The 230,686-nt window shown below is 56.2% G+C and carries 205 protein-coding genes, 6 tRNA genes, 3 rRNA genes and 1 pseudogene (2 of these 215 only partly in view); 108 read left to right on the forward strand and 107 right to left on the reverse strand.

Annotated features, from left to right (window positions below):
* Both FKCLFG_RS11805 and FKCLFG_RS11810 read right to left on the reverse strand, forming a co-directional pair.
* A protein-coding gene (locus FKCLFG_RS11805; protein ID WP_472613284.1) for an amino acid permease crosses the window boundary here: on the reverse strand, positions 1–401 show its beginning. Its footprint begins 1,000 nt before the window's first position; only the first 401 of its 1,401 coding nucleotides appear in the window; the start codon lies at positions 399–401; its stop codon lies off the left edge, out of view.
* Positions 402–1,089: 688 nt separating this feature from the next.
* Entirely contained in the window at positions 1,090–1,263 is a 174-nt protein-coding gene (locus FKCLFG_RS11810) for a hypothetical protein (protein WP_472615903.1), read from the reverse strand.
* Here FKCLFG_RS11810 and FKCLFG_RS11815 point away from each other — a divergent pair.
* From FKCLFG_RS11815 to FKCLFG_RS11835, 5 genes are all read left to right on the forward strand, one after another.
* Positions 1,199–1,519: a DUF2946 domain-containing protein gene (locus FKCLFG_RS11815; RefSeq protein ID WP_472615847.1), complete on the forward strand. Its 321-nt coding sequence runs from the start codon at positions 1,199–1,201 to the stop codon at positions 1,517–1,519. The two genes, FKCLFG_RS11810 and FKCLFG_RS11815, sit on opposite strands and share 65 nt — an antisense overlap.
* A gap of 154 nt (positions 1,520–1,673) precedes the next feature.
* Positions 1,674–2,375, forward strand: a complete 702-nt coding sequence (locus FKCLFG_RS11820; RefSeq protein WP_472613285.1) for an energy transducer TonB — start codon at positions 1,674–1,676, stop codon at positions 2,373–2,375.
* Positions 2,376–2,431: 56 nt separating this feature from the next.
* A complete protein-coding gene (locus FKCLFG_RS11825) occupies positions 2,432–4,717 on the forward strand; it encodes a TonB-dependent receptor (protein ID WP_472613286.1) in 2,286 nt (761 codons plus the stop codon).
* 12 nt (positions 4,718–4,729) lie between these two features.
* A complete protein-coding gene (locus FKCLFG_RS11830; RefSeq protein ID WP_472613287.1) occupies positions 4,730–5,971 on the forward strand; it encodes a sialidase family protein in 1,242 nt (413 codons plus the stop codon).
* On the forward strand, positions 5,955–6,434 hold the full coding sequence (locus tag FKCLFG_RS11835; RefSeq protein ID WP_472613288.1) for a thioredoxin domain-containing protein: 480 nt from the start codon (positions 5,955–5,957) through the stop codon (positions 6,432–6,434). The genes FKCLFG_RS11830 and FKCLFG_RS11835 overlap by 17 nt, the downstream gene beginning before the upstream one ends.
* Before the next feature lie 179 nt (positions 6,435–6,613).
* On the opposite strand, the gene FKCLFG_RS11840 is transcribed toward FKCLFG_RS11835, so the two are convergent.
* The 4 genes from FKCLFG_RS11840 to FKCLFG_RS11855 form a co-directional block, all read right to left on the reverse strand.
* Positions 6,614–6,916 (reverse strand): ElaB/YgaM/YqjD family protein, encoded by a 303-nt coding sequence (locus FKCLFG_RS11840; RefSeq protein ID WP_472613289.1) that lies wholly within the window; start codon positions 6,914–6,916, stop codon positions 6,614–6,616.
* A 125-nt stretch (positions 6,917–7,041) separates the two neighbouring features.
* Positions 7,042–7,578 (reverse strand): ferritin-like domain-containing protein, encoded by a 537-nt coding sequence (locus tag FKCLFG_RS11845; RefSeq protein ID WP_472613290.1) that lies wholly within the window; start codon positions 7,576–7,578, stop codon positions 7,042–7,044.
* 265 nt (positions 7,579–7,843) lie between these two features.
* On the reverse strand, positions 7,844–8,734 hold the full coding sequence (locus FKCLFG_RS11850; RefSeq protein ID WP_472613291.1) for an OmpA family protein: 891 nt from the start codon (positions 8,732–8,734) through the stop codon (positions 7,844–7,846).
* Positions 8,735–8,823: 89 nt separating this feature from the next.
* Positions 8,824–9,201 (reverse strand): DUF4398 domain-containing protein, encoded by a 378-nt coding sequence (locus tag FKCLFG_RS11855; RefSeq protein WP_472613292.1) that lies wholly within the window; start codon positions 9,199–9,201, stop codon positions 8,824–8,826.
* Between the two features lie 241 nt (positions 9,202–9,442).
* Between FKCLFG_RS11855 and FKCLFG_RS11860 the strand changes: the two genes are divergently transcribed.
* The 3 genes from FKCLFG_RS11860 to FKCLFG_RS11870 all read left to right on the forward strand — a co-directional run bounded on the left by FKCLFG_RS11860 (position 9,443) and on the right by FKCLFG_RS11870 (position 20,748).
* Positions 9,443–9,595, forward strand: coding sequence for a DUF3096 domain-containing protein (locus FKCLFG_RS11860; RefSeq protein ID WP_472613293.1), 153 nt, complete (start codon positions 9,443–9,445; stop codon positions 9,593–9,595).
* 3 nt (positions 9,596–9,598) lie between these two features.
* Positions 9,599–11,710, forward strand: coding sequence for an AsmA family protein (locus FKCLFG_RS11865; RefSeq protein WP_472613294.1), 2,112 nt, complete (start codon positions 9,599–9,601; stop codon positions 11,708–11,710).
* Positions 11,711–12,003: 293 nt separating this feature from the next.
* Positions 12,004–20,748, forward strand: a complete 8,745-nt coding sequence (locus FKCLFG_RS11870) for a glycoside hydrolase family 94 protein (protein WP_472615848.1) — start codon at positions 12,004–12,006, stop codon at positions 20,746–20,748.
* Positions 20,749–20,775: 27 nt separating this feature from the next.
* Here the strand turns inward: FKCLFG_RS11870 and FKCLFG_RS11875 are convergent, their stop codons facing one another.
* The 4 genes and pseudogenes from FKCLFG_RS11875 to FKCLFG_RS11890 form a co-directional block, all read right to left on the reverse strand.
* Positions 20,776–21,162, reverse strand: a complete 387-nt coding sequence (locus tag FKCLFG_RS11875) for a PAS domain-containing protein (protein ID WP_472615849.1) — start codon at positions 21,160–21,162, stop codon at positions 20,776–20,778.
* A pseudogene (locus FKCLFG_RS11880) lies at positions 21,148–21,960 on the reverse strand (response regulator); the annotation flags it as partial. The pseudogene FKCLFG_RS11880 and the gene FKCLFG_RS11875, both read right to left, overlap by 15 nt.
* 155 nt (positions 21,961–22,115) lie before the next feature.
* A complete protein-coding gene (locus tag FKCLFG_RS11885) occupies positions 22,116–24,398 on the reverse strand; it encodes a PAS domain S-box protein (RefSeq protein ID WP_472613295.1) in 2,283 nt (760 codons plus the stop codon).
* Positions 24,399–24,535: 137 nt separating this feature from the next.
* Positions 24,536–25,270, reverse strand: coding sequence for a Crp/Fnr family transcriptional regulator (locus FKCLFG_RS11890; RefSeq protein ID WP_472613296.1), 735 nt, complete (start codon positions 25,268–25,270; stop codon positions 24,536–24,538).
* A gap of 321 nt (positions 25,271–25,591) precedes the next feature.
* Here FKCLFG_RS11890 and FKCLFG_RS11895 point away from each other — a divergent pair, with 321 nt between their 5' ends.
* Entirely contained in the window at positions 25,592–25,903 is a 312-nt protein-coding gene (locus FKCLFG_RS11895; protein ID WP_472613297.1) for a BON domain-containing protein, read from the forward strand.
* Between the two features lie 92 nt (positions 25,904–25,995).
* Positions 25,996–26,211: a glycine zipper 2TM domain-containing protein gene (locus FKCLFG_RS11900; RefSeq protein WP_472613298.1), complete on the forward strand. Its 216-nt coding sequence runs from the start codon at positions 25,996–25,998 to the stop codon at positions 26,209–26,211.
* 290 nt (positions 26,212–26,501) lie between these two features.
* On the opposite strand, the gene FKCLFG_RS11905 is transcribed toward FKCLFG_RS11900, so the two are convergent.
* From FKCLFG_RS11905 to FKCLFG_RS11915, 3 genes are all read right to left on the reverse strand, one after another.
* Entirely contained in the window at positions 26,502–26,648 is a 147-nt protein-coding gene (locus FKCLFG_RS11905) for a lmo0937 family membrane protein (protein ID WP_472613299.1), read from the reverse strand.
* Positions 26,649–26,954: 306 nt separating this feature from the next.
* Positions 26,955–28,061, reverse strand: a complete 1,107-nt coding sequence (locus tag FKCLFG_RS11910) for an OmpA family protein (RefSeq protein ID WP_472613300.1) — start codon at positions 28,059–28,061, stop codon at positions 26,955–26,957.
* Between the two features lie 132 nt (positions 28,062–28,193).
* Positions 28,194–29,423 carry an ice-binding family protein gene (locus tag FKCLFG_RS11915; RefSeq protein ID WP_472613301.1) on the reverse strand — a complete coding sequence of 410 codons (1,230 nt, stop codon included), beginning with the start codon at positions 29,421–29,423 and terminating at the stop codon, positions 28,194–28,196.
* 63 nt (positions 29,424–29,486) lie between these two features.
* Here FKCLFG_RS11915 and FKCLFG_RS11920 point away from each other — a divergent pair, with 63 nt between their 5' ends.
* Entirely contained in the window at positions 29,487–29,984 is a 498-nt protein-coding gene (locus FKCLFG_RS11920; protein WP_472613302.1) for a hypothetical protein, read from the forward strand.
* A 21-nt stretch (positions 29,985–30,005) separates the two neighbouring features.
* Here FKCLFG_RS11920 and FKCLFG_RS11925 read toward each other — a convergent pair whose 3' ends face one another.
* From FKCLFG_RS11925 to FKCLFG_RS11940, 4 genes are all read right to left on the reverse strand, one after another.
* Complete coding sequence (locus FKCLFG_RS11925) at positions 30,006–30,443, reverse strand: gamma-butyrobetaine hydroxylase family protein (RefSeq protein ID WP_472613303.1); 438 nt, start codon at positions 30,441–30,443, stop codon at positions 30,006–30,008.
* A 167-nt stretch (positions 30,444–30,610) separates the two neighbouring features.
* Positions 30,611–31,048: an HIT family protein gene (locus tag FKCLFG_RS11930; RefSeq protein ID WP_472613304.1), complete on the reverse strand. Its 438-nt coding sequence runs from the start codon at positions 31,046–31,048 to the stop codon at positions 30,611–30,613.
* Between the two features lie 21 nt (positions 31,049–31,069).
* Positions 31,070–35,065: a DUF3683 domain-containing protein gene (locus FKCLFG_RS11935; RefSeq protein ID WP_472613305.1), complete on the reverse strand. Its 3,996-nt coding sequence runs from the start codon at positions 35,063–35,065 to the stop codon at positions 31,070–31,072.
* A gap of 222 nt (positions 35,066–35,287) precedes the next feature.
* On the reverse strand, positions 35,288–35,779 hold the full coding sequence (locus FKCLFG_RS11940; RefSeq protein ID WP_472613306.1) for a YqaA family protein: 492 nt from the start codon (positions 35,777–35,779) through the stop codon (positions 35,288–35,290).
* Positions 35,780–35,832: 53 nt separating this feature from the next.
* Here FKCLFG_RS11940 and FKCLFG_RS11945 point away from each other — a divergent pair, with 53 nt between their 5' ends.
* From FKCLFG_RS11945 to rapZ, 7 genes are all read left to right on the forward strand, one after another.
* Complete coding sequence (locus FKCLFG_RS11945; protein WP_472613307.1) at positions 35,833–36,027, forward strand: hypothetical protein; 195 nt, start codon at positions 35,833–35,835, stop codon at positions 36,025–36,027.
* The gene (gene ilvA, locus FKCLFG_RS11950; protein WP_472613308.1) at positions 35,981–37,516 is read left to right on the forward strand and encodes a threonine ammonia-lyase, biosynthetic; all 1,536 of its coding nucleotides are present in this window, start codon (positions 35,981–35,983) and stop codon (positions 37,514–37,516) included. Before FKCLFG_RS11945 ends, ilvA begins: the two co-directional genes overlap by 47 nt.
* A 17-nt stretch (positions 37,517–37,533) precedes the next feature.
* Positions 37,534–38,382 carry an NADPH-dependent 7-cyano-7-deazaguanine reductase QueF gene (queF, locus tag FKCLFG_RS11955; RefSeq protein WP_472613309.1) on the forward strand — a complete coding sequence of 283 codons (849 nt, stop codon included), beginning with the start codon at positions 37,534–37,536 and terminating at the stop codon, positions 38,380–38,382.
* A 55-nt stretch (positions 38,383–38,437) separates the two neighbouring features.
* On the forward strand, positions 38,438–39,058 hold the full coding sequence (locus FKCLFG_RS11960; protein WP_472613310.1) for a hypothetical protein: 621 nt from the start codon (positions 38,438–38,440) through the stop codon (positions 39,056–39,058).
* 243 nt (positions 39,059–39,301) lie between these two features.
* Positions 39,302–39,784, forward strand: coding sequence for a PTS sugar transporter subunit IIA (locus FKCLFG_RS11965; protein WP_472613311.1), 483 nt, complete (start codon positions 39,302–39,304; stop codon positions 39,782–39,784).
* Positions 39,785–39,853: 69 nt separating this feature from the next.
* The gene (gene hprK, locus FKCLFG_RS11970) at positions 39,854–40,792 is read left to right on the forward strand and encodes an HPr(Ser) kinase/phosphatase (RefSeq protein ID WP_472613312.1); all 939 of its coding nucleotides are present in this window, start codon (positions 39,854–39,856) and stop codon (positions 40,790–40,792) included.
* Positions 40,793–40,858: 66 nt separating this feature from the next.
* The gene (gene rapZ, locus FKCLFG_RS11975; protein ID WP_472613313.1) at positions 40,859–41,746 is read left to right on the forward strand and encodes an RNase adapter RapZ; all 888 of its coding nucleotides are present in this window, start codon (positions 40,859–40,861) and stop codon (positions 41,744–41,746) included.
* Between the two features lie 233 nt (positions 41,747–41,979).
* Here the strand turns inward: rapZ and FKCLFG_RS11980 are convergent, their stop codons facing one another.
* From FKCLFG_RS11980 to FKCLFG_RS12010, 7 genes are all read right to left on the reverse strand, one after another.
* Positions 41,980–43,353 carry a TolC family outer membrane protein gene (locus FKCLFG_RS11980; protein WP_472613314.1) on the reverse strand — a complete coding sequence of 458 codons (1,374 nt, stop codon included), beginning with the start codon at positions 43,351–43,353 and terminating at the stop codon, positions 41,980–41,982.
* A gap of 2 nt (positions 43,354–43,355) precedes the next feature.
* Complete coding sequence (locus tag FKCLFG_RS11985) at positions 43,356–44,729, reverse strand: HlyD family type I secretion periplasmic adaptor subunit (protein ID WP_472613315.1); 1,374 nt, start codon at positions 44,727–44,729, stop codon at positions 43,356–43,358.
* A 12-nt stretch (positions 44,730–44,741) separates the two neighbouring features.
* Positions 44,742–46,460: a type I secretion system permease/ATPase gene (locus FKCLFG_RS11990; protein ID WP_472613316.1), complete on the reverse strand. Its 1,719-nt coding sequence runs from the start codon at positions 46,458–46,460 to the stop codon at positions 44,742–44,744.
* Positions 46,457–46,585 (reverse strand): hypothetical protein, encoded by a 129-nt coding sequence (locus FKCLFG_RS11995; protein ID WP_472613317.1) that lies wholly within the window; start codon positions 46,583–46,585, stop codon positions 46,457–46,459. The genes FKCLFG_RS11990 and FKCLFG_RS11995 overlap by 4 nt, the downstream gene beginning before the upstream one ends.
* A gap of 538 nt (positions 46,586–47,123) precedes the next feature.
* A complete protein-coding gene (locus tag FKCLFG_RS12000) occupies positions 47,124–47,837 on the reverse strand; it encodes a Crp/Fnr family transcriptional regulator (RefSeq protein ID WP_472613318.1) in 714 nt (237 codons plus the stop codon).
* Positions 47,838–47,889: 52 nt separating this feature from the next.
* Positions 47,890–48,651: a SapC family protein gene (locus FKCLFG_RS12005; protein WP_472613319.1), complete on the reverse strand. Its 762-nt coding sequence runs from the start codon at positions 48,649–48,651 to the stop codon at positions 47,890–47,892.
* A gap of 601 nt (positions 48,652–49,252) precedes the next feature.
* Positions 49,253–50,464, reverse strand: a complete 1,212-nt coding sequence (locus FKCLFG_RS12010) for a tyrosine-type recombinase/integrase (RefSeq protein ID WP_472613320.1) — start codon at positions 50,462–50,464, stop codon at positions 49,253–49,255.
* An 85-nt stretch (positions 50,465–50,549) separates the two neighbouring features.
* Between FKCLFG_RS12010 and FKCLFG_RS12015 the strand changes: the two genes are divergently transcribed.
* Together FKCLFG_RS12015 and FKCLFG_RS12020 are read left to right on the forward strand one after the other, a co-directional pair.
* Entirely contained in the window at positions 50,550–50,909 is a 360-nt protein-coding gene (locus FKCLFG_RS12015; protein ID WP_472613321.1) for a helix-turn-helix transcriptional regulator, read from the forward strand.
* Positions 50,910–51,249: 340 nt separating this feature from the next.
* Positions 51,250–53,415, forward strand: coding sequence for a beta strand repeat-containing protein (locus tag FKCLFG_RS12020; RefSeq protein ID WP_472613322.1), 2,166 nt, complete (start codon positions 51,250–51,252; stop codon positions 53,413–53,415).
* A 341-nt stretch (positions 53,416–53,756) separates the two neighbouring features.
* Here the strand turns inward: FKCLFG_RS12020 and FKCLFG_RS12025 are convergent, their stop codons facing one another.
* Together FKCLFG_RS12025 and FKCLFG_RS12030 are read right to left on the reverse strand one after the other, a co-directional pair.
* Positions 53,757–55,190, reverse strand: coding sequence for a replication endonuclease (locus FKCLFG_RS12025; protein WP_472613323.1), 1,434 nt, complete (start codon positions 55,188–55,190; stop codon positions 53,757–53,759).
* Between the two features lie 2 nt (positions 55,191–55,192).
* Positions 55,193–55,852, reverse strand: a complete 660-nt coding sequence (locus FKCLFG_RS12030) for a hypothetical protein (RefSeq protein ID WP_472613324.1) — start codon at positions 55,850–55,852, stop codon at positions 55,193–55,195.
* A 326-nt stretch (positions 55,853–56,178) separates the two neighbouring features.
* Here FKCLFG_RS12030 and FKCLFG_RS12035 point away from each other — a divergent pair, with 326 nt between their 5' ends.
* The gene (locus FKCLFG_RS12035) at positions 56,179–56,760 is read left to right on the forward strand and encodes a hypothetical protein (protein WP_472613325.1); all 582 of its coding nucleotides are present in this window, start codon (positions 56,179–56,181) and stop codon (positions 56,758–56,760) included.
* A gap of 108 nt (positions 56,761–56,868) precedes the next feature.
* Here FKCLFG_RS12035 and FKCLFG_RS12040 read toward each other — a convergent pair whose 3' ends face one another.
* Together FKCLFG_RS12040 and FKCLFG_RS12045 are read right to left on the reverse strand one after the other, a co-directional pair.
* Positions 56,869–57,273 (reverse strand): hypothetical protein, encoded by a 405-nt coding sequence (locus FKCLFG_RS12040; protein ID WP_472613326.1) that lies wholly within the window; start codon positions 57,271–57,273, stop codon positions 56,869–56,871.
* Positions 57,274–57,430: 157 nt separating this feature from the next.
* Positions 57,431–58,360, reverse strand: coding sequence for a hypothetical protein (locus FKCLFG_RS12045; protein WP_472613327.1), 930 nt, complete (start codon positions 58,358–58,360; stop codon positions 57,431–57,433).
* Positions 58,361–58,962: 602 nt separating this feature from the next.
* Between FKCLFG_RS12045 and tnpA the strand changes: the two genes are divergently transcribed.
* The 5 genes from tnpA to FKCLFG_RS12070 all read left to right on the forward strand — a co-directional run bounded on the left by tnpA (position 58,963) and on the right by FKCLFG_RS12070 (position 64,156).
* Positions 58,963–59,394 (forward strand): IS200/IS605 family transposase, encoded by a 432-nt coding sequence (gene tnpA, locus FKCLFG_RS12050; RefSeq protein WP_472613328.1) that lies wholly within the window; start codon positions 58,963–58,965, stop codon positions 59,392–59,394.
* A 612-nt stretch (positions 59,395–60,006) separates the two neighbouring features.
* Complete coding sequence (locus FKCLFG_RS12055) at positions 60,007–60,624, forward strand: hypothetical protein (RefSeq protein WP_472613329.1); 618 nt, start codon at positions 60,007–60,009, stop codon at positions 60,622–60,624.
* Complete coding sequence (locus tag FKCLFG_RS12060; protein ID WP_472613330.1) at positions 60,617–61,111, forward strand: hypothetical protein; 495 nt, start codon at positions 60,617–60,619, stop codon at positions 61,109–61,111. The genes FKCLFG_RS12055 and FKCLFG_RS12060 overlap by 8 nt, the downstream gene beginning before the upstream one ends.
* Positions 61,112–61,358: 247 nt before the next feature.
* The gene (locus FKCLFG_RS12065) at positions 61,359–62,726 is read left to right on the forward strand and encodes a DNA cytosine methyltransferase (RefSeq protein WP_472613331.1); all 1,368 of its coding nucleotides are present in this window, start codon (positions 61,359–61,361) and stop codon (positions 62,724–62,726) included.
* Positions 62,727–62,962: 236 nt separating this feature from the next.
* On the forward strand, positions 62,963–64,156 hold the full coding sequence (locus FKCLFG_RS12070; protein ID WP_472613332.1) for a tyrosine-type recombinase/integrase: 1,194 nt from the start codon (positions 62,963–62,965) through the stop codon (positions 64,154–64,156).
* 57 nt (positions 64,157–64,213) lie between these two features.
* Here FKCLFG_RS12070 and FKCLFG_RS12075 read toward each other — a convergent pair whose 3' ends face one another.
* Together FKCLFG_RS12075 and FKCLFG_RS12080 are read right to left on the reverse strand one after the other, a co-directional pair.
* Positions 64,214–65,242, reverse strand: coding sequence for a nucleotidyl transferase AbiEii/AbiGii toxin family protein (locus FKCLFG_RS12075; RefSeq protein WP_472613333.1), 1,029 nt, complete (start codon positions 65,240–65,242; stop codon positions 64,214–64,216).
* On the reverse strand, positions 65,235–65,831 hold the full coding sequence (locus FKCLFG_RS12080) for a DUF6088 family protein (RefSeq protein WP_472613334.1): 597 nt from the start codon (positions 65,829–65,831) through the stop codon (positions 65,235–65,237). Before FKCLFG_RS12080 ends, FKCLFG_RS12075 begins: the two co-directional genes overlap by 8 nt.
* 431 nt (positions 65,832–66,262) lie before the next feature.
* On the opposite strand from FKCLFG_RS12080, the gene FKCLFG_RS12085 reads away from it, so the two are divergent.
* The 3 genes from FKCLFG_RS12085 to FKCLFG_RS12095 all read left to right on the forward strand — a co-directional run bounded on the left by FKCLFG_RS12085 (position 66,263) and on the right by FKCLFG_RS12095 (position 69,819).
* Positions 66,263–69,010, forward strand: coding sequence for a beta strand repeat-containing protein (locus tag FKCLFG_RS12085; protein WP_472613335.1), 2,748 nt, complete (start codon positions 66,263–66,265; stop codon positions 69,008–69,010).
* A 298-nt stretch (positions 69,011–69,308) separates the two neighbouring features.
* Complete coding sequence (locus FKCLFG_RS12090) at positions 69,309–69,563, forward strand: type II toxin-antitoxin system Phd/YefM family antitoxin (protein ID WP_472613336.1); 255 nt, start codon at positions 69,309–69,311, stop codon at positions 69,561–69,563.
* Positions 69,556–69,819 (forward strand): Txe/YoeB family addiction module toxin, encoded by a 264-nt coding sequence (locus FKCLFG_RS12095; RefSeq protein ID WP_472613337.1) that lies wholly within the window; start codon positions 69,556–69,558, stop codon positions 69,817–69,819. Before FKCLFG_RS12090 ends, FKCLFG_RS12095 begins: the two co-directional genes overlap by 8 nt.
* A gap of 208 nt (positions 69,820–70,027) precedes the next feature.
* On the opposite strand, the gene FKCLFG_RS12100 is transcribed toward FKCLFG_RS12095, so the two are convergent.
* The gene (locus FKCLFG_RS12100; protein ID WP_472613338.1) at positions 70,028–70,189 is read right to left on the reverse strand and encodes a hypothetical protein; all 162 of its coding nucleotides are present in this window, start codon (positions 70,187–70,189) and stop codon (positions 70,028–70,030) included.
* Positions 70,190–70,272: 83 nt separating this feature from the next.
* On the opposite strand from FKCLFG_RS12100, the gene FKCLFG_RS12105 reads away from it, so the two are divergent.
* The 3 genes from FKCLFG_RS12105 (at position 70,273) to FKCLFG_RS12115 (ending at position 72,247) form a co-directional block, all read left to right on the forward strand.
* The gene (locus tag FKCLFG_RS12105) at positions 70,273–70,518 is read left to right on the forward strand and encodes a type II toxin-antitoxin system Phd/YefM family antitoxin (RefSeq protein ID WP_472613339.1); all 246 of its coding nucleotides are present in this window, start codon (positions 70,273–70,275) and stop codon (positions 70,516–70,518) included.
* Positions 70,508–70,795 carry a type II toxin-antitoxin system RelE family toxin gene (locus FKCLFG_RS12110; RefSeq protein ID WP_472613340.1) on the forward strand — a complete coding sequence of 96 codons (288 nt, stop codon included), beginning with the start codon at positions 70,508–70,510 and terminating at the stop codon, positions 70,793–70,795. Before FKCLFG_RS12105 ends, FKCLFG_RS12110 begins: the two co-directional genes overlap by 11 nt.
* A gap of 252 nt (positions 70,796–71,047) precedes the next feature.
* On the forward strand, positions 71,048–72,247 hold the full coding sequence (locus tag FKCLFG_RS12115) for a tyrosine-type recombinase/integrase (RefSeq protein WP_472613341.1): 1,200 nt from the start codon (positions 71,048–71,050) through the stop codon (positions 72,245–72,247).
* Positions 72,248–72,447: 200 nt separating this feature from the next.
* On the opposite strand, the gene FKCLFG_RS12120 is transcribed toward FKCLFG_RS12115, so the two are convergent.
* From FKCLFG_RS12120 to mutM, 4 genes are all read right to left on the reverse strand, one after another.
* Positions 72,448–73,974 carry a Fic family protein gene (locus FKCLFG_RS12120; RefSeq protein WP_472613342.1) on the reverse strand — a complete coding sequence of 509 codons (1,527 nt, stop codon included), beginning with the start codon at positions 73,972–73,974 and terminating at the stop codon, positions 72,448–72,450.
* 558 nt (positions 73,975–74,532) lie between these two features.
* Positions 74,533–75,681 carry an A/G-specific adenine glycosylase gene (gene mutY / locus FKCLFG_RS12125; RefSeq protein ID WP_472615850.1) on the reverse strand — a complete coding sequence of 383 codons (1,149 nt, stop codon included), beginning with the start codon at positions 75,679–75,681 and terminating at the stop codon, positions 74,533–74,535.
* A 54-nt stretch (positions 75,682–75,735) separates the two neighbouring features.
* On the reverse strand, positions 75,736–77,673 hold the full coding sequence (locus FKCLFG_RS12130) for a dynamin family protein (RefSeq protein ID WP_472613343.1): 1,938 nt from the start codon (positions 77,671–77,673) through the stop codon (positions 75,736–75,738).
* A 48-nt stretch (positions 77,674–77,721) separates the two neighbouring features.
* Complete coding sequence (gene mutM, locus FKCLFG_RS12135; RefSeq protein WP_472613344.1) at positions 77,722–78,543, reverse strand: bifunctional DNA-formamidopyrimidine glycosylase/DNA-(apurinic or apyrimidinic site) lyase; 822 nt, start codon at positions 78,541–78,543, stop codon at positions 77,722–77,724.
* A 125-nt stretch (positions 78,544–78,668) separates the two neighbouring features.
* Between mutM and FKCLFG_RS12140 the strand changes: the two genes are divergently transcribed.
* The 7 genes from FKCLFG_RS12140 (at position 78,669) to pth (ending at position 85,055) form a co-directional block, all read left to right on the forward strand.
* On the forward strand, positions 78,669–80,501 hold the full coding sequence (locus tag FKCLFG_RS12140; RefSeq protein ID WP_472613345.1) for a tetratricopeptide repeat protein: 1,833 nt from the start codon (positions 78,669–78,671) through the stop codon (positions 80,499–80,501).
* Positions 80,502–80,605: 104 nt separating this feature from the next.
* Entirely contained in the window at positions 80,606–81,247 is a 642-nt protein-coding gene (gene lolB / locus FKCLFG_RS12145) for a lipoprotein insertase outer membrane protein LolB (RefSeq protein ID WP_472613346.1), read from the forward strand.
* Positions 81,247–82,131: a 4-(cytidine 5'-diphospho)-2-C-methyl-D-erythritol kinase gene (gene ispE, locus FKCLFG_RS12150; RefSeq protein WP_472613347.1), complete on the forward strand. Its 885-nt coding sequence runs from the start codon at positions 81,247–81,249 to the stop codon at positions 82,129–82,131. The genes lolB and ispE overlap by 1 nt, the downstream gene beginning before the upstream one ends.
* Before the next feature lie 68 nt (positions 82,132–82,199).
* A tRNA-Gln gene (locus FKCLFG_RS12155) sits at positions 82,200–82,276 on the forward strand.
* 114 nt (positions 82,277–82,390) lie between these two features.
* Positions 82,391–83,341: a ribose-phosphate pyrophosphokinase gene (locus FKCLFG_RS12160; RefSeq protein ID WP_472613348.1), complete on the forward strand. Its 951-nt coding sequence runs from the start codon at positions 82,391–82,393 to the stop codon at positions 83,339–83,341.
* 148 nt (positions 83,342–83,489) lie between these two features.
* Positions 83,490–84,107 carry a 50S ribosomal protein L25/general stress protein Ctc gene (locus tag FKCLFG_RS12165; protein ID WP_472613349.1) on the forward strand — a complete coding sequence of 206 codons (618 nt, stop codon included), beginning with the start codon at positions 83,490–83,492 and terminating at the stop codon, positions 84,105–84,107.
* Between the two features lie 360 nt (positions 84,108–84,467).
* A complete protein-coding gene (gene pth / locus FKCLFG_RS12170; protein ID WP_472613350.1) occupies positions 84,468–85,055 on the forward strand; it encodes an aminoacyl-tRNA hydrolase in 588 nt (195 codons plus the stop codon).
* A 134-nt stretch (positions 85,056–85,189) separates the two neighbouring features.
* On the opposite strand, the gene FKCLFG_RS12175 is transcribed toward pth, so the two are convergent.
* The 4 genes from FKCLFG_RS12175 to glpD form a co-directional block, all read right to left on the reverse strand.
* On the reverse strand, positions 85,190–85,387 hold the full coding sequence (locus FKCLFG_RS12175) for a hypothetical protein (protein WP_472613351.1): 198 nt from the start codon (positions 85,385–85,387) through the stop codon (positions 85,190–85,192).
* Between the two features lie 108 nt (positions 85,388–85,495).
* A complete protein-coding gene (gene pyk, locus FKCLFG_RS12180) occupies positions 85,496–86,929 on the reverse strand; it encodes a pyruvate kinase (protein WP_472615851.1) in 1,434 nt (477 codons plus the stop codon).
* A gap of 168 nt (positions 86,930–87,097) precedes the next feature.
* On the reverse strand, positions 87,098–88,597 hold the full coding sequence (gene glpK, locus FKCLFG_RS12185) for a glycerol kinase GlpK (protein ID WP_472613352.1): 1,500 nt from the start codon (positions 88,595–88,597) through the stop codon (positions 87,098–87,100).
* Positions 88,598–88,864: 267 nt separating this feature from the next.
* A complete protein-coding gene (gene glpD / locus FKCLFG_RS12190; RefSeq protein ID WP_472613353.1) occupies positions 88,865–90,397 on the reverse strand; it encodes a glycerol-3-phosphate dehydrogenase in 1,533 nt (510 codons plus the stop codon).
* Positions 90,398–91,073: 676 nt separating this feature from the next.
* Here glpD and FKCLFG_RS12195 point away from each other — a divergent pair.
* From FKCLFG_RS12195 to nth, 3 genes are all read left to right on the forward strand, one after another.
* Positions 91,074–92,309, forward strand: coding sequence for a polyhydroxyalkanoate depolymerase (locus FKCLFG_RS12195; protein WP_472613354.1), 1,236 nt, complete (start codon positions 91,074–91,076; stop codon positions 92,307–92,309).
* Between the two features lie 115 nt (positions 92,310–92,424).
* A complete protein-coding gene (gene rsxB, locus FKCLFG_RS12200; RefSeq protein WP_472613355.1) occupies positions 92,425–93,168 on the forward strand; it encodes an electron transport complex subunit RsxB in 744 nt (247 codons plus the stop codon).
* Positions 93,168–93,815 (forward strand): endonuclease III, encoded by a 648-nt coding sequence (gene nth / locus FKCLFG_RS12205; protein WP_472613356.1) that lies wholly within the window; start codon positions 93,168–93,170, stop codon positions 93,813–93,815. Before rsxB ends, nth begins: the two co-directional genes overlap by 1 nt.
* Before the next feature lie 212 nt (positions 93,816–94,027).
* Here nth and FKCLFG_RS12210 read toward each other — a convergent pair whose 3' ends face one another.
* Both FKCLFG_RS12210 and FKCLFG_RS12215 read right to left on the reverse strand, forming a co-directional pair.
* Positions 94,028–94,609 carry a malonic semialdehyde reductase gene (locus FKCLFG_RS12210; RefSeq protein WP_472613357.1) on the reverse strand — a complete coding sequence of 194 codons (582 nt, stop codon included), beginning with the start codon at positions 94,607–94,609 and terminating at the stop codon, positions 94,028–94,030.
* Between the two features lie 82 nt (positions 94,610–94,691).
* A complete protein-coding gene (locus FKCLFG_RS12215; protein WP_472613358.1) occupies positions 94,692–95,465 on the reverse strand; it encodes a class I SAM-dependent methyltransferase in 774 nt (257 codons plus the stop codon).
* A gap of 270 nt (positions 95,466–95,735) precedes the next feature.
* Here FKCLFG_RS12215 and FKCLFG_RS12220 point away from each other — a divergent pair, with 270 nt between their 5' ends.
* A complete protein-coding gene (locus FKCLFG_RS12220) occupies positions 95,736–96,161 on the forward strand; it encodes a DUF1841 family protein (RefSeq protein ID WP_472613359.1) in 426 nt (141 codons plus the stop codon).
* 109 nt (positions 96,162–96,270) lie between these two features.
* Here the strand turns inward: FKCLFG_RS12220 and FKCLFG_RS12225 are convergent, their stop codons facing one another.
* The 3 genes from FKCLFG_RS12225 to FKCLFG_RS12235 all read right to left on the reverse strand — a co-directional run bounded on the left by FKCLFG_RS12225 (position 96,271) and on the right by FKCLFG_RS12235 (position 99,253).
* The gene (locus FKCLFG_RS12225; protein ID WP_472613360.1) at positions 96,271–96,624 is read right to left on the reverse strand and encodes a c-type cytochrome; all 354 of its coding nucleotides are present in this window, start codon (positions 96,622–96,624) and stop codon (positions 96,271–96,273) included.
* A gap of 12 nt (positions 96,625–96,636) precedes the next feature.
* The gene (locus FKCLFG_RS12230; RefSeq protein ID WP_472613361.1) at positions 96,637–96,957 is read right to left on the reverse strand and encodes a c-type cytochrome; all 321 of its coding nucleotides are present in this window, start codon (positions 96,955–96,957) and stop codon (positions 96,637–96,639) included.
* A gap of 169 nt (positions 96,958–97,126) precedes the next feature.
* Positions 97,127–99,253 (reverse strand): site-specific recombinase, encoded by a 2,127-nt coding sequence (locus FKCLFG_RS12235; RefSeq protein WP_472613362.1) that lies wholly within the window; start codon positions 99,251–99,253, stop codon positions 97,127–97,129.
* 191 nt (positions 99,254–99,444) lie between these two features.
* Between FKCLFG_RS12235 and FKCLFG_RS12240 the strand changes: the two genes are divergently transcribed.
* The 4 genes from FKCLFG_RS12240 (at position 99,445) to parC (ending at position 106,118) form a co-directional block, all read left to right on the forward strand.
* Entirely contained in the window at positions 99,445–100,299 is an 855-nt protein-coding gene (locus tag FKCLFG_RS12240) for an AAA family ATPase (protein WP_472613363.1), read from the forward strand.
* A gap of 164 nt (positions 100,300–100,463) precedes the next feature.
* A complete protein-coding gene (locus FKCLFG_RS12245) occupies positions 100,464–101,633 on the forward strand; it encodes a vWA domain-containing protein (protein ID WP_472613364.1) in 1,170 nt (389 codons plus the stop codon).
* 172 nt (positions 101,634–101,805) lie between these two features.
* Positions 101,806–103,797, forward strand: a complete 1,992-nt coding sequence (locus tag FKCLFG_RS12250; RefSeq protein WP_472613365.1) for a DNA topoisomerase IV subunit B — start codon at positions 101,806–101,808, stop codon at positions 103,795–103,797.
* Positions 103,798–103,808: 11 nt separating this feature from the next.
* The gene (gene parC, locus FKCLFG_RS12255) at positions 103,809–106,118 is read left to right on the forward strand and encodes a DNA topoisomerase IV subunit A (protein ID WP_472613366.1); all 2,310 of its coding nucleotides are present in this window, start codon (positions 103,809–103,811) and stop codon (positions 106,116–106,118) included.
* Between the two features lie 187 nt (positions 106,119–106,305).
* Here the strand turns inward: parC and FKCLFG_RS12260 are convergent, their stop codons facing one another.
* Positions 106,306–107,166: a pirin family protein gene (locus FKCLFG_RS12260; protein WP_472613367.1), complete on the reverse strand. Its 861-nt coding sequence runs from the start codon at positions 107,164–107,166 to the stop codon at positions 106,306–106,308.
* Positions 107,167–107,292: 126 nt separating this feature from the next.
* Between FKCLFG_RS12260 and FKCLFG_RS12265 the strand changes: the two genes are divergently transcribed.
* Positions 107,293–108,201, forward strand: a complete 909-nt coding sequence (locus FKCLFG_RS12265; RefSeq protein WP_472613368.1) for a LysR family transcriptional regulator — start codon at positions 107,293–107,295, stop codon at positions 108,199–108,201.
* Positions 108,202–108,276: 75 nt separating this feature from the next.
* Here FKCLFG_RS12265 and FKCLFG_RS12270 read toward each other — a convergent pair whose 3' ends face one another.
* The 5 genes from FKCLFG_RS12270 to FKCLFG_RS12290 form a co-directional block, all read right to left on the reverse strand.
* Positions 108,277–109,998 (reverse strand): methyl-accepting chemotaxis protein, encoded by a 1,722-nt coding sequence (locus FKCLFG_RS12270; protein WP_472613369.1) that lies wholly within the window; start codon positions 109,996–109,998, stop codon positions 108,277–108,279.
* A gap of 408 nt (positions 109,999–110,406) precedes the next feature.
* Positions 110,407–111,600, reverse strand: a complete 1,194-nt coding sequence (locus FKCLFG_RS12275) for an aminotransferase-like domain-containing protein (protein WP_472613370.1) — start codon at positions 111,598–111,600, stop codon at positions 110,407–110,409.
* Positions 111,601–111,752: 152 nt separating this feature from the next.
* Complete coding sequence (locus tag FKCLFG_RS12280) at positions 111,753–112,211, reverse strand: RidA family protein (RefSeq protein WP_472613371.1); 459 nt, start codon at positions 112,209–112,211, stop codon at positions 111,753–111,755.
* Positions 112,212–112,355: 144 nt separating this feature from the next.
* Positions 112,356–112,946, reverse strand: a complete 591-nt coding sequence (locus FKCLFG_RS12285; RefSeq protein ID WP_472613372.1) for a LysE family translocator — start codon at positions 112,944–112,946, stop codon at positions 112,356–112,358.
* A gap of 9 nt (positions 112,947–112,955) precedes the next feature.
* Positions 112,956–113,267 (reverse strand): DUF2917 domain-containing protein, encoded by a 312-nt coding sequence (locus tag FKCLFG_RS12290; RefSeq protein WP_472613373.1) that lies wholly within the window; start codon positions 113,265–113,267, stop codon positions 112,956–112,958.
* A 119-nt stretch (positions 113,268–113,386) separates the two neighbouring features.
* Between FKCLFG_RS12290 and FKCLFG_RS12295 the strand changes: the two genes are divergently transcribed.
* On the forward strand, positions 113,387–114,832 hold the full coding sequence (locus FKCLFG_RS12295; RefSeq protein WP_472613374.1) for an aminotransferase-like domain-containing protein: 1,446 nt from the start codon (positions 113,387–113,389) through the stop codon (positions 114,830–114,832).
* Between the two features lie 222 nt (positions 114,833–115,054).
* Positions 115,055–115,279 (forward strand): glycine zipper 2TM domain-containing protein, encoded by a 225-nt coding sequence (locus FKCLFG_RS12300; RefSeq protein ID WP_472613375.1) that lies wholly within the window; start codon positions 115,055–115,057, stop codon positions 115,277–115,279.
* Between the two features lie 73 nt (positions 115,280–115,352).
* On the opposite strand, the gene FKCLFG_RS12305 is transcribed toward FKCLFG_RS12300, so the two are convergent.
* Positions 115,353–116,318: a chemotaxis protein gene (locus tag FKCLFG_RS12305; RefSeq protein ID WP_472613376.1), complete on the reverse strand. Its 966-nt coding sequence runs from the start codon at positions 116,316–116,318 to the stop codon at positions 115,353–115,355.
* A 310-nt stretch (positions 116,319–116,628) separates the two neighbouring features.
* Between FKCLFG_RS12305 and htpG the strand changes: the two genes are divergently transcribed.
* The 5 genes from htpG to FKCLFG_RS12330 all read left to right on the forward strand — a co-directional run bounded on the left by htpG (position 116,629) and on the right by FKCLFG_RS12330 (position 122,624).
* Entirely contained in the window at positions 116,629–118,542 is a 1,914-nt protein-coding gene (gene htpG / locus FKCLFG_RS12310; protein ID WP_472613377.1) for a molecular chaperone HtpG, read from the forward strand.
* A 301-nt stretch (positions 118,543–118,843) separates the two neighbouring features.
* Positions 118,844–119,458 carry a hypothetical protein gene (locus FKCLFG_RS12315; RefSeq protein ID WP_472613378.1) on the forward strand — a complete coding sequence of 205 codons (615 nt, stop codon included), beginning with the start codon at positions 118,844–118,846 and terminating at the stop codon, positions 119,456–119,458.
* Positions 119,459–119,602: 144 nt separating this feature from the next.
* Positions 119,603–120,763, forward strand: a complete 1,161-nt coding sequence (locus tag FKCLFG_RS12320; RefSeq protein ID WP_472613379.1) for an IS30 family transposase — start codon at positions 119,603–119,605, stop codon at positions 120,761–120,763.
* 505 nt (positions 120,764–121,268) lie between these two features.
* Complete coding sequence (locus FKCLFG_RS12325) at positions 121,269–122,108, forward strand: DUF6920 family protein (RefSeq protein ID WP_472613380.1); 840 nt, start codon at positions 121,269–121,271, stop codon at positions 122,106–122,108.
* Positions 122,109–122,216: 108 nt separating this feature from the next.
* Positions 122,217–122,624, forward strand: coding sequence for a ribonucleotide reductase subunit alpha (locus tag FKCLFG_RS12330; RefSeq protein WP_472613381.1), 408 nt, complete (start codon positions 122,217–122,219; stop codon positions 122,622–122,624).
* A gap of 175 nt (positions 122,625–122,799) precedes the next feature.
* Here the strand turns inward: FKCLFG_RS12330 and FKCLFG_RS12335 are convergent, their stop codons facing one another.
* Positions 122,800–123,258 carry an outer membrane lipoprotein gene (locus FKCLFG_RS12335; protein ID WP_472613382.1) on the reverse strand — a complete coding sequence of 153 codons (459 nt, stop codon included), beginning with the start codon at positions 123,256–123,258 and terminating at the stop codon, positions 122,800–122,802.
* Positions 123,259–123,433: 175 nt separating this feature from the next.
* Here FKCLFG_RS12335 and FKCLFG_RS12340 point away from each other — a divergent pair, with 175 nt between their 5' ends.
* Positions 123,434–124,285, forward strand: a complete 852-nt coding sequence (locus FKCLFG_RS12340; protein WP_472613383.1) for a fumarylacetoacetate hydrolase family protein — start codon at positions 123,434–123,436, stop codon at positions 124,283–124,285.
* A 28-nt stretch (positions 124,286–124,313) separates the two neighbouring features.
* Here FKCLFG_RS12340 and maiA read toward each other — a convergent pair whose 3' ends face one another.
* Together maiA and FKCLFG_RS12350 are read right to left on the reverse strand one after the other, a co-directional pair.
* Complete coding sequence (gene maiA / locus FKCLFG_RS12345; RefSeq protein ID WP_472613384.1) at positions 124,314–125,000, reverse strand: maleylacetoacetate isomerase; 687 nt, start codon at positions 124,998–125,000, stop codon at positions 124,314–124,316.
* A 127-nt stretch (positions 125,001–125,127) separates the two neighbouring features.
* On the reverse strand, positions 125,128–125,823 hold the full coding sequence (locus FKCLFG_RS12350) for a fumarylacetoacetate hydrolase family protein (protein WP_472613385.1): 696 nt from the start codon (positions 125,821–125,823) through the stop codon (positions 125,128–125,130).
* 176 nt (positions 125,824–125,999) lie between these two features.
* Between FKCLFG_RS12350 and ybgC the strand changes: the two genes are divergently transcribed.
* The 9 genes from ybgC (at position 126,000) to FKCLFG_RS12395 (ending at position 131,670) form a co-directional block, all read left to right on the forward strand.
* The gene (gene ybgC, locus FKCLFG_RS12355; protein ID WP_472613386.1) at positions 126,000–126,401 is read left to right on the forward strand and encodes a tol-pal system-associated acyl-CoA thioesterase; all 402 of its coding nucleotides are present in this window, start codon (positions 126,000–126,002) and stop codon (positions 126,399–126,401) included.
* Between the two features lie 79 nt (positions 126,402–126,480).
* A complete protein-coding gene (gene tolQ, locus FKCLFG_RS12360) occupies positions 126,481–127,182 on the forward strand; it encodes a protein TolQ (RefSeq protein ID WP_472613387.1) in 702 nt (233 codons plus the stop codon).
* 11 nt (positions 127,183–127,193) lie between these two features.
* Positions 127,194–127,646: a biopolymer transporter ExbD gene (locus FKCLFG_RS12365; RefSeq protein ID WP_472613388.1), complete on the forward strand. Its 453-nt coding sequence runs from the start codon at positions 127,194–127,196 to the stop codon at positions 127,644–127,646.
* Positions 127,647–127,662: 16 nt separating this feature from the next.
* The gene (tolA, locus tag FKCLFG_RS12370) at positions 127,663–128,712 is read left to right on the forward strand and encodes a cell envelope integrity protein TolA (protein ID WP_472613389.1); all 1,050 of its coding nucleotides are present in this window, start codon (positions 127,663–127,665) and stop codon (positions 128,710–128,712) included.
* Between the two features lie 8 nt (positions 128,713–128,720).
* Positions 128,721–129,989, forward strand: coding sequence for a Tol-Pal system beta propeller repeat protein TolB (gene tolB, locus FKCLFG_RS12375; RefSeq protein ID WP_472613390.1), 1,269 nt, complete (start codon positions 128,721–128,723; stop codon positions 129,987–129,989).
* A gap of 41 nt (positions 129,990–130,030) precedes the next feature.
* The gene (gene pal / locus FKCLFG_RS12380) at positions 130,031–130,564 is read left to right on the forward strand and encodes a peptidoglycan-associated lipoprotein Pal (protein ID WP_472613391.1); all 534 of its coding nucleotides are present in this window, start codon (positions 130,031–130,033) and stop codon (positions 130,562–130,564) included.
* Between the two features lie 10 nt (positions 130,565–130,574).
* On the forward strand, positions 130,575–131,330 hold the full coding sequence (gene ybgF / locus FKCLFG_RS12385) for a tol-pal system protein YbgF (RefSeq protein WP_472613392.1): 756 nt from the start codon (positions 130,575–130,577) through the stop codon (positions 131,328–131,330).
* Positions 131,331–131,422: 92 nt separating this feature from the next.
* A tRNA-Lys gene (locus FKCLFG_RS12390) sits at positions 131,423–131,498 on the forward strand.
* A 96-nt stretch (positions 131,499–131,594) separates the two neighbouring features.
* A tRNA-Lys gene (locus tag FKCLFG_RS12395) sits at positions 131,595–131,670 on the forward strand.
* Positions 131,671–131,832: 162 nt separating this feature from the next.
* On the opposite strand, the gene FKCLFG_RS12400 is transcribed toward FKCLFG_RS12395, so the two are convergent.
* From FKCLFG_RS12400 to FKCLFG_RS12420, 5 genes are all read right to left on the reverse strand, one after another.
* Positions 131,833–133,386 carry a DHA2 family efflux MFS transporter permease subunit gene (locus FKCLFG_RS12400; protein WP_472613393.1) on the reverse strand — a complete coding sequence of 518 codons (1,554 nt, stop codon included), beginning with the start codon at positions 133,384–133,386 and terminating at the stop codon, positions 131,833–131,835.
* 90 nt (positions 133,387–133,476) lie between these two features.
* Positions 133,477–134,682, reverse strand: coding sequence for an EmrA/EmrK family multidrug efflux transporter periplasmic adaptor subunit (locus tag FKCLFG_RS12405; protein WP_472613394.1), 1,206 nt, complete (start codon positions 134,680–134,682; stop codon positions 133,477–133,479).
* A 154-nt stretch (positions 134,683–134,836) separates the two neighbouring features.
* Positions 134,837–136,291 carry an efflux transporter outer membrane subunit gene (locus tag FKCLFG_RS12410; protein ID WP_472613395.1) on the reverse strand — a complete coding sequence of 485 codons (1,455 nt, stop codon included), beginning with the start codon at positions 136,289–136,291 and terminating at the stop codon, positions 134,837–134,839.
* Between the two features lie 45 nt (positions 136,292–136,336).
* Positions 136,337–136,795 carry a MarR family winged helix-turn-helix transcriptional regulator gene (locus FKCLFG_RS12415; RefSeq protein ID WP_472613396.1) on the reverse strand — a complete coding sequence of 153 codons (459 nt, stop codon included), beginning with the start codon at positions 136,793–136,795 and terminating at the stop codon, positions 136,337–136,339.
* A 164-nt stretch (positions 136,796–136,959) separates the two neighbouring features.
* Positions 136,960–137,949 (reverse strand): serine/threonine protein kinase, encoded by a 990-nt coding sequence (locus FKCLFG_RS12420; RefSeq protein WP_472613397.1) that lies wholly within the window; start codon positions 137,947–137,949, stop codon positions 136,960–136,962.
* A 136-nt stretch (positions 137,950–138,085) separates the two neighbouring features.
* On the opposite strand from FKCLFG_RS12420, the gene FKCLFG_RS12425 reads away from it, so the two are divergent.
* Positions 138,086–138,796 carry a UPF0149 family protein gene (locus tag FKCLFG_RS12425; protein ID WP_472613398.1) on the forward strand — a complete coding sequence of 237 codons (711 nt, stop codon included), beginning with the start codon at positions 138,086–138,088 and terminating at the stop codon, positions 138,794–138,796.
* A gap of 417 nt (positions 138,797–139,213) precedes the next feature.
* Here the strand turns inward: FKCLFG_RS12425 and orn are convergent, their stop codons facing one another.
* Positions 139,214–139,810: an oligoribonuclease gene (gene orn, locus FKCLFG_RS12430; protein WP_472613399.1), complete on the reverse strand. Its 597-nt coding sequence runs from the start codon at positions 139,808–139,810 to the stop codon at positions 139,214–139,216.
* 42 nt (positions 139,811–139,852) lie between these two features.
* Here orn and FKCLFG_RS12435 point away from each other — a divergent pair, with 42 nt between their 5' ends.
* The 5 genes from FKCLFG_RS12435 to FKCLFG_RS12455 all read left to right on the forward strand — a co-directional run bounded on the left by FKCLFG_RS12435 (position 139,853) and on the right by FKCLFG_RS12455 (position 144,764).
* Positions 139,853–141,109 (forward strand): M48 family metallopeptidase, encoded by a 1,257-nt coding sequence (locus tag FKCLFG_RS12435; RefSeq protein ID WP_472613400.1) that lies wholly within the window; start codon positions 139,853–139,855, stop codon positions 141,107–141,109.
* Positions 141,110–141,123: 14 nt separating this feature from the next.
* On the forward strand, positions 141,124–141,474 hold the full coding sequence (locus tag FKCLFG_RS12440) for a 4a-hydroxytetrahydrobiopterin dehydratase (protein ID WP_472613401.1): 351 nt from the start codon (positions 141,124–141,126) through the stop codon (positions 141,472–141,474).
* Between the two features lie 25 nt (positions 141,475–141,499).
* The gene (gene rsgA, locus FKCLFG_RS12445; protein WP_472613402.1) at positions 141,500–142,390 is read left to right on the forward strand and encodes a ribosome small subunit-dependent GTPase A; all 891 of its coding nucleotides are present in this window, start codon (positions 141,500–141,502) and stop codon (positions 142,388–142,390) included.
* Positions 142,391–142,521: 131 nt separating this feature from the next.
* Positions 142,522–143,442 carry an ornithine carbamoyltransferase gene (argF, locus tag FKCLFG_RS12450; protein ID WP_472613403.1) on the forward strand — a complete coding sequence of 307 codons (921 nt, stop codon included), beginning with the start codon at positions 142,522–142,524 and terminating at the stop codon, positions 143,440–143,442.
* A gap of 89 nt (positions 143,443–143,531) precedes the next feature.
* Positions 143,532–144,764, forward strand: coding sequence for an argininosuccinate synthase (locus FKCLFG_RS12455; RefSeq protein ID WP_472613404.1), 1,233 nt, complete (start codon positions 143,532–143,534; stop codon positions 144,762–144,764).
* Between the two features lie 541 nt (positions 144,765–145,305).
* Here FKCLFG_RS12455 and rrf read toward each other — a convergent pair.
* The 7 genes from rrf to mltA all read right to left on the reverse strand — a co-directional run bounded on the left by rrf (position 145,306) and on the right by mltA (position 153,190).
* Positions 145,306–145,418: ribosomal RNA gene (gene rrf / locus FKCLFG_RS12460) — 5S ribosomal RNA — on the reverse strand.
* Between the two features lie 169 nt (positions 145,419–145,587).
* A 23S ribosomal RNA gene (locus FKCLFG_RS12465) occupies positions 145,588–148,462 on the reverse strand.
* A 392-nt stretch (positions 148,463–148,854) separates the two neighbouring features.
* Positions 148,855–148,930: transfer RNA gene (locus FKCLFG_RS12470), tRNA-Ala, on the reverse strand.
* Positions 148,931–148,950: 20 nt separating this feature from the next.
* A tRNA-Ile gene (locus FKCLFG_RS12475) sits at positions 148,951–149,027 on the reverse strand.
* A 152-nt stretch (positions 149,028–149,179) separates the two neighbouring features.
* Positions 149,180–150,712 (reverse strand): 16S ribosomal RNA (locus FKCLFG_RS12480).
* Together the 16S, 23S and 5S rRNA genes with 2 tRNA genes alongside form the textbook arrangement of a ribosomal RNA operon.
* A 458-nt stretch (positions 150,713–151,170) precedes the next feature.
* Complete coding sequence (locus FKCLFG_RS12485; protein WP_472613405.1) at positions 151,171–151,947, reverse strand: enoyl-CoA hydratase; 777 nt, start codon at positions 151,945–151,947, stop codon at positions 151,171–151,173.
* A gap of 1 nt (position 151,948) precedes the next feature.
* Positions 151,949–153,190, reverse strand: a complete 1,242-nt coding sequence (gene mltA, locus FKCLFG_RS12490) for a murein transglycosylase A (RefSeq protein WP_472613406.1) — start codon at positions 153,188–153,190, stop codon at positions 151,949–151,951.
* Here mltA and FKCLFG_RS12495 point away from each other — a divergent pair.
* Positions 153,189–153,329 (forward strand): hypothetical protein, encoded by a 141-nt coding sequence (locus tag FKCLFG_RS12495; RefSeq protein WP_472613407.1) that lies wholly within the window; start codon positions 153,189–153,191, stop codon positions 153,327–153,329. The genes mltA and FKCLFG_RS12495 overlap by 2 nt on opposite strands.
* 2 nt (positions 153,330–153,331) lie before the next feature.
* Here the strand turns inward: FKCLFG_RS12495 and apaG are convergent, their stop codons facing one another.
* Positions 153,332–153,706: a Co2+/Mg2+ efflux protein ApaG gene (gene apaG, locus FKCLFG_RS12500; RefSeq protein WP_472613408.1), complete on the reverse strand. Its 375-nt coding sequence runs from the start codon at positions 153,704–153,706 to the stop codon at positions 153,332–153,334.
* 159 nt (positions 153,707–153,865) lie between these two features.
* Here apaG and rpe point away from each other — a divergent pair, with 159 nt between their 5' ends.
* The 7 genes from rpe (at position 153,866) to FKCLFG_RS12535 (ending at position 160,058) form a co-directional block, all read left to right on the forward strand.
* Complete coding sequence (gene rpe / locus FKCLFG_RS12505; protein WP_472613409.1) at positions 153,866–154,546, forward strand: ribulose-phosphate 3-epimerase; 681 nt, start codon at positions 153,866–153,868, stop codon at positions 154,544–154,546.
* Entirely contained in the window at positions 154,543–155,277 is a 735-nt protein-coding gene (locus FKCLFG_RS12510; RefSeq protein ID WP_472613410.1) for a phosphoglycolate phosphatase, read from the forward strand. Before rpe ends, FKCLFG_RS12510 begins: the two co-directional genes overlap by 4 nt.
* A 192-nt stretch (positions 155,278–155,469) precedes the next feature.
* The gene (gene trpE, locus FKCLFG_RS12515; protein WP_472613411.1) at positions 155,470–156,966 is read left to right on the forward strand and encodes an anthranilate synthase component I; all 1,497 of its coding nucleotides are present in this window, start codon (positions 155,470–155,472) and stop codon (positions 156,964–156,966) included.
* A 1-nt stretch (position 156,967) separates the two neighbouring features.
* Complete coding sequence (locus FKCLFG_RS12520; protein WP_472613412.1) at positions 156,968–157,537, forward strand: aminodeoxychorismate/anthranilate synthase component II; 570 nt, start codon at positions 156,968–156,970, stop codon at positions 157,535–157,537.
* On the forward strand, positions 157,537–158,586 hold the full coding sequence (gene trpD, locus FKCLFG_RS12525; protein ID WP_472613413.1) for an anthranilate phosphoribosyltransferase: 1,050 nt from the start codon (positions 157,537–157,539) through the stop codon (positions 158,584–158,586). The genes FKCLFG_RS12520 and trpD overlap by 1 nt, the downstream gene beginning before the upstream one ends.
* 144 nt (positions 158,587–158,730) lie before the next feature.
* On the forward strand, positions 158,731–159,531 hold the full coding sequence (gene trpC / locus FKCLFG_RS12530) for an indole-3-glycerol phosphate synthase TrpC (protein WP_472613414.1): 801 nt from the start codon (positions 158,731–158,733) through the stop codon (positions 159,529–159,531).
* Positions 159,532–159,575: 44 nt separating this feature from the next.
* Positions 159,576–160,058 (forward strand): energy transducer TonB, encoded by a 483-nt coding sequence (locus tag FKCLFG_RS12535; RefSeq protein WP_472613415.1) that lies wholly within the window; start codon positions 159,576–159,578, stop codon positions 160,056–160,058.
* 122 nt (positions 160,059–160,180) lie between these two features.
* Here FKCLFG_RS12535 and FKCLFG_RS12540 read toward each other — a convergent pair whose 3' ends face one another.
* From FKCLFG_RS12540 to FKCLFG_RS12555, 4 genes are all read right to left on the reverse strand, one after another.
* On the reverse strand, positions 160,181–161,995 hold the full coding sequence (locus FKCLFG_RS12540) for a M61 family metallopeptidase (RefSeq protein ID WP_472615852.1): 1,815 nt from the start codon (positions 161,993–161,995) through the stop codon (positions 160,181–160,183).
* A gap of 25 nt (positions 161,996–162,020) precedes the next feature.
* Entirely contained in the window at positions 162,021–162,479 is a 459-nt protein-coding gene (locus FKCLFG_RS12545; RefSeq protein WP_472613416.1) for a DUF3429 domain-containing protein, read from the reverse strand.
* A gap of 177 nt (positions 162,480–162,656) precedes the next feature.
* Positions 162,657–163,370: a DsbC family protein gene (locus tag FKCLFG_RS12550; RefSeq protein WP_472613417.1), complete on the reverse strand. Its 714-nt coding sequence runs from the start codon at positions 163,368–163,370 to the stop codon at positions 162,657–162,659.
* A gap of 67 nt (positions 163,371–163,437) precedes the next feature.
* Positions 163,438–164,679 carry an FAD-dependent monooxygenase gene (locus FKCLFG_RS12555; protein WP_472613418.1) on the reverse strand — a complete coding sequence of 414 codons (1,242 nt, stop codon included), beginning with the start codon at positions 164,677–164,679 and terminating at the stop codon, positions 163,438–163,440.
* Between the two features lie 85 nt (positions 164,680–164,764).
* Here FKCLFG_RS12555 and FKCLFG_RS12560 point away from each other — a divergent pair.
* Positions 164,765–164,840: transfer RNA gene (locus FKCLFG_RS12560), tRNA-Phe, on the forward strand.
* A 314-nt stretch (positions 164,841–165,154) separates the two neighbouring features.
* Here the strand turns inward: FKCLFG_RS12560 and FKCLFG_RS12565 are convergent.
* Together FKCLFG_RS12565 and FKCLFG_RS12570 are read right to left on the reverse strand one after the other, a co-directional pair.
* Positions 165,155–165,967 carry a universal stress protein gene (locus FKCLFG_RS12565; RefSeq protein WP_472613419.1) on the reverse strand — a complete coding sequence of 271 codons (813 nt, stop codon included), beginning with the start codon at positions 165,965–165,967 and terminating at the stop codon, positions 165,155–165,157.
* A 209-nt stretch (positions 165,968–166,176) separates the two neighbouring features.
* Entirely contained in the window at positions 166,177–166,794 is a 618-nt protein-coding gene (locus tag FKCLFG_RS12570) for a TIGR00645 family protein (RefSeq protein ID WP_472613420.1), read from the reverse strand.
* A gap of 237 nt (positions 166,795–167,031) precedes the next feature.
* Here FKCLFG_RS12570 and ychF point away from each other — a divergent pair, with 237 nt between their 5' ends.
* Together ychF and FKCLFG_RS12580 are read left to right on the forward strand one after the other, a co-directional pair.
* Positions 167,032–168,123 carry a redox-regulated ATPase YchF gene (gene ychF, locus FKCLFG_RS12575; protein ID WP_472613421.1) on the forward strand — a complete coding sequence of 364 codons (1,092 nt, stop codon included), beginning with the start codon at positions 167,032–167,034 and terminating at the stop codon, positions 168,121–168,123.
* Positions 168,124–168,334: 211 nt separating this feature from the next.
* The gene (locus FKCLFG_RS12580) at positions 168,335–168,655 is read left to right on the forward strand and encodes a hypothetical protein (protein ID WP_472613422.1); all 321 of its coding nucleotides are present in this window, start codon (positions 168,335–168,337) and stop codon (positions 168,653–168,655) included.
* Positions 168,656–168,800: 145 nt separating this feature from the next.
* Here FKCLFG_RS12580 and eda read toward each other — a convergent pair whose 3' ends face one another.
* Together eda and edd are read right to left on the reverse strand one after the other, a co-directional pair.
* On the reverse strand, positions 168,801–169,430 hold the full coding sequence (eda, locus tag FKCLFG_RS12585; protein WP_472615853.1) for a bifunctional 4-hydroxy-2-oxoglutarate aldolase/2-dehydro-3-deoxy-phosphogluconate aldolase: 630 nt from the start codon (positions 169,428–169,430) through the stop codon (positions 168,801–168,803).
* Positions 169,431–169,432: 2 nt separating this feature from the next.
* On the reverse strand, positions 169,433–171,358 hold the full coding sequence (edd, locus tag FKCLFG_RS12590; RefSeq protein ID WP_472613423.1) for a phosphogluconate dehydratase: 1,926 nt from the start codon (positions 171,356–171,358) through the stop codon (positions 169,433–169,435).
* A gap of 223 nt (positions 171,359–171,581) precedes the next feature.
* On the opposite strand from edd, the gene FKCLFG_RS12595 reads away from it, so the two are divergent.
* The 5 genes from FKCLFG_RS12595 to FKCLFG_RS12615 all read left to right on the forward strand — a co-directional run bounded on the left by FKCLFG_RS12595 (position 171,582) and on the right by FKCLFG_RS12615 (position 176,662).
* Positions 171,582–172,466: an SMP-30/gluconolactonase/LRE family protein gene (locus FKCLFG_RS12595; RefSeq protein ID WP_472613424.1), complete on the forward strand. Its 885-nt coding sequence runs from the start codon at positions 171,582–171,584 to the stop codon at positions 172,464–172,466.
* 54 nt (positions 172,467–172,520) lie between these two features.
* Entirely contained in the window at positions 172,521–173,990 is a 1,470-nt protein-coding gene (gene zwf, locus FKCLFG_RS12600; RefSeq protein WP_472613425.1) for a glucose-6-phosphate dehydrogenase, read from the forward strand.
* A 9-nt stretch (positions 173,991–173,999) separates the two neighbouring features.
* Positions 174,000–174,854 (forward strand): SIS domain-containing protein, encoded by an 855-nt coding sequence (locus FKCLFG_RS12605; RefSeq protein ID WP_472613426.1) that lies wholly within the window; start codon positions 174,000–174,002, stop codon positions 174,852–174,854.
* Between the two features lie 38 nt (positions 174,855–174,892).
* Positions 174,893–175,744 carry an MOSC domain-containing protein gene (locus FKCLFG_RS12610; RefSeq protein ID WP_472615854.1) on the forward strand — a complete coding sequence of 284 codons (852 nt, stop codon included), beginning with the start codon at positions 174,893–174,895 and terminating at the stop codon, positions 175,742–175,744.
* A 201-nt stretch (positions 175,745–175,945) separates the two neighbouring features.
* Complete coding sequence (locus FKCLFG_RS12615) at positions 175,946–176,662, forward strand: hypothetical protein (protein ID WP_472613427.1); 717 nt, start codon at positions 175,946–175,948, stop codon at positions 176,660–176,662.
* A 96-nt stretch (positions 176,663–176,758) separates the two neighbouring features.
* Here FKCLFG_RS12615 and FKCLFG_RS12620 read toward each other — a convergent pair whose 3' ends face one another.
* The 5 genes from FKCLFG_RS12620 to FKCLFG_RS12640 form a co-directional block, all read right to left on the reverse strand.
* Positions 176,759–177,019, reverse strand: coding sequence for a YfhL family 4Fe-4S dicluster ferredoxin (locus tag FKCLFG_RS12620; protein ID WP_472613428.1), 261 nt, complete (start codon positions 177,017–177,019; stop codon positions 176,759–176,761).
* Between the two features lie 63 nt (positions 177,020–177,082).
* A complete protein-coding gene (coaD, locus tag FKCLFG_RS12625) occupies positions 177,083–177,580 on the reverse strand; it encodes a pantetheine-phosphate adenylyltransferase (RefSeq protein WP_472613429.1) in 498 nt (165 codons plus the stop codon).
* A gap of 78 nt (positions 177,581–177,658) precedes the next feature.
* On the reverse strand, positions 177,659–178,315 hold the full coding sequence (gene rsmD / locus FKCLFG_RS12630) for a 16S rRNA (guanine(966)-N(2))-methyltransferase RsmD (protein WP_472613430.1): 657 nt from the start codon (positions 178,313–178,315) through the stop codon (positions 177,659–177,661).
* Between the two features lie 110 nt (positions 178,316–178,425).
* The gene (locus tag FKCLFG_RS12635; RefSeq protein WP_472613431.1) at positions 178,426–179,757 is read right to left on the reverse strand and encodes a M16 family metallopeptidase; all 1,332 of its coding nucleotides are present in this window, start codon (positions 179,755–179,757) and stop codon (positions 178,426–178,428) included.
* Positions 179,758–179,895: 138 nt separating this feature from the next.
* Positions 179,896–181,263: a M16 family metallopeptidase gene (locus tag FKCLFG_RS12640; protein WP_472613432.1), complete on the reverse strand. Its 1,368-nt coding sequence runs from the start codon at positions 181,261–181,263 to the stop codon at positions 179,896–179,898.
* 73 nt (positions 181,264–181,336) lie between these two features.
* Here FKCLFG_RS12640 and ftsY point away from each other — a divergent pair, with 73 nt between their 5' ends.
* From ftsY to rpoH, 4 genes are all read left to right on the forward strand, one after another.
* Positions 181,337–182,398 carry a signal recognition particle-docking protein FtsY gene (ftsY, locus tag FKCLFG_RS12645; RefSeq protein ID WP_472613433.1) on the forward strand — a complete coding sequence of 354 codons (1,062 nt, stop codon included), beginning with the start codon at positions 181,337–181,339 and terminating at the stop codon, positions 182,396–182,398.
* A 75-nt stretch (positions 182,399–182,473) separates the two neighbouring features.
* The gene (locus tag FKCLFG_RS12650) at positions 182,474–183,145 is read left to right on the forward strand and encodes a cell division ATP-binding protein FtsE (protein WP_472613434.1); all 672 of its coding nucleotides are present in this window, start codon (positions 182,474–182,476) and stop codon (positions 183,143–183,145) included.
* Positions 183,142–184,056 carry a permease-like cell division protein FtsX gene (gene ftsX, locus FKCLFG_RS12655; RefSeq protein WP_472613435.1) on the forward strand — a complete coding sequence of 305 codons (915 nt, stop codon included), beginning with the start codon at positions 183,142–183,144 and terminating at the stop codon, positions 184,054–184,056. The genes FKCLFG_RS12650 and ftsX overlap by 4 nt, the downstream gene beginning before the upstream one ends.
* Before the next feature lie 334 nt (positions 184,057–184,390).
* Positions 184,391–185,305, forward strand: a complete 915-nt coding sequence (gene rpoH / locus FKCLFG_RS12660) for an RNA polymerase sigma factor RpoH (protein ID WP_472613436.1) — start codon at positions 184,391–184,393, stop codon at positions 185,303–185,305.
* 80 nt (positions 185,306–185,385) lie between these two features.
* Here rpoH and FKCLFG_RS12665 read toward each other — a convergent pair whose 3' ends face one another.
* The 5 genes from FKCLFG_RS12665 to FKCLFG_RS12685 are packed head-to-tail and all read right to left on the reverse strand — an operon-like array spanning position 185,386 to position 189,342.
* Positions 185,386–186,018, reverse strand: coding sequence for an SCO family protein (locus FKCLFG_RS12665; RefSeq protein ID WP_472613437.1), 633 nt, complete (start codon positions 186,016–186,018; stop codon positions 185,386–185,388).
* Positions 186,019–186,022: 4 nt separating this feature from the next.
* Complete coding sequence (gene cyoE, locus FKCLFG_RS12670; protein ID WP_472613438.1) at positions 186,023–186,907, reverse strand: heme o synthase; 885 nt, start codon at positions 186,905–186,907, stop codon at positions 186,023–186,025.
* A 10-nt stretch (positions 186,908–186,917) separates the two neighbouring features.
* The gene (locus FKCLFG_RS12675) at positions 186,918–188,033 is read right to left on the reverse strand and encodes a COX15/CtaA family protein (RefSeq protein ID WP_472613439.1); all 1,116 of its coding nucleotides are present in this window, start codon (positions 188,031–188,033) and stop codon (positions 186,918–186,920) included.
* Between the two features lie 9 nt (positions 188,034–188,042).
* On the reverse strand, positions 188,043–188,588 hold the full coding sequence (locus tag FKCLFG_RS12680; protein ID WP_472615855.1) for an SCO family protein: 546 nt from the start codon (positions 188,586–188,588) through the stop codon (positions 188,043–188,045).
* Positions 188,589–188,628: 40 nt separating this feature from the next.
* Entirely contained in the window at positions 188,629–189,342 is a 714-nt protein-coding gene (locus tag FKCLFG_RS12685; protein WP_472613440.1) for an SURF1 family protein, read from the reverse strand.
* Positions 189,343–189,423: 81 nt separating this feature from the next.
* Here FKCLFG_RS12685 and FKCLFG_RS12690 point away from each other — a divergent pair, with 81 nt between their 5' ends.
* A complete protein-coding gene (locus tag FKCLFG_RS12690; RefSeq protein ID WP_472613441.1) occupies positions 189,424–189,624 on the forward strand; it encodes a twin transmembrane helix small protein in 201 nt (66 codons plus the stop codon).
* 195 nt (positions 189,625–189,819) lie between these two features.
* On the opposite strand, the gene FKCLFG_RS12695 is transcribed toward FKCLFG_RS12690, so the two are convergent.
* From FKCLFG_RS12695 to FKCLFG_RS12725, 7 genes are all read right to left on the reverse strand, one after another.
* Positions 189,820–190,692, reverse strand: coding sequence for a cytochrome c oxidase subunit 3 (locus FKCLFG_RS12695; RefSeq protein WP_472613442.1), 873 nt, complete (start codon positions 190,690–190,692; stop codon positions 189,820–189,822).
* A gap of 29 nt (positions 190,693–190,721) precedes the next feature.
* Complete coding sequence (locus FKCLFG_RS12700; protein ID WP_472613443.1) at positions 190,722–190,937, reverse strand: DUF2970 domain-containing protein; 216 nt, start codon at positions 190,935–190,937, stop codon at positions 190,722–190,724.
* 10 nt (positions 190,938–190,947) lie between these two features.
* Positions 190,948–191,523 carry a cytochrome c oxidase assembly protein gene (locus tag FKCLFG_RS12705; protein WP_472613444.1) on the reverse strand — a complete coding sequence of 192 codons (576 nt, stop codon included), beginning with the start codon at positions 191,521–191,523 and terminating at the stop codon, positions 190,948–190,950.
* Between the two features lie 2 nt (positions 191,524–191,525).
* Positions 191,526–191,633, reverse strand: a complete 108-nt coding sequence (locus FKCLFG_RS12710) for a cytochrome oxidase small assembly protein (RefSeq protein WP_472613445.1) — start codon at positions 191,631–191,633, stop codon at positions 191,526–191,528.
* A 38-nt stretch (positions 191,634–191,671) separates the two neighbouring features.
* The gene (ctaD, locus tag FKCLFG_RS12715; protein ID WP_472613446.1) at positions 191,672–193,267 is read right to left on the reverse strand and encodes a cytochrome c oxidase subunit I; all 1,596 of its coding nucleotides are present in this window, start codon (positions 193,265–193,267) and stop codon (positions 191,672–191,674) included.
* A gap of 21 nt (positions 193,268–193,288) precedes the next feature.
* On the reverse strand, positions 193,289–194,446 hold the full coding sequence (coxB, locus tag FKCLFG_RS12720; protein ID WP_472613447.1) for a cytochrome c oxidase subunit II: 1,158 nt from the start codon (positions 194,444–194,446) through the stop codon (positions 193,289–193,291).
* 255 nt (positions 194,447–194,701) lie between these two features.
* Positions 194,702–195,652 (reverse strand): methyltransferase domain-containing protein, encoded by a 951-nt coding sequence (locus FKCLFG_RS12725; RefSeq protein ID WP_472613448.1) that lies wholly within the window; start codon positions 195,650–195,652, stop codon positions 194,702–194,704.
* A gap of 66 nt (positions 195,653–195,718) precedes the next feature.
* On the opposite strand from FKCLFG_RS12725, the gene FKCLFG_RS12730 reads away from it, so the two are divergent.
* Together FKCLFG_RS12730 and trmL are read left to right on the forward strand one after the other, a co-directional pair.
* Positions 195,719–196,462 (forward strand): ComF family protein, encoded by a 744-nt coding sequence (locus FKCLFG_RS12730; RefSeq protein WP_472613449.1) that lies wholly within the window; start codon positions 195,719–195,721, stop codon positions 196,460–196,462.
* Between the two features lie 27 nt (positions 196,463–196,489).
* On the forward strand, positions 196,490–196,960 hold the full coding sequence (gene trmL / locus FKCLFG_RS12735; RefSeq protein ID WP_472613450.1) for a tRNA (uridine(34)/cytosine(34)/5-carboxymethylaminomethyluridine(34)-2'-O)-methyltransferase TrmL: 471 nt from the start codon (positions 196,490–196,492) through the stop codon (positions 196,958–196,960).
* Between the two features lie 148 nt (positions 196,961–197,108).
* On the opposite strand, the gene FKCLFG_RS12740 is transcribed toward trmL, so the two are convergent.
* The 4 genes from FKCLFG_RS12740 to FKCLFG_RS12755 all read right to left on the reverse strand — a co-directional run bounded on the left by FKCLFG_RS12740 (position 197,109) and on the right by FKCLFG_RS12755 (position 199,499).
* Positions 197,109–197,471 carry a copper-binding protein gene (locus FKCLFG_RS12740; RefSeq protein WP_472613451.1) on the reverse strand — a complete coding sequence of 121 codons (363 nt, stop codon included), beginning with the start codon at positions 197,469–197,471 and terminating at the stop codon, positions 197,109–197,111.
* A gap of 13 nt (positions 197,472–197,484) precedes the next feature.
* Positions 197,485–197,940 (reverse strand): DUF411 domain-containing protein, encoded by a 456-nt coding sequence (locus tag FKCLFG_RS12745; RefSeq protein ID WP_472613452.1) that lies wholly within the window; start codon positions 197,938–197,940, stop codon positions 197,485–197,487.
* A 63-nt stretch (positions 197,941–198,003) separates the two neighbouring features.
* Positions 198,004–198,507, reverse strand: a complete 504-nt coding sequence (gene rfaE2, locus FKCLFG_RS12750; RefSeq protein WP_472613453.1) for a D-glycero-beta-D-manno-heptose 1-phosphate adenylyltransferase — start codon at positions 198,505–198,507, stop codon at positions 198,004–198,006.
* Positions 198,508–198,647: 140 nt separating this feature from the next.
* Complete coding sequence (locus tag FKCLFG_RS12755; protein ID WP_472613454.1) at positions 198,648–199,499, reverse strand: ferritin family protein; 852 nt, start codon at positions 199,497–199,499, stop codon at positions 198,648–198,650.
* A gap of 176 nt (positions 199,500–199,675) precedes the next feature.
* On the opposite strand from FKCLFG_RS12755, the gene FKCLFG_RS12760 reads away from it, so the two are divergent.
* Positions 199,676–201,805 (forward strand): methyl-accepting chemotaxis protein, encoded by a 2,130-nt coding sequence (locus FKCLFG_RS12760; RefSeq protein WP_472613455.1) that lies wholly within the window; start codon positions 199,676–199,678, stop codon positions 201,803–201,805.
* A gap of 178 nt (positions 201,806–201,983) precedes the next feature.
* Here the strand turns inward: FKCLFG_RS12760 and FKCLFG_RS12765 are convergent, their stop codons facing one another.
* A complete protein-coding gene (locus FKCLFG_RS12765; RefSeq protein WP_472613456.1) occupies positions 201,984–202,772 on the reverse strand; it encodes a ZIP family metal transporter in 789 nt (262 codons plus the stop codon).
* A 109-nt stretch (positions 202,773–202,881) separates the two neighbouring features.
* Positions 202,882–203,778 carry a dienelactone hydrolase family protein gene (locus tag FKCLFG_RS12770; protein WP_472613457.1) on the reverse strand — a complete coding sequence of 299 codons (897 nt, stop codon included), beginning with the start codon at positions 203,776–203,778 and terminating at the stop codon, positions 202,882–202,884.
* A gap of 231 nt (positions 203,779–204,009) precedes the next feature.
* Here FKCLFG_RS12770 and phbB point away from each other — a divergent pair, with 231 nt between their 5' ends.
* Positions 204,010–204,753 carry an acetoacetyl-CoA reductase gene (phbB, locus tag FKCLFG_RS12775; RefSeq protein ID WP_472613458.1) on the forward strand — a complete coding sequence of 248 codons (744 nt, stop codon included), beginning with the start codon at positions 204,010–204,012 and terminating at the stop codon, positions 204,751–204,753.
* On the opposite strand, the gene FKCLFG_RS12780 is transcribed toward phbB, so the two are convergent.
* Both FKCLFG_RS12780 and polA read right to left on the reverse strand, forming a co-directional pair.
* On the reverse strand, positions 204,750–205,637 hold the full coding sequence (locus FKCLFG_RS12780; RefSeq protein WP_472613459.1) for a DMT family transporter: 888 nt from the start codon (positions 205,635–205,637) through the stop codon (positions 204,750–204,752). The genes phbB and FKCLFG_RS12780 overlap by 4 nt on opposite strands.
* A 208-nt stretch (positions 205,638–205,845) precedes the next feature.
* A complete protein-coding gene (gene polA, locus FKCLFG_RS12785) occupies positions 205,846–208,587 on the reverse strand; it encodes a DNA polymerase I (RefSeq protein ID WP_472613460.1) in 2,742 nt (913 codons plus the stop codon).
* On the opposite strand from polA, the gene FKCLFG_RS12790 reads away from it, so the two are divergent.
* The 10 genes from FKCLFG_RS12790 (at position 208,588) to FKCLFG_RS12835 (ending at position 218,873) form a co-directional block, all read left to right on the forward strand.
* The gene (locus FKCLFG_RS12790; protein WP_472615856.1) at positions 208,588–209,325 is read left to right on the forward strand and encodes an LOG family protein; all 738 of its coding nucleotides are present in this window, start codon (positions 208,588–208,590) and stop codon (positions 209,323–209,325) included. It abuts the gene before it with no gap.
* Positions 209,326–209,426: 101 nt separating this feature from the next.
* The gene (locus tag FKCLFG_RS12795) at positions 209,427–209,891 is read left to right on the forward strand and encodes a DUF2782 domain-containing protein (RefSeq protein WP_472613461.1); all 465 of its coding nucleotides are present in this window, start codon (positions 209,427–209,429) and stop codon (positions 209,889–209,891) included.
* A gap of 130 nt (positions 209,892–210,021) precedes the next feature.
* On the forward strand, positions 210,022–210,978 hold the full coding sequence (locus tag FKCLFG_RS12800; RefSeq protein ID WP_472613462.1) for a homoserine kinase: 957 nt from the start codon (positions 210,022–210,024) through the stop codon (positions 210,976–210,978).
* 2 nt (positions 210,979–210,980) lie between these two features.
* The gene (locus tag FKCLFG_RS12805; protein WP_472613463.1) at positions 210,981–211,754 is read left to right on the forward strand and encodes a BPSS1780 family membrane protein; all 774 of its coding nucleotides are present in this window, start codon (positions 210,981–210,983) and stop codon (positions 211,752–211,754) included.
* Between the two features lie 232 nt (positions 211,755–211,986).
* The gene (gene lnt / locus FKCLFG_RS12810; RefSeq protein ID WP_472615857.1) at positions 211,987–213,495 is read left to right on the forward strand and encodes an apolipoprotein N-acyltransferase; all 1,509 of its coding nucleotides are present in this window, start codon (positions 211,987–211,989) and stop codon (positions 213,493–213,495) included.
* 104 nt (positions 213,496–213,599) lie between these two features.
* Complete coding sequence (gene glyQ / locus FKCLFG_RS12815) at positions 213,600–214,511, forward strand: glycine--tRNA ligase subunit alpha (protein WP_472613464.1); 912 nt, start codon at positions 213,600–213,602, stop codon at positions 214,509–214,511.
* Positions 214,512–214,606: 95 nt separating this feature from the next.
* A complete protein-coding gene (gene glyS / locus FKCLFG_RS12820; RefSeq protein ID WP_472613465.1) occupies positions 214,607–216,688 on the forward strand; it encodes a glycine--tRNA ligase subunit beta in 2,082 nt (693 codons plus the stop codon).
* A 15-nt stretch (positions 216,689–216,703) separates the two neighbouring features.
* On the forward strand, positions 216,704–217,303 hold the full coding sequence (gene gmhB, locus FKCLFG_RS12825) for a D-glycero-beta-D-manno-heptose 1,7-bisphosphate 7-phosphatase (RefSeq protein WP_472613466.1): 600 nt from the start codon (positions 216,704–216,706) through the stop codon (positions 217,301–217,303).
* Positions 217,304–217,328: 25 nt separating this feature from the next.
* Positions 217,329–218,072 (forward strand): lysophospholipid acyltransferase family protein, encoded by a 744-nt coding sequence (locus FKCLFG_RS12830; RefSeq protein WP_472613467.1) that lies wholly within the window; start codon positions 217,329–217,331, stop codon positions 218,070–218,072.
* Between the two features lie 33 nt (positions 218,073–218,105).
* Positions 218,106–218,873, forward strand: coding sequence for a M48 family metallopeptidase (locus FKCLFG_RS12835; RefSeq protein ID WP_472613468.1), 768 nt, complete (start codon positions 218,106–218,108; stop codon positions 218,871–218,873).
* Between the two features lie 218 nt (positions 218,874–219,091).
* On the opposite strand, the gene FKCLFG_RS12840 is transcribed toward FKCLFG_RS12835, so the two are convergent.
* The 6 genes from FKCLFG_RS12840 to FKCLFG_RS12865 form a co-directional block, all read right to left on the reverse strand.
* The gene (locus FKCLFG_RS12840) at positions 219,092–224,629 is read right to left on the reverse strand and encodes a hybrid sensor histidine kinase/response regulator (RefSeq protein ID WP_472613469.1); all 5,538 of its coding nucleotides are present in this window, start codon (positions 224,627–224,629) and stop codon (positions 219,092–219,094) included.
* Positions 224,630–224,679: 50 nt separating this feature from the next.
* Positions 224,680–226,890 (reverse strand): methyl-accepting chemotaxis protein, encoded by a 2,211-nt coding sequence (locus tag FKCLFG_RS12845; RefSeq protein WP_472613470.1) that lies wholly within the window; start codon positions 226,888–226,890, stop codon positions 224,680–224,682.
* A 64-nt stretch (positions 226,891–226,954) separates the two neighbouring features.
* Positions 226,955–227,542, reverse strand: coding sequence for a chemotaxis protein CheW (locus tag FKCLFG_RS12850; protein ID WP_472613471.1), 588 nt, complete (start codon positions 227,540–227,542; stop codon positions 226,955–226,957).
* Positions 227,543–227,552: 10 nt separating this feature from the next.
* Entirely contained in the window at positions 227,553–227,918 is a 366-nt protein-coding gene (locus FKCLFG_RS12855) for a response regulator transcription factor (RefSeq protein WP_472613472.1), read from the reverse strand.
* A gap of 2 nt (positions 227,919–227,920) precedes the next feature.
* A complete protein-coding gene (locus tag FKCLFG_RS12860) occupies positions 227,921–228,343 on the reverse strand; it encodes a response regulator (RefSeq protein ID WP_472613473.1) in 423 nt (140 codons plus the stop codon).
* A 167-nt stretch (positions 228,344–228,510) separates the two neighbouring features.
* Positions 228,511–228,663 carry a rubredoxin gene (locus FKCLFG_RS12865; RefSeq protein ID WP_472615858.1) on the reverse strand — a complete coding sequence of 51 codons (153 nt, stop codon included), beginning with the start codon at positions 228,661–228,663 and terminating at the stop codon, positions 228,511–228,513.
* An 84-nt stretch (positions 228,664–228,747) separates the two neighbouring features.
* Between FKCLFG_RS12865 and thiD the strand changes: the two genes are divergently transcribed.
* Together thiD and hemL are read left to right on the forward strand one after the other, a co-directional pair.
* On the forward strand, positions 228,748–229,575 hold the full coding sequence (thiD, locus tag FKCLFG_RS12870) for a bifunctional hydroxymethylpyrimidine kinase/phosphomethylpyrimidine kinase (RefSeq protein WP_472613474.1): 828 nt from the start codon (positions 228,748–228,750) through the stop codon (positions 229,573–229,575).
* 57 nt (positions 229,576–229,632) lie between these two features.
* Positions 229,633–230,686, forward strand: partial view of a glutamate-1-semialdehyde 2,1-aminomutase gene (gene hemL / locus FKCLFG_RS12875; protein ID WP_472613475.1) — the 5' portion only. It continues 230 nt past the right edge of the window; only the first 1,054 of its 1,284 coding nucleotides appear in the window; it begins with the start codon at positions 229,633–229,635; its stop codon lies beyond the right edge, outside the window.

The following is a 230,686-nucleotide window of genomic DNA, read 5'->3' on the forward strand; positions in this document are numbered from 1 at the left end:
GCGCCCAGCGCGGCCAGCGCCCAGATCCAGCGCGGCACATCCGGAAACCAGATGCCCATGTAGATACCGACCGCGGTGATTTCAGCGATGCAGGTGACCAGCCATAAGAACCAATAGTTCCAGCCGGTCAGGTAGCCGGCCAATGGCCCGATATAGTCCTGCGCATAGCGGCTGAACGAACCGGCCACCGGATTATGGACCGCCATTTCGCCCAGCGCGCGCATGATCATAAAGATGACGGCGCCGCCGATGATATAGGACAGCATGATACCGGGGCCCGCCATTTTGATCGCATTGGCCGAACCCAGGAACAGGCCGACACCGATCGCCGCGCCCAGCGCCATGAGGCGGATCTGACGCTCGCCCAAGCCACGCTGCAGGCCTTGTTTACTCACTTTCATTGATGAATCTCCTGTTTTATCTGAATCGATGGCTGATTGAATCAGCCGTGCCTCTAAAGGCTGAATTGACTGCGTCGAGACGCCATGTCAGGCGTCGGCGTAGTTCAGGCGGGTATTGCCACGCCCGACGATGACACCGCTACAGAATGACGATACGCATAGACACCACAGTTTAGCAAAACCAAATTAGCCGCTATGGTAGGTGAACACACTGGTAATTGTTCACGTATAAACTGAAAAATTCAGTAAAAAATCATGAAAATTCAAAAAAATAGATACATGGACTAAATACACTTGACCTGAATATTTCATGAAATTGGTTGACGGCGGGAATGTGATCGAGAGGCAAATCCAGTCGGCGACAGGAAGATGTATCGGCGAAGTTGGTCCTATCCATGTGAAGCGGGGCAATAGAACGAGGAAGCAACGATCAGCTCGTGCCAAAGCGCAAAGCGTCGGCGGCTATCGACGTCCGGCATTCCGGCAAGCCGGACGCAGCTGCCGGATGTTAAACATACCTACCCTATGTATTTTTATCTAGCGCAATGCATTTATGCGGAAAATGGCATGATATTACATATACTCCTGTTATTTTAAAAAAATCAAGCAGCTGCACAGCCGCGCAAATGCGTCTTGCCGCCACCGGAATTGATCCATCCCAGCTTTTCTGCAGTTGCACCGATGACGCTCAAAGTGCCGCGCTATAATCCGCGGCAATGAGGAAAATTCTGAAAACCAGGCCGCTGTTTATCTGGATCGCTTGTTTTGCGATGCTGCTGAACGCGCTTGCGCCTTCGATTTCCCATGCGGTAACTGCCTGGGGCAGCGCGCCATCGTCACCGATGATGGAAATCTGCAGCATGAATGGCGCCCAGTCGATCGCTGCAATGTCCGGCATGCCTGCCGGCGACCATTCCGGCCCAAGCGACACTGGCGACAGCCCGCATTGCCCGTTCTGCCTGCCGCACGGCGGCAGCATCGGGCTGCTGCCATCCGACTTGCCGGTGCTTCCGATTGTGGCCGGCCATGATTTGTTCCCGCACCTGTTCTATCACGCGCCGTATCGCCTGTTCTCCTGGACGACGGCCAATCCGCGCGGCCCGCCGCTGGCTTCCTGATTTCACTCTAGTTTCTCTCTAGTCCGCTTCGGGTGCCGTTTTGCGCACCCGCCAGAGCGCTGTGGATTTCTCAACAGGAAGCAACTCATGTCTGGCATCTGCGTGCGCAATCGGCTCCGGCCGGGCAGCGCGCAATGCGGATATGCACCCTCGTATGGCTACTTTCATCTTCGCTGCACCGGCTGCGCATCTGCGCGGCATCGCCCTGAAATCCCTGCTGACGCTGGCGCTGCATGGCGCGCTGCTGTACTGGACGCTGCAAGCGATGCCCGGCCAGGCGGTGCTGCCGCAAACAGTGCCGGTGCCAATCCGAGTTGCGCTGATCCCGCCGCCACGGCCCGCGATCGCGGCACCGGTTACGCCGCCACGACCGCTGCCCAGCGCAGTTCCAGTCGCGCGTCCGGCTGCGCGGCCGAAGCCACACAGCGCGCCCAAACCCGCGCCGGCAACGCTCCTGGCTGCCGCCAGCGGGATCACGGCGATGGCAACCGCACCGGCAGCACCTGCCATTCCTGTTGCAGCCGAACCGGTTGCAATGGCAGCAATAGCACCTGCGCCCGCCCCGCCCGCACTGGAACCGGCCCGCTTTAATGCCGATTACCTGAACAATCCTGCGCCGTCGTATCCGCTGTTTTCGCGCCGCAACCGCGAACAGGGCACGGTGCTGCTGAACGTCAAGGTCAGTGCGCAGGGCCAGGCCGAACAGGTGCAGGTCAAGCGCGGCAGCGGCTTTGCCCGTCTCGATGAAGCGGCGCTGGAAGCGGTGCGGCAGTGGCGCTTCGTGCCGGCGCAGCGCGGCCCGGTGGCGGTCGCCGCCAGCGTGGTGGTGCCGATCGTGTTCCGGCTGGACTCCTGAGTTTTTTTACCTTCTTTTTATGTGCCTTTTATTCTTAATCTACTGGAATCAAACCCATGATCATTCCCCTGAAACCCTTATCGGCGGCACTGCTGACAGCCTGTGCCAGCGGCGCTTTCACGTCGGCAGCGCAAGCGACAAACAGCACAGATAGCGACACCCAACTGCAGGAAGTAGTCGTCCTGGGCGGTTCTGCCCCGGGCGTGCCGAAAGAATTGCCGGCTGTGGTCGAGTCCGTGACCCGCCAGCAGATGGCGGACAGCATCAACGTGATCAATACCGAAGATGCGCTCAAGTATTTGCCGTCGATCCAGATCCGCAAGCGCTTCATCGGCGACACCAACGGCATCGTCGCTTCGCGCTCTTCCGGCACGCTATCGAGCGCCCGTTCGCTGGTGTATGCGGACAATCTGCTGCTGTCCAACTTGCTGGGCAACAGTTTTAGCTATCCGCCGCGCTGGGGCATGGTCACGCCCGAGGAAATCGAGCGCGTCGATGTGATTTACGGGCCGTTTTCGGCGCTGTATCCGGGCAATGCGATGGGTGCGGTGATCAACATGACAACCCGCATGCCCGACAAGTTTGAAGCGCACGCCAAGGCGCAAGTGTTTAACCAGAATTTCAAGCTGTACGGCACCGACGAGAGTTATTCCGGCAAGCAGTTCAGCGTCGCGCTGGGCAACCGCGCCGGCGCATTGTCGTGGTGGATCAATGCCAACCATCTCGACAGCCACGGCCAGCCGATGACGTTTCTGACCCAGCCGCTTTCGACCAAAACCGCTCTGGCCAGCGACAAAAACGTCGGCGGCGCGCACACCGACCTCGATCCCAGCGGCAAGCCGCGCACCATTCTGGGCGCTACCGGCATCGCCCATACGATTCAGGATCAGGCCAAGCTGAAACTGGCGTATGACATCAGCCCGACTCTCACCGCCAGCTATACGCTGGGTTTGTGGCAGGGCGATAACACAACTGACGTCGCGTCCTATCTGAAGGATGCCGCTGGCAATCCGGTGTATAGCGGCAATGTGAATTTCGCTGGCAAACAGTACGCCCCCAAGGATACCGATCTCAATCCCGGCACCTCCGAGCAGCAGCACTGGATGCACGGCCTGTCGCTGGCCAGCCACAGCGGCGGCACCTGGGATTGGCAAGCGCTTGCCAGTGTGTACGATTACAGCCGCGATCTGTCGCGCTCGCCGACGACGGCGTTGCCGGCTGCGGCCAGCGGCGGTCCCGGCAGCCTGACCGATATGAGCGGCACCGGCTGGCGCACGCTGGACTTGCGCGGCACCTGGCGGCCGAATGTTGCGCATGAAGCCAATTTCGGCTATCACTTCGATCAATACCAGCTCGATACGCAAGTCTCCAGCACGGCCAACTGGACCAGTGGCCCGGCAGTAAGCCGCACTTCGGCGTTTGCCGGCAAGACCGAAACCCAGGCGCTGTATGCGCAAGATGCCTGGCGCTTTGCCAAAGACTGGAAAGCCACCATAGGCGGCCGCTGGGAAAACTGGCAAGCGTTTGACGGCGCGGTCTCCAACGCGGCCAGCACCTTGCCGTTTGCTGCGCGCAACGAAACCTTTTTCTCGCCCAAGCTGGCCTTGTCGTTCCAGCCGACGCCGGCCTGGGCCTTGCGCGCTTCGCTGGCGCAGGCATATCGGATGCCATCGGTGGCCGAGCTGTATCAGGGCACCATCAGCAACAATGCCATCGTCAGGAACGACCCGAATCTGAAACCGGAGCAAGCGTTGTCGGGCGAATTGACCGCGGAGCGCGAGCTGGGCAACGGCGTGCTGCGCATTTCCTATTTTCAGGAAAACGCCAAGGACGCGCTGTATTCGCAAACGCTGCTGGGGTCCAGCCCAAGCGTGACCACGATCCAGAATATCGACCGGATTCGCACCCGCGGGCTGGAACTGGCGTATCAGGGCGTGGATGTCGGCTTGCGCGGCCTGGATCTGGCCGGCAGCATCACTTACGCCAATTCGATCGTCACCCAAAACGACGCCAATCCGGCCACGGTCGGCAACCATCAGTCGCGCGTGCCGGACTGGCGCGCTACCGTCAGCGCGACTTACCGCCAGAATGCGCAACTGTCGTATGCGCTGGCCGGGCGCTACAGCGGGCGGCAATTCAATACGCTCGACAATAGCGACAGCAACGCCGACACCTATGGCGGCGTGAGCAAGTTCTTCGTGCTCGACCTGCGCCTGCGCTACAAGGTCGACCGTCAATGGAGCGCCGCCGTCGGCATCGACAACCTGACCAACCAGCAGTATTACGTGGCACACCCGTACCCGCAGCGCACGCTGTCGGCCGAACTAAAATACGATTTCTGATAAAGGACTTTCATGATCCACTCTCTGATTCACTCTCTGATTCACTCTTTGTTACGCATCCCTTTGATCCTTTGCCTGACACTACTGCCATTCGCAGTCCAGGCCCAGGACGGGCATGCGCACACTGCTGTCGCCGCCCACAAATCCACGCTAGGCATTGGCGCAGCCTTTGCGCCCGATGGCGCGCTGTGGGTAGTCGGGCTGGATGCCCAGGCACATCTGGAGCTGCGCATCAGCCGCGACGGCGGCCATAACTGGCAAGCGCCGCGCCCGCTCGATACCGGCGGTGAAGCGGTGGCGGCCGACGGCGAGAGCCGCCCCAAACTGGCGTTCGGGCCGCGCAATCAAGTGGTGGTGGCCTACACCACGCCGCTAGCCAAACGGAACACCGGCGCGATCCGGCTGTTGCGCTCGGCCGATGGCGGCGCGACTTTTGCCGCGCCGGTCACCGTGCATCACGACCGCCAGGTCATCACCCACCGCTTCGAGTCGATTGCATTCGACGCGCATGGCCGGCTGCATACGGTCTGGATCGATAAGCGCGATCTGGAATTGGCAAAAATTGCTGCCGAAAAATCGGACGACGGCAAGCTCGCCTATCGCGGCGCGGCGATTTACCATAATGTTTCGACCGACGGCGGCGCCACTTTCGGGCCGGACACCAGGGTGGCCGATTACAGTTGCGAATGCTGCCGCATCGCGCTGGCACCGACGCCGGATGGACAGGTTGCCGCGTTATGGCGGCATGTGTTCGCGCCGAATACCCGCGATCATGCGTTTGCGATATTGCCTGATGCCGGTAATACGACTCCGGCCAACGCGCCGGTGCGCGCCACTTTCGACAACTGGGCGATTGATGTTTGCCCACACCACGGCCCCAGCCTGACGCCCGCTGCCGGCGGCGGTTATCACGCGGTCTGGTTTGGCGAAAAAGCCGGTGTGGCGCAGGTGCGTTATGGCCGGCTGGATCAAGACGGCAAACCGGCTGGCACAGTGCTGGCGTTGCCGGACGAGCAGGCCGAACATGCCGACGTACTGAGTGCCGGCAAGCGCGTGGCGATTGTCTGGCGCAGCTTCGACGGCAGCGGCACCAACCTGAAGGCGTGGATATCCGACGACGATGGCGGCCATTTCACGCTCAAAAAATTGGCGCGCACCAGCGCCGACAACGATCAGCCGCATCTCCTGCGCAAAGGCGCGCAACTGTTTGTGCTTTGGAACACTACCGGGGAACTCCATGTTGAAGCACTATAAATACTGGGCAGCCTTGTTGCTGACTCTCTCGATGCTGCCGGTACAGGCCGCGCCGCAGAAAATCGAGGCGTTCGATGCGCAAAGCTGGCAGCGCTTCCAGATTGAATTGCCGCGACCGGCCGCCGTCGTCTTTACCACCACCGACTGCACCCATTGCCCGGCAGCCATCGCAGCCGTGGCGCAGCAGCTGAAAAAAAGCAAAAAGAAAATTCCGCTGATCGTGGTGGTGATGGATGGCGACGACCATCCGGAGCTATTGCAAGACGCGCATTACCGCCAGGCCAGCCGCCTGTTCGTGTTCAACGGCCAGACCGCGGCGCTGCAATATGCGGTCAGCCCGAAGTGGCGCGGCATCACGCCGTATGTGGCGCTGCTGCCCCAAAGCGGGGCCGCAACGCTGATTACCGGCACGCCTTCACAGCAAGAATTCGAACATTGGATCGCAGCGGGAGAAAAACCATAGGAGTACGAAGCGCAGCCGGCACAGCGCCGTAGGTGCGAATTTATTCGCAGTTTTAACGATTCCATGCGAACTGATGCGAATAAATTCGCACCTACAAACAAATGGCATCCCAAGGTGGCGTATCGCCGCCCCGCTGTTTTGGGCCACTGCAGAGCGCCGGAGAACACCCTGCAGGCTGATTATTTACGACTCAGGAGCGCGCCCAACAAAAGTCCGACGCCGGCCGCAATCGTAATCGCGCGCAATGGATTTTCTTTCACGTAATCTTCTGTCGTGACTACCATTTCCTTGCCGGCGACGACTGTACACGCTTGCGCTTCCTGGGCCTTGACCAGCGCCGTTTCGAGCAAAGCCATGCCGCGGCTACGTACTTCCTCGGCTTTTTCGCCCGTCAGTGTAGCGGCCACCTGGAGCAATGCTTGCGCATCCGCGACCAGGGTTTTTACGTCTTTGCTGATGGCTTTAAAATTTGATTCCAACATGATTCACTCCTCAAAATAAATACGATATCAATCTAAATATACTGCCACTGATTGGTTCTGTGGTCGAACCGGATAGGCGCACCGGCGTTTCCTTTGCGTACGTCAAAATGCAAGTGCGTAAGCTGTCAGGCCAGCAAATCGCGCATGTCGTCAGCATGTTCTTCTTCCATCGCCATGATGCCGACCAGCATTTGACGGGTGGTCGGATCGGTATCGCCGATTTGTTCGATCATCTGGCGATAGGCTTCGATGGCGATGCGTTCGGCGATCAGATTGGCCTTGATCATGGCCTGGGCGTCGTCCGAGTCGTCGTACTCTGCGTGGCTGCGTTCGATCAGCGTGGCGGGATTGAAATCGGGGCTTCCATTCAGTTGCACGATGCGCTCGGCCAACAAATCCGCGTGAGCCTGTTCCTCCAGTGCGTGCTGCAGGAATTCAGCCTTGATCGGCCCATTCTGCGGCCCAGTTGCCGTGTAGTAATGGCGTTTGTAGCGTAAGACACAGACCAGTTCGGTCGCCAGCGCCCCATTGAGCATCGCGATCATTTCCTCGCGATTCGCCCGGTAGCCGATTGTCACGGCGCCGTCGTCGTAATTTTCGGCTGCGGCCCTGATTGCGGCAGTATCAATCCCAACGTGCAGTGTTTGATTAATTTCGCTCATGATTTTCTTTCAGTGTTTAATTGTCAAGAATACATCTGAATGACAAGACGCGCACATCCATGCTGCAGTTGTCAAAGCGTCGCTATGGATGCTCTGCGCTCACGGCGCAAGGTGATATACGGTGCGGTGTATTATTTTTCACCGCAACATATACATGCGCAAAACAGGTTATTTTGTAAATTTTCATTGGAGTATATTTAATGGCGCATTAAATATCATGCAAATCAACAATTTTCCGGAAGTTTTGTCGGGCCTCAAAACTACATTATCGCGGTGCAATTTTGCCCCCATCGTCGGAAAGAATGATCTCGACGCGCCGGTTCAATTGGCGACTCTGTGCCGTGTTATTGGCGGAGACTGGATAAGCCTCGCCATATCCGCGCACAGCGACGCGCTCAGGGGCCACGCCCATTTCCTGCAGAGCACGACGCACCGCGGTGGCACGGCGTTCAGACAATTGCTGGTTATACGAAGCTTCGCCGGTGCTGTCGGTAAAACCTTCAACCAGCACGGCGCGTTGCGGATTTTGCTGCAAAACATCGGCCAATTTTTGCGCAGTACGCATGCCATCCGGCGTCAAGCGCGCCTGGTCGGTGCCAAACAATACATCGCCTAAGGTGATGACCATTCCTCGCTCAGTCTTTTTTGCGGCCAGATCAGCCAACTGCGCTTCCAGTTGTGCCGCCCGCGTTTGCGCTTCCTGTGTTTTGCGCTGGGCTTCGGCCGTCTCGCCCTGTGCTACCTGGGCTGCAAGCTTGGATTGTTCGGCGTTCATTGTGGCCCGGTTGGCCTCATTCGTGCGTTGGTCCAAACGCATTTGGTCGCGTTCCTTGCCGGCTACAGCAATGCCGGCTTCCGCAGATTTCTGTTTCGCAACTTCTTGCGTCAGTGCGATTTTTTGCTTGGCAAGGTAAGCCAGCTTATCTATTTTTTCAGCGCTATCGTTATGGTTGGCCGCTGCATTGGCTTGCTCCAGCGCTGCACCGGCTTGCCGCATTTCCCCTGGTGCATAGCTCGCGACTTTTGGGTTGTTTTGCGCTGCCATAAAATCACCTCGCGCCTGTTCCAGCAAGCTGGTGGTTTTTGGCACGGAGCTGCAAGCACCGACGAGAGCTGCGATGGCTAACAAAGCGGGTGTAAAGAGAATTTTTTTCATGGTGAAATCCTTTGTTTTGCAGCGGCGTCCTGTATCAACGCGGCTGAATATTGGTGACATTGCGTTTGATCTGTGTTTGATGCGTGTTCTTACTTGCTGGTGCGGTTCAGCTCTTCACGCAAGACCCTGATGTCGTCTTGCAAGGCGTCTGCCGCCGTTTGTGCTTTGGCCGAGTTGGCTTTGCTTTGCGCCAGTTTGGCGTCGGCCTGGGCCTGGGTTGCCAAATCATTTGCAAGCTTGTAATTTTTGTCCGCCATCGCTTTATTAGCCAAGGCCATTTTTTCACGGGCGGAATTCATTTCGGCCGGCGCAAATTCTGCACCGCCGGCACCGACGGCATTGTCGACAGCCGCATTGGAGACAGCCACAGATGCGGTCGCCGGCGTCTTCATGCTGCTGCAACCGACAGTCAGAACCACTACTGCGCAGCACAGAACTGTTAGCAATTTTTTTGAATTTCTTGTCATCATTTCTCTCCGGTGAACTGTTCAATCGAGCAAGTTTTGCCCTCGATATATGATGTTATAAACCGTATTTTCAGCGAGATCAGTACGCAAACGCACATAGCGCCAGTTCTTGTGCGCAATCACTGCTCGATATGACCAGACCAAAATAATGGTTTGGCTGTGTGCGTCAACGCACATAAAATAGCCGCCATTTCGTCTAATCTGATGTACCACATTGATTCATTACTGAAAGATTCCTGCCATGAATATCACCTTAAGTTTGGTCCCGGTCGTGTCCCTTATCGCCGGCATATTGATCCTTATCATTCCCCGTCTGTTGTCGACGATCGTGGCCATTTATCTGATCATGATTGGTCTGGTAGGATTGTTTGATGTTGGCCACTTTCTGCGATAAATCATGAATATGCCGCGCCGCACGAAAATAGCGCTCGCCGTTGTCGGCAGCCTGATTGCTGTTCTTGCGCTCACGCTGCTGGTGCTGCTCAATTTCGACTGGAACCGCGCCAGGCCATGGCTCAATGCGCGCACCAGTGAAGCGCTCGGCCGGCCGTTCGCGATCGCCGGCGACCTTGCGCTGACTTGGGAAAAGCAGGCCAGCGGGCAAGCTGCAGGCCCGATCGAGCCCGATGAAGGTTGGCGCAGCAGCATCCCGTGGCCGCATTTGGTGGCGCAAGACGTTCACATCGGCAATCCGCCAGCCATGACAGAGCCGGCTCCGGCTCCGGCTGGTAAAAATACTAGCGCTACCGCACCGCTGCCGGTCGAGATGGCAAGCATCCGGCAATTCTCCTTTTCGCTGAATCCCTTTGCATTGTTGGGAAAAAAGATCGTCATCCCCGTCCTGCGTTTCGATTCGCCCGTGGTCAGCTTGCGGCGCGACGCCGATGGCAAGAACAACTGGACTTTCAAGCAAGACGAGAAGGCGTCGCCCTGGCAGCTGGAATTGCAACGCGTCGTTTTTGCCAAAGGCAGCGTCCATCTGGTCGACGCCATCAAGCATGCCGATGTGACGGCCGATATCGACACGCTCGATTCGGACCCGCGTTATGGCGTAGCCTGGAAATTGCGCGGCAAGTACAACGGCGAAACAGTCAGCGGCAACGGCCGTGCCGGCGCCGTGTTATCGCTGCAACACCAAACCGTGCCCTATCCCATCATGGCCAATCTGCGCATGGGAAAAACCACGATCGCGGTCGAGGGTACGCTGACCAAGCCGACTGATCTGGCGGCAATCGACATGCGTTTGAAAGCATCCGGCGCGAGCATGGCGCGACTGTACGCACTGACCGGCATCGTCATGCCGGAGACGCCGCCGTTTGCCACCGAAGGTCATTTGATCGGCACTCTGAGCCCAGATGGCGGCCACTGGATTTACGAAAAATTCAGAGGCAAGGTCGGCTCCAGCGATATCGCCGGCAGCCTCGAATATCAATCGAAACAGCCGCGCGCGCTGGTATCCGGAACGGTCGTGTCGCGCTTGTTGCAATTTTCCGATCTGGCGCCCCTGATCGGCGCCGACTCGAATACCAGCAAGGCCAAACGCGGCGCAGATGTGGTCCAGCCGACCAACAAGGCATTGCCGGTCGAACCCTTCAAGACGGAACGCTGGACCAGTATCGATGCCGACATACAATTCAGCGCCGAAAAAATTGTTCGCAATAAGGAATTGCCGATCAACAAACTGACCACGCACCTGCGCTTGCAAGACGGCGTGTTGTCCTTGTCTCCGCTCAATTTCGACATGGCGGGAGGCAGCCTGAATTCGGACATCACGCTCGACGGCAGCGGAACAGCCGGCAAGAATGCGATCAAGGCGAGCATGAAAGTGACGGCCCGTCATTTGAAGCTGAAACAATTATTTCCCACCTTGCAACCGCTGCAAGCGAGCGTTGGCGAAATCAATGGCGACGCATCCCTGTCGGCGGTCGGCAACTCGGTGGCCAGCTTGCTGGGCGCGTCCAATGGCGAGATCAAGACTCTGATCAATCAAGGCACGATCAGCAAGCTCTTGCTCGAAGAGATGGGATTAAATATCGGCAACGTGATCGTCACCCGCCTGGTGGGCGACAAGCAAGTCAAGCTCAATTGCATGGCGACCGATTTTGGCGTGACCAGGGGAGTGATGCAAACGCGCAGCTTCATCATTGATACCGACGAGGCCATTCTGGAGGTCAGCGGCAACATCAATCTGGCGCAGGAACAACTGGATTTGACCATCAAGCCCGATAGCAAAGGACTGCGCGTGCTTTCGCTCAGAGCGCCGCTGTATGTGCGCGGCAGCTTCAAGCAGCCGAGCGTGAGTGTCGACAAGGGCGTACTGGCAATGAAAGCGGGGGGCGCGATTGTGCTGGCCGCCCTAGCGCCCATCGCGGCCCTGATCCCCTTGATCAATACCGGGCCGGGAGAAAACAGCGAGTGCGCCAAGCTATTGGCAAATGCGCACGTCAAGCCGGTGGCGCCGCCACCGGGCAAGACTTACCGCAGCAAAGCCAAGCCCAGCGCAAAGTAAATCGATAGTCCCCTCCTCGCTTGGTTGCTGTGCAGCTTGTGAACAAGCTGCACAGCAACCAATCCATACTTCTTCTCTGTGCGGTAACGCAAAATCCAATCTGTCGTCCGGTGGTAATATCAAAAAATCAATTTTAACGCCGCACCGAAAGGTGCGGCGCTACATCTTTTCCTGAATCAATTCAATACGATGATCGATTTACGGGAGCGTCAAAATTGAAACTAGACCGCACATCCCTACGCGATGCGTTAGCTTACTTACTTGGCTTCAAAAAGACATTGCTGTCCAGCGACATGTTCGGCCGGCAAACATATGAAGAGCTGCCGCTGCGCGCGGAATTATTCAGCGCCTTGCAGATGGAGCAACACGGACGTATTCTGGCCAACGCACACAGGCTGAGCACGAGACGTGGACGCGACCAATTGTTGGCGCGCCTCGCCGATAATGAAAACATCATTATCAATGCCTGCAATCAGTTGGCCGAGGCAATCAAGGCTGGCCGGCAAATGACCCATGCGTCAGAATGGCTACTCGACAATTTCTATCTGATCGAAGAACAAATTCGCACCGCCAAGCGGCATCTCCCAAAAAATTACAGCAGGGAATTGCCACGTCTGCTACGCGGCAGCACCCAAGGCAGGCCACGCGTATACGACATCGCACTGGAAACCATTGCACACGGCGATGGCCGCGTCGATCCTGAAAGCCTGTCCCGCTTCGTCGCCGCCTACCAACAGATCACGACACTGAAGCTTGGCGAACTGTGGGCGATTCCGATCATGCTGCGTCTGGCGCTGATCGAAAACCTGCGGCGCGTCGCCGCCCGGCTGGCGACAACCCGCATCAACCGCGACCTGGCCTATTCCTGGGCCGAGAGAATGGTGGAGGCCGCCGAAAAGAATCCTAATGAACTGATCCTGCTGGTGGCCGACATGGCCCGTTCCGATCCACCGATGGACAGTGCATTCGTGGCCGAACTGGTGCGGCGTCTGCAAGGGCAAACTCCGGCGCTGACGCTGCCGCTTACCTGGCTGTCGCAACATCTGGCGAATTCCGGCCAAACCATCGAACTCATGGTCCAGTTGGAAACACAACAGCAAGCCACCGACCAGATATCGATTAGCAATAGCATCTGCAGCCTGCGCTTTCTCAGTGCAATGGACTGGCGCGAATTTGTCGAAACCATGAGTGTGGTCGACCACACCTTGCGCAAAGACCCGGCCGACGTCTACGCGCGAATGGATTTCGCTACGCGCGACAACTATCGGCATGTGGTGGAAAAAATTGCCAGCCACAGCCGCCTGTCCGAAGTTGAAGTCGCCGACAAAGCGATTCGACTTGCCAGTGCCCATACGATCCAGACTGGGACTGGGACTGGAACTGGGGCCGGGACCGGGGCAGAAGACCGCACCGCGCATGTTGGTTATTACTTGATCGGCAATGGTCTGCCAGAATTGGAAAGCTCGGCAGCGTTCCAGTTGCCGACAGGGGAAGCACTACGACGGGCCTCCAGAGGCGCACCGCTCACGGTCTATCTTGGCAGCATATTGCTGCTCACCCTGGCCGCCACCGGCGTCATCGTTTTTAAAGCCGCTGCCGATGGCGTGGACGAATGGCTGCTGGTTCTGGTCGCATTAATCGCACTAGTGGCCACCAGCCAGCTTGCGCTATCCATGGTCAACTGGTGTGCCACCTTAATCGCCCTGCCCTGCCCGCTCCCGCGCATGAATTTTTCGACGGGTATTCCACTTGAATCGCGCACGCTGGTCGTGGTGCCGACGATGCTGTTCTCGACGCAAAATATCGACAGCCTGACCGAGGCGCTTGAGGTCCACTTTCTTGCCAACCGCGACGACAGTTTGCACTTTTGTCTGCTGACCGATTTCACCGATGCGGAAACAGAAACGATGCCGGCCGACGGAGCCCTGCTGGAATACGCGAAAAAAAATATTGATGTATTGAATCAAAAATATCGCCCCACCAATAGCGACAATTTTTTGTTATTGCATCGGCCGCGGCGCTGGAACGCACAGGAAAAAACCTGGATGGGTTATGAGCGCAAACGCGGCAAGTTGGGCGACCTCAACGCCTTCTTGCGCGGCGGCACGGCCGATGCGTACGCACTGATCGTTGGCAACACCGACGGCCTGACCAATGTCAGGTATGTGATCACGCTCGACACCGATACCCATTTGCCACGCGACGCCGCACGGCAGTTCGTGGCCACCATGGCGCATCCATTGAACCAGGCGCAGTTTGACGAAACACGCCGCTGCGTGTGCGAAGGCTACGGCATCCTGCAACCGCGGGTGGCGGTCAGCTTGCCCAGCGCCGAGGCATCGCGCTATGAACTGCTATGCGGTGGCGAAGCAGGTATCGATCCGTATACGCGCACCGTGTCGGATGTCTATCAGGATCTATTTGGCGAAGGTTCTTTCATCGGCAAAGGGATCTACGATGTCGATGTATTCGAACATGTGTTGAACGGTCGCATGCCGGAAAACCGTATTCTCAGCCACGACCTGCTCGAAGGATGTTATGCGCGTGCCGGTTTATTGAGCGATGTGCAACTCTATGAAGAATATCCATCCGGCTACAGCGCTGACGTCAACCGTCGCCGGCGCTGGATACGCGGCGACTGGCAGATTGCATCGTGGCTGCTGCCGAGCGTACCCGGCGCACGCGATGCAGCGACCGGCAAGGTCCGTCGCTACCGTAATCCGCTCTCGGCATTGTCGCGCTGGAAGCTGTTCGATAATCTGCGCCGCAGCGTCGTACCGTTTGCGACGACGGCATTATTATTGACAGGCTGGAGCGCCTTGTCGCCAACCTTGTCCTCCGCCTGGTTCTGGAGCGGCGTGGTGCTTGGCATCGTGCTGATTCCATCGGTCTGCGCATTCATCTGGAACCTCGTGCGCAAGCCGGTCGATGTGCTGTTCCGCCAGCATTTTTCGGCATTACTGCGCTCGTCTACCCAGCAATTTATCCATGCTGCCCTGACGCTGATCTTCCTGCCGTATGAAGCCTGGTTCACCCTTGACACAATCATCCGAACCCATTGGCGGGTCCTGGTCTCGCACCGGCAACTGCTGGAATGGAATCCATACAGCGCGGCCAGTCGCAACTCAGGCCCTTCAAAAAATGTCTTTGGGCTAGTTTCCTATTATCGATCGATGTGGATCGCACCGGTGGCAGCGCTGGCGAGCGCTACCTGGCTGACCATGAACAATCTGGTTGCAATGGAAGCGGCTGCGCCGATTCTGCTGCTGTGGTGGGCCTCACCCATAATCGCGTACTGGATCAGCCGGCCGATCGCGCGCCGCAGCGCACATTTGTCCGATGCGCAGACGCTGTTCCTGAAATCGCTGTCGCGCAAGACATGGCACTTTTTTGAAACCCACGTCGGCCCGGAAGGCAACTGGCTGCCGCCCGACAATGTGCAGGAACATCCGGTGGCGGTAATCGCGCGCCGCACCTCGCCCACCAACATCGGCCTGTCGCTGCTTGCCAATCTGGCCGCATACGACTTCGGCTATATCCCAGCCGGGCAATTAATTGAACGGTCCCAAAACACCTTGCGCACCATGGCTGCGCTGGAACGTTATCAGGGCCATTTCTACAACTGGTACGACACGCAATACCTGACGCCTCTACATCCGATTTATGTCTCGTCGGTGGACAGCGGCAACCTTGCCGGCCACCTGCTTACGCTGGGTCCCGGCCTGGTCGGATTGCTCGATACGCCGATCCTCGGTAATCGCGTATTTTCCGGCATCCGCGATACCTTTGAAATCCTGCGCGCCATTGCAGACACTGCAAATAGAACGCAGCCGGGCATCTTGGTCCAGTTCGAGAAAGTCTTCGAGTCAGCCTGCCAGGCTGCGCCGAGCACACTGATGGTCACCCACGATTGCCTGGAACGACTGAGCCACTGCGCCGCGAACTTCGTTACCGGCCTCGACCCGGTACCCGATTTGCCGATCAACGTATGGGCGCGCGCCCTCGCAAGCCAGTGCCGTGAAGCGTTAAATGAACTCAGCTTCCTGGCGCCGTGGACACAGATTCTCGAACCTGGCGATTGGCTCGGAGACTTCCCCGAACTGGGCCAGATTCCAACGCTGCGCCAGCTGGCGCGACTCCATACCAATCTGACGCCGGCGTTCGAGCAGCGGCTTGCCGGGCACGCCAATCCGCAACAGGCGCACCGTGTGTCCGCGCTCCAAAAACTGGTGTCCGATGGCAGCCGCCGCGCCGCCGAACGCATACTGTTGATCGACCAGCTGGTACTGCAATCGTTAGAGTTCGCACGCATGGAATACGGCTTCCTGTACGACCCGGCCACGCACCTGCTGGCGATCGGTTACAACGTCACCGAGCGACGCCTCGATGCCAGCTGCTATGACCTGCTGGCATCCGAAGCAAGGCTGACCACCTTCGTTGCCATCGCGCAGGGACAATTACCGCAGGAAAGCTGGTTCGCGCTCGGACGCCAACTCACCATCGCCGGTGGCAAACCGATCCTGTTGTCGTGGAGCGGGTCGATGTTCGAATACCTGATGCCGCTGCTGGTGATGCCGACATTTGAAAACACCCTGCTCGACCAGACTTATCATTCGGCAGTAGCACGGCAGATCGAATACGGCATCCAGCGCAGCGTGCCGTGGGGCATTTCAGAATCGGGCTACAACGCTTTCGATGCCAGCCTGAATTATCAGTACCGTGCATTCGGGGTGCCGGGCCTGGGCTTCAAGCGCGGGCTCGGCGACGATCTGGTGATTGCGCCGTATGCCTCGATGATGGCATTGATGGTGGCGCCCGAAAAAGCATGTAGCAACCTGCAGCAATTGTCGGCCCAGGGATTCGAAGGTGAGTTCGGTTTCTATGAAGCCGTCGATTACACGCCGTCACGTCTGCCGCGCGGGCAGACCAATGAAGTGATTCGTTCGTTCATGGCGCATCATCAGTGCATGGGATTCCTGTCGCTGGCATATCTGCTACTCGACCGTCCATTGCAAAAACGTTTCGAATCCGATCCGCTGTTCCAGGCCACGATGTCGCTGCTGCATGAGCGCGTGCCGAAAGCCTCCGCGACCTATTCGAATACAACCGAGTTGGCCGACATCCGCACCGTATCGACCACGCAGGAAATGCAGATGCGCGTGCTGCAGCGTCCCGACTCCCGCACACCGGAAGTGCAACTGCTGTCCAACGGTCGTTACCATGTGATGGTCTCCAGCGCCGGCGGCAGCTACAGCCGCTGGAACGACCTGTCGATCACCCGCTGGCGTGAAGACTGCACGCGCGACAACTGGGGCACGTTCTGTTATGTGCGCGATCTGGAAGACGGCCGCTATTGGTCGACCGCCTTCCAGCCGACACTGACGCAGCCGCAAAATTATGAAGTTATCTTCTCCGAAGGCCGCGCCGAATTCCGCCGTAGCGACAACAACTTCAACATGCACACAGAAATCGTAGTGTCGCCGGAAGACGATATCGAACTGCGTCGCACCCACATCATCAATAGTTCGCGCCAGAGCAGAACCATCGACATCACCAGTTATGCAGAAGTGGTGCTGGCGCCGGCCGCCGCCGATGCGGCGCATCCAGCATTTTCCAACCTGTTCGTCCAGACTGAAATCATCCATTCGTCCCGCGCCCTCCTGTGCACCCGCCGCCCGCGTTCTGCGAATGAAAAAATGCCGTGGATGTTCCATCTGATGGCGGTGCATGGCGCCGACATCGGCGCGGTATCGTATGAGACCGACCGCATGCAATTCATCGGCCGCGACAATACCGTCGCTGCGCCGCAAGCGATGCAGGACAGAGCGCCGCTGACGGGAACCGAAGGTTCGGTACTCGATCCGATCGTCGCGATCCGTTATCAGATCACAATCGGCGCAGAACAGACGGCCACCATCTACATGGTGACCGGCGTTGGAGAATCGCGCGCGCTCTGTCTCGATTTAATCGAAAAATATCAGGACCGTCATCTAGCAGACCGTGTGGTCGAACTGTCGGGAGCCCACAGCCAGGTCGTGCTGCGCCAGCTGAACGCCAGCGAAGCGGATGCGCAACTATATGGACGTCTGGCGAACTCGATCATTTATGTCAATCCGCTGTTGCGCGCCGATGCCAGTGTCCTGATACGCAATCAACGCGGACAGTCAAGCTTGTGGAGCTACGCAATTTCCGGCGACCTGCCGATTGTGCTGGTGCAGATCAAGAATCAGAAAAATATCGGGCTGGTGCGCCAGTTGGTGCAGGCGCATGTGTATTGGCGCTCGAAAGGGCTGGTGGTCGATCTCGTGATCTGGAACGAAGAACATGCCAGTTACCGGCAGGTCTTGCAGGAACAGATCATGGGGCTGATTGCATCCATCACCGGCGCCCATGCGATTGATATTCCGGGCGGTATTTTCGTGCGGCTAGTCGATCAGATCCCCAACGAAGACCGTGTGCTGCTGCAGTCGGTGGCACGAGTTTTCCTGACCGATAGCCGCGGCACGCTGGCCCAGCAGATCAACCGCCGCGACCTGGTGGTAGTGCGCGTGCCCCGCCTGAGCCCGGTACGCAGTCCGTCATCAGCAGCCCGCAAGGACGCACCCTTGCCGAAGCGCAATCTGATCCTGTCGAACGGCATTGGCGGCTTCACGCCGGATGGACGCGAATATGTAATCACCACCGCAGCCGGCCAAGTTACGCCTGCGCCGTGGGTCAATGTGATGGCCAATCCGCAGTTCGGCAGCGTCATTTCCGAAAGTGGACAAGCGTACAGCTGGGGCGAGAACGCGCATGAATTCCGTCTGACGCCATGGGCCAATGATCCGGTAAGCGACGCCGGCGGCGAAGCGTTCTATCTACGCGACGAAGAGACCGGACTCTCCTGGTCTCCTACTGCGCTGCCCCGTCGTGGCGAAGGCGAGTATGTCACGCGGCATGGTTTCGGTTACAGCGTGTTCGAACATAGTGAAGACGGTATCGCATCCGAGCTGACCGTGTATGTCGCAGTAGATGCAGCAGTCAAATATTCGGTGCTGCGCATACGCAACGATTCCGACACGATACGCAAGCTATCCGCCACCGGTTATGTCGAATGGGTGCTGGGCGACCTGCGTCCAAAATCATTGATGCACGTCATCACCGAAACGGACCCGGCAACCGGCGCACTGTTTGCGCGCAATCCGTACAACACCGACTTTACCGAGCGCACCGCGTTCTTCGATGTCGATACAACGTTGCGCACCATCAGCGGCGACCGCAATGAATTCATCGGCCGCAACGGGTCGTTGCAAAATCCCGCCGCGATGGCGCGGGTACGCTTGTCCGGCAAAGTCGGTGCCGGTCTCGATCCATGTGCTGCGATGCAAGTGCCGTTCGAACTGGTCCAGGGACAGCAACGTGAAATCGTCTTCATGCTCGGCATGGCCGATACCCGCCGCACCAATGTCGGCGATCTGGTGCAGCGTTATCGCGGCAGCGCCGCAGCGCAGGAGGCGCTGGAGGCCGTCCATGCCTACTGGAAGCGTACGCTGGGCGCGGTACAAATCGAGACGCCTGACCAATCTCTCAATGTCCTCGCCAACGGCTGGCTGATGTACCAAACCATCGCCTGCCGCTTGTGGGCGCGCAGCGGTTACTACCAGTCCGGCGGCGCATTCGGCTTTCGTGACCAGTTGCAAGACACCATGGCGCTGGTCCACAGCGAGCCGAAACTGGTGCGCGAACATCTGCTGTTGTGCGCTGCGCATCAATACATCGAGGGCGATGCCCAGCACTGGTGGCATCCACCGACCGACCGCGGCGTGCGCACGCATTGTTCCGACGATTACCTGTGGCTGCCACTTGCGCTGTATCGTTATGTAATCAGCACCGGCGACACCGGCGTACTCGGTGAGGCCGTGCACTTCATTGAAGGCCGTCCGGTCAATCAGGATGAGGATTCTTACTACGACCTGCCGAACCATTCCGAACAGATAGCCACGCTGTATGTGCATTGCGTGCGTGCGATTGAAAGAGGATTGAAATTTGGCGTGCATGGCCTGTCGCTGATCGGTTCCGGCGACTGGAACGATGGCATGGACAAGGTCGGCGAACACGGTAAAGGCGAAAGCATCTGGCTCAGTTTTTTCCTCTATGAAGTTCTGATGCGTTTTGCTGAAGTCGCCACGATCCACAAGGACCCGACGTTCGCCGACCGTTGCCATGCCGAAGCAGCCCAATTGCGCCAGAACATCGACAAAAACGGCTGGGACGGCGAATGGTATCGCCGGGCGTATTTCGATGATGGGACACCGCTTGGATCTGCGCAAAACGCCGAATGCCAGATCGATTCGATTTCGCAAAGCTGGTCGGTACTGTCCGGCGCCGGCGATCCGGAACGCTCAAAGATGGCGATGCTGGCAGTCGATCGCCGGCTGGTGCGGCGTGAAGACGCGATCATCCAGTTGCTCGATCCTCCGTTCGACAAATCCGATCAGAATCCCGGCTATATCCGCGGCTATGTTCCTGGCGTACGCGAGAACGGCGGGCAGTACACGCATGCGGCGATCTGGACCGCAATGGCGTTTGCCAAAATGGGCGACAACGTGCGCGCCTGGGAATTGATGCAAATGATCAATCCGGTCAACCATGGCAAAACTGCCCAGGATATTGCCACCTACAAGGTAGAGCCTTATGTAGTTGCCGCCGACGTGTATGCGGTATCGCCGCACGTAGGTCGTGGCGGCTGGAGCTGGTACACCGGATCGTCGGGATGGATGTACAGGTTGATTGTGGAGTCGCTGCTGGGCTTGAAGCTAAAAGGCGACAAGCTGATTATCACGCCGTGCCTGCCGGATGACTGGAGCACGTATGGTTTGCATTATCGGTATCGCGACACGATGTACAGGATCGTGGTGACGCAAAGCAGAGACCCTGGGGTGAAGGACGCTGTAAAAGTGGATGGCTTTCTGCAGATGGATGGGATGATACCGCTGGTTGATGACAAGCGAGAGCATGCTGTGGAGATACTGGTGCATGCAGAACTTCAGGAACGCTGAACCAATAACCGGTTTTCAAGAAGCCTGCTACTCCGATCGTTTGCAATCGGCGCTGATGACGCCAACCATGATCCAGTTATCGATCACGCGCAGCGCGCGCCAATCGATCATGGCGACCAGGGCCGAACCATCTTTGCGGCGCAAGTCCACCGTTTGCCTGTGCGTCGGCTCGCCTGCAATGAGCGCATCGAAGATGCGCGCCAAATCCTCGCTGCTGCCGATGCCGAGATCGGCCAGATCCACGGCGAACAACTCGGGCCGGCTATAGCCTGACATGCGGCAAGCCGTTTCATTTACGTCGACCACGCGCAGGCTGACCCGATCGAGCAAACACACACCCTGATCGATCACATCCATGGCGCTGCGAAAACGGATTTGCTCCGGGTCCGGACGCCTGCGGTCGGTGACCTCCATGCCGATTCCGCGATAACCGATAAAGCGGCTGGCCGAATCGAACATCGGCTCCCCGCTTACTTGCAGATATTGCGTGGTGCCATCGGCATTGCTGCGACTGTAGACGAAATCCAGGAAAGGACGTCGGGCTGCAATGTTGGCGTCCAGCAGCGCGCGCTCGGCCGCATTCCAGCGCCCCGCCAACACCGCGCTGGCCGCACCCGGCATACCGTTCGCTTCGATCCCGAGCATGTCAAAAACCGGGCCGGAGATTTTGGTAAATAGTCCTTGTGGGTCTTGCTCCCAATACCAGTCCGATGACAGTTCGGTAAAACTCTTGAAACGAGCCTCACTCTGGCGCAATTCGACGGTGCGCTCTTGCACCGTCTGTTCCAGCACCTTGTTGTAATTGCCCAGCTTTTGATACAACAGCCGCACTTCCAGCATGTTGTGGATGCGTGTCTGCACTTCGACCAAATCGAATGGTTTGCTGACGAAATCTTTGGCGCCCGCTTGCAGTGCGCGCAGTTTGTGGCCAGGTTGCGCGGTGATGACCAGCACCGGCAAATAACCGTCCGTCTCGATTTCCTTCAAGCCTTCCATGACCTGGAACCCATCCATCTCGGGCATTTGCAAATCGAGCAAAATGAGGTCATAGCGATGCGCCAAATGCAAGGGGCAGACCGCGCGCGGGTCCATCGTCGATGTGATGCGTTGGTAACCTGCATTGCGCAGCATTTGTTCCAACAGCATCACATTCGTTTTTTGATCATCAACGATCAGGATACTGGCGTTTAGAATCTCGGATGCTTCAAGCATTACATTCCCTCTTATTGATTTGGGCTGGAAAGAGTTTTATTTTCCAGGCCACTATTCTCACCCTCTCCCTCTAGGAGAGGGTTGGGGTGAGGGAATCCGGTTCTAACTTTATTTGTTCCGGATCAAAAAAATCGTCCACCTGTTATTCAGCGGCATTACCGTTCCGCTTCACTTGCCAAGCCATTTTCGGCCGCATAATGCAATGCAACATCAAGCGCATCCATAAATGCGTTCACCTCGATTGGTTTTGTCAAATAGCGGAAGAACCCGGCCTTCAACCCCTTCTCGATGTCGCGCGGGACGGCGTTGGCCGACAGTGCCATGACCGGGATGTGAGCGGTTACCGGATCTTCGCGCAAAATTTTCAAGGCGCCGAAACCGCTGATGCCAGGCAAATTAATATCCATCAAAATGACGTCCGGCTGATGCATACGCGCCAGCTGGATGCCCAGATGGCCATCAATGGCCGTCAGCAATTTCAAATCGCTGCGCCGTGCAATCAATTGCTCGACCAGCACCAAATTTGCCGGATTGTCTTCGACATAGAGCAGCGTGCGCTGGAACGACAATGCCTGCGCTGCCAGTGGGTCCGGCGCATTCAGGCTGCTTTCGCCGCTGCCGCCAAACACCAGCTCCGGCGCGCCGGATGCGGGAAATTCGACCCAAAACACGCTGCCGACACCAACATTGCTTTCGACGCCAATGACACCGCCCATCAACTCGACCAGTTGCTTGGTGACGACCAGGCCGATGCCGGTGCCCTCTTCGGCACTGGACTCTTGCCCAAGCCGATTGAACGGCTGGAATAGTTGCGCCAACTGTTCCGGCGCCAGGCCGACTCCGGTATCGTTGACGCTTAAGCGCACCCGGTTTTCGCCGCGCACCGCGCATTCGACCATGACTGCGCCGCCGACCCGGTTATATTTGATCGCATTCGACAGCAGGTTGATGATCACTTGCTTGACTCTGGTCCGATCGGCATGGACATAGAACGGATGATCGAAATGGGGGAACGTCATCTGTATCCCGCGCTGCTGCGCCTGCGGCTCGATCATGGCCTGACAGTCTTGCAGTACTTCGGTGAGCGACATCGATTCTTGCGACATCGTCACTTTGCCCGATTCGATCATCGCCAGATCGAGGATTTCATTAATCAGGCGCAGCAGATACCAGCCGGCTTGCAAAATCTGGTCGATCGACAGTTTCTGCGCCGGTGATGGCGGTGGCGTCTCGGATGCCATCAACTGCGCAAACCCGAGCACCGCATTGAGTGGCGTGCGCAATTCATGGCTCATGCTGGACAAAAATTCCGATTTCGCCAGATTGGCTTTTTCCGCGGCCGCCTTCGCGCTTTCCAGTTCGACGTAATTTTCCTGCAGCGCATGCTCGAATTGCTTGTGGTCGGTAACATCGCGCGCCGCCGCGAACACGCCTTGCAAATTGCGGTCGCGGTCATGGAAGGTGGTCGCGTTGTACGACACCACCGTTTCCTTGCCATCCCGAGCGTGGGCGGTCAACTCATAGTTGGTCACCTTGCCATCGCGCAGCACACGCGTGATGGCCGCCTCGGCCCGCGCCGGATCGGTAAAATAATTCTTGAACGGCGCCCCGATCAATTCATCGCGGGTGCAACCGGTCAGCGCTTCCATCTGGTGGTTGACGTCGCTGATGATGCCGCGCGGATCGGTGGTTATGATGGCGTCGATATTCGATTCAATCAGCGAACGCGTGTAGAACTGCTGATCGCGCAAACGCTGATCAAGCAGCGCCTGCTCCGCTTCGACTTGTTTGCGCGCGGTGTTATCGGTGCCAATCAGCAGGTAACCGATCACCTTGTCTTTGGCGTCGCGCAGCGCGGTGACGGACACGATCGCCGGCAAGCGGCTGCCATCTTTGCGGATATAGGTCAGTTCATAAATATCTTCGATGCCGCGTGAAGCCTTGAACACCAGCGCTTCAAAGCCCGGCTCAATCGGCGTGTCCCATTCCAGGCTCAGGGCCGCTGCCCGCGCGATCACTTCCTGCGCATCCGAAATCCCCGCTGGCGTGATCTGGTCCACCACATCGGCCGCCGTATAACCGAGCATGCGTTCGGCGCCGACGTTGAAAATCTGAATCACGCCCTGGGCGTCAGTGGCGATACTGGAGAAATTGGCGCTGTTGAAAATGGCATCTTGCAGTGCGCCCGCTTTCAGCAATGGCTGCCGCAGCTCTTGCAATGCCTGTTCGGCCGCCAAACGGCGGCGTATCACCCGTCGTATCCGCACATACAGCAGCGCCAGGAACAACAGCAGCAAGACGATGCTGACCGCGATGACCTTGACCGCGGTAACGGATTGCACCGCAGCGTTCCACGCGACGCCACCGACCAAAAGCAGAACGCCCAGTGTCATCCCGAAACCGATCAAGATCAGTCGCTCGATCGACGTTGTTTCCATTTTGTGCATAATTTTATACGTTGATTAGATTGCAACTGAATTACAAAAAACGCTAGCCTCGTACAAACAAGGTGACCGCGCAGCCGCTACGCCGGCAAGGCGCGGCGTCCGGCATGTGATGTCGAGGTTCTGCGCCGTCAGGCCGACCGGCCTTGGAGCTGGCGCACATCCAGCAACAAGCGCGCAAATTCTTTCTTGACGACGTCATAACATTCGCAGGCATGCTGTTCCAGGCCGGACCGGTCCAACACGGTGATATGGCCACGCCGATAGCGGATAAAACCGCAGCTTTGCAATTTCCCGGCTGCCTCGGTCACACCTTCGCGCCGCACGCCCAACATATTGGCGATCAATTCCTGGGTCATTGTCAATTCATTCGAGGGCAAACGGTCCAGGGTGAGCAGGAGAAAGCGGCTCAATTGCTGCTCCACCGAATGATGACGATTGCACACCGAGGTCTGCGACATTTGCGTGATCAGTGCGTGGGTATAACGCAGCAGCAGACGCAGCACCGGTCCGGCCCGATAGAATTCTTCCATCAAGATGTGTGCCTTGAGGCGATAGCCATAGCCGCCTGTCTGCACCACGGCGCGGCTGGGCGTGGTGTCGCCGCCCATGAAAAGAGAAACCCCCAATATGCCCTCGTTGCCAACCCCGGCAATTTCAGACGAACCACCGTTTTCGAGCAAGTAGTGCAGCGAGACGATCGATGTAGTTGGAAAATAGACGTGCTGCAACTTGCCGCCGGACTCATAGAGCACGTCGCCGAGCAGCATCGGAATCAATTCCAGATGGGGCGACAGGCGGTCGAATTCAGTGTCGAGCAAAGCTGCCAGCAGATGATTTTGATTCGGATCATGCATACAGGACATATTGGGGTTCCTGCTTTTAATCTTAATAGTTGGAAGGTACAAGGCGTCCGAAAGAACGCCACGGCCGACAGGGTAACACGCCCACCCCGTCCGTCTGCGCCGCATTGCACCTTGCGCATTTTTGTCTGTGCGTTACCACACATTACAAAACTGGGACTGTGTAAAAAGGCAATATTGCTGTGTGTGTTGGCGCACAGACATGGATGTATTTAAATTCTAATCTTGTGTCATCGCAAAGCTGCACCACAGCATCGCATGTGCGTTCTGCAGCGGCGGGGTCGCCAGGATAATCTTTTCAATCAGCAAACCAGGAGTATCAAAATGAAAAATCTTAAAATTGTATCCACGCTAATCGCCGCACTCATGTTGACCACTATCGTCGGTTGCACCACAACAGCAAAACATGAAACTACCGGCCAATATATTGATGACACAGTGATCACGACCAACGTCAAGGCCGCGATCCTCAACGAGCCGACCTTGAAGGTAGCTGAAATCAATGTCGAAACCTTTCAGGGCGCAGTGCAACTGAGCGGTTTTGTGAGCTCCCAAGACAACGCCGCCACAGCCGTGAAGGTAACGCGTGCAGTCAAAGGCGTGAAATCAGTCAAAAACGATATGCGTCTGAAGTAGTCACGCGACTGGCGCGCGTAGCGCCAGGCCATGAATAGGAGGGCAGTACCGGGTACTGCCCTCCTATTTTGATTCTTTCGAGGGAGTTCAACATGAACACAATAAAAAAATTAGCAGTACATACGATGGCTATCGCCTTCGTGCTTGGCTTGACGGCTTGTTCCGGCATGTCACGGCAAGATAAAAATACCGCGGTCGGCGCCGGTGCAGGCGGCGTTCTTGGCGCCGTACTGACCGGAGGCAGCGCAATCGGCACGGTAGGCGGTGCAGCAGTCGGCGGTGTGATCGGCAATCAAGTCAGGCATTAAGCTTGCACCTGGACACAGAAACGGGCGCGTTAGCTAACGCGCCCGTTTCTGTGTTTTTGGAAATCTCATATTAATGTACGTATTGCGTGTCTGGGAGAGACACGAAAAGAACGAAAAATTTCGTGGGGTATGCCGTTAAAAGCAATACTTCTCGCATATATTCATTGGATCTTAAAAAATACCATTGACAGTATATGCATATGCGACCATGAACATGGCCGCATTCCATAGCAGCATACGGCGCTACGGCGAATCTTGAAACCCGCCTGGAAGACAGGTTTCAATCATTGCTAAAGACCGCGCCCTTTGATGAGGCGCAGCAATATCATAATCACGGCGATGACCAATAGAATATGAATGAAGCCACCGATGGCGGTAGACGTGACGAGGCCAAGCAGCCACAGAATGATCAAAACGACAGCAATTGTATAAAGCATGATTTTTCCTTTTTATAAGTGGTGTTGTCAGTGCGTGCCAACCCGTTTCAACGCACTGCGTAGGCCAGCATAAAACTGCTTCCCATGAAAATGATTATCCGCCAGCATATCCCCCGGGTCTGTACGCTGACGTACACACCGGACATATTTCAAAGTATTTTCCAGTAGCCGGCCACCCAGGATTGCATGCGCAGCACGGCAGGTGGCGCTGGAAAAAGAAGCTTCGGACTACCGACGAAAAAAAGCCGTTCAGATTTTGACTGAACGGCTTTGCGCTTGCGCGGATTGCTGGCAATGCGTGAAAGCTTATTGCATCACAGTACGCGAACCGACGACTTCCACTGTGACGCGGCGGTTTTTGGCGCGGCCTTGCGCCGTTTTGTTGTCGGCAATAGGCTGTGCTTTGCCCTTGCCTTCGGTGTACACGCGCGATGCGTCGATGCCTTTGGAGATCAGGTAAGCCTTGACCGCTTCCGCGCGGCGGATCGACAGTTTTTGATTGTAAGCATCGGAGCCGATGGAATCGGTATGACCGACCGTGATCATCACTTCCGTGTCCATGCCTTGCAGCTTGTTCAACAAATCATCGAGGGCGGCCTTGCCTTCAGGCTTGACCACCGCTTTGTCGAAGTCAAACAAGGCTTCCGCCGCGAACGTGACTTTTTCAGACACCGGCACCGGTGCTGGCAGCGGCGCTTCCGGCTCGGGTGCAGCAACGGCAACCGGTTCCGGCATCACCGCCAGCGGCGCGGGGGCCGCGGTTTTCCCGCCGAACTGATACAGCAGGCCGACCGAGACCAGATCGATGTCGCCCTTGTTGCCGACCGCATCGTCGATCCGGTAACGTTCCACCTCGGCGCGCATGGCAAGAGATTCAGTGAACGCGTACTGCAGCCCCAGGCCAACTTTGAGGTTGGTGTCGCGCTTGCTAGGGTTCGGGTTGACCACATTGACTGCGCCGGTTCCAGTGAAGGTGTCTTTGGCTTCGGCGTAGTTCACCCCGACCCGGCCAAACGCAGAAAATTTTTCAGTGATCGGCAACATCCCGACCAGGTCGAGATTCAAGCCTTTGACCTTGCTATTACCGTTCAGTGTTCCGGCCGGCACCGTGGTGGTCGCTGTATAACCGAATTTTCCCAGATCGAAATAACCGCCTTCAAGGGCAAAATTCTTGTTGAACTTGTAGCCACCAAACAGCTTATAGCCGGTGTCGCGATCGTCATCGTCGATCGAAATCCCGGTGAAATTTTTTCCAGACAGACTACCGGTAATCCGCTCGTCGTCAATTTTCGCTCTCGACTGGCCAGCGTTGGCACCGAGGTACCAGCCGGAATCCTGCGCCGCTGCGATTGGGCTGGTGATAACAGCGAATGCCACCAAACCCAGCGTCCCTGAGGCTCTTGCTAATTTCATGTTCTTCTCCAGAGGAGTTAAATACTTGTTATGCCAGTTGCATAACGCAACGTGAGCAATATTTATCAGTCCCTTGATAAAGGCCGGCAGAAATGACTCTGCCGGCCTTTGCCTTTGATGCCTCAAGCCTTCTTACTGGCAAGTGGCAGGGCCACTCGGATTACCCGGTACGGAAACGACGTTATTGTTCAAAACAAACGCGCCATCCGTAGACGCCCCTGCAAACAATCTGCCACACGAGGTTGCTCCGACGAGCATCGTCACGTCATCGCTGGCCAGGATATTGCCCTGCCAAAGAGTACCTGTTCCAAGCGTCGCTGCGCTGCCGGCCCACCACCAGACGTTGGAAGCCTTGGCACCGCCAACCAGGAGAATGCGATCAGCGCCGCCTAGCGTGCCTATCGTGCTTGATGACTGGAAGATGAAGACGGCATCCGGGTCGCCTTTGGCGTCGAGCGTAACATCGCCCGTGATCAAAATCGACGTCAGCGATTGATAGACGCCAGGAACGAAATAATTATCTCCCGGCACAAGGGTGCTCCCGACCGAGTTTCCTAAAGTAGTGCCAGCCGGTATCGCGGTTGCTCCTATCGTTATTGCGGGAGAAAGGGCGAGATACGCTGCCCGCAAATCGGCCTTGACCGCGCCCGAAGTAACTCCGGCATCCGGGAATAGCGGACTGGCCACCACGCCATTGAGCGTTGGAGCCTTGCCATCGCAAAGGCCAAAAGTTCCGGCCGCCAGAACGGACTCGCCGTTGCACGTAGCATTTGGGTCCAGCACCACATTCCCGTTAATCGTGGTGGCGGCGGCGTTGGTTATTCCGGCAGTGGACGCAATAGCATACGTGGCTGCCGATCCCAGATTGACCGACGGGGCACCGATGACGGCGGCGGCTGCCGTTTTGAAGGTCCATACATAGTTACAGCCGATTGGGGTGCCGGCAGCGTTCGTGACCGTACCCTGGATGACCGCCGTGTAACTGGTATTGGCCAAGAGAGCCGATGCGGTATTTAAGGTCGCTGCGTTAGCGCTATAGTTCACCGACGCTGGTATCAGCGCAGTTCCGTTCGTTCGCGCCAGCGTAAAGGTTGTTGGGTTGATCGTTGCGCCATTCATCGCTTCACTGAAAGTGGCAGTGATCGTTTTCCCGCCGCCAGCAACACCGGACGTGCTGGTGGTCACCAGCTGATTGCCATTAATCGGATTCGATGCAGTCACCGTGGGCCCCGCGGCAGTACATGCGCCTGGGTTGACCGCACCCGCTGGCGGGACAAAAATGGCTGCGGCTGCGGCAACGTCCGCGCCCAGAATCGAATCTCGCCCGCCACTGCCTCCGCATCCGGCCACAAGTGCTGTCATGAGTAATGCTAAAAACCACATGAACGGTTTCGCATAGCGTTGCTGATTTTTCATTTGTGTTCCTTGTGTTTCGATGCCAATCCGGTGCCGAAAAATTTCGGTCTGACCGCTGTTGTTGTCGCTATTTTTTACAGTTGCGTCGTGCTCCACAGACGGATTGACCCACTACGGCACCGGTTGCACAACATCGCGCAGACAGGCTTTGGCGCGACTATCCGTCACGCGTGCATTGTAAGGGTTTCGGCCGGGAAGTTCTGTTCGCTGCCGCACATACGGAGAAAAAATATTGTTTTGCGTAACATGGCCGTCCTGCCGGAATCGTCGAATGACGAAATCGAACGGCTCTTCCATGATGAAATCGTCAGAAAATTATTGCCGGGAGAGATAATTTTGCATATTTGCAGCAGGATTCTCAAGCAAATAGTCGGGGACAAACAGGTAAAAAAAACCCGCATCAGCGCTGGGCTTGAGGCGGGTTTCTGGACTGCTATCCGGTTCGACCGTTTGGTCAGGGAATCATTCCAGATTCTGCCCAAAGATGGAGTTTTTTCGGCGCATTAATCATGCATTAATCATTAATCATTAATGCTTGTGACCGCAAGCGTGACCGTCGGAGGCGGCGGTCATGGGAGTCGTGCGTCCGGCATCGGCGCTATGGCCGGCTGTCTCCAGACGCGCCAGGTATTCAGCCCATAGATCAGTCTGGTTGGCGCCCAGCCAATACAGGTAATCCCAAGTGTAGATGCCGGTATTGTGATCATCGGAAAAATGCGGCTGCACCGCGTAGTTGCCGACCGGTTCCAGCGCCGTCAGTTCCACCTCGCGTTTGCCGGTCTGCAGCACTTCCTGCCCCGGGCCGTGACCGCGCACTTCGGCCGACGGCGAATACACGCGCAGCAATTCGAACGGCAGCACGAACGCAGCGCCATCGTTAAAAGTGATTTCCAATACCTTTGATTGCTTGCGCACGGTCAATTCGGTTGGAATCGGCGTTGCTGCGGTTTGTTTCGATCCAGTCATGATGATTGTCCAGTTTGATTAAATTACTGCTGCTGCAGATTGCTCGCGGAAGGCACGAAAAACACGAACAGCGCAACCGAATATTTTTAGAAACTAAGGAGTATTTCAATTTTTATGGCATTTTCCGCATATATTCATTGCGGTTATTAAATATACTCTATATGCAATTAAATCAGCGAAGCCATCCTGGCCCGGATCGCGGTGCGCAAGGTCGGCAGCAGATCTCTGCGCTGCGCCAGAATTTCGGGCGCCGTTGCGCGTTGCGCCTGGGCCCAGACCGGGGCGGGAAACTGCGCATCGTCCTCAAAACGCGGGATCACATGCCAGTGCAAATGCGGCACCATGTTGCCCAGGCTGGCCAGGTTGATCTTGTGCGGCTGCATCACGTCGCGCACCGCAGCCTCGACCTGCCACACTGCCGCCATCAGCATATCGCGCTCCGCCAGCGACAAATCCGTCATTTCCTGCACATGACCGTTCCAGATCACGCGGCAAAAGCCGGGATAGCCGGTGTCATCCACCAGCACCACATGCCAGTGGGCCGCAACATGCACGACTTCGCCGCCCTGCAAAGAACATAATTCACAATCGATCTGCGTTGTCAAATCCAGTCCTTATACGGCTTTTTATACTAATACGCGCTCGATACCGCCGGCATTGGCGCGGGCGACGTATTCGGGCATCCAGTTCTGGCCCAGCAGATGCTTGGCCAGTTCGATCACGATGTAGTCGGCATCGGTATCGCTATCGTCGTTGTAGCGCAGCAAACCTTGCAGGCAGGATGGGCAACTGGTCAGAATCTTGACCTCGCCGGTGAAACCGTCGGCGCGCAGCTTGTCGGCACCCTTCTGCATCTCTTCTTCCTTGCGGAAGCGGACCTGGGTCGAGATGTCAGGACGGCTGACCGCCAGCGTGCCGGATTCGCCGCAGCAGCGCTCGTTTTTCTCGATCTTGATGTTGTCCACGGTGCTGATCAACGCATTGATGGTCTTGCCCGACTCTTGCAGTTTCATCGGGTTGTGGCATGGCTCGTGGTACATGTAACGGGTGCCGGCCACGCCTTCCAATTTGACGCTTTTCTCCAGTAGGTATTCATGGATGTCGATGATCCGACAGCCGGGGAATATCTTGTCGAATTCATAGGTCGCCAATTGATCGTAGCAAGTGCCGCACGACACGATCACGGTCTTGATGTCGAGGTAATTGAGCGTATTGGCCATACGATGAAACAGCACGCGATTGCTGGTCATCATTTTCTCGGCCTTGTCATACTCGCCGTTGCCGCGTTGCGGATAGCCGCAGCACAGATAACCCGGCGGCAATACGGTCTGCACGCCGACGTGCCACAACATCGCTTGCGTCGCAAGTCCGACTTGCGAGAACAGCCGTTCCGAGCCGCAACCAGGGAAGTAAAACACGGCTTCGGTATCCGCCGTGGTGGTTTGCGGGTCGCGGATGATCGGCACGATTTTGTCGTCTTCGATATCGAGCAGCGCGCGCGCGGTTTTCTTGGGCAGGTTGCCGGGCATCTTCTTGTTGATGAAGTGAATCACCTGCTCCCTGACCGCCGGCTTGCCGACGGAAGCCGGTGGCGCTTTGGTCTGCTTCTTGGCGAACTTCCTCAGGATGTCGTGACCCAGGCGCTGCGCCTTGTAGCCCCAGCCGATCATCGCGGTACGGGTGGCATTGATGGTGGCCGGATCGGTGGCGTTGAGGAAGAACATCGAGGCAGCGGTGCCGGGATTGAACTTCTTCTGCCCCATCTTGCGCAGCAGGTTGCGCATGTTCATCGACACTTCACCGAAATCGATATCGACCGGGCACGGCGTGACGCACTTGTGGCATACCGTGCAATGGTCGGCCACATCGGAAAACTCGTCCCAGTGCTTGATCGAGATGCCGCGCCGGGTTTGCTCTTCGTACAGGAAGGCTTCCACCAGCAGCGAGGTCGCCAGAATCTTGTTGCGCGGCGAGTACAGCAAATTCGCGCGCGGCACGTGGGTGGCGCAGACCGGTTTGCACTTGCCGCAGCGCAGGCAATCCTTGATGCTATTGGAAATCGCGCCGATATCGCTTTGCTGCATGATCAGCGATTCGTGGCCCATCAGGCCGAACGACGGCGTGTAAGCGTTGCGCAAATCGGCGCCGGCCAGCAGCTTGCCCTTGTTGAAGCGGCCTTCCGGATCGATGCGCTGTTTGTAATCGCGAAATGCGTCGATTTCAGTGTCGGTCAGGTATTCGATCTTGGTGATGCCGATGCCGTGCTCGCCGGAAATGACGCCGCCCAGCGAACGCGCCAGCGCCATGATGCGGCCCACCGCCGCGTGGGCATCTTGCAACATCTGGTAATCGTCGGAATTGACCGGAATATTGGTATGCACATTGCCGTCGCCGGCGTGCATGTGCAACGCCACGAAAACCCGCCCGCGCAACACGCGCTGGTGGATTGCGGTGCATTCATCGAGGATCAATTTGAATGCAGCGCCGCTGAATATCTGGCGCAGCGCGGCGCGCACTTCCTGCTTCCAGGACACGCGCACGGTGCGATCTTGCAGCACATGAAATACCAGTGCATCCGGCTGCGCAATCAAACGTTGCGCAAACACGGTTGCCAGTTTTTCCAGGCCGAGCGCGAGCAGAATATCTCTCGATTGCGCCAGCGGCTTGTCGATGTTTTCCAGCAGATAAGTCCAGCGCGCATGGGCCAGATCGAGCAATTCCGTAGCCTGATGGGCGCGGTCTTCCAGCATCTCCGCATCGGGGATCGCCTCGCCTTCGGCATCCTCGCTCTTGCCGAGCGGCAGATTGCCGGCGGTGAAGAAATTGCGCAACGCGTCGATCAATTGCAGCTTGTTGCGAATCGACAGTTCGATATTGATATGCTCGATGCCGTTGGTGTATTCGCCCATCCGGTCCAGCGGGATCACCACGTCTTCATTGATTTTGAAGGCGTTGGTATGCTTGGAAATGGCTGCGGTGCGGGCGCGGTCGAGCCAGAATTTCTTGCGCGCCTCAGGCGACACTGCGACGAAACCTTCGCCGACGCGGGTGTTGGCGATGCGCACCACTTCCGAGGCCGCTTGCGCGACTGCGTTCTCGTCGTCGCCTACGATGTCGCCGAACAAGGCCATTTTCGGCAATACGCCACGCTTGGATTTGGTGGCGTAGCCAACTGCGCGCAAATAGCGCTCGTCCAGATGTTCCAGGCCGGCCAGCACTGCGCCGCCTTTTTTGGTTTCGGCATCGAGGTAATCCTTGATTTCGACGATGCTCGGAATGGCGTCGCTGGCCTGACCGAAAAACTCCAGGCAGACGGTGCGGGCGAATTTCGGCATTTTGTGCAAAATCCAGCACGCCGAAGTGATCAGCCCGTCGCAGCCTTCTTTCTGAACGCCCGGCAAACCCGACAGGAATTTGTCGGTCACATCCTTGCCCAAGCCTTCCTTGCGGAATTTGCGGCCTTCGATCTCCAGCATTTCGGTTTTGAACGGCGTGCTGCGCTCGCCTTTGGCGCCCGGATGCGACCATTCGAGCTTGAATTTCGCCACCGGCTGATCGTGAATCTTGCCCAGATTGTGTTCGATGCGCGTGACTTCGAGCCAGTCGCCGTTCGGGTCGACCATGCGCCACGAGGCCAGGTTATCCAGCGCCGTGCCCCACAGCACCGCCTTCTTGCCGCCGGCGTTCATCGCGACATTGCCGCCGATGCAGGACGCCTCCGCCGAAGTCGGATCGACCGCGAACACGAAACCGGCCTGCTCGGCTGCGTCCGAGACGCGCTTGGTGACTACGCCTGCGCCCGAATAAATGGTTGCGTATTCACGATCCACGCCGGGTAGCGTGCGCATTTCAACCGCGCCCAACTGCTCCAGTTTTTCGGTATTGATGACGGCCGAAAAAGGCGTCAGCGGAATCGCGCCGCCGGTATAACCGGTGCCGCCGCCGCGCGGAATGATGGTCAGACCGAGCACAATGCAGGCCTTGACCAGACCGGCCATCTCATCTTCCGTATCCGGCGTGAGCACCACGAACGGATATTCGACGCGCCAGTCGGTGGCATCGGTCACGTGCGACACCCGCGAGAGACCGTCGAACTTGATGTTGTCTTTCTCGGTATAGCGCCGCAGCTCTTTGGTGGCGCGGCGGCGCAAGTCGTAAGTGCGACGGAAATCTTCGGCAAAATCGGCCACCGCCTGGCGCGCCGCTTTCAGCAGCGCTTCCACGCTGACGCTGCGCTTGACCGCTTCGGCATCGCCGGCATCGGCCAGGTCAGTGGTGACGCGACGGCGCTCAACTTCGGCCAGGCGATGGTTCAGCGCATCGATCAGGCTCTGGCGGCGCTTGGGGTTGTCCAGCATGTCGTCTTGCAGATAGGGATTGCGCTGCACCACCCAGATGTCGCCCAGGACTTCGTACAGCATCCTGGCGGAGCGCCCGGTCTGGCGCGCGCCGCGCAGCGTGTCGAGCAGCTTCCAGGCTTCTTCGCCGAGCAGGCGGATGACGATTTCGCGGTCGGAAAACGACGTGTAGTTATAGGGAATTTCGCGCAAACGGGTCGGCGCAGCGCCGGAGCCGGCGGGCGCGTCTGAGAGCAAGGCTTGGATGTGTGCTGGGGCGTTCATGGCGTGGTGGTGTGGGACTGACACTAAAAAAGCATTTTAGCGTATCGCGCTGCAGCACGTTGCAACAGCCTTGCGTTTCATACGCCTTAACACGGCTTGCACGGCGCCTGGATCGGGTCTGCACGCAATCTATTTATAGCGGGAGTATGTATTAAAATACGGTATTTTCCGCATATATAATATGCGTATGTATTTTATACATGACACTGTATATAAAAAACGCTAGGCCAGCCAGAGTGCGATTTGGCGCCACACGCCATTGGGCACACTGAGCAGCAGCCAGGTCACCGTGATGTAGCGGCAGAATTTGCCCAGCGCCATGTACGCAGCGCAAGGCCAGAACGGCAAGCGCAGCCAGCCGCCCAGGGTGCAGATCGGATCGCCCACGCCGGGCAACCAAGCCAGCAGCATCGTTTTCGCGCCGAAACGACGCAACCAGCCGAACCAGCGGCTTTCCCGCTCTTTTGCAAAGACGCTCTTGGCGCCATAGCCGATCCAGTAATTGACCATGCCGCCGAGCGTATTGCCGGCGGTAGCCACCAGGATGACTTGCCAGAACAGCGCAGTATCGGCCCTGATCACCGCAAAAATCAGCGGCTCCGAGCCCAACGGCAGCAAAGTCGCAGCGATAAAGGCGACCACGAAAACCGATGTCAGCCCGATTTTTGGCAGCGCCAGAACGTTTAATAGCCAAGCGATTGCAGATTCAAGCATGAAAGACTTTGGACGGTCGCGAAAAAAACGTCCATTATAATAAGCGACCAGCAATGACCACTTGGCATTTTTCACATCCGCGTCATGGCTTGGCGCCTATCCGCGCCGATGCCAGCTGCGCACCCGACCGGCCGCCAGCCGTGTTCGAGCCGGATTGCGCACCAGATGATGCCGCACTCAAATCGACGCCACCCAACCATAATGAATACCGACTACCTGAAGAAAATCCTGACTGCCCGCGTCTATGACGTAGCCTTTGAAACCCCATTGGAATTCGCGCCAACTCTATCTGAGCGCATGGGCAACAAAATTTATTTCAAGCGCGAAGACATGCAAAGCGTGTTCAGCTTCAAGCTACGCGGCGCTTACAACAAGATGGCGCACTTAACGCCGGAACAATTGAAACACGGCGTGATTTGCGCCTCGGCCGGCAACCACGCGCAAGGTGTCGCGCTGGCGGCGGCAAAGCTCGGTTGCAAGGCGATGATCGTGATGCCCACCACCACGCCGCCGGTCAAGGTCGAGGCGGTCAAGGCGCGCGGCGGCGCACTGGTTGAAACCGTGCTGTTCGGCGACTCCTTCACCGATGCCTATGACTATGCGCTGACGCTGGAAAAGAAACACAAGCTGACCTTCGTTCACCCGTTCGACGACCCCTATGTGATCGCCGGCCAGGGCACCATCGGGATGGAAATCCTGCGCCAGCATGCCGGCCCGATCCACGCCATTTTCGTCGCCATCGGCGGCGGCGGCCTGATTGCCGGCGTGGCCGCGTATGTCAAGCAGGTCCGGCCCGACATCAAAATCATCGGCGTGCAGACCATCGATTCCGACGCCATGGCGCGCAGCCTGAAAGCGGGCAAACGCGTCACACTGCCCGATGTCGGCCTGTTCTCCGACGGCACCGCGGTCAAGCTGGTGGGCGAAGAAACTTTCCGCCTGGCCCAGCAATATGTCGACGAAGTGATCCTGGTCGATACCGACGCCATCTGCGCGGCGATCAAGGATGTATTTCAGGACACGCGCAGCATCCTGGAACCAGCCGGCGCATTGGCGGTGGCGGGCGCGAAAGCGTATATCGAACGCGCCCGCGCGGACAAGAAGCCGCTCAAAAACGAAACCCTGGTGACCATCGCCTGCGGCGCCAACATGAATTTCGACCGCCTGCGCTTCGTCGCCGAACGGGCCGAAGTCGGCGAAGCGCGCGAAGCGGTATTCGCTGTCACTATTCCCGAAGAACGCGGCAGTTTCAAGCGCTTCTGCGAACTGATCGGGCCGCGCAATGTGACAGAATTCAACTACCGCATCAGCGACGAACATGAGGCGCACATCTTCGTCGGCATCCAGATCGCGAATCGCGACGAAGCCGGCAAGATCACCAAAAAATTCGAGAAACACGGCTTCAAGACGCTCGATTTGACCGATGACGAACTCGGAAAATTGCATATTCGCTACCTGGTCGGCGGCAAAAGCCCGCTGGCGCAAAACGAATTGCTGTACCGCTTCGAATTCCCGGAGCGCCCCGGCGCGCTGACGCGCTTCCTGTCCAGCATGGCGCCTAACTGGAACATCAGCCTGTTTCACTACCGCAACCACGGCGCCGATTACGGCCGCATTCTGATCGGCTTGCAAGTGCCGAAGAAGGAAATGAAAGACTTTCGCGCATTCCTGAACACGGTCGGCTACCGCCATTGGGACGAGAACGAAAATCCGGTCTATAAGCTGTTTTTAGGATAATTTTTAGGATAAGCACAATGAGCACGCCCTCCACGCCGGACCAGTCGCCACTGGGCAAACCCGCCAGTTACCAGGCCGAATACGCGCCTGCCCTGCTCTTTTCCATCGCCCGCCAGGGCAAAAGGGATGAACTGGGGCTGGGGCCGGAGCTGGGCACTCTGCCCTTTTTCGGCCTCGATATCTGGAATGCTTACGAATTATCCTGGCTGAATCTGCGCGGCAAACCGCAAGTGGCGATTGCCACCATCACGGTGCCGGCCGATTCGCCCAACATCATCGAATCCAAATCTCTCAAGCTGTATCTGAATTCCTTCAACCAGACGCGGCTGGCTGGCACCGATGCGCTGCTGCACTTGCTGCACACCGATTTGTCGGCAGGATTCGGCGCGCCGGTGCAGGTTGCGCTGACCCTGCCGGAATCTTTCGGGACGTTGAAATTCGGCGAACTGGAAGGCCAGTTGCTGGACCGGCTGGATATTGAAGTCAGCGATTACACGCCTAATCCGGCATTACTTAAAACCATCCCCAACACAGCGCCGGTGCAACAAACGCTGGTGTCGCATCTGCTGAAATCGAATTGCCTGGTAACCGGCCAACCGGACTGGGGCAGCGTGCAGATACGTTATTATGGCGCGCCAATTGATGAGGAAGGCTTGCTGCGATATTTGATCGGATTTCGCACTCATAATGAATTCCATGAACAATGCGTGGAGCGGATTTTCATCGACATCCTGCGCCAATGCAAACCGCAAAAACTGGCTGTATATGCACGTTACACGCGGCGCGGTGGGCTCGACATCAATCCCTGGCGCAGCAATTTCAGCACCGGCACACAAGCATTGAACTTACGCAATGCCCGCCAGTGACGCCGGCATTGGCGTCCAATAATCGAAATACCGATGCAGTCGAGGACAGCACGCAATGACATGGTTCGCAACAAATTTTCTCAGGCGATGCAAGGCTGCAGCCAGCGGTTGCGGCCTTGCCGCGGTGCTGCTGGCCGCGTCCTGCAGCGCGACGGCGGCAGACAATACAACTGAAAACCTCGGCTGGTGGCAGCAAACCAAAGACAAGGTGCGCACCAAAGCTGAAGCGATCAACGATCAGGGCGAAGCCAGCCTGTTCCTGTCCGGCTACGCGCATCACGGCAGAAACACCTACACGCCCGAACGCATCAGAGAATTCAACGAAAACGCCTGGGGCCTGGGCTACGGAAAAACCCTGCGCAACCCGAATGGGGATGAAGAATACCTATTTGGAATGGCGATTTCGGATTCCCACTACGACCCGCAACTCATGGCCGGCTACGCCTACCAGTGGATCTGGCCGATCGCAGGCAAACTGGAGGTCGGCGCCGGCTGGACCGCGATGCTCGTTAGCCGCAGCGACACCTGGGGCGGCGTGCCGTTTCCGGCAGTCTTGCCGGTGGCTTCGATCGGCACCCCCGATGCAAAACTGATGGCCGCCTACATACCGCGTCTTTCCAACAACAAAGGCAATGGCGATGTATTGTTCCTGTTCGGACGCATTAATTTCAACTAACTGATGTTGCGCATGATCCAATCGAAAAAACATGTCCATGAAAAGCACGTGATATTTCAGTAGTGCAGGCCTGCACTACTGATAAATAACAATCAAAAGAATTGTCATGCGGTTTTTCGTGCTTTTCGTGTTTTTCGTGGACAAGCACTTAACATCTGTTGCACATCATTACGCAGGCTGCAAAGAAGCTTATAATCGCCGTCACATGGACCGATTGTGCATTGCACCATTACTATTTGCATCATGACAAATCTCGCAAAAATATTGCCACCTAACAATGTCGTGCTCGACCTTGAAGTCTCTAGCAAGAAAAGAGCTTTCGAACAAGTCGGCCTGATTTTTGAAAATAATTGCGGTATCGCGCGCTCCAACGTATCCGACAACCTGTTCGCGCGGGAGCGCCTGGGCTCGACCGGTCTCGGTCATGGCGTGGCGGTGCCGCATGGCCGCATCAAGGGCTTGAAAGCGCCGCTGGCCGCTTTCGTGCGCCTGGCCGAGCCAATTCCTTTCGAGTCCCCCGATGGACAACCGGTTAAATTGCTGATTTTCCTGCTGATTCCGGATCATGTGACACAGCAGCATCTGGAAATCCTGTCGGAAATAGCCGAAATGTTTTCCGATGATGCGATTCGTGCAGCGCTCACCACCGACCCCGACATGGCATCCGTGCACCAACGCATAGTCTCCTGGGAACCACAACAGCAAAAAATTGCCGCTTCTCGCTAGCAGCTAACCGCCAACATTCCCAGCTTGCGGCCATCCCCTTTTTTTTCAAACCAGCACTCACATCCGACCATGCCACCAACCACGCCGCTCACTATTCAGCAACTGTTTGACGACAACCGTGAAGCACTGGAGCTGGGATGGTTTGCCGGCTTCTCCGGCAGCGAACGACTGATATCCGGCGACGCCGCCTCGGCGGCTGACCAAGTCGGCCATCTGAACCTGATTCATCCTGGGCGGATTCAAGTGTTCGGGCATCAGGAAATCGAATATTACAAAAATCTCAGGGTGCAGTCGCGCGACTATCAAACGCACGAACTGTTGGCGGGCGAGCCGCCGGCGCTGATCATTGCGCAGGGGCTGGAAACACCAATCGACATCATGGCGGGCTGCGATGAGAAAAACATCCCGTTGTTTTCCACTCCCTTGCCGGCCGCGCAGGTGATCGATTATCTGCGGGTCTATTTGTCCAAAAAGCTCGCGCAACACATCACGATGCACGGCGTATTCATGGATGTGCTGGGAGTCGGCGTGCTCATTACCGGCGAGTCAGGGCTCGGCAAAAGCGAGCTGGGGCTGGAGCTGATCTCGCGCAGCCACGGCCTGGTAGCGGACGATGCAGTCGAATTTTCACGCATCGCGCCGAACATGATCGAGGGCCGTTGCCCCAAGTTGCTGCAAAACCTGCTGGAAGTGCGCGGCCTGGGCTTGCTGGACATCAAGACGATCTTTGGCGAGACGGCGGTGCGCCGCAAGATGCGGCTCAAACTGATCGTGCACCTGGTGCGCCGCGGCGTGCTGGAAGATCATATGGACCGGCTGCCGTTTGAATCGCAGACCGAAGACGTGCTGGGGCTGCCGGTGCGCAAGGTCATCGTTCCGGTGGCGGCAGGTCGCAACATCGCGGTCTTGCTGGAGGCGGCAGTACGCAACACCATCCTGCAATTGCGCGGCATCGATACGCTGGAACAATTCATGGAACGCCAGCGCAAGGCGATGAGCGAAGATTGACGCTATGATGGATCGGCTAAACGGCTCCCCATCTTTTTTCCTCTTCCCTTATAAAATCATAGATCCATGCGCATTATTCTCATTACCGGCATTTCCGGCTCCGGCAAATCGGTCGCACTGAATGCGCTGGAGGACGCCGGCGTGTATTGCGTCGACAACCTGCCCCCGACCCTGCTGCGCGCTCTGATTGCAACTCTTAGCGCAGAGGGCGTCGATACTGCGGCGATTGCCATCGATGCGCGCAGCGCCAAGTCGTTCGCTGCGCTGCCGCCCGACATCGGGCGCCTGAAAAGCGAAGGACACGACGTCAAGGTCTTGTTCCTGACGGCCAAAACCGAATCGCTGATCACACGATTTTCCGAGACGCGCCGCAGCCACCCGCTGTCGCACCGCACCGATTTTGGGCAAGGCGCGCAGCGGCACCGCACCCTGGAAGAATGCATTCGGGAAGAGCGTGAGACATTAGTAGCCTTCGAAGGCCACAGTCAGGTAATCGACACTTCCGGCATGAGTGTGGGCAAATTGCGCCTGTGGATTTCCGATCTGGTCGAAATCAAGGGCACGCCGCTGACGCTGCTATTCGAATCGTTTGCCTTCAAATTCGGCGTCCCGCTGGATGCCGACCTGGTATTTGACGTGCGCACTCTGTCGAACCCGTTTTACGACAGCAACCTGCGCGCGCTGACGGGCCGGGATGGGCCGGTCATCGCCTTCCTGGATGCAGAACCGGACGCCGCCGACCTGTTCAACGATATTCGCAATTTCGTCGAAAAATGGCTGCCGGCTTTCAAGAAAAATAACCGCAGCTACCTGACGGTGGCCATCGGCTGCACCGGCGGTCAGCACCGCTCGGTGTATATGGCCGAACAGCTGGCAAAATACTTTGAACACGCGGAGCACGTGGTATTGCGTCATCGGGAACTTGGACCGAGACCAGAGAAAGTGGCAGTATAGGTAAAAACACTGCATTTACCGCATATATAATGTGCGGAATCCTAAAATACAGCGCTTGGTATATTTTTAATGCTGAAACTTGGCATGAGACCCGATTAGACTGCATTTCGGGTTTCGCAAGTTCAGCCCCAACCTACCAGCCAACTATTGTCTGCTAGAGGCAGGCTCCAAACCTGTCCACTCACCGGGGCGACGAAAGGGCGGGTTTTGGACCCGACCCGTCCCTGTCAACCCTATTGAGCCGCCACGAAATACCCGGCGATATTGCCCAGGTCTTGCTCATTGAGAGTACCTGCCGCACTGCGCATGCGCAGATACGCCAGCAGGTAGTTGTAGCGCGCCAGCGCCAGATCGCGCCGCGAGGTATACAACTGCTGTTGTGCGTTGAGCAAATCCAGATTGATACGCACGCCGCCCTTGATGCTTTGCCGCGTGGCTTTAATCAGCAGGCTGGCCGAATCAGCAGACTTGACCAGCGCATCGATGCGCGGGCCGGCACTTTGCATCAGGCTGAACTGCTTGCGCAACTCTACCGACACCTGATTGATCTTGACGTCCAGATCGCTACGCGCCTTTTCATGATTGGCCACGGCTTGACGCGTGGCAGCACTCACATAACCGCCGGAAAACAGCGGAATACTGAGTTCCACGCCGATACTACGCACATTCGCGTCCTGATCGAGCGTGTTCGTGCTGGTCGATTTCTGTTTGCCGTAGCTGCCCACCAAATCCAGCGAAGGCGCATGGCCGGCGCGCTGCCGATTGATTTCCTGATGCGCTATATCGACTGCATATCCGAGCGCGACAATCTCGGCGTTCTTGACCAAGGCCATGTCGCGCCACTCCTGAAAGATCGCCGGCTGCAAAGGCAACAGACGAAAATCCTGATTCAGCGGTGCCAGTTCCGTTATTTCGATGCCGACGATGCCTGTCAGGGTATTCCGTGCAACTATCACATTATCTTGCGCCTCAAGTACCTGCGCTTCAGCCAAATTGGCACGCGCTTCGGTTTCCAGCATGTCGGTCCGGGTGCCTTCGCCTTGCTTGAACAAGCGCTCATTGACATGCATCTGTTCACGATACGCATCGCGCTGCGCCGCTGCCAACGTAAGCTGATCTTCGGAGTATTGCACCTCCGCATAGGCCGCCACCAGCCTGAGCATCAAGTCCTGACTGCGCCCGATAAACTGGGCATCGCTGTAATTGGTTTTGGCAACGCCCTGGTGGTACAAGGCCAGCGCCTCAAAATTGACAATCGGCTGCCGCAGCGTCACTGCGGCATTGACGCTGGTATAGTCCGGATGAGTGGTATTGCTGGCAGGCAAACCCCGAATATCCCGCCCGGTCTGCGTGATGTCTGCCTGGTTTTTGCTGGTCGCATAATGACCAGACAATTTTGGCAGCAGGTAGGAGCGCCCCATATTGCGCGCTTCCTGACCGGCCTGGTTTTCATGAATCGCGCCGCGATAGGTCGGATCGTTTTGCAGCGCGGCCTGATATGCCTGCAGCAAATTCATGGGCGCCGCTTGCGCCACGCCGATTGCCAGGTTCGATGCCAACGCCAACGTCGACGCTAATACAGTAAACATTCTGCTTGTACTAGCCATGATTATTCCTCGGACAATGAAGTTTTGGCGCGGTCAAACAAGGGCTTCATCAAGTAACTCATCATCGAGCGCTCACCGGTGCGCACAAAAATCTCCACCGGCATGCCGGGACGTATCTGCACAGCAGCAACAATTTTTGCTCCAGATGGCGCTACCTTGGCCCTAAGCTTGTAATACGGCATGCCGGTACGCTCGTCCGTCAAACGGTCAGCCGACACTTGGGTGACGATGCCCGGAATATGCGGTGTCTTGCTTTGATTGAGTGCAGAAAAAATCATTTCCACCGGCAAATCGACTTTGACCTTGTCGATCAACTCGACCGGAATCTGTCCCTCAACAATCAATGGTTCATCATTAGGCACGATGTCCATCATCCGAAAACCGGGCGCGACCACGCCGCCGTTGGTAAACACCGTCAAGCCGACAACCGTGCCTGCGACTGGCGCCTTGACCTCTGCATTGGCCAGCTCAAAGTTCTGGCTAGTCAGACGACTTTGCAAAGCCTCCGCCTCTTTTTGCACTTCAACCAACTGGGAGCGCACTTCTTTCTGATACTCTTGCTGGCGCTGACTGCGGCGCAAACCCAGCTCAATGTATTGACTTTGGGCGCGGCCGATATTGCCGATATCTTCAGAAATCGCACCGTTGGTCTGAACGTAGGTACGCTCCAGATCCAGCAGCCGGTTGCGCGCAATGTAGCCATCCTTGGCCAGATCACGCATGCCCGCCAGCTGCTCTTTCAGGAACACCAGCTGCTCTTTTTTACTTTGCATGGATTCCCGCAAGCCTTGGGTCTGTACTTTCAGGCCGGCAATATTTTGCTCCAGACCTGCCAGTTCGCTATGCAGCGCCGATTGTCGCGAGAAAAACAATTGTTCCTGCAATGACAGGTTGTTCGCGATTCGGGGATCTGCTTTTTCCTTGAGCAACTCTTCCGAAAAGACGATTTTAGACTTGCCATCGCGTTCGGCAATCAAACGGGCCTCAATCGCGCGATCGTTAAAGTACTGCATCCGACTGATATCGGCGGCCGACTTGACCAGAACGTCATTCATGCGCACCAGCACCTGACCAGCTGTGACAACATCGCCCTCCTTGACCAGGATTTCTTGCACGGTGCCGCCGCTTTGGTGCTGAATTGCCTTGCGATTACCCGAGACAATCACCGACCCTGATATCGGCACGCCCTTATCGAGCGGCGCAAAAAAAGCCCACAAAAGGAATCCGACCACGCCCACCAGCACCACCAGCCAACCCAGGCGAGCATAACTGGCAGGGTCCGTTGCAACTTCTGTCGGAAGTACCTCATGCGAAACCACATCCTGCGCTGGCTTGTCGCCTTTGCTCAGATTAACTACATTGCCCAATTGTTTCATGATCATTCCTGTTTAAGAATTCGCCACCAGCCGGGCCTTGTCGGCATTTGCCTGCGCCAGCGCTGCCAGAACTTCGTCGCGCGGCCCGAACATGCGTGCTGCACCATCGCGCAACAGCAACAGCTTGGAAGTAATGCCAATAATGCTGGTGCGGTGCGTAATCAAAACAATCGTCTTGCCGCGTTCGCGCAGATCGTTAATAGCCGCCACCAGCGCTTGTTCGCCGACATCATCGAGATTGGAATTAGGCTCGTCGAGCACGATAAAGGATGGGTCGCCATACATCGCCCGGGCCAGGCCGATGCGCTGCTTTTGGCCGCCCGACAAACCGGCGCCGCCCTCACCCAGACGGGTGTCATATCCCTGCGGAAAATGCAAAATCATGTCGTGCACACCGGCGCGCTTGGCTGACACAATCACTTGCTCGGCATCAATCTCGCCGAAGCGCGCAATGTTTTCACTGACAGTACCGGCAAAAAGTTCGATATCTTGCGGCAGATAGCCGACGTTCGGTCCCAGCTGGTCTTTGTTCCAGCGGTAGATATCGGCGCCATCCAGACGCACCTTGCCCACCATTGCCGGCCACACACCCACCATCAGTCGCGCCAGCGTCGATTTGCCCGCACCGCTAGGGCCAATCACGCCCAACACATCGCCCGGAGCAATCGCAAAACTCAAACCATTCAACACAGGAACCTTGCTGCCGGGAGGCGCCGCAGTGACGCCCTCAATCGACAAGGCGCCCAGAGGCTTGGGCAGCGCCATGCCCGCTTCACGCGCCGGATTAGCCTCCAACAGCTTAGTCAGGCGCTCGTAGGAACTGCGCATGCCGGCAAATTGTTTCCATACGCCGATCAACTGCTCCACCGGACTTAAGGCGCGGCCCATCAGGATCGAACCGGCAATCATCATCCCCAGGGTAATCTTGCCTTGAATCACCAGCAACGCGCCCAGTCCCAGCACCAGAGATTGCAAGGAAATACGGGTAAATTTGGTAAACGCACCAACGATGCCGGCTTTTTCACTGGCCTCGGCCTGCAAGCGTAGGAATTTGGTATGCAGCTTGAACCAGCGTGCCTGCAAATTCGGCAGCATGCCCATGGATTCGATCACTTCGGCATTGCGCAGATTATTGGTGGCCATAGTGCTGGATGCGATGGCCATGGTATTGGCCTCCGCCAGCGGCTTGTGCGAAACGCGTTCGTTCACATATGCCAGCACCACCAGAATGATCGTGCCGAATGTCGCCAGCAGACCGAGCCATGTATTAAAGAAATAAATCACCAGCAAATACAGCGGAAACCAGGGTGCATCAAAAAATGCAAACAGGGCATTACCCGTCATGAACTGGCGAATACTGGTCAAATCCATCAGTGCCTGGCCTGCATTGCCACCGCCCTGCTTGAGGTTTTGCTCAAACGCTGCGGTATACACCCGGGTGTTCAGCTGCATATCCATCTTGGCCGCCAATCGCACCAAAATAAAACTACGCACGAACTCAAGCACGCTCATGAACAAGTAAGCGACCAGCATGATCAGCGTAAGCATCAGCAAGGTAACCTCGTTACGGCTAGCCAGTACGCGGTCATACACCTGCAACATGTAAATTGAAGGCACCAGCATCAATAAATTAATAATGGCGCTAAACACACCAATCGTGCGGAAGACGCTCTTAAAGCTAGAGAGCGCCTGCATGATTTCATTTTTGGGAATTTGCAGCCGGGATTTCATAAGCCCGCCATTTCTGCAAACCCTGACATATCGCCGACACAATCAACAATAGCGGGAGAACAAGATACACGTGGATTGATATGAGGCATCCGCTGCTGCGGCAACAGCACACTGTCTTCTTGCATGGCTAATAGCTTTCTTTTCAGGGTTCCAAAACGATGCAATCCACTTGCACGAGGACGCCGCAATCTGGCAGATTCTGGTGTTTTGCGGGATGGTTGTGATGATGCACATCACACAGAATGTGACATTTATCACAGGCGCAGATCATAGCATGGCTTGTGATATCCGTCACATTTTGATATTGGATTGCAACAATCTGTTGCTACTGCGATACACCGCAATCTTCAGGACCAACCTGGTCCCAATCGGGAATCGTGAATCGTGAAGTTTGTCGCTGCCAGCGCCAGAATCAGCCCGAGCAGCAGAATCACCGCTTTGTAATATCGGCTCACGCAGGTCAGCAATATTCACAGCACAGCGCATGGCTGTGCGGCGGCGCGCGTTTACGGGATTGTATTGATGCGTCAAGGGCCGGCGAAGTCAGGCGGGCGGCCTGATTTGCTCTCCGGCTGAATGCAATTCAGGATGTCAGCTGCACGCTTAACTCACTGATATTGGCGGCAGTTGTCACCGCCCTGCGCCAGCCAGAGAAGGTCAGGATCAGGCGCCGTTTTTTTCGCCCGGCGGCGATAATTCATCCAGCCCCGCCTCGGCCGCATTCTTGAGCCGCGTTGGTTGCCGCACAATCAGGACGGCGCCCTTCTTTTCCAGCACATTGAGTTTAATCAGAGTATGCAGCGCGCGCGACACTGTCTCGCGGCTGGTATTGACCATGATCGCCACCTCCTGCTGTTTGGGCAAATCAATCACCGTGCCTTGGGGCGTCTCGCGCACGAGCAACTGCAATTGCGCAAACACGCGCTGAAAGGCATTCGGGATACTCAGCAGCGTGCGCTGATGGGACGATGCGCGCAAAGCCGTAGCCAAGTGTGTGAGCATGCGTTCGGCCACCAGCGGGCGGTTGAAAATTAAAGCCCGCGCCTGCGTTTGCGGCAAAAAAGCCACCTCTGCAACCTGGATCGCCACCACCGACGCCGAACGCGGCAAACCGTCAATCACCGACAGCTCGCCAAAATACGTCCCCGGATGAATGATGTGAATGCCATTCTCGCGCCCGTCCGCACTCAAGTCCACCACCTGCAAAGCGCCGCGCAGCAGAAAACCCATGTTTCCCGCCGCATTGCCCTTGCGAATCACCACATCCTGCGGCTGATACAGGCGCAGAACCATGATGCTGGCAACCTTGGTCAGCGTGTCTTCATCCAGCCCCTTGAGCAAGGGGATGTTGGCGGCAAGTTCTAATGGAATCGGCATGAAACGGTAACCACTCTATACAAAGGTGCAGCAGGCTTGGTCAAAAGAACGCTCAGAATTTCAGATAATCATCCTGAAAAACACTAAATTCGATATTCGAAAGAATCGGCGCCGGTTCGCGCTCGCGCGCCAGTTTCTCCAGCGCGGCCACATTCGACAGGGAAAACAAATGGCCATAAATCAGCGTCAGCGCGCCTGACTGGTGCAACGCCGCCACCGCTGCGGCGTCCAGCGCATCGAAGCGGGCCGCATCAATCCGGTACAACCCGGCCAGAGTGCGCGGCTGGCCGTCCGGCATGGTCAGCACCATGTCCCAGGGCACCAGCAGATCAGCCGCCAGGATGGCCTGCAACGCCTGATCGGTAGCCGCCTGATTGTCATGCACCGACTTCAGAAAACCGAGTATCTTGCGTAAAAATTCGGTGGTCTGACCAGCCTCGTCAAACAGTGGCGTACCCGATGTCTGGCTAAAATAACCGCCATCGGGATCAATGATGACGGTTTGCTCGCCGCTCTCCGAAAGCGCCGCCATACCAAACGGTACAGCCCGAAACACGGCCGGAATATAACTGCCGCACCACTGTCCCTGCTGATTGATGAACAGGTTTTCATCCGACGACAGCCCCATCAGGCCCAGCAGCGAAGCGCGGCCCTCATGCAGGCCGAACACCACCGGCATCCAGCGCAGCGCTACCGTCACCTCGGCAGCAACCAGCGCCGCCAGTGCAGTCTGGCGTGCAAAGGCAAAAGGCTGCGGCGGATTCTGATGGCGCAGGTGGCGGTGTGTGATACTCGAAAGTGCTTCCAAAGGCATGACGGCAACTCCAATAGCATTCAACCAGCGTGCAGGACATCCTGCAAAACGATAAGCGCGCATTGTGGCACGAGCGCCACCGCACGTGCAATTGCGCTACTTGACAATACCAAACACTGAACACAAAACACCGGCGCGACCTTGGACAACATGGACACCTGCAGCGTCCGCGCCATTGCTCCCCTCTCCCGCTTGCGGGAGAGGGGCTGGGGGAGAGGGCGCTCGCAATATGCAAGGTGGTCAAAGCAAGGTTCAACCTTGATTGCCTTGCCTTGCCATATAACGCGGCCGGAATATTTGCTGAATCCCTCTCTCCCGGCCTCTCTCCCGCAAGCGGGAGAGAGGAGCAAAACAGTGGGCTACTGGATGTGTAGATACCTATGCCTTCAAGGGGAGGAAAAAACCATTTCACTCTGCGGGCTGAATAGTTACCTGGCGACAGGCTAACTAAGGAGTATGCCTAAAAAAACTACCTTTATCGCATATTTAGTATGTGTAAAAAATTGATACAAGGCCATGTATCAATATATTACTACGATCCGTTTGCTGCCACAGCGGGTTGGGGTTGGGGTTGGGGTTGGGCTTAGCAGGCTCAGCCAAGCTACGGGCCCGGTGTCAAAACGCGTGACGAATCCCTGTCGGCCTTGACTGCCAACACCATCGGGACCGGGAGGCACTTTGCGGCTTCATTGGCAGCCGAGACCAGCGAATCAGGGCTCAGGTGCGCATAGCGTTGCGTGGTCTTGATCTGCGTGTGCCCAAGAATCTTTTGCACCTCATACAGCGACCGCCCTGCGTTGACCAGAAAACTGGCGAAGCTGTGCCTCAAATCATGAATGCGCACGTCGGCCAATCCGGCCAGCGTCCTCGCCGTATTCCACGATGCAAAGATGCTGACGAACGGCTTGCCGGTATCGGGATTGGCAAACGCCCACGGACACTTCGGCAGGCGCGGCACCAGGTTCAGCAGCGCCACCGCGCCATCGGATAGCGGCACGTAGCGCACCTTGCCCGATTTGCTGATTGGGATGCGCCATGCACGGCGCTCAATGTCAAAATCAGACCACTTCGCATCCAGCATTTCGCGCTTGCGGGCCCCGGTCAGGATCAGCATCGCAATGATGTATTGCAGCATGTGGTTCTCGGATTGTCCAAGAGCTTTATACAGCGCCGCCGCCTCCTCTTTCGACAAGTAGCGCTCGCACTTGTTGTTCTCTTCCATTAGCGCAAAGCCTGCAGTCGGGTTGCTCTTGACGCCGGCGACCTCCCATCGCAGCGCCAGGTTGAACAGGTAGCGCAGCAGGATCAGCAGCCGATTGCACGAACCGGGCGCATGGGTTTCGCGGTGCCTGGTGATCAGTGCAACAATATCCTGCTTCGTGATTTCGTCGATATAGCGCTTGCCCCACTGCGGCTCAATGTGATTGCGCAACAGACTTTCGTCAGTGATCCAGCTGCGCTTGTAGCTTTTGACGAAGGGCAAATATCGCTCACGGATGAAGGCCGACAGCGTCGGAACCTGCTTCAGTAGCGCCTTGCGCTCGCTGGGGTCTTCGCCCATCGCGATTTGATTGCGCCGCTTGTCTGCCAGCGCTCTTGCTTGCGTGAGCGTTATGTCTGCTGCGTCCGCCAGGCGGAACTGGCGGGTTTTGCCGCGTTCATCTTGATAGCGCAGGTAAAATGTCTTGCCGCCGGACATGCGAACTTCAAGCATTAGGCCCTTGCAGTCCGTATCAAAGAGGTCGACTTTTTTTTTACCTCCAGGACAAACAGCGGTTTTAATAATCTGAGTGGTAAGTAAAATGCGTGCCATGGAGTGTCCTTTCGGGTATGCCTTCAGCGCAACTTTATAGGACTAATAGTAGCGTATTCGCTATTTTAACGCAATGGAAAAAGCCTTGGAAAACGTAAAAATTGCGGTCGCGTTGCGTTCAGCGCGCATAGCGCTTGGCTGGGGTCAGCAAGAGTTTGCCGACAAGATGGAAGTTGCTAAATCGACTATCGCGCGCATCGAGACAGTAGAGATGACGGCCAAGGCCGACTTCCTGAACCGCGCCTTACGACTATTTCGTGATGCGGGGGTGGTCATTGATTTGCTTGACTCTGACAAGGTTGCATTCACAGTTGAAATCGCAGGACTCATGGAGGCGCAGAACAGACTCAAGAACGAGGCAATGCGAAGGAGTGACCGGAAGACAAGTGTCATGGTCGATACCTTGCCGACCGGCCGTGTAGTGCACTCAAAAAAGAAAACGTAGAAACTCGGAAAGTGGGTTAAGAAAACTCGTAGGTTGCTCAAACAATCAAGTTTTTGTTAAGTCATTGACTTCAAAGGAAATCGTTCGCTGAGCATGAAAAGTATGCGATCGCGACAATCACTCCGAAATAGGTGGTTCGTAGGTTTTTGAATTAACTAGACTAATAGTAGTAATAAATTCGTTTGCAATCAGAGACTTAGTCTAGCGGTGAACTAGGTCGCTCACTACTAATCTGGATTCTGGTGCGACTTTCACTGGCGGCAATGGAAACGACATCTTCAACGCCGGCGTTGTTTCGAGCATTAACGGAACAACCGGTGCTGTTGTACTGTCGGACACATTGCAAAATATCGACTTCCTGAACGGCGGTGCTGGTACGGACACACTGAATGTCACGCTCAACAGTGGTGTTGTTGCTGCTCCGACAATGACAAGCATTGAAAACGTGAATCTGCGTGTTACTGCAGCGGCCTCTGCACTGGACCTGCTGAACGCAACTGGCGTTACTTCTGTGACCATTGCAAACAGCACCATTGATTCGACTGCTGCCGCTGGAACGGTCAACAACGTCGGCGCAGTGGCTACGCTGGCGGTCAAGAACCAAAATACGGCTGTTTCCTTCAACAAGTCAACCGCTACGACCCTCGGCCTGACTGTTGATACCGTTGGTGTTGTCTCTGTTAACCCGGCTGTCGCAAAGCAGGTTGTTGTTGATTTGGGCGTCGCTGCTGCTTCCAAGGCAACGACACTGAACATCACCGCTAACGCGTCTAACGTCGAAGTTAAAGACACTACAGGCGGTTCCGTTGCTACTGCCGTTAGCATCGCTGCTACCGGTGCAAACATTGTTAAATTGGCCGATGGCGCTACAACTGCGACTTCGCTGACTGTTACAGGAACGGGTTCGGTAGACGTCTCTGGCGCTGCTCTGACTGCGGTTAAAACGGTAACCGTTGGCGATGGCGGCGTAAAACTTGACGCTACTGGTAACACTGCTACTACTCTGGCTGTAACTACTGGCGCAGGTGCGGACACCCTGACCCTCACTGGTGCGAACCTGACTACTGTTTCGACAGGCGCAGGCAACGACAAAGTCACGCTGACAAGCGGCGCTGCTGCTGCTGCAAGCATTAACTTGGGCACTGGCGACGACACGCTGGCATTGGGCGCTGCTCCGGTTGCAGGTGTTACTTTGAATGGTGGCGACGGTACCGATACTTTGGCTTCTACTGCTGCTATTTACAACGGCATGTTGACCGGCGGTTCAGCGTTTACCGCTGCACAACTGGCTAAGGTCACGAACTTCGAAGTGTTGAAGATTACTGATGCTCTGGCAGACGCTTCCAGCTTTGACGTTTCAGCAATCGCTGGAATCGGCAGCTTTGTCGCTGGTGCTGGCGTACTTGGTGATAACACCAAAAACGCAAACGTAACTGGTTTGGCTGCAAACGCGTCCGTAACACTGGCTGGCGATCTGGGCGCAACTGCTTACACCGCCGCAGCAACTGCAGCAGCAGGCAAGCTGACCACTGTTTTCAAGGCCGATACATTGAGCGACACATTAAACCTCAAGTTGAATGCCAACTATATTGAAAACAACGACGCTACTTCGACCAAAGCTGCTGTGACTGAAACTGTCGATGCATCCAAGATCGAAAATCTGATCGTAACTAGCGCCGGTACTGCTGTTTCTGGCGCAACGGCCGCAGCCTCTACTGCAAATCCGTTCCTTGGCGCTGCTGGCAACTTGGCTGACGGTGTTGTCAATACCTTGGCGTTGACAGATGCCGCTTTGGTATCGCTGACTGTGAACGGTGACCAAGGCTTCTCGTTCACTTCTGCTTCAACGATGACCAAGCTAGCTACCATCGACGCTTCGGCTAACACTGGCGGTCTGACTTTCAGCGGCGCTGCAGCTGACGTATCGACTGCAACCTCTTCTGCAGCAATGACTATCAAGGGTTCGGCTACTGCAGCTAACACCCTGACAGGCTCAGGTAATTCTGACACCATCGTTGGCGGTGCCAAGGCTGACACAATCACCGGTGGTCTTGGTGGCGATACATTGACTGGTAACGGCGGCAACGATAAATTCATTATCTCTACTGGCGAATCCACTATTGCTACTGGTAAAGCAGATACCATCACTGACTTCGTAGCTAATACCTTCGGCGCTGGTGCGAATGGTGCAGTTACTTCTGCTGGTGCAAATGGTGTTGCTGCTACTAGCTTGACTGGCGATGTAATCCAGTTGCACAACGCGACTGTTGGCGCTACTGCGCAAATCATCACTGTTGGTGTTTACACTAATGCTGCTGATGCAACTACGTTCTTGCAGACACAGTCCGCAACAGAAGGTTTAGCTGCAAATCAATCAGTACACGCTGCATTGAACTCAACTACAGGTGACCTGTATGTTGATATTGATGGTAACGGTACTACTGATCTGTACATCCACTTGACTGGTGTAACGACATTGACTGCAGCAGCGTTCTTGATCGTTTAATCTCCCCGCGGAACAATAGCGAATAATAGGGGACAGACCACGTTTAATCGGCCAAGTCCCCTAGCCCTCAGACCATCGAGGGTGCATTAAGTCAAAGAACCCCGTCTCTCGCAAGGAGTCGGGGTTTTTCTTTTGTCGTTCTTGGATAACTAAGTAAAGTTTTCCGCGACATCAAGCCCGGTTTTTTTGCATTTCGGTGTTTTTTTGGCTTTTGCGGGTGTTTTTGAGACCGAGTGCGTGTGTTTTTGCGCCGTTCCTGCGACTTTTTTGGTGTTTCAACTACGACGGACGCGCGGAAACAGCCGGTATGCCGGCGTGTGAAGTTTTGTTCCTGTTTGAAGCTAGGCGGGGAGTGCTGCGCCGACCCTGGCCGCTTGTGCCAGTCGTTCCGCTTCCAGAATGGCTTTTTCTTCCCGATAGCGCCGTTTGATATCCACCGTTTCCAGTGCATGCTGCTCCAACATTTGCGGCCGGTCCAGCATCTGCTGTGCCAGTTTTACCGGTATCACCATCCACTCCGTTAGACGCGTGCGCACCGACGCCACCACGGTGGTGGCGGTACGCCACAACAGTGCGGTTTTGACTTCTCCGGTTCTGCGGTTGACCTTTGTCCCCGGCATTTTGCTTTTGCGTTTCATCAGCAGGGTAATTCCTTTGGTGCGCGTGATGGTCTCGCCATAACTGTTCAACGCTTGTTCCAGCAACCGGCCCAACACAAAGCGCCGGGCAGTTTTAGTCTTGCCATGGCGACAGGCATCCAAGCCTCCCAGCGCTTTCAGAAAGCGCGTCGCATCGCCGCGCTGACCGGCGCCGGCTTCAATCCGTCCAGCTTTTTCGCCACCACGCGCCAGCACCCACAATTTCTTCAGCTCCCTGTGCACCGGCGCGGTGGTCAGACGGCGCAGCTCGTCCCAGGCAGTCAGGCATTTTGCGACACCGAACAATTGTCCTTGGTTGATGCCCCATAGACTGCGATACGCATCCACCCGTTTTACCGATTGCTGATGCTTTTCTTTCTTCTTTTGCGTAGCTGCGTCATTGTCGACGAACAGTCCCGCTTGCTTGTTCAGCTCGTCGCCGGCATCGACGGTTTTCAATAAATATTTCATCGCATAAGAGGCGCCGCTGGAGATGTCGCGGTTGATACGCGACAATTCCACTTGCGCACCTTCCTTCGCATGCGTGACTGGGCGGGAGATATCCTCGAGCAAATCCGCACGGCTGTCGAACACTACGTCGCCAGCGGTATTTTTTTCATTTTTGTACGACGGCGCCTTTACTTTAAGTTTTTTGGGAAAGTACTTCATGATGGCGGCTAGGATTCTGGTTTCATGCTCAGGGCGATACAGCAACCAAATATGCCAGTGCGGACAGGCATCCTGATGGGGTTCTGCCACCCGCAGCCCCGATAAGCGGATGCCAACCCGGTGCAGATCCCGCAGAACCCCCTGCCAGCGATGGCACAGCGATTGATGCGCTTCGCGCGGTGACGCACCATTCCAGCTGTTTTCTCCGTGCGATGGGTTCGGGTGCCATTTCGGCTCCAGGGTCAGCGTCACCATCGCTGCAGCCAGGCCCGAATCCAGGCTCAAGGTGTCCATTGCTTTGACGAACGCATACAATTTTGCAAACCGTTCTTTTGGCCCTGGCGCGACCCGTTCCAGCGTCAGCGGCTCATACGGCTTGTCGCCCTCGGCTACTGGAATCGGATATCGCGGAATGAGCACCGTGTTCTTCATCCAGTCTGCCTGACGCCGCAGTTGCGCTGCGCGCATGGTCACGGTCGCGTCTGACGCATAGGTTTCCCGTCCGCGACCGATGAGATGCAGGCGTAAAAAAAGTGTTCACGGGCGCGCAGGATGCGCACCCGTAGAGCGCGTCTCCAGTAACGGGCATCGGCCAGTCTGGCCAACTGGGTACTCAGGTTCTGGCCTGGTATCACAATTCCCAACAGCTTTTGTGCAGCGCGCAGCTTCACCAGCGGCGGCAGGTCTTGTTTTGCCAATTTCAGGGCCAATGCGCGCACGTCGTCTTCGGTGTAATCGATATAGCTCGCTATTTCGCCTGCAGCCGCAATTAAGTCAGCTTTGTGCCGGGCCAGACCGCGCGCAATCGCGTTGAGGATATGGCCGTCGCGCAGCTGCTTCTCTACCGGGATATCGGCGATTGCGCTAAACGGGGCATCTTCGGGAAACAGCGGCGAATACGCCAGACCCAATAAGCGAGTGGTTTCTTCCGTGAGCGCCAGGCTCAGTAGTGCTTCGACGCCCTGTCGGGAGGGCCGGAGTTTTTTAGGAGGCGAGGATAAGGAGCAGGTGTTCGTTACCGGCGGCAGCGGCTGGGTCCAGAACGGTGCATTTGGTGCAAGCGCTGACGCAGCGGCATCGGGCGGCAAGGGGTGCGCAGACGCGCTTGGCAGGACATTACATTCGTTCATCACGTGCATCCATTCGGGGGGATGCAACGTGTAGCTACCTATTTTTAAATATGCGTCGTCCTAAAAAAAATATTTCTGGTCGATGCTCAAAAGCGTAGGTTGTATAAAAATTGTTGCTATACACAGTGACACTCGTGTCATTCGTCTCGTCGGGGGAGGAATAAGGCGCTCTCGCACACTGTGCGGGAGCGTTTTTCATGGGAATTTCAATAAAAAGCGCGCCAGGTCGCGCGGCACCGGTTTTTTTACACCATTCCAATATGCCGTTCTTGCCATTCGCTATACGACACGAGGCCCCATTTCGGAGGGTCCACTACAGAGGTCATATGCAAACAGCAGAGCAAAACCAAAAAGCAGAACAATCCAGGTTTCTGGGGCGTCTGATGTCCCCTTTGGAAGTTTACGCGGCGACATTAAGCCGTTCCGACCTCCCGCGCGACATCAAATTCGACTGGTTCTTGTGCGGCGACGTCTCCGAAGCCTTTTGGGATGCGCTAATGGAACGGCCAGGTGCAGTGGGATTTCGAATTACTGCATTCACGACGCCGGTTCATACGGGATACGTATGTTTTGCGCTGCAAATCGACCGCACCCAGGTGCGTTTTCTGCTGCCGATGGGGAGCGAGAAAGTCGCCTGGTTTTTGAAAGATGCGAGTTTGAGCGGAGTCCATTTGTCGATTGCGCGTAACAGCAGCAGCAAAGCGATAGTGCGCACATTTGGTGCCGCACCGGCCCTTATCGCACCGTTGCTCGACGTTGCCAAACAATGTCGAGCGCTGATGGGCGATGCGTTGATAAGCGATTTCGCGCTGGCGGTGGCTGCAGTTTCCAAGGCCTCGACGATGGCAAGCGCACTACAGGGCGTTGTGGTCCAAGACGTACAAGTGATTGTCGTCTCGCCCGAATAAAAAAGGGCTTGTGCGCTGTGCATTGCGCAACAAGCCAGAGTATTTGATTTGATTCAATTTACATTGATTGTGTTCTTTTCACGACCCGCCAAATTGGCGGATCTTTTTTTACTTCTTCTCCGCCTGCGGGGCCCGGATACGGGTCCGTCCGACGCCAGCAGCGGACATCGCCGCCAGTAACGTGCTCCATTCATCCCGGGACGCCGCCGCCAGCGCCGGCAGGTTCTTGTCTTTCGGTTGCCGGCGGTACCAGGCTGCTGCTTCTTGCAAAAGCACCGGCAGGTTCAGCCCCGTGTTGCGCTGGTTTTCTATGCTGCGCACGGTTTGCTGATAGGTCAGCCAGTTGGCCAATTGGCGCCGTTCCGGCTCGGTCAGTCGAGCCACCAAATCCTCCGACGCCGCAGTGGCATCTTTCGACAACGTGCCGAGCTGTTCGCTGCGGCCGCGTTTTGTGAGCGGGTCGTAGGTAGTGCGAATGAGTGAAATAGTGGTTTTTCGGGTGCGGATTTGCATGTGCTGCTCCTTAAAGGCCGTAGGCGGACATTCGCCAAGTCTTATAGGCACAGTGGTTATTCGCATACGAGGGATGCATGTCAGGCACAAGGAAATGCCACTCGTTCAATCTTCAGCGGCTCACAAAACCCACTACTATGGATGCTGTTAACAAAAGTTAGTCGGAGGGGTCCTGGACTTGACTCTCAACGGGACTTTGCGGTTCGACTTTGCACCACGTAAATGGAAACACCCCAGACCAAGTCTCTTCCGGGGTATCTGGCAACGTCGTGATGATGATTTTCAGTACGTCGAGTCCACCGTGTTCGAATTGGACCGAGTAGCCGTGTTGCGTTTTTTTGAATGTAGGGTATTTGTAACTTTTAGCTGCCAGCGCCTGTTCGATGGTCTTACGGACAGAGCGCGCGATTTTCGCATCGCTGCAGTGCATAGACAGTGCGACAACAAACTCTTTCCCGTCGTGTACGAGGTGATGTTTTTCGCGCAGCACGCGCACAAGTCCGCGCAGGCGCTCTGCGCCGGACGGCTCACCCGGCGCTGATTTTTTGCGTGTGGTCGAGCGACGCGACGTCTCAATCTCGTGCCATACCGCTGTCGTACCGGTGAGCGTGATAGCGTCCGGGATTTTTCCGAAATAGTTTTTTATCTCGTGGAACATGGCTGAGGGTAGATTCGATTCAGTGAATCCCATCATCTTTTTTGAGCGCGCTGCAATCGCAATCAATATTCCCCAATTCCGGTGTATTTTGTTCGCGTCGTGCAGAGCTGCGAGCGTCGAGCCCGCCCTATAGCTTTTATCCACATCGTTCAAATATGCTGCGCCTTTTGTTGTGAGCGCATAGTACCGTCCCTCGTCGCGCCAATCGAGATATTTAATGAGCCCAAGAGCTGAAGCATTGTTGACAACGCGATGTGTAGCTGCAAGTGCGGCAGTCTGTGCTCGTCCCGGGAACAGACCGAACGATATCGCATATAGCCGCAGACACCTGTAGCGGTTAAGTAGAGCGAGGCAGGCAATGATGTATACCGCTTTTGCTTTTGTCCCGGAGACGCGAAGAGTTGGCGTTTTTTTGTTGTTGGCTTCCATTAAGGTACTCTCGTGAATGCGCTCAAAATTGAGCGCAAAACACGTCTAGCTATCCGCTTCACGAAAAACACCCAAAGGCACCGGCGGGCGTATACGCCCACCTGCTTTTACGGCAAGGTTCGGCGTATACGCCAAACCACTTTAAGGCATCTAGCCGGGGTATACCCCGTCGTCGTCGAAGGGCCCGGCTGCGCCGGCGGGAACCCCAAGTTCCTCCAGGTGCCAAAACGTTTCCCCTTGCGGGGAACCTGTCTCCTGGACTGCGCCGTCCCGATAAATCCGGGACGCCTTGCCCGCGGGTCAGCGTTACCCTATTTTTTCCATGAAGCCGGAAAAACAGGGGCCCTGGCTGTCTCCTCGGGAAACTCAGGGTTCCCGCCGCCCCAGCAATCACGGGCTTTTTTCTGCCCTAATTTCCGACGATGAAGCCGTCGAAAATCAGGGAACCCGTGAAAAAAGCCCGCTCACTGCGGTCAAGGGCAAGGCGCTTTGCCCTAATTTAATAAGGTAAACCCCCGGCTTTGCCGGGGGACTCACCAAGGTTTGACCTTTACGTCGGTCGGTTTGAAACTTCTATCTCTACCAAAAGAAGGAGTTTCAAAGTGAAAGAGTACCAAAGTTTGAGTCATACGAGATGGGATTGCAAATATCACATCGTGTTTATCCCGAAGCGACGCAAGAAAATGATTTATGGGGCATTACGCAAGCACCTTGGCGATATATTTCGGGAGTTGGCGCAGCAAAGGCAGTGCGAGGTTGTTGAAGGCCATCTCATGAATGACCATGTTCATATGTGTTTGAGCGTGCCGCCAAAGTATTCAATATCAAACGTGGTTGGCTTTATCAAGGGGAAGAGTGCGATTTCGATAGCACGGCATTTTGGAGGTCGGCAGAGAAATTTTACTGGAGAGGTATTTTGGGCGCGAGGCTACTTTGTCTCGACAGTAGGGTTGGATGAAGAAATAGTTCGTGCCTACATCCGTAATCAGGAGAAAGAAGATGATCGTTACGATCAAATGAAATTGGGATTGTAGCCGCCTTTAGGCGGATCACGGGTTACCAGCGCCGTTGAGGCGCCCCAGCAATAAACCTCCGGCTTTGCCGGAGGTAGCTTAATTTTCGACGATGAGGCCGCCGAAAATCAGGGAACCCGCAGCGCCCCTCCAATCAAAACCACGCGGAATGCGCCTGCGTTTTTGCCCAATGCGGCCGTCTGTCGCCGTCGCTGGACGAAACTAGCCCTATCCAACGTACTACCGCCGCCGACGGCGCACCACGTGCAGCAGACGGCGCACAAGGTGAATTATGCGGCGCCGATTGTTGCGTCTACGGCGTGTGCTACGCCGGATAGGGCGCGTGTGCCGCCATATATGGCGCATACAGCAACCACGGCCACGGCACAACCCGCGCTTTTCGACTTGGCGTACGCATGATGCAGGGCTGGGTCGATGCGATACCGGCGGGTGAATTTTTTTGTCAGTGCGTGCAGGCGCACGGGACGCCCTTCGCCGCTGGTCCAGCACCCGTTTTTTTTTCGCCACGCCAGGTGTACACCGCGTGCTTATCTGGCCGACAGATTTTTTGTGCATGGTTGCTATACGCAGTGAGGACATTGCCTCAACCAACAAACAGGCCAAAGGACACACATGAACACGACCATTATTGCAACCGCCAAAAACATCTCGCTGCCACAATTTTCATCATCAGTATCCAGTGAGATTCGTCAGCTTCCGCGTCTGATTCAATGGCTCTACAAAGCCGCTGCAGAGCGCGGAGAAAGCAAAATCGAGCTTGCGCGCCAGTTACGAATTACGTACGGTTATCTGGCACAACTCGCTTCCGGCTTGCGCTCTGTGGAAACGATTACCGCGTCGCTTTCACGCTCGTGCGCCAGCTATCTGAGGGTGCCACCGGTGGCCGTGATGCTCGCGGCAGGACGCATCCAGACAGTAGACTTTTTGCTGCCGGAAGCCGGTCACTCTCCGACTCTGCAGCTGAACACAGGATTGGAACGGATTGCTGCCGACCCGCTTATGGGGTGTCTGATGCCCGCCGCGGTTTGGGACGTGCCTGACTCGGTAAAGAGCTTGCTGATTGCGCTGCACGAAGACGCAACGCAACAGGAGCTGTTTCCGCCACGGCGCTTGCCGATGTTGTTCCAGGGGCTGCAGGACGCAGCGCTAGCCCTGCAGGACCTCGACGCAGCCCTTGACGCTGCAGCAACCGCGGACTTCATCGCCGCTAACGAGGGACTCGATGCGTAGCGCCGGCGGGATTTCTGTTATTGACTGGCTTTTGCTGCTGGCAAACGCACAAGGGCGCAGACAGATGCTATTGGTTTGGCTGGCGCAAAGGGCGCAGGCCGACGGCTATTCGTTGCCTGCGCTGGCGCAGGTGCTAGGCGTGTCGCACGGCTATCTGTATACGCTGTATGCGGGGCAACGCGACGTTGCCAATCTAGACGAAGAGGTCATTGCGGCACTGGCACGCTATTTGGGACAGTCGGCCATCGTCGTGCGCTGCGCTGCGGGGGAAATTCTGTTGTCTGATTTCTTTACTGCAGACGGGATAGAAACGGCGCGAGACGTCATCAAAGAGCGTTTGCCGGAATTGGCGATGTTGTGCGAGCGGGAGCCAGCTGTGGTTACTGTTTTTGCGGCGACGTTGGCCGGTCTGAACCTCGTTTCAAGAAAGGTATTGCGCAATCTTGTCACTGACGGGCCGAATCCGGTCCGGATGTTCATTATTTAAAGAAATTATTTTTGTAATTTATTCACCGCGGATTTCGGTTCGCGGTTTTTTTTCGTCTGCTGGGTGCGGATTTTCGTGCATTTAGTTCGTTTTTTACGGTTTTTTCATATTTTTTTTATTTTTTTTATTTTTCCAAAAAGGCTAAACCTTGTTCTTACACATCTCACCCGGCGATGTTGCTGCGTGAGTTGATTAGCTGCATATAGTAGCGCTCATTCGCCATTTCCGGGGCAACCGGAGATGGTAAATGGGTAAAATTTCAACGCAAACAGGTGCATTACGTGTGATGGAACTTTTTGCAGGCGTCGGCGGATTTCACAAAGGCCTGCAGGCGGTAAAGGACGTGCAAGACGGACCTTGCTTTGACGTCGTGTGGAGCAATCAATATGAGCCGGGGTGCAAAGAGCAGCATGCTGCGAAAGTGCATACATTACGCTGGGGCGACGCCGGTTTTGTCAATCGCGACTTGTTTGCGGTGCTCGACGACGAAAAGGCAATGGCGGACATCGATGCGCTGGAGCCTGAAATGCTGGTCGGCGGCTTCCCGTGCCAGGATTACTCAGTGGCACGGCCATCCAATCAGTCCGAGGGTATTCACGGTAAAAAAGGGGTTTTGTGGTGGGGGATTCATCGCATGCTACAAGCGCGCGTCACTGCGGGTACGCCGTTGCAATATGTTTTGCTTGAAAACGTCGACCGGCTTATCAACAGCCCAACATCTTGCCGCGGACGTGATTTCGCCATCATTCTGGCGTCGCTGCAAAGCCTCGGCTATGCAGTCGAATGGCGGGTCGTCAACAGCGCCGACTATGGTTTTCCGCAACGTCGCAAGCGTATTTTTATCGTTGCGTATCACGCATCGACGCAAGCCTACCGGGACCTGCACTCTGCCCATGCCAGATCCTGGCTGACCGATGTGGGTACACTGGCGCGGGCGCTGCCGGCCGACCTGAAACCGAGTGCATCGATGAACAACTTTGACCTGCCTGCCGACGTGCTGGCAGCGCAAGCTGGCTATGTAACGGCGGACAAAGGTAAGACCCGTTTCAAGTCGGGCGGTATTTGTATCGACGGCCAGGTCTGGACCGGCGCTGTGCAAGCCGCCCCGATAAGCGACTACACACGGTATGTCGGCCAGTGCGCGCCAATGACGCTCGGCGATGTGGTCAGCGCCACTACCAGCGTGCCGCCGGCGTTCTATATTGATGAATCTACCATGTCGCGCTGGCAATATCTAAAAGGTGCCAAGGCCATTGAGCGCGTTAATGCAGCCGGTTTCGAATACACGTTTGCGGAAGGGGCTTTAGCGTTTCCGGACGCGCTGAACAAGCCGTCAAGAACAATCATCACGAGCGAAGGGGGCGCTGCGGCATCACGCACTAAACACGTCATTCGCGATGCGCAGGGCCGTCTGCGCCGATTGGTGCCGGAGGAACTGGAAGCGCTGAACGGATTCCCGCGCGGATTTACTGACGGTTGCGGATTGGCCGACGCGCGGCGTGCGTTCCTGATGGGAAATGCGCTGGTGACCGGGATAGTCGGGCTGATTGGTGCGGCGCTGCATGAGCGGCATGCTGTGGCAGGCAGCGACAGCGTGGTGCGCGAGCCGCGCTAAAAGGGAAGCGCTTTTCAGCGTTTTGCGTGGCTGTTCGATTAAGCAATAAGGATGCTGATCTGCCGGCCACGCATTTTTTTAACAGCACATGAAAATAAATTGAAAATAGTTTGAAAAAGGCTAAAAAAATTAAGAGCAATGCCTATACGCTTCAAGTTGAATGTAGTCGCACGGTTCAGCCCGATGACCTAATGGCCGTCAGTCGCTTTGGCTAGTTGTGCGGTTAGGACATTCATATGAAATTGCATATCACCGAGTTGGCTCTGAATCAAGTTTGCGTTCCTACCGGAAAAAAATACATGCTCATTTTTGACAGCGAACAAACCGGTTTTGCGGTTCAAAAGACAGACAAGGGCTCGATGAGCTACATCATCGTGTATCGGGACAGGGTCAACAAGCAGCGGCAAGAGAAGTTGGCCAAAGTTGGCGCTATTTCAGCCCAGGCTGCGCGGGCGCTGGCTAAGACACGATTGGCATGCATTGATGGGCAGGATAGTCCTAAAGGCCGACGTACAGTAGCGACGACAATGAACGACTTCTTCTTCAATATCTTCCTGCCCATAGTCAAGAATACCAGTCGGTCGTATACCACCCATTCATCCCTGTATCGCAATCACATTCAGGGTGTTTTTGGTGAAATGCGGCTTGACGAAGTCACGGGGCAAGACATCGTGGCATTCAATACCCAACTGCGCGATACGATGGTGGCCGGCGGCCGCTGGAAGACGCAAGCTGACAAGCGTCTTTCCGACGGTACCGTGAAGCGGATTTTGATTCTGGTCCGTCACATATTTAACGTTGCTATTCGGGACAAAAGCAACACGCTGACGGAAAATCCCACTCATGCACTTCAGCTTTCCACATCACGCAATGTTATTGGCAGGTTTCTGAGCTCGGGTCAACTGGCCGCTTTGCTCAAGGCGGCGGGAGAGTCCGATAATAAAAGCCTTTTCGATATTGTTCGCGTGATGGGCGGCACCGGTCTGCGGCGTGAAAACGTACTAGCGATGCAATGGGCGTGGCTCGATGAAGCACGAGGCACACTGACTGTGCCAATGGAGGCGGACAAAGCTAAAAAAGGCTTCTTGCTGCATCTGTCGGCGGGCGTTCTGAATGTTTTGTGTACGCGCCGAAAAACGATTCAGGGGCCGTGGGTGTTTCCTAATCCAAAGACCTGCAAGCCGTATACCTCTTGCCGCGCCACATGGGTGACTGCGCGTAATAAGGCCAATTTGAGTGGCTTGCGCATGCATGATTTGCGTCATACGTATGCGTCGATGATGTTGGATTCCGGCTCGGATATTATCGATGTACAACAGGCATTGGGGCATACTCAACTCAAGACCACGGCAGTGTATTTGCATCTGACCGAAGCGCGCAAGCGCATTCATGCGAATGCGGCTGCTCAGGCGACAGGGCTGTTCGCCTGATCGCCAGGGGATTCCGGTCTTACTTCATGCCCCACTTTGGTGGGGCTTTTTTGCTTTTCACTGTTTGGGTCGAGGCCGGTTGGCTTGTGTTTCCAGTGCTGTACAGGTAGCGATGATGTCTTCAAAAGTTAGGGCATGGCCCAGCAGGATGCCATCGTTCGCCATCGCAGCGTAGTCTGCCGCCAATGCGTCAAGACTTGTGCCGGTAGGAACCAGCCGCAGGGCACCCGAAATTGCTGCGTTGTAGTCAATAGCGACACCATCAGCTGCTTTTTCTGCGAAAAACAAGCTCTTATGTTCAGCGACCATTTTGGCAATTTCCATCGCAGCTAATGCCTTATCCGCGCTTCCATGTTTTACCAGCATCGCCAGGTCATACCAATGCCGGGCGTACCGTTCGCCCCGTAGCCGCCCTTGCAGGCAATAAACGTGTGCTGCGGTCGCTTTTTCCCAAAAAGTGCGTTCAATTTTCATCACCAGTGGCGTGGCAGTCGGAAATGTGACCTCCGGCACGTTGCCGGCCATATCGCAGGTCACAGGCATGGCGACGTGGGGTTCGCCAGTGGCGCGAGCACCAAATTCTAATTGCACTGTTGGAGCGACATAGCCGCTGCCCTGGTTTAACGGGCGGTAATGGATAAATAATTTCTCGCGTTCATGTCCACCTATTTCCAGCGTGGCTTTCAGCCCCGCTTTCGCGAGTGCCTCAGCCAGCATCGGCTGCACAACAGCTTCAATCCATCCAGGCAGGCGGTCTTTGACGGTATCGGTCCACTTCTTCGCCTGGCTCTTGGACGACGGAAGGGCATGACTGTCATGTATCAGATCACCAATAAGGTGGCGGATGTCATAGGTGAGGTCGATATCTTCGGAAAATCGGTCGATGACGCGGTAGGCTTTTGATAGGGAAGTACCTCCTTTAAACGTCAGGTCAGAGGCAAAAGGCGATTCGAACAGGAACGACAAGGCAGTGACGACCCAAATGTCCTTTTCCAGCAGGTGGGCCGGACGTCCGGTTCTGGCCGCTGCAAACTCCAGGGCTTCCTGTTTGTCCAGTGTGGATAGAGCAAAAAAATGTTCAGCCATGCGCCAATGTCTCGCTCACTGCTTTGGCCATCCAGGCCGGCAATATTGCACGACTGGCCGCCAAGGCCACCCATTCTTCCCCGGCTAGCTTCTTTTGAAGTTGCATCAAGGCTTGTTGGGCATGTTTCGGGCCCAGCCACGACAGGGCGCGCACTGCCATTCCCGCAGGCCGTTTGCCAAGCGCCAACTGCCAGCGGGGCGCATGCTTGAGTTCGATGCTACGCGCACCCAGGTGCAGTGTGCGAGTTGGTCCAGAGGTGAGGAATATCTCTTTGACAGGAACCTGCGTAGTAAGACCGAACCAATTGGCTGCGGCTGCGCCGTGAGGCACGACGGTCTCGCCATGCTTTTCAGCGTAGCGCTCAACAACCTTTTCGGGAGCAGGTGGGCGTTCGCCAAAACGACCGGTGACAGGCGCGGAGTAAGCTCCACGGCTGACGCGTAGCAGTTTGCCTTGCTTGGCCAGACGAGCGAGAGTCTGGTCGATGGCGGCCCGCATTCCCAGGTGAAGGAAGTCCTTGGGCGAAATGAGACCGCCCTCGGGTTGGGCGTGCGCAATCTGCAGGATGGTGTTGACGAGAATGCTCATGGCGTACTCCTTTTGTCAGTATTCTATATGCGTTTCTGACAAATTGCTCGCGGTTATAAGGTAAAAACTTTGATTTTGGATACTTTGCTGATTTGCTGATATGTATCAGCGAACCCTCAAAACCCAGCATTGACGTCGGTTTGGCGATAGCACTGTGCGTCCTCATTCAGCGAAATACTTTTTGAATGTGCTGATATTTAGGAAAAAATTTTAATAAAATCATTTTTAATCAATAAGTTAATTTGCGTCAACTTTTGACGCTCACTATCGGTGCGGACACATTCACTGGCACTGCTGGCAACGACACATTCACAGCTGCAGAAACTACTGCTAAAACTTGGACTGCAGGCGATGCCATCAATGGCGGCGCTAGCACTGACACCCTCAATGTGACCCAAGCCCTTGAAATCACAGTGCCGGTTGGCGCGACCGTGACCGGTATTGAAACTGCGAACTTGCTCAGCGGCACTTCCGGTACTAACGTCAATGTCTCATCGTGGACTGGGCTGACTGCGCTTAACGTTACCGCTCCCGGTGCAGTGACTGCAACCGGCGCTGCAACTACGGCAATTTCCGTGACCGACGCTGCGTTGGCAGGTTCTGCTGTTGTAGTCAATGGTGGCTCAACTGTAAACGTAACAGCGGCTGGTGCAACTGTCGGCACTATTACTGTTGGCGCGACCACTGCGGCAGCAGGAGCAGTGACAATCGCTGAGACAGCCACAATTGTCGGTGGCACTGCAGCTGGTGCAATTACTGTTAAGGGCGGTACAACGGTTTCCGTTGCTGAAACAGCAACCAACACCACAGCATTGGCTGTTGGCGCAAACACAACGGCAACCCAAAGTGCCGTTACAGTCACGGGTAATGCAGCGACGACTGCTGTTACCGTGAATCAAACTGCTGCTGTTGTTGTAGCTGCTACGGTTGCTGCAGCTGCAGCTGCTGCTGTTGCTGGGGTTACTGGGGTTACTGGAGTTACTGGGGTTACTGAATCTGCTATCGTTGATTTTGCATCTGGCACAACTCATGCGCAAAACGCGACTTTCATTCTTGGCGGAGTGACTGCGACCGTTACAGATGTAGGCAGCGCAACGGGTGCTGAAATTGCAGCGGCTTTTGCCAATACTGCCGCAGGTGCAACGCCAGTTAATACTGCAAAAATTACTTTCACTGGTACATTGACTGGCTATACAACTGGTGCCTTGGCCAATACTGACCAAATCACATTCACCAGCACAACCGCTAATACGCCTATAGCACCTGATCTTACTCACACAGGTACAGCTGTAATAACTGGTGTGACGGTAACCCAAGGTGTAACCGCTGTAACCGCTGTAACCGCTGTTACCGCTGTCGCAGCTGTTACTGTTACTGTTGTTGCCGGTGTTGCTGGTATCGCGAACGGCGCAGTAACCATCGCCGACGTGAACGCAGCATCTCTAACTGCAGCAGGGACGATTGCTACAGTAACATTGGGTAGCTTCGCTGCTGCAACCATTAACTCTGGTGCATTGGCAACTATCAACTTGTCTGGCAAAGGCACTTCTTTGGAAGTTACCAATGGTGCTCTGACCACTGCGACAGTTACAACGCAAGCCCTGAACGTCAATGGCTTGACCACGACCGGTGCTGTGACACTTGACACTGACATCACCACCTTGAATCTGGGTTCTACGACTGCAGCATCCACAATCGCCTCTCTGGTGGCTGCCGGTGCTACAACTGTTAATGTGGCTGGTGATGCTGCATTGACATTGACTACTAATACATTGACTGCAGTAACGGCGATTAATGTTACTAACACTGCTGGTGCTTCATTCGGTACAGCAATCGGTGCTGGTGTTACCTTCACCGGTGGCGCTGGTGCAGATGCAGTTAAATTGACAACTGGCTTCACAAAAGCAATCACAATGGGTGACGGTAACGATACCGTGACTTACGGTGGTCCAGCTAGCGTTGTTGTTGGTTCTGTTGGTTCTGTTAATGCAGGTAATGGTATTGACACAATCGTGATGACGGACGTGCAAGCCGATGCTGCTGACGCAACAGCTGCATTCAATACTGCATTTACGGGTTTCGAAAGTTTGACCCTTGTAGACTCCGTTGATGCTGCTGCAGTACATACGCTTGATATGGCTGGATTAAACGGCATTTCGAAAGTAACTACAGTTGGCGTAGATAGTGTTTTGACGTTCAACAACATTGCCACTGGCGGGACTCTGACGCTGACTGGCGCTGCTGCCGGCGCTTCTAGCTACGTGGTTGGTGTTGCTAACGCAACATTCAATGCGGCTGATACTTTCAATATCGCGTTGAGTAACTCTACTGCTGCTACTGTCGCCTTTGGCTCAGTTACAGCTGCTGGTGTTGAAACAGTCAACATCTCCACAGTGGATGCTGGCCTACTTACCAGCACCGTTGCAACCATTGACACTTTGACACTGGATGCAGCTGCCGCTACCAAGATTGTCGTTACTGGTAACAACGGGCTGACGCTCACCAACACGACTGCCACCGCAGTGACATCATTTGACGCATCTGGCGTGGTTGGCAATGCAGCTGAAGATACAACAGCACTGTTGGCGGTGACTTACGTCTCTGCCAATACAAGCACAACTGCTGCAGTTGCCATCACAGGTGGTGCAGGTAATGACGTTCTGACTGGTAGTGCTGGTCTTGACACAATCATTGGTGGTGCAGGTAACGACATCATCACTGGTGGCTTGGGTCGCGACACGTTGACTGGTGGTGCAGGTAACGATACTTTCGCTTTCGCTGCGAATGGTTCCGTTTATGGCACTTCCCTGGACGTCATCACCGACTTCACGGCGAAAACCGCTACTGCTGGCGACATCCTGACCTTCGGTGGCAACACAACCGTGTTGGCTGCTGACGTTACTGCCTTGGTGGCGGGCGCGAATGTGAATACAACCGTCGGCGGTCTGGTTACCTTCTCGGTGGCTGACAATACTTTCGCTCTGAAAGTTGCGGCCATCCAAGCTGATACCCAACTTGATGCGGTTGGTTCAGTGGCTTTCTTCGTTGATGGCGCTAACACTTACGTCTATTACGCAGGTGCTGCCGCTAATAACAATACGGATGACCAAGTGATTCAATTGACCGGTGTGACTACGCTGGCAACGATTACTGGCGGCGCTACAACTGTCATTGCTTAATCTCCCTTATCGGAAATATCCTCGGGTTTCGGCCTGAAGGCCGTAAGGCGCAATTCGTAGGGCGTCAATAAGCGAAGCGCATTGCGCCGAATGTCTGAATGCTAAGTTGTAATTTGAACCCCGTCCTTCGCAAGAGAGACGGGGTTTTTTCGTTTTGGCGTTCTCTTTGGATAAGTGGCGTAAATGGGTAAACCCCAATGCATCGCTATTTTTATTTTTAATTGATGGAGGGTCACGGCCTTGCAGAAGAGAAGTTAATGCCTTAGACTTGTGCAATAAACAGGACAGGTAAAATATCATGCGCGTCATAAATTTCTCCGAAGCTCGCAATAGTCTCAAAACTGTCATCGATCAGGTCATTGACGATGCCGATTACACGATCATCGCCCGGCGCGATGCGTCGGATGCGGTTGTGATGTCGCTCGATACCTTCAACAGCTTGATGGAGACTGTCCATTTGCTGAAGTCGCCATCCAATGCCGCTCACCTGGCGCATTCCATCGAGCAGTACCGTCAGGGCAAGCTGACGCAGCAAGGTTTGATTGATGCCTAGCCGTATCACCTGGACTCTCGCCTCCTGGGAGGATTATCAGTACTGGCAAGGCCAAGACCGTAAAACCCTCAAACGCATCAATAATCTGATTCAGGATTGCTTGCGAGAACCATTTGATGGTATCGGCAAGCCAGAACCCCTCAAAGAAAATTTGTCCGGCTTTTGGTCGCGCCGCATCGACGATACTAACCGCCTGATCTATCGGGTCGATGGCGACGATCTGGTCGTCATTGCCTGTCGTTATCACTATGACTGAGACAAGAATAACAATCCACCCACCCACCGGCGAGACAATAGGGGACAGACCACGTTTAATCGGCCAAGTCCCCTAGCTCTCAGTTCAACGAGGGTGCAGTAAATCCAAGAACCCCGTCTCTCGCAAGGAGCCGGGGTTTTTCTTTTGGGGTTTCCTCAATAAAAAAAAGTAGGGGGCAGACCACGTTTTTAACGATGGTTCACAAAAATCATGGCCCTGTATCGTCGGCCAAGGCTTCACGCGGTTTTGGCGATCTCCCCACCTTGCCACGCGTCACGCGCCGGTCCAAAGCCTGCTCGATTTCAGCAATGAAACGCGCATTGCCCAGGGAAAAATTCCCGTTCGTCGCCTCGCGCAACTGACCGATCAAACCCGGCTCCAAGGCGAAGCGTGTCCCACCCAGAAAAAACGTGCTACATTTGATGCTTAAATTAATGCTTAATTGGGGGTGTTATGGATACTGTACTTGCCAATGTCACGGTCAGCGTGACGGAACTCAAACGCAATTTTGCCAATATCCTGAAAGAGATGGAAAACACGCCGGTAGCCGTTTTAAATCACAATCGGCCGGAAGCTTACCTATTGTCTGCCGATTACTATGAGCAGCTGATCTCGCACATGGAAGACCTGGAGGATGCCAAACTGGTGCGGGAGCGTGCCGCAGGCCCCTTTATTACGGTAAGCCTGAATGACCTTTAAACTGCGGTTTCACGAGCAGGCCTGGGTTGAATGGCAGAAGCTCGATGGCAGCGTCCGGGGGCCTTTCAAGAAAAAACTGGTCGAGCGGCTGGAGCAGCCGCGTGTGCCTAGCGCGGCCCTGCAGGGCATGGTCGATTGCTACAAAATCAAACTCAAGACCGTCGGTTACCGACTGGTGTATCGGGTCGAGGATGAGGTGCTGTACGTGACGGTTATTGCCATCGGCAAGAGAGAGCGCAACCGCGTGTACACGGACGCAAAAGACAGGCTCGACTGATCTCGCCGAAGTCCGGTTCTGGCCGCTGCGAACTCCAGGGCCTCCTGTTTGTAGCCATGGATTGTGTGATAAGGATGCTTGATCGGTCAGCTACAAATTTTTTTATGGAATATGCAAAATAAATCGGAAAAAGGCTAAAAAAATTCGAGGCACGTGGCTACACATTCTAAGTTGAGTGTAATCGCACGGTTCAGCCCGATGACCTAAATGGTCGTCAGCCGCTTTGGCTAGTGTGCGGTACAGGACATTCATATGAAATTGCACATTACTGAGAAAGCACTCAACGAGCTCGTCATGCCAGCAGGAAAAAATAAAGTGGTGGTATTTGACCAGGAGCAAACCGGTTTTGCGGTCAACATCACGCAAAAAGGCAGCATGGCTTACGTCATCGTCTACCGCAATGCGCAAGGAATCCAGCGACAGGAAAAATTGGCCGGAGTGGGGGATGTCTCGGCCAATGCCGCCCGCGCAATGGCGAAAGCACGTCTAGCCGATGTAGAGCTCACCAAAGGCCCCTCTGCGCGCCCGCGCCGGGCATCTTGCCCGACAATGGATGATTTTTTCTTCGACACTTTCTTGCCTATCGTGAAGAACCAGAGCCGGTCGTATGATACGCATATGTCCATCTACCGCAATCACGTCCAGCCGATATTTGCAAAAAAACGGTTAGATGAGGTCAGCGGACAAGACGTCATCGAGTTTAATACGTTGCTTCGCGGTAAAACGGTGGCTAATGGAAAGTGGAAAGCGCAAGCAAACAAAAAACTCTCCGAGGGAACGGTGAAGCGCATCCTGATTCTGGTGCGCCACATCTTTAACGTCGCTATCCGTGATAAGAGCAATACGCTCAAGGATAACCCGACCCATGCCATGCAGTTCTGCACTGTGCGCACCGTGAAGGGCCGGTTCCTGGCCCGTGAGCAGTTGGCGGCCTTGCTCAAGGCGACGGAAGAGTCCGACAATGAAAGCCTGGCAGACATCATCCGGGTCATGGGCGGCACTGGTTTGCGGCGTGAAAACGTGTTGGCGATGCCATGGACGTGGCTGGATGAAGCACGAGGCACACTGACCGTGCCGATGGAGGCGGACAAAGCCAAAAAAGGCTTCTTGCTGCATCTGTCGGCTGGCGTTCTGGAGGTATTGTGTACGCGTCGAAAAACGATTCAGGGGCCGTGGGTGTTCCCTAATCCGAAGACCGGCAAGCCGTACACATCTTGTTATGCGTCATGGGTAACCGCTCGTAATAAGGCCAATTTGAGCGACTTGCGCATGCATGATTTGCGTCATACCTATGCGTCGATGATGCTCGATTCCGGTTCGGATATCGTCGATGTGCAACAGGCATTGGGGCATACCCAACTTAAAACTACAGCCGTATATTTGCATCTGACTGAGTCTCGCAAGCGCATACATGCGGATGCGGCCGCTCAGGCGACAGGACTGTTTGCTTGATACGCACGCAGTTCCTGTGTCCCGTTATGCGATTTCTTGTCCATCAGTTACCACGTTGAATTTTATTGGCTAACCGCCGTCACTCCCTTCTTGGTCTTGCGACTTTGAGGGGATTTTTTATAGAAGTCGTTTCTTTTTCAGGAGCTTTGCCAGCACTCTGTCAACAAGATCACACGCAAACCAATGCCGCCGGTTGTTTTTTAATTTTCTTGCGCGGCAGCCCCCGAGTCCATCTCAAATGCTTCTTCGAAAATAGCTTCAAATTCTTTCGTTTCGCTATCAGACAAAAATTCAAAATGACTTGCACGCTTTCGGGCGGATAGCCACCCCTTATTCTCTAATAAGACGCGAATAAACAAGTCAAGCCGGCCTTTCGGCCAATCGAATTCGGCATTTAACATCGCATAAGCCGCGTCATAATGCAGAAGAAACTGAATTTCCTCTTCAAGGTCGTGCGTTACGGTGCGCTCAAGGGCAGAGTACAAGAATTCGACTTGTACTGTCGCATCGAAAAAGCGGTAATACAGTGCGTCATTACCAGTCGCCGGTGCTTCTGGGACATTAGGGTCGAAGTGCACCAAAGGACCTAACACCTTGGAGAAATTTTCCAGTGCGGCGATATAGTCATCCAGGTTGGCAAGCATGACCGCGGAAACCGGCAAAATGATGCCGCGCGGTGTAAATTGACGACGAGACAGCATCTGGTGGATAAGAAACCGGTGCAGGCGGCCATTGCCGTCCATGAAAGGGTGGATGAACACGAATCCAAAAGCGACACATGCGGCAATCGCCACGTCATCGACTTCTTGGGCGCTTGGTAGCAGGTACCGATTGGCGAACGCTAACAGTCCGTCTAATAGCGGTTCTACGTCTTCCGGTCTCGGCGGCATGAAGTCAATGCGTTTGTAATAGCTACCAACTTCCCTACCCACCCAGTTTTGCTGATTGCGGAACCAGGGCTCGGCAAAACGGCCGTCAATCACGGCGTTCTGCAGTCGCACCAGTTCATCCTTGGTAAACGCGCCGCCATCGCTGGCGGCGGCAAGTAGCTGCGCAAAACGGACAGCGCGATTGGCAGAGGGTTTTTCTCGTTCGATGCTGAACGAGGAATGTGTTTCTTTTAAATACAGAAACGCAGCAGCGCGGTCTAGTAGAGGCTTGTTAAACCGAGCAAGTGTTTGTGCGGTCAGCGCTTTGAGGTTTTTTCCCCGTTGCTCGATGATGTAGGGCGTGTTACGGACAGTGGGGCAAAAAGCAGGGTCTCCCAATAAATTAACAATCAGTCCGAATTTGGCATTGCGGATATGCGGACCGGTTAAATATTTCTCCGGGTTAAGCAAGGGTATGTAACGCGTTTTTGCCGGGACGTCGGATACATCCAAAGTACGTGCGGTCAAGAACTCATACAAAAATCCAGCTTGACGGGCATAACGACCAATAGGCGTTGCGGCAAGCCAGGCTTCAATCTCGGTCTTACCGCGTTGCGCAAATAAAAGTGCCAGCACTTCTAAATTAGGGCCTTCATAGCGCAAGGCAAATTCCAGATGCTCTATTAACGTATTCCCCTTTAAATAACTCGATTCAAAAATGTGACAGGTTTGTCCGGCACGAACTGTTTCGCGCCGTTGCCGTGCCAGCGTATCGATGCAACACATCAACGTCAGCTCTCGTGCTGGCAGACCGAAAGTAGCGACAAGATGCGCGTAACCGATTGGAGATTGAGCCATAGAGGGAATTTTATGCGCGTGAGTGGGAGATTTAGCCGGGAATTCTATGATTGTGGAATTTTTAGACGCACTTTAATGTTTGCGCAAGAAAATCCCACTGCTTAGTAATTTTGCGGCTATTTTTCCCATTCTAGCGCACAAATTCCCCAACAAGAAAGGGTTTGTGTTCTTAGCTAAGAAATGCTTTTTATGGACGCGAAAACGCATTAACGGTGCGGACATATCAATTGCTGACTTGCTGACTCGCCTCAAATTTACCTGAAAGCCACGCCTCACTTGGCTTTGCAGAGGTTTTTTTGAAACGAAATGGAAAAATGAGCCAGCAAGAGTGCTGACTCACCTAAATATTTGTTAAATGGGGACAAGCAAAATTAGCAACAGCTTATATATCGGTCAGAGGCATTTCAATGTCTGCACAGTACTAATATTTTGGTCGCGCTACAGTCGCAAATCATGTGTTGCTTAGAGATTATCGTGAAACCAATCCGGATTGCGATTATGCCAGAGAGTAAGGATCAGTCAAAACCAGGGGCTTGGACAAGCTTGGTTATCAGCGCTCTATTGGTTCCCACTTATACGTTGACGCACGACTTGCGACGTTAAAGCCGCGCCGAACAACGCCAGCAGCAGTTTCTTGACCGGTGCCGGCAGCGGTGCGTCAGCCAGTTGGCTCTGTGCATACCAGACGTGACTGCCCTGCCCTGCCGGCGTCAAACGGCGCGTCAGCCTGACCCGATACGGCGTGACCTGCAGCTTGAAGTGGGTAAAGCCGTGGGAAAACGACGGCAATGGCTGGCAAGACGCGATGCTGCCGAACGGCGCGACGATACGGGCGACCGATTGCGCAAACTGTGCCGGGTCCGGCAACTGCTCCGGATTCAGCGCGGTTTGCCCATCCACTTCCGGCAACGATAGCAGGCCGCCCCAGATTCCATTGTCCGGACGCAACTGCAACAGCACCTGATCTCCGTCAGCAATGATCAGCATCGCAGTCTGTTTATGCGGTACCGCCGGCTTTGGTTTGCGCATCGGCAATAACGCAACCCGATCGGTGGCATACGCCACACAGCGTGGCTTGAGAGGGCATCTGCCGCAGGCCGGCTTGCTGCGTGTGCATAGCGTCGCCCCCAAATCCATCAAACCCTGGGTGTAAGCCTCGATCCCACTGTCCGGCAGCAAAGCTTGCGCGCGCAGCCAGAGCGCGTCTTCCACCGGTTTGGCGCTGGAATAACCTTCGATCCCGAACGCGCGCATCAGCACGCGCTTGACGTTGGCGTCCAGGATAGCGGCCCGCACACCTTGCGAAAATGCGGCAATGGCGGCGGCGGTAGAGCGGCCGATGCCGGGCAATTCGGCAAGCAAGACGGGGTCGGCCGGAAAAACCCCGCAATACTCCGCCACCACGCGCTGCGCGCAGCGGTGCAAATTGCGCGCGCGCGAATAGTAGCCGAGGCCGCTCCAGTGCGACATCACGGCTTCAGCAGGTGCTGCAGCGAGTGAAAACAGGTCGGGAAAACGTACCAGGAAACGGCTGTAATAGGGAATCACTGCAGCAACCTGGGTCTGCTGCAACATGATTTCCGAGAGCCAGATGCGGTAGGCGTCGCGCGTGTTTTGCCACGGCAGCAGATGGCGGCCGTGTTCTTTTTGCCATGCGATGACGCAGGCGGAAAAGCTCGGATCGATGAAATCATCGATCCGCTGCACATCAGTATCAGCATTGGCGCCGGCGCCGGCGTCGGCTTTCGCGTATTTGTACAATTATGCAGCCTGCAGCAGTGGTGTGGTGCCAGTTGCCAAGGCTGCCATCAGTGCGTGTTGCAATTGCAGCATGGTGTCCTTATGTACCTGCAAATCAATCTGAATTGCCTCGATGGCCTGGATTTTTTCTTCCAGGCTATCGGTCGCCAGATGAATGCGCTGCATCGATTGCAGGCGCCGCTTCAACTGGCTCTTGTGCTCGCGGATCTGGGCTTCGAGCGGTGCCATGATGACTTTCAGCCAGGCTTCAACGTCGCGGTTGGCCTGCAAAAAGCTGTGCTTGACGCGCGATACGATCGAGTCGAAAAATTTCTGCATCAGCACTACCTGTGGCGTGGTCATGATGGTGGCGGCGCCGAACTGCTTTTGATACACGGTCTCGATCAGCGCGATTTCATCACAATATTTTTGCAGCGAAAACGGCATCGGCATCGATACCGCCAGGCCGTGTTCGGTCGAAAATTTGCGATACATGACCGTCATCATTTCGGTAATTTCTTCGGTCTTTTGCCCGGATAGGGCCAGATGGTGTTTGGCTCGGTCAAAAAACACCCGCACCGCCTGGCGCAAGCCGATAGAAAAATTACTTTGTTGCATCGCATCGCGCGCGCTCAGGATGTCTTCCTTGATGATTTCCATGCCGAGGTTAGTGAACACCTCCATCGACAAGCGCGTAAAAACCGCACGCGTGCCCTGCAACTTCAGCAAGCTTTCATCGAATTCCTTTTTCTCGACGTCGATGCGCTGCATCATGTGTTCGATAACTCTGCGATTCTTGCCGCGCAAGTTTTTTAGTTCCATCAGTTGCTCCGTGACATTGCGCGCACGCGTCGACAACACCGTCAGGTGCTCCGCAGTCATCGACTCGATGTCAGCCGTCAACTGGGCTCGGATGATTTCTTTTTTAGCCGGAATCAGCGCATTCGCCAACGCATCCTCCAGCGCCGGCAAACGGCTCCTGGCCAGCAATTGCGGGTCGCGGTTGATCTTGCCAACCAGCCCTTTTTGCGCCGACACCGGAAAGACCTGCTTATCCGGCAATGCCAGCATGTGCGTAACGCTCTCAATCTGCCGCTCGATTTGCCGCTCCACCTCTTCCGGGCTGCGCAGTTCATCCCACATGCTGTCGATCTTGTTGAGCACCACCATGCGCCCGGGGCCGGAACCGATATGGTTGCGCCAGACCTCGATGTCGCTCTTGGTAACGCCGGTATCGGCGGCCAGCACGAACAGCACTGCGTGGGCGTTCGGAATCAGGTTCAGCGTCAGTTCAGGCTCGGTGCCGATCGCATTCAGGCCCGGCGTATCGATGATGATCAAGCCCTGTTTCAGCAGCGGATGCGGAAAATTCACGATCGCGTGCCGCCAGCGGGAAATTTCGACCTGCCCTTGGGCATCGACCGTCAGGCCGTCATCCGGATTGTCGGCGTCGAACAAGCCATACCTGATCGCTTCCTCGACTGGCACGCGCTTGGTCAGGCTGACCTGCTTGAATGCCTCCAGCATGCCGTCGGAGGATGAAATATCCAGCGGCAGCACGGTCCAGACCTTGCTTTGCGCCTTGAAATCACTGGTGGAAAGGATTTCGGCCCGGGTTTCGATCGGCAACAGGCGGATCGACGGCGGAAAAGTTTCGTCGTACAGCAGTTCGGTCGGGCACATGGTGGTGCGGCCAGCCGAAGATGGCAGGATGCGCTGGCCGTAATCGGCAAAGAAAATCGCATTGATCAGCTCCGACTTGCCACGCGAGAATTCGGCCACGAAAGCGATCGACAGCTTGTCGTCGGCCAGTTTTCCCAGCAACCGGACGATGCGCTGTTCGCTTGCGGTATCCGACAATTGCGACTGCCCGGTCCATGTGCGATAGCGTCCCAGCGCCACCGTCACGCCGGCGCGCCACTCACTGTAAGCTTCGAATTTTCTGACCAGATTGCTCATGTTGCTCCAAATAAATCTATTTGATTGCGCTCAATCTAGCACTCTCGCTTACTTTTGACAATTTACACAGTAAAACGTCGAACGCTGTCCCTGCTTGATCTGCCGGATCGCCCCGCCGCAAACCCTGCAAGCCACACCGCGACGATCATAAACGCAATACGACTGCTGAAAATATCCGCTTTGCCCGTCGGCGCCGATGAAATCGCGCAAAGTGCTGCCGCCCTGGGTAATTGCGGCGGCCAGTATGTCGCGGATCGCTTGCGCCAGTTTTTCAAAGCGGGCCGGGCCAATGCGGTTGGCCGGCGTTTTCGGATTGATGCCGGCGCGAAACAGACTTTCGCAAGCGTAGATATTGCCGACGCCCACCACGATGTCGCCGGCCAGCAACACTTGCTTGATCGCCGCGCGCCGCAGGCGGGTCTGCCGGTACAGCAGCTGGCCTGAAAAATCGGAGCCGAAGGGTTCCACCCCCAAGCCGCGCAACAACAGATGCTGCTCGACCTCGCCGTCCTGAGCCGGGTGCCACAATACCGCGCCAAAGCGACGCGGATCGGTCAGGCGCAACAACTGGCTGCCGACTTGCAAATCGAAATGATCGTGTTTTTGCGGAGTACTTCCCAAGGGCAGGATGCGCAAATGGCCGGACATGCCCAAGTGGATGATCAGCGTGCCATGCACGAAACCGATCAGCAGGTATTTGCCGCGTCGCCCGGTCAGGCCGATGGTGCGCCCGCATAACAGCGCGGGCAGATCGTCGGGGAAAGGCCAGCGCAAGCCGGCGCGGCGCAATACCACGCCGGTTACGATGTGTCCCTCCAGATAAGGGGCAACACCGCGGCGGGTAACTTCAACTTCAGGCAGTTCTGGCATGATGGTCTCAATCCGAATAAGCACGCACAATACACAAGTTACGCAGACAATGCTCAACCCACCGGGGAGCGGTTGAGCGTAAAATCGTCGCTCGCACTCCAGTACCCCTTGCCAGGATTAATCACTTGAAAAACACCATCGTCATTGCAAGTCTTGCGCTCATGCTATCCGCATGCGCGGCTTTGCAGCCTGAATCCACCACCCTGCCGGAGCAAGCTGCAGCTGAAGTTGAAGCTGCTACCGAGCCGGCCGCTGACAGCGTGCCGCTTGAGCAGCCAGACATGGGCGAATCCAGTGCCGAGTCAGACCGGACGGACACTAAAGACGCGCTACCGGCGACCGTGCTGACGAATGAAATTCTGTTCAAACTGATAGCGGCCGAAATCGCCTTTCAACGTGGCCAGTGGCAAGCTGCCTACATTACCACCCTGGCCGTAGCCCAGGAAACGCGCGACCCACGCATCGCCCGGCGCGCGGCGGAATTTGCGATGAGCGTGAGCCAACCGGCCGAAGCCCTGTCGGCGATCCGGCTGTGGCGCGAACTGGCGCCGCACTCGGAAGAAGCGACCCAGTATTACCTCGGGTTGGTAATCCTGTCCGACCAACTGGCGCAAGCCCAGCCCCTGCTGACAGAGCGGCTCAAGGCAGCCAGCCCGCAAGAGCGCGGCGAACTGATCGTCCAGATTCAGCGTCTGCTGCTGCGCGCCAAAAACAAGGCAAGCGCCTTCGACATGCTGGAGCAATTGCTGGCGCCTTACCCCAGCTTGCCGCAGACGCCGCTGGCACTGGCGCAAGGCGCACTTGCCAAGGGCGACCGGGAACGCGCCTTCGCGGAAGCCAGCCGCGCACTCAAGGCCGAACCGGACTCTGAATTGGCGGCGCTGACGCTGGCCCAGATGAGCGCGGACCAGAACGCTTCGGTTGCAGTGCTTACCCAGTTCCTGGACAGTCATCCGCAAGCGCGCGAAGTCCGCATGGCGTATGCACGCATCCTGGTCGAACAAAAGCAGTTCGAACTGGCGGGCGGGCAGTTTGAAACCCTGCTCAAGGCACAACCGCACGATCTGGGAGCAATTTACGCGCTGGGTATTCTGGGGGTGCAGGCCCACGATCTGGGCAGTGCCGAAAAATACCTCAGTACTTATATTGCAGCGCTGGAAAACATGCCGCGCGAGCAGCGCGATCCGACCCAGGCGCTGATGATCCTGGCCCAGATTGCCGAAGATCGCAATGACAGCGCGGGCGCGCTGCGCTGGCTGGAAAAAATCGCGCCGGGCGAACTGCAGAGCCCGGCCTACTTCAGCGCATTGCTGAAACGGGCGCAACTGATCGCCAAACAAGGCGACCTGCCGGCTGCGCAAAGTCTGCTGAAGGATTACGCCAGCGAAAACGCCCAGCAGCAAGCGCAGATCATCCTGGCGCAAGCACTGATCCTGCGCGAAGCAGGCCAGAACCGCAATGCATTCTCGGTTCTGGAGGCCGGCCGCAAGCGCTTCCCGGACAATACCGAACTACTGTACGACGCCGCAATGGCCGCAGAAAAACTGCAGCAGTACAAGCAAATGGAGACTACGCTACGCCGCATCATCAAGCTCGAACCCCAGAAACAGCACGCCTACAATGCGCTCGGCTACTCGCTGGCGGAACGCAACCTGCGCTTGCCAGAAGCCCGTACGCTGATCGCCCGGGCACTGGAACTGGCGCCGGAAGATCCGTTCATCATGGACAGCATGGGCTGGGTCGAATTCCGGCTAGGCAATTTCAAGCAAGCCGAGGCCCTGTTGCGCCGCGCCTACGCGCTGCGGCCGGACGTTGAAATCGGCACCCATCTGGGCGAAGTGCTGTGGGTGAGCGGCAAAAAAGACGAAGCGCAACAACTGTGGCGCGCCGCACTTGTCAAGGAACCAGCTAACGCAACACTGAAAAGCACGCTGACCAGACTCAAGGTGCAGCTCTAAAGCCGCCTCATGGAAACAATATACTACATACCGTATTTTTCAAGCCAGCCTAAAGTAATGCGGAAAAAGCTCTGTTTATTGCCATACTCCAACACCATACAATCATGCTGAATAAACTTGGAAGCCCGGCGCGGCACTATGCGTTGGCCTGCGGGCTGGCGCTGCTACTGGCCGGCTGCGCCAGCCCGCCCAGTCTGCCGGACAGCGCAGTCGACACCATCGGCACCGTCACCGCACAGAACTATCACGCCGCCATCGAGCTCGGCGGCCGGCTCTCGGTGCGCTATCAGCGCAATGGCCAGGAGGAAGCGCTGCATGGCAGTTTCGCGTGGTCGCAAACTGCCACCCGCACCCTCGTCACGTTGAGCTCGCCGCTCGGGCAAACTCTCGCCACCATCGAATTGACACCGCAGGGCGCCACCCTGATCCAGCCCGGCCAAGCTCCACGCAGCGCCGCCGACGCCGATGCGCTGGCCGCCGACGCCCTCGGCTGGCCGCTGCCGGTGGCCAACCTGCGCAACTGGCTGCAAGGCTATACGCTCGATACGCACGGCCGGCGCATCGCTGCTGCAGGTAATGATGGCACCATCCGCACGCCCGACGACTGGCAGATCCACTATCCGGCCTGGCAAGAAAGCGACAGCGGACCCGACTACCCAAAACGCATCGATCTTGCGCGCCACACTGCCCAAGCCGGCGAGATCGCGATTCGCATCGTCATCGATAGCTGGCAGCCGCTACCGTGATGACAGTAGCGACGACGCGCACACTGAACAACTGTCCGGCCCCGGCCAAGCTGAACCTGTTTTTGCACGTTACCGGCCGCCGCCCGGACGGCTACCATTTGCTGCAAACGGTATTCCAATTGCTCGACTTTGGCGACACGCTGCACTTTGCACTGCGCGACGACAGCCGCATCGAGCGCAGCAATGCCTTGCCCGGCGTGCCGCACGATTCCGATCTGACCGTGCGCGCAGCCCGCCTGCTGCAAGCTGCCGGCAGCGAAAAACTGGGCAAGCCGCTGGCGGGCGCCGACATCGCGCTGGAAAAACGCTTGCCAATGGGCGGTGGCCTGGGTGGTGGCTCGTCGGACGCCGCCACCACCCTGATGGCGCTGAACCATCTTTGGCAAACCGGTTTCAGCCGGACCGAACTGATGACGCTCGGTTTGCAACTCGGCGCCGACGTGCCTTTTTTCCTGTTCGGACAAAACGCCTTTGCAGAAGGCGTGGGCGAAGTTTTGAGTCCAGTCGACACCCCCGTTTGCTGGTATGTTGTCATCGAACCCGGCGTATCCATTCCCACCGCGGCAATATTTAATGCAAAGAATTTGACAAGGGATACAAATCTAGTCAGAATATCGAACTTTTCAAAGGCGCCAAAAAACTTTGGAAAAAACGATCTGCAAGCGGTAGCCACCGAGTTGTTTCCTGAAGTTTTTAACGCCATAGAGTGGCTAAAAAAATTCGGAGATGCTAGAATGACCGGCTCAGGTTCATGCGTGTTCTGTTCAGTAGAACAAGAATATCAGGCCAGCGAAGTACTGAAAATGGTACCGCCGCACTGGAGAGCATGGAAAGTTAAGTCAATCGCGCAACATCCACTGGTGGGTTTGCTCAAAGCGCAGTAAGGAATTAGTTTGACGTTGAATATGATGGTAAATTTTTCACATACAAGACGGCAGGCAATCGATCGTGTAGGGGAGTCGCCAAGTTGGTTAAGGCACTGGATTTTGATTCCAGCATTCGAAGGTTCGAGTCCTTCCTTCCCTGCCAGTAAGTCACATAAAGCAAAAACACATATAGTATAAAAGCTGCCGACGTAAGACTAATCCAGTCCTGCGTCGGTGGCTTTTAATCCTTTTAACGACTGCAATTAGGCATTATTCTATGGCACTCGAAAACTTGATGATATTTGCCGGCAACGCCACGCCGGATCTCGCTATTGAAGTATGCAAACAGCTCGGTCTGCCCCTTGGGAAGGCTAGCGTTTCCAAGTTTTCGGACGGTGAAATAATGGTCGAAATCAACGAAAACGTGCGCGGCAAGGACGTCTTCGTGCTGCAATCGACCTGCGCGCCGACCAACGACAATCTGATGGAACTGATCCTGATGGTCGATGCTCTGAAACGCGCATCGGCCGGCCGCATTACTGCCGCCATTCCGTATTTTGGCTATGCCCGTCAGGATCGTCGCCCACGCTCGGCGCGGGTCGCGATCTCGGCCAAGGTGGTCGCCAATATGCTGGAGCAAGCCGGCGTCGAACGCGTCCTGATCATGGACTTGCATGCGGACCAGATCCAGGGATTTTTCAACATCCCGGTCGATAACATCTACGCTTCCACGGTTTTGCTGGGCGACTTGGTGAAGAAAAATTACGACGACCTGCTCGTGGTTTCCCCTGACATCGGCGGTGTAGTGCGCGCCCGCGCGCTGGCTAAACGGCTCAACTGCGATCTTGCCATCATCGACAAGCGCCGCCCGAAAGCCAACGTGTCCGAGGTGATGAATATCATCGGCGAAGTTGAAGGCCGCAACTGCGTGATCATGGATGACATGGTCGATACCGCAGGAACCCTGACCAAGGCGGCCGAAGCGCTGAAAGAGCGCGGCGCCAAAAAAGTGCTGGCTTACTGTACTCATGCTGTTTTGTCCGGCCCGGCCATCGAGCGCATAGTAAATTCGTCGATAGATGAAGTGGTCGTAACCAACACCATTCCTCTGTCGGACGCGGCGAAAGCCTGCAGCAAAATCCGCCAACTGTCGTGCGCTGCTCTGCTGGCGGAAACCTTCCGCCGCATCACCAAGGGTGATTCGGTGATGTCGCTGTTCGTGGAATAAGCAAAACTACACATCAAGTTCAACCCGGTCCAAACTCGGGTTGAACACTGCATAAGGGCATGGCAAACGCTATGCCCGCACTTGGAATCCCCTGGTCGCGGGGGATTTATACCGCAAGGCATTGCCTTGCATACTCTGGAGCTTCAAAATGAAAGTTATCGCATTCAAACGCACTCTGCAGGGGACCGGAGCGAGCCGCCGCCTGCGTATTACCGGCCAAACACCTGGTATCGTCTACGGCGGCACCGAGCCGGCAATCAGTCTTACGCTGGATCACAATGCTCTGTACCACGCATTGAAAAAAGAAGCGTTTCACGCTTCGATCCTGGATCTCGAAATCGACGGCAAAGTTGAAAAAGTCTTGCTGCGCGATTTCCAGGTGCATGCCTTCAAACAACTCGTGTTGCATGTCGATTTCCAGCGCGTTGATGCGAACCAGAAGATCCACGTCAAGGTGCCGCTGCATTTCATCAATGCAGACATCGCCCCGGTCGTCAAACTATCTGCCGGCATCATCAGCCACGTCATGACAGAATTGGAAATTGCCTGCCTGCCAGCCAACCTGCCTGAGTCGATCACTGTCGACCTGGCATTGCTGGAAGCCGGTGAATCAATTCACTTGTCTAGCATCGTGTTGCCAGAAGGCGTGAGCGCTATCGTGCATGGCGATGATCAAACCGTCGCAACCGGCACCATTCCTGCCGGCACGGTCGCCAGCACAGAGGCAGAAGTAGTTGCCGCACCCGAAGAAAAACCAGCAGCCTGAGTTTTAAGCTGTTGCGCTATTCGGCTGCTACAGCCGAATACAGGAACCCGCCATTCGTGGCGGGTTTTTTATTGCCTTAAAAATTGTGACTATTCACCATTCCCTCTCGCCCGTGTGCTGGAGCGCATACAAAGGAAAGCAAACAGTCGTTATCTGGCAGGCTGAACTGTAGCTAAAAATTGTTATTATTTGGAGTATGGCAAAAAACATGCAATTTACCGCAATTATATAAAGCATATTTAAAAATACTCGTCTTTTATTTTCATGCCTATCTGACCTGATCCAGCCGCTGCCGGCACAACCGATTGGACGCACCCCCCTTCCTCCGGGATAATCGCTGTTTTGCTCTAAAACCACACCATGTCCATCCGCCTCATCGTCGGCCTCGGCAATCCTGGGCCAGAATACGAACAAACGCGCCACAATGCCGGCTTTTGGCTGCTCGACAATCTGGCCAATTCGGTGGCGCACTGCCGATTGCAACGCGAATCGCGCTTTAACGCACTAGTGGCGAAAACCAGCATCGCCGGGCAGGAAGTGTGGCTACTGGAACCGCAAACCTTCATGAACCGTTCCGGCCAGTCAGTCGGCGGCTTGGCGCGGTTCTACAAAATCTCGCCGGATGAAGTGCTGGTGGTGCATGACGAGCTCGACATTGCCCCGGGCCTGGCCAAAATCAAGAAAGGCGGCTCGTCCGGCGGCCATAACGGTTTGAAGGATATCAGCGCCGCGCTCGGCAGCCAGGATTACTGGCGCTTGCGGATCGGCATCGGCCATCCGCGCGCGCTGAATTTGCAGCAGGATGTAGTCGATTTCGTGCTGCACCGCCCGCGCAAAGAGGAGCAAATGCTTATCGATGAAGCCATCGCCAGAAGCATCGATGTCATCCCGCTGCTGTGCGAAGGCAAATTCGAAGCCGCCACGATGCAATTACATACCGCCAACTGAGAACTTCACCGAAGCGCCTTTACGCCTGACCCAAAACCCCTTCATCAGATCTAGCAGCAGGCGGTCACGGCGCTTTCATTCATTGGGTCAGCATAATAACTGCCGAACCTCTCAAGCAACAGGGCGCGCGATTGCTATTTCTTCACATCGTTCGCCGAGTCCTGGATTTTCTCCCCTGCTTTTTCGATTTCCTGGCCTGCTTTCTGGGTCGTCTCATCAATGCTCTTGCCGGCGCGTTCGGCCGGACCTTCTGGCTTTTGGCAGGCCGACAAGCCGGCCAGCAGAATGATGGCGGCGAATGCGGTAGCGATGGATTTGGTTGCCTGATTCATTTTTTTCCTTGTAGTTGGTAAAAGAGGCGAAAAGCCTGTCCTTATTCTAATGGCAGAAGCCGCGCCATGACCCGAAAAAATGTAACCAATGTAACAACATGAGCAAGGTCAGGGTTCGCCGACCCGCATGATCTTCAATGCGTTGGTGCCGCCGGCTTGCCCCATCGGGTCGCCCCAAGTGACAACGATCAGGTCGCCGTTTTGCACGATCCCTTTCGCCAGCAGCAATGTTTCAGTCGCCTTCAACACCTCTTCGCAATCATTCGATGGCCCGATCCCCAGTGTGCGCACATTGCGGTACAAGGCCACCTTGCGTTGCGTTGCAACACTGGAGGTAATGGCAAAAATCGGGATGTCGATGTTGTTGCGGCTCATCCAGAGCGCGGTCGAGCCGGATTCAGTCAAGGCCGCAATTGCCTTGACCCGCAGATGGTATGCAGTAAACAAAGCGCCGTACGCAATCGATTGATCGATGCGGGTGAAGGTCAGATTGAGGAAATCGGCATCGAGCTTACAGACATCCGATTTTTCCGCTTCAACGCAAATGGCGGCCATTGCGGTGACTGTTTCAATCGGATATTTGCCCACTGCAGTTTCTGCCGAAGTCATCACCGCATCGGTGCCATCGAGCACCGCATTGGCGACGTCCGACACTTCGGCCCGCGTCGGGATCGCATTGACGACCATCGATTCCATCATTTGGGTAGCGGTGATGGTCAGCTTGTTGGATGCACGCGCCATTTTTATCATGCGCTTTTGCAGCCCTGGCACTGTCGCATTGCCGACTTCCACCGCCAGATCGCCACGGGCGACCATGATGCCATCGGAAGCATCGATGATTTCCTGCAATACCGGGATCGCCTCGGCGCGCTCGATCTTGGCAATCATCAGCGGCTTGTGCGCATACGCTTCGCCGGCGCTGTTCGCCAGTTGTCGCGCCATTTCCATGTCGGTGGCATTTTTCGGGAACGACACCGCGACATAATCCGCCTGGAAACGCATCGCAGTCTTGATGTCTTCCATATCCTTGATCGTTAGCGCGGGCGCGGACAGGCCACCGCCCTGACGGTTAATGCCCTTGTTGTTCGATAGCACGCCGCCGATTCTCACCGTGGTGTGGATCGCGCTGCCAATCACCTTGTCCACCACCAGCACGATCAAACCATCGTTCAGCAACAGCACATCCGCCGGCTTCAGGTCGCGCGGCAATTCTTTATAGTCGAGGCCGACCCGCTCCTGATTACCCAGTTCGCAGGCGGCATCAAGGATGAATAGAGCGCCATCCATCAGTTCAATCTGGCCGTTCTCGAACTTGCCGACCCGGATTTTGGGTCCTTGCAGATCGGCCATGATGGCAACTTCGCGCCCGCAGGCGGCCGCCGCCTGGCGTATCAGGCCGGCACGATCAATCTGATCCTGCGCCGTGCCATGTGAAAAATTCAGGCGCACCACATTCACCCCAGCCGCAATCATCCGGATCAGGGTGTTCAGATCGTTTGAAGCGGGGCCGATGGTGGCAACTATTTTGGTGGCGCGGGTCAGGGCCATTTCGAAATTTCCTTTAAATTAGCTGAAGCAACACTCAAGGATGGTGCAATTTTTCAATAAAAAATACAATTTCACTGACAGTGATAGCAAATCATGCTTTAAATGTAGCGAATATAAAATTTATTATTCGTAGGAGCAGGTTCCAAACTTGCCCTTGGCGGATCAACCAGGAGCGGGTCTGGAACCCGCCCCTACGATGCCGATCGCCGTCTCCCATCTTTGCATCAGCGCCTGCGCCTGATCGCGGCTGATTGCCGGTTCGAATGCACGGTCAACGCGCCAGTACGATTCCAACACTTCAGTATTGTGGTACACGCCGATCGCCAGGCCGGCCAGGTAAGCGGCACCGAGCGCGGTGGTTTCGGTGACTTGCGGCCGGATCACCGGGATGCCGAGCAGGTCAGCCTGAAATTGCAGCAATAACGCATTGGCGCAAGCGCCGCCATCGACCCGCAATTCGGTGATCGGCGACGCTGCATCGCGCATCATGGCCTGCAGCAGCGCGGCGCTCTGGAACGCGATCGACTCCAGCGCCGCGCGCGCGATATGGGCGACCGTGGTGCCGCGGCTGAGGCCCAGGATTGCGCCCTTGGCGGACGGTATCCAGTACGGCGCGCCCAGGCCGGTAAAGGCGGGAACAAAGACCACGTCATCGGAATCCGGCACCGAGGCAGCAAGCGCTTCGATGTCGGCCGAATCCTGGATTGCCTTGAGGCCGTCGCGCAGCCATTGCACCACTGCACCGCCAATGAAGACGCTGCCTTCCAGCGCATATTGCTTGTTGGCGCCAATCTGGCAGGCGGCGGTGCTGATCAGTCCATTATGCGAGTCGGCGCAAGCGTCGCCGGTGTTGAGCAGCATGAAGCAACCGGTGCCGTAGGTATTCTTGGCCATGCCGGGTTTGAAGCAGGCTTGTCCGAATAGCGCCGCTTGCTGGTCGCCGGCAATGCCGCCGATAGTCACCGACTGGCCCAGCCACTGCGGATCGGTGGCGCCAAACAGGTGGCTCGATGGATGCACTTGCGGCAGCACCTCAGGAGGGATATCCAGCCATCGCAGCAATTCCTGATCCCAGCAGCCCTCGTGGATATTCCACAGCATGGTGCGCGAGGCGTTGGTCACATCGGTGACGTGCAGGCGCCCGCCAGTCAGGTTCCAGACCAGCCATGCATCGACGGTGCCGAATGCCAGCTCGCCGCGCCGGGCTCGCTCGCGTGCGCCGCTGACATGGTCGAGTATCCATTGCAGCTTGGTGGCCGAAAAATACGGGTCCAGCACCAGGCCGGTCTTGCGGCGGATGCTGTCGGCCAGTCCTTTGCTGCGCAACTCTTCGCACAATGCTTCGGTACGGCGGTCTTGCCAGACGATCGCGTTGAAGATCGGTTTGCCGCTGCTGCGCTCCCACACCAGCGTGGTTTCGCGCTGGTTGGCGATGCCCAGTGCGGCCAACTCACCGGCTTTGATGCCGGCCTTGGCCAGCACCGCCCGGCAGGTCTGGAGCTGGCTTTGCCACAGATCAAGCGGGTCATGTTCGACCCAGCCCGGCTGGGGAAAGTGCTGTTTGAATTCCTGCTGCGCTATAGCAACGATTTCGCCGCTATCCTTGAACACGATGCTGCGTGAACTCGACGTGCCCTGATCCAATGCCAGCAAATACGCCATGGCTATTCCAATCGGTCAAAAACTGCAACTGAGATTACCCACTGCCCACGAAAGACACGAAAAGCACGAAAAGGTCTTCATAACGAAATCCTGTCGGCGGCTGTCTTCAGTTAGCAACTGAAATCTGATCACACTCTAATCGGTACCCACAACCACCATCCAGCTTTTTTCGCGTCTTTCGTGTTTTTCGTGGATCCAGCCTTTACCACGATGAATGTGCGACAGTTACTCAAATTTGATTGCCCTAGCCTCGATAAGATGCTTGTTCTACTGCTGTGTCATCAGCCATTCCTGCAGACGCGCGACATGCTGCGGCTGGCAATACAAGCCACATTTGGTTCTGCGCCAGAGGATGTCTTCGGCACTGCGCGCCCATTCCACCTCAAACAGATAGCGCGCCTCCTGTTCGTACATGCCTGGCGTCAACTCCTCACCCAGATCGGAACATTTTTTTGCGGTACCCAGCATGCGGCTGGCGCGGCTGCCGTAACAGCGCGCATAACGTTGCGCCAGTTTGCCCGGCAGCCATGGATACTGGGTATGGAATTCTTCCGAAAAACGCGCAAAGTCATAGGTGTCAACCAGCACGCCGGCTTGCTGCAGGTCGCCGCCCGGTAACGGTGCAGCAGAGGTCCAGTCCGGCGCATGGAGGCCCAGACGCGGCAGCAGCATGGCCAGCGCTTCTTCCGCTAGCTTGCGATAAGTGGTGATCTTGCCGCCCCATACATTCAGGAAGGGCGCATTGTTTTCGCCGCATTCGAGCAAATAATCACGCGTCACTGCAGAGGCGTTTGGCGCGCCGTCGTCCAGCAGCGGCCGCACCCCAGAATAGGTCCAGACCACATCGGCCGCAGAAATCTGCTTGGTGAAATAACGGTTGGCCATCCCGCACAGGTAGCGCACTTCGTCGTCGCTAATGGCCACCTGTCCGGGATCGCCGGCATATTCCAGGTCGGTGGTGCCGATCAGGGTGAACTCGTCCTGATACGGAATCGCGAAGATGATGCGTTGGTCGGGGTTCTGGAAAACATACGCGTACGGATGATCGAACAGGCGCGGCACGACGATGTGGCTGCCTTTGATCAGCCGCAGCCGATGCGTATTTTTGACGCCAAAGGCTGCGTTGGCGAATTGCCCAGTCCAGGGGCCGGCGGCATTCACGATGGCGCGTGCGCTGACCGCGATGCGGCCATGTTGCTGGCTGTCGAGCGTGGCGCGCCAGTCTCCGTCTTCCTGCCGCACCTCCACGCATTTGGTACGGGTCAGGATGTTGACGCCGCGTTCGCTGGCGTCCAGTGCATTGAGCACCACCAACCGCGCATCGTCGACCCAGCCGTCCGAATACACAAAACCCTTGCGGTAATTACCCTTCAGCGGCGCACCCGCGACGTGCTGGCGCAGCGACACGCCTTCCGATGCCGGCAGGAATTCGCGGCGCGCCAGATGGTCATACAGGAACAATCCGGCACGTATCATCCAGGCCGGCCGCTGTCCGGCATCGTGCGGCATCACGAAACGCAGCGGCCGCATGATGTGCGGCGCGGCGCGCAACAGCACTTCGCGTTCCTGCAATGCCTTGCGCACCAACTTGAATTCAAAGTACTCGAGATAGCGCAAGCCGCCGTGTATCAGTTTGGTGCTGGCCGACGAGGTATGCTGGGCCAGGTCGTGCTGCTCGCACAGAATCACGCGCAAGCCGCGGCCTGCCGCATCACGTGCAATGCCCGCGCCATTGATGCCGCCGCCGACGATCAAAAGGTCACATTCCTGTTGCGCTAGCTGCCTGGGTGCCGATTGCATCATGATCCTGGCGACGATGGGCCGCTTATGCGCGTCGATAAGTCGATGTGTTGCTTGTGATTTTTCATGTGCCTGCAATGCGCTTATTATGAAAAATAACGCCCTTTTTATTTATTTTACCGACGTTCGAGAATATCGATTATGACCAGCGGCACATCGCGCGGAAGATTCTGACGCCAGAAATACACATGACTGTATTTTTAACTACGCCATATTTATAAGCGGTATCATAAGTATTTATTCTTATACTCCCACTATTTATCTGTACTTATTAAGTGGCTTGAATATCAGGCGTCGCAATCGGACCAGAAGCACAGACATCATCAGCATCCGGCTGGCGTCAGATGCCAGTCGAGGTCAGACCAATCACGACTCTAGAAATTTCAATGCCATCCGAAAAACCACCATCCATCTTTTGGTGCAAGATACCTCCATCAAGCGCAGTATTGCGAAGAAACGATTCTACGCAGCAGTTCCTGATCGCTACCTGGGCGAAGTTGTTGGCTTAGAAACATTGACAATTTGATGCATTTGCGCTGTGAATCGAGTGGCCGGTTGCACTTCGTGCATGAATCCGCGGTACACTTGCCAAAATTTAACTCAAACCAACAGTTGAGTGTAGTGAGCAGTTTTAATTGGCTCATATATTGGCGATAACTAACTAACAAGGCGATCTATGCTTTACGAACTTCACGAAATGCGACGCTCTTTCCTGGGTCCACTTACACAATGGGCGGAAACATCTGTCAAACTTTTATCAAATCCCATTTCGCCGTTAGCGCATACGCCCTTCTCTCAACGCCTCGCTGCTGGCTACGAATTGATGTTTCGCATCGGTAAAGATTACAAGAAGCCAGAATTCAAACTTGATCCAGTCTTAATCAATGGCAAACTAGTCGATATTCTTGATGAAATCGCAGAAAAAAAATCTTTTTGCCAGCTGATTCATTTCAAAAAAGATCTGAATGACAAGGAAATCGCTGCATTAAAACAGCCGAAAGTGTTGTTGGTAGCGCCGCTATCGGGGCATCACTCCACTTTGCTGCGCGACACAGCGCAGAAACTGTCAGAAGCACACGATGTCTACATCACCGACTGGATCGATGCGCGCATGGTGCCGCTCTCCGACGGTCCATTCCATTTGCATGACTATATTTATTATGTGCAGGACTTCATCCGGCTATTGAGCCCTGACCTGCATGTAATTTCAGTCTGTCAGCCAACGGTGCCTGTGCTTGCCGCCATCGCGTTAATGGCAACCGCAAATGATCCGTTATTGCCCAAGACCATGACCATGATGGGCGGACCGATAGATGCCCGGAAATCTCCAACCAGCGTCGACAACCTGGCAACCGAAAAGAAATTTTCCTGGTTTGAAAATACGGTGATCTACAGCGTGCCGCAAAACTATCCGGGCTCTGGCCGCAGGGTTTATCCGGGCTTCTTACAACATGCCGGATTTGTTGCGATGAATCCTGAGCGGCACGCGCAAAGCCACTGGGATTTTTATATGGATCTGGTAAAGGGCGACAACAGCTCGACTGAGAATCATCGAAAATTCTACGATGAATACAATGCTGTGCTGGATATGCCGGCCGAGTACTACCTGGATACCATCAAAACCGTTTTCCAGGAGTTCAGTTTGCCGCTAGGCACCTGGGAAGTCGAAGGAAAACTGGTCCGTCCGCAAGACATCAAAACGGTTGCCTTGTTCACGGTCGAAGGCGAACTGGACGATATCTCCGGCGCCGGCCAGACCAAGGCAACGCAAGAATTGTGCAGCGGGATTCCGGAGTCGATGCGACTGGAATTCGTAGCCCCGGATTGCGGTCATTTTGGGATTTTTTCAGGTCGTCGCTGGCGCGAAATAGTTTATCCAAAAATTGCCGAATTCATTACAACACATGGCTAATACTGCAATCGGCTAACCGGCAGCAAAGGTTAGCAAATCAGAAAAGCCGTTTCCTTATACGAGGAAACGGCTTTTTTATTTGAAGCTGTCGGCGTTTGTCCGATAATGACGTTTTATGCCATTGAAACCTGCCGTGTCGAAGCCAGCCTCCAAATCACTCGCGGATCTAATCGAAGATATCCTGCCGCAAACCCAGTGCACTAAATGCGGTTATCCCGCCTGTCGTCCTTATGCAGAAGCGATTGCCAGCGGCACCGCCGATATTAACCAATGCCCGCCGGGTGGCGCCGAAGGCGTCCGCCGGCTGGCGCAATTGCTCGGCAAACCGGCAATTGCGCTCAATCCGGCCAACGGCCTGGAACGGCCGCGTCCGGTTGCTGTAATTGATGAAGCGCTGTGCATCGGTTGCACTTTATGCATCCAGGCTTGCCCGGTGGATGCGATCGTCGGGGCTGCCAAACAGATGCATACCGTATTGCCGGAGCAGTGCACCGGCTGCGATTTGTGCGTTGCGCCGTGCCCGGTCGATTGCATTGCAATGGTCAATGTCACCGGCGCCCGCACCGGCTGGAACGCCTGGTCGCAAGCGCAGGCCGATGCCGCACGTGCGCGCCATGACTTCCGAACCAATCGCTTGCGGCGTGAAAAAGCAGAAAACGACGCCCGGCTCGCGGCCAAGGCAGATACAAAACTAAAAAGCGTGGAAGCCGAATTGAGCGTCACCGAGCAGGAAAAGGTCGAACAAGCCAGGAAGAAGGCCATCATCCAGGCCGCCATCGCACGGGCACAAAAAAAGAAAGAAGAAATGGCTGCAGCAGCAAATGCAGATAGCGCTCGATCGACACCACCAAAAAATTGATGAATACCCTAAAACGCCGTGAAATTTTTACCCGCTTTCGTAACGCCAACCCGCACCCAACCACGGAACTGGAATACAGCACACCTTTCGAGCTGTTGATTGCTGTCATGCTTTCAGCGCAAGCGACCGACGTTTCAGTCAACAAGGCGACGCGCATATTGTTCCCCGTGGCCAATACTGCGCAATCAATTTACGCACTCGGCGTTGACGAATTAATTCCCTATATTCAATCCATCGGACTGTACCGCACCAAGGCCAAAAATGTGATCGAAACATGTCGCCTGCTGCTGGCCGACCACGGCGGCAAAGTGCCATGCACGCGGGAAGCATTGCAAGCGCTTCCGGGCGTTGGGCGCAAAACCGCCAACGTGGTGCTGAACACCGCATTCGGGCAGCCGACCATGGCGGTCGATACCCACATTTTCAGGGTGTCGAACCGCACCGGCATAGCGCCCGGCAAGAATGTCGATGAGGTTGAGCAAAAATTATTGAAAGTCATTTCGAAGGAATTCATGCTGGATGCGCATCACTGGCTGATCCTGCACGGCCGCTACACGTGCACCGCGCGCAATCCGCAATGCTGGAACTGCCTGATTGCCGATTTGTGCGATTACAAGTCGAAAACGCCCACGCCTAAAGGAGCTTGACTCGGGGCTTTGACGCTCGCCGCGGCAAGCTCCGAGCCGCTGACAGAAAATCGCCTTCAAAAATATACAGATGTATGTATTTTCAATAAAACCAATAAAATTATGCGGAAAACGTGGTGTTATTAATCATACTCCCTCTGTATTTTTAAATTGGCGTAGTAAAAAATCCGCTGCAGTCCGTTTGAGACTGGCCGGCTGCATCCTGGAATCCATCAAACGATTTTGCACGCATCGGCAAATGGCAAGCGTGGAGAGCGCGGGAATAATTTTTCCGCATCGCCATAGCCCAGATTGCACACGAAGTTGACCTTGACCGTGGTTCCCGCGAAAAATGCCTGATTGATCTTTTCCGCATCAAAGCCGGACATCGGGCCGCAATCGAGGCCGATGGCGCGCGCCGCCATGATGAAATAGCCACCCTGCAGCGAAGAATTCCGGAACGCGGTCGCCTCAATCAGCGACTGGTTGCCGACGAACCAGGATTTGGCGTCTGCATGCGGGAACAACGCAGGCAATTTCTCATAAAATTCCATGTCCATGCCAATGATGGCGGTCACCGGAGCGGTTCCGGTTTTTTCCTGATTGCCCGCCCCCATGCAGGGCAAGAGTTTTTCCTTGGCTGCCGCTGTTTTGACAAACACGATGCGCGCAGGAGAGCAGTTGGCCGAAGTCGGGCCCCATTTCATCAGATCGTAAATATGGCGCAACTGTGCGTCGGTCACTGGCCGATCGGTCCAGACATTTTGGGTACGGGCGTTATTAAACAACGTATCCTGGGTCAGATTGTTTAGCATGCAATTCCATTCAAAAAATAAGCGCTCGATATTCTAGATAGTACATCCAGAGCAACGCTGATTATGGCCGCCATTTTTAAAGCTATCGGGGGCCGATATTGCTGCTGCCGATCAATATGGACAGAGGCCATTGGACGCTGCGCAAGCGGTCTTCACCTCCCCAGTGCGCGCGAAGACGCGGTTCAAGTGCGCTGACCGGATCGAACCCGTGCGTCTTGATGAACCTGGCCGTGGCTGACCAACTGCGCAGATAGCCCAGCAGCTGCTCCAGACTCCAGCAAACACCCATGGCAAATGCGGGAGCCGGGGCGGCTATGGGGCGAAACGGGAAGGCCAGTTCCCGGTAGCCATTCTCGACGTGACGCCGTTCCGGTGGCCAGTAGGAACCGACTTCGTCGTAATAAAAGCGCTGGACGATGGTGTCGATCTCTTCGCCTTCGACTTGCAGCACGCCGTAGCTCCAGGCGGCAATCAGCCCGTCTGGCTTCTGCACCCGGGCGACTTCTGCGTAGAAGCTGTCGAGGTTGAACCAGTGCAGGGCCTGGGCCACCACGACCAGATCCGCACAGTGATCGGCGAGGCCGCAGTTTTCCGCCGGGGCCACCCGGTATTCGACCCGAGGATGCGCAACGGCTTGCGCGATCTGCGCTGCGCTGGCGTCGGTGGCGAGAACACGCTGAAAATGTCGGCCCAGCTGCACCGACGCCTGTCCGCTACCCGCCCCGCAATCCCAGGCCAGCTCGTGTGCCGCACACTGACTGGCCAGCCAGTCGAAGAGCGCCGGCGGATAGCTTGGGCGGCTGTTCGCATAATGTTGCGCTACAGAGGCGAAATGATCATTGAAGGTGCCGCTCATACGCGCCCCTTTTCAGTCGTCGCTATAACGAGACCTTCCAATATTGTGGTGTTTCCCATGTCTTGTCCTCCAAAAGGCTACAACTAATATATGTTAGATATTTGACTAAAACAAATATATCCATGACGTCATCAAATTTTTCAGTGAAAACTTCGCATCGCGTCGGCACTGTTTGGCGATAGTTTTTTACCCCAACTTCGGTCAGACAACGTTTGTCCGGCCGGGCGACGAAAGATTTACAATGCGGCATTCCCTTTTTCAACCGACCCGATGTTCAATCCCAGCCAGCAAGACGTACGACGCTTTTTTTGCGAAACCGCGCGCAAGCGGCGTGCCAATGAAATCCTGACTCCGCTGGAAGCTATTGCGGCCGACTGGATCGTGCAGCATCCCGAATATGCCAGCGCGCTGGCCGATCCGGAGGCGGCGCTGGCGGCCGACTATTCAGTCGAAAACGGCCAGAGCAATCCCTTCCTGCATTTGTCGATGCATCTGTCGATCGCCGAACAGCTGTCGATCGACCAACCGCCGGGCATCCGCGCCGCCTTTCAGGCATTGGCGCAGCGCCTGGGCGACGAACATGCGGCGCATCATCAGTTGATGGAATGTCTCGGCGAGATGATCTGGAGCGCGCAACGCAGCGGCTTGCCGCCGGATGCCGCCGCCTATCTGGACTGCATCCGTCGTAACCGCTAACGAGCGCCAGCCGGCGCCAACCAGCACCGACCAACACTATTTGAGGGCGTAAAAAAACCACGGCATCCGTGGTTTTTTGTGTCGCGCGCGCGATTGCACTCAATTGCATCTATTTGCGCAACACCAGCGAGCCTGGCAGGCTGTGCAGATACGCTGCGATATTTTTGATGTCCTGACGCGACAAAGGTTTGACTTGCCCGCCCATGATCGCGTTGCCGCGGCCGTTGGGGCTTTCGCTGCCGCGCTTGTAGCCTACCAGCGCGTACTCCAGATAGCTCTTCTGCTGTCCGGCCAATTTGGGGTAGCTCGGATCGATCGGCGAATTGAAATTCGCACCATGACAGGCGGCGCAAGAATATTTTGCAGTCAGGGCCTTGCCGGCAGCGATATCGTCGGCCGCGAAAACGCTGGAACAAGTCAGTGCCGAAGCGAACACCAGCGCCAAAGAAAGAGTGGTTTTCATAGTGGGCTCCGGTTATTTCTGCTGTGCATAGTACGCGGCCAGATCGGCGATATCCTGATCCGACAAGCTGCCTGCAACACCGCGCATCGACGGGTGCTTGCGTTCGCCTTTTCGATATTGGGTCAGCGCATTTTCAAGGTATTTCTGCGATTGGCCGCCAATCATCGGGACTTGATATACATCGGGAAAAGCAGTCCGGTAGCCGGGAATGCCGTGGCATCCGATACACATGGCAATCTTGTTTTCGGCTGCCTTCGGATCACCAACCAGACCCGCGGCTGCAACACCGTGGGCAACACCCGCCAGTGCGAGAAGTGCGAAGAATTTTTTCATAATAATAAGGGTAGGAAATACGCAGATATTATTCGGATGTGCGGCAGATGATGATGGCTCTGCGCACACTATTCATGTTTATATCACCCGAAGAATTTTTTATATTTACGCCGAACATCAACGGTCTCCTGTCGGCATATTAAGAACGGTATGGTTGTTAATTTTTTGATTATTCGCCATTTGTTCCCCGGGTGATTATCACCGATTGTGAAGTTTGCTGCTCGGCACCCCTAGTCGGCAATAAAAATGCCAGAGGCGCGGCGCTGAAGCGTCGCCAGACCATCCGCAACACCATGCGCCGCACGCGCGCCGGGACGTTGCGCGCCCGCATTGCAAGCGCCAGAGCGCAGCTGAAAGCGACGCCCACATTCAGTGCGCCAATGCTCGCCACGCCCGCGGCCGCCAGCCAGAATTGGCTCGACAGCACAGTCTGCCATCCCAGGCTCGCCACGGCGGCCGTCAGCGTGCCGGTCGACAGCGTGACGTGCCGCACATCCAGCGGCAGCCCGAAAAATTGCGCCAGTACCGGCGTCATCCCCAGCAGTACGCCGATGGCGAGGTTGCCGGCCACGCCAGCAATGTGTTGTTCAAGCCACAAGGCGAAACGTGCGGCACGGGCAGCGCCCACAACATGCACCAGGCGGCGCTGATAAGTCAGCGATTCGCGCAATCGACGCAACGCGAACCAGTTGTCGGCATAACCTGCCGCCAGACTGGCCAGCCACAGCAAGACTCCGGTCAGCGCGGCGTACAGTGGGGTTGGGCCTAGCGCGGACAAGGATTGCAGGCTGGCCTGTGCCTTGTCCGGCCTCAGGATGGGCGCGCCGGAAAACAGCGCTACGCCGATCGATATCACGACCATGGCAGGGATCACCGCCATCAGATTGCCGAAGATGGCAGCCGATTGCGCGCGCAGCACCAAGACAATTTCCTGCGCCAGCGCACGCAGGCTATCGGCGCTGTCGAGCTGACCCATTTTGGCAGCCAGCGCCGGGGCGGTAACTGCCGGCTGCTTGGCCGCAAGAACGCCGCCCACGGCCTGGATCAGGATGAAGCTCAATGCATAATTCAGGGATGCGAACAGGCCGACAAAAAAACCCGCCAAGCCGATGCCAGCCAGCAAAAATTTGATGCAAACGGTAAACGCAAGCACCACGCCGCCGCGGTAGGCGCACTGCCGTATGGCGCGGTAGGCCGCTTTGTCGCGCGCGCTGTATTGCTCACCATATTTCTCGCCGCGATCTGTATTGCGCTCGACCATCTTTCTGGCCAACAAGGAAAAACTGCGTTTGAACAGGCCGGACAGTGATGATTTTTTATGATACGCATTGATCAGATCAACCAGCAGCGCCTGCATCTGTCCGGCACCTTGCGCCGCATCGGCGGCAGCCGAGCGCATCTCGATCAGACGCGACATGCGCGCCAGTTGCGCCCGCATGCGCTCGACGCTGTAGACCAACCCGACCGAGACGCCGAACTCGTCCAGATGGGCATAGATCTTGTCGGTCTGGGCCTGGCAGACGGCAATCAGCATGCGCACGCTGCGCAATACCGAGCGGTCCTGCTGGTGCGCCATCAGATAAACTTCCAGCTCGCGCCGAAGCGCCATGAACGGCGTCGCCGACAGCGGCGTGCGGGGCAAAATCCGATGCCGGAAGTCGGCGCTGATGCCGGTGGCCACCACATCCGTTACCAAGTGGGTCAGTGCTTCGTCGATTTGTTGCGCATAAGTATGATTAATGCCGTCGTCGCCGCACAATTTCCAGATCCGCGTCAATGTGTCCGCATCGAGCTCCGATAACCACAGGGCGTCGGCAGGATCGGGGAACATGGCGGTGATCAGGTGCGACAGATCCATCCTGGTGGGCATCGCCGGCAGCAGTTTGCTTACCAGGTGTTCATACAATTCGCCGAAGAAAGCTAGCTTGCCAGGCAAGCCGGTAGCGCAAAAAAGCTCGGGGCCGGCAGCCTCGCGCAAACTTTTTTGCAAAGTCAGCCGCACCAGGCGGCGTTCTTCGCGATGCGCATCAAGCCAGTCCAGCAAATACAGCAAGCGCTGATTCTTGACGCTGCGCCAGACCGTTTTGGATTGCAGGGGCACGACATGCCGGGCCCCTACAAAGGCGGCGATATCCATCAGCCAATTGGCGCGTTCTTGCCAGGGCGCGTCCGGGTTGGCCCGATGCATCAGGGTTTCCACCCGATGCTGAAATTGGGACGGGTTTTGTGCCAGATGATCGGCGCCGTGGCGAAACCGGCGCCACATCACCCTGATTTTTAGCAATGTTACTTTCATATTCTTAGTTCGCTTTTACTGGTGCTTTGAATTGTTCAATATGGCAACTTGTGCAAATTTAAAACGCAGGAAGGGATCTTCTCAATGCCACCCACGATGGTGCAGCTTTAGCGCTGTTTCATGACGCCTTGGCAGGGGCATTCGATTCTCCCTTATACTGAAATCCGATTTCATTCTGATGACATAAGGCTATGCGACACAACAACCGCTTCGAAGGTTCCCAAAGCTACGTCGCCACCGACGACCTGAAACTGGCCGTCAATGCGGCCCTGACACTGCAACGCCCGCTGCTGATCAAAGGCGAGCCGGGCACCGGAAAAACCATGCTGGCGGAAGAAGTTGCCGCCGCGCTGGATATGCCCTTGTTGCAGTGGCACATCAAATCGACCACCAAGGCGCAGCAGGGATTATATGAGTACGACGCGGTGTCGCGCCTGCGCGATTCGCAACTGGGCGACGAGCGCGTGCGCGACATCCACAACTACATCGTCAAGGGCGTGCTGTGGCAAGCCTTCAGCGCCGACCGGCCGGTGGTGTTGCTGATCGACGAGATCGACAAAGCCGACATCGAGTTCCCCAACGATCTGCTGCGCGAACTCGATCGCATGGAATTTTACGTCTATGAGACGCGCGAAATGGTGCGCGCGATACACCGGCCGCTGGTGATCATCACCTCGAACAACGAAAAGGAATTGCCGGATGCCTTCTTGCGCCGCTGCTTTTTCCACTACATCAAGTTCCCCGACAAGGATACGATGCAGCAAATTGTCGATGTGCACTTCCCTGCGCTCAAAAAAGATTTGCTGGCGCAAGCGCTGCAAACCTTTTATGAAGTGCGCGATGTGCCGGGCCTGAAGAAGAAACCGTCCACCTCGGAATTGCTGGATTGGCTCAAACTGCTGCTGGCCGAAGATATCCCGCCGCACGCGCTGCACAGCAAGGATGCCAAAACGATCGTGCCGCCGCTGCATGGCGCATTGCTCAAAAATGAGCAAGACGTGCATTTATTCGAACGCTTAGTATACATGTCGCGCACCAACCGTTAATAAAATATAGGGGAGTATGTACATAAAGCATGCTATTACCGCATAATTTACATGCAGTAACTAAAAATACATCAAGTAGTATACTTATTCCCAATGTACATGCCCACACACATGCCAATTTCGCTCACAGGTACGCACGCGACGCTGCGGTTTCTAGGATTATTGTGCTGATTGATTTTTTCTTTACGCTGAAAGACGCCAAAATTCCGGTGTCGATCAAGGAATTCCTGCTGTTGCTGGAAGCGCTGCAAAAAGGCGTGATCGGCACTTCGGTCGACGATTTCTACTATCTGTCACGCACCACGCTGGTCAAGGACGAAGCGCATTACGACAAATTCGATCAGGCTTTCGGATTGTATTTCAAAGGCATCCACACGATTTTCGAGAAAAATGCCGAGATCCCGCTCGATTGGCTGATGAAACGCATGGCGCGCGAATTGACGCCGGAGCAGAAAGCGGCAATCGAGAAGTTCGGCTACGACAAGCTGATGGATCGGCTGAAGGATTTGCTCAACGAGCAAAAGGAGCGCCACGAAGGCGGCAACAAATGGATCGGCACCGGCGGCACGTCGCCGTTCGGCCACAGCGGCACCAATCCGGAAGGCATCCGCATCGGCGGCGAAAGTCGCAACCGCACTGCGGTCAAAGTGTGGGAAGCGCGCGCCTATCGCGATTACGACAGCGAGCGCGAACTCGGCACCCGCAACATCAAGGTCGCACTGCGGCGGCTGCGCAAATTCGCCCGCCAAGGGGCCGAGGAAGAACTGGCGCTGGACGCCACCATCCGCGCCACCGCCAACAATGCCGGCTTTCTCGACATCCGGATGCAGCCGGAACGCAAAAACAATATCAAGGTACTGATGCTGCTGGATGTCGGAGGCACCATGGACGACCATATTGCGCGCACCGAAGAACTGTTTTCGGCGGCCAAAACCGAATTCAAGAACATGGAATTCTTTTATTTCCATAATTGCGTCTACGATTTTCTGTGGAAAAACAACCATCGCCGCCACGCGGAACGCTTCCCGACCTGGGATATCCTGCGCAAATACCCGGCCGACACCAAGCTGATTTTCGTCGGCGACGCCACCATGAGCCCATATGAAATCCTGCAACCGGGCGGCTCGGTCGAATACAATAACGCCGAAGCCGGCGCAGCCTGGCTGCAGCGCTTCACCCAGGCCTTCCCGAAATTCATCTGGCTCAACCCGGAACCGGAAGGCTTATGGCAATACCGCCAATCGGTCGACATCATGCAGCAGTTGATGAGCAACCGCATGTTCGCGCTCACCATCGACGGCCTGGAACGCGGAATGCGCCTGTTGAGCAAGTGACCGCATTCATGCGGCGCAATGGTGAAGCAGGGGTTTCGTGGGGCAGTGCCCCGCGCCTGTGGAACGATATCCGCTTGCAGGCGGATATGCGCCCTGCAAGGGCTGCGCTTATTGCGCCCTACCCACTTATAATCCCGCACCATTTCAGCCTTTAAAAAGCATCGCCCACCGCATGGCAACTAAACAATCCGAATACAACGAATCCTCCATCCGCGTGCTGAAAGGCCTGGAACCTGTCAAACAGCGCCCGGGCATGTACACCCGCACCGAAAACCCGATGCACATCGTGCAGGAAGTCATCGACAATGCTTCCGATGAAGCGCTGGGCGGCTTCAGTAAGACCATTCAAGTCACCATCAATGCCGACGGCAGCGTCAGCGTCGAAGACGATGGCCGCGGCATCCCGGTCGGACTGCATCCGGAAGAAAACGTGCCGACCGTCGAAATCGTATTCACCCGGCTGCACGCTGGCGGCAAATTCGACAAGGGCAGCGGCGGCGCGTATGCGTTCTCGGGCGGCTTGCACGGGGTCGGCGTATCGGTCACCAACGCGCTGTCGTCCCGGCTGGAAATCACGGTCTGGCGCAAGGATGATCAAGGCAACGGCGTGCATCAGATGGCGTTTGCCGACGGCGACGTGATCGAGCCGCTGACATCGCGTCCGGCCTTTCGCGAAGGGAAAAAATCCGGCACCCGCGTCACCGTCTGGCCCAATCCCAAGTATTTCGATTCTCCCAACATCGCGCTGGCCGACTTGCAGCGCTTGCTGCGCTCGAAAGCGGTGCTGCTGCCGGGCGTCAAAGTCACGCTGGACAACGCCAAGACCGGCGACAGTCAAACCTGGCAATACGACCAGGGCTTGCGCGGCTACCTGATGGAATCGCTGGCGCAAACTTCCAGCGGCGAAACCCTGATCCCGCTGTTTGAAGACGCGCAACATGCGAGCAGCGACACAGAAGGATTTGCCGAAGGCGAAGGCGCGAGCTGGGTGGTAGCCTGGACCGAAGACGGCAGCGTGGTGCGCGAATCGTATGTGAATCTGATCCCGACTCCGGCCGGCGGCACCCACGAATCGGGCTTGCGCGAAGGCCTGTATGGCGCGGTGAAAAGCTTCGTCGACATGCATTCGCTGCTGCCGAAAGGCGTCAAGCTGTTGCCGGAAGACGTGTTCGCCCGGGTCTCCTTCGTGCTGTCGGCCAAGGTGCTCGATCCGCAATTCCAGGGCCAGATCAAGGAACGGTTGAATTCCCGCGACGCCGTCAAGCTGGTGTCGAGCTTCACCAAACCGGCGCTGGAGTTGTGGCTCAATCATCACGTCGAGTACGGCAAAAAACTGGCGGAACTGGTGATCAAACAAGCGCAATCGCGGCTGCGCTCGGCCCAAAAAGTCGAGAAAAGGAAATCCTCCGGCGTGGCAGTGCTGCCGGGCAAATTGACCGATTGCGAATCCTCCGACATTGCGCGCAATGAAATCTTCCTGGTCGAAGGCGATTCCGCCGGCGGCTCGGCCAAGATGGGGCGCGACAAGGAATTCCAGGCGATTCTGCCCTTGCGCGGCAAGGTCTTGAACGCGTGGGAAACCGAGCGCGACCGCCTGTTTGCGAACAACGAAATTCACGATATCGCAGTGGCAATCGGCGTCGATCCGCATGGCAGAAACGATGCGATCGATTTCAGCAGCCTGCGCTATGGCAAGATCTGCATTTTGTCCGACGCCGACGTCGATGGCTCGCATATTCAGGTGCTGCTGCTGACGCTGTTTTTCCGCCATTTTCCGCAGCTGATCGACCGCGGCCACATTTGCGTGGCGCGCCCGCCCCTGTTCCGAATCGATGCGCCGGCGCGCGGCAAGAAACCGGCCCAGAAAATCTATGCGCTCGACGATGGCGAACTGACCGCAATTGAAGACAAGCTGCGCAAGGAAGGCATCAAGGATGGCGCCTGGAGCATTGCGCGCTTCAAGGGTCTGGGCGAAATGAATGCCGAACAATTGTGGGAAACCACGATGAACCCCGATACCCGCCGCCTGCTGCCGATCACGCTCGGCGCGCTGGACGTGACGGACTCCGAAGCGCGCTTCCACATGCTGATGGGCAAAGGCGAAGCCGCATCGCGCCGCGCCTGGATCGAAGAGCACGGCAACGAAGCCGAAGCCGATATCTAACAAGAAAAACCATGACCGACCAAACCACGCTATTTGAACCTGCCTCTGCCGACGACGAAACCCTGACGCTGGCCACTTTCGCCGAACGCGCCTATCTCGATTACGCGATCTCGGTCGTCAAGGGCCGCGCGCTGCCTGATGTTTGCGACGGCCAGAAACCGGTGCAGCGCCGCATCCTGTATGCGATGAACGAACTGGGCTTGAACGCGGCCGCCAAGCCGCGCAAATCGGCGGCGGTGGTTGGCGACGTGCTGGGCAAACTGCATCCGCATGGCGACCAGTCGGTGTACGACGCGCTGGTGCGGATGGCGCAAGATTTCTCGCTGCGTTACCCGCTGATCGACGGCCAGGGCAATTTCGGCTCACGCGACGGCGATGGCGCGGCGGCGATGCGGTATACCGAAGCGCGGCTGACGCCGATTGCCAAATTGCTGCTGGAAGAAATCGGCATGGGCACTATCGATTTCCAGCCCAATTACGACGGATCAAGCGAAGAGCCGATGCTGCTGCCGGGCCGCCTGCCTTTCGTGCTGCTGAATGGCGCGTCCGGCATCGCGGTCGGCCTGGCGACCGAAATCCCGTCGCACAACCTGCAGGAAATCGCCCGCGCCTGCGTGGCCCTGATCCGCAATCCCCATCTGAGCCACGCCGAATTGATGGAATTCGTGCCGGGACCGGATTTCCCCGGCGGCGGCCAAATCATCAGTTCGGCACAAGCGCTGTCCGAGATGTACCAGAGCGGGCGCGGCAGCATGAAGGTACGCGCTTGCTGGAAAATCGAAGACCTCGCGCGCGGTCAGTGGCAGGCGGTCATTACCGAGCTGCCGCCCGGCACTTCGTCGCAAAAGATTCTGGAAGAAATCGAGGAATTGACCAACCCGAAGGTCAAAACCGGCAAGAAAACGCTGACGCCGGAACAGGCCAATTTGAAGCAAAGCGTGCTGTCGATGCTCGATACGATACGCGACGAATCCGGCCGCAATGCGCCGGTACGTCTGGTGCTGGAGCCGAAATCCCGGGCCCAGGACCAGGCCGCCTTCATGCAGATGTTGTTAGCGCACACTTCGCTGGAAACCAGCGCCTCGCTGAATCTGGTGATGATCGGCGGCGATGGCCGGCCGCGCCAGAAAGCGCTGGGCGAGATCCTGCGCGAGTGGATAACATTCCGTTTTGCCACGGTGACGCGCCGCACCGAGCACCGCCTGCGCAAGGTCGATGAGCGCATCCATATCCTCGAAGGGCGGGAAGCGATCCTGCTCAACATCGACAAAGTCATCAAAATCATCCGCGCATCGGACGAGCCGAAACCGGCGCTGATTGCGGCCTTTTCGTTGTCCGACCGTCAGGCCGAAGACATCCTGGAAATCCGTCTGCGCCAGCTGGCCCGGCTGGAATCGATCAAGATTCAACAGGAACTCGCTACGCTGCGCAGCGAGCGCGCCGGCTTGCAGGACTTGCTGGACAATCCTGCGGTCTTGAAAAAATGCATCATCAAGGAAATCGAGGCCGATGCCAAGCAATTCGGCGACCCGCGCCGGACCCTGATCGAAGCCGCTGAAAAAGCGGTGATGGAACAAAAAGTGGTGGATGAGGCGGTCAGCATCGTCATCTCGCGCCAAGGCTGGATACGGGCCCGCACCGGCCACGGCCACGATGCGGCGCAATTCGCCTTCAAGACTGGCGACGCGTTGTATGGCATCTTCGAATGCCGCACGGTCGACAACTTGCTGGCGTTCGGCTCCAACGGCCGCATCTATTCGGTGCCGGTCTCGGCCTTGCCGAACGCGCGCGGCGACGGCATGCCGATCACCGCCTTTATCGAACTGGCCAACGGGTCGCACATCCTGCATTATTTTGCCAGTGCGGCAGATGTGACGTTGTTGCTGACCTCGGACGCCGGTTACGGCTTCACCGCGCAAACAGGCGACATGGTCAGCCGCAACAAAGCCGGCAAAACCTTCATCAAACTGGAAGACGGCGACACCCTGCTGCCGCCTTGCATCGTTAAAAACGATGACAACGCGATCGCCTGCCTGTCGGAAAATGGTCGCTTGCTGGTGTTTGGCCTGACTGAAATCAAAGCTCTTTCCAGCGGCGGACGCGGCGTAATCATGATGGCGCTGGAAGACCAGGAAAAACTGTTGACTGCGCAGACCATCAATCAGAATGGACTGATCGTCACCGGCATCGGTCGCGGCGGCAAAGCCCAGACCGTAACACTGAAAGCCACCGCACTCGTAGCCCACATCGCCAAACGCGCGCGCAAAGGAAAGGCGCTGGAAAGCAGGATCAAAGCAGTTGCATTGGAACCGGCAGCTTGACGATTGCTTTATATTTTCGTTGGAGTATGCGCATAAACATGCCTATCTCCGCATATTTTTATTGCGCATAAGAAATATACGGTATTGAGTATATTTAAACCCGGCAGCAGGCGGTTGCACCGAAAAAGCCCCGGCGGGGGTCAAGAGCTGCTCTGACCGCTGCCGGGCCCTGCAGATCACGCGACACTCACATCTGGCCGAACCGGCCGCTGTTGAAATCCTGCATCGCCTGCGTGATTTCGTCCGATGTGTTCATCACGAACGGCCCGTAGGCGACCACTGGCTCGTCGATCGGCTCTCCACTCAGCAGCAACACCGTGGCATCACTGCTCGCTTCCAACGAGATGTCGGTGCCGTCCCGCTCCAGCATCACCATCTGGGCCTCGTGCGCCGCTTGATTGCCGTTTACCAGCACGCTGCCGCGCAGGACAATCAGGCCGAGCGTGCGATTCTCAGGCACGCTCAGTTCGGTGTAGCCACCCTGCTTCAGGCGCAGATCCCACACGTCGACCGGCGTGAAGGTGCGGGCTGGACCCTTGTGGCCTTCGTAATTGCCCGCAATGACGCGCACGCGCCCGGCTTCGTCAGGCAACGCTACTGACGGAATGTCGCCGTCCAGCACGGTCTGGTAGCCCGGCGCGGCCATCTTGTCCTTGGCCGGCAGATTGACCCACAATTGCACCATCTCCAAAGTGCCACCACTGCGGGTGAACTCCTGCGAATGGAATTCCTGGTGCAGGATGCCGGAGGCGGCGGTCATCCACTGGACGTCGCCAGGGCCGATGCGCCCACCGCTGCCGGTAGAGTCGCGGTGCTCCACTTCTCCCTGGTAAACGATGGTCACCGTTTCGAAGCCGCGATGCGGGTGCTGGCCCACGCCGCGGGGACGGGTTGCCGGTGCGAACTGGGTCGGCCCGGCGTAGTCCAGCATCAGGAACGGGCTGATGTGCTGGCCTAAAGTGTGGTGCGAGAATAGCGTGCGCACCGGGAAACCGTCGCCGACCCAGTGCTGTTTGGGGCTGCTGTAGACGCCGAGAATCTTTTTCATGCCTTGCTCCTTGCTTGAGACCAATCTGGTGTAATTGGGATGATATAAGTGTAGTTTTTACCTGATAATTGCGCTAGATAGCCTGATTCATACTCAGCGTCCTATATTTAGAACAATGGGGAAGATATGACGCAAGACCTCAATGACCTATTTTTCTTTGCCCAGGTGGTCGATCATCATGGCTTTGCGCCCGCGGGGCGGGCATTGGGCATCCCTAAGTCAAAGTTGAGCCGGCGTATCGCGCTGCTGGAGGAGAGGCTTGGAGTGCGCCTTATCCAGCGCTCGACACGAAGCTTCTCGGTCACTGAAATAGGGCAAAGCTATTACAGCCACTGCAAAGCGATGCTGGTGGAAGCCGAAGCGGCGCAGGAAGCCATCGACATGAACCGCTCCGAACCGCAAGGGATAGTGCGGCTGACCTGCCCGGTTGCCTTGCTCCACTCCAGCGTGGGAGTCATCCTGGCCGACTTCATGGCCGATAACCCGCGGGTATCCGTGCATCTCGAAGCCACCAACCGCCGCGTCGACGTGATCGGCGAGGGTATCGATGTGGCGATCCGCGTGCGCCCGCCGCCGCTGCAAGATAGCGATTTGGTGATGAAGGTGTTGGGCGAACGCCGATGGTGCCTGGCAGCGAGCCCGGACTTGCTGCAAAAATACGCCGTGCCCGAAGTGCCGGCCGATTTGAATCACTTGCCGAGCCTGGATCTGGGGCCGCAGCAGGCCGAGCATGTGTGGCAGCTTACGGGGCCCGCAGGCGCAGTGGCGGCGATTCGTCACATCCCGCGCCTGGTCACCGACGATATGATTGCATTGCGCCTGGCTGCGATCGCAGGCGCGGGGATCGTCAGCCTGCCGACGATGATGCTGACTGACGAGATCAGGGACGGCAAGCTGGTGAAATTAATTCCCGACTGGGCCCCGAAAGGGGGTCTCATCCATGCGGTATTTCCTTCCAGACGTGGGCTGCGTCCTTCGGTTCGCATGCTGATCGATTGTCTGGCTATGCGATTCCAGGAATTGGACGAAGACTAGTTACCGGTCTTTGTTGGCGATCCGCGCGCAGCGGATAAATCCGGAAGCCGCTTTTGCGGCTTCCGCATGCACCCCTTAAAACTCTTCCCACTCTTCAGCCTTGCCTGCTGGCGCATTGACGATACGTTTGACTTGCAGCGAACCGTTGGCGGCCGGCGGCGCAGGGGTCTTCCCGTTGATCTTAATCCGCTTAATCTTAGCGACACTGGAACTGGCATCAGCCTTGGCCAGCGGCGCCACCGCCAACGCATGGGTTTGATTGAGTTTAAAGATACCGACGACTTGCGACAGATTGCCGGCCTGATTCTGTAACGATGCGGTGGCGGCGGCCGCTTGTTCTACCAGCGCTGCATTTTGTTGCGTGACCTGATCCATCTGGCTGATGGCTTGATTGATTTGCTCGATGCCGGAAGTCTGTTCCTGGCTGGCGGAACTGATCTCGCCCATGATGTCTGTGACCCGTTTGACGCTCTCCATGATCTCGGTCATGGTGGCGCCGGCCTGGTCGACCAGCCTGGCGCCCTGGTCCACTTTATCTACCGAGTCGCCAATCAGTGTCTTGATTTCCTTCGCGGCACTGGCACTGCGCTGCGCCAGGCTGCGCACTTCAGTTGCGACTACCGCAAAGCCCCTGCCCTGCTCGCCGGCGCGGGCCGCTTCGACTGCCGCGTTCAGAGCCAGGATGTTAGTCTGGAACGCAATGCTGTCGATGACGCCGATGATGTCGACGATCTTGCGCGACGAGGCATTGATCGAATCCATGGTGTCGACCACTTGCGCCACCACCGCGCCGCCCTTGGCGGCAACCTCCGATGCGGATGCTGCCAACTGGTTGGCCTGGCGCGCATTGTCGGCATTCTGCAGCACGGTACTGGTCAACTCTTCCATCGAGGAAGCCGTTTCTTGCAGCGAACTGGCTTGTTGCTCGGTGCGCGACGACAAATCCATGTTGCCGGCCGCGATTTGGCCCGATCCGGTAGCGATGGTGTCGGTGCCGGTGCGCACCTCGCCGACGATCTGCACCAGGCTATCGTTCATGTCCTTCAAAGCTTGCATCAACTGGCCGGTCTCATCCGTGGAACGGACTTCAATCTGCTGCGTCAAATCGCCTGCGGCAACGCCACGCGCAATCTTGACTGCGGCCTGCAGCGGCCGTGAAATGGCGCGCACCAGCCAGATGCCGACTATCGCGGCCATCAACAAGCCGAACAGGATGCCGGTGATGCAGCTAATGAACACCCAGTAATAGATGGTTTGCGATTGTTCGAACTCTTGTTTAGCGCCATCGATCTGGTGCTTGATGAGCGCATTGATGTCGGCTTCGACCGGGATGAACAGTTGCGTTATCGGCCCATTCAGAATTTCGGCGGCCAGTTGCCCATTCCCCGCCCGCAGCGCTGCGACTGCTGGCAACAAGCCATCGGCCACGAATTTTTTGCGATTTTCCGTAAATTGATCGGCGATTTTTTTATCTTCCGCGGTGCGCACGTGGGCCTGGTATTCGCCCCACACTGTGCCAATAATTTGTATATTGGTTTCCACCAGATTCATTTGCTTGCCAAGCGCGGCCAAGTCCCCTGTCACTGCTTTGGCAATGATCAACTGGTTGGAGTCAATTAACCGGATCACCTGATCAAGTTGCCCGGTAGAAATCAGTCGATCGGCATACAGCGACTTCATCGCGTCATTGGCGAAACCGAGGCTGACGATGCCGATCACGCCGCCGACAATCAATTGAACAGACAAAAAGGTAATCACGAAAATCAAGCGTGATTTGATGGTGAGATTCTTTAGCATGTATGCATCCTAAATATTGACGGCACCAATCAGGTGCAAAATTACGTTGAAAATTTTAACTGCCGGCACACTTCAGTACTACTTTGTTATTTTCGATCAGAGCGGCAATGTTGAGGATGGTCAGCGCTGCGGGTTGATCATCTGACTATCATTGCCGAATATCAACTATGCCTTAAGGGGGTCTTTCGGTGTCACTTTTTATTTCCGGGAGCTAGCGCATACGCAACGGAAATGCCTGTAAAAATTACTCTCAACTCAAATTAATAGTGGGAGTATGCTAAAAAAACGGTAGTTTTCGCATTATATTAATACGCTGTAAATAATACCTATGCAGGTATACATAAAAATGGCCTGCGGCACGTCGTCTGACGTGCCGCAGGCCATTTTTATGGTCGTCTGTATTGCCGTCTACATCCTGGCCGCGATCAGCTTGCCCAAGATGGCGACGCCCTCGCGGATTTTTTCCGGTGGCACGGTCACGAAACTCAGGCGCAGGGTATTCGCGACCGGCGCATTGGCATAGAACGGCGCGCCCGGCACGAAGGCGACGTTGTGCGTGATCGCTTCAGCCAGCAGCTCCTTGCTGTCGACGTGTTTCGGCAAGGTAACCCAGATGAACATGCCGCCTTCCGGACGGGTCCAGCGCACATCGGACGGAAAGAATTCTTCCAGCGCAGCCAGCATGGCCTGACATTGGCCGGCGTAGAGCGCGCGTATGGTCGGGATGTGCTTGTCGAGGAAGCCGTCCTTGATGACTTCATACACCGCCATCTGCGTCAGTTGTGCGGTATGCAGATCGGCTGCCTGCTTGGCCTGCTCCAGCTTGCGCACCAGCGGTTGCGGCGCCACCACATAACCGAGCCGGATGCCGGGCGTGAGCACCTTGGAGAACGAACCCATGTAAATCACGCCATCCGGGTTCATGTTCAGCATCTTCGGCTTCGGCTCGGCGCGGTAACTGAGCGCGCCGTAAGGATCGTCCTCGATCAGCGGCAAACCCAGACGCGCGCAGGCTTCCACCAACTCCTGGCGACGCGCAACCGAGAGGCTGCGGCCGGTCGGATTCTGGAAGTTCGGCAATGCGTACAACATGCGCGCATCCTTGCCCATTGTGGCCACCGAAGACGGCACCAGACCGGCATCGTCGGTCTCGACCGAGACGAATTCCGGGCCATAGACAGAAAATGCCTGCAACGCGCCCAGATAGCTAGGCGTTTCCACCAGCACCCGACTGCCCTCGTCGATCATGACCTTGCCCAGCAAATCCAGCGCCTGCTGCGAGCCCGACACCATCAGCACCTGATCCGGCACAATCACCGAACCCGGAATCGACAGCGAATGGGCAATCCACTCGCGCAGCGGCTGGTAACCGTCGGTCGGGCCGTATTGCAATGCCACTCGTCCGTGGCTAGACAGCACTTTGTCGAAGGCGCTACGCATCTGCTCGATCGGAAAAGTCGCCGGCGACGGCAGGCCGCCGGCAAACGATATGATTTCCGGGCGCATCGTAATTTTCAGGATTTCACGGATGGCCGAGCTTTCCAACTGTTGTGCGCGTTGGGCAAAGTGCCATTGGATCGGGTTCGGGTTTTCAATTTTCATTTCGTCTCTTTGGAGTGGTAGCACTTGCCACCGGGGCGGACCGGCTTGTGGCTGGCGCTCAGGGCGGCATTGGGTAAATGCCGCCGCTTCGGATCGGACGTGCCGGCACCAGGCACGAGCAATAGTTATCGAGTTATTGCGTTATTGCGGCTTTAAGCGATTTCCGCGATCAATTCGATTTCGACGCAAGCGCCCAGCGGTAACTGCGCTACGCCGAAGGCCGAACGCGCATGCTTGCCCTGTTCGCCAAAAATTTCGCCGATCAGCTCAGACGCGCCATTGGTCACCAGATGCTGCTCGGTATACTCGCCGGTGGAATTGACCAGGCTCATCACCTTGACGATGCGCGTGACGCGGTTCAGATCGCCGCCGCATGCGGCCTGCAACGTTGCGATCAGGTCGATGGCCACCGCGCGCGCGGCCAGCTTGCCTTCTTCGGTCGAGACGTTCTTGCCCAACTGGCCCACCCATACTTTGCCGTCTTTTTTGGCAAGATGGCCGGACAGGAAAACGGTATTGCCGGTTTGCGCAAACATCACGTAGGCTGCCGCCGGTGCTGCAACGGCAGGCAATTCAATGTTGAGTGCGGCGAGTTTTTTGTAAAAAGACATGGTATTCCTCATTGGATTCAAAAAAATGGAGCGATTTTCTTGTGAATGGCGTGGGTTACTGCGTCGCAGCTGCGCAGTCCTTTTCATCCATTATGCCCTTGTGTGCCGGTGATTATCTCAAAACGCCGGCATTGCGGCCAAACATTACTGCCAGATCGCCAGCGCCGAATACACCGTCAGCAGAATCATCACCGTGCAAAACACGCGCTGCCATTTAGGTTCCGTCAAATAATGCCGCAGTGTCGCGCCGGTGCCGGCCCACACCACGATGCAGGGCAGATTGATCGCGCAAAAGACCAGGCAGAACAAACCGATGGCAAGCCACACCGGCTGCAGCGCCGGCAAAAAAGCCGAAACGCCGGTCAGCGCCATGACCCAGGCTTTCGGGTTGGCGAACTGGAATAGCGACGCTCCCAGAAACGACATCGGTCTGGCATCCGCCGAAGTATTGTGTTGAAACGCAATCGAGCGCAACTGCCAGGCCAGATACAGCAGATAAGTCGAACCCAGGACCTTGAGCCCGGTATGGGCGGCCGGCACGGCCAAAATCAGGCTGCCGATACCCAGCGCGCACAGCAGCAACATCACGCCGAAACCGAAGGTCACGCCCAGCATGTGCGGGATGGTGCGCTTGAAACCGAACACGATGCCGGATGACGTCAGCATGATGTTGTTCGGCCCCGGCGTGATAGACGATACGAAAGCGAACAGGGCTAGCGGAAATAGAGGTTCCATGATGATTCCTTAAACGGCCGATGCGTATTCGGCGGTGGCGGTGCTGCCGGTGCTGCCTTCCGTCGCTGGCCAATCAGCAATTTGCGGCGCTGGCAGGAAATCGATACGACTGAACCTCTTGTCCGCCTCAATCACCACATGCCGTCCAGCGATCAATGCCAGGGAATCGCCATCGAACAGCCAGTAATCGTTTTTATCCCCTGCAATGGTGACCCAAACACGGCCGCAATCGACCTGCAGCGTCAGCGCGGCATCGGCGCTCACAGAAATCAACTGGCCCGGCTGCAAAACCAGGAAATCATAGACTTCGATGTTTTTCATGCTGACTCCTTGAATGTGTTTGATGTATGCTAATCGAAAAAACCAATACAGTACCAGTACAGTTAACCAGATAAATTGAAGACTGTACTGGCAAGATGACCAATACACAGGAGTCCGCGATGGATAGGCAACTCACCCGAGAATCAGGCACTTCGCTGGTAAATCAGATCGTGCGCTCGGTCGAAGCGCGCATCGAGGACAAGCTGCTGCGCACCGGCGCACGCATGCCGTCGATCCGCCAGTACGCTGACAGCAGTGCGGTGTCGCGCTTTACCGTGGTCGAGGCGTATGACCGGCTGGTGGCCAACGGTTATCTGGAATCGCGCCGCGGCTCCGGTTTTTATGTGCGGGAACGCTCGCCGCTGCTGGCGGCAATCGATCCGAATCACCCGCCCCGCAGCGCGCCGTCGCAGCTCGATGTGGCCTGGCTGGTGCGCAGCATGTTCCGCCCGACGCCGCCGCAAAAAATGCCCGGCATCGGGCTGCTGCCGCATGATTTTCTGGATGGCGCGCTGATCGCCAACAGCTTGCGCGCGGTCAGCCGCCAGCACCAGAACTTGCTGCTGCATTACGGCACGCCGCAAGGATTTCTGCCGCTGCGCCAGCAATTGCAGCTGAAACTGGCCGCGCTGGAAATCGCCGCCACGCCGCAACAGATCATCACCACCTCCGGCGTCACGCAGGCGCTGGACCTGATCGCACGCCAGTTCACGCAGCCGGGCGACACCATCTTCGTCGATGATCCGGCCTGGTTCCTGATGTTCGGCTCTTTCACGATGCTGGGGGCCAAGGTGATCGGCATCCCGCGCCTACCGGACGGCCCCGACATCGCCCAACTGGCGGAACTGGCCGCGCTGCACAAACCCAAGCTGTTCGTGATCAATTCGGTGCTGCACAATCCAACCTCGACCTCGCTCTCCAGCGCCAAGGCGTTTCAAGTGCTGAAGCTGGCCGAACAACACGACTTCATCATCGTCGAAGACGACATCTATTGCGACATGCACCCCGGCAGCAACGTGCAGCCGGCCACCCGCATCGCGTCGCTCGATCAACTGAATCGGGTGATTTACCTGGGCGGCTTTTCCAAGACGCTGGCGGCCAATCTGCGCGTCGGCTTCATCGCCACCTCGCGCGAGCGGGCCCAGCAATTGTCGGACCGCAAGATGCTGACCGCGCTGACCACCAGCGAAATCGGCGAGCGTGTGGTCTACAGGATCCTGTCCGAAGGCCATTACCGCAAACACACCGAGCGCCTGCGCAGCCGGCTGGACGCGGTACGCGACCAGAGCATCAAGTGGCTGGAAAGCATCGGCATGACGATCGACATCAGCACCCCGGCCGGCATGTTCGTCTGGGCCGACACCGGCTGCGACACCAACCTGCTGGCGGAAAAGGCGATGAATGAAGACATCCTGCTGGCTCCCGGCTGCCTGTTCTCGCCCAGTCAGCTGCCCTCGCAACGCATGCGCGTCAACGTCGCCACGCTGTCCGACCCGGAGGTGCGGGCGTTTCTGGAGCGGGAAAGTGGGGCGGCGCCACACGCGGGCCTTCCTGGCAATGGATAATTGGCGGGTATATTTAAAATACTATGAAGCATAAGCACGAACAGCACTGTTTCAGCCTATACCCCATTGATACATGGATTGCGCTGCGGGCGCTGACAAAATTGCAACGATTCGTAATATTTTTGAACTATCAACGGGAATCGACTCAAATAATTACACGCTACTAATTTTCGAATTGGCGCCAACGTGTTTAATCGTTTGTTTTTTTACAGAGGTGATTCCATGAAAACAATGCAAAAATTGGCAGTTAATACGATCGCTGTAGCCGCATTTCTGACGCTGGCCGGGTGCTCCGGCATGTCGCGGCAGGATCAGAGCACGGCAGTTGGCGCAGGTGTTGGTGCGGTGGGCGGTGCGGTGCTGACCGGCGGCGACGCGCTCGGGACGGTTGGCGGCGCAGCAGTCGGCGGCGTCATCGGGCATGAAGTGAATAAACCCAGAAGATAAGTAAAAATGCCTGCGGTCAAGCATGGCGCAGGAGGCAAGGCGCAGGCCTTGCCTCCTGCTGAACTTCCTTAAATTAAGCTGCAGACTGCGCCAGTACCCGTCGGATAGTGGAGGCCAGTTCTTCTGCCACGAATTTGGCTACATAAGCATCCGCGCCGACGCTTCTGACGTGTTCTTCATTGGTCGAACCCGTCAGCGAGGAATGAATCACCACCGGGATCGATCTGAAGCGTGGATCCTGCTTGATTTTTCGGGTCAGGGTGAAACCATCCATTTCCGGCATTTCCAGATCGGTCAGCACCAGCGCAACCTTGTCATGCACTGTCTTGCCCTCGGCCTGTGCGGCGTCGGCGATGGCCTGCAGGCGCTCCCAGGCTTCCTTGCCGGTCTTGGTCATGATGAACGGCGCACCGAGCGCATCCAGCCCATGCTCGATCAGGGTGCGCGCCATCATCGAGTCGTCCGCCGCCAAAATCACCGTACCGGGCGGCAACGCCAAGGTCGGGCCGAGAGTGCCGGGATTGCTATCCACCTGACTAGCCGGCATGACATCGTGCAGGATCTGCTCCACGTCCAGCACTTGCGCCAGGCGCGTGCCGTCGATGTCGCCATCGAGCCGGGCAATGCTGGTTACCATGCCGCCCACCATGCTCGACTCCGCCGACAACACCTGGCTCCATTCCAGCCGCACGATCTCTTCCACGGATTCGACCGCAAAGGCTTGGGTGGAACGCGCATATTCGGTCACCAGCAGAATATTCAATCCGCTCTTTGGCTTGCAGCCGACAATCGCCGGCAGGTCGATCACCGGGATGATCTGGCCGCGAATATTCGCCACCCCCATCATGTGCGGCAGCGCGCCGGCGACGCTGGTAATGGTCGGCATCGCGAGAATTTCACGCACCTTGAAGACATTGATGCCGAACAGTTCGGAGCGATCGGCATTGACCGCGTCCCCCAGTCGGAACAGCAGCAGTTCAAACTTGTTGTTTGCTGTCAGATTGGTTCTTTCATCGACTTCCTGCTGCACTGTACTCATTTATCCACCCCTGGCGCTGTATGCAATTGACGTTTATTAAAGATTATTGTGGTTGCTGCGGACATTGAACGGAGGTATCTCCGTTTAGTCCGTTTATAAAGTATCGCTGAAAATTCGTGATTTATAACGGATTTTTTAGGCATATCTTTAACGAAACAACGCAATTCCTGCAAATCTCCGGGCGCGCTGCACGCTTTCGCTGTCCAATTCGGCCACTCGCCACAACAGCACCGGCGCTTTGTCTTGAAATCAATTTCATCACCCCCATTTTTAAGCGATCCGTTCAACCACGCTCCACCACGAGGACTACATGACTGTTTCCGAAAAGCAAACCCTGGGCTTCCAGGCCGAAGTCAAGCAACTATTGCAGTTGATGATCCATTCGCTGTATTCCAACAAAGAAATTTTCCTGCGCGAATTGGTATCGAATGCGTCGGACGCGTCCGACAAGCTGCGCTACGAAGCGATCCATAACGCCGATTTGTTCGAGAACGATCCGGAACTGAAGATCAAAATCACCTTCGACAAGACGGCGCGCACGATTTCGGTCTCCGACAACGGCATCGGCATGAGCCGCGACGAAGCGATTGAACATCTGGGCACGATTGCCAAATCCGGCACCAAGGAATTTTTCGGCCGCCTGTCCGGCGACCAGCAAAAGGATGCGGCGCTGATCGGCCAGTTCGGGGTCGGCTTTTATTCCGGCTTCATCGTAGCCGACAAGATCACGGTCGAAACCCGCCGCGCCGGCGCGCCAGCCAGTGAAGGCGTGCGCTGGGAATCGGCCGGGGCCGGCGACTTCAGCGTCGAGGCTATCGACAAACCATCGCGCGGCACCGACATCACGCTGCATCTGCGCGAAGGCGAGGACGAGTTCCTGTCATCCTGGAAGCTGAAGACGATCATCCGCACCTATTCCGACCATATCCCGCTGCCGATCCTGATGCCGAAAGAGGAATGGGACGAAGAGAAAAAAGAAACCGTCGTCAAGGATGAGTTCGAAACCGTCAATCAAGCCAGCGCACTGTGGGCGCGCAGCAAATCCGACATCACGCCGGAGCAGTACGACGAATTCTACAAACACGTATCGCACGACTTCCAGGCCCCGCTAATCCATACCCATAACCGGGTCGAAGGCCGCAGTGAATACACGCAATTGCTGTACATCCCGTCCCATGCGCCGTTCGACATGTGGGACCGCAACAAGCGCGGCGGCATCAAGCTGTACGTGAAGCGCGTCTTCATCATGGACGATGCCGAGCAGCTGATGCCGGTCTACCTGCGCTTCGTAAAAGGCATCATCGATTCCAACGACCTGCCGCTGAACGTCTCGCGTGAAATCCTGCAAGAGTCGCGCGATGTGAAAGCGATCCGCGAAGGCTCGACCAAGCGCGTGCTGGGCATGCTGGAAGAAATGGCGAACGCCGACGAGCAAGAGAAAAAAGACCAGTACGTGACTTTCTGGACCGAATTCGGCCAGGTACTGAAAGAAGGCATCGGCGAGGACGCAGGCAACAAGGAACGCATCGCCAAACTGTTGCGCATGGCCTCCACCCAGAGCGACAGCGACTTGCAAAACGTCTCGTTTGCCGATTACGTGGCGCGCATGAAAGAAGGCCAGGACAAGATTTACTACGTTACCGGCGAATCGTATGCAGCCGCCAAGAACAGCCCGCACCTGGAAATTTTCCGCAAGAAAGGCGTCGAAGTATTGATTCTGTCCGACCGCGTCGATGAATGGATGCTGTCGTTCCTGACCGAGTTTGAAGGCAAGGAAATGATCTCAGTCGCCAAGGGCGGCCTCGATCTGGGCGCGCTGGAAGACGAAGCCGAGAAGAAGCAGCATGAAGAAACCCAGACCGAATACAAAGATCTGGTCGAAAAGATGCAGACTGCGCTGACCGACAAGGCCAAGGAAGTGCGCGTCACTTTCCGCCTGACCGATTCGCCAGCCTGTCTGGTGGCGGACGAGCACGAACTGTCCGGCAATCTGTTGCGCATGTTGAAGGCGGCAGGACAAGCGGCGCCGGAATCGAAGCCGATCCTGGAAATCAACCCGAACCATCCTCTGGTGCAACGCCTGAAGTTTGAAGATGCCAAGTTTGCCGACTGGGCCAATCTGTTGTTCGATCAGGCGGCGCTAGCCGAAGGCGGCCAACTGGCCGATCCGTCAGGCTTCGTCAAACGCTTGAACGCGATGTTGCTGGACATGGCAACCAAGTAACAAGTTAGCGTCACACCGGGTATGCCGGCCATGCCGGCATACCCGTCGTTGGATTCCTTCCCGCGCTCTATTCTGTGCGCAATATTTCGGTTTTCTGGATGGCAATAGGCTGCTACTGTTAAGAGGTGTCCGATGCCTGCTCGTACGCGCAGGACTCTCAGGCCTTGACGGAACACGATGGGCAGGCGTCGGACAACCCTTAACAGCCACGGTCTTTCGCGACTATCGCAGTTCGGCCAAACGGTCATTCGTCGATTGTAGTTAAGGCTCAAAATTGTGACCAATATCCAAGTTAGCTAAAATGAAGATCTCTGACCATATCAAGCAATCCCTGGATGCAGCTGACAGAAACGACCTGGATCAGGCCATGTTGTCTGTTTGCATAGCTATTGACGGCACAGCCAAGAAGATGTACCCCAAAGAAACCAAGGTTGGGGTACGCTTCCGCAGGTTCATTAACGAGCACCTGGACATTATTGAACTAATGTTCGGCGGACTGAATCTGCAGGAAACCGTCTTTCCATTCAAGAATGCGAAGGGAGATATTGGAATCGCATTTGCGGACATCATCTACGAGAAGTTTCGCTGCAATCTGGCTCATGGCGCCGAACTACCGGATGGGTTCGGTGTTTGCGTGCAAATGGCCAATGGCCATCAACAGTTTGAAATTAGCATCGAAACTCTGTCGATGACCGTACCGCAGAGCGCAATATACGCATTGGGTTTGGTATGTGTCTTAGCCCCAGTGAATAGCGACCAAAGAATTGGGAGCAATCTCTACCACTACCGCGACCCAATTAACACTTACGTAATTGATCGTTGGTGGGGCAAAGTAGATTGCGCCAAGAAAATCATGGACTTCGACGCACAGATCCGAGTCAAAATGGATTTCTCGAATGTCTGGCCATCTGTTTGACGGCTACTCAGTGAGGCCAATCGCGTCAGTCTTGGTATTGCTTGTCACGGGCGTTTTGGCGCAGATCGACTGTCCGCAATGGTCTTGGATTCAACCGGTCGATGCAACACACTAGAAACTGCGTAAGCAAAAGGAGTGTTGCAGATGGCACAGAGACCTCGGATCTATTACACAGAAAGCCAGAAGGCATTGATGTGGGAGCGCTGGAAGAAAGGCGAATCCCTCCAACAGATTGCCCAGTTGTTCGACCGGAATCACGCATCGATCCAACGCATCCTGGCCGAGACAGGCGGCATAGGTCCTGCAGAGCGACGCCGTTCTCCATTGGCATTGACCCTGGCCGAGCGCGAAGAGATATCGCGTGCATTGGCTGCCAGTCACTCGATTCGCTCCATCGCTGCATTGCTCAAGCGGGCGCCATCAACGATTAGCCGTGAGATCAATCGTAATGGCGGCCAAGAAGACTATCGTGCAAGCCAGGCTGATCAAGCTGCCTGGGATCGAGCACATCGTCCCAAGGACTGTAAGCTGATAGACAATCCCACACTGGCACGTATTGTGGCTGGCAAACTACGATTGCAGTGGTCGCCAGAGCAGATTGCCGGATGGCTCAAGCACATGTATCCGGAGAACGATGACTATCAGGTGTCACATGAAACGATCTATCGCAGTCTCTTCATTCAGGCTCGCGGTGCTCTGAAGAAGGAATTATTGGAGCATCTGCGGCGTACGCGCGCCATGCGCCGGTCCCGCCATCACACGCAGAAGACAGTCAATCACGGACGAATCACCGACACGGTTTCGATTAGTGAACGTCCGGCCGCAGTGGAGGATCGAGCAGTACCGGGCCATTGGGAAGGTGATTTGCTGTTTGGGGACCGCAATAGCCAGATCGCAACCCTGGTTGAGCGCCATACCCGTTATGTGATGCTCGTGAAGGTCGCCAGCAAGGACACAGAAACAGTCATCAACGCATTGATTAAAAACGCTCGCCAGTTACCACAGGAGCTCTATCAATCGCTAACTTGGGATCGGGGTAAAGAGATGGCGGACCACAAGCGCTTTACGTTGGCGACCGACATCAGTGTTTATTTCTGTGATCCACATAGTCCCTGGCAGCGTGGCAGCAATGAGAATACGAACGGACTATTGAGGCAGTATTTCCCCAAGGGGATCGATATTTCGGATTACTCACAGGCGCAGCTAAATGCCGTGGCACGAAAATTAAACGAGCGACCAAGGAAAACATTACACTACCAAACGCCGGCTGAACAATTCAGTCAATTTGTTGCATCGACCGGTTGAATCCAAGGTCGAAACCAGTCAGGTAGGGCGGGTGAAACCCGCGCTGCTCTAGCGCTAGGTGGGTTTCACCCACCCTACTAAGCTGTATTTGAGGCTTGTGCGACTGGTCAGCTCAGGGGCGGAACCAACCCATTACCATCCGCGCCGCACGTAACTTGAAAATGATGGTTTTTCTCCCATACCCCATCCATCCCCATGCAGCGTGCGCCGACTAGAGCAGTGTGCGTCACCTTCCGTTTGACCGATTCGCCGGCCTGCCTGGTAGCGCACGAGCACGCACTGTCCGGCAAGCTGTGGCGCATGTTGAAGGCGGCAGAAATGTGGAGGAAAGCGCAACCATTCAGCGCGCTATGGAAACTTTTAAACCGAAGCAGTTTCTGTAGGAGCGCACCCGGGCGCGACCGGATTGCGAATAGCTACGGGGGAATCGCGCCCGGGTGCGCTCCTACAAAACCGCGTCACTGCACTTTTGATTAATATGCGACTGAACAATTACAGGAAAGCCATGCTTCTCATAATCGTTGGCTTGGTCGTCGCGGCGGCTGCAAGCCTCTACGGAAAATTCCGCTGGGAATCGGGCACGCGGGAACTGCGCGCCCGGCTCGAAGCCGCCAGACTTCCGATCGAGCCCAAGGTCTTCGATAGGCATGAACTGGAGAATCTGCCGGCACCGGTTCAGCGCTATTTTCGCGCGGTGTTGGAGCATGGGCAGCCGATCGTAGCCACCGTCAGCGTGGAGCACATCGGAACCTTCAACATGGGCGAGACGGACGAGCGGTGGAAACCGTTCAGCTCCACCCAGCGCGTGGTCACTCGTCGCCCCGGCTTTGACTGGGACGGCAGCGTCGCGATGCTGCCCGGCCTGCCGGTGCGGGTGCATGACGCCTACGTTGCGGGCGAAGGCATCCTGCATGCGGCGGTGCTCGGGCTGGTATCCATGGTTAACCTGCGCGGCACGGGTGAAGTTGCACGGGGCGAATTGATGCGATTTTTTGCCGAAGCCGCCTGGTACCCGACCGCGCTGCTGCCGAGCCAGCGCATACTCTGGGAGGCCGTCGATGACCATTCCGCCCGCGCCACGCTGAAGGATGGCGACCTGACGCTGACGCTGCTGTTCCGCTTCAATGAAGACGGGCTGATCGACACCGTGCGCGCCGAAGCGCGCGGCCGGACGGTGGGCGGCACAGTGGTGCCCACACCTTGGCAGGGCCGGTTCTGGAATTATGCGATACGTGATGGCATGCGCGTGCCTTTGGACGGTGAAGTCGCCTGGTTGCTGCCGGAAGGGCCGAAACCCTACTGGCGCGGGCACATCACCAAGCTGCGCTACGAGTTCGCGCAATGACCGAAAACAGCGGTCACGGTTCCAGTAAAATTGTCCGGCTCTTTCGCCGCCATGACCTGTTCTACAATTGAGCACACCCTATCTAATTAAACGGAACTGAAAAAAACCATGTCCATCTCCAACTTTGAAGACTTGCTGCAAGCGGCAGCGCAACAACCCGACCCGCAGCGCTTGTTGTTCGTGTTCGCTAAAAAAGAATTGCCGGACGACGCGGTCGAAGCCGAAGCACAAAATTTCCAGGCCGGCTTGGGCGGCGCGCTGACTCCGGTCGTGTGCGTGGACAAGACGCTGGATGCGCTGAGTAATTTTGCCGCTCTGGTGCAGGAATCTGAACAGACCGGGCAGCACTGGGATGTGGTGCTGGTCGCTTGCCTGTCGGGCAAGAACGGCATCATGCCGAGCGCATCTGAAGCGGATCAGGGCTTGAAAAAAATGGTCAGCGCAGTACAGACCGGCGCCAAACTGTCGCAGTTTATCGCCTTCGACCGCGCCGGCGATCCGCTGCAGTTCGCCTGATGCTTTAATACATACAACATATTGTATTTATAATTACCGCATATGCTATATGCGGTAATAGCATCATTTCTACCTATACTCCCGATAAAATATCAATTTTTACAACCGGCATAACCGTTCAATGTTTGTCGGTAGTGCCGGCACTCTGCACCTGCGCTACCGATTTCGATGCACATCAATGGGTAACCCGTGTCGTGCGGCCGGACGACAGCAAACGCACTCGATCGCCGGCGCGGAAAAATTCATCGGCGTCCTGGGTGACGGCGCGCAAGCTGCCGTTATCGAGCTTGACGGTAATTTCCAGCCCAGGCCGGTTCACCATATTGGCTTCGACATTCTGACCCACCAGACCGCCGGCGACCGCACCCAGGATGCCGGCCACAATCGCGCCATTGCCGCCGCCGATGCTGGAGCCGGCCGCAACCGCACCGACTGCGCCGCCGGCCAGTTGGCCGACGCCGCTGGAGCCTTTGTCGATCCGCACTTCGCGCACCGACTCGACCACGCCCAGGCGTATGATTTGCTCGCCCTGTGCTTGTCTGCTGCTATAAACGCTAGCGGAATTTGGCGCCACCGCGCATCCGGCCAGCGCGGTCAAACTGACCAAACTGGCGACTAAAATCTGTTTTTTCATATTGTTGGCTCCGCTTGCATTAATGACACAAAATGTGTGCCCATTTATTTTACCGCTTCCCATCGGATGAATTTTGCGCCAACCGGCAGCGGAACGCGCTATCTGACGGACTTGCGATAAACTCCATCCCCACTCCATGCCTGCGCACATGGCCGCTCACCCATTAAGAAAAATTATGAAACTAGTACGTTACGGCCGTCCCGGCAAAGAAAAACCAGGCTTGATCGACGCCGAAGGCAAATTGCGCGATCTATCGGGCATCATTGCCGACATCGGCAATGATCAATTGTCCGACAAGGCACTGGCCAAATTGGCAAAACTGCAGCCGGACACGCTGCCGCTGGTGCGCGGCAATCCGCGCTTCGGCGTGCCGCTGGCGCAAGTCGGCAAGTTCATCGCCATCGGCCTGAATTACGCCGACCACGCGGCAGAAGCGGGCTTGCCGAAACCGCCTGAGCCGATCATTTTCATGAAAGCCACGTCCTGCCTGTCCGGCCCGGACGATCCGGTCATGCTGCCCAAAGGCTCGAAGAAAACCGACTGGGAAGTGGAGCTGGGCGTGGTCATCGGCAGCAAGGCGCAATCCGTCACCGAAAAGGATGCGCTGCAATATGTGGCCGGCTATTGCGTGGTCAACGATGTGTCAGAACGCAAATACCAATTGGAGTTGGGCTCGCAATGGGATAAGGGCAAGGGTTGCGATACTTTCGGCCCGGTCGGTCCGTGGCTAGTGACGCGCGATGAAGTGCCGAATCCGCAGCGGCTGAACCTGTATCTGGACTTGAACGACGAACGGATGCAGACCGGCAGCACCAAGACCATGATTTTTTCAGTCGCCAAGCTGGTCAGCTATGTCAGCCGCTTCATGACGCTGATGCCGGGCGACATCATCACCACCGGCACCCCGCCGGGTGTCGGCATGGCGCTGACGCCGCAACGCTTCCTCAAGCCCGGCGACCGCCTGACGCTGGGGATTGCCGGCTTGGGCGAGCAGCAGCAAGAAGTGATTGCTTATCAGAAACCGTGAGTTAGTCGTAAATGGCGTTGTGACTGTCTTATTCAGCGTCCGGTTGATTCTCGGGCGCTGCAGCGACAAATGCACCCAGTTCCATGCAGGCAGCGCGGATGCGCAACAAGGTCGGCATCGCGCTTAAATCGCAGTCAACGCGCTCGGCATTGAATATCTGCGGAATCAGGCAGCAATCGGCCAGCGTCGGCGTTTCGCCATAACAATACGTTCCCACCCGCGCATCGGCGGCCAGGGTTTGTTCCAGCGCCGCCAGGCCTTGCTCGCACCAGTGGCGATACCAGACGTTTCTATCTTCCTGCTCCACCTTCAACTGCCGCGCCAGATAACGCAGCACGCGCAAATTGTTGAGCGGATGGATATCGCAGGCAATCGACAACGCGATGCCGCGCACATAGGCGCGCGCCAGCGGCGTCGGCGGCAATAGCGCCACCGCCGGGTAGGCTTCCTCCAGATATTCGATGATGGCAAGCGATTGCCTGAGCACCGGAGCGCCCGAGGCGGCCCCCAACTCGGCCCCGGATTCGAGCCCGCTGTCGTCGATCAACACCGGCACCAGCGCCTCCGGATTGCGTTGCAGATATTCGGGCGAGAATTGCGCGCCGCCCTGCCGTAGCAGATGCACCGGAATCACGTCAAAAGCCAAGCCTTTCAGATGCAGCGCGATGCGCACCCGGTACGAAGCCGAGCTGCGGAAATAGCTGTACAGTTTCATGGCAACGGGCGCCTCATTATGCGAGGGGTATAGTAAAAAATTGTGTGTTTACCGCATATTTTCATGGACTCGAAAAAAATACATGCATTAGTATATTTTCCACGTAAAAACATGCGGGTGCCGGCAATCACACGATTCTGAGCGATAACGATTCCAGGCCAGCGATCCCGCCTTCCAGCAGATCACCCGGCACCACTGCCGCCACGCCGGCCGGAGTACCGGTAAAGATCAGATCGCCCGGCTGCAATGCATAAAATTTCGAACAATGCGCAATGATTTCAGGAACGCTCCAGATCAGCTGGTCAAGCGTGCTGTGTTGGCGCACTGCGCCATTCACTTTGAGTTCGATGCGCGCATCGGCAGCCAGCGCGCACTGCGACACCGGATGGATCGGCCCGATCGGCGCCGCATGATCGAATCCCTTGCCGGTACACCACGGCCGGCCCAGTTTCTTGGCTTCACTTTGCAAATCGCGGCGCGTCATGTCCAGCCCTACCGCGTAACCCCACACGTGCTGCAAGGCAGCATCGGCGTCGATGTCCTGGCCGCCTTTGCCGATGGCGATCACCAGTTCGATTTCATGCTGCAAGTCGGCAGTCTGGGTCGGATATGCCATCTGCCCTACCGTACCCATCGGCACCGGCAGCACGGCGTCCGCCGGTTTCATGAAAAAAAATGGCGCTTCGCGGCCGGTTCCGCCCATCTCCTGGGCGTGCTCGACATAGTTGCGCCCGACGCAATAAATACGATGGACCGGAAAAAAGACGGAATCTCCGGCTACCGGTACGGCGGCAGGGGCAGGTGGCGGAAAAACGAATTGCATCGGAGCTCCTCGAAAGGGAAAAATTTGCATGACTGCAGGTAAGAAAATACCGGCTCAGTGCTGCCGGCTCAGACTGCTGAAAATAACTTGTATCACAGCATGATAGCCAGCGCCTTATAATAAGCGCCAGAATCACAAAGCATCGTGCATCCACTATTTTTATTCAAAGTTCAATAATGACCAACAATTTCAGCTGGTGTGTGCGTGTCTATTATGAAGACACCGATGCCGGCGGTGTCGTGTTTTATGCCAATTACCTGAAGTTTTTCGAACGCGCACGCAGCGAATGGCTGCGCGCCGCCGGCGTCGGGCAGCAATCGTTGATGGACACTGACGGAGTCATGTTTGTCGTCGCCAGAACTGCAGTCGATTATCTTGCTCCCGCAAAGCTCGACGATGAACTCAAGCTGACGGTCGTGGTCGAAAAGCTGGGACGGGCTTCGGTGCAATTCGTCCAGCAAGCCTGGCGCGGCGAACAGCTGATGACCACCGGCCGGATCAAGGTCGCTTGTGTAGATGTGAAATTGTTCCAACCCCGCCCGATACCAGCACGCGTTCTGTTGAAAATTACGCTATAAAACATATTGCGACGATATTGCGCTGCCTCAGGCGGCGTGTCCGCCCACCGATGAACCAGCCCCAAACACAACATAATCCATGACTGTCACTCAAGATCTCTCGTTCTTCGCCCTGATTACCAACGCATCCGTCATCGTGCAACTGATCATGGCCTTGCTGCTGGCCGTGTCACTGATGAGTTGGACCTACATTTTCCGCAAAACGTTTGCGATCAGAGCGGCGCGCGCGCAAACCGAAGAATTCGAGCGCGCCTTTTGGTCCGGCGGCAATCTGAGCACGCTGTATCAGGATGCAACTTCCAACCGGCGTCAGAGCAATGGCGAAACCGGCGCGCTGGAACGCATCTTCACCGCCGGCATGGGCGAATATCTGAAAGCGCAAGCTTCTTACACCAAAAAAGACATCACAGACGCCGGCGCGATGCTGGATGGCGCCCGCCGTGCAATGCGCGCAGCCTTTCAGCGCGAAATGGATGCTCTGGAATCGCATCTGGCCTTCCTGGCATCGGTCGGTTCGGTCTCGCCCTATGTCGGCCTGTTCGGCACCGTCTGGGGCATCATGAATGCGTTTCGCGGGCTGGCCAACGTGCAGCAGGCCACCCTGTCGGCGGTAGCGCCGGGGATCGCCGAAGCGCTGATCGCCACCGCGATCGGCCTGTTCGCAGCGATCCCGGCGGTAGTCGCTTATAACCGGTTCTCGCATGACATCGATCGGCTGGCAATTCGCTTCGAAAGCTTCGTCGAGGAATTCTCGAACATCCTGCAACGCCAGGCGCACTAAGGAAAGCCCCTATGACCACGTCAATCTCAGGCTCGATGCGCGGCGGGCGCGCCCGCAAGTTCAAATCCGAAATCAATGTCGTGCCCTACATCGACGTGATGCTGGTGCTGCTGGTGATCTTCATGGCGGCAGCCCCAATGCCGAACCCCGGCATGGTGGATTTGCCGAACGCCGGCAAATCGGCGCTGCCGCCGAGCCAATATATCGAAGTGATTCTGAAAAAAGATGCCAACGCACAAATCCGCATCAATGCCCCAAGCCAGAACAGCGCCGGGGGCGACACCACCGCTGCAAAAAGCCACTCGGTGCTGTTAGAAAATTTACGCGAACTGCACCAGCAATATCCTGAGATGCCGCTGATGATTTCTGCCGAAAAAAACATCATTTATGACGATGTGGTGCAAGTCATTTCAGATGCAAAAAAAATCGGCATCACTCGCGTCGGACTCGCGGCCAAACAGTGAAAGCCGTCAAAAATCCATGAACGAATCGACGCCCTATTCCGTTCCACATGAGCCCGGCCGCTGGCGCGCCTTCGCTCTTGCTGCGGTGGTCCACGTGGCACTGTTCGCCTTCCTGTGGTTCGGCATCCGCTGGCAAAACGAAAAACCGCTTACGGTCGAAGCTGAAATCTGGAGCCCGAACACGCAGGAAGCCGCACCCGTAGCCGTGCAGAAAATACCGGAACCGCAACCAGAGCCCCCACCAGAACCAGAACCGCCAATCGAAAAAGTGCCTGAAAAACCGGCGCCCATACCTGAGCCGCGTCCTGTGGTTGCAACGCCACCGGTAGCAAAACCCGATATCGCACTGGAGCAGGAAAAAAAACGCAAGGCGCGGCAAGAGCAACAGGAGCGGGAGCAAGAACGGCTGGAGCAAAAGCGCCATGAAAAAGACCTCTTGAATGAAAAGCAGGCACAAAAGGAAAAAGAAGCACTGCAGCGAAAAGAAGTACAGAAAGAAAAAGACGCGTTAAAGAAAAAAGAAGTGCAAAGGGAAAAAGACGCGGCACAGGCCGAGCAAGAAAAAGCGCTGGCACAGAAAAAACGCGAAGAAAAAGAAGCCAGCAAGATTACCGCCGCGGCGCAGGAAAAAAAACACAAGCAGGAACTTGCCAAACAGGCCGCGCTCGCTGCGGATGACGCAAAACTTGCCAAATTGCGCGATGCAGAGATGCGCCGCATGACGGGAGGAACCAGCAGCGCCAGCGGTAGCGGCGGTGCCGGCACTGCCGCCAAATCGCAGGGCAATCGCGGTGACCCGGGGTATGGCGACCGCATCAAGGGGAAAATTAAATCGAACACGATCTTTAACGTGCCCAATGACCTGAATGGCAATCCTGCCGCAGTCTATGAAGTCAACCTGCTTCCCGATGGCACCATCCGCAATCTGCGATTGCAGAAATCCTCCGGTGTGGTCGGCTTTGATGAAGCAGTCAAGCGCGGCATAGAAAAGTCGGAACCCTATCCAAAGGACAAATCGGGACAGGTTCCATCCAGCTTCGAATTGACATACAAACCGAAAGACTAATGACCATGATGAAAAAAATCGTACTGCGCACCGCCATGGCGATGTGCCTCACCGTGTCGGCCTTCGCGCAGGCCCAGTTGCGGGTCGAAATTTCCGGCGTAGGCGCCAACCAGATACCGGTCGCCCTCGCCTCCTTCGCCAACGAATCGATCGCGCCGCAACAGGTCAGCGCCATCATCAAGGACGACCTGACCCGCAGCGGCATGTTCAAGATCATCGACACCGGCAGCGTGCTGTCGGAGACGTCGCCCGTCAATCTCGGCGACTGGAAGTCGCGCGGCGCCGATGCACTGGTGGTCGGCAGCGTGCAGAAGCTCGCCGATGGCCGCTTCGATGTCCGCTACAAATTGCTCGATACCGTTAAATCGGCGCAACTCTCAGCCTTGGCGCTGGCAGCGCAACCGCAATTCACCCGAGTCACCGCGCACAAGATCGCCGACGATATTTATGAAAAACTGACCGGCAGCCGGGGCGCTTTCTCCACCCGTATCGCGTATGTTACCAAGGCCGGCAACGAGTACCGCCTTGAGGTGGCCGACGCCGATGGCGAAGGCACCCAGATTGCCTTGCGCTCCAAAGAACCGATAATCTCGCCGGCATGGTCACCGGATGGGACCAAGGTGGCTTATGTGTCATTCGAGGCCAAAAAGCCGGTGATCTATGTGCAAAACCTGATTACCCGCCAAAGAACCGTGCTGGCTGGCTTCAAGGGCAGCAACTCGGCGCCGTCATGGTCGCCGGATGGCAGCAAACTGGCGGTGGCGCTGGCGCGCAACGGCCTGACCCAGGTCTACAGCATCAGCCAGGATGGCAGCAACGTGCGTCGCCTGACCAACACCAATGGCATCGATACCGAACCGCAATTCTCAGCTAACGGCCAAAGCATCTATTTCACCAGCGACCGCAGCGGCGGCCCGCAGATCTACAAGATGGGCGCCAACGGCGGCGATGCACAGCGCGTCACTTTCAACGGCACCTACAACATCAGTCCGCGCATCTCGCCCGATGGCAAACTGTTGGCCTATATCTCACGCCGCAATGGCCAGTTCCAGCTGTACGTGCTGGACCTCGCCAATGGTCAGGAACAACGACTGTCTGACACAGTCAAGGACGAATCGCCGAGTTTTTCAGCCAACAGCAAGTACCTGATGTACGCAACCGAAGCCGGCAATCGCGGCTCGCTTGCGGTGGTATCTGTTGATGGCCGTGCCAAATACCGCCTGACAACCAGAGCCGGCGATATCCGGGAACCCACTTGGGGTCCTTTCATGAAATAATGTTTTATCAACGTTTTACATTTTACAATCAGGAAAATCAAATGCGCACACCAATCACCATCACTCTCATCGCAGCAAGCATCCTGTTACTGGGGGCCTGCAGCACACCGACCAAACTAAACGACAAGGTGCCGGTAGAAGATCGCAGCGACATATCCAAGGCCGGCACCGGGCAGGTTGACCCGCGTACCGTCAGCACCGTCAACGCCGGTGCCACCGACCCGTTGAATGATCCGCAAGGCGTTCTGGCCAAGCGCAGCGTCTACTTCGACACTGACAGCTACGTCGTACAAGGGGAATTCCAGCCGGTAGTCGGAGCACATTCCAAATATCTGATCAAAAACAACGCGCGCAAGATCATCATCCAGGGCAACACCGATGAACGCGGCGGACGTGAATACAATCTGGCTCTAGGCCAAAAACGTGCCGAAGCAGTACGCAAGTCGCTGTCCTTGCTAGGGGTGCCAGAGTCGCAAATGGAAGCCGTTTCTCTGGGCAAGGAAAAACCAAAAGCGCTCGGCAGCGACGAAGCATCATGGGCTGAAAACCGCCGCGCAGACATCGTCTACCCATAAAGCATAGACTATGAAAACGCCCATCCACTCCACACTCGCTGCGGCCTTGATGGTCGTTTTCATCTATGCCGCAGTGCCGGTGCCGGCCCATGCCGGTCTGTTTGACGACGACGAAGCACGCCGTGCCGTGCTTGACCTGCGCAGCAGGATCGATGCCAGCAATGCCCGCATCGATAGCAAGGCCGATAAAAGCAGCACGCTCGACCTAGCCAACCAGAACGAACAACTGCAAACTGAAATCGCAAAGTTGCGCGGACAAATCGAACTTTTATCCAACGAACTGGCCAATGCCCAGCGTCGGCAAAAAGATTTTTACGTGGACCTCGATAACCGCATGAGAAAACTGGAACCGCAAAAAGTGACCGTTGACGGCAAGGAAGCCAGCGTCCAGCCGTCCGAACAACTGGCTTATGACGCAGCACTGGCAATTTTCAAGGCCGCTGATTACAAGCGGGCCGGCATAGCGTTTTCCGACTTCCTGCGGCGTTATCCGCAATCAGGCTACGCACCATCGGCCCAATACTGGCTGGGCAACGCATACTATGCGCAGCGCGACTACAAGAACGCGATTGCAGCGCAACAACTGGTAGTACAAAATTATCCGGACAATCCCAAGGCCCCCGATGCGATGCTCAATATCGCCAGCTGTTATACGGAGTTGAAAGATAAGACCAATGCCAAAAAAACGCTGGATAAACTGATTGCGCAATATCCGGACTCCCCTACCGCGCAAACCGCCAAAGAGCGCTTGAGCGCACTTCGTTAGCGCAACAGGCCACCATCAAATGCAGCTTTCTTTATAAATAACGCCCGGCGCATTTGACAGAATCCGGGCACTTACTTATAATTGCGTTCTTCGGGTCGTTAGCTCAGCTGGTAGAGCAGCGGACTTTTAATCCGTTGGTCGCAGGTTCGAATCCCGCACGACCTACCACGAATACTGCAATACTTTAGTACCGCAATAATTTAAAAAGTCTTGCCTTTGCAAGATTTTTTATTCCCTGAAATAAAAAGGGAATAGCAACATTTTAGGTCGTTAGCTCAGCTGGTAGAGCATCGGACTCTTAATCCGTTGGTCGCAGGTTCGAATCCCGCACGGCCTACCAAGAATACCAAGAAGCCCACGTGACTTACGTCCCGTGGGTTTTTTGCTTTCTGCCCCCTCAAGTTGCTTTGAAAAATGTAACGCCGCTGTACCGCGGCGATTCATTTGAGACAGATTAGCGGCCTATTTGAGACATCGGTTCACAGATCTTTGGCTATGCCGTTCAATGCGCTCCTGCTGCATCAATTTGGCGGTGTGATTTGATCGGCTTGGCCATCCAGACAAAACCTATCAGCAGCAGGAACATGATGGCCGAGATCCAGAAAATATCGGCGGCGGCCATGGTGCTGGCTTGCACGCTCATCAGGCGATCAATCGCTGACAACGCTTGCCCGTCGCTCATGCCCTGACTGGTCATGCCTTGCACCGCCTGCTGGAAGGCCGGATTGTGCGGCCCCGAGTATTCCGCTAATTGTGCGTGATGCAAAGCGGTGCGGCTATCCCATAGCGTGGTGGAAACCGAAGCGCCGATACCACCGAACATGATGCGCACGAAATTCGACAAGCCGGACGCCGCCGCCATTTTGTCGTGCGGCTGCCCCGATAAAATGATGGAACTGAGCGGGATGAAAAACATCGACATCGCCGCCCCCTGAATCAGGGTCGGAATCATCAATGCCATTGTGTCCACCTCGGGCGTATATCTGGAACGCAAATAAAACACCAGCGCAAAGATGATGAAGGCACACGACGCCACGATACGACTATCGGTCTTTGGCAGCAATTTTCCGATAATCGGCGACATGATAATGGCGAGTATGCCCACCGGCGCCATGACCTTGCCGGCTTCGGTTGCGGTGTAGCCGATCTGGGTTTGCAGCCACAGCGGCAATATCACCAGGCTGCCGAAGAACAGGCCATAACCGACTGAAATCGCGATCACGCCGGAGCTGAAATTGCGGCCCTTGAACAAGGATAAATCGACCACTGGGTGATCGTCACCCAACTCCCAAATAATGAAATAGATAAAGCCGACCAGCGCCACGGCCGCCAGCAGAACGATCTCGCCGGAGTTAAACCAGTCCAGTTCCTTGCCCTTGTCGAGCATCAATTGCAGCGAACCGACCCAAATGACCAGCAATGCCAGACCGATTTTATCGATTGGCAGGCTGCGGGTGACAGATTCCCGCTCGCGATAAATCAGCCATGTGAGCCACAGGGTGAATGCGCCAACTGGAATATTGATATAAAAAATCCACGGCCAGCTGTAATTGTCTGAAATCCAGCCGCCCAAAAGCGGCCCCATGATGGGCGCCACCAGCGTGGTCATGCCCCACAACGCCAGCGCCATCGAACTTTTGGCAACCGGGTAACTGGCTAACAGCAGCGTTTGCGACAAGGGAATCATCGGCCCGGCCACCGCACCTTGCAACACGCGTGCGGCGATCAAGGTTTCGATATTCGGCGCCAAACCGCACATCCAGGAGGCAATGACAAACAGCAAGATCGACGTCATGAACAGGCGTACCTGGCCGAAACGCACGGTCAGCCAGCCGGTCAGCGGCACCGAAATCGCGTTGGCAACCGCAAACGAAGTGATGACCCAGGTGCCCTGCTGCGGTGAAATCCCCATGTCGCCGGAGATGGCAGGAATCGACACGTTGGCAATCGATGAATCGAGCACGTTCATGAACACGGCCAGCGACACGGCCAAGGTGCCCAGCGCTAACTGGGCACCGGTGAGCGGCTGGATAGCGGGGTGAATAGGTGAACTCATAGAAACAATCTGGTTGCTTTAATTAATAAAAAACGTTAATCAAAAAACGTCAATCAAAAAGCGCCGGCAGAACGCCCTGCACAGCCGGCTTCAATGCGCTGCAGGGCTGCCGACAGAGTTGCCAACGCTGCCCGCGTTGGCGGCGATGATGCCGGCAATGCGTGCATCCGCTTGCTGCGCGACGGCGTCGAACACGGTAGTCTTATAGGCCGGCTCGGTACGCGCAAGCCCGGCCGCTGGCAGCGGCGCGCCCTTCTGCTGCGTCACTTCCACCTTCACCTGCATCGACAAACCCAGCCGCAACGGATGCTCAGTCAGTTGCTTCGGGTCGAGCGCGATGCGCACCGGCAGGCGCTGCACAATCTTGATCCAGTTGCCGCTGGCATTTTGTGCCGGCAACAGCGCAAAGGCAGAGCCGGTACCGGCGGAAAAGCCGGCAACTTTGCCGTGGTAGACGATTTTGCTGCCATACACATCGGCTTCCAGCGTCACCGGTTGACCGATGCGCATGTGGGCAATTTGCACTTCCTTGAAATTAGCATCCACCCACAAGGCATTGAGCGGCACAATCGACAGCAATGGCGTACCGGCGGCCACCCGCTGCCCCAACTGCACCGAGCGCTTGGCAATATAGCCGGTCAACGGCGCCGGCAAGGTGGTGCGCGCATAGGCCAGATACGCTTCCCGCACACGCGCTGCGGCGCGCTGGACGTTTGGATGTTTTGCCACTGAAGTGCGGTCGGTCAAGGCGCGATTCGATGCCAATTGCTCGCTTGTCGCCAGCAGCGCCGAGGTGGCGCTCTGCAGCGCGCTGCGGGCATGTTCCAGTTCTTCCTTGGATACCGCGCCGCTGCCGATCAATTGCTGACGGCGCGCCAGATCCGCCTTGGCCCGCTCGACTTCGGCGCTGCGCTGCGCCACACCAGCGCCGAGCGCGCCGTTATTTGCATACAGCACGCGCACTTCGCGAATGGTCTGCGCCAATTGCGCATCGGCCTGGTCGAGAGCCACTTTGGCATCGCTGCGGTCGAGTTCGATCAGCGGTTTGCCGGCTTGCACCAGTTCGGTATCGTCGGCATGGATGGCCACCACGGTGCCGCCGACCTGCGGCGTTACCTGCACCACATTGCCGGCGACATAAGCATCGTCGGTGCTCTCGAAATTCTTGGCGTTCAATATCCACCAGACCAGATAGGCGATGAGAACGATTACCAGCACCAGCGTGACGACAATCAATGGGCCACGGCGTTGGTTTCGGGCGAGGGCAACGGATACAGCTTGACTCGGAGCGTTCATGACGCGGATTCCACAAAAGTTAAATGAATAAAAATAAAGATGATCTGAACGGGTGCTGTAGCGCGCTTATTACATGCATGGGTATGCCGAATAACAACCTGTTTTCCGCAATATTTCAGTGCGACTCAAAAAATACCCCGCAATATATTCGGCATTATAAGGCGTGCTGCGCAGCGTCGAAGCCGCCGCCCAGCGCCTTGAGCATATTGACTTGCAACTCGGCGCGGTGCGCCTGCAGATCGAGCGCCAGCTTGCGTTGCGTCAGCCAGATCGATTCGGCCGCCAACACCTGCAGCTTATTGGCGGTGCCGACCTGCCAACGCTGCTGCGCCAGCTTCAAGCTCTGTTGCGCGGCCTGCAGCGCGACGTCCTGATTGCGCAATTGCCGCTCCGATGCGCGCAGCGATTGCAGCTGGTCCGCCACTTCGTGCAGCGCTTGCGTCAGGCTTTGGTTGTAACTTGCGACAGCGCCGTCATAGGCGGCAACCCGGCCCTTGAGCTGGGCCCGCAACTGGCCACCTTCGAAAATCGGCAGCCGGATTGACGGGCCGATGCCGACGATGCTGCTGCCGCCATCGAACAAATTCGACAAGCCGAGGCTGGACAATCCGGCAAAGCCCAGCAAATTCACATTCGGATAAAACTGCGCGCGGCCGCTGTCGATATCGCCTTGCGCTGCCTCCACATGCCAGCGCGCCGCAACGATGTCGGGACGACGCCCTAGCAAAGCCAGCGGCAACTGCGCCGGCAATTGAAACGCTTGCAGTTCCGACAACATCGACAACTCCGGCAGCGCCGGGCGCGCGATGCTCTGACCGCGATCCGGGCCCTGGCCCATCAAGGCGGCCAGTTGATTACGCGTGAGTCCGATGGCTTCCTGCCATTGCAACTGTTCGGCGCGCAAGGCTGCGCTTTGCAGTAGAACTTGTTGCGCATCGCTATCCATATCCAGCCCGGCGGCAATGCGTTGCTTCGTCAAGCGATCAACGTGCTGATGCAAGGCTTGCTGCTGCTCGGCCAGATCCAGTTGCGCGGATTGGCGCGCCAATTGCAACCATGCGTGCGCGACGGCCGTCGTCAGTACCAGCCGAGCGCCATGCAGTTCGGCTTCCGCCATTTTTTCCTGCGATAGCGCGGAACGCCATTCGGCCGCATGCTTGCCCCAGAAATCGAATTCGTAGGAAAAATTCAGCGCCAGTTGGTTATCGCTTTGAAAGCTGCCCTTCAAGGGCGCGGGAATCATGCCGTTTTCCGTAAAGCGCTGGTAGGTGCTGTCAAAACTGGCGCCGACCGTTGGCAGCGCGGCGCCGCGCACGGCCTCGGCCAATGCACGGCTGGCGCGCACGCGGGCAGCGGCAATCGCCATTCCAGGGTTGCCGGCCAGCGCCTCATCGACCAAGCCCTGCAAGGGCGCGCCGCCAATCGTGCCGGCCCAGGGCGCACTGACTGCCGGCCATTCCCCGCTACCGCCGGCCAGCGTGCCGGCGGCATAATCGCTCGCGGCGTTTTGCCGGGCGCTGGGCTCGATGCCCTGAAAATTGGCACAGGAAGAAAGCAGGATGGCGCTGGCAGTTGCGGCCAGAATGCGTTTTGAAATGAAAGGAGTCATATCGCGCTATTTAAGTTGTTTGGTCAATTATATTTTTAAGTGTTGTCAGATAGTATTATTGACCAACAATTTACGCAGCAGGGATTTTAGGAAGCCGACTTCTTCTGCACTGAAGCCGGCAAAAAGACGGTTCAGCATATCGACATAAATGACCGGCATTTTTTGCGCCAGCGCATCGCCGGCCGGCGTCAGGCTCAACAGAATCTGGCGACGGTCATCCGGGTTCGGCTTGCGCTCTATGATCTTGTGCGCTTCCAGCCGATCCAGCGTGCGTTTCATTGAGGCAGCGTCGATATAGACTTCGCGCGCCAAGTCCGCAGCAGAGGAGCATTTTCCCGTCGACAACAGGTAAATAATGCCGCCTTGGGCATGAGTGATGTCGCAACCAGCCAGCGCCTCATCAATCGACTTCGCCAGCAGCGAACGGGCACGCGAGAGGAGAAAACCGACGCTATCGTCGATCTGATACTTTTCCAAAGTAAACAAAGGGGAATTTTCTTGCATATTGCCGCCAGAAACTAATTGACCAGGCAAGAATATACGCGAGAATAAAAAAAGCTGCTGGCGATGTTTTATCGGCAGCAGCAGTGCAGCGGCAATGGCGCAATTGGCGGTAGCGCGCTGGAATATGGTTCGATTCCTACCTCAATCGTGAGCGCAAAATCGGATTAGACCATCCACAATGGCCCTTCCTCCATCAACGCAATCTGTTCGCGCAATTCCAGAATCCGGTCCTGCCAGTAGCGCTGCGTGTTAAACCACGGAAACGCTACCGGAAAAGCCGGATCATCCCAGCGCCGCGCCAGCCAGGCCGCATAGTGAATCAGGCGCAGAGTGCGCAGCCCTTCCACCAGATGGAGTTCGTACGGATTGAAGTCGCAAAAATCTTCGTAGCCGGCCAGCAAATCCGCCATCTGGCGCGACCTGTCGGCGCGCTCGCCGGACAGCAGCATCCAGAGATCCTGAATCGCCGGCCCCATTCTGCTATCGTCAAAATCGACGAAATGCGGGCCGGCATCGGTCCACAACACATTGCCGACATGGCAGTCGCCGTGCAAGCGCAGCAATTGCAACGCGCCGGCACGCTCATAGCAGCGCTGCACGCCTTCCAGCGCCTGCGCCATGACGCTGCGATACGCGGCCAGCAGATCGGGCGGAATGAAATCATGTGACAGCAAATATTCTTGCGGCGCGGTACCGAAGCTGTTGATATCCAGCGTCGGGCGCGCCTGATACGTCTGCAGTGCGCCCACCGCATGGATGCGGCCGATGAAACGCCCCAGCCATTCCAGCGTGGCGCGGTCTTCCAGTTCCGGCGCGCGGCCGCCATGGCGGGCAAATACCGCGAAGCGAAAGCCATTGAATACGTGCAGCGAAGCACCATTTACAACCTGCGCCGGCACCACCGGAATCTCGCGCTCGACCAACTCTTGCACGAACGCATGTTCTTCCAGTATTGCGCAATCGTTCCAGCGCTGCGGACGATAAAACTTGACCACCAGCGGCGGCGCTGCATCCATGCCGATCTGGTACACCCGGTTTTCATAGCTGTTGAGCGCCAGCATGCGGCCATCGCCATGCAGGCCGACGCTTTCCAGCGCATCCAGCACGCAGTCGGGAGATAATGTCGCAAATGACGTAATGTTTAGAGGTTTCATGAATACATTGTACGGTTTATGGCCGTTTCTCCGATGTCGCTGTCTCCGCCGCTTAATCCGCATCGCCGCTCGCCGGCACATGACCCAACGCGCTACACTGCGGGTCTTGCCGCTTTCATCCTGACAGAAAATCCTTATGCAACTCGACGACCCGTTATCCGATAAAGAATTCAAGGAACTGGACCAGTTCCTGCTCTCCGACCGCTGCGCCGAAGACGGCATGACCATGGATTCGCTGCATGGTTATTTAACCGCACTGGTGATCGGCCCAGAAATGGTGCTGATGCCGGAATGGCTGCCGAACGTATGGGGGCCGGAGCAAAAAAAAGCGCCGAAATTCAAGTCTGAAAAAGAACTGGAACGCATCACCGGCCTGATTGCGCGTGTGATGAACGAAATTGCGGTGACGCTGGAAGTGGCCCCGAAGGAATTCGAGCCGCTGTATTGCGAATATGAATTTGAAGGCCGCTCGGTGATCGACGGTGAAGCCTGGGCCTGGGGATTCTGGGAAGGCATCCAGTTGCGCGCGCAGGTGTGGGAGCCGATCTGGTCATCCAATATCGCGGCCTTGGCGCGCCCGATTTACCTGCTCGGCGCAGAGGAAATCGAAGAAGAAGAAATGGTGCTGGTGGACGATCCGCTCAAACGCCATAAGCTGGCAATCGAAGTCGAGGCGGCGATTCCAGAAATTTACCGTTTCTGGTTGCCGCACAGAAAATCGGCAGTCGCGCCCATCAAGCGCGAAGTACCCAAGGTCGGCAGAAACGACTTGTGCGCCTGCGGCAGTGGCAAAAAATTCAAGAAGTGCTGCGGCGCGGAGCCGGCGGCTGAAAACAAGACTGAATGAGCGGTTGCAGCCCATCAAAACGCGATAGTGTAGTTATGTAGATACTCTGCCAATCACCATGTCTTTTTCATGGTTGGGACAGCAGCGCCGTAGATGCGAATTTATTCGCACAAGTTCGCATGGAATAGTGAAGAGTGCGAATAAATTCGCACCTACACAATGGCATCCCATTGGGGATAATCGCCGCGGTTTTTTGCGCCTGATCGCGGCTAAAGCCGCTCTGTCAAAAAAATGCTTTGGCTTGGAAGTTTTTACTGCGCTTCAAATACCCACGCCACCAATAAAAAAATAGGGAGTATGCCAATTTATAAGGCAACTCCCGCATTACTTCATTACAAATTGTAAAATACACTAATCCAGTATATTAAATTTACGCAACCCGAACCAGATGACTGCAAGCGAGAAGCGCGATACCGCTTATTCCTTGATGAAATGCTTGCGGTAGTAGCACAGCTCTTCGACCGATTCCAGAATATCGGCCAGCGCGGTATGTTTTTGATGCTTCTTGAAGCCGGTGGCAATTTCTGGCTTCCAACGCTTGCATAGTTCTTTCAGTGTCGATACGTCAAGGTTGCGATAATGGAAGAATGCTTCCAGTTTCGGCATCCCGCGCGCCATGAAGCGGCGATCCTGACAAATCGTATTGCCGCACATCGGCGATTTTCCGGCCGGTACAAAATGCTTCAGAAAATCGATCAGCGCAGATTCGGCATCCGCTTCGCTTATCGTAGAGACCTTGACCCGCTCGATCAGACCGGAGCGGCCATGCGTGCCTTGGTTCCACTTATCCATGCCTTTCATGGTTTCATCGGATTGGTGAATCGCAAACACCGGGCCTTCGGCCAGGATGTTGAGTTGCGCATCCGTTACGACGACAGCAACTTCGATGATGCGATCCTTATCCGGGTCCAGACCGGTCATTTCCATGTCAACCCAGATCAGGTTGAACTCGTTCGGACGTACAGTTACGGCCGGTTTGTCGGATGATGCTGGTAATTCAGTGGCTTGTGACATAATTCTTCCTTTAGCAAGACGCCATTTTCTCACAGGAACAGAATGTATTCACTCGGGTTTTCAGTTTTGTTCGTCAGCTTCCTGATGCTCACTTTAGTCGTGCGATTCTGGCTGGCATCAAGGCATATCCGGCATATCCTTGTGCATCGCAGCGCGGTGCCGACTGAATTCGCCGGCAAGATTCCGCTCGCGGCCCATCAGAAAGCAGCTGATTACACCATCGCCAAAACCAAGTTCGGCATCGTAGTGCTGCTGGTGCATGCGGCGGTCCTGATCTGCTTCACCCTCTTGGGCGGCCTGCAATGGCTATCGAGCGCGGTATTTAATGTCACCGGTATTGGCATGATTTACCAGATCGGCCTGATTCTCGCATTCACCCTCATTTCCAGCCTGATCGACCTGCCTTTCGACTATTACAAGCAGTTCGTGCTGGAGCAGCGCTTCGGCTTCAACAAGATGCGCCTGCACCTGTTCTTTATCGACATGCTGAAAAACACGCTGATCGGCGCAGCCATCGGTCTGCCTTTGCTGTGGGTAGTGCTGATGCTGATGGAAAAATCGGGCAGCCTGTGGTGGCTCTATACCTGGCTGGTCTGGAGCGGTTTCCAATTGCTGATGCTGGTCCTGTACCCTACCGTGATTGCGCCGCTGTTCAACAAATTTACGCCATTAGCCGATGCAAGTTTGGTGCAGCGCATCGAAGGATTGATGCAGCGGGTCGGCTTTGCAGCAAAAGGTCTTTATGTGATGGATGGCTCCAAGCGCAGCGCCCACGGCAACGCCTATTTTTCGGGCTTCGGTGCAGCAAAGCGCATTGTATTTTTTGACACTCTGCTGTCGCGCCTGGCACCGGCAGAAATCGAGGCGGTGCTGGCCCATGAACTCGGGCATTTCAAGCTGAAGCACGTAACTAAACGCATTGCCGTGATGTTTTTGGTGTCGCTCGGTTTCCTGGCGTTATTGGGCTACCTGAAGACGCAGACCTGGTTTTATACCGGCCTGGGGGTCGACCCGATGCTGCTGGCCGGCACCGATGCGATGGCGCTGATCCTGTTCATGCTGGCGTTGCCGGTATTTACCTTCCTGCTGTCGCCGCTGACTTCGATCACTTCGCGCAAACACGAATTCGAAGCTGATGCCTTTGCGGCAAAACATACCCAATCGCAGGATTTGGTCTCAGCACTTGTCAAACTTTACGAAGACAACGCATCCACCCTGACGCCAGACCCGCTGTATTCGGCCTTTTATGATTCGCATCCGCCAGCAAGCGTGCGCATCAGTAAGTTACTTTCAACCTAAATAAGGTGAAGCACATGATGAACACCAATACTTTGCTGCAAAAAAAATGCGTTCCTAATGCAGCCGCGTTGAGCGCAAATGAAATCACCGAATATCTGACTGCGATCAGCGGCTGGCAACAGGATGGCCCGCGCATCGCCAAGACATTCAAGTTCAAGGACTATTATGAAACGCTCGCTTTCATCAAGGCGATTGCCTATGTCATCCATGCCGAAGACCACCATCCGGAACTGACCGTCACTTACAACCGCTGCCTGGTGAAATTCGATACCCACACAGCGAACAACGGTCAAGGCGGCGTTTCGGAAAATGATTTTATCTGTGCTGCGAAAATCGATGCGATTTTCGAGCAAACCTTTTCCTGATCGAGCGCCACTGAATGACAATTTCATGACACTTCAATCCGGCACCGTGATCGCCGCGCATGGCAGACACTATCTGGTTGACGCAAATAACCTCAAGCTCCAATGCGTCACTCGGGGGAAAAAAAGTGATGTCGCAGTGGGCGACATCGTCAACCTGAAGCTGACCTCCGCCAACCAGGGCGTGATCGAATCGATAGCCGAGCGCAAGACCTTGCTATACCGCTCGGATCAATACAAATCCAAGTTGCTGGCAGCCAATGTCACGCAACTATTCATCGTGGTGGCCACTGAACCCGGCTTTGCCGATGACCTGATTTCGCGCTCGCTGGTTGCAGCAGAAGCGGCCGGCGTTACAGCCCATATCGTGCTGAATAAAACCGATGTGGTTGAAGCGCTGCCGAAAACGCGGGAGCGCCTGAAAGCCTATGCATCGTTGGGTTATCCGATCCATGAAGTATCGGCACGCGCCCAGCCGGATGCGGCTTGTGCGACGCTGCAGCCGCTGCTGAACGGACAATCGACGATTCTGATCGGCCAGTCCGGCATGGGCAAATCGTCTTTAATTAACCTGCTGGTACCTGATGCAGAAATTGCCACGCGCGAAATTTCAGCCGCACTCGATACCGGCAAGCACACGACCACCTTCACCCGCCTGTATAGCACTGACGGCAACACCGCGATCATCGATTCGCCAGGATTTCAGGAATTTGGCCTTTATCATTTGACCGAAGGAATGCTGGAACGCGCCTTCGTGGAATTTGCAGCGTATCTGGGCCAGTGCAAGTATTACAATTGCCATCACAACAATGAGCCGCACTGCGCGGTCCAGGCCGCAGTAACAGCGGGGCAGATTGCCGAAATGCGTTACGCGTTATACCTGCAATTAGTACATGAGTCGTCTCAGACGCTTTATTAACCGCTGAATTTGGACAATCTGAGATTTGTGCGAGAGGCCCCAGTTAAGGGTTTTTTTATAATTAATCCCTTATAATTAAAACAGACACACAACTACGGCGGCAGGCGACATGCTTGCTGCCGCTTCTATTTATGACAATCAAACCAATCAAACATTTCCTGCAGTTTTCCGACTTTTCACTGGCCGAGTTCGAGCATGTGATCGAACGCACCCGCATCATCAAGCACAAGTTCAAGAATTACGAGCCGTACCACCCGTTGATGGATCGCACGCTGGTGATGGTGTTCGAAAAAAGCTCGACTCGCACCCGCTTATCTTTCGAGGCCGGCATGCAACAGCTTGGCGGTGCGGCAATCTATCTGAACACGCGTGATAGCCAACTCGGCCGCGGCGAACCGGTGGAAGACGCCGCGCAAGTGGTATCGCGCATGTGCGACATCATCATGATTCGCACCTTCGGCCAGGACATCATCGAACGCTTTGCGCAAAACTCTCGCGTTCCCGTCATCAACGGTCTGACCAATGAGCACCATCCTTGCCAGGTATTGGCCGATATATTCACCTATATTGAACATCGCGGCTCCATCAGCGGCAAGACCGTAGCCTGGATCGGCGACGCCAACAATATGCTGTATTCATGGCTGCAAGCGGCCGAAGTGTTCGGCTTTCACGTCAATGTCTCGACACCAAAAGGTTACGACATTGACCAGAGCCTGGTGTCTGCATCGAATACGCGCTACACGCTGTTTGGCAATCCTTCCGACGCATGTGAGGATGCGCATCTGGTTACCACCGATGTCTGGACCAGCATGGGCTTCGAGGCTGAAAACGCGGCGCGGCTGCAAGCGTTTGACGGCTGGATTGTCGACGCTGAAAAAATGCGCCGGGCAAAATCGGATGCACTATTCATGCACTGCCTGCCGGCGCACCGCGGCGAAGAAGTCTCGGCAGAGGTAATCGACGGGCCACAGTCGGTAGTCTGGGATGAGGCTGAAAACCGGCTGCATGCGCAAAAGGCTTTGTTAGAATATCTGGTACTAGGGAAAGTCTAATTTTTCTGCATTGAAACTCGACCGTTGCAATGCGTAATTCCACACCGAATTTAACTCATTAGATTAATAGATTAACAAAAAGGTTACTTATGTCTGACATCAAAAAAGTTGTGCTCGCCTACTCGGGCGGCCTGGATACATCGGTCATCCTCAAATGGCTGCAAGATAACTATCAATGCGAAATCGTCACTTTTACAGCAGACCTCGGCCAAGGTGAAGAGTTGGAGCCAGCACGGCTGAAAGCCATTAAATTCGGCATCAAACCGGAAAATATTTATATTGATGACGTGCGTGAAGAATTCGTGCGCGACTTCGTTTTTCCAATGTTCCGGGCCAACACAGTGTATGAAGGCGAATACCTGCTGGGTACTTCCATCGCACGCCCCTTAATCGCCAAACGCCTGATTGAAATCGCGCGCGAAACCGGTGCCGACACCATTTCTCATGGCGCCACCGGCAAAGGCAACGATCAAGTTCGCTTTGAGCTCGGCGCCTATGCATTGATGCCGAATGTAAAAATCATCGCGCCTTGGCGCGAGTGGGATTTGTTGTCACGCGAAAAACTGCTGAAATACGCAGAAGATGCCGGCATTGAAATCGACATGAAGCACAAGAACGGCGGCGCCCCTTACTCGATGGATGCCAATCTGCTGCATATCAGCTTCGAGGGTCGACACCTTGAGAATCCAAGTGCAGAAGCAGAAGAATCAATGTGGCGCTGGACCGTCAGCCCGGAAGCCGCACCAGATGCAGCCGAGTATTTGGACGTGGAGTTTGAGAAAGGCGACATCGTAGCGCTGAATGGCAAACGCCTGTCGCCGGCACAAGTATTGACGGAACTCAATCGTTTGGGTGGAAAACATGGAATCGGCCGCTTGGACTTGGTGGAAAATCGCTATGTCGGCATGAAATCCCGCGGCTGCTATGAAACCCCAGGCGGGACCATCATGCTAAAAGCGCATCGCGCCATCGAATCTATCACGCTAGACCGCGAAGTAGCGCATTTGAAAGATGACCTGATGCCACGCTATGCAAGCATGATTTATAACGGCTACTGGTGGGCTCCGGAACGCATTGCATTGCAAACCTTGATCGATAATACCCAGCAATGTGTCAATGGTTGGGTGCGTATCAAACTCTATAAAGGTAATGTAATTATTGTATCGCGCGATTCCAAGACGGATTCATTATTCGACATGAACATCGCAACCTTTGACGAAGATGGTGGCGCCTATAACCAAGCCGATGCAGGAGGTTTCATCAAATTGAATGCATTGCGCATGCGAATCGCAGCCAATGCAAGGAACCGCCGCAAAATTTAGGTTATTACAATAGCGTCTACCAGATGACGCTGATGTTAAAAGATCCGCTTAGAGCGGATCTTTTAACATCAGCGTCATTTACAACTACCTCGGCATCCAATACCAGCGACCTAACATTCCCCCTGTTACGCCTGCCTGTTCCCGTCAGATCAAAGATAGAAGAAATTCTTTACTTGACCATGGTCTTTTTGCGCCTTTAGTAGGCATCATAAAAACGATGCAAGCGGCAGAAGCCTTAAAAAACTGATACCAGTAATGCGAACCATTCATGATGAGGTGCTTATTACTGCGCGATGCACATGGAATGGACTTGCATCAAAATCCGAGGCAATCCACACTGCACGATTTGTGCGCACTGATTTCTGGCCTGTTTTGGTTCTTGCGGACGTATTGCAAATGCGCAGAAAGCGGATGCGGAGTCATGCTGGGGGGGGGTAGTGCGGTGGTTAATCAAGTGGAATTTTGAATACTGAAGGTATTTATGTGTTGGAGCGCATAAAAAAACCCCCGTAGGATGAGTACGGGGGTTTTAGGGATAACAGCCTGACGATGACCTACTTTCACACGTGTTGACGCACTATCATCGGCGCGAAGTCGTTTCACGGTCCTGTTCGGGATGGGAAGGGGTGGTACCGACTTGCTATGGTCATCAGGCATAACTTGTAACATCGTTTGCTACTGCGTATATCGTATTGCTACGAGTGTGCATGTCAGCAAGCGACGCAATCTGGAAGAAGTAAAGATATATTATTTTTGGGTTGTGACTGCCAAAGTTGGCAAACACAAGTTTTACTCATTGATTTCTATAACCTGCCAAGGTTATAGGGACAAGCCTTACGGGCAATTAGTACTGGTTAGCTTAACGCATTACTGCGCTTCCACACCCAGCCTATCAACGTCCTGGTCTCGAACGACCCTTCAAGGAGCTCAGGGCTCCAGGGAAATCTCATCTTAAGGCAAGTTTCCCGCTTAGATGCTTTCAGCGGTTATCTCTTCCGAACTTAGCTACCCGGCAATGCCACTGGCGTGACAACCGGTACACCAGAGGTTCGTCCACTCCGGTCCTCTCGTACTAGGAGCAGCCCCCTTCAAATTTCCAACGCCCACGGCAGATAGGGACCAAACTGTCTCACGACGTTTTAAACCCAGCTCACGTACCACTTTAAATGGCGAACAGCCATACCCTTGGGACCGGCTACAGCCCCAGGATGTGATGAGCCGACATCGAGGTGCCAAACTCCCCCGTCGATATGAACTCTTGGGAGGAATCAGCCTGTTATCCCCAGAGTACCTTTTATCCGTTGAGCGATGGCCCTTCCATACAGAACCACCGGATCACTATGTCCTACTTTCGTACCTGCTCGACTTGTCAGTCTCGCAGTTAAGCACGCTTATGCCATTGCACTAACAGCACGATGTCCGACCGTACCTAGCGTACCTTCGAACTCCTCCGTTACACTTTGGGAGGAGACCGCCCCAGTCAAACTGCCTACCATGCACTGTCCCCGATCCGGATAACGGACCAAGGTTAGAATCTCAAACAAACCAGGGTGGTATTTCAAGGTTGGCTCCACGCAAACTAGCGTTCACGCTTCAAAGCCTCCCACCTATCCTACACAGATTGGTTCAAAATTCAATGCAAAGCTACAGTAAAGGTTCATGGGGTCTTTCCGTCTAGCCGCGGGTAGATTGCATCATCACAACCACTTCAACTTCGCTGAGTCTCGGGAGGAGACAGTGTGGCCATCGTTACTCCATTCGTGCAGGTCGGAACTTACCCGACAAGGAATTTCGCTACCTTAGGACCGTTATAGTTACGGCCGCCGTTTACTGGGACTTCAATCAAGAGCTTGCACCCCATCATTTAATCTTCCAGCACCGGGCAGGAGTCACACCATATACGTCCACTTTCGTGTTTGCATAGTGCTGTGTTTTTATTAAACAGTCGCAGCCACCAGTTTATTGCAACCCTTTCATCCTTCCCCCGCAGGGGGGTCAAACTACCAGGGCGTACCTTATCCCGAAGTTACGGTACCAATTTGCCGAGTTCCTTCTCCCGAGTTCTCTCAAGCGCCTTAGAATACTCATCTCGCCCACCTGTGTCGGTTTGCGGTACGGTCTTGTATGACTGAAGCTTAGAGGCTTTTCTTGGAACCACTTCCAATTGCTTCGCGAACAAGTTCGCTCGTCTCAACCCCTTGAATTACGCCCCCGGATTTGCCAAAGGGCCTTCTACAAGTCAAGAACCGGCACTTCCAACCGCCGGACAACCTTCTGTGATCCGTCCCCCCATCGCATCATACAATGGTGCAGGAATATTAACCTGCTTCCCATCAGCTACGCATCTCTGCCTCGCCTTAGGGGCCGACTCACCCTGCTCCGATGAACGTTGAACAGGAAACCTTGGGCTTACGGCGTGGAGGCTTTTCACCCCCATTATCGCTACTCATGTCAGCATTCGCACTTCTGATACCTCCAGCATCCTTTACAAGACACCTTCGCAGGCTTACAGAACGCTCTCCTACCATATCCTTACGGATATCCGCAGCTTCGGTGACTGGCTTAGCCCCGTTACATCTTCCGCGCAGGACGACTCGATCAGTGAGCTATTACGCTTTCTTTAAAGGATGGCTGCTTCTAAGCCAACCTCCTGACTGTTTTAGCCTTCCCACTTCGTTTTCCACTTAGCCAATCTTGGGGACCTTAGCTGGCGGTCTGGGTTGTTTCCCTCTTGACGCCGGACGTTAGCACCCGACGTCTGTCTCCCACGCTCGCACTCATCGGTATTCGGAGTTTGCAATGGTTTGGTAAGTCGCGATGACCCCCTAGCCATAACAGTGCTCTACCCCCGATGGTGATACGTGAGGCACTACCTAAATAGTTTTCGGAGAGAACCAGCTATTTCCAAGTTTGTTTAGCCTTTCACCCCTACCCACAGCTCATCCCCTAATTTTTCAACATTAGTGGGTTCGGACCTCCAGTGCGTGTTACCGCACCTTCATCCTGGCCATGAGTAGATCACTTGGTTTCGGGTCTACACCCAGCGACTAAATCGCCCTATTCGGACTCGATTTCTCTACGGCTTCCCTATACGGTTAACCTTGCCACTGAATGTAAGTCGCTGACCCATTATACAAAAGGTACGCAGTCACGGAACAAGTCCGCTCCTACTGTTTGTATGCACACGGTTTCAGGATCTATTTCACTCCCCTTCCGGGGTTCTTTTCGCCTTTCCCTCACGGTACTGGTTCACTATCGGTCGATATCGAGTATTTAGCCTTGGAGGATGGTCCCCCCATGTTCAGACAGGATTTCTCGTGTCCCGCCCTACTTGTCGCAAGCTTAGTACCACAATAAACATTTCGTGTACGGGGCTATCACCCTCTATGGCAGCCTTTTCCAAAGCTTTCCACTATGTCTACTGCTATTGCTTGCAGGCTCTTCCCATTTCGCTCGCCGCTACTTTGGGAATCTCGGTTGATTTCTTTTCCTGTAGCTACTTAGATGTTTCAGTTCGCCACGTTCGCTTTGCACACCTATGTATTCAGTGTGCAATGACCTTTCGGCCGGGTTTCCCCATTCGGAAATCTGCGGATCAAAGCGTGTTTGCTCGCTCCCCGCAGCTTATCGCAAGCTACTACGTCCTTCATCGCCTGATATCGCCAAGGCATCCACCATGTGCACTTATTCACTTGTCCCTATAACGTTGGCTTCTAACCCGATAGTGCTGTTCATGCACGGATTAAAAACCGGTTATAGGATATTTCTATGAGTATTACTTTAGCGTTTGCCGTATTGCAAGGAATTTGTATTTAAAACATCTTAACAAACTCGCTTTTAATACTTTTTGATTTGATACAATCACAACCCATCAAGTCATACAGATCCATCAATGTGCACGCCTGGCATTGCTGCCGCGATATTGCTATCAACGTGGGCATCGATTTATCCATACTCCTTGATAAATCTTTACTTCTTCCAAATTTTTAAAGAACGAAACAGCTAATGGCTTAAGAAACCAAACCTGAATTTTTCATGCACCTCTTACTTTTGCATGAGTGACTCAGGTTTGTATTCTTGATCAGTTACGTGGTGGAGGTTGACGGGATCGAACCGACGACCCCCTGCTTGCAAAGCAGGTGCTCTCCCAGCTGAGCTAAACCCCCAGTATCTTTTTTATACTCTTTGGTAGGTCTGGTTGGACTCGAACCAACGACCCCTGCGTTATCAACACAGTGCTCTAACCAGCTGAGCTACAGACCCGCTTGAATCAGCGACTAGTCAACTCTGCGCTGTTGGTCGTGCGGCTCTTCTTACACAACACACACGCTGGCAGTCCAATTACTGTTCATTGCTGCTCTTCTTTTTCATAACAGTCGATAAGTGTGAACACTTGACTTCAGCACATACTCTAGAAAGGAGGTGATCCAGCCGCACCTTCCGATACGGCTACCTTGTTACGACTTCACCCCAGTCACGAATCCCACCGTGGTAAGCGCCCTCCTTGCGGTTAAGCTACCTACTTCTGGTGAAACCCGCTCCCATGGTGTGACGGGCGGTGTGTACAAGACCCGGGAACGTATTCACCGCGACATGCTGATCCGCGATTACTAGCGATTCCAACTTCATGTAGTCGAGTTGCAGACTACAATCCGGACTACGATACACTTTCTGGGATTAGCTCCCCCTCGCGGGTTGGCGGCCCTCTGTATGTACCATTGTATGACGTGTGAAGCCCTACCCATAAGGGCCATGAGGACTTGACGTCATCCCCACCTTCCTCCGGCTTGTCACCGGCAGTCTCATTAGAGTGCCCTTTCGTAGCAACTAATGACAAGGGTTGCGCTCGTTGCGGGACTTAACCCAACATCTCACGACACGAGCTGACGACAGCCATGCAGCACCTGTGTTACGGCTCTCTTTCGAGCACCCTCTGATCTCTCAAAGGTTCCGTACATGTCAAGGGTAGGTAAGGTTTTTCGCGTTGCATCGAATTAATCCACATCATCCACCGCTTGTGCGGGTCCCCGTCAATTCCTTTGAGTTTTAATCTTGCGACCGTACTCCCCAGGCGGTCTACTTCACGCGTTAGCTGCGTTACTAAGTCAATTAAGACCCAACAACTAGTAGACATCGTTTAGGGCGTGGACTACCAGGGTATCTAATCCTGTTTGCTCCCCACGCTTTCGTGCATGAGCGTCAGTGTTATCCCAGGGGGCTGCCTTCGCCATCGGTATTCCTCCACATATCTACGCATTTCACTGCTACACGTGGAATTCTACCCCCCTCTGACACACTCTAGCCATGCAGTCACAAATGCAGTTCCCAGGTTGAGCCCGGGCATTTCACATCTGTCTTACATAACCGCCTGCGCACGCTTTACGCCCAGTAATTCCGATTAACGCTTGCACCCTACGTATTACCGCGGCTGCTGGCACGTAGTTAGCCGGTGCTTATTCTTCAGGTACCGTCATTAGTAAGCTATATTAGAACTCACCGTTTCTTCCCTGACAAAAGAGCTTTACAACCCGAAGGCCTTCTTCACTCACGCGGCATTGCTGGATCAGGGTTGCCCCCATTGTCCAAAATTCCCCACTGCTGCCTCCCGTAGGAGTCTGGACCGTGTCTCAGTTCCAGTGTGGCTGGTCGTCCTCTCAGACCAGCTACTGATCGTGGCCTTGGTAGGCTTTTACCCTACCAACTAGCTAATCAGATATCGGCCGCTCCACGAGCACAAGGTCCTTGCGAATCCCCTGCTTTCCTCCGTAGATCGTATGCGGTATTAGCGCAACTTTCGCTGCGTTATCCCCCACTCGAGGGTACGTTCCGATATATTACTCACCCGTTCGCCACTCGCCACCAGAGCAAGCTCCGTGCTGCCGTTCGACTTGCATGTGTAAGGCATGCCGCCAGCGTTCAATCTGAGCCAGGATCAAACTCTTCAGTTTAATCTCTGTTTTATGTCATTGCTGACATGGTCCATTTTACCGGACCGGTCGCTCACTCAAAATACTGACAGGCTCTTCTTGAAGTTGCCTCCAAAAAGATCCTATTTTTCTTCTGTGCGAGCATTTGATATTTTAAGTTTCACAACAGATACTTTCGCATCCGTCGCGGCGCTTCCATCAAGTGCTCACACTTATCGACTGTTAGTTGTTAAAGATCTTTCTTTTCTCCGCTAGCCCTGGCATCTTCACCCGGACCAACCAGACTGCAAAGCGTTTTGTTTGCAGCACTGAAGAGGGCAGATTATGCAGCGTTTTTCTTACTCAGTCAACATTTTCTTTCGTCACACCCGGCGCAAACTTCAACTCCCTGCACCCCGCGTTTCGTCCAATCCCGCCAACTTCCGCTGCCACTTCTCTCCCTGCTTATCGCCCCGCCTCTCAGCGGGAGCCGAACTATATCAAACGTTGCAGAACTTTGGCAAGCGCTTTTCTAAAAATGCTTGCATTCCTTCCTTTTGGTCGGAGGTGGCGAATGTGCTGTGAAACATACGGCGCTCGTATTGAATGCCGTCTGCAAGCGACGACTCGTAGGCGCGATTGACAGATTCCTTGATCATCATGACAACGGGCAAAGACATTGAAGCAATCACTGTTGCTGCAGCCAATGTTTCTTCCATTAGTTTATCGGCTGCGACTATGCGTGAAACCAGCCCTGCCCGCTCGGCTTCAACGGCATCCATCATGCGTGCGGTCAAGCACATATCCATGGCCTTAGACTTAGACACTGCACGTGGCAGGCGCTGTGTACCGCCAGCGCCGGGCATGGTGCCAAGCTTGATTTCAGGTTGCCCAAATTTGGCCGTGTCCGCTGCAATGATGAAATCGCACATCATTGCCAACTCACATCCACCGCCCAGTGCATATCCTGCCACAGCAGCAATTACCGGCTTGCGTATTTGTCGAATTTGCTCCCAGTTGCGCGTAATGTAATTGCCTTTGTAAGCATCCATATAGGTGTAATTTGACATTGCGCCGATATCGGCGCCAGCTGCAAACGCTTTATCGCTACCAGTAAGGATGATGCATCCTACATTCTCATCATCATCGAACTTTGACAGTGCATCACCAAGCTCATCCATCAGCTGATCATTTAGTGCATTTAATGCCTTCGGCCTATTCAATTGAATCAAGCCCACTTTGCCATGCATTTCAACGAGAATATTTTCGTAAGTCATATCACCCCTTAGTGAAAGTAAAAAATTTATCGCCCCGCGATAACTTGAAAGGCAGTTTCGGCAGTAACACCCACATCGTGCCGCGCTGTTTCATGTTCCCTGCTTTTTCACCTGCTTCGGCGCCGAAACCCCAGAAAAAATCCGCCCGCACCGGATTCTTGATTGCGCCTCCCGTATCTTGGGCTAGCATCAGGCGCTGCAGCGCGATTGCACTATTCGGTTGCGTTGTTGCCAAAAAAACTGGCGCGCCCATGGGGATGAATTGTGCATCTACGGCAATCGAGCGTTGCGGGGTCAGTGGTAAACCCATTGCGCCTTTTGGCCCCACTTTTGGATCAAGCAATTTTTCTTCCCTGAAGAAGACATAGCTTGGATTTACATTGAATAACTCCGTTTTGCGGGATGGGTTGGCTGCGACCCAGCTCTTGATGCCTTGTGCAGAGGCCTGTTCAAGCTTCAACTCGCCTTGATCGACCAAGTATCTACCAATCGATTTATAGGGGTATCCATTTTGCTCAGCATAAGCGACGCGCACCGTTTCTTTTTCATCCATTAATTGCACGCGTCCGGAGCCTTGCACCTGCAGAAAAAATGCCTCGACAGCGTCATCTACCCAAAACAACTCCTTGCCGGACAGGGTGGCGGACTGCACCAGTTCAGCGCGCGCCGGATAAGGGATTACCTTTTTGCCGGCAAGACGCCCGCGCAAACGCATGCCTTTGAGTTCCGGATATACGCCAGCCAAGTCGATAATAAGCAGGTCGTCCGGCACACGATACAAAGGAGTCTGATAGGGGCCGCCGCGTTTGCGCGAACCGTGTAATAACGGCTCGTAATAGCCGGTCACGAGGCCCTGTTCGCTGCCGTCGGCATTCAAAACCTGATGGGGGACGAAAAACGCTTCAAAAAACGTCCGTATCGCAGTTACATCGGAAGCATTCACATCCCGTGCAATAGTGCAGGGTTCACGCCAGTCTTCTTTTTTGACCAGCACCTGGCAAGAAGTCAGGAACGCCGGCCATGCCTGACGCAAATCATCCTGCTCCCAGCCAGATAAGGCGGAAAAAGTGGTCGGCTTGAGCGTTTCCTGCACTTTTTCTATGGGCTTGACGGACGCCACGCCAGGCTTGATCGGAGGTTTGGCCTGTTGTGTTGTGGTACAAGCGCTGATTGTGAATGCAACCAGAACTGCAGTTACGAGTAAACTAAAACGTGTAAATAACATTGGAAGAGTGTGTGCCATGTGGCTATTAATGGTTGAAGCAGGCTGCGCGATGCTGGTATTGGTGTTCATTGTCTGGTGGACTATGTTTTCAGGCCGCAAACCGCCGCCACTGTCCACGCCAAAAAAACCGACACGCAAGGAAGATGAAGCGCGCTGAAATTAATGCAAGGCGCGGGGCAAGCACAGGACGAACTCCGGTATCTTGACCTCAAATTGCTCACCGTCTTCGGCCACACAGAAGTACGCACCGGTCATGGACCCCTGTGGAGTAGCAAGCGCAGTGCCGCTGGTATATTCGAACTGCTCTCCTGGCGCCAGGAACGGTTGATGACCGACCACCCCGAGGCCACGCACTTGTTCGACATGGTTATTTCCGTCCGTGATGATCCAATGCCGCGAAATTAATTGCGCCGCTATCTGGCCTGTATTCTGAATGGTAATAGCATAGGCAAACACATAACTGGCGCGAGCCGGCTCCGACTGCTCTGCCAAATACTGTGTATTTACTGAGACGGTGAACTCATAAGCTGCCATATTAATTCCTTGAATGTAATCGACATGTATTTGTGCAATTTTTGCAATTCTGCGGTTGTCAATAAATAGTTCATTGCACACCAGAACAGATTGTGACGCAAGGCAAGCCGGGTGCCACAAGGTAAAATGGCGGGTCTTTCTTTTCTATAATATATCGTCATGCCTACTTACCGCATTGCTCCGAGCATCCTTTCCGCCGACTTCGCACGCCTAGGTGAAGAAGTACGCAACGTCATCGCTTCTGGTGCAGACATCATCCACTTTGACGTGATGGACAACCATTACGTTCCCAATTTAACCATTGGCCCTTTGGTTTGCCAAGCTATTCGCCCGCATGTAACAGCAATGATCGATGTGCACCTAATGGTCAAACCGGTGGACCGTATCGTGCCAGATTTTGCCAATGCCGGTGCAAACATCATCACGTTTCATCCAGAGGCATCAGAACATATCGATCGCACCCTGCAATTGATCCGTGACAATGGTTGCAAAGCGGGACTGGTATTCAATCCAGGCACATCTTTGCATTATCTGGATCATGTGATGGACAAGTTAGACATCATTTTAATCATGTCGGTCAACCCAGGCTTCGGTGGCCAATCTTTTATCCCGGAATCTCTGCAAAAAATTGCCGAAGTTCGCCGTCGCATTGATGCCTACCTGACATCCCATCCCGGCCGTGAAATCCTGCTTGAAGTCGACGGCGGCATCAAGGTTGAGAATATCGCCGCTGCAGCCAAAGCCGGTGCGGATACCTTTGTCGCCGGCTCGGCCATCTTCAGCCAAACCGACTACAAGGCCGTGATCGATGCGATGCGCCGCGAATTAGCCGCCGTATGAAAGCAGCAAATGCTCTTCTGTTTGGCGATATCCGCGCTGCCATCATCGACCTCGACGGCACCATGCTCGATACTGCAGCGGATTTCCATGTCGCCATCAACCGAATGCGTGACGAATTTGCGCTGGCGTTACTCGGTATCGGCAGCATCAAGGAATTCGTCGGCAAGGGTACGGAAAATCTGATCCGGCGGGTGCTAGCAGTTGATTTTGACGAACATGCGGCCGAGCGTCATTTCGAGCCGGCAATGGCGTCCTATCAGCGCCATTATCTGGCGATCAATGGCGATTACAGCAGTCTGTATCCGGGTGTTGTCGCCGGTTTGGAGAAATTGCGAATCGATGGCATACGACTGGCTTGCGTGACCAATAAGCCTCTGGATTTTGCTTTGCCGCTGCTGAAAAAAACGCAGTTACATGACTACTTTGAAGTAATTTACGGCGGCGATTCTTTTGCCAAAAAGAAACCGGACCCGATGCCCTTGCTGCAAGTTTTCGCTGATTTTTCCATTGATCCACAGCAAGCGGTGGCCATTGGCGACTCTTCCAACGATGCGCAAGCCGCGCGTGCGGCTGGTTGCCGGGTCTTGAATGTGCCGTATGGCTACAATCACGGGCAATCTATACAAGACGTTGATTCGGATGGTATAGTCGAAACGCTGCTGGAGGCAGCACAATTGATCGCAGCACAACGCGCAATACACCATTCTTCAACTGCATCCATTCTTCTATAACGTCATGTTTCTCGTCAATAAACGTACCGTCACGCAAGCAAGCCAGATTGAGGCTTGGCTTTGGCGACGCTGGCAATCCTGGACTGCATAATCCCTGATCTGCCGTTGTCCATCCCATCCGGGCAACCACGTTTTATAGACAATTTATAGACGCGCCATTGTTGCTAACTAATGGCGCGTCGGAGAATCGACATGACCGAACTTGAATTCAATTCACTGGCCACCCAAGGCTACAACCGTATCCCGCTGATTGTCGAAGCACTGGCCGACCTGGAAACGCCGTTATCGCTGTATCTCAAACTGGCGCAACAAAACAATGTCGGCAAGAATTCGTTCCTGCTCGAATCCGTGGTTGGCGGCGAGCGTTTCGGGCGTTATTCCTTTATCGGCTTGCCTGCCAATACCCTGCTGCGCGCAACCGGCATGCACACGGAATTGGTCAAGGACGGCGCTGTCATCGAAACCCATGACGGCAATCCGCTCGATTTCATCGCGCAATTCCAATCCCGCTTCAAGGTTGCGCTACGGCCCGGCATGCCGCGTTTTTGCGGCGGTCTGGCCGGATATTTCGGCTACGATGCGGTGCGTTACATGGAGCCGCGCCTGGCGCACAGCACGCCGAAAGACGATCTCGGCCTGCCGGATATTCAGTTGCTGCTGACCGAAGAATTGGCGGTAATCGATAACCTGTCCGGCAAGCTGTATCTGATCGTGTACGCCGACCCGACCAAACCGGAAGCGTACAGTCAGACGCGCCAGCGGCTCAAGGATTTGCGCAGTCTGCTGCGTCGCCCTGTAGAAGCCCCGGTCACCAGCAGCAGCGTGCGCACTGAAACCATCCGCGAATTCAGCCAGCAGGATTACTGCGATGCAGTACTGAAATGCAAGGAATACATCGCAGCCGGTGATTGCATGCAGGTAGTCATCGGCCAGCGCCTGAAGAAGCCTTATGTCGACTCGCCGTTATCGCTATATCGTGCGCTGCGCGCACTGAATCCATCGCCTTACATGTACTTTTACAATTTCGGCGACATGCAGATCATCGGTTCATCGCCGGAAATCCTGGTGCGCAACGAAAACCTGAGCGCCGATCTGCAGAAAATCACGATTCGTCCGCTGGCCGGCACCCGTCCGCGCGGCGCAACGCCAGAGCAGGATGCGGCACTGGCGAAAGAATTGCTGGCAGACCCGAAAGAAATAGCGGAACACGTGATGCTGATCGACCTGGCGCGCAACGATATCGGCCGTATCGCCGAAACCGGCAGCGTCAACGTCACCGACAAGCTCGCCATCGAAAAATATTCGCATGTACAGCACATCGTCTCGAACGTCGAAGGCTTGCTCAAACCAGGTTTGTCGAATCTGGACGTGCTGAAAGCGACCTTTCCTGCCGGCACCCTGTCCGGCGCGCCAAAAGTGCGGGCGATGGAAATCATCGATGCACTGGAACCGGTCAAGCGCGGCATCTACGGCGGCGCCTGCGGCTATCTGAGTTTCAGCGGCGAAATGGATGTTGCGATTGCGATCCGCACCGGCATCCTGAAAGACGGCATGCTGTACGCGCAAGCGGGTGCCGGCATCGTCGCCGATTCGATACCCGAATCCGAATGGCAAGAAACTGAAAACAAGGCGCGCGCGATCATGCGCGCCGCCGAGCAAGTGCAAGATGGCCTGGACGGGGAGATTTGACATGCTGCTGATGATCGACAATTACGATTCATTCACCTACAACCTGGTGCAATATTTCGGCGAACTGGGCGAAGACGTGCGCACCTTTCGCAACGACGAAATCACGCTGGACGACATCGCCGCGCTGCAGCCGGATCGCATCTGCATCTCGCCCGGTCCCTGTACGCCGACAGAAGCGGGGATTTCGGTGCCGCTGCTGCAGCACTTTGCCGGCAAGTTGCCGATTCTCGGGGTCTGTCTCGGACACCAAAGCATCGGCGCCGCTTTCGGTGGCAAGGTGGTGCGCGCCAAACAGATAATGCACGGCAAGACTTCGCCGATCGCACATACCGGCGTCGGCGTGTTCCACGGCTTGCCCAGCCCGTTCACCGTGACCCGTTACCACTCGCTGGCGATAGAACGCGCTTCGCTGCCGGACTGTCTGGAAGTCACCGCCTGGACCGATGACGGCGAAATCATGGGCGTGCGCCACAAAACGTTCGACATCCAGGGCGTGCAATTCCACCCTGAATCCATTTTGTCCGAGCACGGCCATGCGCTGCTGCGCAACTTCATCGAAGGAAAAGTATGATGCCGCATTTGTCAGAATTCACGCCGCAGGAAGCGCTGCTGCGCTGCATCGAACACCGCGAAATTTTCCATGACGAAATGCTGTCGCTATTTCGCAAAATCATGAGCGGCGAAATGTCGCCTGTGATGATTGCGGCGCTGACAATCGGCTTGCGCGTGAAAAAGGAAAGCATCGGAGAAATCACCGCCGCCGCCCAGGTGATGCGCGAATTTTCAACCAAAGTGCCGATGGCCGACACCACCAACCTGCTCGATATCGTCGGCACCGGCGGCGATGGCGCGCACACGTTCAATATCTCGACCGCCTCGATGTTCGTCGCCGCAGCCGCCGGAGCGCGCGTGGCCAAACATGGCGGGCGCAGCGTATCGTCGTCTTCCGGCAGCGCCGACGTGCTGGAAGCGCTGGGAGTGAACATCAACTTGAAGCCGGAACAGATCGCGCAATCGATCGCGCAAACCGGTATCGGCTTCATGTTTGCTCCGAACCATCATGCGGCGATGAAGCATGCGGCTCCGGTACGCCACGAACTAGGCGTGCGGACGATTTTCAATATCCTGGGACCGCTGACCAATCCGGCCGGCGCACCGAATATCCTGATGGGCGTATTCCATCCCGATCTGGTCGGAATTCAGGTGCGCGTGCTGCAACGCCTCGGCGCGCAACGTGCGATTGTGGTCTGGGGGCGCGACAATATGGATGAAGTTTCGCTCGGCGCGGCCACCATGATCGGCGAACTGATCGACGGCGAAATTCGCGAATACGAAATCCATCCAGAAGATTTTGGCCTGCAGATGGTCGCCAGTCGCAATCTGAAAGTCGCCAATGCGGCCGAATCGAAGCAGAAAATTTTCGAAGCGCTGGAAAATCAGCCCGGTGCAGTAGCCGACATCGTCGCCCTGAACGCCGGCGCCGGACTGTTTGCGGCTGGAATCGCTACATCGATCGAGGATGGACTGCGACAGGCGCGCGCTGCGATGGCATCCGGCGCGGCACGCAAAAAACTGGACCAGTTCGTCGCCGTGACGCAGCAGTTAGGCGCCGCCGCATAATTATGCGATTGCACCCGCAATAAACATACTGCATTGTGTAATTTTTAATTCCGCATATAAAATATGCGGAATGTTGGTTATTTTTACCTATACTCCATTAAATGCCGCTGTTTAAAGACAGCATGAAAACCGAGTAAAACCATCATGTCCGACATTCTGAACAAAATTCTGGCGATCAAAGTCGATGAAGTGGCCGCCGCAAAAAAATACCGCGCACTGGCCAGCCTGCGGCGCGAAGTCGAAACCGACACCGCAGCGCGCAATGACTTGCGCGGCTTCGAAGCAAGTCTGCGTGCGAAGATCAATGCCGGCGGCGCTGGCGTGATCGCCGAAGTCAAAAAAGCCTCGCCCTCCAAAGGCGTGATCCGGGCCGATTTCCATCCGGCCCAGATTGCCGCCAGTTACGCCGCCCACGGCGCAGCCTGTCTGTCGGTACTGACCGATGTGCACTTTTTCCAGGGCGCGCCCGATTACCTGAAAGCCGCGCGCGCCGCCTGCGCATTGCCAGCCTTGCGCAAGGATTTCATGATCGACCCGTACCAGATTTACCAGGCGCGTTCATGGGGCGCGGATGCGATTCTGCTGATTGTGGCGGCACTCGATCACGGTTTGATGGCGGAACTGGAAGCCTGCGCGACCGAACTCGGGATGGGTGTGCTGGTGGAAGTCCACAACGGCATCGAGTTGGATGCGGCGCTCAAGCTTAAAACACATCTGCTCGGCATCAACAACCGCAACCTGCGCACTTTTGAGACTTCGCTGCAAACCACGCTCGACCTGTTGTCGCGGATTCCACCCGACAAACTGGTGATTACCGAATCCGCGATTCATACACCGGACGACGTCAAGCGCATGCGCGACGCCCAGGTACACGCGTTCCTGGTCGGCGAAGCCTTCATGCGCGCCCCGGAACCGGGCGTAGAATTAAGGCGTCTGTTCGCTTAAAAGCACCCCAGTTCAGCGAGCGCAATCCAGCATCGGGAGCCGCCATGCGCACCTTGCAAAATGCACTGATCGCCAGTAGCGCGGCCGTGCTGTTCGGCTGTAATTCGCTTTCAATGTTGCTACCGCAATCATCAGTCACTCGGCCCCACCCCGCCGCCAGCGCCAGCCCGACAATGAGCCCGTCCCAGGCCCGTCATCTGGATGAGTACAAGATCGACGTCGCCCAGCATATTTTGACAGCCAATTCCGGCCACACCTTCAGCGGCCAATTGCCGCCGATGCTGCCGGCCATCGTGGTGGTCAGCATCGGCATCGACGCCAATGGCAAGTTGAGCCAAGCGGTAGTGCAGCGTTCGCGCGATCCTGAAGCCTCGCGGGTGGCGCTGGCCAGCCTCAGGCGCGTCGGCCCTTACCCGAAACCGGCCCGGCTGCTGCACTCCGGCAGCAAGATGCTGGAATTCTCCGAAACCTTCCTGTTCAACTCCGATTACAAGTTCCAGCTGCGCACGCTGGCTGCGCCGCAATGAATTTTAAAATAGGCAGTATGCCAATAAACCATGCCATTACCGCATATAAACAGTGCGAATATTAAAAATACTCCAGCATAATTTGCAAATATGAAATAGTGCAGGCCTCCGTGCCTGCACTACTAATCAAGAACTGTCTGCAACCACGCCGCGCGTTTGCGCGCAATCGCCAGCGGCTTCGGTTCGGCCCGCAAAGACCATTGCGGCGCAGAATCGTTGGCCAGCGTGACATCAAATGCCATCAGCACATCGCCCCGGTAGGCATGCAGCACGACCGCATCGCCGACACGGTAGCGCGACAACAATGCATCCAGATTAGTCGCCGTCACCCGCAAACCGTCCAGCGCCAGCAATAAATCTCCAGCCGACAAGCCGCCTTGATGCGCGGCGCCGCCTTCATATACGTTGGCGATTTTGCAGAAACTGCCATTGCGCACGCTGCGCAAACCGAGGTCCGGCTTGTCTTTATGCCGTCCGTCCGACAGGCTCACGCCAAAAGGCGCCAGCAGTTTCGCCAATGGCAAATCCTCGGTGCCGCGCACATAACGCTCAAAAAAGCGCTTCAGTTTGAGACCGCTGACTTCGTCGACGATGGCTTCAGCTTCCAGTTCGGTAATTCCGGTCAACTTGCCGGCCTGTTTTCCGCGCGCATAAAAATCCTGGCCGTAACGCAGCCACAGCGCACGCATCACGTCATCCAGCGATTTTTTGCCTTTGGTTTCAGTACGGATGGTCAGGTCCAGCGCCAGGGCTATCAATGCGCCCTTGGTGTAATAGCTGACGATCGCATTCGGCGCGTTTTCGTCCTGGCGATAATACTTGCTCCAGGCGTCGAAACTGGAGTCGGCCACGCTTTGCTTGCTGCGGCCGCTGCCGCGCAACACATTGTTGATCGTCTTCGCCACCAGTTTGAGATAAGCCGACTGGTCGATTGTGCCGCTGCGCAGCAGCATCAGATCGTCGTAATAGCTGGTGAAACCTTCGAACAACCACAGCAGCGACGTGTAGTTTTCCACCTGCAAATCATAGGGCGCGAACGCCGCCGGTTTGATGCGCTTGACGTTCCAGGTATGGAAATATTCGTGACTGCACAAGCCGAGGAAGCTGCGATAACCGTCGCTCATCTGCTGTGGCGCTGCAGTGCTTGGCAAGTCGGCGCGGGCACAGATCAGCGCGGTCGATGCGCGATGCTCCAGGCCGCCATAGCCGTCGCCCACCGCAGTCGTCAGGAACACGTAACGCGGCATCGGCGCGCGTTTGCGCTGTGGGTCGAACAGCGCGATCTGCGCGGCACAGATTTTCTTCAGATCGACGGCCAGACGCGCCAGATCCAGGTTCGGCACTTGCCCGCTGATGACGATATCGTGCGGCACGCCGTGCGCCTTGAAAGTCGCCAGCGCGAAAGTCCCCATCTCGACCGGATAATCGATCAGCGCATCGTAATCGTCGGCCACATAGCTGCCGAAGCCATAACGCTGCGCTTTCAATTCCGGCAAGCTGGTCGCAACCCGCCAGTGCGCATAGCCATCGCCCTCGGGACGATTAATTTCGACAATGTGCTGCGCCGTCTCTTGCCCGGCCACGCACAAGAACACGCTGCTGCCGTTGAAAAAGCCGTGGGTCTGATCCAGGTGTGCCGCACGTACCGATTGATCCCATGCGTAAATTTCGTAATGCACAGTCAATGGGCCATTGCACGCCGCCGCTTGCCAGCTGTGCTTGTCCAGCTTGCGCAGCGCCACCTTCTTGCCGCCGGCCTCAGCCCGGATCTGCACGATATTGCGAGCAAATTCACGCATCATGTAACTGCCCGGAATCCAGGCCGGCAAGCTCAGAATCTGTCCCTGCGCATCGGGTACCGGCACCGTCAGCACGACGCAGAACAAGTGCGCGGCAGGATCGCTTGGGACAATCCGGTAACTGATCGCGCTCTGCATTTCAGTCTTCATCTCAACTTTCATTTCAACCTCTCACGTTGCCGGCAATGACCGTCAATGCCAATAAGGCCACCACCGAACAGGTCAGGACAAAACGCATGCGCAGGAACCACTGCGGCAAGCCATACCATCCTAATACATGCTTATCGACCTGATAGGCGCCGATAAAACCGGCCATCAGGACAGCAAAGCCGAAACCACCCACGGTAGTCGCAAACAGCGAAATAATCGTCGGCACCACGCCCCACAACAATACTTTTTTAGTCTGCTCAATCGACAGATGGTCGGAAACCAGCGCGCCGCCCCAGTGGATGCCGCCGAGGAAGGACAGAATCGCAATGCTATAAGCCAGCTGCCCGCGCATGAACACCCCAATCCAGTCTGGCTGCACGTTCCAGCTAGCCAGCATGAGCAGTACAAACGGGATCAGGCCGGCAAAACCGAGGACGTGCGCAAAGCGTTTATTCAGAAAATGCGTATTCATGGAGGGAATTGGGCTGCGCCAGCGCGATGCCGGGCCAGCGCCACATTGAGCGAGTTGGTCAGACGGGTAGTGTAACGGGGATTACTGATAAACAACATGCCGCATGGTGGATGCGGCATGGGGACAAGGATAAACACAAATTGCGGCCGCGCTGCAGCGGCGCACATCAATCGGTACTTATTTGATCGTAGCCAGCTTGGCTTCCAGCCCCTGTGCGTCGATGGCGCCAGGGATGCGCGTGCCGTCGGCAAAGAAGATAGTCGGCGTGCCGGTCACCTTGAGCTTCTTGCCCAGCGCAAGAACTTTTTCGTGCGGGGTGCTGCAGCCCGCTGCCGCTGCAGGCGCCACTTTGCCATTCAGCATCCAGTTATCCCACGCCTTGGTGCGATCCGCACTGCACCAGATATCGCGCGCTTTCATGATCGAATCTTCTGACAGGATGTTGTAGAGGAAGGTATACACGGTTATGTTGTCGATCTCCTGCAAGGTTTTGTCGAAGCGTTTGCAGTAGCCGCAATTGGGATCTTCGAACACCGCAATCATGCGCTTGCCATTGCCCTTGACTACTTTCATCGCAGAAGCCAGCGGAAGGTCGGAGAACTTGATCTTGCTCAGTTCGTCGACCCGCGCCTTCGTATAATCCTGATAGGTTTTGGTGTCCAGAATGCGGCCGATAAAAAGATACTTGGCCTTCTCATCGGTATACAGGATATCGCTGCCGACACGGACTTCGAATAAACCGGAATAAGGCGTCTTGGTCACCGAATCCACTTTTGCGTCCTGCCCCAAACGCGGTTCGATCATTTTCTTTATTGCTATTTCCTGGCTGGTCTGGGCCGCAGCCCAAGCCGATGACAGCGCCAATATGGCTACAAGTGCCAACTTATGCATTTCATTACTCCGAATTGATTGCATTACGGCAGGAACACTGCCTGAATTTCTAGAATATTTATATTGATTACTTGCCGCCTAAAGCATGCGATATCAATATCCGCTTTAGGACAGGGAGTTTATCTATCAAGTTCAATCCTGCATTCAAAGCCATGCGAACCGGTGCAAAATCAGTCGCAAAAAGTCGCGCCAGACTATCTGTCGCCAATTGCATCAGCAGGATGTCTTCCTTGCGACCGCGCGCATAACGCGCCAGCACGCGCGCATCGCCGCAATCGCGGTGGGCTTCGCGCGCAGCGACCGCTTCGAGCAATCCGGCGACATCCGCGAAACCCAGATTCATCCCATGTCCAGCCAACGGATGCACCACATGCGCGGCGTCGCCCACCAAAGCCACGCGTGGAGCGACAATCGCATGCGGGCGAATCAATGCCAATGGAAATGCTTTCACTTGCTCCGGCTGAACCGGGCGCAACAGCCCCAGTTGCTCGCCGCAGAACACTTGCAAGCGCGCCGCGATCTGGGCCGGAGTCTCGCGCATCAGGATTTCCGCCAGTGCCTCCGGCGCCGACCAGACCAGCGACACGCGCTGACCCGGCAGCGGCAACAAGGCAACGATCCCTTCGGTGGCGGTAAACCACTGGTAGGCGACTCCATGATGCGGCTTGTCGCACTCGAAATTGGTAACCACGCCGCGCTGACCATACGACCGGTAATCGATCCCGATATCGCACTTGTTGCGCACCCAGGACTGGCCACCGTCAGCACCCACCATCAGCGACGCGCACAGCGTACCGCCATTTTCCAGCGTGATCACGGCACTCTCGCTAGTGTTGTGCAGCGCTGTCGCACGGCCCTGCACGACGCGCACTCTGGGCGCGAATTTCAGTGCCGAATCCAGCGCCGCATTCAGATTGCGATCTTCCACAATCCACGCCAGCGCGCCGACATGTGCGCCATACGCATCGAAGCCGAGCAGGCCGGAATGCTTGCCGTCATCACCCTGCACCACCATTTCATCGACAGCCGCGATACGCGATGCATCCAGCGCATCCCACACCTTGACCGAAGACAGCAACGCATGCGCGACATGGTTCAATGCATACACCCGCGCATCCCAACCCTGCGTCAAGGCAGATGAATCTCTGGCTGGCGCTGCCACAGGGCCAAGTAGCGTAACGCTCAAACCCGCCTGCGCAAAACCCAATGCAGTCGCCTTGCCAATGACGCCATTGCCAACGACACAAACATCACTTTGTATCGGGAATGGGGGCGAAGCAGCGACTGAAAATGAAGATGAAGTATTCATGGACGGATTATAACGGCTGCATGAAAAAGAAAATTAACGATCCACTTTGCTTATTGAAAATTCTTTTGCTATAATTCGGCTCCTTGGCCTGGTAGCTCAGTCGGTAGAGCAGAGGATTGAAAATCCTTGTGTCGGTGGTTCGATTCCGCCCCGGGCCACCAAGAATGTGTATTACGAAACGCCAACCTTCACGGGTTGGCGTTTTTGTTTGTGGGACGAGAAGTTCTCGTGCCCAGTCTATTTCCGTTTTCACTTGGTTTTCAAAAACTACCGTGCCACAAATTTTCCTTGCGGTCACAAAATACGAGCGCATGGGTATTGTTTCGTAAATTCAGGAAAATCAGCCTGATGTTTGTGCCAATCAAGTCCCTGCACCTGGGTTATCTCTTAGCGGCCATAAAAAAAAGACCACTAAAAATTAGTGGTCTTCTTCGCGCATCAAGCACCCGGGGTCTGGCGCTTCTCGAACCGAGTCTTAATTGGACATCAGAACCGGCACTGTCATGTGCCGAAGTATGTAGCGGGTGCCTGCGCCACGGCTGACAAACGGCAGCCCGATATGGCCATGGGCGCCCATGACCAGCAGGTCGGATCCGAAGTCGGCGGCCCGGTTGAGCAACATGTCCATGATGCCGATGTCGTTGACCAGCATGATTTCCGATTTGGCCTGGATGCCGTGGCAGGCAAGATGACGGGTTACTTCATTACTACTGTTACGGGCATCTTCAGTGGTGGTGGAGAACGACATTACAGTGGCGTCATCACAGCCTTCCATTAGTGGCAGAGCATCGTTGAGCGCGCGGGCAGCCTCGCGGGCGTTGCTCCAGGCGATCAGCGGACGCTTGGCCACTTCAGAGAACGTTCCGACGTAAGGCAGGATCAGTACCGGCCGGCCAGAATTGAGAACCACTTCCTCGACCAGATCAGCCGGCACATAAGACTTGGCTGTTTCGTCATGTTGGCCCATTACGACCAAATCGGCATGACGCGCCAGATCGGTGATGTGGCGCAGCACTTCGACTTCGCTACCACGATTGACGTCGTACCATTCGGCCTGCGGCAGGCCGGCAGTGGCTTTCTCGAATGCAGCTTTGCTAGCCTCGGCAGCTTCGGTGTATGCCGCGGTAGGCCAGGTCGAGACCGTGCCCACCTGTTGCGACGGAGCCAGTTGTCCAAACACGCCTATCAGTCGTGCCTGATGCTGGCGTGCCAGCGATGCCGCGAGTTCCAGTCTTGATGCAGTGCGCTTGCCTTGGTCCAGATGAACCATCAAATTCTTCAGTGACATTTTTCATTCTCCGCATCGTCAAAAAACTATTTTCAGATAACACTAAATGTATCTACCTATCGGCCGGTATCGAATCCGCGTGGTCTTGATTCGTCTCCCGGCTTCGATGTGTCAGTATATTCAAGTTCTATGATGCGGTGGCATTAAGTAAGTCTGAAGAACTGGCTTGAAAATGTTTTTGAATTGAAACTGTTGGCTACAGATGGATTTCAATGCGGTTTATTGTGAGCTTGCGTGCCCATCATGATGCGATCACAGTACGCGATCGCCATTGCGGAAAGCAGGAAAACCACATGGATGCCGGTCTGTGCCAGCAGCGTCTTTTCATCATAAGCCTTAGCGTTGATGAAAGTTTTCAGCAAATGGATGGATGAAATGCCGATGATCGCCGTCGCCAGTTTGACTTTCAGTACTGACGCGTTCACATGCGACAACCATTCCGGTTGATCCGGATGACTTTCCAGATTCATCCGCGACACGAAAGTCTCGTAGCCGCCAACGATCACCATGATCAGCAAGTTGGAAATCATCACCACGTCGATCAGGCCCAGCACCACCAGCATGATCGTGGTTTCATTCAACTTGCTGGGTCTGACCATGCCGTCGATCGTGACGGCATCCAGAATATGCTTGAGCGCTGCCTCATTGCCGAACACAGCGCCGATAAGGTCGGACAATTCGACCCAGAAATGAAATACATAGACGCATTGGGCCAGAATCAGGCCGAGATACAGCGGCAGTTGCAGCCAGCGCGTCATGAAAATGAAATTCGCCAGCGGTTGGATTAATTTCCTGGAGGTGATATCAGAATTATTAGAAATTTTCATGAAGCCTTGCTTTCTTAGTGTATGAAAAAATACGTTCCAGCATTTTACACGGGCAAACCATCCCTTCGCGCGCCAGGCCAACGAATGTCCCGGGCGTTAATCAGCTCGGCTGACAAGGCGTGATAAATTTTTTGCAGTAACGTTTGATGCGACTGCTGGCGCAAGTCTCTGTTAAATCAATCCAACATCCGGCATCCGGTAAAATAGCGCCTTAATTCCATTTGCAAAGCACATATCATGAGTCTCCAATGCGGCATCGTCGGCCTGCCTAACGTCGGTAAATCCACCCTTTTCAACGCGCTCACGAAAGCCGGCATTCCGGCCGAGAATTATCCGTTTTGCACCATCGAGCCCAACGTCGGCGTAGTCGAAGTGCCGGACCCGCGCCTGACTGCGCTGTCGGCCATCGTCAAGCCGCAACGGGTGCAAAACGCGATTGTCGAATTCGTCGATATCGCCGGCCTAGTGGCGGGCGCATCCAAGGGCGAAGGCTTGGGTAACCAGTTCCTCGCGCACATCCGCGAAACCGACGCGATTGTCAACGTGGTGCGCTGCTTTGAAGACGACAACGTGATCCATGTCGCCGGCAAGATTAATCCGCTGGACGATATCGAAGTGATCCAGACCGAGTTGGCGCTGGCCGACATGGCCACGGTCGAAAAAGCAATTCATCGCGAACACAAGAAAGCCCGTTCCGGCGACAAGGACGCCGCCAAGCTGGTTGAATTGCTGGAACGCATCATGCCGCATCTGAACGAAGCGCAACCGGTGCGCGCAATGGGGCTGGACGCGGAAGAAATGCTGCTGATCAAGCCGATGTGCCTGATTACCGCCAAGCCGGCGATGTATGTGGCCAACGTGTCCGACACCGGTTTCACCAACAACCCGTTGCTGGATCAACTGACTGCGTATGCGGCATCGCAAAACGCACCGATCGTCGCCATTTGCGCCTCGATCGAAGCTGAAATCGCCGATCTCGAAGAAGAAGACAAGGCTGCCTTCCTGGGCGACATGGGACTGGAAGAGCCTGGCCTGGATCGGCTGATTCGTGCCGCTTACAAGCTGCTCGGTTTGCAGACTTATTTCACCGCTGGCGTGAAGGAAGTGCGCGCCTGGACCATCCACGCGGGCGATACCGGACCGCAGGCAGCCGGCGTGATTCACACCGATTTCGAACGCGGCTACATCCGCGCCCAGACCATTGCATATGAAGACTTCATCACTTACAAGGGCGAAGCGGGCGCCAAGGAGGCGGGCAAGATGCGCGCCGAGGGTAAGGAATATGTGGTCAAGGATGGCGATGTGCTGAATTTCCTGTTCAACGTCTGAACCGAACCACTTGTTGTTGCAGTCGATTTCCTGATGCTTCAAAAATCTCAGGAAATACCCTTAAAGCCCAGTTTTTACTGGGCTTTTTTAATAAGCTGTTTAGCAGGGAGTTGAACGGTTACGCATAAAATGCGATAGATACCAGGCATGAGCAACAGCAAAGTAACTGCATCCATCCACAGCGAAATTTGGACCACAAGGATTTTCCGTTATGACCCGTGATACCTCTGCATACAGACAAGTGATTGTCGAGTCCTTCATCCCGCCGGTTTCCACCGGCAAGCGCGGCTTGGTGCAGATACGGCCGATCCACGGCCAAGCGTTTTCCAGCACGCTGTTGGTGCAGTGCTCCAGGCGGCTGACTGACACCGGGCGATTTCCAGTGGGCACACGGTTTTTACTTTTGGCAAAAATGACCGATCGCCTGGGCGGCACGCCTTTTTTATATGCGTACCACGGCGATCCGGATATCGTCGTCACGCATGCGCAAGCCCAAGCATTCATAGCCGAATTCAAACGGGGCCGGATTTGATTCTTTGCAATGAAGAATAAGCAAGTTGGGATCGGCACAATCCCGAGTATTAAACATACTCCCTACAAAAAATTTAAAACGTGCATTTTTCCGCATATATTTAATGCGGAACTAAAATTTACACCCCACCGGTATAACAATAAGTTTACTGACGCAAGGCACTTGCCGCAGCCGCCAGCGCGGTGATGCGGGCCCAGTCGCCGGAGAGCATCGCGTCTTTTGGCGTCAGCCACGAACCGCCGACGCAGGCCACATTTTTGCAGGCGAGAAATTGCGCTGCGGTCGCGATTGAAATGCCGCCGGTCGGGCAGAAAGTGATGTCCGGCAGCGGCCCGGCTATCGCATTCAACATGCCGATGCCACCGGCCGGCACTGCGGGAAACAGCTTCAACTGCTGAAAGCCCAGCTCGCGCGCGGCCATCACCTCGGATGGCGTCATGACGCCGGGGAGCAAAGGCAAGCCGCTTTTCTTCGCGCCTTCTACCAGCGCCGCAGTCAATCCGGGCGAAACGCCGAATACCGCACCGGCGTCGCGGGCCGCGGCAAATTCCGATGCTTGCGTCAAAGTGCCCACGCCGACTATCGCTTGCGGCACGTGCTCCGCTATGGCGCGGATCGCAGCCAGCCCGTGCGCGGTGCGCAGCGTCACTTCCAGCACGCGGATGCCGCCGGCGACCAAGGCGCGCGCCAGCGGCACCGCATGGGCTAAATCATCGATTGCGATGACCGGAATCACGGCCGAAGTGCGCATGATTTCAAGGATGATAGGCGACATTTTCATATTGGTTTAATCAAGTGATCTTCATCGTTGAACGGTTCGGCGTCCAGCACGTCGGGCTTATGTTCACTGGCAACTTGCAGCAACGGCAGCGGCAATGGGATCGGCAAGCCGAAGGTGGTTGCACCCTCTTCCGCGGCACTCACCGCGGCGCGGAACATGCCGAACAACTCGCGCCCCATGCCGATATGATTGGCCGATAAATCTGCGGTAGCCTGGGCCCGCGCCGCCCATTGTTCGGCTGGCACCAGCGCTTCAACCAAACCGTTTTCGGCGTCGATGCGGATGATGTCGCCATTCATAACGCGGCCCAGCGGACCGCCGGCCAGCACCTCGGGCGAGACGTGGATCACGGCCGGAACTTTGCCCGATGCGCCGGACATGCGGCCATCGGTTACCAGCGCGACATGGCGGCCGGCATCCTGCAAATTTGCCAGCGCCGGGGTCAGCGCATGCAGCTCCGGCATGCCGTTGGCGCGCGGCCCCTGAAAACGCAGCACCGCGACAAAATCACGATCCAGCTGGCCGGCCTTGTAAGCGTGCATGAACGCTTCCTGCGAATCGAACACGATGGCGGGCGCTTCCACCGAGCGATGCTGGGGCTTGACTGCGGACACTTTCATCACCGCACGGCCGAGATTGCCGGACACCAGTTTGATGCCGCCATCGGTGGAAAACGGCTGATCAATGGCGCGCAGCACGTCCTGATCGCCGCTGACAGCAGCGGCGGGTTTCCACATCGCCGTTTGATCCTGCTGCAGGAATGGCTCGCTGCAATGGGCGCGCAAGCCGTGACCCAGAATCGTCGTTACATCGTCGTGCAACAAACCGGCATCCAGCAATTCGCGGATCACGAAACCGGTGCCGCCAGCGGCGTGGAAATGGTTGATATCGGCGTCGCCGTTGGGATAGATGCGGGTCAGCATCGGAATCACTGACGACAACTGGTCAAAGTCATTCCAGTCGATCACGATGCCGGCCGCTTTCGCGATGGCCACCAGATGCAAAGTGTGATTGGTCGATCCGCCGGTTGCCAGCAAGCCGATGATGGCGTTCACTATGGATTTTTCATCCACCAAACGTCCTACCGGCGTGTACTCCTTGCCGTGTTCGGCGATCTCCACTGCGCGCTGCGCAGCGGCTACCGTCAGCGCATCGCGCAAGGGCGTATTCGGGGTGATGAAAGCTGCGCCCGGCAAGTGCAAACCCATCACCTCCATCAAGAGTTGATTGCTGTTGGCGGTGCCGTAAAAAGTACAGGTGCCGGCTGCGTGATACGACTGCGACTCGGCTTCCAGCAGCGCATCGCGGTCGACTTTGCCCTGCGCGTACAGTTGGCGAATGCGGGCTTTTTCCGGGTTCGACATGCCGGAAGTCATCGGCCCGGCCGGGATGAACACCGCCGGCAAGTGGCCGAAATGCAGCGCGCCGATCAGCAGTCCGGGGACGATTTTGTCGCACACGCCGAGATACACCACCGCATCGAACATGTTGTGCGACAGCGCAATCGCGGTCGCCATCGCAATCGTATCGCGCGAGAATAAAGAGAGCTCCATGCCGGGCTGCCCTTGCGTGACGCCATCGCACATCGCCGGCGTGCCACCGGCAAATTGCGCCACCCCGCCGGCAGCGCGCACCGCGTCCTTGATCAGTTGCGGAAAGCGCTCGAAAGGCTGATGCGCCGACAGCATGTCGTTATAGGCAGACACGATCGCCACTGAAGGTTTTTTCTGCTGTTTCAGCACCAGCTTGTCGTTGGCCGGGAACGCGGCAAAACCATGCGCCAGATTAGTGCATGACAAACTGCTGCGCTGGACAGTTTCCAGGCGCGCTGCCTCCAGCCGATCCAGATAGGCCGCACGGTAAGGCGCGCTGCGCGCAATGATGCGCTCGGTGACAACAGATACAACAGGATGAAGCGACATGATGCGATCCTTAGATTTCTAATTGCGTAATATTACTACAAAATAGTGCAACGAATGCGCAATAAACATGCAACGATTGGCTGCCAATAATTGCCATAAAATACCCTGAAGCATGCGTAAAGTTCTGGGACAACCCATTAAATCGATGCACATATTACGTAGTAATTTTACCTAAAATTCCTGTATAGTTTAATTTCGTACCACAACTCTCCCCTCTATTTCGATGAATTCTGTTCAGGTCGCGTTTGACCAGCCGATGCAAGTCGGCGAATGCCCGCTCTGGCATCCGATTGAGGTGGCGTTGTACTGGGTCGACATCGCCGGATATGCAGTGCACCGGCTGCATCCGGCAACTGGCGCGCACAGCAGTTGGCAGATGCCGGCCGAGCCAGGCTGCATTGCACGCAACGCAACCGGCGGATTGATCGTCGCGTTGCGCAGCGGATTCTTCCATCTGAACACCGACGACGGCACATTGCAGGCAATTGCACCCGCGCCTTATGACACAGCGACGACGCGATTCAACGATGGGCGTTGCGATGCTGCAGGACGCTTCTGGGCCGGCTCGCTGTATGAGCCGCGCGACCGGCAATTGGGCGCCATGTATTGCCTCGATCAAGGCACAGTGCATGCGCACTGGAGCGGCGTCACGGTATCGAACGGCCTGGCATTCAGCCCGGACAACCGCACGCTGTATCACGCCGACACTACCGCACACGTGATACGCCGCTATGCATTCGACCTGGAACACGGTGCGGCCAGCGCGCCACAGGTTTTCAGGCAATTCTCCAGCGACAAGCTGCACAATTACGGCGGACGCCCCGACGGTGCCGCAGTCGATAGCGAAGGCGCTTACTGGTGCGCGATGTTTGACGGCGGTCGACTGCTGCGACTGTCGCCGGAAGGCGACATCCTGCGCGAAATCCCGCTACCCTTGCGCTGCCCGACCATGATCGCTTTTGGCGGCGCGGATTTACGCACCTTGTATATCACCAGCGCGCGGCACAATCGTGCTGCGGCAGAACTGGCAGAATATCCATGGTCCGGCTGCCTGCTGTCGATGCGCGTGGAGGTGCCGGGCCTGCCTGAACATGCTTATATCGAATAAATTCAAAACACTTTTTAAAAACGCTTGATCCGATTAATTTACGCAAACCACAAAATGACCCTTAACGACTTCGACTTTGTCCTGTTTGGCGGCAGCGGTGATCTGGCGATGCGGAAATTGCTCCCCGCCTTGTTTTCATGCGGCCTTGCCGGCAGCTTTCCGGACACCGCACGCATTATCTGCATCGGCCGCAATGACTGGAAGCAGGAAGATTTCCACCGTGAAGTCGATAAGAATGCCAAAAGTCACATCAAAAAATCTCCTGACGCCGCATCCTGGCAGGCATTCCTGAACCGCATCGTCTATGTGCGCCTGGACGCCGACGACCCCGCCAGCTATCCAGCGCTGGTTGCGGCGCTACGCGACGATGCGGCGATCACGCGCGTGTATTACCTGGCTACGCCGCCGGGCCTGTTTTCCAAGATTTGCAGCAACCTTGCCGCATCTGGATTGGTGAACAAAAACTCCCGTGTAGTCCTGGAAAAACCGCTCGGTCGCGACCTGGCCAGCGCCAAGCAGATCAATGCTGAAGTCGGCTGTGTGTTCTCGGAGTCGCAGATATTTCGCATCGATCATTATCTGGGCAAGGAAACGGTACAGAATTTGCTGGCACTGCGTTTCGGCAATGTACTGTTTGAGCCGCTATGGCGGCGCGAATGGATTTCCGACGTGCAAATCACCATCGCCGAAGATTTGGGCGTGGGCACCCGGATGGGTTATTACGATACCTCCGGCGCATTGCGCGACATGCTGCAAAACCATCTGCTGCAACTATTGTGCATCGTCGCCATGGAGCCGCCGACATCGATTGCCCCCGATGCGGTACGCGACGCAAAACTACAGGTGCTGCATTCGCTGCGCCGCTTTACGCCGACCACACTGGCGCAAGATGTGGTCCGCGGCCAATACCGCGCCGGTTACATTGAAGGCGTTGCGGTGCCCGGTTATCGCGATGAAGCCGGCGCCGATCCGCATTCACGCACCGAAAGCTTTGTTGCCTTGAAAACGGAAATCGATAGCTGGCGCTGGGCCGGCGTGCCGTTTTATTTAAGAACCGGAAAGCGCATGCCCGATCGCCTGGCTGAAATCGTGGTGCGTTTCAAGTCGATTCCCCATTCTATTTTTGCCCAGGCCAGCAGCAGTTTTCAGCCAAACTGCCTGGTCATCCGGCTCCAGCCGGATGAAGGACTTACACTGCACTTGATGGCTAAAACACCCGGCGACAGCATGCGCCTGAAGCCGGTTGAACTGGAGATGGATTTCCTCGAAACCTTTCGCGCACCGCGCATGGAAGCTTATGAGCGTTTGCTGCTGGATGTATTGCGCGGCCAGCTCACGCTGTTCATGCGCGGCGATGAACTGGAGGCGGCATGGGAATGGATCGAACCGGTCCTGAACCACTGGGAGCAGAACGAAATTGAGCCCATTGCGTATACTGCCGGCACTTGGGGGCCTCCAGCTGCCAGCGCCTTGATCGGCCGCAACGGCCTGCAGTGGCGCGAAGAAGTCTTGCCGCAATCCTGAAAGAACAACATGCTGCTTGCATCGATACAAACCCAGCTCGACGCGTTCTCAAAGTCAGAGAGGAAAGTCGCGCTCGCGGTACTTGCACATCCGGAAGCCACGGTCGCCGAAAACATCACGGCGCTGGCCAAAAGCGCACAAGTATCGGAACCGACAGTGGTACGTTTCTGCCGCTCGCTTGGCTTTGACGGCTGGCATGAATTCAAGCTCAAGCTGGCGCAAAACATTGCGCTGGCAATGCCGGGCGCGCCCGAATCGCCAGCGCAAGATGATCTTGCGGCAGATCTCGTGAACAAGATTTGCAGCCGCTCGATCCACACTTTGCTCGACTTGAGGAACCATCTGAAGCCGGATACGATTCAGCGCGCGCTGGATATATTGGTGCAATCCAACAAGATAGAATTTTATGGCCAGGGTAGCTCCGGCATTGTCGCAGCCGATGCCCAGCATAAGTTTTTTCGTTCCGGCGTACCGACCGTCGCCTATGCCGACCCGCACATTCACAGCATCGCGGCCACGCTGCTCAAAGAAGGCGATACCGTGGTCGCGATTTCGCAACGCGGCAACAGCACTTCCCTGCTGCGCAGCGTGGAATTGGCGCGTAAAGGCGGCGCCAGCATCATCGCGCTGGCCCCCAGCGGCACCCCGCTTGCCGCACTGGCAACGGTGCTGATTCCGATCGACATCAGCTTCAATATCGATCCCTATACGCCGATTTCCGCACGACTGGCGCACCTGGTCGTGATTGACATCCTGGCGGTGGGCCTGGCGCTGAAACGCGGGCCGGAATTCCGCCAGAAAATGCAGGGAGCGCAAAAGGCCTTGCAGGAATTCGATATCCGGCTTGATTCATTCATAAGCTGAAACAACCAACAAAAAATCTAATGAAATCTAATAGCACCATGGCGACACTGACCGAACTCAATTTCTATCCGATCAAATCCTGCGGCGCGATTGCATTGACCGAGGCGACCTTGACGCCTGCCGGCCTGATGCACGACTTCATCTACGACCGCGAATGGATGGTAGTCGATATGCAGGGCAACTTCATGACGCAGCGCGAACATCCGGCGATGGCGCGAATCACGCCCCGCATCTATGCCGATCGGCTGAAACTGCGCGCGCCCGGGATGCTGGAGCTGGAGATTCCGCTCGATCTGCCCGACGCGGAACATGCGCCCACCATTACCGTGCGGGTCTGGGACGATACGCTGACGGCCTACGATTGCGACGCCGTTACGGCGCACTGGTTTTCGCAGGTATTGGGAGTACCGTGCCGGTTGGTGCGCTTTCATCCCCACGCCAGCCGCGTCACGAACACCCGCTGGACCGCACATGCCGACGTGTCGGCGCTATTCTCGGACGGTTATCCATTCCTGCTGATCTCGCAGGCATCGCTGGCCGACCTGAACCAGAAACTGGCTGCGCAGGATCGCGCGCCGCTGCCGATGAACCGCTTTCGTCCGAATCTCGTGATTGATGGCGTGGAGGCGTTTGAGGAGGATTACATCGAAAGCCTGCGCATTGGCGAGGCCATATTAAAACCAGTAAAGCCCTGCGCGCGCTGCCCGATACCGTCGGTCGATCAGGCCACCGGGATTGTCGGCCCCGACCCGCTGGACATCTTGCGCAGTTATCGCGCCAATCCCAAGGTCGATGGCGGCATCACGTTCGGCATGAATGTGATCTTGCAACAAGGGAAGGGCCAGGTAGTGCGATTAGGGCAGGAAGTCGATATCACGCTGGCGTTTTGATTTTTTGTAACAATTTCCCGTGTCGGATTTTACGGTTTGTTCTCTGGAATATAATCGCGCCGTTTCCTGAAATCGAAGCAGTATCTAGCTTTTGGGGTGGGAAGTGCCGAAATGTGTTGCCAGTCAGCGCACTGGCTTATCAGTCACTTTGTGACATATAGACATTCGGCCCGACAACAACTTAGGAAGAATCCATATTAGATGACAAGCAACCCAATATCACTGAATCCGTCTTCAATTGCTCGCGTTTTGGGAGCAGTGGCTTTTTTTCTGGTTCTTGCCAGCACCGCAGGACAGTTGACGGTTTACCTGACCGGGCATGAGCGGGTGTATGGGCTGGTCCGGCTGTTTAACGTCGGCACTGAGCTCAATCTCCCAGCCTTTTTCTCCACGTTCATACTAGTCTTCGCGGCCCTACTTCTGGCGGTCATCACCGTACTGGAAAAAAAACGGCAAGCTTCTCACGTTTTGCATTGGACGATCCTTTCATTCGGATTCTTGCTCATGGCGGTTGATGAAGCAGTTACCCTGCATGAAATGCTGGTTGAACCAATGCGCACGCTGTTGGGCGATGGCAATCTCGGCGCCTTTCATTTCGCCTGGGTCATTCCTGGCATCGTACTCGTGCTGGTTCTCGGGCTGTACTTCCTGAAATTCCTGTTGCATCTCCCTGCGAAAACGAGGTTCACTTTCCTGATGGCTGCGATTATCTACCTCGGCGGGGCCATCGGTTTCGAGCTTATCGGCGGGCGCTACGCGGAATTGCATGGAACACACAATTTGGCCTACAACATGATTTCAACCATTGAGGAAAGTCTCGAGATGGCGGGCGTTATTATTTTCATCTGGGCGCTGCTGACATATATCGCCGGCAACTATAAGGAAGTGCGATTCCGGTTTGATGAAATCAAGGCCTGACCAGGCGCTGCGCCAGTGCGGAACTGAAACGAAAAAAGGAGAGATTGAAAATCTCTCCTTTTTTACAGCAAATGCTGATTTTTAATCCGCAAGCGCTTAACGTGTCTTCAACTCCGCCTGTAGCCGCTCATACTTGGCTTGCAGTTGCTCTTTGGTCTCGCGCCGGTCCGGGTTGAACGGGATACAGCTTACCGGGCAGACTTGCTGGCATTGCGGCTCCTTGTAATGGCCGACGCACTCGGTGCATTTGTCAGGGTCGATCTCATAGATCTCAGGCCCCATGTAAATCGCTTCGTTCGGGCACTCGGGCTCGCACACATCGCAGTTGATACAGTCATCCGTTATTATTAAAGCCATAAAACACCTCTTTTTACCGCTGGAATTCGACTTGCGCCGCAGCAATCTACGGCGCAATCAAACTCAATCAGACTCTTGCTTTTGTTCCGTTAATTTGGATTGTAGCCATTTCTCGACTGAAGGAAAAACGAACTTGGAGACGTCGCCGCCCAGGGTCGCAATCTCGCGCACGATGGTGCCGGAAATGAACTGGTACTGGTCGGATGGCGTCAGGAACATGGTTTCGACATCCGGCAGCAGGTAGCGATTCATGCCGGCCATCTGGAATTCGTATTCAAAGTCTGACACTGCGCGCAAACCGCGCACGATGACGCGCGCATCGTGGCGGCGCACAAAATCCTTCAGCAAGCCGGAAAAACTCTCGACCTGCACGTTTGGATAATGGCCCAGCACTTCGTTTGCAATCGAGAGCCGCTCATCCAGAGCAAAAAACGGGCTTTTGTTTTTGCTGTCGGCGACCCCGACAATCAGCTTACTGAATAAGCTCGATGCACGGCGCACTAGATCTTCGTGACCGCGCGTGAGCGGATCGAATGTTCCCGGATATACAGCAATAACCATCGATTTTCCTTCGAAATATCAACCAAATTGAACGCGCATTATGCCTCATAAAACATGCCAAACAGGTCTGCCTGGCGCTTAATTCTTGCGCTGCAGCAAATGGTAGAACACCATTCCCGCCTCTCCTTGCCGAATTACCTGCCACGGCGCCAGCCATTCAGGCGGACTGTCCTGCGTTAGCGCGATCTCGGATTCGGCATAAATGATACCGTTTTCGGACAATAAATGTACGCACAGCGGCAATATGCGCCCCAGCCATTCTTGCTCATAGGGCGGATCGAGGAAAATCAGGTCGAAGCGCTGGGCGCTGTCCGGCGCGCTGCCGGCGAATTTGGATGCCACCGAAAATGCATCGCCGCGCAGAATACTGACTTGCGCTGCTTGCAGCTTGTCCTTGGTGGTCTGGAGTTGTTGCGCTGCGGGGGTATGCTCTTCCACCATCAAGACGCTGGCCGCGCCGCGACTCGCCGCCTCGAAACCGAGCGCGCCGGTGCCGGCAAACAAATCAAGGCAATGCAACCGGCTCCAGCCGCCACCCTGCAAAAAATGCAGCCAGTTGAAGACCGTTTCGCGCACCCGGTCCGGAGTCGGGCGCAAACCTTCTACGTCCAGCACCAGCAAAGGCGTGCGTTTCCACTGACCGCCGATGATGCGCACCTGTTGCGCCGGGCCGCTGCGAGGGCGGCCCGGCGCTGTTTGTTTAGTCTTGCCGGAATATTTTTTCTGTGGCCGCATGTGTGATAAATATCAAAGGAGTATATGAATAAATACTGCCATTGCCGCATTATTTCATTGAAATAAAATAAATACAGTAATGGGTATAGCCTTGCCGAATAAATTTCGTCCTATTTCTGCTGATCTACGCCGACCACCACCGTGACCAGTTTGTCGAGCGCCACTTTGCGTGCGAATGCGGCCCGGATGTCGGCCGTCGTAACTTTGGCAATGTTGGCAGTCCAGGTATCGAGATAATCCAGCGGCAACCGGTAATAGCCGATGGCGGCGATATTGTCGAGAATCTTGCGGTTATTGTCGATGCGCAAGGCAAAACCACCGACCAGGTTGTCCTTGGCGGCCTTCAGTTCAGCCTGGCTCGGGCCATCTTGCAGGAAGGCGTCCAGCGTGCTGCGCACCACTTTCAGTGCGTCATCAGCCTGCGCCTTGCTGGTCTGCAAGCCGATCTGGAACGGTCCGGGCTGCGCCATCGGGCTGAAATAACTGTAAATGCTGTACGACAAACCGCGCTTTTCGCGCACTTCGCGGGTCAGGCGCGAGACGAAGCCGCCGCCGCCCAGAATGTAATTGCCGACCATCAGCGTGAAGTAATCCGGATCGCTGCGTTGCAGCGCCGGCGCGCCGATCAGGATATGCGCCTGCGAGGCCGGATGCGGGATGCGCAACTCTTCTGTGTGGGCTGGCGGCACGTCCGGCATTGCCGGCAGCGCAGCAGCGCTATGCGGCAGACGTTGCGTCAGTTGCCGTGCAATCACATCCGCTTCGGGCCGGGATATGTCGCCGATCAGTGCGATCACCGCGCGGTCGGCGACGTAATGGCTGCGATGAAATTCCAACACATCGGCACGGCTGATGGTGGCGACCGAATCGACGCTGGCTTGCTGTCCGTACGGATGATTGCCGTATAAGGTCTTCCAGAACGCCTTGTCGGCAATCGCTTCCGGCTTGGTCAGCTCCTCTTTCAGATGGGCGATGGTGCGCGCCTTGTCGCGGGCCAGGATGTCCTCCGGAAAACTCGGCTGCGCCAGCAGACGCGCCAGCAGCGCCAGCGAGGCATCGCGCTCGACCGGGCTGGACAGGGTGCGCAAGCTTACGCCGGCGCGCTCGCTGCCGGCAGCACCGCCGCGTTGGGCTGCGGTGTCAGCGAAGGCGTCAGACACCTGCGCCTCGGACAGCGCCGGCTCAGTGGCCACCGCCTGCACGCCGCGTGCCAGCATGCCGTTGGTGAATGCCGCCAGGCCGGCTTTGCCAGACGGGTCGCGGCGCGCGCCGGCATCGAACTCGACGCTGACATCGAGCATCGGGATCGTGTGGTTTTCGACAAACAGCACGCGCGCGCCATTTTCCAGCGTCCAGTTCTGGATTTGCAGCGCAGCGTATGCAGGAACAGTGCCAATAACGAAACTGATGGCGACCCATATCGGAAATAAAATGCGTTTCATATTTTTCTCAATTTTTTGCATGTTGGAGTGTGCGCGGCAGGCGTCATTTCGATCCTGGGCAGACTGCAGCCACAGAGAGTTTCTCGATGCCATCCGGGCTGGTGTTTAGCAATGCGTGTCTATTGCAGGGCTAGCACATCAGTGCCGCAGCCCCTTCACTTCGGTGGGCTGCGCCGGTTTCTCCGACAGCGGCAGCGGCTCCAGCGTGGCCACCGTCAGCGCATCATCAATGAAATAACGTTGTGCGACCGCCTGCACTTGTTGCGAAGTGACCGCCCGCAGTTTTTCGATGATGCGGTCGATCTGCTTGTACGACACGCCGGTCATTTCCATCATGCCGATTTCCATCGCCTGGCCGAACACCGAATCGCGTTTGTAGATCTGGCCGGCAATCAGTTGCGTCTTGACCCGTTTGAGTTCCGCTTCGGGCACGCCTTCGCGGGCGATGCGCTCGACTTCGGCGCGCAAGCGCGCTTCCAGTTGTACCGTGGTGGTGCCTGCGCTCGGCGTACCTTCCAGCGTAAACAGTACCGGGCCGCGGGCATTGCTGAAATAGCCGGCGCCGACTGCATTGGCGACCTTATCGGCACGTACCAACTGCGCATTCAGTCGCGCATTGTCGTAACCGTCAAGCACTGCCGACAGCACATCGAGCGCATGCACATCGTCATCTTTTTCCACATCGCGCAAGGTCGGCACCTTGAAAGCCAGCACCACGAAAGGATTTTCGGCCGGCGCCTTGACGGTCACGCGCTTGATGCCGCGTTGCAGCGGTTCTAGTTGCGGCTTGCGTACCGGCAATACCTTGGCGGGGATTTTGCCGAAATATTTCTCGGCCAGCTTGACCACTTTAGCCGCATCGACATCGCCGGCGACCACCAGCGTCGCATTATTCGGCGCATACCAACGGTCATGCCAGGCTTTGGCGTCCTGCACCGTCATCTGCTGCAAATCGTCCATCCAGCCGACTATCGGATGATGATACGGATGCGCGACGAAAGCGGCTGCGTCCAGGGCTTCGCCCACCAGCGCCATCGGCTGATCGTCGGTGCGCAGGCGGCGCTCTTCCATCACAACCCTGATTTCCTGGGCAAACTCCTTCTTGTCGAACACCAGATTAGCCATGCGGTCGGCTTCCAGCGCCATCACCGCTTCCAGCTTCGACTTTCCGATTTGCTGGAAATACGCAGTGTAATCCTTGCTGGTGAAAGCATTTTCGCGCCCGCCCAAAGCCGCCACTCGCTCGCTGAATTCACCCGGCTTAAGGGTTTTGGTGCCCTTGAACATCATGTGTTCCAGCGCGTGCGCGACACCGGTGGTGCCATTGAACTCATCCATTGCGCCGATTTTGTACCACACCATCTGCGCCGCGGTCGGGGCCCGATGATCTTCCTTGACGATGATTTTCATGCCGTTTTTCAGCATGAATTCCTGCGCCGGCTGCGCCAGTGCGAAAACCGGCGCCAGCGCCAGCAACCCGGCTGAAACAAGAAGTCGAAATTTCATAGTTGTCTGCTCTGTTAGAATGCGGTTGATTGTATCTCCTTGCATGTTCCATCGCTACAGACCCCCCATTCCCATGTTTAGTTTCTTCAAGAAAAAACCCAAACCCGAGGCCGTTATACCCCAGGTGCCGCCGGCGACTGAACTCCGGGAACAGACATTGCCGCCGCTCGCACCAATGCCATCGGAGCCGGTCGCTAGCGCCAGTTTGGCTGCAGTGCCAGCTACCGAGCCGGAAGCAAAACGTACCTGGCTGGCCCGCCTGAAATCCGGCCTGTCGAAAACCTCCAACAACCTGACAATGCTGTTCGTCGGCGCCAAAATCAACGACGACTTGTACGAAGAGCTGGAAGCGGCGCTGCTGATGGCCGACGCCGGGATGGAAGCGACCCAGTTCCTGCTTAACGCGCTGAAAAAGAAAGTCAAAACTGAAAAGCTGACCGAGGCAGCGCAGGTCAAAGCTGCTTTGCGGGCGCTCTTGATCGAGATGCTGACGCCGCTGCAAAAACCGTTCGAACTCGGCCGCCATCAGCCGCTGGTGATGATGATCGCCGGCGTCAACGGGGCCGGCAAGACCACCACCATCGGCAAATTGGCCAAGCATTTACAGGCCCACGGCCAGTCGGTATTGCTGGCCGCCGGCGATACTTTCCGCGCCGCCGCACGCGAGCAATTGGCAGTCTGGGGCGAGCGCAACAATGTCAGCGTGATTTCGCAAGAATCCGGCGACCCGGCTGCCATCGCATTCGATGCGGTGCAATCGGCACGCGCACGCGGCGTCAATGTAGTGATGATCGATACCGCCGGACGGTTGCCGACCCAGCTGCACCTGATGGAAGAACTGAAGAAAATCAAGCGTGTGATCGGCAAAGGATGCGAGGGTGCACCGCACGAAATATTGCTGGTGATCGACGGCAATACCGGCCAGAACGCGCTGACCCAGGTCAAGGCTTTCGACGATGCGCTGGGCCTGACCGGCCTGGTGGTGACCAAACTGGATGGCACCGCCAAGGGCGGCATCATCGCCGCGGTGGCAAGAAACCGCCCGATCCCGATTTACTTCATTGGGGTGGGCGAAAAGATTGAAGACTTGCAACCGTTCGATGCACACGAATTCGTCGATGCGATATTCGATTGAGCGTTGCCTGAGTCACATCTTAAGAAAATTCGAAGTAAGTTCCGAATAACACCCAAGCAGGCACTGCGTACAACCATGATCGCGTTCCAGCACGTTTCCAAACGCTATGCGCACGACATCACTGCACTTAGCGACATCACCCTGACAGTCACCAAAGGCGAACTGGTATTTTTGGCCGGCCCATCCGGGGCCGGCAAATCCACCCTGCTCAAGCTGCTTGCAGCCATCGAGCGCCCGAGCAGCGGCCAGGTCACGCTAAACGGCCAGGATATCGGCAAGCTTAAACGCGCCGGTCTGCCTTATCTGCGTCGCAATCTGGGCTTAATTTTTCAGCAACAACGGCTATTGCAAGACCGCCATGTGCTGGCCAACGTGATGCTGCCGTTGATCGTCACCGGTGCATCCTCGGCAGAAGCCGAGAAGCGCGCACTAGCAGCGCTGGACAAGGTCGGGCTGCTGGACCGCGCCAAGTCGGAGCCGCAAGCACTGTCCGGCGGCGAACAACAACGCGCGGCGATCGCGCGCGCAATCGTCAACCGGCCGCAACTGATTCTGGCCGACGAGCCCACCGCCAACCTCGACCGCGACAGCGCCAACCAGGTGCTCGAAGCGCTCAAGGCGTTTCACAGCGCCGGCGTGACCTGCCTGATTTCGACCCACGATGAACAATTTCTCGATAGCGCCACGCGCGTAATTTACCTGCGCCAAGGTCAGTTAATCGAGACCTGGCGCAAGGAAACAGCATGAAAATCTGGCTGCGGGAACATCGCTTCGCCTTGACTGACGCGCTGCGCAAACTTATCAGGACGCCCGGCAGTTTCGCCTTCAACGTGCTGGTGGTGGCGATTGCGCTGGCCTTGCCTATCGCTGGCCTGACCCTGCTCGAAAACATTCGTCCGGTCACGCAGCAACTGGCGGTGGAACCCGAGATCAGCCTGTTCCTGGCGGCCGACACGCCGGCCGAGCAGGCGCGCGCACTGGCATCCGGCATCCGCAACACGCTGCCGCCGACCAGCAAAAAATCCCGGATCGAATTCGTCCCGCGCGAGCAAGCGCTGGATGCGCTCAAGGAAAAAACCGGATTGGCCGATGCACTGGAAACCCTGGGCCAGAATCCATTGCCGGACGCCTACATCATCCGGCTGTCGAATACCGATGCTAGCGCAGTCGATGCGCTGGCCGAGCGCCTGAAAGCGTTGCCGGGAGTCGAGACGGTGCAGGTTGATTCGGACTGGGTCAAGCGCTTGGCAGCAATGCTGCAAATAATGCGGCTGGCCCTGCTGCTGCTGGCGGTGACGCTGGGCGTGGTGGTGATGGCAGTGGTGTTCAATACAGTGCGACTGCAAGTGCTGACGCAACGCGAAGAGATCGCGGTATCGCGCCTGCTCGGCGCCACCGATGCCTTCATTCATCGACCGTTTTACTATACCGGCGCACTGCTCGGCGTATGCGCCGGTGCGGTGGCAGTGAGTGCGGTGGCGCTGGCGCTGCAACCGCTCAACGCAGCGATTACAGAATTTGCCCGGCTATACGCGTCAGAGTTCCGCCTTACTGCGCTGGACCTATCCACCACGCTGACGCTGCTGGCGACCAGCGCCGCACTGGGCCTGTTCGGCGCCACTCTATCGGTACGCAGGCATTTGGCGCAACTTCCTTAGCATTTTAAAATATACTGAATAATGTATTTTTAATGATGCCTTATATCATTGCGTAAAAATCATATAAAAACGATATACCCCGCATTTTTATGATTAATGAGATTTTTTACGGAGCGCAATCCGGCCATAAAATCTTGATGCCGCGCAATTAGTAGAACTAATTCGTCTCTATACTTTCTAACTGTGTAGTTGTCTGTTTGACTGGCAATAAATATTGACGCTCCACGCAACCAAAACGCAATTTAGCACTCTCCTATAGAGAGTGCTAAGATATCAAAAGAACTTGTTTGGCATGCCGCAAAGCAATTTCACCATCAGTAATATGAGGAGAAAAATGAAAGTACCAACCACTCAGTCTCAGTCTGTCGCGCCAGCGTTGGTTGCCAATAGCAATAATGCACTCGCGCTGGGATTTTCGGGTAGCTTGGGCAATATCGACGCTTACATCTCGGCAGTCAATCGCCTGCCTATGTTAAGCCACGAAGAAGAAATGTCGCTGGCGCGCCGTCTGCGCGAACAAAACGATCTGGCTGCAGCGCAGGATATGGTGCTGTCGCATTTGCGCCTTGTGGTATCGATTGCACGCGGCTATCTGGGCTACGGCCTGCCACACGCCGACCTGATTCAGGAAGGCAATATCGGCTTGATGAAAGCGGTCAAACGCTTCGATCCCGACCAAGGCGTGCGCCTGGTGTCGTATGCAATGCACTGGATCAAGGCTGAAATGCATGAGTACATCCTGAAAAACTGGCGGCTGGTCAAGGTTGCCACCACAAAGGCACAACGTAAGCTGTTTTTCAATCTGCGCAGCCACAAGGAAGGCCTGGGCGCGATGACGCCGAAGCAGATCGATGCGCTGGCCGCAACCTTGAATGTCAAGCGCGAAGAAGTCATCGAGATGGAAACACGTCTGACCGGACGCGATATTGCACTCGAACCACAGACCGACGATGACGAAGACAAGTTCGCGCCGATTGCCTATCTTTCGTCAGAAACTACCGAGCCGACCAAGGTGCTGGAAGCGCAACAAACCGACCGGCTGCAATCTGAGGGGCTGCAAACGGCGCTGGGCACGCTGGACGCCCGTTCCCGTCGCATTGTCGAAGCACGCTGGCTTGCCAATGACGATGGCTCTGGCGCTACTCTGCACACGCTGGCCGACGAATTCGGCGTCTCTGCCGAGCGCATCCGCCAGATTGAAGCTGTCGCACTGAAAAAGATGAAGGGTGCGCTGGTGGCGTATATCTAATCACTGGCTCCGGCTTCAACGTTAAAAAAGCGCTCCGAAGAGCGCTTTTTTTTGTTTCAACAGTCATCGTTCAACATGCATTATTTCAGCAGCAATTTCAAGTCGCTGGCAATCGGTGCAGCACCTTGTCCGTGCCGGATGAACAGGCGCATCCGGCCCTGCGGATCGAACACGTAGCTACCGGCGGTATGATCCATCGTGTAGCTTCCCGGCTCCTTGCTCGGCGCTTTTTGATAAAAAATACGGAAGTCCTTGGCTATTTTTTCGGTGGCAGCCTGGTCGCCAACCATGCCCAGAAAACGTGGATCGAAGGCCGGCACGTATTGCGCCAGCAACGCCTGTGTGTCGCGTTCCGGATCAATCGACACAAACAACACTTGCACGCGGTCCGACAACGGGCCCAACTCGTGCATGACACTCGCCATTTCCGCCATGGTGGTCGGACAGACATCGGGGCACTGGGTGTAGCCGAAGAAAACCACAACGGCCTTGCCCTTGAAATCGGCCAGAGTCCGGGCCTTGCCATGATGGTCGGTCAGTGCAAAATCTTTGGCGTAATCGATCCCGGTGATGTCGGTATTCTGGAAGGCAACCTTGTCAGGAGAGACCAGGCTCTGCAAGCGTTCCGACAGCGGTTTGTCGCCGCAGGCGGTCAGCACCAGAGTGGCAGCAAAAAGAGTAATCAGCGTACGTGAGGCGGGAATTAAGCGCATGGATTCAAAATGGAAAATAGTGATCGACCAACAGGGCTGCAAATAACAGCGACAGGTAAATAATCGAATAAGCAAATGTCTTACGCGCCAGCAGGTCATTGTAATGGCGATAAATTTGCCACGCGTACCACAGAAAAATAACGCCCAATAGCAGCGCGCTAAACAGATAAATCAAGCCGCTCATGCGCACCGCATAGGGCAAAGTGGTGGTGGCAACCAGTACGATCGTATACAACCAGACATGAAAGCCGGTGAATTCCATGCCATGCGTAATCGGTAGCATGGGCAATCCCGACTTTGCATAATCATCGCGCCGGTACATGGCAAGCGCCCAGAAATGCGGCGGCGTCCAGACGAAAATAATCAACACCAGCAGCCATGCCTGCATCGGCACATCATTGGCTATTGCGGCCCAGCCGAGCGCAGGCGGCATCGCACCGGACAAACCACCGATGACAATGTTTTGCGGCGTCGCCGGCTTCAGAATGATGGTGTAAATCACCGCATAGCCGACGAAAGTGGCGAAAGTCAGCCACATCGTCAACGGGTTGACCAGGTTATATAGCACCAGCATACCCATACCGCCCAGAACGCCGGAAAAAACCAGCGTTTGCGGTACCGTGATGGCGCCGTTGGCCGTCGGGCGACGCGCAGTGCGTGCCATGCGCGAATCGATTTCGCGCTCCACCAGGCAGTTGACCGCGAATGCCGCGCTTGCCAGCAACCAGATACCGACAGTGGCAGCGATGACGACTTTCCAGTCCGGCAAATCCGGAGCGGCCAAGAACATGCCGATCACCGCGCAAAATACGGCCAGTTGTGTGACGCGCGGCTTGGTCAGCGCTAGATATTGGGCCAGACGGTTTTGAGAAGCGATAAGGGTTGTCATTAGGCAGAATTTAAAAGGATGATGACCGCATATGCGCTGCGCCAGGCAAGGTTTGGGATGAGATGATTGCCTTGTAGTTTAGCATCACCAACAACAGCACGAGCAGCGCGGCGCCGCCGTTATGCAGCACTGCAATAGCCAGTGGCCAGTTCAAGAATACGGCCGAGAGTCCTGTCGCAAATTGTAAGCCGACAACAATCAGCAGCCAGCGTGCGATCTGGCGCAAGGCTGTAATTTTCAGAGCGCGATATCCAACCCAGGCAATGCAGCCGATAACGATAAATGCGAAGTTGCGATGCACCCAGTGGATCGCGGTCAGAGCCGAAAACGGCAGGTAATCGCCGGCAGCAGTCTTGCCGAGATGCCGCCACAGCGTGAAGCCATGCTCAAAATCCATCGGCGGTATCAGTGCGCCATGGCACAGCGGGAAATCGGTGCAGGCGAGCGCGGCGTAGTTGGTGCTAACCCAGCCGCCCAGAGCGATCTGCAAGAATAGCAACACTAGCGCAATAGTTGCTGGCAGACGCAACGTCGCGGCACGCGGGTCTGGCACAACTGGCGCGCTTTGGCGCGCCGCCAGCCAGGTCAACAAGGCCAATAGCGTCATGCCGAGCAAAAGATGGATGGTCACGATCACCGGCTGCAATTTCAACGTCACCGTCCAGGCGCCAAACGCGCCCTGCAGGCAGACAAAAAACAGCAGCCAGGTCGGCAATCCCAGGCGAAAAGCGCTCGTCGGCTTGCGTCCGGACCGAAGCCACAAGCGCCAGGCAATCAGCATGAGAGCAATGATCAGTACCCCAACACCCATCGCCAGATAGCGATGCACCATCTCGATCCAGGCTTTCAACACGGTTACCGGACCATCCGGCATCAAGGTCTGGGCCGCATGAATATCGGCATGCGCCAGGAACGGATTAGCTTCGCCATAACAGCCAGGCCAGTCGGGACAGCCCAAGCCGGAATCGGTCAGGCGCGTAAAGGCGCCGAACATGATCAGATCGAAAGTCAGAAAAACGCTCACCCAGGCCAGCTTGCGGTATTTATTCGCGTCGGTCGAGACCCAAACCAGCGTCAGCGGCAACAGCGCCACCAACAGCCCCAAGATGGCAAGTTGAATCAGCATAATCTTGGATCAACCAACGGCTGACGCCTTCAGCAGCTTGATCAGGTCCTTCTTGATCTTGTTCGGATCGGCATCTTTTGGATAGCGCATCATCAGATTGCCCAACGGATCAATCAGGTAGATATGATCGGAGACAACGCCACCCTGCTCCACCGGCAGCCAGGCTTTTAAGGCTTGCAATGGCACACGCAAATGGCGCATGCCGTCGTATTCGCGCAGCAGCATAGTTTCGAGCGGCTTGTCGTCGGTAATCAGCCAGACGCGTTCGATGCGATCCATTTCCTTGCCTTGCGCCAGACGCAACTGGCGCATATCGTTAAGCCTGGTTTGGCAGGGAGCCTGACAATCGGCGTCATTAACCTGCACCATCAGCCACTTCCCCTGGTACGCCTGCAAGGAAAGCTGGGAGCCATCCAGCGCGGTACTGGCAAGTACCGGCATCGGATGATTTCTCGGGTCCAGCAAAGTGCCGTAGTTGGTGCGTCCGGATGGCTTAACCACGTAATACGTAAAATAGGACACGATCAAGGGTGCGGCACAGACCGCCAGCACCATGAATAATTTGCCGCGCCCAGCACGCCGTTGTCGCTGTTGCTTATTTTGTTCCACGTCGAAATCCTGTCACTACAAAAAATATAAATGCCACCGCAGTCAGCGCGAACCACTGAAACGCATAACCCCGATGCCTGTCTATGCCGATTGACGGCAACGGCCAATCCCGTTTCAAGCCATCCGGTAGCGCGCTCGTTTGCTCCAGCAGGAAGGGCTGCATTGGCAAGCCGCTGGCTTGCGCAAAACTGGCAACCTCCAGATTTTGTAAAATAGCGCCCGGGCGTAGCGCATCTTGCTGCCCAAGCTGCAATAGCCTGCCCGGATTGCGCCGGGCCATACCTTGCACTGTAATTATGCCCGCGGGTGTCGGAATAACCGGCAATTTTTTCCGGTTAGACGGGTCCCGCGGCACCCAGCCACGCGCAATCAATACGTGCATCCTGGAGCCGTCAATCCTGAACGGCATCAAAACATACAAACCGGCGACGCCTTGGTAAGGGCGGTTGTCCAGGTAGACCGGCCAGTTGGGGAGAAATTCTCCCTTTACGCTCACCGTGCGGTATTCCACATCAACAATTCCGAGCGGCCGCGCATCGATGGCAAGGTGTGGCGCCGCCGCACGTTGCGCCAATTTTATTTCGATCGCTGTCTTTTCTGCCGCGCGTCGGGTTTGCCACTGCCCGGCTGTAATCCCTATCGCCATGACCAATAAGGTGGCAACGAATGGAACCAGCCTGAAGCGAAATACACTAGGCATTACAATGTCACCTCCCCGTACGCCGCGTTGTTGGCAATGCGCTTACGGCAATCGAAACACTCTTGCACGTGACGCCCCATCATGAAAATAATCATCGCAGTCGGATTCATCCTGATTATTGCCAGCCTCGTATCTGCTCTGGTGTTTCTTATGAAAGATAAAGGTAAAAGTAACCGTACCGTCAATGCATTGGCGCTACGGGTCGGATTTTCGATCGCGTTATTTGCGCTATTACTGGCGGCGCATTATTTCGGACTGATACAACCCACTGGGCTTCGCTAGAAAACTGACCAGGACAATCGCAATCCTGTTCCAGCAAAAAAGCCGCACCGAAGTGCGGCTTTTTTGTCTGTCCGTATTGAGTCAGAAGGTTTTATTCCACGTCTAAATCAATCGTGAACGCGAAGGCGAAGCGCAGGCAGTACGCAGATACGGCAAGCGAAGCCGGCAAAGTGCACGTTTGGTTTAGAAATGGAATTACAACCAGTAGATCACCACATACAGGCCAAGCCAGACCACATCCACGAAATGCCAGTACCAGGCGGCACCTTCAAATGCGAAATGCTGCTGCGGCGTAAAGTGCCCTTTCAGGACACGGTACAAGATAACCGACAACATAATCGCTCCTATTGTGACGTGGAAGCCGTGAAAGCCAGTGAGCAAAAAGAAGGTCGAACCATAAATGCCTGACGTCAGCTTCAAGTTCAGTTCACTGTACGCATGCATGTATTCATAAACCTGGAAGCCAATGAACGTGGCTCCCAGCAATATTGTCGCAAAAAGCCATAAAGCGGTCTTGGCGCGCGCACCTGCACGCATAGCATGGTGCGCAATCGTCAACGTCACGCCTGATGTCAGCAGCAATGCAGTATTGATGGTTGGAATCGGGAATGGCCCCATAGTCTGGAATGGCTCGACCGTACCGGCAGGACCAGCATTACCCCAGTGTGCGCTAAAGTCTGGCCACAAAAGTTTGTGATCCAAGTCTCCGAGCCATGGCATCGAGATGCTGCGCGCATAGAAAAGTGCGCCAAAAAATGCCGCAAAAAACATCACCTCCGAAAAGATGAACCAACCCATACTCCAACGGAACGACGTATCAATGCGCTGACTGTACAAACCGCCTTCGGACTCGGCAATGGTGTCGCCGAACCATCTGTACAGGACGGCGATTAGCATCAGTATGCCTGCGATATTGGCATACGAACCCCAAGCCAGATCGTTCACCCAGGCCGCTGCGCCGAACATCGCTATTAATAGCGATACGCTTGCAAACGCGGGCCATTTTGAAGGACCTGGGATGAAATAATATGGCGCGCCAGACTGCGCTTTAGCGTGTTGAGAACTCATTTACATCTCCCGATACGAATATTTGTGTGCTATTTTGCGACGACTATCCTGACGATAATCACCAGCGTCGCAATAAAAATCACGGCGCCAATAACACCGGCGATAATCACATGCACAGGATTTAGTTGTGCGGCATCTTGTTCGTAACCGCTCTTCTTACGCACCCCCAAAAACGACCATAAGACCGCTTTCATGGTCGCCAGAAACGATGACTTGCGCGGCTTTTCCTGTTTTAAGTCCTGCATCAACACCCTCTTAGATCGATTTTTGTAGCTGACCATCAACTTCAAAAAAAGTGTAGGACAGAGTAATTGTCTTCACGTTTTTGGGCAGCGCTGGGTCAATATAAAATACCACCGGCATTTGTTTTGCTTCGTTGGGTTTCAGCGTTTGCTGCTGAAAGCAGAAGCACTCCACCTTCTTGAAATGTGCCTGGGCCTGTTGCGGCGCATAGCTTGGAATCGCCTGTGCATTAATACTGCGGGCCTGGGTATTGACCACCTCATAAATGACTTGCGCCATTTCACCCGGGTGTACCTGCAAACTGCTTACGGTCGGCCGAAAACGCCAGGGCCCTTGCGCATTGGCATCAAACTCCACCGTAATGGTCCTGGTTTTGTCCACTTGCGTATTACCTACCGCCTGCAGACCAGTCTCTTGCGTAGTCAGGATATTGATACCAGTTATTTCGCAAATCTTTTTGTAAAGCGGGATCAGCGCATAACCAAACCCAAACATCAGACTGGCAATCAACAGCAACTTGCCCAGCATTTGCCTATTCAAGGATTTACCCGGCGTTAATTCAGAATCACCGTTTGTGCGCTTATCCATTTTCAGCGAAACCAGACTTGCTTGATGATCACGCCCAGAAAAAACGTCAAAGCAATTGAGGCAAGTATTAATGCCATTTTAAAATTATTAGGTTTTTTTGGCTCTGACATTTACTTCGTCTGGCGGGCCTGTTCAACCCGCCACCCCTTTATTTAACGATTGGCGGCACTTCAAAAGTATGGAATGGCGCCGGACTAGGCACGGTCCACTCCAGGCCTTCGGCACCCTCCCATGGCTTGTCCGCTGCCTTTTTGCCGCCCCGGATGGTGGGAATTACGATCGCCAGCAGGAAGTACACCTGCATCAGACCAAAACCGAGACCGCCAATCGATGCGACCACGTTAAAGTCGGTGAATTGCGCCGGATAGTCAGCGTAACGACGCGGCATGCCAGCCAGGCCCAGGAAGTGCATCGGAAAGAAAGTGACATTAAACAGGATCAACGAACCCCAGAAATGGATTTTTCCACGCAATTCGTTGTACATGAAACCGGTCCATTTCGGACTCCAGTAATAGAAACCGGCGAACATGGCAAACAGCGAACCGGCCACCAGCACATAGTGAAAATGCGCCACTACGTAATAGGTATCCTGCACTTGGATGTCAATTGGAGCAACCGCCAGAATCAGCCCGGTAAAACCGCCCATTGTGAACACGAAGATGAATCCGACTGCAAACAGCATCGGGGTTTCGAAAGTCATCGAGCCGCGCCACATGGTCGCGATCCAGTTGAAAATCTTAACCGCAGTCGGCACTGCGACCAGCATGGTTGCGTACATGAAAAATAGCTGACCCGTGACCGGCATGCCGGTAGCGAACATGTGATGCGCCCAGACAGTGAACGACAGAATCGCGATTGCTGCGGTCGCATAGACCATCGACGCATAGCCAAACAGTTGTTTGCGAGCGAAAGTAGGAATAATGTGCGAAATAATTCCAAACGCCGGCAAAATCATGATGTAGACCTCAGGATGGCCGAAGAACCAAAAAATGTGCTGAAACATTACCGGATCGCCACCGCCGGCCGCATTAAAAAATGAAGTGCCGAAGTGACGATCGGTCAGTGTCATTGTTATCGCGCCAGCCAGTACCGGCATCACCGCGATCAGCAGGTAGGCAGTGATCAACCAGGTCCAGCAGAACATCGGCATCTTCATCAGCGTCATGCCGGGTGCACGCATATTCAGCACGGTGGTAATGATATTGATCGATCCCATGATGGATGAAGCGCCCATCAGATGGACGGCAAAAATTGCCATGTCCATTCCAGGCCCCATTTGCGTCGACAACGGTGCATACATGGTCCAGCCGGCTGCGTTGGCGCCACCCGGCGCCAGGAAGGAAGTTACCAGCAGAAGGGCCGCCGGCGGCATCAGCCAGAACGAGAAGTTGTTCATGCGCGCAAAAGCCATGTCGGCTGCGCCGATTTGCAGCGGAATCATCCAGTTGGCGAAACCCACGAAGGCCGGCATGATGGCGCCGAAAATCATGATCAGACCGTGCATCGTGGTCAGTTGATTAAAGAATTCCGGCTGCATCAACTGCAAGCCTGGCTGGAACAATTCCGCCCGGATCCCCATCGCCAGCACCCCACCCACCATCAGCATGGTGAGCGAAAAGCACAGGTACAAAGTACCGATATCCTTGTGGTTGGTGGCATATAACCAGCGGCGCCAACCGTGCGGATGGTCATGCGCGTGGTCGTGAGAATGATCGGGTGCGTGGTCGATTGCAGTTGTACTCATCTCAATATCCTAAAGATTCAATTACTTGCGCGCTGCAAGGACTTCGGCTGGCTGAACAATGTTTTGCTGGGCCTTGTTGGACCAATTATTACGCGTGTAAGTGATTACCGCAGCAAGGTCAGTATCAGAAAGCATTTTCCAGGATGGCATCGCATTTTTGCCATTCAACACCAGTTTGATTTGATCAATTTTAGGTCCCGTCACCACCGCGGACCCATCTAGTGCGGGAAATGCTCCCGGAACGCCTTTGCCGCTTGCCTGATGACAGGCAACGCAGTTGGCCGCATACACCTGGTTGCCGCGCTGCTTGAGTTCATCCACGGTCCAGGTCTTGTTCGGATCGTCCGCTTTGGCTGCCAGTTCTTTCTTTTTGGCATTAACCCATTGGGTATATTCGGCATCCGTTACGACCTTGACGACAATCGGCATGAATGCGTGTTCTTTGCCGCACAATTCGGAACACTGACCGCGGTAAGTACCCGTTTTTTCCACCTTGAACCAGGTGTCGCGCACAAAACCGGGAACCGCATCTTGCTTGACGCCGAATGAAGGAATCGCCCAGGAATGGATCACATCGTTGGCAGTGAGGATAATGCGGACCTTCTTGTTGACCGGGACAACGACTTCGTTATCGACTTCCAGAAGATAATTGTCGCTTTTGATCTTGGTCGGATCGACCACTTGCTCGCGTGGCGTGGACATGCTGGAAAGGAAAGAGACCCCTTGGCCTTCACCCTTGATGTAATCGTAGCCCCACTTCCATTGCATGCCGGTTGCCTTGATGGTGAGGTCCGCATTGGAAGTATCTTTCATCGCCACCACCGTCTTGGTAGCCGGCAATGCCATGCCGATCACGATCAGAAAAGGAACCACTGTCCAGGCAATTTCGACTGTCGTGCTTTCGTGGAAGCTGGCCGATTTATGGCCCTTGGATTTGCGGTGCTTGACAATAGAATAAAACATCACCGCAAACACCGCGACGAAAATTACCAGGCAAATATATAGCATCAAAGTATGCAACGAGTAGATCTCGCGCGCGATCTGCGTCACGGGTGTCTGCAAATTCAGCTGCATCACGGCTGGGCCACCCGGACTATCCACTGCGGCCCACGACGGCAATCCTGTTGCCAGAAGCGCAGTGCCGACCATCAACGATTGAAGTCGTTTTGCATTTTTCATTTTGTCCCCAACAACCCTAAATTAGAATTTTTATGACTACTTGACGCTTGTGCGCTCTGATTGTTGCGCAAACTCGCGCCTCTTGCCTTCCGTCAAAAACGACTCTATGCCGATTTTTTATATCGGTAGAAGTATAAGTTGTAATCTGAACTATTATCAAGCGCTAAAACGCTCTGACCGTACCGGGGAATGTTGGCAAAAGATTGGCAGCCTAGTCTTGACCGCCGGCGCTGCCGGCGATACGAAACCGCTGTCTTATTTTTGGTTGGGATTGGGCGTTATCCGGATAATGGATTCACCGCTGCTGATCACTTTGGGCGCTGGCCTGAATGCGTGGCCGTAAATGATTTCGAAGGTCAGAGGAATTTTGCCATCAGCCTGACGCAGTTGCTCCAGATGGTCGACGATTCTGGACCAGTCGCCTTTGCCCAGCAAGCCGCGCCGGCGCGTAGACAGCGGGTTGCCGCCCAGCGCGCGCACATCCGCCATCAGCTTTTCCACGCTGGCGTAGGTGACCGTGATGTGCTCCATGTCCATCACCGGAGTCGAAAATCCGGCGTCCACCAGCATGTCGCCCAAATCATGCATATCGACAAACGGCAGCACGTGCGGTGCGGCATCGACAGCGGCAAATGCGTTGCGCAACTCCTTGCAGGTGTCGGGACCGAAACAGGAAAACATCAGCAAGCCGTCTTGCCGCAGCACCCGACGCCATTCGAGAAATACGCGGTCCGGTTGCGGGTGCCAGTGCAGGGCCAGATTCGACCAGACCAGATCGACCGCATCGCGCGCCAGCGGCAACCGGGCGAAATCGGCACACAGCAAGAATGCATCCAGACCGGCACCCGAGCGGCCCTTGCCGGGAAGGTATTTTGTCAGCAGGCGCTGCACCGAGGATAGCGCTGCGCCCAACCGACGCTCGGCCTCCAGCAGCATCGCAGCCGAGGCATCCGCGCCCAGTATCTGGGCATTGGCATACTGCTTTTTCAGCAGCGCCAAATCGCCGCCCGCGCCGCAACCGGCGTCCAGCAGCCGTTGCGGATCGATTTTTACCAGCTCCAGGCGCTCGAACATTCTGGCCGACACTTCGCGGCGCAAGAATTCGGCATCAGACACCCGCGGCGCAGAAGAAAACAAATGCCGCACACGCGCCAGGTCTATCGGCGCGCTCAAGCGGAGTTCGGAAGAGGAAGGTGGTGTCGTCACGGAGATATCGCTTCAGCAATGAGATAATCGAGCCTCAGTTTACACGCTTGAGGGCAGCACCACCGCATGCAATCCCGAATCCACCACTGGTCTCATCTGTTGCGCAGCCGCATGTTATCGCTGCTGCCGTCCTGTTGCGCGCTTTGCGGCGCTGCGGCGCCGGCTGCGATCTGCAACGCTTGCCTGCTTCAGTATGGCCGTCGGCGGCAGCAACGTTGTCCGCAATGCGCTTCGCTACTGAACGGCAACGAAGCATCCACGACGGTTTGCGGCACCTGCCTGAAAAACCGTCCGGCATTCGATGCCACGGTGGTCGCGGTGGATTACGCGGCACCGCTGGATCAACTGGTGCTGGCGCTGAAATTCGGCAGCCAGCTGGCGCTGGCGCCGCTTTTTTCGGCAATGCTGCGCGACGCGATGCTGGAACAGTCCGACTGCGCGCTTCCCACGCTATTGACGGCGGTTCCGCTGAGTCGGCAAAGATTGACGGAGCGCGGCTTCAATCAAGCGCTGGAAATCGCCAAGCCGCTGTCGCGCGCATTGGGAATCGATTTGTTTCCGGCTGCAGCATGCCGCCTGCGCGATACCCAGGCACAAGCCACTCTGCGGCCGCAAGAACGCAGCAAAAACATCCGGCAGGCATTCAGCGTGCCGGCGGATGCAATCGATCGCATCCGCGGCCAGCACATCGGCATCGTCGATGATGTAATCACTACCGGAGAAACGCTCAATGAACTGGCCGCAACCCTGAAACGCTTCGGCGCGGCACGCGTCACCAACCTGGTCTTTGCGCGCACGCCGGCGCATTGAAATTGCTCAAAATATCTGGAGAATAGCTTGTTCCATGTCGTACTGGTTGCACCTGAAATCCCGCCGAACACCGGCAACATCATTCGCCTGTGCGCCAACAGCGGCGCTCAATTGCACCTGATCGAACCGCTCGGCTTTGCGCTGGACGATGCAAAAATGCGCCGCGCGGGACTCGATTATCACGACTATGCAACGATGCTGGTACACCGCGACTGGGCCGCCTTCATCAGCGCTGCGACGCCTGACCCGGCCCGCATGTTCGCACTCACCACGCATGGTTCAACCCCGTTCGGCGCGGTTTCCTTCAAGCCCGGCGATTTTTTCGTGTTTGGTTCGGAAACGAAAGGGCTGGACCCGCAACTGCGCGACACCTTCCCGCTTGAGCAACGCATCCGCCTGCCGATGCGCCCGAATAATCGCAGCCTGAATTTATCCAACACGGTTGCGGTAGTAGTCTATGAAGCGTGGCGGCAGAATGCCTTTGCGGGCGGAAACTGAAGCGCTGCAAAGAAGAAATCACAAGGGGTATATGCGAAAATAGTGCACTTCACGCAATATTTCATTGCGAATATAAAAATACATTATTCAGTATAAGAAATAAAAAAGACCGCACTAGACGGTCTTATGATGCTGAAAAAGGCGTAACTTATTGGGCCGGTTCCATCCGCAATACCGTATAAACGCTCTTGACGATATTGACATGAAAGCGGATTTCCTGACCCGCCTGCACCTGTTCCAGCATGGCTGGGTCCTTGACACCGAACATCATCGTCATCGGCCCCATGCCCAAATTCTTGATCTCGCCATGGGCGATTGTGATCTTACCGGTGCCCTTGTCCACTTTTTTGACCACGCCTTGCGACAACACTGGCTCGGCAGGCACGACGACGCCGGTTTTTGCAGCGCCTGCAGCCAATCCTGCAACCGGTCCCGGCGCTGCAGCCAAAGCCAGCGGCGTCAGCGCGCAAGCCAGCGCCAGGCGCAGTCCCGCTTTAGTTGTTGCGTTCATCTTTTTCCTTGCATTATTTTGAGGTGCCGCTGTAATGCCGGTACACCGCATATTGGCCGTCGGCGCGGAATGCCAGCACATCGTACGGGTCGCTGCGCGGCCCTTCCATGCCGGGCGAACCCTGCACCATGGCAGGTACCGCCAACCCTTTCACTTTCGGACGATCGGCCAGCAAGCGCTTGATTTCGCGCGCCGGAACATGGCCTTCCAGTGCGTAGCCGCCGACCAATCCGGTATGGCAAGAGGCCAGCGCTTCGGGCACGCCGAATTTTTTCCGGTAGCCGGTAGTGTCGTCCACATCATGCGCATTCACGGTAAACCCGTTGGCGCGCAAATGATCAACCCACAGATGGCAACAGCTGCAACTAGGCGTTTTATATACTTCAATCGCCGGCAATGCGGCTTGTGCCTGCAAGTGCACGCCCATAACACTTGCCAATATTGACTGCAATACAATGCGACGCTTCATATCGTGCCTTTCATACTTTTCTCATTCATTTTAAAAAATACGCGGTGATCCCTCGCTGCCCCCTCAATTACCCGAGCGCACTTTTTGTAGCAACTGGGTAGTCGAGCGGTCATGTGCGAAATCGATTGCCACTGCCTGCCCGCCGTATGCCAGCACGGCCTGTCCTTCCGGAATTGCCGTCATATCGTAATCGCCGCCCTTGGCGTAAATCGCGGGACGCGCCTGCTGCACCACTTCCAGCGCGGTGTCCTCGTCAAACGGCACCACCAGACTGACCGATTCCAGCGCCGCCAATACGGCCATCCGGTCTTCACAGGAATTCAGCGGACGCTCGGCGCCCTTGCCCAGACGCTTGACCGAGGCATCGGTATTTACCGCCACCACCAGCGACGCCCCCAGCGCGCGCGCCTGCGCCAGATACGTCACATGGCCGCGATGCAGGAGGTCGAACACGCCGTTGGTCAAGACCACCGGCTGCGGCAATGCGGCAATACGGGCTTGGAGTTCGGTGCGCGGGCAGAGCTTGGCTTCAAATAAAAGCGGTGGGAATAGCGGTGGAATAGGCATCAGAGTTGCGACAGAAGTCCGGTTAATTATTAACTACATGGAGTATGGCAATAAACATGCTTATTGCCGCTCGTATTTAGCGCAACATTAAAAATACTGTGGAAAAAATCAGAATTTTGCGGCACTCAGGCAACGCACATTTAGGCAACTTCCGCCGTGGCTGCCAACCGCGCTGCAATTTCTTTACGGTAATGATTCAAATCCTGCACCGAATCGAAGCTGCGCTCCAGCAGCAGCGACAGATTGTGCAGGATGCGCTCGACCACCTTTTTTTCCCAAACGCCATCGAATTTGATCTGGTCGTCCAGCCAGTGCTCCAGCCAGCCCGGGTCGGGTACCCGCGATTGCACGGTATCGTTCGGAAACAGCGCATGGTTGACATGCAGATTGGTCGGGTGCAACGGCTTCTCGGTGCGGCGGGCCGACGCCATCAGCACGCCGATCCGGGCGAAAGCGCCGCGCGCCTTGTCGCCGTTGGCCAGCAAGGCCTTCTTCATGTAGCGCAAATAGGCGCCGCCGTGGCGCGCTTCGTCCTGGCTAATCAACTTGTAAATCTGCTTGATGACCGGCTCGTTATGCCAGTCGGCGGCGCAGCGATACCAGTGGTTGAGGCGGATTTCACCGCAAAAATGCATGGTCAGGGTTTCCAGCGCCGGCGCCGGATCGAACTCGAAACGCACTCGGTCTAACTCGGCCTCGGTGGGCACGAATGCGGGGCGAAAGCGGCGCAGATATTCCATCATGGCCAGCGAATGTTTTTGCTCTTCGAAGAACCAGATCGACATGAAGGCGCAAAAATCGCTGTCATCGCGATTGTCGCGCATAAACATCTCGGTGGCCGGCAGCGCCGACCATTCGGTAATCGCGTTCATCTTGATGGTTTGCGCCTGCTCGTCGGTGAGCAGGCTGGCGTCGAAGCTGTCCCACGGAATATCCGTCTCCATGTTCCAGCGCACTTGCTCGAGCGATTTAAACAGTTCCGGATACAACATACGTGCCTTCAAATTTGGTGAATTTACCGGCTGATTTTAGCAGAGATGCCCTTTTGCTTTTAGGCCCGGAATATTTCTGCTTCGCAGCCAGCAAAGGACTCTCGTCAACTAAAGTTCGGAGTGATTTTGCCGTTGATGTGTACGGAGTTCATTTCAATATATTTGCGGATAAAATCATGCATACAATAATCAGCAACATTCGCAACTGGGGCATCGGGACTAAACTCGCGCTCGCAATATTAATGCTGGTCGGCAGCCTGTATACTTGCTTTACGCTCGCGATCGGCTACTCGAACAAGCAGTTGATGGAATCCCAGACGACGGCAGCGCTCAGGACGCAAGCCAGGATGGTCGTCGACATGATTGACGTCCTCGATAGCACGACCCGCAATGAAGTCACCCGCTCCACAAAATTATTGAAAAATTATTTCTACGGCGAATTTACGGTCGATACAACCGCCATGGTCAATGTCGGCGGCACCCAGACCCCCACCCTGAAGAATGGCGACACCCCGCTCAATCTCGATTTTTCGGTAGTGGACAACTTTCTCGGCCAGACCGGCGCCACGGCCACGATTTTCGTCAAGTCGGCAGAAGATTTCATACGGGTCTCGACCTCGGTCAAAAAAGAGGACGGACAGCGCGCAGTGGGCACGCTGCTCGATCGCAACTATCCCGGCTATAAGCTGTTGATCGCGGGCCAATCATATAGCGGGCCGGCGATGCTCTTCGGCCGCCAATTCATGACCCAGTATGACCCGATCAAGGATGCCAGCGGCAAGGTAATCGGCATCCTGTATGTCGGCGTGGACATCACCGATGGTCTCGAAGCGCTCAAAAACAAGATCAAAAACGTCAAAATAGGCCAGACCGGTTATTTCTACGTACTGAACGCGAAAGAAGGCCCGGACTACGGCAAACTGACCATCCATCCAACGCTGGAAGGAAAGAACATGCTGGAGGCGAAAGACGCCAACGGCATCAGCTTCGTCAAGGAAATAGTGATCAAGAAGCAAGGCACCATCTCTTATCCGTGGAAGAACAAGGGCGAGTCGTCAGCGCGCGAAAAAATTGCCATATACGACCACATCAAGGGCTGGGACTGGGTAGTAGTCGGCGGCGTATATACGGATGAGATTACCAACGCGGCAACCTCGCTGCGCAACACTTACGCCATCATCGGCACCCTCCTCAACCTGTTTTTGGCAAGCCTTTTGTATCTGGTGATACGCCAGATGGTCAGTCGTCCGCTCGGCGCTGCGACGCGAGCCGCACAGCAAATTGCCGCGGGCGACCTGACTACCGCGATCAAAAGCGGTGGACGCGACGAACTCGGCCAACTCGCAGCGGCCATGAACGGCATCAGCCAGGGTTTGGCCCGCGTAGTCGGCAATGTCCGGGTGGGCACCGACACCATCGCCGTCGCCTCGCGCGAAATCGCTTCCGGCAATGCCGACCTGTCCTCGCGCACCGAATCTCAGGCCAGTTCGCTGGAAGAAACCGCCAGCTCAATGGAACAACTGACCGGCACCGTGCGTCAAAATGCCGACAATGCGCGCCAGGCCAACCAACTGGCCGCCACCGCCTCCACAGTGGCAGTCAAAGGCGGCCAAGTGGTGTCGCAAGTGGTCAACACCATGGGCTCGATCAAGGCCAGCTCGCGCAAGATCGCCGACATCATCAGCGTCATCGACGGCATCTCCTTCCAGACCAATATCCTGGCGCTGAATGCGGCGGTCGAAGCGGCCCGCGCCGGCGAACAGGGGCGCGGCTTTGCGGTGGTCGCCACCGAAGTGCGCAACTTGGCGCAGCGCTCGGCTTCCGCTGCGAAGGAAATCAAGGCGTTGATCGACGATTCGGTACGACAAGTCGATCAGGGCAGCAAGCTGGTGGACGACGCCGGCCAGACCATGAATGAAATCGTCAGCTCGGTCAAACGGGTGGCCGACATCATGAGCGAGATTACCGCCGCCAGCCAGGAGCAAAGCGACGGCATCGAACAGGTCAACCAAGCCATCGGCCAGATGGATGAAATGACGCAACAGAATGCGGCGCTGGTGGAACAGGCGGCGGCTGCTGCCGAAAGCCTGCAGGATCAGGCTGTGTCGCTGGCGCAGGCGGTCAGCGTTTTCAAGCTGGGCAGCGAAACTTCAGCGGTGCTGGCGCCGCGTGCGCCTGCGGCAAAAATTCCGGCGACTGCCAAAACCGTCTCGAAGCAAAAAGCCATCACGGCTACGGCTATAGCCGCACCAAAATCTGGAAAAAAACCGGCTGGCGCGAACAGTGACGAGTGGGAAGAGTTTTAAACCAGAGCACGAGCAGGGCCACCGTTACATGTGAAAAAGGGAGCCGAAGGCTCCCTTTCTGGTTTTGGTGCTAAAAACTACGCGATGACGCGTTAAAAATAAAAATACAGCATAATGTATTTTTAAAAATCTACCATTTATATGCGGAAAAACATATTTTTATCGGCATACTCTACCATTAGTGTGTTTGTCCGGTGAGATACAAGACCGTCACCACGCCCAATCCGATCAAAGCGATCTGCGGCACGGTTTCGCGCAGGGTGGCGCGGCGCTGCATTTGCGGCATCAGGTCGGACACCGCGATATAGATGAAGCCGGACGAGGCCAGCACCAGCACATAGGGAATGGCGCCGGTGGCAGACTCCAGCGTGAAATAGCCGAGCAAGCCGCCCAGCACCGCCAGCAGACTGCTAATCAAGTTGTAGGTAAAGGCGCGCGCGCGGCTGAAGCCGGCATTGAGCAACACGATGAAGTCGCCGATTTCCTGTGGAATTTCGTGCGCGATGATGGCCAGGCCAGTGACAATGCCAAGCTTGGGATCGGCCAGGAATGCGGCGGCGATCAGGATGCCGTCGGTGAAATTGTGCAAGCCGTCACCGATCAGAATCATCAGACCCGACTTGCCGGCTTCGCGCATATCGTGACCGTGTGCATGCGCGTGACCGTCGCCTTCATGGTGGTGCGAGTGGCGCAGAATGGCGAATTTTTCCAGCAGGAAAAACCCCATCAAGCCGCCGAACAGCGTGGCGAAAAGAGTATGCGTATCGGCTTGCGACTCGAACGCTTCCGGCAGCGCGTGCAACAGGGAAGTCGACAACAGGATGCCGACCGAAAAGCTGACCATTCTATCCACCAGCGTCGATAACAGGCTAAACGAAAAAATCGCTGCAGCAACAATGCTGCCCACGCCTGCTATCGTTGTTGCGAGCAGGATGGATATAAGGGTGGAGTTAATTTTAAGCCTCATGTTTGCAACTGGGTTGCAATTAGAACACGGACAAGGGCTGCCTGTAAACAAGCAGCCAATTCAAGCGGTTGATTCAGCAGTTAAGTTTACGGAGGCAGGTGCAGTCGATTTACGCTACGCCGTTCGCCTTGAACCAGGCCAGACAGCGCTGCCAGCCGTCCTTGGCATCGACTTCGACATAGCTAGGCCGATAGTCGGCATAAAAAGCATGGCCGGAGTCCGGATACACCACGAATTCGGAATGGCTGCTGCCCTTGGCCAGCGCCGTTTGCATTTGCTCGATGGTATCTTGCCCGATCCCGCCATCCTTGCCGCCATACAGGCCAAGCACCGGCGCCTTCAGGCTGGCAGCGATATCGATCGGCTGACGGGGCGTCAGTGCGAGATCGTTGCCGCTAGTGCTGGCCACCAGTCGGCCATACCACGCCACGCCGGCTTTGATGTCCGGATTGTGCGCCGCGTACAGCCAGGCGATACGCCCGCCCCAGCAAAATCCGGTAACACCGAGCTTGCCGGTATTGCCGCCATGTTTGCGAGCCCAGACGGCACAGGTATCCAGATCGCCCATCACTTGGGCGTCCGGCACCTTATTTATCACTTTATCGATCAATTCACCCAGCGCCGGGTAAGCGCGCGGATCGCCCTGGCGTACGAACAATTCGGGCGCCAGCGCCAGATAGCCCTGCTTGGCAAAGCGGCGCGCGACATCGGCGATATGTTCATGCACGCCGAAAATCTCGGACACCACCAAGATCACCGGCAAATCGGTCTTGCCGGCCGGCTGGGCCCGATACACCGGCACGCTCTGACCATTCACATCAATGGTGATCTGGCCTGCAGTCAAACCGATACTATCGGTCTTGATCACGGTCTGCGCCATCACAGGCAGCACCGCAGCCGCAAAGCCGGCACCCAAGGTGGTTTTCAGGAAATCGCGCCGCCCCAATGGCTCCGACAAGGGTGTCCTGCTCACCAGGCTATCGAAATCTTGTTCCATGTGTGGCATTTTTATGCTCCAAAAGACAGTGGCAATCGGAATAATTCAGAAACAGTGCATATCATATCCATAACTGGGCTGAAGCATCGGCCGCAGCAACAGCGCCAGCAGGTGCTTTGCACTGTAGTGGCTTGATCGCAATCAAGCCTGACTTGCGCTGCGATCCATAAACTTAACATCATCAACACAGCGATGCTGATACGTATCAGGAAAATTTGCACAACCAACGGGGAAAACAGCATGACCAAAAAAATTGCAGTAGTAACAGGCGGCACCGGCGGCATCGGCACCGCAGCCTGCCGCGCTTTGTGCCAACAGGGGCGACGCGTGATTGCAACTTACTTTAACGGCGACCAGGAAAACGCAGCCGCCTGGCAACGGAGCATGCGGGAACAATCATTCGAAGTTGCGGTGTATCCGGTCGATATCAGCGACTTCGCTTCCTGCCAGGAGTTGATCGAACGCATTAGCTCTGACATCGGCGTGGTCGATATCCTGGTCAACAATGCTGGCATTACGCGCGATGGCACGCTCAAAAAAATGTCGGTCGAAAACTGGCTGGCGGTGATCAACACCGATCTCAACGGCGTCTTCAACATGACGCGCCAGGTGTTCGACGGCATGCTGACGCGCGGCTGGGGACGGGTGGTGAATATTTCGTCGGTGAATGGCCAAAGAGGGCAATTCGGCCAGGCTAATTACAGCGCCGCCAAAGCCGGCGTGCATGGCTTCGCGATGGCGGCGGCGCAGGAAGGCGCGCGCAAGGGCGTTACCGTCAACACCATTTCACCGGGCTACATCGGCACCGAGATGACACTAGCGGTAGCCGAAGAAATGCGCCAGCAAATCATCGCGCAAATCCCGGTCGGCCACATGGGCACGCCGGATGACATCGGCCGCACGGTAGCGTTCCTCTGCGATGACGCGGCCGGTTTCATCACTGGAGCCGATTTTTCGATCAATGGCGGGCTGCATATGGGTTAAGCCGAGGTGGTAATCGGGCGTCTCAGCCGGATCACGCCATTGGCCAAGGCGGTGCCGCACAATACCAGCGCGCCGCCGAACAGCTTGCTCCAGCCGACCGTCTCCCCCAGAAACAACGCGCCCCACAGCACGCCGAATACCGGAATCAGGAAGGTTACCGACAACGCGCGCATCGGTCCGACATCCTTGATCAGCCTGAAAAAAATCAGATAAGCGGCACCGGTACAGACGATCGCCAATAAGCTCACCGCCAGCCAGTCGGCGCTACTGGGATTTTGCTGGATCGGCAGCAACAGTGCGAATGGCAACACCAGGATTGCAGCGGCCCACATGCTGCCGTGTGCGTTATCGGTTGGATCAATAGCGAGCGGTGACTGCTTGGTGTAGGCACTGGCTAGCCCATAACAAAACGGCGCCGCCAGACCGGCCGCAATCGCCAGCCACCAGCCATCGCCATGCACCATCGGAGTGCCCGCCACTAACGTCGCCACCCCGAACACGCCCAGCACCAGCCCCAGCGCAGCCGAAAGGCCGACCGGTTGGCGCAGCCAGAGCGCGACAATGATGGCGCCGAAAATGGGCGCGGAAGAATTCAAAATCGACAGCAGCGACGCGCTTAAAGTCTGCGCTGCATACGCGAACAACAGAAACGGCAGCGCCGAATTGAGTAGGCCGATGATCAGGAAATGCCGCCAGTGTTGCAGCAAATGGGTCTGCCGTCCGAGCATGCGGCACATCAGCCACAGGAAGACTGCAGCCAGCCCGACCCGCAATTCGATCAACACGCCCGGCCCGAACACCGGTGCGCCGATGCGCATGAACAAAAAGGAGCCGCCCCAGATGGCGGCCAGCGCGATTAAGCGAAAAATACTTGCGACATCCATGTGCGCCTCTGCGGATTAAGACTTACGCAATATACAGGTCCCGTGCCTGCGGCCCGGTGCAGGCACGCAGATCTGCGCTACTAAAGCATCGTAGGTCGGGTTAGCGATAGCGTAACCCGACATCCTCAGCCGCAAATGTCGGGTTACGCGATGAAGCCGCTAACCCGACCTACAAAACTTGCGATTTCATACTGCCAATCACAAACAATCAATGCGCTTCATCCCAGTTGTTGCCGACGCCGACCTCGGCAATCAGCGGCACTTTCAGCTTGGCCACGCCGGCCATGATCGCAGGCAATTTGTCGCGCACAATAGACAGTTCGGCTTGCGGCACTTCCAGCACCAGTTCATCGTGGACCTGCATGATCATTTTCGATTGCATTCGGTCTTGTTCCAGCCAATCCTGCACTGCCACCATCGCCAGCTTGATCAGATCGGCTGCGGTACCCTGCATCGGCGCATTGATCGCGGCCCGCTCGGCGCCTTGGCGGCGCGGACCATTCGGGGAGTTGATCTCCGGCAGCCACAGGCGGCGGCCGAACACGGTTTCGACATAGCCGCGCGACTTGGCTTCCAGCTTGGTGTCGTCCATGAAGCGCTTGACGCCGGAAAAACGGGCAAAATATTTATCGATGTACTGTTGTGCGGCCGCGCGCTCGATGCCGAGATTGCCGGCCAGGCCGAACGCGCTCATGCCGTAAATCAGGCCGAAGTTGATGACCTTGGCGTAACGGCGCTGCTGGCTCGACACTTCCAGCGGCGTGACGCCGAAGATCTCGGCGGCGGTGGCACGATGGATGTCTTCGCCGGCGGCAAAAGCGCGCAGCATGTTGGTGTCGCCGGAGATATGCGCCATGATCCGCAACTCGATCTGCGAATAATCAGCTGATACGATCACGCTGCCCGCTGGCGCAATGAAAGCTTCGCGGATGCGCCGCCCTTCAACGCTGCGAATCGGGATGTTTTGCAGATTCGGGTCGTTTGACGCCAGCCGGCCAGTCACCGCCACCGCTTGCGCATAATTGGTATGTACGCGCCCGGTCTGCGGGTTGACCATCTTCGGCAACTTGTCGGTGTAGGTCGATTTCAGCTTCGCCAGGCCGCGGTATTCGAGCAGCACTTTAGGCAGCGGATAATCCTCGGCCAATTTTTGCAGCACTGCTTCATCGGTTGAAGGCGCGCCGGACGGAGTTTTCTTGAGCGCCGGCAATTTCAATTTATCGAAGAATATTTCACCCAGCTGCTTCGGCGAATTCAGGTTGAACGGCTGACCGGCCAATTCGTAAGCGTTCTGCTCCAGTTCCAGCATCCGCTTGCCGAGTTCGTTCGACTGCTGGCCCAGCAGTTCGGCATCGATCAGGACGCCGTTGCGCTCGATCTTTTGCAGCGTGACGGCGGTCGGCAGCTCAATTTTTTCGTAAATGAAGGTCAGGCCAGCATCGGCTTCAACTTCTGGCCACATCGCCTGATGCAGTTGCAATGTGATGTCGGCGTCTTCGGCCGCATATTCGGTGGCAACGCCGATCTCAACCTGGTCGAAGCAAATTTGGGATGCGCCCTTGCCGCAGACGTCGGCGAAGCTGATGGTCTTGTGGTTCAGGTGGCGCAGCGCCAGACTGTCCATGTTGTGGGCCTTGTGCGACTCGAACACGTACGACTCCAGCAACGTGTCGTGGCGAATGCCGCGCAGCGTCACGCCGTGATTGGCAAATACATGACTGTCGTACTTCAGATTCTGGCCGACTTTGTTCTGGCTGGCATCTTCCAGCCACGGTTTCAGTCGGGACAGCACGAATTCAATTGACAATTGCTGCGGCGCATCCTGATAACTGTGCGCCAGCGGAATGTAGGCAGCGCAGCCTGCCACGCAACACAGAGAAATGCCGACCAAGCGCGCCTGCATCGGCTCCAGCGAAGTGGTTTCGGTATCGAGCGAAGTCAGCGTCGCAGCCGAAATCGCCGCCAGCCAGCGCTCCAAGTCGGCTTCGGTGAGCACGGTTTCGTACTGTTTTTCGACTGCCGCCGGTGCCGAGGCGGTAACGACATTCGGCCCGGTTGGCGTGGCGCTTCGGCCCACCTGCTCGGCCAGCTGACTGCTCAACTCGCGTAGCCAGCTCTTGAAGCCGTAGCGGGAAAACAAGGCCAGCATCGCTTCCCGGTCTTCGGGCAATTGTTGCAGCGATTCGGGAATGCTCTTCATCTGCGCCGACAAATCGCAATCGGTCTTGACAGTCACCAGCACCTTGGCCTGCGGCAGCCATTCCAGCGCAGTGCGCAGATTCTCGCCGACTACGCCCTTGATGTTGGCGGCGTTTTGCATCACGCCTTCCAGCGAATCGTATTCGGCCAGCCATTTAAGCGCGGTTTTCGGCCCCACTTTGGATACGCCCGGCACGTTGTCGACGGTGTCGCCGATCAGGCTCAGGTAATCGACGATGCGCTCGGGCGGCACGCCGAATTTGGCGACTACGCCGGCATGGTCGAGCTTTTCGTTGCTCATGGTATTAATCAGCATCACATGGTCGTTGACCAGCTGCGCCAGATCCTTGTCGCCGGTCGAGATCACGGTATCCATGCCGCGCTTGGCGGCCTCCACCGCCAGCGTGCCGATCACGTCGTCGGCCTCGATGCCTTCTATCATCAGGATCGGCCAGCCCATGGCCCGCGTTGCTTCATGGATCGGCGCGATCTGGCGCACCAGGTCTTCCGGCATCGCCGCGCGCTGCGCCTTGTACTGCGGATACAGGTCGTCGCGGAAGGTCTTGCCTTTGGCGTCGAAGACACAGGCCATGTATGCTGCGGGATAATCGTGGCGCAAGCGACGCAGCATGTTGATCATGCCGTACATGGCGCCGGTTGGCGCCCCTTCGGCGTTGCGCAAATCGGGCAAGGCATGAAAGGCGCGATACAGATAACTGGAACCGTCGACTAATAACAGGGTTTTATGCATATGGAAGAAATTGGGAAAAGGGTGCTGCGCTTGCGGCAGGTGACGGACAAGGAACGCGCCACCTCGCAAAAAGCGCGCGAATCGTGGCATATGTTCACGATTATGGCAGAATTTATTGAGTCCACCGAACGGCTTTCCGAGCTACGCCCGGCGGTTTCGATCTTCGGCTCCGCCCGGCTCAAGCCGGAAAATCCGTATTACATCATGTGCGTGGATGTCGCCCGGCGCTTGTCGGATGCCGGTTTTGCGGTGATTTCGGGCGGCGGCCCAGGCATCATGGAAGCCGCCAACAAGGGCGCGTTCGAGGGCAAATCGCCGTCCGTCGGCCTCAATATCGAGCTGCCGCACGAGCAAACCCGTAATGCGTGGCAAAACATCTCGATCAGTTTCCGGCATTTTTTTGCGCGCAAGGTGGCTTTCGTCAAGTATGCCGATGCCTACGTGGTGTTTCCCGGCGGCTTCGGCACGCTGGACGAACTGAGTGAAGCGCTGACCCTGATCCAGACCGGAAAATCACGCCCGATGCCGATCATCCTGGTCGGCACCACATACTGGTGCGGCTTGCTGGGCTGGTTTCACGAAACCATGCTGGCTGCCGGCGTAATCAATGAAACAGACCTCGACTTGATCCATCTGATCGATGAGCCGTCTAATATCGTCGATGCCATCTTTGCTTTTTATGAAGCGCGCGAGATTGAACTGTCGGAAGAAGAGCGGCAAAAAATGCTGTATTTGTAATCCATTCTTGAGCGCCACAGACTCTGTTTGCTACAATCGGCGACACTGCTATCTTTACTAGAACATTTCCCGTTCATTTCATGCCAACCGGCCTAATTATCATGCGATTATCAAAAGCCTGGATCACCGTCGGATGCGCCATTGCCGCCTGCGCAATACCTTTACTGGTGAGCGCGCAACAGCCAGCACAACAGCCGCCCGTGATGGAAAATCTGGAGGAAGGCGAGCCGCCTGCGATTTCCATCACCCCGCCAGGTACAGAAAAGAAAATCACCGAAAAGCGCCAGCAAGGCAAAGTCACAGAAGTCGAGGTCAAAAGCGGCAACAACACCTATTACCTGAAACCGGTCGATCCAGCCGGCAGCGCCCTGCGCGGCGACGGCCAAAGCAAGGAGATGCGCGCGGCGCAATGGCCGGTGGTTGAGTTCGATATGGGCCTCAAGAAAAAGAAAGCTGCTGAAGCCGCGGCGGCTGCAGCGGCCGCGGCCGAAGCCAAAAATGCAGAAACCCCTGCGCCGGCCGCCAAAGCGCCGCCCGCAGTGAAACCTGCCGCACCAGCAAAATGACGCGCACCAGGAGTCTGTCGGACTTAGGAAGAATCGGCTGCAAAATACCCTAAGTCCGGCAGGCTGCTGCCGCGTCATTTCATTTGCATCCGATTGATCCCATCTTTTACCTTATCTTCATTTCATTCCCATGGCAGTATTTACCCCGGTCACACTGAATGACCTCTCCGACTGGATTAAGCAATTCCCACTCGGCCGAGCGCTTGCAATCGAAGGCATTTCATCAGGCATCGAAAACAGCAATTTTTTCCTCACCACTGAAGAAGGAGAATTCGTCCTCACCATTTTTGAGCAACTCAGCTTCGAACAGCTGCCGTTTTACCTGCAGTTGATGCAGCATCTGGCGCAGCGCGGCGTGCCGGTGCCGGAGCCGATTGCCAATCGGCAGGGCGAAATTCTGCACCGCCTGCACGGCAAGCCGGCCTCGATCGTGACCAAGCTCGCTGGCAGCTGCCAGCTGGCGCCGCAAGCGGTGCATTGCGCCGAAGTTGGCAGAGCCATGGCAAAAATGCATCTGGCGGCGCAGGATTTTCCGCTGACGCAGCCGAATTTACGCGGCCTGGATTGGTGGAATGCCACCACGCCGGCGGTCTTGCCCTTCCTGTCGATTGATAACGCCCACCTGCTGCGCGCGGAGATGCATTTTCAGTCGGCCTTCTCCGCATCTGCCGCTTATTCGCAATTGCCGCACGGGGCTATCCACGCCGACCTGTTTCGCAACAATGCGATGTTCGTCGGCGACACTCTGAGCGGCATTTTTGACTTTTACTTCGCCGGCTGCGAGCGCTGGCTGTTCGACGTTGCCGTGACGGTCAACGACTGGTGCATCGACCTGGAAACCGGAGTGCTCGATGCGGCCCGGGTACGCGCGCTGCTGGACGCCTATCATGCAGTGCGCCCGTTTACTGCCGCCGAGCAACTTGCCTGGCAACCGATGTTGCGGGCCGGCGCGCTGCGTTTCTGGCTGTCGCGCCTGTACGACACCCATCTGCCGCGCGCTGCAGAAATGCTGACGCCGCATGACCCGACGCATTTCGAGCGGATCTTGCGCCTGCGCATCGCCCATCCCGCACCGGCATTGTATTGATCATGGAAAAACTCCCCGCCGCAACCGGCCTGCAATGGATCAAACAGGGTTTCGCGTTGTTTCGCAAGCAACCGACAGAAATGTCGATGCTGTTCCTCGCGTATATGTTCATGATGCTGGCAATCGGCATCATCCCGTTTGTCGGCCAGGTGCTGCCGCTGATGCTGGTGCCGGCATTTTCGCTCGCGTTCCTGCAGGCTTGCGTGAACATCGAACATGGCAAGCGCGTCACGCCTCGCTTGCTGCTGACCGGATTTCGTTCGCCGGCAGTGGCAAACCTGCTGAAACTGGGTGCCTTGTACCTATTCGCCGCCGCCGCCGCTGCCGGCGCGTCCAGCCTGATCGATGGCGGCGTATTCTGGAACGTCATTACCGGCCAGGCCGCACTCGATCCGAAAACCGCACAAAACTCCGACATGGTGTCGGCAATGCTGCTTTCCGCGCTGCTGTACGTGCCGGTTTCGATGGCATTCTGGTATGCGGCGCCGCTGGTGGCGTGGCACAAGATGGGCGTCGTCAAGGCGCTGTTTTATAGCTTCTTCGCGGTCTTCCGCACCGGCAAACCGTTTCTGGTGTTTGGCCTGGCATGGGGCGTCATCGGCATCGTGTTCCCGACGATAGTTAGTTTGTTCGCCGTCCTCCTGCTGGGCAGCTCGTCCGTAGTCATGATGATTTTGCTGCCGCTGTCGGTGGTGCTGACCATCATCATGTATTGCTCGTTCTACCCGGCTTACACCGATGTTTTCGGCACTACCGAAGTGCCGCCGGAAGCCTGAGTCAAATCCAGAGAAATAAAAATATTGCCGGGGTATGCGTAAAAATACATCGTTTTCCGCAATGATTATATGCAGCAAATAAAAATACATGCAGTAGTACAACAATTATTTCGAAATCCGGAAAATACCCTATTGCAGCCGCCATAAACCTGCGTTGTGCTGTAATTTCATTACGCAGCTCTTCCACAGATCACTCATTCCCGGACCTCATCGCGTGCCACTCTATCGATCCATGTTGCTGGCACTGCTGGCCGGCGCACTAAACATACTGGCATTTGCACCTTTCGGCCTGTGGCCGCTGCAAATTCTGTCGCTGGCTGCGGTGCTGCCGCTGGCTTTGCACGCAAAAAATTACAAACACGGCGCGCTGATCGGCTGGGCTTACGGTTTCGGCTGGACCGGGTGCGGGGTCTACTGGCTGTATATCAGCATGCACGATTTCGGCGGCATGCCAGCGCCAATCGCGGCACTGGCGGTGATTCTGCTGGCGCTGTTTCTAGGTGGTTACGCGGCGCTGGCGTTCGGCCTGTCTGCATGGCTGCGGCAGCGCTGGCAGGCTGCGCCGGCGTGCGTGGCGCTACTGATCTTCCCGGCTCTGTGGGCGCTGACCGAATGGCTGCGCGGCTGGATTTTCACCGGCCTGCCCTGGGTTTCCTCCGGTTATGCGCATACCGCCAGCCCGCTGGCCGGCTATGCGCCGCTGATCGGCGTCTACGGGCTGGCCTGGATTTCGGCCCTGATCGCCGGTTGCCTGACGCTGTTTCCAAATCGCAAAGCGCCGTTGGCGCTGGCGCTGCTGCTGCTGATAGTCGGGCTTGACCTGATAACGGTGCGCTGGACCAGCCCTGCCGGCCAGCCGATCACGGTGCGGCTGCTGCAAGGCAATGTGGCGCAGGCCATGAAATTTGCGCCTGAACAAATCGACACAACGCTGGTGCTGTACCGGGACCTGATCAGCGCTGCGCCGGCCGACCTGATCGCCACACCGGAAACCGCAATCCCGCTGTTTGTACAACAATTGCCGCCCGAATATCTGTCGCTTTTGTCCGATTTTGCCCGGCGCTCCGGCAGCCATCTGGCCATTGGGATACCGGTCAGCGACGGCCCGCAACGCTATGCCAACAGCGTGATCGGCATCGCGCCCGAACGCAGCGCTGCCACCGTCACCACCTATCGCTATGACAAGCGCCATCTGGTGCCATTCGGCGAATTCATCCCGACCGGCTTTCGCTGGTTCGTCGACCTGATGCACATTCCGCTGGGCGATTTCGCACGCGGCCCGGTGGTGCAGCCGCCGTTCGCGGTCAAGGACCAGTGGCTGCTGCCGAATATCTGCTATGAAGATTTGTTCGGCGAAGAAATCGCCGGCCAGCTGGCCGCCAACCACTTCGCCGGTGCGCCGGTGGCAACCATGCTGCTCAATGTCTCGAACATCGCCTGGTTCGGCGACACCATCGCGCTGCCGCAGCATTTGCAAATTTCGCAAATGCGCGCACTGGAAACCGGCCGTCCGATGCTGCGCGCCACCAATACCGGCACCACCGCCATCATCAGCCCGCAAGGCAAAGTGACCGCGCAACTGCAGCGCTACCGGCGCGGCACCTTATCGGCTACGGTGCAAGGGATGCAGGGCATGACGCCTTATATTCTGGCCGGCAATGCCACTATGCTGTTGCTGGCTGCGCTGGCGCTCGGTGCGGGCTGGCTTACCAGCCGCAAAAACCGTTGCGTTCGCGCATAACCCTGCTAAAACCCGTTAAAATCCATGCTTTGGCGGACTTGCCCGATTATTCGCCCCATTCACCCTGAGCGCGGCGCGACGCCGTGCGGCTAGAGAATCACAACATGCTTACATTCCAACAAATCATCCTCAAGCTGCAAGAATATTGGGACGCGCAAGGTTGCGCGCTGCTCCAGCCCTACGATATGGAAGTCGGCGCCGGCACTTCGCACACCGCGACTTTCCTGCGCGCAATCGGCCCCGAGCCATGGCGTGCCGCCTATGTGCAACCGTCGCGCCGTCCCAAGGATGGCCGCTACGGCGAAAACCCAAACCGCATGCAGCATTACTACCAATATCAAGTAGTGATGAAGCCGGCGCCGGAAAATATCATCGACCTGTACCTCGGTTCGCTCAAGGCGCTGGGACTGGATTTGCAACAAAACGACGTGCGTTTCGTCGAGGACGATTGGGAAAACCCGACGCTGGGCGCCTGGGGCCTGGGCTGGGAAGTCTGGCTGAACGGCATGGAAGTGACCCAGTTCACCTATTTCCAGCAGGTCGGCGGACTCGATTGCAAGCCGGTGCTGGGCGAAATCACCTACGGCATCGAACGGCTGGCGATGTATCTGCAGGGGGTGGAAAACGTCTACGACCTGGTCTGGACCGAATGGGAAGAGCACGGCATCACGAAGAAATTGACCTACGGCGACGTGTTCCATCAAAACGAAGTCGAGCAATCGACTTACAACTTCGAACACGCGAATACCGAATTCCTGTTCTCGCTGTTTTCCAGTTTCGAGGCCGAAGCCAAGCGCCTGCTGGAAGTGCCGCTGACGCTGCCCGCCTACGAAATGATTCTGAAAGCTGCGCACAGCTTCAACATGCTGGACGCACGCGGCGCGATTTCGGTCACCGAGCGCGCCGCCTACATGGGCCGCATCCGCAACCTGTCGCGCGGCGTGGCGCAAGCGTATTACGACTCGCGCGAGAAGCTCGGCTTCCCGATGTGCGGCGATGGCCGCAAAGCGGCTTAGGCTATTAGGCTGCCATAGAAACGTGGGCACGCTGTGCCCACCCACCCACTCCTTCAATACGCGCTTCCCGGGCCAACCGGGAGGACGGCAAAAAAATGAACCAGACACTGTTAGTCGAACTGCTTACCGAAGAACTGCCGCCGAAAGCGCTGGCCAAACTGGGCGATGCGTTTGCCTCCGGAATTCTCAACGGCTTGCGCGCGCGCGATTTCCTCGACGCTGACGCGGTTGCAACCACCTTTGCCTCGCCGCGCCGGCTGGCGGTCACGATCACCCAGGTGCGCGCCACTTCGCCGGACAAATCGATCCGCGAAAAAGTGCTGCCGGTGGGCGTTGCGCTCGATGCTAGCGGCCAACCCACCCCGCCGCTGGCCAAAAAACTGGCCGCGCTGGGTTTCCCCGACATTGGCATCGATGCGCTGGAGCGCGCACCGGACGGCAAGGTGGAAAGCTTTTTCTACACCCACACCGCACGCGGCTCGGCGCTGCACGGCGGACTACAGGCAGCGCTGGACGAATCGATCGCCAAGTTGCCGATTCCTAAATTGATGAGCTATCAGCGCCCGGACGGCAGCACCGTGCAGTTCGTGCGTCCTGTGCATAAAATTGTCGCACTGCACGGCAGCACAGTGGTGCCAATCGCAGCCCTCGGCCTGGCCGCCGGCGCGCAGACGCTGGGCCATCGCTTCCTGACGACGGGCGAAATCAGCATCCCGAACGCCGACAGTTACGCCGCCACGCTGGAAGCGCAAGGCAAGGTCATTGCCGACCCTGCTGCGCGCAAGGAAAAAATCCGCGCCGCGCTGCTGGACAAGGCAGGCGATGACCGGGTGCTGATGCCGGAAGCCCTGCTCGATGAAGTCGCGGCGTTAGTCGAATGGCCGGTAGTCTATGAATGCCATTTCGAGCCGCAATTTCTGAGTGTGCCGCAGGAATGCCTGATCCTGACGATGCAGACCAATCAGAAATATTTTGCCCTGACCGATAGCCACGGCAAGCTGCGTTCGCGCTTTCTGATCGTCTCCAATATCGAAACCAGCGACCCGCAGCACATCATCGGCGGCAACGAGCGCGTGGTGCGCCCGCGCCTGTCGGACGCCAAATTCTTCTTTGAGCAAGACCAGAAAAAAACCCTGGCCGAACGCCTGCCCAGCCTTGCCAACGTGGTGTATCACAACAAGCTCGGCACCCAAGCCGAGCGCACCGAACGCGTCAAGACGCTGGCCGGCCAGATTGCCCAAGCACTCGGCGCGGACGTAGCGCTGGCCGAACGCGGCGCGCTGCTGGCGAAAACCGATCTGCTGACCGATATGGTGGGCGAATTTCCAGAGTTGCAAGGCATCATGGGCACGTACTATGCCCGTCACGACGGCGAGCATGAAGAAGTCGCACTGGCCGCCAGCGAACATTATCAGCCGCGTTTCGCCGGCGACGCCCTGCCTGCGACCCAAACCGGCACTGCGGTGGCGCTGGCCGACAAGCTCGAAACTCTGGTTGGCATCTGGGGCATTGGCCTGCACCCGACCGGCGACAAGGACCCGTTTGCGTTGCGCCGCCACGCACTAGGCGTATTGCGCATGCTACTGGAAAAACGCCTGCCGCTATCGATCCATACGCTGTTGTCAGATAGCGCCGCACTATTCGCCTACAACCCGCATTTCAAGGTAGCGACCGCAGATATCACCGCCTTCCTGCTGGATCGTTTGCGTGGTTTGCTGCGCGAGCGGGGCTTTACGCCCAATGAAATCGAAGCAGTAGTAGCGCAAAATCCGGACACGCTGGACAACATCATAGAACGCCTGGATGCCGTCAAGGCCTTCGCTGCGCTGCCGCAAGCAGCGTCGCTGGCGGCAGCCAACAAGCGCATCACCAACATCCTGAAAAAAACCGACATCGTGCCCGGTCAAGTGCAACAAAATTTGTTGAGCGAAGCCGCCGAGCAAGCGTTGCACGCCGCCATGACCGCCTTGCAGCCGCAGGTGGACAGCGCGTTCGCAGCCGGCGACTTCACCCGCACCCTGAAGTTGTTGGCCGAGTTGCGCGACGATGTGGATGCCTTCTTCAGCTCGGTGATGGTGATGGCCGAGGACGTGCAACTGCGGAACAACCGCATCGCGCTGCTGGCCGCATTGCACGCGATGATGAACCGGGTGGCGGACATTTCCAAACTGGCTTAAGCGAAAGATTTGGCTATGAAGCTGATCATCCTCGACCGCGACGGCGTCATCAATGTCGACTCCGCCAATTTCATCAAAACAGCCGACGAATGGCAACCGATCCCCGGCTCTCTGGAGGCGATTGCGCGCTTGAATCAGGCCGGCTATCAGGTGGTGGTCTGCACCAACCAGTCCGGCATAGCGCGCGGCCTGCTCAACATGAATGCGCTGAATGCGATTCACCAGAAAATGCACATGGCAGCGCAGGAAGTCGGGGCTGAAATCGATGCGATTTTCTTTTGCCCGCATGCAGCCAGCGACAATTGCGACTGCCGCAAACCGAAGTCCGGCATGTTTTTAGAAATCGCCAGACGCTACGAAGTCAGCCTGAAAGGCATTCCCAACATCGGCGATTCGTTGCGCGATCTGCAAGCCGGCTTCAATTGCGGCTGCATCTCGTATCTGGTGCTGACCGGCAAAGGCACAAAAACCCAGGCCGACGACGGCCTGCCGCCGGACACCCTGATTTACCCGGACCTGGCCGCAGCAGTCGATGGCTTGCTGGATGCTACTGCAGTTACTGCAGCCACCACAGCCGCCAATAAAGACGCCGCCGCAATTCCGCCGTCTGCCTGAATCTTCCCTCTTTTTTGGAGACACGATGTTACGCAGCACCACCCTGTTTTTGCGTTCACTGTTTTTTGTATTGGTCATTCTGCTGGTGACGCCGGTCTGGGCCTGCGTCTGCCTCCTAGCCGCGCCGCTGCCGTATAACCGGCGCTATTACGTCACTTCGCGCTGGAATGTATTCGCCATCTGGCTGGCAAAAGTGGTGTGCGGCATCCAGTACCGCTTCAAGGGCTGGGAAAACCTGCCGGATGCGCCGGTGATCCTGATGCCCAAGCATCAATCGGCCTGGGAAACGATTTTTTTGCTGTGCATGATGCCGCGCCCGCTGGTATTCGTGTTCAAGAAGGAACTCCTGTACGTGCCGTTCTTCGGCTGGGCGCTGGGCTTGTTGCGGATGATCCCGATCGATCGCAGCAGTGGCAAGAATGCCTTACGACAAGTCGTCATGCACGGCAAAAAGCGTCTGGCCGATGGCCAGTGGATCATCATGTTCCCGGAAGGTACGCGCATCGCGGTCGGCAAAAAAGGGCAATACAAGAGCGGCGGCTCCCGGCTGGCGATCCAGACCAAGGCGCTGGTGGTGCCGATCGCGCTCAATTCCGGCGAATGCTGGCCGAAGAATGCATTCATCAAGCAACCCGGCACCATCACGGTCTCGATCGGGCCGCCGATTTCGCCCGAAGGCCACACCCCGGATAGCCTGTTGCAACTGGTGGAAAACTGGATCGAAACCGAAATGCGGGTTATCTCGCCGGCGGCTTACGCCAATAAATGATTTCAAGGAATGACACCGCCGGATAGCGGCGCTATGCCACTCCACCCCAAGACCGTGCAGAAAATCGACCGGACTATCGTGCTGCGCAGCATTGCCATCGACGGCCAGTTGCTGGAATATGGATTGCGCCGCTCCCAGCGCCGCTCGATCGGATTCCTGATCGACGATCAGGGACTGCGCGTGAGTGCGCCAAACCGGCTGTCCGTGGCCGCCATCGAAAATGCGATCCGCGACAAACAAGCTTGGATTAACAGCAAACTGCAACAACGCCGCGAGCGCGCGCTGCAACCGCAGCAAAATCCGCTGCCGTGGGGCGACGGCAGCTTGCTGCCTTATCTCGGCGCGCACCTGACGCTGCGGATCTGGAATACCAAAACCGCGCGGGTCGATTTCGATGCGATCAAAGGCGAACTGCACCTGCATCTGCCGGCGGACACCAGCCAGCAACAATTGCAAATTCACCTGCAGCGCTGGCTGCAAACGCAGGCCAGGCGGCTGTATGGCCAGCGCTTGCCGCACTACGCTGAAAAACTCGGCGCGAGCTACCATTCGTTCGGATTAAGCTCGGCCAAAACCCAGTGGGGTTCTTGCACCTCGCAACGGAAAATCCGCATCAACTGGCGCCTGATCCACTTCCCGCTGGCGCTGATCGACTATGTGATTGCGCACGAACTGGCGCATCTGCGCGAAATGAACCACAGCCCGCGCTTCTGGGCCACGGTGGCGTCGATCTATCCCGAATATGCCGCAGCCCGATGCCAGTTGCGCGAGCAGGCGCGCATTATGCCGCCGCTGTTTTAATACGGCCGGAGACGGAGTAACGGGATGGGCAGGTTCCGAACCTGCCCTTTTGTCGCCAAAGTGTAGGGGTAGCGCAATACGCAGCCAGAACAATTATGATAAATTTAAATACTGCGGAGTATAGGTAAAAAGCACCGCATTGCCGCATTATTTAATTGGAATTAAAAAAATACATACCAATGTATATTCCAGACCATAGTTATAATGCAGAAACCACGTCAGCCCACCGGCACCGCTGGCGCGATATGGGCGGCAATCGCTTGCAACAGCGCATCTTCCTGATACGGCTTGCCAAAGTAGGCGTCAACCCCCAGCTCCATTGCGTAATTGCGATGCTTGTCGGCGGTGCGCGAGGTAATCATGATGATCGGGATCTGGTGGGTGCGCTCATCGCCGCGCACGTTGCGGGTCAAATCGAAGCCATCCATGCGCGGCATTTCGATATCGACCAGCATCACGTCCGGCGTGATGGTCTGCAACTGCTGCAATGCATCCACGCCATCCTTGGCCAGCGCGACCTGATACCCTTCGCGGGTCAGCAGGCGCTGCGTCACCCGGCGCACCGTCAATGAATCATCGACCACCATCACGATGCGCTGCGTGCGCAAACCCGATACTGGTTGCGTCGCCTGAGCGTCGATCCGACTGGTCTGCGAGTCCGACAGTGCGGCCAACTCAGCCACAGCGCCCAAGCCGCTTGATGCTAATGGATCGGACCGCGTTGGGCGTTGAGCCCGCTGGCCGGTCCTGGCCGCACGCAATGCCAGCGCCACCGGATTGAGGATCAGCACAATTTCGCCGCTGCCCAGCACGGTAGCGCCGGCAATCCCCACCATTCGAGCCAATTGCGGGCCGATATTCTTGACCACCACTTCACGGTTGCCGAGCACCTTGTCGACATGGATTGCCACCCGGTCATTGCCGCTACGCAGAATTATCAGCGGCGAATACTGCGAATATTTTTGCGCCAGCGGGGCCGCCGCATCATCGGCCAGCAAGACCGACAGATTGTGCAGCTCCACCTGCTGGCCCTGCCAAATTATGCCGGCTTCGTTGTAGGCACTGGCCAGCGCCTGGCTTTTCAGTTGCTGCACTTGCTCGACCAGCGCCGAAGGCAGCGCATAGGTTTTGCCGCCGCTCTCCAGCAAAACCACCTGGGTCACGGCCAGCGTCAGCGGCAAATGAATCGTGAAACTTGCGCCCTGACCGGCTACCGAACTAATCGCCACCCGGCCACCCAAAGCGGCCACCTCTTCGTGCACCACGTCCAAGCCGATGCCGCGCCCAGCCAGCGCGGTAACTTCAGATGCGGTCGACAGGCCGGGCTGAAAGATCAGATCCATCGCATCGGCGTCGGAAATCGTGTCATCAATGCCGAGCAGGCCGGCGCTTCTGGCCTTGTCGCGAATCCGCGCCAGGTCGAGCCCACCACCGTCGTCAGCAAACTGGATCACGACTTCATTGCCTTCCTGCCGTACCTGCACCAGCAATTCGCCGGCATCAATCTTGCCCAGCGCGCGCCGTTGCTCGCGCGACTCAATCCCGTGCACAATCGCATTGCGCAGCAGATGCTCAAACGGCGCCGCCATTTTTTCCAATACGCTGCGGTCGATTTCGACTGCAGCACCGCTAATCTCAAGATTGACCCGCTTATCGACTTCCTTGGCGGCTTGCCGCGTGACTTGGTACAAGCGCTCGGCTACGCTGGCAAACGGCACCATGCGCACCAGCATCAGATCTTGCTGCAAATCGCGGGTCAGGCGCGCCTGGTTGCTGAGGTTGGCGCTGGCGTCTTCTACCGTGCGCGTCAGGCTTTGCTGCACGCTGGCGACGTCATTGACGCTTTCGGCCATCATGCGGGTCAGTTCCTGCAGACGCGTGAAGCGATCGAATTCCAGCGGATCGAATTCGCGGTCGCCCGATTGCGGCATCAGCGACATGATCTGCGATTCAGCCTGCATCTCGATTTCGCGCAACTGGCTGCGCAAGCGGCTGACGTTTTCAGTCAATTCCGACAATGAGCCGCGTAAGGTTCCGACCTCGGCTTCCAACCTGGAGCGCGAAATCGAGACTTCGCCGGCCTGGTTCACCAAGCGGTCGATGATGTCGGCGCGCACCCGTACTAGCGGCGCTTGCAGCGCAGCGGGAGATAGCAGCGGCACAACTAACAGCGGCGCGGCTGCGGACTGGACAGTCAGCGCATTGCCGCCCTGTTCAGCCGACGCCTCTGCTGCCACTACAGCGGATTCGACAGCCGGTGCCGGATGCTGCAACTGTTCAAACAGATGCAGGCTGTGATCGTGACTGGCCAGCAGTTCGTCCAGCGCCAGCGCGCCCGGCGGGCCGGCCTGCATCAGTTGGTCGATGTGGGTTTCGATGTCGTGCGCATGCTGTCCCAGCACCATCGCGCCAGCCATACGCGCACTGCCCTTGATGGTATGCAGCGAGCGCAGCAATGCTTGCGGCAATCCGGCGTCAGTAAGCGCTTGTTGCCAGGCCCGCAGCAAGCGGCCGATTTCCGGCAGCACATCGCGTCCTTCCTCGATGAATACCGGCAACAGATCGGCGTCAAGTGCATCCTTGATCTGCAGTGCAGCGTTCGCATTGGCAGCGCCCGGTTGCACCCCGGTGTCGGCAAGCAAGACTTGCTCTTGCTGCGTCGGCAAGACTTCCGGCGCTGCAATTTCCCCTTCCGCACAGCGGTCCACTGGTCCGCGCCGCTGCCTAAGCAGGCGGTGCAGGCTTTCCAGCAGCCGTATTTGCGCCAGCGGAAGCGGCGGCATCTCGCCCAGAGCGAAGGTCTGCAACATCGACTTGCAATGGGCTACGCATTGATCGAGAGCACCGAACTCTTCGGTCTCCAACAAGGCCGGTTGCCGCGCCAGATGCTGCAACAGTTCCTCCAGCGCCCGTGCCAGATCGTGCAACCCCTTGAAGCCGACCGTGGCTGAACTGCCGCACAGCGAATGCGCGGCATTGATCGCTTCCGGACTGACCGCGCGCTGGGTTTCATGCCGCCATTCGGAAAAATCGTTCGACAACAAACGCACAATTTCATCGGCTTCGGCCAGATAAATGGCGTGCAATGGAACACTGACCTCGACATCGCCAATTTTCTTGACGGTATCGTCCATCCGCGCATCCATCGCAGCGATTGCCGGGAACTCGATTACGCTGGCAGCCTGCTCCGGCTCGGGCGCTGATGCGTCCGACGGCGGCGCATCCGTCAGTTGCGCGTCCGTCGGCTGTTGCGCACAACTGATTGTTTCGGCATCATCGCTGCGCTCTGTAACCGGTTGCTGCGCTTCGCACGGCTGGTCGGCATCCTGCGGCAGCTTCAGCTTAGGTTCCAGCTCCAGTTCAAGATCGAGATCGAAGTCGAAATCCACGGCCGACAGCGGCTCCAAATCAGCAACCTCAGACCAGGTAGGCAATATTGCCGCGACTGCTGAAGCATCCGGCACATCGGTGCTTGCAACGGAGCACTGGACGATGGCCGGCAATTCCAGCGCCTGGCCGGTTTTCACGCGTTCGGCCGCCTGTGTCAGCGCGTCTGCAGTGCGCCCGGATTGCCCGTGCAACTGGATTTCCGCCACCCACGTCTGCAACTCTTGCACTGCCATGTCCAGCAACGCGTAGAGATCGGCGCTGGCGCTGCGCGCTTCGGACAACCAGAGATTCATTACCTGCTCGATACTCCAGGCGGCGTTGCCGAACACGCTTAAGCCGACCATGCGGCCGCTACCCTTGAGCGTGTGAAAGGAGCGCCGCATGGTAGCCAGATGCTCCTGGTTATGGCTGTCCTGACGCGACTGCGGCAAGGTCTGGTTCACAAAAGCCAGCACTTCTTGCGCTTCAGAAATAAATATCTCCAGCAGTTCAGCGTCAATTTCACTATCGGTTGCCGCCGCCTCGACCGGAACGACCGGAGCCACGGCAGCTACAGCGGCAGCCCCGCTTGTCACGTCCACAGGAGCCTGCGGCGTGGCGACCGCCGCTGGGCCAGTTTTCTGAAACAGGTTTGCATGAAAAATGCCATCCTGCGCATTGAAGGTGAAACGGCTGCGCGCGGCGCGCGGATCTGCCGCCAGCATTTCCAGGAAAAACCCCAGCGCACCGACGTTTTGCGCCACATCCTGATACGCCTGCCGGCCGGCCGGCGCGTGGGGCGAACTATCGGCAAAACCACGCACCACGGCCTGGGTATGCTCGACAGCACGCATCGCATCGTTCTGGTCCAGGATTGCCAACGCACCGGCAATCTGGTGCAGCGCCGGCTCCAACTTGCGCAGCAATTCTTTTTGGGCTGGATTGAAAAAGTATTCCTCCAGCGATTTTTCGACCTGACGCAGATTGGCTTGCATTTCGGTCGCCAACACGTCGAGAGTCTGTCTCTGCTGGGCTTGCTCGGATAATTCGTCGAGCCATTGCGCACACGCGCCAGGCACCTCTCCGGCGACAATTGAAATCAAGCGGCCGGATAGCGCATCGGCACGCCCGGGAAAATCGGCGCCCAGATGGCTGATGTTATCCAGTGCATATTCGACAAATAACAAGCCCGTCGCCATTTCCAGGCAGATGCTGTGCTCCGGGCTGGAATGCGCGGCATCGCGGGCGATGCTGTTAAGTTCGCGCAATAATTTGGCGAGTGAGGATGCATTCAGTTTGTCACCGGCCACGGCCAGTGTTTCCATTGTGTGCATGAAAGATTCGGCAAAACTGGCATCGCCACCGGCAATCCGGCTCCACATGCTTTTGGCCTGTGCCAATCCTTCCTTGGCGGTACGCAGCGCCTCGAGATCGATTTGGCCGTAATACCGCACTGCGTAATCGGAGGGAATCGGCGCTTCGATGCGATGCGCAGCGCGTATCAATAGAACCGCAGCAGAAGGCTGCTCGATCTGCGCGATGAAAAACAGGGCATCGCGCATCAGGCTCTCGGAAATACTCGGGGAACCCTGCGCCAGATGCCGGATCTGCAGGTTAAGCAAGGCAAACAGTTGCTTGACGAAGTGCCCGATGGGGATCTGGCCGCAACGTACTGCTTCGGCAAAGCCGTGCATCACCCACCAGAATCTGCGCGCTTGCGGTTCGGTTTGCGCCTGTTCTATTTCTGCAATGACTGCGCACATGGCTGCTGCGCTATTGGAGTCAGCCGGTGCAGCGCCATTTTTAAGAAATGGCAACAAAGCCATCTCGAACCGCCGCCGCAAACCGGCATACGAGGCAGACGATGCCGGTTGCGACATCTGGTTCGCATCCATGACTGGCAATGCGAGCGGATCAGCCAACTGCGGAAAGAACAGGTCGGCGGGATGGATGCGCGCTGCGCCAAGCGCCTCCAGAACGGCCTTGTGATAAGGGTACAGGCGCACCGCTTGCTGTGGCGCACCAGACAACACATGCTCCAGATACTCCAGCAAGGCCTGGTAAGCATCGCCGACGATGTCGGCATGGCTTTGCGTCAAGGTAATTTGGGCCGCCGCCAGACGCTCCAGCAATTGTTCGATGGCTTCGGTGACGATCGTCACGCCATCGAGATCCACCATTTGCAGCGCACCGTGGGCTTGGTGCAAATGGGTCTTGGCATGGTACAGCGAGGTTGTTCTGGACTCGGCGTCCTGCGCTACTGCATCTTGCAGCGCCATTTTGGATCGCCCCAGCGCATCGCGGATTTCACCTATTACCCAAGATAAAGGGCCGGTATCGGTCTCAACCGGCTGATCGTTCGGGTGCGCGGAAAAAGGGATGCTCATGCTTGTCTCGCCAGTATGAAGCCGGGCAGTGCCCGGCTCGAAGAAGTGGATCAGGCCGCCACGCGGAAGCGCGACACCGAGTTTTTGAGTTCTTCGGCCAGCACGGACAGTTCCTGGATCGACTGCGCGGTCTGCTGCGTGCCGCCTTTGGTCTGCTCGGTCACCGCGAGGATGTGCTGGATGGTTTGCGCCACGCTGTTGGCAGAGGTCGCCTGTTGTTCCGTTTCATACGAAATGCCCTGAATCAGCTCGGCCAGCCGGTTCGAGACGCGACTGATGTCGGTCAGTGCGGCGCCGGCCGCATCTGACAGCTTGGCGCCTTCCACCACGCCCTGCGTCGATTGCTCCATCGCGGCGACCGCGTCGAAGGTATCGGTCTGAATGGTGCGCACCAGCGCGCCGATCTGCTTGGTTGCCGCTCCGGAACGTTCAGCCAGGCGCTGCACTTCTTCCGCCACCACCGAGAAGCCGCGCCCGGCTTCGCCGGCCGAGGCCGCCTGAATCGCAGCATTCAGTGCCAGCACGTTGGTCTGTTCGGTAATGTCGGAAATTAACTCAGTAATCTCGCCGATCTCTTGCGAAGATTCACCCAGACGCTTGAGGCGCTTGGAGGTTTCCTGAATTTGCTCGCGGATCTCGGTCATGCCCTTGATCGCATTTTCCACTGCTTTCGAGCCCTGCTGCGCAGCTGCCACCGACTGCCGCGCCACATCAGCAGACTGGTTGGCCGAGCGCGACACATCGGTAATCTGCTCTGCCATCTGCAATATCGACTGGCCGGCATTTTCAATTTCACGCGATTGCTGCTGTGACATCAGCAGCAAGTCGGCTGACACGCTTTGCGCCTGATTCGATGCCGAAGTCACCTGTGCGGCGGTATTGGTTACCCGCCCAACCAGCAAACGCAACTCTTCCACGGTGTAATTGACCGAGTCGGCAATTGCGCCGGTGATGTCTTCCGACACCGTGGCCTGCACCGTCAAGTCGCCGTCGGCGACTTCCTGCAATTCATTCATCAAGCGCAAAATGGCCGCCTGATTCTGGTCGTTGCTGCTTTTCGCCCGCTCTTCCTGGCTCTGCGCCAGATGCTGCTGCCGTTCTGCTTCCTGGCGGCGCGCCTCAGCTTCACGCGCACGGCTGCGGCTATCCTGCAGCAACATCAAGGCCACCCCGGATGCCGCGAACAAGGCCACAAAGGCGCTCACGAGCAACATCCAGAACGGCCAACCCCAATCGTCCTGCTCGGCCCGGAAGGTGGTCTGCAAACTGCCGATACGCTGTTTCAGGGTTTCATTTTCATTGAACAGCAATTGTTCTGCCTGTTTGGCTGCAATGAAATTCTGCAGATTGCCGAGAATCGAAGCAACCGATAGCTGATATTCGGCAAACACTTTTTGCAATTCGGTCAGCCTTACGCGTACTTCCGGGTCCTTGCTGGCAGTCAGTTTGAGCGCATCGTTACCGTTCAAAAAACCGTCAACAATGTCGCGGAAAGTATTGGTGTCTTTTCCCAGCAAAAAAGCGGTTTCCGGGTTGACGCCTTCGGAGGTCAGGAATTCGCCGGCGCTGCGCTCCAAGCGCTGGGTCAGCATCATTAATTGGCCGGTGGTCAGGATTTCGTGCGGGGTGGCGCCGGCTTGCACCTTCAGCGCAGCAATTTGCTCGGCCAACTCAAGCATCACCGGCGACAGGCTGTTCAGGCTTTCCAGGGTAGCGCCGAAACCTGTCAGTTCTTTCTTCAGTTTCAGGATGGTGTCGGCGGCCTTTTCCGAATTAGTCCACATTTTCAGACTTTCCTTGATGCCGGGCACGACTATGGCATCAGGCAACTTGATTTTCGAGCCCAGATAATCACCGCCATTGGCCAGCAATTTCAAGTCCCTGCTGAGTTCGCGCCGACTGTCTTCCAATTGCTTGAACGCCTCCCGATTGCCCTGGATCGCGTTCGGCGCTGCCTTACCGATACGCTGCGAGTGCATCAGAGCATCGCCGGCGATTTGGGTCTGGGTTGCACTTTGCGCCCAGCTGTTCACGCTGTACCAGACAAAAAATGCGCTCAACAGCAGCGCGGCGCCTACCGAAATCAGCAGCAGACGAATTTGCCTTTGCGGGGCCAGATGGCCGATCAGCGGTAGCGTGACATCGAGCAAGCGCTCCAGTCCGCTGCCGCCGCTTGCCGGCGCCTGCATTGCACCGACAACCACAGCGTCCTGCTGCAGATTCTCTTCCTTTGAAGAAAGGAAAGGGTTTTTGAACGCCATGAAGAAATCTCCTATTGCCAATGAAGAGGCGACCGGCATGCGCAGCAACGCCTGCGCCGGTCGCTCATAAACCTATTTGTAAGAAGCGGGAATCCTGCACCAGCGCCGCCAGATCGATTTGCGTCCAGAGCTGGGATTGCGCATCACGGTAGCACTGCCTAACCCAGGGCCAAGGCGACAACTCGGATACCTGATCGGGCACGGACTCGGGTGTCATCTGCTGCGGATTGCGCAGACCCAACACGCGGGGTACCAGCAAGCCGCCATGCAGCGACAGTGCGCGCGATAAAACGATGATCCGGCACTCCGCATCAATCGCGGTGCCCGCATAACCCAGAAAGCGGGAAAGATCGATCACACCCACCAGATTGCCGCGGATGCTCGACAAGCCGAGATACCAGTCCTGCGTCAGCGGGACTTTGGTGATCGAGCGCACCGGCATGACTTCACTGGTCTGCTGCAAATCGAACAAGCAGTGCGTGTCTCCCAGCATTACGCCTAGCTGATTGATATTGCTTTCCGTGCTGTTTTGCGCGGCTTGCACCCGTTGCGCCAACTGCGCCTGAAATTCACGCAAGCGGGTCCGGCGCGCAAGCGGCTCCAGCTTGCCGGCTGAATCCGCCGGCATGCGAGGCATCGAAGGTTGGCTCATAAAAACAGGTTTAGCCTAGTGCAGCGATTTTGGACAACAATTCCTGCGCGTTGATCGGCTTGACCAGATAGTCGCGCGCGCCTTGCCGCAAACCCCAGATACGGTCGGTCTCCTGGTCCTTGCTGGTGCAGATGATGATCGGGATATCCTGAGTTTCCGGATCGCGGGCAATCGAGCGGGTCACCTGGAAACCGTTTTTTCCGGGCATCACCACATCCATCAGGATCAATTGCGGCTTGTCGGCCTTGATCATCAATAACGCATCGTCGCCACTCTCGGCGGTGGATACTGAAAACCCGTTCTTGGCCAGGAGGTCGGTAAGGAAATAGCGCTGGGTTGCCGAATCGTCGACAATCAGAATTTTTTGAATGGTCATCTTTACATTTCCTGCTTCGAAGTTGGCTGATCTGCAGTTTGCGCGGTAAGGTCGCGCACCGTTTTTAATAAACTATCCTTGGTGAACGGCTTGGTCAGGTATTCGGAGGAGCCGACCATCGCCCCCCGCGCACGATCGAACAAGCCATCTTTCGACGACAGCATGACGACCGGTGTGGCATGGAATTTGGCGCTTTTTTTGATCAGTGCGCAGGTTTGGTAGCCATCCAGCCGCGGCATCAGAATGTCGCAAAAAATCAGCGCCGGCTGGTGATCGTTGACTTTCGCCAGTGCATCGAAGCCATCCCCGGCCAGAATCACCTGATAGCCGGCCTGCCCCAAAAATATCTCTGCGGAACGACGAATGGTGCTGCTGTCGTCAATCACCATGATTTTCAAATTGCCACCCTGTAACGTTGTTGTCATGATGCCACCCCACCCAGCCGATTGGAAATTCTGCCCAACTGTAACAAAAAATGAGGTGCTTTAAAACAATACATTTCAAAGCGGCGAATTTGAGATATTGATTTTTTTTACAGGATATTATTCAGGCGACAAGCATTGCCGGGTTTCGCCAGAATCGCGACAACCGGTCAGAGTATTACCATCTCGAAATCTTCCTTGCGCGCGCCGCATTCCGGGCAGGTCCAGTTCATGGGGACGTCTTCCCAGCGCGTGCCTGCAGCGATGCCTTCTTCCGGCAAACCCTGCGCCTCGTCATAGACCCAGCCGCAAATCAAGCACATCCACGTCTTGAATTCTTCTTTGTTACTCACAGCCGACACCCCCTTCAAGTAAAATACAAAGTCAGCTATATTAATCCCCCTGTCGTGCAAAACCAAACTTCCCCGCTCATATTAACTTTTGGCGCTTCCGACCCGGTCGGCGCTATCGGCATCCAGGCTGACTTGGCTACGTTTGCGGCGATGGGGTGCCACGGCGCATCCGTGATTACCGCGCTTCTGATCAGCGACACCGCGCGCATCGGAGACATCCAGGATATCGAAGCCGATTGGGTCATGGACCAGGCCCGCATGGTGCTCGAAGACATGCCGATTGCCGCCTTCAAGGTGGGCGCGCTGGGCAACACAGAAAACATCAGGGCGATTGCCGAAATTGCCTCCGACTATCCCGATATCCCGCTCATTCTCGACCCCTTCATTTCCCTGATGCCGGATCAGGGCATGGGAGGCGAGGACATGCTGCTGGCGATGCGCGAATTGCTGCTGCCGCAAACCACTTTGTTTCTGGCTTCTGTCACCGAACTGAACCAGTTGGCGGAAACCTGGCGCGCACCAAGCGGAGCCGACATGCTGGCTGCTGACGTCGGCGAAGCCATCGCATTCGGCTGCCAGCACCTATTCCTGACCGGCACGCCGTGCGATTTGGGCGATGTCGCCAACACGCTATACAGTGACTCCGGCGTGGTGCGTCACGATGTCTGGCAGCGCCTGCCGGGCGCTTTTTCCGGCGCCGGATCGACCCTCTCCGCTGCGATTGCAGCGATGCTGGCCAATCGCCTGGAGGTGCCGGAAGCGGCGCTTGAAGCGCAGGAATTCACGATGGCAGCACTGTCCCACGCGCTGCGCATCGGCATGGGAAAACTGGTTCCGGATCGCTTCTTCTGGGCCAGGGAATCCGGCCTGCAACAACCTTGATCGACACTCCGCAACACTACTTTCACGCCACTTTCCACATTTAACCGACTGTTTGCCATGACTTCCAAAAATCAAGACCTCTTTGCGCGCGCCCAACTGACTACGCCCGGCGGCGTCAATTCCCCGGTGCGCGCATTCCGCTCGGTGGGCGGCACGCCGCGCTTCATCACCCGCGCCGAAGGCCCCTATTTCTGGGATGCCGACGACCAGCGCTATATCGATTACATCGGCTCCTGGGGTCCGGCCATCGTCGGCCATGCGCACCCAGAAGTAGTCAAGGCGGTGCAGCAGGCGGCAGCGCGGGGCTTGAGCTTCGGCGCGCCGACCGAAGGCGAAGTGCTGATGGCCGAAGAAATCTGCCGTCTGGTGCCGTCGATCGAACAGGTGCGATTGGTATCGAGCGGCACCGAAGCCACCATGAGCGCATTGCGGCTGGCGCGTGGCGCCACCGGACGCGACAAGATCATCAAATTCGAAGGCTGTTATCACGGCCACGCCGACTCCTTGCTGGTCAAGGCCGGCAGCGGCTTGCTGACCTTCGGCAACCCGACCTCGGCCGGCGTGCCGGAAGATTTCATCAAGCACACGCTGGTGCTGGACTACAACAACAGCCAGCAACTGGAAGAGACTTTCAGGTCGATCGGCCATGACGTCGCCTGCGTGATTATCGAACCGGTCGCCGGCAACATGAATCTGGTGCGCGCCAGCTCCGAATTCCTGCACACGCTGCGCCGCCTGTGCACCGAATACGGCACCGTGCTGATTTTCGATGAAGTGATGTCGGGCTTCCGGGTCGCGCTCGGCGGCGCGCAAGCGCTGCATGGCATCACGCCGGATTTGACTGCGCTGGGCAAAGTCATCGGCGGCGGCTTGCCGGTGGCGGCTTTCGGCGGCCGCGCCGATCTGATGCAACAGATGGCGCCGATCGGCGCGGTGTATCAGGCTGGCACCCTGTCGGGCAACCCGGTTGCCGTCGCCGCCGGCATGACCACGCTGAAATTGATCCAGGCGCCCGGTTTCTACGAGTCGCTCGGGGCGCAAACCACCAAACTGGTGCAAGGTTTGACGGCAGCGGCCAAAGAAGCTGGCGTGACTTTCTGCGCCGACTCGG

Source organism: Gelidimonas denitrificans (assembly GCF_055694065.1).

Excerpts from the sequence above, each read along its gene's own strand:
- FKCLFG_RS12045 (WP_472613327.1), bottom strand. The coding sequence starts at position 58,360 with ATGGAAGCCAACAACAAAAAAACGCCAACTCTTCGCGTCTCCGGGACA.
- FKCLFG_RS11990 (WP_472613316.1), bottom strand. The coding sequence starts at position 46,460 with ATGAAATCCCGGCTGCAAATTCCCAAAAATGAAATCATGCAGGCGCTC.
- FKCLFG_RS12830 (WP_472613467.1), top strand. The coding sequence starts at position 217,329 with ATGTTACGCAGCACCACCCTGTTTTTGCGTTCACTGTTTTTTGTATTG.
- FKCLFG_RS11995 (WP_472613317.1), bottom strand. The coding sequence starts at position 46,585 with ATGCAAGAAGACAGTGTGCTGTTGCCGCAGCAGCGGATGCCTCATATC.
- FKCLFG_RS11860 (WP_472613293.1), top strand. The coding sequence starts at position 9,443 with ATGAATATCACCTTAAGTTTGGTCCCGGTCGTGTCCCTTATCGCCGGC.
- polA (WP_472613460.1), bottom strand. The coding sequence starts at position 208,587 with ATGCATAAAACCCTGTTATTAGTCGACGGTTCCAGTTATCTGTATCGC.
- FKCLFG_RS11840 (WP_472613289.1), bottom strand. The coding sequence starts at position 6,916 with ATGTTGGAATCAAATTTTAAAGCCATCAGCAAAGACGTAAAAACCCTG.
- rfaE2 (WP_472613453.1), bottom strand. The coding sequence starts at position 198,507 with ATGCCTATTCCACCGCTATTCCCACCGCTTTTATTTGAAGCCAAGCTC.
- FKCLFG_RS12250 (WP_472613365.1), top strand. The coding sequence starts at position 101,806 with ATGGCAACTAAACAATCCGAATACAACGAATCCTCCATCCGCGTGCTG.
- FKCLFG_RS12620 (WP_472613428.1), bottom strand. The coding sequence starts at position 177,019 with ATGGCTTTAATAATAACGGATGACTGTATCAACTGCGATGTGTGCGAG.
- FKCLFG_RS12010 (WP_472613320.1), bottom strand. The coding sequence starts at position 50,464 with ATGGCACGCATTTTACTTACCACTCAGATTATTAAAACCGCTGTTTGT.
- FKCLFG_RS12685 (WP_472613440.1), bottom strand. The coding sequence starts at position 189,342 with ATGCCTAGTGTATTTCGCTTCAGGCTGGTTCCATTCGTTGCCACCTTA.
- pal (WP_472613391.1), top strand. The coding sequence starts at position 130,031 with ATGCGCACACCAATCACCATCACTCTCATCGCAGCAAGCATCCTGTTA.
- FKCLFG_RS11965 (WP_472613311.1), top strand. The coding sequence starts at position 39,302 with ATGACAAATCTCGCAAAAATATTGCCACCTAACAATGTCGTGCTCGAC.
- FKCLFG_RS12060 (WP_472613330.1), top strand. The coding sequence starts at position 60,617 with ATGCGTAGCGCCGGCGGGATTTCTGTTATTGACTGGCTTTTGCTGCTG.
- FKCLFG_RS12835 (WP_472613468.1), top strand. The coding sequence starts at position 218,106 with ATGCCACTCCACCCCAAGACCGTGCAGAAAATCGACCGGACTATCGTG.
- FKCLFG_RS12565 (WP_472613419.1), bottom strand. The coding sequence starts at position 165,967 with ATGTCACTGAAGAATTTGATGGTTCATCTGGACCAAGGCAAGCGCACT.
- FKCLFG_RS12350 (WP_472613385.1), bottom strand. The coding sequence starts at position 125,823 with ATGCAATTCGTTTTTCCGCCACCTGCCCCTGCCGCCGTACCGGTAGCC.
- FKCLFG_RS12605 (WP_472613426.1), top strand. The coding sequence starts at position 174,000 with ATGCTGCTTGCATCGATACAAACCCAGCTCGACGCGTTCTCAAAGTCA.
- FKCLFG_RS12705 (WP_472613444.1), bottom strand. The coding sequence starts at position 191,523 with ATGGATAAGCGCACAAACGGTGATTCTGAATTAACGCCGGGTAAATCC.
- FKCLFG_RS12850 (WP_472613471.1), bottom strand. The coding sequence starts at position 227,542 with ATGAGCCAACCTTCGATGCCTCGCATGCCGGCGGATTCAGCCGGCAAG.
- apaG (WP_472613408.1), bottom strand. The coding sequence starts at position 153,706 with ATGGCAGCTTATGAGTTCACCGTCTCAGTAAATACACAGTATTTGGCA.
- FKCLFG_RS12080 (WP_472613334.1), bottom strand. The coding sequence starts at position 65,831 with ATGAGCATTCTCGTCAACACCATCCTGCAGATTGCGCACGCCCAACCC.
- FKCLFG_RS12105 (WP_472613339.1), top strand. The coding sequence starts at position 70,273 with ATGGATACTGTACTTGCCAATGTCACGGTCAGCGTGACGGAACTCAAA.
- FKCLFG_RS12260 (WP_472613367.1), bottom strand. The coding sequence starts at position 107,166 with ATGAAAAAGATTCTCGGCGTCTACAGCAGCCCCAAACAGCACTGGGTC.
- FKCLFG_RS12115 (WP_472613341.1), top strand. The coding sequence starts at position 71,048 with ATGAAATTGCACATTACTGAGAAAGCACTCAACGAGCTCGTCATGCCA.
- FKCLFG_RS12680 (WP_472615855.1), bottom strand. The coding sequence starts at position 188,588 with ATGGTGCTGGCGGTCTGTGCCGCACCCTTGATCGTGTCCTATTTTACG.
- FKCLFG_RS12805 (WP_472613463.1), top strand. The coding sequence starts at position 210,981 with ATGGAAAAACTCCCCGCCGCAACCGGCCTGCAATGGATCAAACAGGGT.
- tolB (WP_472613390.1), top strand. The coding sequence starts at position 128,721 with ATGAAAAAAATCGTACTGCGCACCGCCATGGCGATGTGCCTCACCGTG.
- ybgC (WP_472613386.1), top strand. The coding sequence starts at position 126,000 with ATGACCAACAATTTCAGCTGGTGTGTGCGTGTCTATTATGAAGACACC.
- FKCLFG_RS12035 (WP_472613325.1), top strand. The coding sequence starts at position 56,179 with ATGCAAACAGCAGAGCAAAACCAAAAAGCAGAACAATCCAGGTTTCTG.
- FKCLFG_RS12230 (WP_472613361.1), bottom strand. The coding sequence starts at position 96,957 with ATGAAAAAATTCTTCGCACTTCTCGCACTGGCGGGTGTTGCCCACGGT.
- FKCLFG_RS12665 (WP_472613437.1), bottom strand. The coding sequence starts at position 186,018 with ATGCGCTTAATTCCCGCCTCACGTACGCTGATTACTCTTTTTGCTGCC.
- FKCLFG_RS12280 (WP_472613371.1), bottom strand. The coding sequence starts at position 112,211 with ATGTCTTTTTACAAAAAACTCGCCGCACTCAACATTGAATTGCCTGCC.
- FKCLFG_RS12175 (WP_472613351.1), bottom strand. The coding sequence starts at position 85,387 with ATGAATCAGGCAACCAAATCCATCGCTACCGCATTCGCCGCCATCATT.
- htpG (WP_472613377.1), top strand. The coding sequence starts at position 116,629 with ATGACTGTTTCCGAAAAGCAAACCCTGGGCTTCCAGGCCGAAGTCAAG.
- FKCLFG_RS12120 (WP_472613342.1), bottom strand. The coding sequence starts at position 73,974 with ATGGCTCAATCTCCAATCGGTTACGCGCATCTTGTCGCTACTTTCGGT.
- rsxB (WP_472613355.1), top strand. The coding sequence starts at position 92,425 with ATGCCATTGAAACCTGCCGTGTCGAAGCCAGCCTCCAAATCACTCGCG.
- FKCLFG_RS12535 (WP_472613415.1), top strand. The coding sequence starts at position 159,576 with ATGCGCACCTTGCAAAATGCACTGATCGCCAGTAGCGCGGCCGTGCTG.
- FKCLFG_RS11915 (WP_472613301.1), bottom strand. The coding sequence starts at position 29,423 with ATGACAGCACTTGTGGCCGGATGCGGAGGCAGTGGCGGGCGAGATTCG.
- FKCLFG_RS12005 (WP_472613319.1), bottom strand. The coding sequence starts at position 48,651 with ATGCCTTTGGAAGCACTTTCGAGTATCACACACCGCCACCTGCGCCAT.
- mutM (WP_472613344.1), bottom strand. The coding sequence starts at position 78,543 with ATGCCAGAACTGCCTGAAGTTGAAGTTACCCGCCGCGGTGTTGCCCCT.
- FKCLFG_RS12510 (WP_472613410.1), top strand. The coding sequence starts at position 154,543 with ATGAAAGCAGCAAATGCTCTTCTGTTTGGCGATATCCGCGCTGCCATC.
- FKCLFG_RS12740 (WP_472613451.1), bottom strand. The coding sequence starts at position 197,471 with ATGAACGCAACAACTAAAGCGGGACTGCGCCTGGCGCTGGCTTGCGCG.
- FKCLFG_RS12845 (WP_472613470.1), bottom strand. The coding sequence starts at position 226,890 with ATGGCGTTCAAAAACCCTTTCCTTTCTTCAAAGGAAGAGAATCTGCAG.
- lnt (WP_472615857.1), top strand. The coding sequence starts at position 211,987 with ATGTTGCTGGCACTGCTGGCCGGCGCACTAAACATACTGGCATTTGCA.
- trpC (WP_472613414.1), top strand. The coding sequence starts at position 158,731 with ATGTCCGACATTCTGAACAAAATTCTGGCGATCAAAGTCGATGAAGTG.
- ilvA (WP_472613308.1), top strand. The coding sequence starts at position 35,981 with ATGAATACCGACTACCTGAAGAAAATCCTGACTGCCCGCGTCTATGAC.
- zwf (WP_472613425.1), top strand. The coding sequence starts at position 172,521 with ATGACCCTTAACGACTTCGACTTTGTCCTGTTTGGCGGCAGCGGTGAT.
- FKCLFG_RS11895 (WP_472613297.1), top strand. The coding sequence starts at position 25,592 with ATGAAAAATCTTAAAATTGTATCCACGCTAATCGCCGCACTCATGTTG.
- FKCLFG_RS12070 (WP_472613332.1), top strand. The coding sequence starts at position 62,963 with ATGAAATTGCATATCACCGAGTTGGCTCTGAATCAAGTTTGCGTTCCT.
- glpK (WP_472613352.1), bottom strand. The coding sequence starts at position 88,597 with ATGGCGTATTTGCTGGCATTGGATCAGGGCACGTCGAGTTCACGCAGC.
- FKCLFG_RS12225 (WP_472613360.1), bottom strand. The coding sequence starts at position 96,624 with ATGAAAACCACTCTTTCTTTGGCGCTGGTGTTCGCTTCGGCACTGACT.
- FKCLFG_RS12580 (WP_472613422.1), top strand. The coding sequence starts at position 168,335 with ATGACCCGTGATACCTCTGCATACAGACAAGTGATTGTCGAGTCCTTC.
- FKCLFG_RS12090 (WP_472613336.1), top strand. The coding sequence starts at position 69,309 with ATGCGCGTCATAAATTTCTCCGAAGCTCGCAATAGTCTCAAAACTGTC.
- cyoE (WP_472613438.1), bottom strand. The coding sequence starts at position 186,907 with ATGACAACCCTTATCGCTTCTCAAAACCGTCTGGCCCAATATCTAGCG.
- FKCLFG_RS11850 (WP_472613291.1), bottom strand. The coding sequence starts at position 8,734 with ATGAAAAAAATTCTCTTTACACCCGCTTTGTTAGCCATCGCAGCTCTC.
- glyQ (WP_472613464.1), top strand. The coding sequence starts at position 213,600 with ATGCTTACATTCCAACAAATCATCCTCAAGCTGCAAGAATATTGGGAC.
- FKCLFG_RS12485 (WP_472613405.1), bottom strand. The coding sequence starts at position 151,947 with ATGACTTACGAAAATATTCTCGTTGAAATGCATGGCAAAGTGGGCTTG.
- FKCLFG_RS12415 (WP_472613396.1), bottom strand. The coding sequence starts at position 136,795 with ATGCAAGAAAATTCCCCTTTGTTTACTTTGGAAAAGTATCAGATCGAC.
- trpE (WP_472613411.1), top strand. The coding sequence starts at position 155,470 with ATGACCGAACTTGAATTCAATTCACTGGCCACCCAAGGCTACAACCGT.
- hprK (WP_472613312.1), top strand. The coding sequence starts at position 39,854 with ATGCCACCAACCACGCCGCTCACTATTCAGCAACTGTTTGACGACAAC.
- FKCLFG_RS12275 (WP_472613370.1), bottom strand. The coding sequence starts at position 111,600 with ATGAAAATTGAAAACCCGAACCCGATCCAATGGCACTTTGCCCAACGC.
- FKCLFG_RS12765 (WP_472613456.1), bottom strand. The coding sequence starts at position 202,772 with ATGAGGCTTAAAATTAACTCCACCCTTATATCCATCCTGCTCGCAACA.
- FKCLFG_RS12550 (WP_472613417.1), bottom strand. The coding sequence starts at position 163,370 with ATGCATAAGTTGGCACTTGTAGCCATATTGGCGCTGTCATCGGCTTGG.
- FKCLFG_RS12780 (WP_472613459.1), bottom strand. The coding sequence starts at position 205,637 with ATGGATGTCGCAAGTATTTTTCGCTTAATCGCGCTGGCCGCCATCTGG.
- FKCLFG_RS12650 (WP_472613434.1), top strand. The coding sequence starts at position 182,474 with ATGATCGCGTTCCAGCACGTTTCCAAACGCTATGCGCACGACATCACT.
- FKCLFG_RS11910 (WP_472613300.1), bottom strand. The coding sequence starts at position 28,061 with ATGAAATTAGCAAGAGCCTCAGGGACGCTGGGTTTGGTGGCATTCGCT.
- FKCLFG_RS12520 (WP_472613412.1), top strand. The coding sequence starts at position 156,968 with ATGCTGCTGATGATCGACAATTACGATTCATTCACCTACAACCTGGTG.
- ispE (WP_472613347.1), top strand. The coding sequence starts at position 81,247 with ATGACAGTAGCGACGACGCGCACACTGAACAACTGTCCGGCCCCGGCC.
- FKCLFG_RS12760 (WP_472613455.1), top strand. The coding sequence starts at position 199,676 with ATGCATACAATAATCAGCAACATTCGCAACTGGGGCATCGGGACTAAA.
- FKCLFG_RS11985 (WP_472613315.1), bottom strand. The coding sequence starts at position 44,729 with ATGAAACAATTGGGCAATGTAGTTAATCTGAGCAAAGGCGACAAGCCA.
- coaD (WP_472613429.1), bottom strand. The coding sequence starts at position 177,580 with ATGGTTATTGCTGTATATCCGGGAACATTCGATCCGCTCACGCGCGGT.
- FKCLFG_RS12075 (WP_472613333.1), bottom strand. The coding sequence starts at position 65,242 with ATGGCTGAACATTTTTTTGCTCTATCCACACTGGACAAACAGGAAGCC.
- glyS (WP_472613465.1), top strand. The coding sequence starts at position 214,607 with ATGAACCAGACACTGTTAGTCGAACTGCTTACCGAAGAACTGCCGCCG.
- FKCLFG_RS12425 (WP_472613398.1), top strand. The coding sequence starts at position 138,086 with ATGCAACTCGACGACCCGTTATCCGATAAAGAATTCAAGGAACTGGAC.
- FKCLFG_RS11945 (WP_472613307.1), top strand. The coding sequence starts at position 35,833 with ATGACCACTTGGCATTTTTCACATCCGCGTCATGGCTTGGCGCCTATC.
- ctaD (WP_472613446.1), bottom strand. The coding sequence starts at position 193,267 with ATGAGTACAACTGCAATCGACCACGCACCCGATCATTCTCACGACCAC.
- FKCLFG_RS12790 (WP_472615856.1), top strand. The coding sequence starts at position 208,588 with ATGGAAGAAATTGGGAAAAGGGTGCTGCGCTTGCGGCAGGTGACGGAC.
- gmhB (WP_472613466.1), top strand. The coding sequence starts at position 216,704 with ATGAAGCTGATCATCCTCGACCGCGACGGCGTCATCAATGTCGACTCC.
- FKCLFG_RS11960 (WP_472613310.1), top strand. The coding sequence starts at position 38,438 with ATGACATGGTTCGCAACAAATTTTCTCAGGCGATGCAAGGCTGCAGCC.
- FKCLFG_RS12160 (WP_472613348.1), top strand. The coding sequence starts at position 82,391 with ATGGCACTCGAAAACTTGATGATATTTGCCGGCAACGCCACGCCGGAT.
- FKCLFG_RS12220 (WP_472613359.1), top strand. The coding sequence starts at position 95,736 with ATGTTCAATCCCAGCCAGCAAGACGTACGACGCTTTTTTTGCGAAACC.
- FKCLFG_RS12305 (WP_472613376.1), bottom strand. The coding sequence starts at position 116,318 with ATGAGTACAGTGCAGCAGGAAGTCGATGAAAGAACCAATCTGACAGCA.
- parC (WP_472613366.1), top strand. The coding sequence starts at position 103,809 with ATGACCGACCAAACCACGCTATTTGAACCTGCCTCTGCCGACGACGAA.
- FKCLFG_RS11820 (WP_472613285.1), top strand. The coding sequence starts at position 1,674 with ATGGCTACTTTCATCTTCGCTGCACCGGCTGCGCATCTGCGCGGCATC.
- FKCLFG_RS12840 (WP_472613469.1), bottom strand. The coding sequence starts at position 224,629 with ATGAGCATCCCTTTTTCCGCGCACCCGAACGATCAGCCGGTTGAGACC.
- FKCLFG_RS12285 (WP_472613372.1), bottom strand. The coding sequence starts at position 112,946 with ATGGAACCTCTATTTCCGCTAGCCCTGTTCGCTTTCGTATCGTCTATC.
- FKCLFG_RS12095 (WP_472613337.1), top strand. The coding sequence starts at position 69,556 with ATGCCTAGCCGTATCACCTGGACTCTCGCCTCCTGGGAGGATTATCAG.
- FKCLFG_RS12675 (WP_472613439.1), bottom strand. The coding sequence starts at position 188,033 with ATGCTGATTCAACTTGCCATCTTGGGGCTGTTGGTGGCGCTGTTGCCG.
- rapZ (WP_472613313.1), top strand. The coding sequence starts at position 40,859 with ATGCGCATTATTCTCATTACCGGCATTTCCGGCTCCGGCAAATCGGTC.
- phbB (WP_472613458.1), top strand. The coding sequence starts at position 204,010 with ATGACCAAAAAAATTGCAGTAGTAACAGGCGGCACCGGCGGCATCGGC.
- FKCLFG_RS12240 (WP_472613363.1), top strand. The coding sequence starts at position 99,445 with ATGCGACACAACAACCGCTTCGAAGGTTCCCAAAGCTACGTCGCCACC.
- FKCLFG_RS12315 (WP_472613378.1), top strand. The coding sequence starts at position 118,844 with ATGAAGATCTCTGACCATATCAAGCAATCCCTGGATGCAGCTGACAGA.
- trpD (WP_472613413.1), top strand. The coding sequence starts at position 157,537 with ATGCCGCATTTGTCAGAATTCACGCCGCAGGAAGCGCTGCTGCGCTGC.
- FKCLFG_RS12000 (WP_472613318.1), bottom strand. The coding sequence starts at position 47,837 with ATGCCGATTCCATTAGAACTTGCCGCCAACATCCCCTTGCTCAAGGGG.
- FKCLFG_RS12270 (WP_472613369.1), bottom strand. The coding sequence starts at position 109,998 with ATGCTAAAGAATCTCACCATCAAATCACGCTTGATTTTCGTGATTACC.
- ftsX (WP_472613435.1), top strand. The coding sequence starts at position 183,142 with ATGAAAATCTGGCTGCGGGAACATCGCTTCGCCTTGACTGACGCGCTG.
- ybgF (WP_472613392.1), top strand. The coding sequence starts at position 130,575 with ATGAAAACGCCCATCCACTCCACACTCGCTGCGGCCTTGATGGTCGTT.
- edd (WP_472613423.1), bottom strand. The coding sequence starts at position 171,358 with ATGTCGCTTCATCCTGTTGTATCTGTTGTCACCGAGCGCATCATTGCG.
- FKCLFG_RS12405 (WP_472613394.1), bottom strand. The coding sequence starts at position 134,682 with ATGAACGCTCCGAGTCAAGCTGTATCCGTTGCCCTCGCCCGAAACCAA.
- glpD (WP_472613353.1), bottom strand. The coding sequence starts at position 90,397 with ATGCAATCGGCACCCAGGCAGCTAGCGCAACAGGAATGTGACCTTTTG.
- FKCLFG_RS12860 (WP_472613473.1), bottom strand. The coding sequence starts at position 228,343 with ATGACAACAACGTTACAGGGTGGCAATTTGAAAATCATGGTGATTGAC.
- FKCLFG_RS12745 (WP_472613452.1), bottom strand. The coding sequence starts at position 197,940 with ATGAAGCGTCGCATTGTATTGCAGTCAATATTGGCAAGTGTTATGGGC.
- FKCLFG_RS12325 (WP_472613380.1), top strand. The coding sequence starts at position 121,269 with ATGCTTCTCATAATCGTTGGCTTGGTCGTCGCGGCGGCTGCAAGCCTC.
- FKCLFG_RS12435 (WP_472613400.1), top strand. The coding sequence starts at position 139,853 with ATGTATTCACTCGGGTTTTCAGTTTTGTTCGTCAGCTTCCTGATGCTC.
- FKCLFG_RS11940 (WP_472613306.1), bottom strand. The coding sequence starts at position 35,779 with ATGCTTGAATCTGCAATCGCTTGGCTATTAAACGTTCTGGCGCTGCCA.
- tolA (WP_472613389.1), top strand. The coding sequence starts at position 127,663 with ATGAACGAATCGACGCCCTATTCCGTTCCACATGAGCCCGGCCGCTGG.
- FKCLFG_RS12755 (WP_472613454.1), bottom strand. The coding sequence starts at position 199,499 with ATGTTGTATCCGGAACTGTTTAAATCGCTCGAGCAAGTGCGCTGGAAC.
- FKCLFG_RS12165 (WP_472613349.1), top strand. The coding sequence starts at position 83,490 with ATGAAAGTTATCGCATTCAAACGCACTCTGCAGGGGACCGGAGCGAGC.
- rsgA (WP_472613402.1), top strand. The coding sequence starts at position 141,500 with ATGACACTTCAATCCGGCACCGTGATCGCCGCGCATGGCAGACACTAT.
- FKCLFG_RS12235 (WP_472613362.1), bottom strand. The coding sequence starts at position 99,253 with ATGAAAGTAACATTGCTAAAAATCAGGGTGATGTGGCGCCGGTTTCGC.
- FKCLFG_RS11855 (WP_472613292.1), bottom strand. The coding sequence starts at position 9,201 with ATGACAAGAAATTCAAAAAAATTGCTAACAGTTCTGTGCTGCGCAGTA.
- orn (WP_472613399.1), bottom strand. The coding sequence starts at position 139,810 with ATGTCACAAGCCACTGAATTACCAGCATCATCCGACAAACCGGCCGTA.
- FKCLFG_RS12265 (WP_472613368.1), top strand. The coding sequence starts at position 107,293 with ATGACGCAAGACCTCAATGACCTATTTTTCTTTGCCCAGGTGGTCGAT.
- FKCLFG_RS12570 (WP_472613420.1), bottom strand. The coding sequence starts at position 166,794 with ATGAAAATTTCTAATAATTCTGATATCACCTCCAGGAAATTAATCCAA.
- FKCLFG_RS12215 (WP_472613358.1), bottom strand. The coding sequence starts at position 95,465 with ATGAGCGGCACCTTCAATGATCATTTCGCCTCTGTAGCGCAACATTAT.
- FKCLFG_RS12770 (WP_472613457.1), bottom strand. The coding sequence starts at position 203,778 with ATGCCACACATGGAACAAGATTTCGATAGCCTGGTGAGCAGGACACCC.
- FKCLFG_RS12340 (WP_472613383.1), top strand. The coding sequence starts at position 123,434 with ATGAAACTAGTACGTTACGGCCGTCCCGGCAAAGAAAAACCAGGCTTG.
- FKCLFG_RS12865 (WP_472615858.1), bottom strand. The coding sequence starts at position 228,663 with ATGTGCTTGATTTGCGGCTGGGTCTATGACGAGGCGCAGGGTTTGCCG.
- FKCLFG_RS12695 (WP_472613442.1), bottom strand. The coding sequence starts at position 190,692 with ATGAGTTCTCAACACGCTAAAGCGCAGTCTGGCGCGCCATATTATTTC.
- FKCLFG_RS12295 (WP_472613374.1), top strand. The coding sequence starts at position 113,387 with ATGGATAGGCAACTCACCCGAGAATCAGGCACTTCGCTGGTAAATCAG.
- FKCLFG_RS12320 (WP_472613379.1), top strand. The coding sequence starts at position 119,603 with ATGGCACAGAGACCTCGGATCTATTACACAGAAAGCCAGAAGGCATTG.
- FKCLFG_RS11890 (WP_472613296.1), bottom strand. The coding sequence starts at position 25,270 with ATGTCCTGTATGCATGATCCGAATCAAAATCATCTGCTGGCAGCTTTG.
- FKCLFG_RS12210 (WP_472613357.1), bottom strand. The coding sequence starts at position 94,609 with ATGCTAAACAATCTGACCCAGGATACGTTGTTTAATAACGCCCGTACC.
- FKCLFG_RS12615 (WP_472613427.1), top strand. The coding sequence starts at position 175,946 with ATGACAAGCAACCCAATATCACTGAATCCGTCTTCAATTGCTCGCGTT.
- FKCLFG_RS12330 (WP_472613381.1), top strand. The coding sequence starts at position 122,217 with ATGTCCATCTCCAACTTTGAAGACTTGCTGCAAGCGGCAGCGCAACAA.
- FKCLFG_RS11925 (WP_472613303.1), bottom strand. The coding sequence starts at position 30,443 with ATGACTGGATCGAAACAAACCGCAGCAACGCCGATTCCAACCGAATTG.
- FKCLFG_RS12855 (WP_472613472.1), bottom strand. The coding sequence starts at position 227,918 with ATGACCATTCAAAAAATTCTGATTGTCGACGATTCGGCAACCCAGCGC.
- FKCLFG_RS11870 (WP_472615848.1), top strand. The coding sequence starts at position 12,004 with ATGTTCGGCCGGCAAACATATGAAGAGCTGCCGCTGCGCGCGGAATTA.
- FKCLFG_RS12335 (WP_472613382.1), bottom strand. The coding sequence starts at position 123,258 with ATGAAAAAACAGATTTTAGTCGCCAGTTTGGTCAGTTTGACCGCGCTG.
- FKCLFG_RS11900 (WP_472613298.1), top strand. The coding sequence starts at position 25,996 with ATGAACACAATAAAAAAATTAGCAGTACATACGATGGCTATCGCCTTC.
- rpe (WP_472613409.1), top strand. The coding sequence starts at position 153,866 with ATGCCTACTTACCGCATTGCTCCGAGCATCCTTTCCGCCGACTTCGCA.
- pth (WP_472613350.1), top strand. The coding sequence starts at position 84,468 with ATGTCCATCCGCCTCATCGTCGGCCTCGGCAATCCTGGGCCAGAATAC.
- FKCLFG_RS12440 (WP_472613401.1), top strand. The coding sequence starts at position 141,124 with ATGATGAACACCAATACTTTGCTGCAAAAAAAATGCGTTCCTAATGCA.
- FKCLFG_RS12495 (WP_472613407.1), top strand. The coding sequence starts at position 153,189 with ATGTGGCTATTAATGGTTGAAGCAGGCTGCGCGATGCTGGTATTGGTG.
- FKCLFG_RS12800 (WP_472613462.1), top strand. The coding sequence starts at position 210,022 with ATGGCAGTATTTACCCCGGTCACACTGAATGACCTCTCCGACTGGATT.
- FKCLFG_RS12040 (WP_472613326.1), bottom strand. The coding sequence starts at position 57,273 with ATGCAAATCCGCACCCGAAAAACCACTATTTCACTCATTCGCACTACC.
- FKCLFG_RS12290 (WP_472613373.1), bottom strand. The coding sequence starts at position 113,267 with ATGAAAAACATCGAAGTCTATGATTTCCTGGTTTTGCAGCCGGGCCAG.
- maiA (WP_472613384.1), bottom strand. The coding sequence starts at position 125,000 with ATGAAACTGTACAGCTATTTCCGCAGCTCGGCTTCGTACCGGGTGCGC.
- FKCLFG_RS11835 (WP_472613288.1), top strand. The coding sequence starts at position 5,955 with ATGTTGAAGCACTATAAATACTGGGCAGCCTTGTTGCTGACTCTCTCG.
- ychF (WP_472613421.1), top strand. The coding sequence starts at position 167,032 with ATGAGTCTCCAATGCGGCATCGTCGGCCTGCCTAACGTCGGTAAATCC.
- FKCLFG_RS12055 (WP_472613329.1), top strand. The coding sequence starts at position 60,007 with ATGAACACGACCATTATTGCAACCGCCAAAAACATCTCGCTGCCACAA.
- FKCLFG_RS12455 (WP_472613404.1), top strand. The coding sequence starts at position 143,532 with ATGTCTGACATCAAAAAAGTTGTGCTCGCCTACTCGGGCGGCCTGGAT.
- tolQ (WP_472613387.1), top strand. The coding sequence starts at position 126,481 with ATGACTGTCACTCAAGATCTCTCGTTCTTCGCCCTGATTACCAACGCA.
- FKCLFG_RS12195 (WP_472613354.1), top strand. The coding sequence starts at position 91,074 with ATGCTTTACGAACTTCACGAAATGCGACGCTCTTTCCTGGGTCCACTT.
- FKCLFG_RS11875 (WP_472615849.1), bottom strand. The coding sequence starts at position 21,162 with ATGGAGGTCACCGACCGCAGGCGTCCGGACCCGGAGCAAATCCGTTTT.
- FKCLFG_RS12065 (WP_472613331.1), top strand. The coding sequence starts at position 61,359 with ATGGGTAAAATTTCAACGCAAACAGGTGCATTACGTGTGATGGAACTT.
- FKCLFG_RS12365 (WP_472613388.1), top strand. The coding sequence starts at position 127,194 with ATGACCACGTCAATCTCAGGCTCGATGCGCGGCGGGCGCGCCCGCAAG.
- FKCLFG_RS12130 (WP_472613343.1), bottom strand. The coding sequence starts at position 77,673 with ATGAGCAATCTGGTCAGAAAATTCGAAGCTTACAGTGAGTGGCGCGCC.
- FKCLFG_RS12300 (WP_472613375.1), top strand. The coding sequence starts at position 115,055 with ATGAAAACAATGCAAAAATTGGCAGTTAATACGATCGCTGTAGCCGCA.
- FKCLFG_RS12555 (WP_472613418.1), bottom strand. The coding sequence starts at position 164,679 with ATGAATACTTCATCTTCATTTTCAGTCGCTGCTTCGCCCCCATTCCCG.
- FKCLFG_RS11865 (WP_472613294.1), top strand. The coding sequence starts at position 9,599 with ATGAATATGCCGCGCCGCACGAAAATAGCGCTCGCCGTTGTCGGCAGC.
- nth (WP_472613356.1), top strand. The coding sequence starts at position 93,168 with ATGAATACCCTAAAACGCCGTGAAATTTTTACCCGCTTTCGTAACGCC.
- queF (WP_472613309.1), top strand. The coding sequence starts at position 37,534 with ATGAGCACGCCCTCCACGCCGGACCAGTCGCCACTGGGCAAACCCGCC.
- coxB (WP_472613447.1), bottom strand. The coding sequence starts at position 194,446 with ATGAAAAATGCAAAACGACTTCAATCGTTGATGGTCGGCACTGCGCTT.
- FKCLFG_RS12795 (WP_472613461.1), top strand. The coding sequence starts at position 209,427 with ATGCGATTATCAAAAGCCTGGATCACCGTCGGATGCGCCATTGCCGCC.
- rsmD (WP_472613430.1), bottom strand. The coding sequence starts at position 178,315 with ATGCGGCCACAGAAAAAATATTCCGGCAAGACTAAACAAACAGCGCCG.
- FKCLFG_RS12110 (WP_472613340.1), top strand. The coding sequence starts at position 70,508 with ATGACCTTTAAACTGCGGTTTCACGAGCAGGCCTGGGTTGAATGGCAG.
- FKCLFG_RS11845 (WP_472613290.1), bottom strand. The coding sequence starts at position 7,578 with ATGAGCGAAATTAATCAAACACTGCACGTTGGGATTGATACTGCCGCA.
- FKCLFG_RS11825 (WP_472613286.1), top strand. The coding sequence starts at position 2,432 with ATGATCATTCCCCTGAAACCCTTATCGGCGGCACTGCTGACAGCCTGT.
- FKCLFG_RS11905 (WP_472613299.1), bottom strand. The coding sequence starts at position 26,648 with ATGCTTTATACAATTGCTGTCGTTTTGATCATTCTGTGGCTGCTTGGC.
- argF (WP_472613403.1), top strand. The coding sequence starts at position 142,522 with ATGACAATCAAACCAATCAAACATTTCCTGCAGTTTTCCGACTTTTCA.
- FKCLFG_RS12690 (WP_472613441.1), top strand. The coding sequence starts at position 189,424 with ATGAAAATAATCATCGCAGTCGGATTCATCCTGATTATTGCCAGCCTC.
- FKCLFG_RS12635 (WP_472613431.1), bottom strand. The coding sequence starts at position 179,757 with ATGAAACGCATTTTATTTCCGATATGGGTCGCCATCAGTTTCGTTATT.
- FKCLFG_RS12030 (WP_472613324.1), bottom strand. The coding sequence starts at position 55,852 with ATGAACGAATGTAATGTCCTGCCAAGCGCGTCTGCGCACCCCTTGCCG.
- FKCLFG_RS11810 (WP_472615903.1), bottom strand. The coding sequence starts at position 1,263 with ATGCTGCAGATTTCCATCATCGGTGACGATGGCGCGCTGCCCCAGGCA.
- FKCLFG_RS12025 (WP_472613323.1), bottom strand. The coding sequence starts at position 55,190 with ATGCGCGCAGCGCAACTGCGGCGTCAGGCAGACTGGATGAAGAACACG.
- FKCLFG_RS11885 (WP_472613295.1), bottom strand. The coding sequence starts at position 24,398 with ATGGAAACAACGTCGATCGAGCGACTGATCTTGATCGGTTTCGGGATG.
- FKCLFG_RS12595 (WP_472613424.1), top strand. The coding sequence starts at position 171,582 with ATGAATTCTGTTCAGGTCGCGTTTGACCAGCCGATGCAAGTCGGCGAA.
- mltA (WP_472613406.1), bottom strand. The coding sequence starts at position 153,190 with ATGGCACACACTCTTCCAATGTTATTTACACGTTTTAGTTTACTCGTA.
- FKCLFG_RS12545 (WP_472613416.1), bottom strand. The coding sequence starts at position 162,479 with ATGAATACGCATTTTCTGAATAAACGCTTTGCGCACGTCCTCGGTTTT.
- FKCLFG_RS12400 (WP_472613393.1), bottom strand. The coding sequence starts at position 133,386 with ATGAGTTCACCTATTCACCCCGCTATCCAGCCGCTCACCGGTGCCCAG.
- FKCLFG_RS12540 (WP_472615852.1), bottom strand. The coding sequence starts at position 161,995 with ATGCAGAGCGCGATCAGTTACCGGATTGTCCCAAGCGATCCTGCCGCG.
- FKCLFG_RS11980 (WP_472613314.1), bottom strand. The coding sequence starts at position 43,353 with ATGGCTAGTACAAGCAGAATGTTTACTGTATTAGCGTCGACGTTGGCG.
- FKCLFG_RS12410 (WP_472613395.1), bottom strand. The coding sequence starts at position 136,291 with ATGACTCCTTTCATTTCAAAACGCATTCTGGCCGCAACTGCCAGCGCC.
- FKCLFG_RS12730 (WP_472613449.1), top strand. The coding sequence starts at position 195,719 with ATGCAATCCCGAATCCACCACTGGTCTCATCTGTTGCGCAGCCGCATG.
- FKCLFG_RS12610 (WP_472615854.1), top strand. The coding sequence starts at position 174,893 with ATGGCGACACTGACCGAACTCAATTTCTATCCGATCAAATCCTGCGGC.
- FKCLFG_RS12420 (WP_472613397.1), bottom strand. The coding sequence starts at position 137,949 with ATGAAACCTCTAAACATTACGTCATTTGCGACATTATCTCCCGACTGC.
- FKCLFG_RS12640 (WP_472613432.1), bottom strand. The coding sequence starts at position 181,263 with ATGAAATTTCGACTTCTTGTTTCAGCCGGGTTGCTGGCGCTGGCGCCG.
- FKCLFG_RS11935 (WP_472613305.1), bottom strand. The coding sequence starts at position 35,065 with ATGAACGCCCCAGCACACATCCAAGCCTTGCTCTCAGACGCGCCCGCC.
- FKCLFG_RS11830 (WP_472613287.1), top strand. The coding sequence starts at position 4,730 with ATGATCCACTCTCTGATTCACTCTCTGATTCACTCTTTGTTACGCATC.
- ftsY (WP_472613433.1), top strand. The coding sequence starts at position 181,337 with ATGTTTAGTTTCTTCAAGAAAAAACCCAAACCCGAGGCCGTTATACCC.
- eda (WP_472615853.1), bottom strand. The coding sequence starts at position 169,430 with ATGTCGCCTATCATCCTTGAAATCATGCGCACTTCGGCCGTGATTCCG.
- FKCLFG_RS12710 (WP_472613445.1), bottom strand. The coding sequence starts at position 191,633 with ATGTCAGAGCCAAAAAAACCTAATAATTTTAAAATGGCATTAATACTT.
- FKCLFG_RS12700 (WP_472613443.1), bottom strand. The coding sequence starts at position 190,937 with ATGCAGGACTTAAAACAGGAAAAGCCGCGCAAGTCATCGTTTCTGGCG.
- rpoH (WP_472613436.1), top strand. The coding sequence starts at position 184,391 with ATGAAAGTACCAACCACTCAGTCTCAGTCTGTCGCGCCAGCGTTGGTT.
- lolB (WP_472613346.1), top strand. The coding sequence starts at position 80,606 with ATGCTGAATAAACTTGGAAGCCCGGCGCGGCACTATGCGTTGGCCTGC.